The sequence below is a fragment of the Bacillus sp. NPDC060175 genome, from assembly GCF_042728695.1.
In the GTDB taxonomy this organism is placed as follows: Bacteria; Bacillota; Bacilli; order Bacillales; family Bacillaceae_G; genus Bacillus_A.
In genome coordinates this window covers 1-178033 of the sequence record NZ_JBHWYR010000004.1, presented here as the reverse complement: position 1 = coordinate 178033, position 178033 = coordinate 1, and the positions used below count along the sequence as shown (strand labels likewise).

Below are 178033 nucleotides of genomic sequence, written 5' to 3'. Positions count from 1 at the left end.
GATTAATTATAATTTATTGCATGTAAAACGGTATGGAGGGGCAGAAATATGTTTCAAGGAAAATTAAGGAGTAGTAGTTTAAAAACAAAGTTACTTGTGTCATTTATTATTATTTTAATTGTACCAAGTATTATAATTGGCTGGACGTCTTATCAGCAGGCGAAGGCAAATTTTAATGAAACAATTTTGCAATCAGCAAAAGATAACGTGAAGATTTTAAATAATGTAATTAATAAAGAATTAGATAGTAAGAAAGTAGATGCAGCATATTTTACAAAATTATTCACTGGAGCGAGTTATCAAGCAGATCAACTTCAAAACGTGCAAAATAAATTAGAAGAATATAATAAATTACATCCAGAAATGGAAGCAATATATACTGGATCTAGTAATGGGCAATTTATTCAATCACCGGCAATTCAAATGCCAGAAGGGTATAATCCTGCAGAAAGAGATTGGTATAAAGAGGCAGTGAAAAAAAATGGAGAAGTAATTATTACGGCTCCATATAAATCAAAAACGACAGGAAATATTGTTGTTACAATAGCAAAACAAAATGAGGATAAAAGTGGCGTTCTCGGTATTGATTTAATTATAAATGATATTGTAAATACTTCGAAAATGGTTAATATCGGTAAAGAAGGGTATGTTGCAATTTTTGATCAGGATAAAAATGTGGTAGCACATCCAACGCTGAAGCCAGGGGAAAAGGTAGAAGAGAAACTTGGAAAGGAACTGTATAAACAAGAAACAGGTGATTTTCAATTTTCATTAGATGGCGAGGACCGCAATATCACTTTTAAAACAAATAAGCAAACCGGATGGAAAATAGCAGGGATTATGCCTTCAAAAGAAATTATTCAAGCGGCTGAACCTATTTTCTATAAAACAATAACTGTTATTGGTATCTCATTAATGATTGGTGGGGTTTTAATTTACTTCATAATTGCTTCTATTATTAAACCGTTAAAACAACTTGTTATATCATCTAGGAAAATTAGTGAAGGTGATTTAACAGAATCTATTACAGTTCATTCTAAAGATGAAATTGGGCAGTTAGGAGAAAGTTTTAATGAGATGGCATCATCATTACATAATGTCATTTCCAATATAAATATTTCAGCAAGTCATGTAGCAGCATCTTCAGAAGAATTAACAGCTAGCATGAAGCAGACAAGTGAAGCGACAGAACAAATTACACAAGCTATAGAGCAAGTGTCGAGTGGGGCTGAAATACAAACGAGAGAAGTTGAAGAAGGAGCGACATTATTAGAAGAAGTTACAGAAGGAGTTCAGCGTGTTGCTGATAGTTCTTCATTAGTATCAACAGCTTCTATGTATACGAAGAAAAAAGCTGAAGATGGTGGGAAGTTAGTTCAACAAACTGTGAATCAAATGCAATTAATTCATGAGTCTGTTTCAAAGTCAGATAAAGTCATTGTTTTATTAGATGACAAGTCGAAACAAATTGGTGCTATTCTAGAAGTGATTCAACATATTGCAGAGCAGACAAACTTATTAGCATTAAATGCTGCAATTGAGGCTGCAAGAGCTGGAGAGCAAGGCAGAGGTTTTGCAATTGTAGCAGATGAAGTACGGAAATTAGCAGAACAATCGGGACAGTCTTCTACGGAAATTGGTAAGCTAGTAAAAGAGATACAATTTGATATAAAAGAAACTGTAAGCTCTATGAATCAAGTTGGGACAGAGGTACAATCAGGACTTGTAGTTGCAAATGAAACGAAGCAAAGCTTTGTAGAAATATTGAAATCTACAAATGATACAGTTGTACAAATTGATAGTATGGTAGAAGTAGCGAAACAAATGACGGTAGATGCAAAACAAGTAAGTGCATCTATTAATGAAATTGCAGCTACGATTGAAGAAAATGCAGCAAGTGTTCAAAATATTGCTGGCTCCTCTGAAGAACAATTAGCTTCAGTAGATGAAATCAATGGAGCAGCAGTTCATTTATCGCAAATGGCAGAAGAATTGCAAGAGATGATCGGTAAGTTTAAAGTATAATAACAAAATTAAGAAACGAGGTAGTGGTTCTACCTCGTTTTTTTTTATGGAGATAAAAATAAAGAAATATGTAGTAACCGTGTTATGATTAAGTGCAATGATAAAAAAACTGTATTTTCTTTAAATTCTATCTTTATTCATGTTAGGGGAATGGTTTTGAAATTTAAAAAATTAAAACTACAACCGAGAATTACATTAACTATTAGTACACTTATTCTTGTTGTGCTTATGCTAACAAGTTATTTATTTTACTATATATTATCTGAAACAGTAGAAGAGCAAATTGGTAAAAGGGCTTTGCATGTCGCGAAAACAGTTGCCGCTATACCAGAAATCGGGGAAGCTTTTCAAAAAGAAAATCCAGCTTCTATTATTCAACCGATTGCGGAAAAAATTCGAATTGATACAGATGCTGATTTTATTGTGGTTGGAAATAAAGAAGGGATTCGTTATGCACATCCTAAGAAAGATAAAATAGGAGAAGCAATGGTTGGTGGAGATAACCAAGGAGTTCTATTAGAAGGGAAATCATACGTTTCGAAAGCAACGGGATCATTAGGACCGTCGTTACGCGGAAAAGTTCCAATCCGTAATCAGGATAATGAAATTATTGGCGTAGTATCTGTTGGATTTTCAATGGATGATATTCATGAAGCGGTAGAAGTGTATGGGAAGCGTGTGTTTTGGATCACAGTAATAGGTCTGTTAATTGGGATAATCGGCTCTATATATTTAGCGGGAAGTATAAAAAGAATGATGTTTGGAATGGAACCAGAAGAAATTTCATCTTTATATGAAGAGCATAGTACAGTGATTCAATCTGTACGAGAAGGGATTATCGTAATTGATAAAAAGGGCATGATTAGTTTAGTCAATCAAGCAGCCTACGATATTCTTTCGCTAGACAAACAAAAAAATATCATTGGATCATTTATTTTAAATATAATTCCTAATTCATCCATACTGGATGTACTTCAAACTGGTGAAGAACAGTTTGATCGTCAATTAAATATAAAAGGGCAGGCTGTTATTGCTAATCGTCTACCTATTAAAGTAAATAATAAAGTAACTGGCGTCGTATCTAGTTTACGTTTGAAATCTGAAATGGATCAGTTAACAGCAGAATTGTCTCAGACGAAGCAATATACAGAGGCGTTACGGGCACAAACACATGAATATAACAATTTATTGTATACGCTTTCAGGTCTTATTCAGTTAGAGTCATATGAAGATGCCTTAGAACTTATTCATAAGGAAACGGCGGTATATCAAGATTTTGTTCAATTTATTATGAAGCGAATTCAAAATCCGTGGCTAGGTGGAATTTTAATAGGATTCTATAATAGGGCACGAGAATTGAAGATTGATTTTGTGTTAGATCGAGAAAGTAGTTTAGAAAAGTTAAGTCCGCATATTGATAGTAATTATGTTGTTTCTATACTGGGAAATTTAATTACGAATGCATTTGAAGCAATTGAAAAAAATCAAGAGTATGACAAGAGAGTTAGAATGTTTGTAACGGATATTGGAGAAGAAATATTAATTGAAGTGGAAGATTCAGGACACGGAATTCACGATGAAATAATTACTAGCATATTCTATAAAGGTTTTTCGACGAAAGAGGGAGGAAAACGTGGATATGGATTAGCAAAAGTGAAAGAGCTAGTGGAAGATTTAAATGGAAGTATTGCAATCGAAAAAGGGGATTTAGGTGGTGCGTTATTTATCATTGCATTACCGAAAGAGAGAGGCGAATTGTAATGACTGAGGGGATTGAAGTATTGATTGTAGAAGATGATATTCGGATTGCGGAAATTCATCGTCGTTTTACTGAAAAAATTGAGGGGTTTAAAGTAATTGGAACAGCAACGACTGGGGAACAGGCGAAAGAATGGCTAGAATTTGTGAAGCCACAGCTCGTTTTATTAGATGTATACTTACCTGATATGCAAGGAACGGAACTTGTCACATATATTAGGCATCATTTACATGATACAGACATTATTATGATTACAGCTGCGTCGGAAACAGATGTAGTACGACATGCTTTACGAGGCGGAGTAACAGATTATATCGTAAAGCCACTTATGTTTGACCGATTTAAAGCGAGTTTGGAAAGTTACCAAAAAAAGATTGTGCAGTTAAAGAAAAATAATCAATTATCTACAGAACAAATTGAATATTTATGGTCTCAAAGGGGCGTGAAGGGAAATCAAATAGAATATGCCCCGAAAGGGATAGATCCTTTAACTTTAGCAAAAATAAAAAAGCACATGTTAACAGTTAATGAAGAAGGAATTACCGCAGAAGTGTTAAGCTCAATGGTTGGGGTAAGTCGATCAACAGCGAGGCGCTATTTAGAGTATTTAATATCTGGAAAGAAAGTACATGCAGAGCTTATATATGGAAGTGTAGGGAGACCGGAGAGAAGGTATTTTCTTGGTTCTTCATAACAAAAAACAGTAGAGGATTGCATTTTCTCTACTGTTTTTCGCGTCTTATATTGGAATAATTCCAATTAAAATTCCAGTAATCAACATAACCATTGTCGTTCCAACAGCCCACAATAAAGTAAAGCGTTGGTGTTCACCAAAATCAACTTTTGCCATTCCGACTAATAAATAAGTGGAAGCAACGAGTGGACTTAATAAGTGAACGGGTTGACCGAGCAGGGAAGCACGTCCCATTTCAGCTGCACTAATTCCGTAAGTGGCAGCAGCTTTCGTTAAAATAGGTAATACCCCGAAGTAAAATGCATCATTGGACATGAAAAATGTGAACGGCATACTAAGAAGAGCTGTAATGATTGGCAATTGTGGTCCAAGAGCATCTGGTATAAGAGTTACTACACTTTGAGCCATCGCATCTACCATTTTTGTTCCAGATAAAATGCCAGTGAAAATTCCAGCAGCAAATACGAGAGAAACAACTGCCAATACGTTTCCTGCATGAGAGGCAATACGTTCTTTTTGTTGCTCTAAGTTTGGATAGTTAATCATAACAGCAATAGCGAAAGCGACTGTAAAGAGAACAGGTAAAGGCATAACTTCTAGTATGAGACAGACAAGTAATGTAGCGGTCAATAAAAAGTTAATCCATAGAAGTTTAGGGCGTTTATGCACGGCAGCTTCTACTGTTGCAGCTTGCTCATCCATTGTTTGCATTTGTTTTAAATATTGTACATCCATAATGCCTAAACGTTTTCTTTCTTTTTTTCCAAGATAGTAGGCAACGAAAACTACCCAAATTGCACCAGCAATCATTCCTGGTATAAGTGGTGTAAAGAGCTCTGATGCATCTAGTCCAAGTGCACTCATAACTCGAGCAGTTGGTCCACCCCAAGGTGTAAGATTTGTCACACCTGCCCCTAACATAACAACCCCAGCTAATATAAGTGGATTCATTCCGAGACGTTTATACAATGGGTACATTGCGGAAACAGTAATCATATACGTTGTTGTTCCGTCCCCATCTAATGAAACGATAATAGTAAGAATAGCTGTACCGACAACAATTTTTAAAGGATCCCCTTTTACAAATTTTAATATTTTACTAATGACAGGATCGAATAAACCGCTATCAATCATAATTCCAAAATATAAAATGGCAAACATAAGCATAATACCGGTAGGTGCTAATTTTTGAATGCCCTCTAACATCATAGGACCCATGTCTGCATAAAAGCCGCCAATTAATGCGAAAGTAATTGGAATTAATATTAATGCTACTAATGCTGACATACGTTTCGTCATAATTAAAAACATAAAGACACATACCATTGCAAACCCAAGTAGAGCTAACATTTGATCTCCCCCTCAAAAAAATGATTACGCTTTCAAAATAAAATAAAAATTCAGAATAAGGTTTTTTGTTTATCATAAAAGCATCTATTCAAATGGTAAATAATTTGAAAAATAAAACCATTAGAAGCATAATTTTTATTTTGGTCATATTGTTCACGAAGGTAATTTTGAATTTTTAAAAATATAATTTACTTCTAACAAGAATGATAGAATAAGGTGAAAATAGTGAAGTGCGAAGTAGGGAGTAGATTTTGAATGGAAACGAGAATAGAAGAAGTTTATAGTTCTTATGAGGGGAAAATAGAAGAGATTTTTGTTAATGAATCTTCTTACGTATATGAGTGGGAAAAATTAATGATGATCCGAAAAAATAACGGTGAGCTTGAAAAAGTCGCGGTCGGTATCAGTGGAAATATAAGATTAGTAAATGTAGAAGTTGGGCAGAAAATTAATACAGATACATTATTAGTTAAGTTAGAAGATGATTTATTAATTACAGGCTGTGAATGATGAGAGATGTGTAGAAATAGCTACACATCTTTTTTGTTTCCTATATTACAAAAAGCACATTGTTTTTTCACAAATCCCACACAAGTTTTTGATATTCTCCTTGTGGAGTACGGTTTTTAGGGAGGAATATTGATGAGGATAAAATATGTCGCACTTGCTATATGCTTATGTTTCTTATTTACGATAGTGGGATGTGGGAAAAAGGAAACAACAGCTGTGGCAATTGATGAGAAACATGATAAGTGTGATATTTGCCAAATTGGGGTAACGGATAATCAATTTGCAACAGAAATCATTTTAGAAAATGGAAAAGCGTTAAAGTTTGATGATATTGGTTGTATGTATAAATGGATGGAGATTAATTCAGGTGAAAAGACGAAAGAAAAATTTGTTCGAGATTATGATTCGAAAGATTGGATTTCGTTAGAAGATGCCACTTACGTATATGATAAAACAATAACGACACCAATGGCTTATAATGTCATTTCATTTAAAAATAAAAAAGATGCAGAGAGCTTTGTATCTAACTATAAGGGGAAAGTTCTTTCGTATAAAGAGCTATCTAAGCATAAATGGGAAATGAATAAAGAGATGATGGGGAAACCAACAAAAGGGAATACCGGTGGGCATTCTCATTAAAGTGAAGAAGTATTTATAATGTAGGACAGCCATGTATGGTTGTCCTTTTCTATTATTACTCAGGTGCAAATATAGAAAAGGTGTAAAATTTTCAGAAGAACGGTTACAATGGAATATAGTAACCTAAAGCAATCATTTATGTACTTTTTAGAAATGTATACAAATGCGGTAAAAACGTGCTAAACTAATTGCTTCATAATGTTAATGATGAGGCCATCAGGCGTATCATTCCAATAGGTTGAGAAACATAGTATAAGCTTAAGATAATCCGATTAAAGAAGGAATATAAAGGGCTTATGGATAAATGTACTCAAGAAGAGTTATTGTATGTGATGGAGGAATGGTTAAGAAAACATTATCTTTCATAGGAGCTGTAGTTGTGAGAAAACAAAAAATTTTATTATGTATGTTATTAGGACTTTTAATGACGGTAGTGGCTTGCGATAAGCAAGAAGAAGCAGAATCGAAACCGGTTCATGTGAAAAACGAAAAGAAAAAAGAAAAGCATAAAGAACAAGAAGAAGTTAAAGAAGAAAAAAGTATAAATTTAATGGACAAACAGTTGTTACTTTCAGCGACTCTTGGAGACACAGAGACAGCTATGAAGCTAATTCAGGATGGAGCGAATATAAACGTAGAAGGTGACAACCGAGAAACGCCTATCCTTGCAGCAACGTACCAAAATCATGTAGAGACAGTTAAAGCATTAATTGGTGCAGGTGCTAATATTGAAGTCAAAGATGAGAAACAAAGCAATCCATTCCTTTATGCAAGTAGAGAAGGGTATACGGATATTGTAAAAGTATTAATTAATGCAGGAGTTAATACGAAAGAAACGACTAAGTCAGGTGGCACAGCACTCATTTCTGCATCTGAGCGTGGTCATGTAGAGGTTGTTAAAGAATTATTAGAGCATACAGATATTGATGTGAATTATAAGAATGAACGTGGTGGAACAGCTTTATTAGAAGCAATTGTATTGGGAAATGGTAGTGAAAGCCATAAGAAAGTAATTCAAATGCTTATTGACCACGGGGCAGATGTAAATATGGCCAATAAGGAAAATATTACGCCGCTGCAATATGCTGAAAAAAGAGGTTTTAAAGATATTGCGAATATGTTGAGGATAGCTGGAGCGAATGAAGTAGTGCAGCCGCAACCACAACCGGTGGAATAACAAGACGAAGGAATAAAGAGTGTGAAATAATCCCATTTAGATAGACAGAATGAAGAAGTCATTTTAGTATGATTGATTCAGTAATGTGTATTTAAATGGGATTTTTGTTTTGAACATCAAAAATAGAGTATGAATGGATGGTAAAGGAGGGTATAAATGCAATTTTCAGAACTTGAGTTAATAGCAATTCAGGCAGAGGTTTTATTTGTTCATAATCAAGTAGGAAGAATAAAGAGTGTAAATGAACAGGGAAATCCGAAAGCACCACGTTTTTTTCTTGGCAAAACTCGTGAAGGGGATATAACGAGATATCATTGTAATCTGGATGGTGAAATGATAAGTAAGATTGAGAAATTAATTCGAGAACGTTCAAATCACATAGAGATAGCAAAGATCATGAAAGTATTAAATGAAGAGAGAACGGTGGAGAATATTTGGATGGGTCCTGCTTTCATGTTCCCTAATAATTTACATAAGCCAACTAGAACGATACAAATAACAGAGAAGAATAAAGAGCTTTTGCGAGAAAATTTTCCTAATCTAATAGAACAGATGGAATGGAGGCAACCTTATTTTGCAATTGTAAAAAATGAAAAGGTAGTTTCTATATGTTGCAGTGCCAGAAGTACGCCCGTAGCTGCTGAGGCAAGTGTGGAAACTTTAACGGAGTTTCAAGGGAATGGATATGGTGTTGATGTCGTTACAGCCTGGGCAATATCAATACAAGAGGAAAAGCGCATTCCGCTTTATAGTACTTCTTGGGATAACTTTGCTTCGCAAGCAGTGGCAAGAAAACTAAAGCTCATTAATTATGGCATGAACTTACATATGGATTGAATTTCAAACATTGTTGCATTTTGTTGAAGTATATTCGTATATATAGATTGATTTAAAAAATGATGTGGTGAATATTTACATTCGATTAACACCTAATTAACAATTTATCAAAACTGACTTAATAAATGCGTAATATAGTAAAGGTAACAAAATAACTAGGGTAGAGAACATTTGAGAACACCCGCTTACATATAACGTGCCACTTTCTTAGGTGTGCTCTATTCCCTAGAGTTCAAATAAGGAGAAAGGTGTTCTATGTAAGTAGGTGTTTTTAGTTTGGACAAAAATAGAAAAGCTAGGTGGAATAAATGTTTAAAGAACCTTATATCGCGATGATAAAGGATTGGAAAGGGTATAAAGCATATAAAAAATTACCGAAAACAGTTTTTCTTATGACTGGTTCAATGCTGGAGCTACCAGAGCGTGTATACGAATTACAGAAACATGGACATGATGTATTTCTTCATTGTGATTTTATACAAGGCTTAAATACGAACACAGAGGAAGCCCTTTTGTATATTCAAGATGTTATCGGAGCACAAGGTATTATTTCAACAAAAGGTTCGACAATTCGAAATGCCAATAAAATTGGATTAAAAACAATTCAACGAATTTTTATTGTCGATACTTTATCTCTTACAAAATCAATTGAAAATTGTAAAACGACTAAACCGAATGCGGTAGAGATTATGCCTGGAATTATGCCTTCTATCATTAAACAGCTAGCAGAGGAAATAGAATTTCCCATTATTGCAGGTGGATTGATTCAAACGCGGGAAGATGCGGAAATTGCGATTCGTGCAGGAGCAAGTGCGATTTCAACGAGTCATTATGAAGTATGGATACGAGAAGAAAAAAGGAGTGCAACCTTGTGATCGAATTGAAAGATGTTTCAAAGGTATATAAAAATGCGGAAGAGACAGCGGTTAAAGACGTATCGGTTCATATTAAGAAGGGAGAATTTTTTGTTTTAGTTGGACCTTCGGGATGTGGAAAAAGTACATTACTACGAATGATCGCTGGCTTAGAAGAAATCTCTTCGGGAGATTTAATGATTAATGAACGTGTTGCAAATGATTTAGAGCCGAAAGACCGTAATCTATCAATGGTATTTCAAAATTATGCATTATATCCACACCTAACTGTAGAAGAAAATATTTTATTTGGACTTAAGGTAAGGAAGGTACAAAAAGAAGAGCGACAAAAGCGATTAATGGATGCTATTGAAATGGTAGGACTGAAAGAGTATGTGAAAATGAAACCGGGCCAATTATCAGGCGGGCAAAGACAGCGTGTTGCGCTTGCCAGGGCGATCGTGAGTCAAGCACCGATTTGTTTAATGGATGAACCACTTTCGAATTTAGATGCGAAATTACGTGCGCAAATGAGGATTGAAATTAGAGAAATTCAGCAACGACTAGGAATTACGATGATTTACGTTACTCACGATCAAATAGAAGCGATGACTATGGGAGATCGTATCATGGTCTTAAATAAAGGAAGTATACAACAAGTTGGAACACCGCTTGATATATACAACGAACCAGCAAACGAATTTGTTGCAAGTTTTATAGGTTCTCCTTCTATGAATATAAATGATGGAGAAGTGGATAAAGAAAAATGCGTATTACATATAGGGCAATTGCAAATTCCATTATCTATTGGACAGTTAAAGCAATTACCAGAAGGAACAATTCGAATAGGCATGCGTCCTGAGCATATTGCATTGTCTGAGGAAGGACAAGAAGTTACGCTGCAATCTGTAGAAGTGTTAGGGAATGAATCGATATTAAACTTTACGATAAATGGGGCAACTTGGAGTGCAAAAGTTGTTGGACAGTTGCTGTTGAAAAAGGGTGACAAGGTAAAATTATTATTCTCGCAAGAAAAACTATGCTTCTTTCACCAAAATACGAATGAACGATTAAAAGTGGTAGCTGAAGAAGAGTTGAAAGTGGTGGCGAAATAATGATTGAAGTAGGCAAGTTACCAGTTCAAACAAAAGTATTAAAAAAGAAGAATTTATGGGGCAGAACGAAAGAGTTAAGAACGGGATTATTATTTCTAGCACCATCCATCTTGCTATTTTCAATTTTTCTGTTCTATCCATTGTTTAGGACGATTTACTATAGTTTTTATTTAACAGATATACACGGAGAAGCAAATCTTTTTGTGGGCCTAGAAAATTATCAATATTTATTTTCTGATCCTGCTTTCTACAAAAGTGTAAAGTCAACTTTATTATTTGTTTTATATACAGTGCCTACTAGTATTGTATTTGCTTTATTTCTTGCATTAATTGCAAATGAAAAAGTAAGAGGTATTGGGTTGTTCCGAGTGCTCTTTTCTTCAACGATGGGGATATCAGTAGCTGCTAGTGCAGTAATCTGGCTATTTTTATTCCATCCAAGCGTAGGGCTATTTAATAATATATTAGCCTCTATGAATCTTCCTGCAATTGCATGGTTAACGAGTCCGGGCTGGGCATTGTTTTCTGTATCTGTTACAACTGTTTGGGTGAATACAGGATTTGCATTTTTAGTTATATTAGGTGGTTTACAAAATATTGATACGTCTTTATATGAGAGTGCATCTATAGATGGCGCTAGCTATTTATATAAGCTACGCCGCGTTACATTACCGATGTTATCACCAACTTTATTTTTTATCGTAACAGTAACTTTAATTAGTGCATTCCAAAGCTTTGGGCAAATCGATATTTTAACACATGGTGGACCGAATGATGCAACGAATTTAATTGTGTACTCGATTTATAAAGAGGCATTTGTGAATCATCAATTTGGGACGGCAAGTGCACAAGCGATGGTATTATTTGTTTTCATTTTCATTGCTACATTACTTCAATTCAAGTTTGCAGAGAGAAAGGTGCATTATAAATGATCGTTAAACAGTGGAAACAAAATTTCCTATTATACATGCTGCTCATTATTAGTGCGGTAATGGTGTTTTTTCCTGTACTCTATGCGTTTTTAATAAGCTTTATGACACCAGATGATATTCAAATGAGAAGGTTATTTCCGACTCAATTTACTTTCGATAATTTCATTAATATTTTTCAAAAAGTACCGCTTTTTACATACTTATATAACAGTTTAATTGTATCGACAGTTGTTATGATTGGACAACTTATCGTATCAAGCTTAGCAGCTTATGCTTTTGTCTTTCTTCAGTTTAAAGGAAGGAACTTTATTTTCTTCTTGTTTATTTCAACGATGCTCATTCCGTGGGAAGCAACGATGGTACCAAACTTTTTAACGATTCAAAACTTCGGATGGATCAATAGTTTTGCTGGGATGACAGTACCATTTTTTGCAACAGCTTTCGGTATTTTCTTACTACGTCAGCATTTTATGACACTTCCGAATGAACTGAAAGAAGCTGCTTTTATTGAAGGAATTGGAAATGTAAGGTTTTTATTCAGCGTTGTAATTCCGTATTGTAAAACGAGTTTTATTACGCTTGGAGTATATAGCTTTTTAACAACATGGAATATGTATTTATGGCCACTCTTAGTGACCACTGATGAAAAAGTAAGAACAGTTCAAATTGGTGTGAAGCAGCTCCAGTCTCAAGAAGTTGCAACTGATTGGGGAAGTGTAATGGCTGGCGTCACTGTTATCGTAATTCCAACATTGATTTTATTATTTTTAGGGCAAAAGCAATTGCAACAAGGATTAACAAAAGGTGCAATTAAATAAGCATACATAGGAAAAGGTGGGATTGAGATGAGTTTATTGAAAAAAGGTGCTGCTCTTTTAATGGCGGCCACAGTGGCATTAACCGGAGCAGCTTGTTCAAGTAGTAAAACAGAGGGGAAATCTGAAGCACAGGCAAAAGTAGCCCCTGTTGAAAAAAATGGTGATAAAACTGTAATTCGCTTTTGGCATGCGATGGGTGGAAAAACACAAGGTGTGCTAGATGAGCTTGTTGCAGACTATAATAAGTCGCAGAATAAATATGAGATAAAGGCAGAGTTTCAAGGAACATACGAAGAGTCTTTAACGAAGTTTAAAACGATGTCTGCAACGAAAGAAGCGCCAGCTCTTGTTCAATCGAGTGAAATTACAACGAAATATATGATTGATAGCAAAAAGATTACGCCTATCGATAGTTGGATTAAAAAAGATAAGTACGATACATCAAAATTAGAAAAAGCAATTACGAATTATTATTCAGTTGATGGAAAAATGTATTCTATGCCATTTAATTCATCTACACCAGTATTAATTTATAATAAAGATGCTTTCGCAAAGGCCGGGTTAGATCCAGAGAAAGCTCCGAAAACATATGCGGAATTAAAAGAAGCGGCGAAAAAGTTAACGATTAAAGAAGGTGGAAATGTAAAACAATATGGATTCTCTATGCTGAACTATGGTTGGTTTTTTGAAGAATTATTAGCGACACAGGGCGGTCTATATGTAGATAAAGAGAATGGGCGTAAAGATGCAGCAACGAAAGCGGTATTTAACGGAAAAGAAGGTCAAAAAGTATTTGGGATGTTAGATGAATTGAATAAAGCTGGTGCACTAGGAAAGTATGGGGCAAGCTGGGATGATATTCGTGCAGCGTTCCAGTCTGGACAAGTTGCTATGTATTTAGATTCTTCAGCTGGTGTTCGTGATTTAATTGATGCATCGAAGTTTAATGTAGGCGTTTCGTATATTCCATATCCAGAAGATTCGAAACAAAATGGTGTTGTCATTGGCGGTGCATCATTATGGATGACGAATATGGTTTCAGAAGAAACACAGCAAGGTGCTTGGGACTTTATGAAATATTTAACGAAACCAGATGTACAAGCAAAATGGCATACTGCAACAGGATATTTCTCAATTAATCCAGATGCATATAATGAACCGTTAGTAAAAGAGCAATATGAAAAATATCCACAGCTAAAAGTAACAGTAGAACAATTACAAGCGACGAAGCAATCTCCAGCAACTCAAGGTGCATTAATTAGTGTATTCCCAGAATCACGAGATGCAGTTGTAAAAGCATTAGAAGCAATGTATGACGGAAAGAATAGTAAAGAAGCGTTAGATGAAGCTGCAAAAGCAACAGATAGAGCGATTAGTATTTCAGCTCGTACAAGTCAAAAATAAAAGAAAGCCGTATCCTTAAGAAGGATACGGCTTTCTTTACAGGAAGATAAGGGATCAAAGAAATGATGAACTCTTATCTTTTTTTATATGAGTAAAGAGTCTAGAATGAATTTTGTCCTTCTCATTATTTGTTTAATTCCATTGCAACTTGTTTACCATTTACGAAAACCTCTGCCACCGCTACTACAATTTCCATCACTTTTTTCATATCTCATCTCTCCTTTTTTTTGTTCCATTTCTTATTTTTAGTATAAGGAAATGCAGTAATTACAACTATCGAATTGGATGACAAGGGGATTACATTGTTGTAAGGATAATAGTTTTATTTGTAATAAATACTATCTTGGATTAGTATTCAGAAATTTCTGTTGTTTTAATCTATAATTAGAAAGAGAATGGTTTAGAAAGAAGGGGAAGAAATGAAGAGAATACTTGTTATTAGTGATATTCATGGAGAAATAGAAAAATTTGAACAGTTATTGGAAGAAACTCAATACGATGCAAAACAGGATCAACTAATATTAATTGGGGATTATGTAGATCGTGGTTCAAATTCACGTGCTGTCATTGAAAAGGTGAAAAGGTTAAAAGAAGAGGGAGCCTTCGTTTTAAAGGGAAATCATGAAGATATGATGATTAAAGCGTTAACGACAGATGAGGAACGTTCATGGAATCATTGGGTAAAAAGAAATGGTGGCGATAAAACATTATATAGCTATGGATTCCTAGAAGAAGATATTGCGATTAATGAGGAAGACTTCCAAAAGCCGATTTCACAATCTCATGTATTAGAAGAACATGTAAAGTTTATTCAAGAATTAGATCATTACATTGAAACAGAAGAGTATATATTTGTACATGCTGGTGTTGAGCCGATGAAACGAGTTTCTGAGTGTGAACCATATAATTTAATGTGGATACGTAATGAATTTCATAGCGAGTATAGTGGTGAAAAGGTTGTTGTCTTTGGACATACGGAAACAAAAACGCTTCATGGTAATGATGATTGCGGAGTATATTTTGGTAGTAATCGTATTATAGGAATTGATGGCGGTGCTGTGTATGGTGGTCAGTTAAATTGTTTGGAGTTGCCGAGTAAAAGGGTATATGTAGTAAAAGAATGAAAGAGATAAACTTATCTCTTTCATTCTTTTATTAAGGAGAAGTTAAGAAATAGCTTTCATAATAAAGCCTTAAAACCATATCCAATTCAAACACTTATATAGCAAAAGAAAGTATGCGCATTATGTGATTGCTTTCTTTTGCTATTATGAGAAGTAATGTAATAATAAAAGAAAAAGAGAATTGAAATATATTGTGGAAGGTGTGAACGGCTAATGCGCCTATTAGTAGTAGAAGACAATGCTTCTTTATTAGAGTCTATTGTCCAAATTTTACGTGATGAATTTGAAGTGGACACGGCAATGAATGGGGAAGACGGTTTATTTTTAGCATTACAAAATATATATGATGCAATATTACTTGATGTCATGATGCCAGAAATGGATGGATTTGAAGTGATTCAAAAAATACGTGATGAAAAGATTGAAACGCCAGTCCTGTTTTTGACAGCGAGAGATTCTTTGGAAGATCGGGTGAAAGGATTGGATTTTGGTGGAGACGACTATATCGTTAAGCCGTTTCAAGCACCGGAACTAAAGGCGAGAATTCGTGCTTTACTACGTAGAAGTGGTAGTTTAACAACACAGCAGACCATTCGCTATAAGGGGATTGAATTGTTCGGGAAAGATAAAGATGTTCAAGTAGATGGACAAGCAATGAAGCTCACATTAAAACAGTATGAACTTTTAGAGTATCTCATTCAAAATAGCGGAAAGATTTTAATGCGTGAACAAATTTTTGATCGTGTTTGGGGATTTGATTCAGATACGACAGTAGCGATTGTAGAAGTGTATGTGCATCATTTACGTAAAAAATTAGAACCATTCGGTTATCAGAAAGATATTCAAACCGTTCGAGGTATTGGATATATATTAAAAGAACAATGAAAAAGGGAAGCATGTTTCAAAAGACACGCATTCGTTTGACTATATTGAATTCATTAGTATTTATTATATTAATTGGGGTATTAGGGAGTATTATTTATTCGTACACATATAAGCGTATTTATAATGAAGTAGATACATCCATAGAAAAAATGGTTCAGCATAGAGCGAATTTGGATGATAAAAAACCACCTAAAAAATTTAGGGGATATCTTCAAATTGGAGATCCAAGGGTAATAAAGTTAACTTGGAGTGGAAAGACAGTGGAGATAGGTGTTGGTAACCGCGAGTTTCGTCCTATCTTTGAAGAGAATTTGGAAAAGTTCTCTCCAAAAAAATTAGAATCTTTGCAAGATATTGAAGTGCAAGGACTATATTTTAGAGCGTTTGCGTTTCAAGAGGATGGAAAAATAGTTCAAATCATACGTGATACAACAGCTGAAGAAGAGATGCTAAATACTTTATTTTTAATTCTCGTTATTGGCTGTAGCATAGGAAGTCTATGTGCAATTGGTATCGGTTTTTTCCTAGCTGGTAGAGCACTCGTACCCATTCAAAATTCATGGGAGAAACAGCAACAGTTCGTTTCAGATGCATCACATGAATTAAGAACACCACTTGCAGTTATTCAATCAAAAACGGATGTATTATTCCAGTCGCCATCTGCAACAATAGAAGAAAAGGCGATGGATATTTCTACAATTTCAAAGGAATGTAGACGGTTATCGAAACTCGTTAGCAACTTATTATTGCTAGCACGTTCGGATTCTAATCAAATTGAGGTGGATAAGAAAACATTTAAACTTGATAAATTGTTAGAAGAAATAGTAGATCCATATAAAGAAATTGCTTCTTATCAAGAAAAAGAGATGATATTAAAAGTAGAACACGACATATTGTTTATGGGCGATAGAGAGAGAATCCATCAAATGATGGTCATATTGCTAGATAATGCGATGAAGTATACGAATGAAGGCGGGCATATTCAAATCGATTGCACGCAAACGAACAGTTCGATTCGTATACAGGTGAAAGATGATGGGATAGGAGTTACAGAAGAGGATATTCCAAAATTATTTGATCGTTTTTATCAAGGCGATAAAGCAAGAAGTACATCAGAGGGTGCGGGATTAGGTCTTTCAATTGCGAATTGGATTGTGGAAAAGCATTACGGGAAAATATCAGTAGAGAGTAAATTGGGAGAGGGCACCTGTTTTGAAGTGATTTTCCCTAAAAACCAAAAAATATAAGTGAGAAGACGATCTTGTTTTTACAAGGTCGTCTTTTTTAAGGGAAAGTTAAGGAACTGTTTATATTATGTATTGCATAAAGAAAGTTCGTTACATGAAGAAGCGATTATAGAGGTGTATGTGAGTGTATTTTATCGATCATAATGTTATCTCGAGCAGCGATGAGATGTATGTATAGTATTAAAAAAATTATGGGAATGATGGAAAAGAAAGTGTAAGAGGGAGGAATTAATTTTGCAAAAGAAAATGATGACGGTATTCACTATTGGAGTAATGAGTTTTAGTATATTAGGGGGGGCCTCTCCTTTTGAAACACCAAAAGAAAAGACAGATTACGCGCAGCGCAGTAAAGAGCAATTAAACAATGGAAAGGTCCATGCAATAAATACAGAAGAGAAAGCAGAGAAATTAGGAATTGAAACGGAAGGGAAAGAACAAATTACGCTAGAAAAAGAAATTCATGAAACGGAAGTAGGAAGAGAAGCAGAACAGTTAGGGATTTCGACGGAAGGAAAAGATGTTGGAACTCTTTCAGAAGAAATCTATGAAACAAAAGTAAAGCAAGAAGCGTTAAAGCTGGGCATATCTATAGAGAATACATCGATTGTGAATTTAATTACTCAAATTAATACGATTAAAATTAATGATGAAGCGGATAAATTAGATATTTCGACAAATGGAAAAGAAATAGAAGACATTGCAGAAGAAATCTACGGAACGAAAGTAAGAGAAGAAGCAGGAAAGCTAGGTATTTCACAAAAAGGAAAAGAGATAGAAGAGTTAGCGCAAGAAGTGTACGAACAAAAAGTACAGGAAGAAGCAAAAAAATATCATATTGATTTGTACGGTAAAGATATATATCAAGTATTAAGAGAAATTAATGAACAAAAAGTACTACAAATGGCAGATGAGCTAAATATGGACAAAATGAATATGAACATTCAAGAGTTAACAGAAAAAATAAAAAAAAATCAGCCTGAAAAAGGAAAAGAATTAAATTTTGTACCGATGATTCGAACGGATGCTGACGCTTTTTATTCTTATTTAACGAACTAAAAAGGGCGTGAGATTGATAAGGAAACTGAAGTGGTATATATGTATAGCTTTACTTAGTATAGCAGTATGGAGTGTATATACAAATGGAATTACAAAGTATGTAGAGAAGTTAACATTCTTCAATATACAAAGCGGAAAACGAACGGAGTTTAGTAATAACGATGAAAAGGTCATCTTATCAAATGTACCTTTAATTCAGCAATTGCCAGAGCTAGATAGAGGTTGTGAAGTGACAAGCTTAGCGATGATGTTACAATACGCAGGCGTTTCAGTAGATAAGATGAAATTAGCAAATGAAATAAAAAAAGTTAATTTTTTAGACGATGGTGTAAGAGGAAATCCGAATGAAGGATTTGTTGGGAACATTTATACGTTTTCTGAATCGGGATACGGTGTATATCATGGACCACTTTTTCAATTAGCGAAAAAATATTTACCGAATGAAGCTGTGGATTTAACAGGAAAGAGTATAGAGGAAATGTATAAGAGTGTAAAAGCAGGGCAACCGGTAGTCATGATTACGAATGCAACATATGCTCCTTTAGATGAAGATGAATTTACTACATGGGAAACAAATAGTGGGGATGTTTTTATTACGTATAATGAACATTGTGTTGTACTTGTTGGGTACGATAAGGAGTCTGTATATATTCGAGATCCCCTCGATGATAGCTTAGATGTAAAAGTGCCAAGAGGAAACTTTGAACAGGCATGGGTGCAGATGGGGAGTCAGGCAATTAGCTATATAAATAACTCCAAATAAATTAGGAAGGAGAGCATGAACTATATAGCTATAGGGTGAAGGATAAAGATTTAAGGAATTGTAAGAGAAGTTTTGCAGTTTTTTTTGAAGAGAAGCTGTTAAGAAATAAGAGAACTTTAGCTTATTATATATGCTAAAGTTCTCTTATTTTTTATGATTAAAATGTTTAGGAGAAGTGGATATGTAAAAATGCATAATTGACGAAAAAATTACATGTTATCATTATATATTGTTTTATATATGTTGATTGTATAAAATTACACAAGTGTTCTATTACATAAAGGAGGATTATTATGCAAAACATATTTAACTGGGTTAAATGTATGAGTATCAAGAAAAAATTAATCATTTCATTTTTTATTATTTTAACTATACCAGGACTTATTATCGGTGGTGTTTCATATCAAACTGCCAAAACAAATTTTGAACATCAAATGACAGATAAAGCAAAGGAGAATATTTCAGTTTTAAATACTGTTATTTCTCAAAATATAGAAGAGAAATTTGTTGATGCGACGTACTTTGCAGACATCTTAACAGAGGATACATATCCAAATGGACAAGAAGAAATAGTAAGAACAAAGTTAGCACAATATATAAAGCTTCATCCAGAAGTAGAAGGCATTTATATTGGAACGCAGACGGGGAAGTTTATAAGAGAACCATTTATTCAAATGTCTGATGGCTATAATCCAACAGATAGATCATGGTATAAAGAAGCGCATGAAAATAAAGGAAAGGTAATTGTTACTGCACCGTATCAATCAGCATCTACAAAAAATATGGTAGTGACAATTGCTAAAGAAGTAAAAGATGGTAAAGGTGTTATAGGCATTAACTTGAATTTGGATAACATCCTAAAGGTTTCAAAAATGATTAACATTGGTGAAAAAGGCTATGCAGTTATTTTAGATCAAAATAAGCAAATTGTTAGTCATCCGTCTAGAAAGCCAGGTTCAAAGGTTACTGATCCTTGGATTAAACCAATTTATGAAGACAAACAAGGAAATGTGTCTTATACAGAACAAGATGATAAAAAGAATTTAATCTTTGCAACAAATGAGAAAACAGGATGGAAAATAGTCGGAGTTATGTTTGACGAAGAAATTATGCAAGCTGCCAGTCCAGTGTTTTATAAGACTTTGATTGTCATAGCTATCGCTATTGCATTTGGTAGTGTATTAATTTATTTCATTACAAATTCTATTACAAGGCCATTACGAAAAATAGCAGAATCGGCACATAAAATTAGTAAGGGAGATTTAACAGAAACAATTACAATCCATTCCAAGGATGATATAGGGAAATTAGGGAATTCATTTAATGAAATGTCTACGTCTTTACAAGATGTGATTACCCAAATTAGCTTTTCAGCAGAACATGTTGCAGCATCGGCAGAAGAGTTAACAGCGAGCGTACAGCAAGCGAATGATGCGACAGATCAAATTACAATTGCAATGGAACAAGTATCAGGTGGGGCTGAATCACAAAGCCAAGGTGTTGAAGAAGGCGCCGCTACATTACAACAAGTAAATACAGCAATTCAAGATGTAACTGGAAGCGCGGAGTCAATTTCTATTTCCTCATTACATGCGCGAGAAAGAGCTGAAGAGGGAGAAGATTTAGTTGAACAAACCGCAAAACAAATGCAGTCTATTTCTAGGTCGGTATCTCAGTCAGATGCTATTATTAAACTTCTTGATGAGAAATCAAAGCAAGTAGGGGCTATTTCTGAAGCAATTCAAAACATTGCTACTCAAACGAACTTATTAGCTTTAAATGCGGCTATTGAGGCAGCAAGAGCAGGTGAGCAGGGACGAGGATTTGCTATTGTAGCCGATGAAGTTAGAAAATTAGCAGAGCAATCAGGAGAATCATCTGGAGAGATTGCAAATTTAATTGCAGAAATTAAGGCTGATATTGAACATACTGTTAAGGCGATGGATAATGTGAGTGTGGAAGTTCAACAGGGCTTAGAAGTTGTAACCAAAACGAAAGTAAGTTTTGCAGAAATTTCAAGTTCTACTACTCATATTGTTTCTCAAGTTAATCAAATGGTAGAAACAACGAAGAAAATCGCTGGAGATGCAAATGAAGTGACAAATGCTATTGATGAAATTGCAGCGGCGGCAGAAGAAAATACAGCTAGTATGCAAAGTGTTGCGGCTTCAACAGAAGAACAAGTGAATTCGATGGAAGAAATTAGTTCGGCTTCGCAAAACTTAGCTGAGATGGCAGAAGAACTACAAGCAATGACTAGTAAATTTAAAGTATAATAACAGCAAATAAGTAAGGTGAAAATAATATCACCTTACTTATTTTTCTATTCAGCAATTAGGGGAGTCATTAACGGGATGAAAAAAAGAAAAAGACTATGGAATTTATGGAAAACGATTACATTGTTAGTTTGTACAGTTGTAATTTTTTCTTTACTTGTGACAGATATATTAATTAGTCATAATGTAGAACGGGCAACGGAGGATAGTCAGGCAGAGAAAGCAAAAACGATTGCACACATTGTGGCGAATGATTCAGTTGTAATCAATGGTTTGATTGGGAAAGCAGATACTTCAACAATCCAAACGTATACAAATAGGATATTAAAAAATACAGGTGTTCAATTTATTGTAGTTATGGATATGGATGGAATAAGAAAATCTCATCCAAATCCTCAAAAAATAGGTCATCATTTTATTGGGGGAGATGAAGGACCTGCATTGAAAGGGAAGGAACATGTATCGTTAGCAGAAGGAACTTTAGGTATTTCAATGCGAGTGTTTGTACCAATATTTTCTGAAACAGGTGAACAAATTGGAGCGGTGGCTGTCGGCATTTCAGCAGATAATGTAAAAGAAAGAGTTAAGGAAAGTAGACATATTATTTATATTGGTGTCGGGGTTGGAGTACTAGTCGGAATTATAGGAGCAATATTGCTAGCTAGGCATATAAAGAAAAGCTTATTCGGTCTTGAGCCGCACAGGATAGCGAAAATTCTTGAAGAAAGAAATACGATGTTACAATCTGTAAAGGAAGGTATTATCGCTGTAGATAAAGAGGCGAGAGTAACGTTAATTAATAATGAAGCGAAACGGCTATTTAAAAAAAGTGGACTGGAAGAAGATTTTATTGGTAAAGATGTTGAGTTGTATATGCCAAATTCGCGTATAAAAGAAGTGTTGCAAACGGGAGAGGTACAATTAAACGAAGAACAAAATATTTACGGAATTACGATTGTCACAAATCGTGTTCCTTTATATGTAAAAGGAGAAATAGTTGGCGCGATTGCAACATTTCGTGATAAAACAGAGATTAGAAAACTAGCAGAGGAACTAACTGGTATTAGGCTATATGCGGAAGCATTACGGGCACAATCTCATGAGTTTATGAATAAGATGCATGTCGTATTAGGGCTTACACATATGAAACAATATGAAGAATTACAAAAGTATATAAGCGGCATGGTATCAGAGCATCAATATGAAATTGGTGGGGTTATGAAAAGAATAAAAAGTCCAGTATTTGCTGGTTTTTTACTAGGTAAACTTAGCTATGCTAGGGAGAAAAATATAAAGTTAATTATAAGTGAAGATTCTTACTTGCCGGAAATATATGATGAAAGTATTACTCATGAACTTATTACGATTGTAGGGAACTTAATAGATAATGCATTAGAGGCAGTGATACATTGCAAAAAGAAACAAGTTGAAATTGGGGTGCAATATCAGAATACATTAATAATTATAGTGCAAGATACGGGGAATGGTATACAAGAAGATGAGGTTGATGCAGTATTTACAAAAGGTTATTCCACAAAGGGAGATAATCGCGGTTATGGCTTGTATCTTGTAAAGGAAAGCATACAGCGAATAAATGGAGAGATTCACATTTCTTCATCGTTAGGAGAGGGAACAACGATAACAATTGAAATACCTAAAGGTAGGGATGAGAAGAAAATATGATTAAAGTTTTAATTGTAGAAGATGACCCGATGGTAGCAATGTTAAATACACATTATTTAGAGCAAGTAGGAGGGTTTGAACTTGTTCAAGCAGTTAACTCGGTAAAATCAGCGATAGAAGTATTAGAGAGATCACGAGTAGATTTAGTATTACTTGATATTTTTATGCCTGAAGAGAATGGATTTGAGCTGTTAATGTATATTCGGAATCAAGAAAAAGAAATTGATATTATGATGATTTCAGCTGTACATGATATGGTGAGTATTAAAAAGGCATTACAATACGGGGTTGTAGATTATTTAATTAAACCATTTACATTTGAACGATTTAAAGAGGCATTAACTATATATCGAGAAAAACTTACTTTCATGAAAGAACAACAAAACATTAGTCAATTGGAATTAGATTCACTAATTCTGCAAAAAGAAAAAAGAGAGCCTACTGTCACTAAAGAGCTTCCGAAAGGATTAACGAAGCAAACGTTGCAATTAATTTGGCAAAAAATCGAGTCGCTGAATGGACGAGTGTTTACAACAGATGAAATGGCACAATTAGTAGGAATTTCAAGGGTTTCTATTCGGAAGTATGTAATGTTTTTGACTGAAATTGGAGTATTAGAGAACGAAATGGTGTATCAGCATGTGGGAAGACCTGTGAGTAAGTTAAGATGTGTTGACCAAAATAAAATAGGTTTTTACGTATAAGCGACTTATTATAAGTCGCTTATACTTTTTTTAATTACAAAATCAATTACAAAACTTACAAAAACTATTTTTACTATTGAAAGCGTTTTAATATTGTTATTAAGAAAACAAGGGGGTGCCATATGGGAATTCAAAAAAACGTGGAAGCGGTATCATTATCTGAAGGAAATGAAGTACAAAGAGAGTCTTTCGCCTCTAAAATTATGAATGTTAAAATCGGTGTTATACCTTTACCGTTATATGTAGTATTGGCTGCTATTATTTATGGAGCATCTGTATATAATAAATTACCAGCAGATATGATCGGTGGATTTGCAGTTATTATGATTATGGGTATTTTCTTAGGTGATATTGGGATGAGAATTCCAATTTTAAAAAATATCGGTGGTCCAGCAATTCTCTCATTATTTATTCCATCGTTACTTGTATTTTTTAACTGGATGAATCCAGCTTCAATGGAAGCTGCGACTATGTTAATGAAAAAATCGAACTTTTTATATTTATATATTTCTTGTTTAGTAGTTGGAAGTATTTTAGGAATGAACCGTAAAGTGTTAGTACAAGGTTTCGTTCGTATGTTTATCCCATTAGTAGTAGGGACGTTAGCTTCTATAGCAGTAGGCTTACTAGTCGGTTCACTATTTGGATTTGAAATGAAGAAAACTTTCTTCTTTATCATCGTACCGATTGTGAGTGGTGGTATTGGGGAAGGGATTTTACCATTATCACTAGCGTACAGTGATATTTTAAATGAATCATCAGCAACATTCGTGTCACAACTTATTCCAGCGGCTATTATTGGAAATATGTTCGCAATCGTGAGTGCAGGCTATATGAAACGATTAGGGGAGAAGAGACCTGAGCTTAGTGGGAATGGTGTATTAGTAAAAACAGATAATCAAGCAGAGTTATTAAAAGAGCAAAACGTAGAAAAACCAATTGATTTCTCATTAATGGGAGCAGGGTTATTGATTGCATGCACATTCTTTATTTTCGGAGGGTTTGCTTCTAACTTTATCGGTATTCCAGGAGCAATCATTATGATTTTTTCAGCGGCAATTGTGAAGTACTTTAATCTAATGCCAGCAAAAATGGAGCAAGGAGCATTCCATTTATATAAATTTATTTCAAAGAATTTAACTTGGCCATTAATGGTCGGTTTAGGATTGCTATATATTCCGTTAAAAGACGTAGCAGCAGTTCTTTCTGTCGGGTATGTTGTTGTTTGTGCATCGGTTGTTCTTACAATGGTAGCATCAGGTTATCTTGTAGGGAAAGTGATGAAAATGTATCCAGTTGAATCAGCGATTGTTACTGGATGTCATAGCGGTTTAGGTGGAACTGGAGATGTTGCTATTCTATCAGCTTCAAATCGTATGGAATTAATGCCGTTTGCGCAAATTTCAACGCGTTTAGGCGGGGCAGCAATGGTCGTAACAGCGACAATTTTATTAAAAATGTTTTCATGATTAAAACAAGCTAGCTATATTCGTATAGCTAGCTTGTCAAATTAAGGGGAGATTATAAGTATGTTAGACAATCAAATTAATGAAAGATCATTGTTATTACATAAAAAGTTAGTAGGGAAAATTGAGATTACAAGTAAAGTAGAAGTGAATTCAGCGGATGATTTAAGTCTGACTTATACACCCGGGGTAGCGGAGTCTTGCAAAGCAATTGCAGCAGATGAGGAAACAGCTTATGACTATACAGCAAGAGGGAACATGGTGGCAGTTGTTTCAGATGGAACAGCAGTACTTGGTTTAGGGAATATTGGACCGAAAGCGGCTATGCCTGTTATGGAAGGGAAAAGTATTTTATTTAAGAAGTTTGCGAATGTAGATGCTTTTCCGTTATGTTTAGGGACGACGGATGTAGATGAAATCGTTACCCTTGTAAAAAATTTAGAGCCTACATTTGCAGGTATCAATTTAGAAGATATTGCAGCACCACGGTGCTTTGAAATTGAAAAGAGATTAAAAGAAGAAACGAATATTCCTGTATTCCATGATGATCAACATGGAACAGCTATTGTCGTTTTGGCAGCTGTTATTAATGCACTAAAAGTCGTAAGTAAACAAATGGATAATGTGAAAATTGTTATTAACGGTGCGGGTTCGGCAGGAATTGCAATTGGAAAACTATTATTAAAAGCTGGGGCAAAGCACATTACGTTAGTTAGCTTAGAAGGTATTGTTTGTGAAGGTGAAACGTGGATGAACGAAGCGCAAATCGAAGTTTCAGAGAAGACAAATCGAGACTACGTACGTGGAACGTTAAAAGAAGCAATTCATCAGGCAGATATCTTTATTGGCGTATCTGCTCCTAACGTATTAACGAAAGAGCTTGTACAGACGATGAATGAGAAAGCGATTGTGTTTGCAATGGCGAATCCAATTCCAGAAATATTCCCAGAAGATGCATTAGCAGCTGGAGCTGTTGTAGTTGGAACTGGTCGTTCTGATTATTCAAATCAAGTAAATAATGTATTAGCGTTCCCTGGAATATTCCGTGGTGCATTAGATGTGCGCGCGACTGATATTACAGAAGAGATGAAATTAGCGGCAGCATATGGGATCGCTAACATAATTACGGATGAAGAGCGTAGTGCGAATTATGTAATTCCAAATCCATTAGATAAAAGAGTTGTTCCAAGTGTTGCAGAAGCAGTAGCGAAAGCAGCCATTGATTCAGGTGTGGCGCAAATTACGAAAATGCCAAGTTACTAATAGTTAAAAGCAGTGCCTAAAAAAGGCACTGCTTTTTTTGAGATAAGAAATCAAAATAATGAAGAAGTGTAGAATTATTTATGTTTCTTCACTATTTGTTTAATTCCATTGCAACTTGTTTACCATTTACTAAAACCTCAGTTACTGCTACGATCACTTCTATCATTTTTTATCTCTCCTCGCCTCATTCCTTACTTTATGTATAGGAGAAGAGAGATAATCTAACTATCGAAGTACGTGATGTAGAAATTCCATTGTTGTAAGGGAGTGTTTTACTATTGTTACTTTACGTAGCATTGATTACAAACTGATCATAATATTTCTCATTCACATATATATTTAATACCCATAATCCAGATGAAGGTAGTGACACGGTGAGAGGGAGTTCGTTTGTAGTAGAATCGATTGTATTTGAAGTAGTCCAACCTTGTTTGGAAGTTTCTTTTTGAAAGAGTACTGGTGTTGGAGTTACAGTTCCTTGTTTTAGCGCAATAATGGATAATTTTCCAGTGGGCATTTCATGGTCTAGAAAGAACCACATTATTTCATTTTGTTCATTTGCGATAATAGAGCTATCAGCCATTGCGATTTTTCCTTCGATGCCTTTTAACGGTATTTTTCCTTCTACGAATGATGGAGCTTCTTCCCAATTTACATCTTTTAAAACACTAAGATGAAAAAAGGAAGGTGCGTTAATTTGAGAGGATGACGTTTCTAGTACTTCTTTTTTAGGTACATTTGAATCTGGCTGCACTTGTGCGCAGCCAGTAATGAGGAAGGAGAAAAGTAGCATAGTTCCGATTTTTTTCATGGTGCCACACTCCTAATTTTTATTGTTAGTGTAATTGTATTTGCTAGCAGGCGGGACAATTCCTTTAAATCATAAAAAGAGGTCGTAAGTTTTGTACGACCTCTTTTGACATTTTCTATCCCGATTGGTGCGGGCTAATAATCAGTGGGGGATGGAACCTCCCCACTGATTAAAGTTTCACTTTATATTTGTTCAGTTGAAAAGGTTGGTTCTTTCTCTTTTTGAGGCATTGTTAAGAAAATAACAGAAAGAACGATACATACTCCGCCTAATAATTGATATGCTCCAAAAGATTCATTAAGCCAAGCGATTGAAACGATGGCAGCTACAAGTGGTTCAATGCTAGATAAAATACTTGTTTCTGTTGCTGCTAAATATTTAAGACTCCCGATATAAAGAAGGAAAGAAAGAGTGCCACTTGTAATGATAAGAATAAGCATAGAAAAAGTTTGAAGTGTGAACGTTTGCGAAAGCTGATTCCATCCAAAAGAACGATTACAAATAAGCAGTGCAATCCCTCCAATTAACATCCCCCAGCCAATTACTATAGTTGTTCCGCATTCTTTAATAAGAGAAGCCGGATGAAGGGTATAAAACGCAAAACCAATCGCTGTTAATAGTCCAAAAATAATAGCTGCTTTAGATAAAACAATATTTTCAATTGGACCGTTTGTAATAATAAAGTATGTCCCTGTTAGAGCAGTTATAATTGCGAGTATTTGCATAGAAGCAGGGAATTTCTTTTGCTCAAACGCAACGTAAATGGTAATAAGAACAGGACCTAGAAATTGAAATAGTGTTGCCGTTACGGCATTACTAATATGAACTGTTTCGATAAAAGCGTACTGCGCACCAAGCATGCCAAGAATAGAGAAAATTATAAGTTGTATAAAGTGTTTAGGATGTTTCCAAATGTGAAATATGTTTTGTTTTTTAATAAGCAAGAAAGCCAAAATGAATATTCCTGCGAGTAACAGGCGAATTGTTAAAAAATCAATTGATGATACGTTCGTATGTTGAAATAGCCACTGAATCATGGGACCAGATAATCCCCATAGGGTAGCTCCTGTAATAATCATCATAAGTCCGATGCGTCTACCATTGTTCATTATCATGCATCTCCTCTCTAGTATTTGATTATTAATGTGTTACATGATAAAAGGAATTATATAGAACTTCTGGTACTGTAAAAAGTATCAGTTATGTGTTTTTGGGAGGGATCAGATGTTGTGTTAGAACTAACGCCTAATTTGAGTGCAAATAGTAAGACAGCATTGTATGTACAATTGTATGAGTATATAAAAAAAGAGATTAAAGATGGAACGATTCCGGCCTTTACGAAATTACCGGCTAAGAGGAAGCTGGCGACATATTTACAAGTGAGTAAAAATACAGTTGAAGCTGCTTATGAGCAACTTCTTGCCGAAGGATATATTGAGTCGATTTCTAGAAAAGGTTATTTTGTATGTGAAATCGAGCAAATGATTCATGTGGAAGGCAGCCAAGAGGTAATAGGAGAAGCGCCTTTTCAAGATAAGAAGTATAAATTTGATTTCACTCAAACGGGTGTGGATACTAATACTTTTCCGTTTCATGTATATCGAAAAATTACGAACGAGGTATGGCAATTTGAAAATAAAGATTTACTTTTTATTGGACATCCGCAAGGGGAGGTAAGTTTACGAGAAGAAATCGCCAGCTATTTGTATGAATCTAGAGGTGTACGATGCGTAGCTAGTCAAATTGTAATAGGAGCGGGTACGCAAATATTAGTAAAAATGTTATTTCAGTTGTTAAAGGGAAGTCGTTATGCGGTTGAGAACCCTGGGTACCATCGGAAAATGGTTGTTTTCGAGCAAGGGGAACAAAATGTACAAATGTTATCTTTAGATAGAGATGGAATTCGTATGTCACAGTTAGTTGATAGCCATGCAAATGTTGTATTTGTTACACCTTCGCATCAGTTTCCTTACGGGATGATTATGCCAATTACGAGAAGAATGCAGCTTTTGCAATGGGCGAAAAAAGAAGAAGGAAGATATATTATTGAAGATGATTATGATAGTGAATTCCGCTATTCAGGAAAGCCAATTCCAGCGCTGCAAGGGTTAGATAGAGATGGGAAAGTAATTTATATGGGGACGCTGTCTAAAGCGCTATTGCCATCATTACGGATGAGTTATATGGTGTTGCCAAAACAGCTCATTAAGCAGTATCAGGAGCAATATTTATTTTACACACAAAGCGTTTCAAGAATGGATCAAGAGATCATTAGGAAATTTTTAAATGACGGGCATTGGGAAAAGCATATTCATAAAATGCGTGTTGTGTACCGAAAGAAGAGAGACCGTCTTGTTTCGGTAATAGAAAAATATTTTTCTAGTCGCATTGAAGTAATAGGGGAAGATTCCGGCCTACATATTTTATTAAGAGTGCATAATGGGATGGAAGAGAAAGAATTAATGGAAACTGCAGCTGAAAGGAGTATTAAAGTGTATCCTGTTTCGATGTATTATAAGGAAGGGACTTCTCCCAAAAGTACAGTATTACTTGGATTTGCGACTTTATTAGAGGAAGAAATTGAAGAGGCCATTCAATTATTATATACAGCATGGTTTACAAAAAAGTAAAAAAACACCCTCATAAATGGAGGATGTTTTTTTATTATTTTTCTTCATCTAGGAAAAGAACCATATGCTCTTCATCCCAATATTGTCCGTTATATTTTAATGAGCGTTCTTGCACACCAAATGTTTTAAATCCTAATGACTCATAAAGTTTTTTTGCACCATCGTTTCCGACAACAACATCAAGCATAACTTGCTCTACTTCTAAAGATTTAGCAAGCTCAAGACATTCTTTAATAAGTGCTTTTCCCGCTCCAAGTCCGCGTGCTTTTGGAGATACGTATACTGAACCAATTTTCGCTTTATGTTCTTGTTTTACATATGGTTTCGTTTCCAGTGTTGCAACTCCGATTAATTCTCCATCTTTAAATGCACCTAGTGTATAGTTCTCATCTTGTGCTAATTTTTGGGCTTTATATTCAATAGCACACTCTTTATTAATAATATCTTCATAAGAAGAGCTGAAAGCTTCCGGGTTTTGTTTTAATCCTTCTACTCGAAGTTCTAAGTAAATTTCTGCTTCGTCTTTTGTTAATACATGGATATCCAATTATATCACCCTCCAAATCTTTGACAGTTATACCTATATTTTATATTGAAATAAGAATAATTTCAAAAGCTTAGCTTATATAAGCTGGTTTTATAAATAAAATAGCACCAGTAGTGTTGACTACTACTGGTGATTTCACGCATATATTATTCAAATGGTAATTCAATTATAAATTCTGTTCCGACTTCTAATTCGCTGTTAACTTCAATAGAACCATTATGAAGTTCTACAATTTCTTTTGCAACAGCCAGTCCGATACCTTTTCCTCCTGTAGCTCGTGTTCTGGATTTATCGACACGGTAAAAGCGATCGAAAACATGTGGGATATCTTCTTCAGGAATACCTTCACCTTCATCTTGTACACTTATTGTAAAAGTATTCGTACTCGATAGTACACGTATTGTTATAGAAGTGTTTTCTGGTGAATGTTGATAAGCGTTGTGCAATAAATTTAACAGTACTTGTTCCATACGTCTTTCGTCTATACAAACTTCTAAATCATCTTTGCAGTATATATATAGTTGCATTTGTTTGTTCGTTAATGTTGTTTTTGTTTTTTCAACCATTCGTTCTAAAAATGGCCTCAGGAGCATTTTTTGTTTTTTAATAACGAATTGATGTTGCTCTAATTGTACGAGCATAAATAAATCTTGTACGAGATCAGTTACACTATCGGTTTCATCCTCGATGATTTGTAAATACTCTTCACGTTCTTCCTTCGTTAAAGAATCTCTCTTTGCCACTTTCGCATAACCTTTCATATAGGTTAATGGAGTTAATAATTCGTGAGCGACACTAGCGAGGAATTCATTTCGTTCTTTTTTCATATACGTAAGTTCACTAGATAAATCTTCAATAGTTTTTGCTAAGCTTCCAAGTTCATCATTTCGTTTAATTCCTAATTGAATTGGCTTGTTCAATTTGGACATTTTTTCAGTAGCTCTTTTCATTTTTATAAGAGGTTCTGTAATAACCCGAGAAAAAACAAAGACAGAAATAGTTGTTAAAATAATTGTCAAAATACTAATGATAATAAATTGATTCATGAGTTTAAGTAACATATTTTCTAAGAAAGATGTCTTTAATAACATATGTAAGTTACCTTGAAATCCATCTATTTCAAGTGGGCTTACTGTTGAGATGAATTTCGATTTTTTCCAGTTTTTTTCTACAATCAACCCGCTTTTAGGAATAGTTTCCGTTTTACAAGTAAGTTGTTTTTGCATTTCTTTCGTTACGGGTTCTGAGGTGGAAATGATTTTGCCGTTATTGTCAGTTATAATGATAGTGATATCGGTATTAGCAATTAATTCTGAGCCAATTAATTCTTCAGCTGCATGCTCGATAGTGAACTCTTGATACCAAGGGCGTTTAGGACGTTCGGTGTTTGGTTTTTGTTTAGAATGCTCATTCCATTTTGCACGGTTTACAATTTTGTCACGATACCGATTGCCTTTCTCTAATAGAGCAACTGTTTCCTCTTCAACCCGCATTTTTGAAAGGCTTTTATAAAAAGATACGAAAGCAATTGTTTCAATACATAAAGCTAATATTAAAAAGTATGTCCCAATTTTAAGGGAAAGTTTACTCATTTTCTCACCATACCTTATTTTATATAAAGTGAAACTTTGGAGATTTCACGGATTATTATCCCGCATTAATTGGAGCCTTATTGCCCATTAATGCAGGATAAAGGGTCAGTGGTATACTATTGTCCACTGACCGAAGTAATTATTCATTTTTCCATTTATATCCGACTTTATAGACAGTTTCTAAGTAATCTTCAACTGGAAATCCTTTTTTGCGTAACTTATCCCGTATATTACGAATATGTGAATCGATAGTTCTGTATTCGATGTCTGTTTGATAGCCCCAAATCTTTTCGATTAAATCGTCTCGGCTGTAGGCACGGTTTGTATTTTGTAAAAATAGTCCGAGTAACGAAAATTCAATAGGAGTTAGTGAGATTTTTTCATTATAAACTGTAACAGTATGTTTCGTTTTATCCCACTCAATACCATTGAAGCTAACAAAGCTATCTTTCTTTGTACGACGTAATATAGCCTCGATTCGCGCGACTAATACATGTTCATCGAATGGTTTTGTAATATAGTCATCTGCTCCCATGGTCAGGCCTTTGACCATATCATAATTTTGGTTGCGAGCTGTTAGCATAATAATTGGAACGTTAGAAATTTGACGGATTTGATAGCAAGTATCCCACCCATCCATATTCGGCATCATAACATCTAATAAAATAATATCGAAGTCCTTTTGTTCGATTAATTCTAGCGCTTCAAGGCCAGAAGTAGCTTTCATACAAAAATAGCCACGAGGGCTTAAGAACAGATCTAATAATCGTAACATACGTTCTTCGTCGTCTACTAATAAAATTTTCACCATAATCTTGTGCACCCCAAACTATTCATTCTACTTGTATAGTTTACATGAAAATAATAAAAAACTCTTTTTATGTGATTGAATGGATGGCTGATTTTTTCAATCAGGGCAATTGACATAAAAAATGCACTAGTTTTGCACAACTATTTTTTATAATAGAAAACGTAGCGACACAAATACCCTATGTTGCGACATAACGTCATGTCATTTTATTTATAAAATGACAATTCCATTCTATTGTGTATGTGAGATAGAGAGGGTTTTCGTATTCACCTCGCATCGGATAAGAAAAATTTCCTATCTCACACTTTTTTTTATATAAAGGGGATTGTACACATGAGTAAAAAAGTAGAACTTTTACAAAAAGAAAAGCAAGATCGTAATGCGATTGTAATGTGTGTTGCGGTATCTATGCTTATTATGATAAGTTGTGTAAATAAATTTTTCGGGATTTTATAATAGAAAAAAAGCTTATTGCTTCTTAAGAAGCAATAAGCTTTTTTAATGTGTTCTATATAATAAACCAAGGTAGAATGGCCAGTCCAGAAGTTACAATTGCTGTAGCAAATATTAAAAAGATAGCTTGTTTGTTTTGTTTCATGTTACATTCTCCTCTACATATCAATTGCATGCTATACGTTCATGAAATACTCAGCGGGAGATGGATCATCCCCACTGATTAAAGTCTCGCTTTATATTTTTAGTATAACGAATGGAAAGGATTGGAACGATCGATAAAGGTTACATGAAGATTACATTGTTGTAATGAAAAAAGCATCTTAATTAATAAGAAGATGCTTTTGAAAAATTATATTAAAATGTTAATTATTTAAGAATAAAACCATATGCTCTTCGTCCCAATATTGGCCATTATGTTTTAAGGACCGTTCTTGCACACCGTAAGTTTGGAAGCCGAGGGACTCATATAATTTTTTTGCAGCAGTGTTATCAGCAACAACATCAAGCATGAGCTGTTCTACATGTAATTTATCGGCATTTTCAATAATCGCTTTAATTAAAGCTCGTCCTGCACCGAGACCACGCGCTTTTGGAGAAACAAAAACGGAGCCGATTTTTGCCTTATGTTCTTGCTTAATAAATGGCTTTGTTTCTAGAGTAGCAATACCGACTAAATCATTATCTTTGAAGACACCTAGAGTATACTTATCCGGATTGCTTAATCGCTTTGCCATAGCAGCGACAGGGTTTTCCTGTTTAAGAACATCTTCATAAGAAGAGCTAAAAGCCTCAGGGTTTTTCAGTAAACCTTCCATACACACTTTTAAATACATTTCTGCGTCCTCTGTTGTTAATAAGCGAATTTCCATAGTTGTAACCTCCTAGGTTGATCTTAATTTAATCCATTAACTTTATAAGAATAAAGATAGCTAAATACATTCTGTGATTATTCATTCTTAATTTGTAAAAGAATGAAAAGATTATGCTACTATGTTTTTATTTTATTTATCCCGCTATTTGCGGGCGGTAAAACTCCCACCTCAAAATTCGGCTGGAGCAGAGAAGTTAGGTGGGAGATCAACTGCCCGTAAACGCCCGATTGGTGTGGGCTAATAATCAGTAGGGGATGAACACCCCCCCCTGATTATAGTTTCACTTTATGTAATGAAATTATATATTAACTTTATTAACTATTCAAGGTTTTAATATGTTACATTTTTATAACTAAAATTCTCGCTTTGTAAAGGAGTCATTTTTATCCCACTATTCGTGGGATTCGGGTTGCTCGTAAAAGCCCAATTGGTTTGGGCTAATAATCAGTGGGGAGGGAAAAAACCTCCACTGATTAAATTTCCACTTTCTTTTACGTAGTCAATCGTTTATTTTGTAGCCATCGATTCGTTCTGGATGTGTATAAATATTGCAAGATCCATTTCGAATAAATCCTACTACGGTAATACCTAAATCATGGGCGAGTTGCAGAGCTAGTTTAGTTGGAGCTGATTTAGATAGAACAATTTCGCAACCTATTTTTGAAACCTTTAACAAAATTTCAGATGAGATGCGTCCGCTAAACGCAATGATTTTCCCTTGAACAGAGATATTGTTTCGTAAGCAATGACCGTATATTTTATCTAGCGCATTATGTCTTCCAATATCCATTCTTGATAAAAGAATGTTATTTCGATCACATAGAGCGGTATTATGCACACCACCCGTTTGGCGAAATGTAGTTGAAGATTGTTGTAAGGAAGTCATTAGGTGAAAACATTCTTCCGGAGTAATAGTTATATGTACATCATGTAACTTTTTTGCTTTTGCTGCATCGTTGACGAAAACAAAACCTTGTCTACTTTTCCCACAACAAGAAGTTACGTACCGTTTATTATATAAAGTTTGATAGAGCGGATTAATTTTTGATGATTTTACATGGACAATTCCGTTTTCTTTTTGGATCCATAATTCTTCAATATCTTTATAAGAAGAAATAATTCCTTCAGAAATTAAAAAACCGATTACCATATCTTCAATGTAATTAGGAGTGCACACAACTGTTACGTATTCTTCACTATTTAATTTAATTGTAATAGGAGATTCCGTAACAACCTCATCGGTTTGTTTTGAAAATGTACCAGATTGATAGCGTACAATTGTATATGTTTCTTGAATAGGCCCCATATTAAATTCCCCTTTATATGTATTTTTCTCCATATTTATCATAAAACATCGAAAAACCAAAAGCATCTACTAACAAGAAGATGGCAGATTATTTTGGTTATTATTGTATATGTACGATATAATAGATTTGTAGAATAGTGACATTTTCAAGCTTTCGTAGTTATACCTTATAACATCTAGAATCGACTTCCAAAGGAAAGTATTTCAACAGGGCGCTTCAAAAATATGTACAGCAACGCAGTTATGAAAACGGATTCATAATTGTGTTGTACAGTTAGTTGTAAGGAGAGGGGAAACTATGACAGAACAGACAGTCCGTGTAACCGTTGATGGTAAAGAATTTTTCGCATCAGGTGAAAAGACGATACTCCAATTATTTAACGAAAGTAATTTAGAACATCCTCAAATTTGTCATGTACCAGAGGTAGATCCTATTCAAACTTGTGATACATGTATTGTAGAAGTGAATGGAAGTTTACTGCGTGCCTGTTCAACGAAGTTGGAAGATGGCATGCATATTGAGAGGCAATCGGAACGTGCGAAGGAAGCGCAAACTGAAGCGATGGATCGAATATTAGAGAATCATTTATTGTACTGTACGGTATGTGATAATAATAATGGTAACTGTAAAGTCCATAATACAGTAGATATGATGGGAATTGAAGAACAGAAATATCCATATGAACCGAAAGCAAGTGCATGCGAAGTGGATACGTCGCATCCATTCTATCGATACGATCCAAATCAATGTATTGCTTGTGGGCAGTGTGTAGAAGTATGCCAAAATTTACAAGTGAATGAAACTTTATCGATTGATTGGAGTTTAGACCGTCCACGTGTTATTTGGGACAATGGTGTGAGTATAAATGACTCGTCTTGTGTTAGCTGTGGGCAATGTGTAACAGTTTGTCCTTGTAATGCATTAATGGAAAAAACGATGCTAGGAGAAGCTGGATTTATGACTGGTTTAAAACCAGATGTGCTAAATCCAATGATTGATTTTGTAAAAGATGTAGAGCCTGGATATAGCAGTATTTTAGCAGTTTCAGAAGTAGAATCTGCAATGCGTAAGACGAAGATTAATAAGACAAAAACAGTTTGTACATTTTGTGGTGTAGGTTGTTCATTTGAAGTGTGGACGAAAGATCGTCAAATTTTGAAAGTACAACCTGTTTCAGATGCGCCAGTTAATGGTATTTCCACATGTGTAAAAGGTAAATTTGGCTGGGATTTTGTGAACAGTGAAGATCGTATTACAAAGCCATTAATCCGCCAAGGAGATATGTTTGTTGAGGCTTCATGGGAAGAGGCTCTTGAAGTTGTTGCATCTAATATGCAGCATATTAAATCAGAATACGGCAGCGATGCATTTGGGTTCATTTCTTCTTCGAAAGTAACGAATGAAGAAAATTATCTTATGCAAAAACTAGCTCGTCAAATATATGGAACGAATAATGTAGACAACTGTTCCCGTTATTGTCAATCTCCAGCAACAGACGGTTTATTTAAAACTGTCGGTATGGGCGGGGATGCTGGAACAGTGAAAGATATCGCTGAAGCAGGTCTTGTTATTGTTGTTGGTGCGAATCCAACAGAAGGACATCCTGTACTTGCAACTAGAGTGAAACGTGCTCATAAATTACATGAACAAAAACTAATTGTCGCAGATCTTCGTAAACATGAAATGGCGGAACGTGCTGATATATTTGTTCACCCAAGTCAAGGGACGGATTATGTATGGCTTGCTGGGATAACGAAATACATTATCGATCAAGATTGGCACGATAAAAAGTTCATAGATGAAAATGTAAAGAATTTTGATGAATATAGCAAAATGCTAGAAAAATATACGATTGATTATACTGAGGGAATTACAGGGATTTCTAAAGCTCAGTTAAAAGAAATGGCTCGTATGGTATATGAAGCAGATGGTACTTGTGTACTTTGGGGAATGGGTGTAACTCAAAATACAGGAGGAAGTACAACGTCGGCAGCAATTTCAAACTTACTTCTCGTTACGGGTAACTACCGTCGTCCTGGTGCCGGCGCGTATCCGTTACGCGGGCATAATAACGTACAAGGTGCTTGTGATATGGCGACATTACCGAACTGGCTTCCGGGTTATCAAGCGGTCTCAGATGATGTGCATCGTGCGAAGTTTGAAAAAGCATACGGTACTACCATTCCGAAAGAACCGGGATTAAATAATATCGCAATGTTACTTGCGGCCGAAGAAGGAAAACTGCGTGGTATGTATGTTATGGGAGAAGAAATGGCTTTAGTAGATTCAAATGCCAACCATGTACAACATATTTTAGCGAATTTAGACTTCCTTGTTGTTCAAGATATGTTCTTATCAAAAACAGCTCGTTTTGCCGATGTTATTTTACCGGCAGCACCAAGCTTAGAAAAGGAAGGAACATTTACAAATACAGAGCGCCGTATTCAAAGATTGTATGAAGTATTGAAGCCACTTGGTGATTCTAAGCCAGATTGGTGGATTTTACAAAAAGTAGCTCGTGCATTGGGCGGAGACTGGAATTATGGAAGTCCAAGTGAAATTATGGATGAAATTGCATCACTTGCCCCGTTATACTCACAAGCAACGTATGACCGTTTAGAAGGCTGGAATAGTTTATGTTGGGGTAGCCATGATGGTAGTGACACACCGCTATTATATGTAGATGGATTTAACTTCCCAGACAAACTAGCACGTTTATCACTGGATGAATGGATTCCGCCAGTTGTAGCACCAGATGAGTATGATTTACTATTAAATAATGGCCGTATGCTAGAGCATTTCCATGAAGGGAATATGACGAATAAGTCGGCTGGCATTTTATCTAAAGTGTCTGAAGTATTTGTTGAAATTTCACCTGAACTTGCTAAAGAACGCAATGTGAAAGATGGTGGTCTTGTAGAGTTAGCATCACCATTTGGAAAGATCAAAGTACAAGCGCTTGTTACAGATCGTGTAACTGGAAATGAGTTGTATTTGCCGATGCATGCGACAGTAAATGAAGAGGCAATTAATATTTTAACAGGAACAGCAACAGACATTTATACGTGTACACCAGCTTATAAACAAACAATGGTGAAACTGCGCGTATTACGTGAAAAAGGAAATCGTCCGTTACCATCTTCAAACCCGAGAGATAAAAAACGTCATCCGCAAAATGGTGTTGAAATCGAGCAAAAGTGGCAAAGAAAACAATACGTATCACTTGTGGACCAGAATTAGGGGGCGGAGATAATGGCAAAAGAGATTACTTTAATTAAAAAGAAGATTGTAACAGAAGAAGAAAAAAAACAGCAAGTAACAGATGAGTTGTTAAATAATCTAGCTGAAAATAGAGAAGCAGTAGAAGAGACGATGCAGCTATTAGCGCAGTTGCAAAAAGCTGGAATTTTAGATGCAGCAATTAGTTTACTTGCTGCAAAAGAAGATGTTTCCAAAATAGCTGTTGAACAATTGAATCGTGAACCAGTTAAAAATGCACTCAACAATATGATGGGGGCGGGGGAAGCGTTATCCTCAGTTGACCCAGAAGTAACAAAGCAAATCACATCGAGTTTAGTCACTGGATTGCAATTTGCAACAGAGGAATTAAATAGTGGTAAAAAAACAAAAGTGATGGATTTCTTTAAAGTGTTAAAAGATCCAGATATCAATAGAGCAATTACATTCGGTTTTAGCTTCTTGAAAGCATTTGGTCAAGGGTTAGAAAAAAAATAGAGTAAATGAAAAAGTGATGGCAAGTAGCCATCACTTTTTCATTGTATGTATAAGAGTGTTCATGTTAAGCGGAATATATTATTATTATTATTATTAAAAAGATGGGTTGGAAATGGAAATATGGAATCCATCTCAAATATCGTTTTAGAATGTGGAGGAATATATGCAACACCGTAAAAGACTATCTATACCAGGAGTAATGGGACATTCCTTTCAAACAGTTAGATTTGCTTTTTGGAATGTATTAACCTTTCAACTTGCTTATAAATTATTAGCAGCGATTGTATTTGTCCCGCTATTTGGGATCATTTTTAATAAGTTATTGTATTTTGGTGGTTATGCAAATGCGACGAATGATGAATTATTAGCTTTTTTAAAGACACCATACGGCATTTTGACAATCGTAATTTTATCATTGTTAGCACTGTTTCTTATCTTTACGGAATTTGCGGTGCTTATTATCATTTCGTACTTCGCTCATAAAAGACAAAAGGTGAAATTACGTCCGATTTTATATAAAACCGTAACGTATTTACCTACTCTTTTCACATATTGCTTACCAGGATTTATTTTATATGCTGTCGTATTGTTACCTCTTTTAAATATTGGATATGAAACGGCATTAATTCCGCAAATTCAAATTCCTAACTTTATTACAGGAGAACTGTTTAAGACAACGATGGGACAAGTTGGTTATTACACGTTCTTTGCTGTAGTTGCGTATTTGAACCTTCGCTGGATTTTTGTTCTACCTATTGTTGTTTTAGAGCAAAAGCCGTTTCGCACAGCAGCACGTAAAAGTGCAACGTTAGTAAAAGAAAGTTTTTTTAAAGTACTATTCTTTTTAGTAGGATTTTTTATTTCAATAGGGATTGTGTACGGTGTATTTTTTGGAATGTATTTATTGTGTCTATGGGGCATGTATGAATTTACAAATCCACAGGGAACATTTGCATTATTAGCGGAATCAACAATGTCTGTATTTTTAACGAGTACATTGTATTTATTTAGTTTTATCGTGACGCCATTTTATATTATGGCAATAACACGATTGTATTTACAAAAGGTTCCGGTTGAAGATGTTTTATTAGAAGAAGGATTAGATTATTCGAAAACAAAAGCAGATAAATGTTTCTTCCAAAAACATCGTTGGAAATTTATTAGTGTATATATTGTAGGAATTATTACTGCCGGAATGGTCGTTGCCTTCATTGTAACGTTTATTTCAAATTCATATAAAGAACCAATTATTATGGCTCATCGTGGTTATATTTCAAAAGGTGTAGAGAATACGAAAGAAGCTGTGCAGGGGGCTATTGATGCCAAAGCAGACTACGCTGAAATTGATGTACTGCAAACAAAAGACGGTGAACTAGCAGTTATACATGATTTGAAGCTAAAACGTCTTGCTAATGCTAATGTTCATGTGTCAGATTTAACGATGGAGGAGTTAAGACAGCTTACCCTTAGTCAAGATGGTTTTTCAGGACAAATAAGTACACTTGATGAGATCATTAAGCTGGCAAAAGGAAAAATCAAACTTAATATTGAAGTGAAGCTTCATGGTGGCGAAAAAGATTTCGTAAACAAAGTATTAAAAGCGATTAAAGATAATGAATTTGAGAAGCAATGTGTCATTCAAACGTTACACTATCCGCTTATTAAAGAGTTTAAACGTGCAAATCCAAATATAAAAGTAGGATATATACTGTATGCGAGTAGAGCTAACTTAAAGAATGTGAAGGCTGATTTTTATGTAGCAGAAGAATACATGTTAAATAAGAAATTAGTAAAAGAAGCAAGGAAGTTAAACAAGCCAATTTACGTATGGACGGTAAATGATATGGAAAGTTTAAAGAGATATTATAAGTTAAACGTAGATGGTATCATTACCGATTATCCTGAAGATGCACGTGAAACAATTAAGATGTTAAAAGAGCAAGAAGATCGTGAAAGTGATATGTTTGATAAAATTACTGAGACGACAGAAGATTTATTTTTAAAGTTATTTATGATCTATCCAGCTGCTGGTTAAATGCTAGTAGCTGTTTTTTTTATGAAAAGAATATATTTCTAAAGTATTGTACAAAGTAATAAGTGTATATGTATACGTAACTACTTAGTTTTTTGCATTGTTACATTATTGTCAAATAATAAATAATTGCTATGCGTTTTGAGTGGATATAATGTAAATAGAGTGATAGATAATGCGATGGTACGAATAACCCAATAGAATCAATGTTTCTTATATTTACACTATTCTAAATATATAAACTTTTAAAAAATGGTATGTTAGCGTTTTCATAATTTTTAAGTTATGCTAGAATAAGGACATAAGTTATTAATTATTACAAAAAGAAAAAAGAATTCCTTTTTTCTGTTAATTATAAGGGGGCATTTCATTATGCGTATTGGGGTACCAGCAGAAATTAAAAACAACGAAAACCGTGTGGCAATGACACCAGCAGGTGTTGTACATTTAATTCGTAACAATCACGAAGTATTCATTCAAAAGGATGCAGGTGTAGGATCTGGTTTCACAGATGCTCAGTATGTTGAAGCGGGAGCAAAAATTGTTGATACAGCTGAAGAAGCTTGGAACATGGAAATGGTTATGAAAGTTAAGGAACCAGTTGAAAGCGAATACAAACACTTCAGTGAAGGTTTAATCTTATTCACATACTTACACTTAGCTCCAGAACCAGAATTAACAAAAGCGTTAATCGAGAAGAAAGTTGTTGCTATCGCATATGAAACAGTACAATTAGAAAACCGTTCATTACCATTACTTGCACCTATGAGTGAAGTAGCTGGTCGTATGGCTGCACAAATCGGTGCGCAATTCCTTGAGAAAAACAAAGGCGGTAAAGGTATCTTACTTGCAGGTGTTCCAGGAGTTAAACGTGGTAAAGTAACAATTATCGGTGGTGGACAAGCTGGTACAAATGCTGCTAAAATTGCAGTTGGACTAGGTGCGGATGTAACAATCATCGACTTAAGTGCAGAACGTCTTCGTCAATTAGATGATATTTTCGGAAACCAAGTAAAAACTTTAATGTCTAATCCTTACAATATTGCAGAAGCTGTAAAAGAATCTGATCTTGTAATCGGTGCAGTATTAATCCCAGGTGCAAAAGCGCCAAAACTTGTAACAGAAGAAATGATTAAATCAATGGAACCAGGTTCTGTTGTTGTAGATATCGCGATTGACCAAGGTGGTATTTTCGAAACAACTGACCGTATTACAACTCATGATAACCCAACTTATGAAAAACACGGCGTTGTGCATTATGCAGTTGCAAACATGCCAGGTGCGGTTCCACGTACATCAACTCTTGCATTAACAAACGTAACAGTACCATATGCAGTACAAATTGCTAACAAAGGCTACAAAGAAGCTTGCCTAGGCAACACTGCATTATTAAAAGGTATTAATACATTAGAAGGCTATGTAACATTCGAAGCAGTTGCAGAAGCTCACGGTGTAGAGTACAAAGGTGCTAAAGAATTATTAGAAGCAGAAACAGTATCTTGCTAATAGAAGCATTATACAAAACGAAATCGAACAATATATAAAACAACATGATAAGAGCTAAGAGATAATACCTCTTAGCTCTTCTTGGTAAAAGGGGGCATTCATCGTGGCCAACCTATTTAAAAAGAAATCCGTTACGCAATTGTTAGGGGAAAGTAAAAGTAAAACTTTGACGAAAACGCTAGGGGCATTTGACCTAACAATGCTAGGGATTGGTGCGATAATTGGTACAGGAGTTCTAGTATTAACGGGATTAGTAGCAGCAAGAGATGCTGGTCCAGCAGTTATTTTTTCATTCATGATTGCAGCAATTGTTTGTGGATTTGCAGCTTTATGTTATGCAGAGGTTGCATCTGCACTTCCTGTTTCAGGTAGTGTGTACACATATTCATATGCAACAATTGGTGAGTTTGTTGCCCATTTAATGGGATGGACATTGCTATCCGTATATGTCGTAACGACTGCCGCAGTAGCTGGCGGATGGACAGGTTATTTCAATAATTTAGTGAGTGGATTGGGACTTGAAATTCCTAAAGCATTGTTAACGATTCCATCGCAAGGTGGTATGGTGAACTTACCCGCAGTTATCATTACGTTGGTGATAACTTGGTTATTATCACGAGGTACAAAAGAAAGTAAGCGTGTGAATAACATAATGGTATTAATTAAAATTGGTATTGTTGTTTTATTCATTGCAGTTGGTGTATTCTACGTGAAACCAGAAAACTGGATACCATTTGCACCGTACGGCTTAAGTGGAGTCTTTGCCGGAGGAGCAGCAGTATTCTTCGCTTTCTTAGGATTTGATGCATTAGCAACTTCTGCTGAAGAAGTAAAAAATCCGCAACGTGATCTACCGATTGGTATTATTGCTTCATTAGTCATTTGTACAATCATTTATGTTGTAGTTTGTCTCGTTATGACAGGTATGGTTTCTTACAAGGAATTAGATGTACCTGAAGCGATGGCCTATGTACTAGAAGTTGTAGGACAAGATAAAGTGGCTGGTGTAATTGCTATTGGAGCTGTAATTGGTATTATGGCTGTAATTTTCGCATACATCTACGCTACGACACGTGTATTCTTCGCGATGAGCCGTGATGGTTTATTGCCAAAATCTTTTGCGAAAATTAACAAGAAGACAGAAGCACCAACATTTTCAGTTTGGTTAACAGGAATTGGTAGTGCTGTAATTGCTGGATTTATCGATTTAAAAGAATTGTCAAATTTAGCGAATATTGGAGCGTTATTAACATTCGCGATGGTTGGTGTAACTGTCATCATTCTTCGTAAAACGCATCCGAAATTACAACGTGGATTTATGGTACCATTTGTACCAATCTTACCGATTATTTCAGTTGCATGCTGTCTATTCTTAATGGTAAATCTACCGTTAAAAACATGGATATACTTCGGTATTTGGTTGGCAATTGGAGTAGTTGTATACTTTGTGTATTCGAAAAAACACAGTCATCTAAAAGAAGATGGAAGTTCGCAAGATAGTTTAGAAAAAGCTAATTAAAGGGATATAAGATAGTAAGCCTTGTGCGTCTAGGGAGCGCGTAAGGCTTTTTCTTTTTGGGAAATAAAGGGATCAATGTTACTTTGTCGAACTTTGATGTTGGAATATGAAAAAGGGGTGGAAAGATGGAGACGAAAGTTGTCGTTGGAGCAGAGGGATATAATAATAACCCAGGTTGGTTACATACAAATGAAGAACAATTAAATTTATTAAAAAGAGAAACGTGGATTAATAAATTTCAGACTAATTCTTTATCAGTAATTTTGGCTGAGCACGTATGGGAGCATTTATCGTATGAAGAAGGTATAGAAGCAGCTAAAATATGCTATGAGTTTTTACAAGATGATGGTTATATTCGGTGTGCAGTGCCGGATGCATGTTTCCCTAATGAAGAATATCAGCGTGGTGTGCAAGTGGGAGGACCTGGCCCGTTAGATCATCCGGCTGCAAGTCATAAAATTGTACATAACTATAAAACGATTGTATCTATGTTTGAAGCAGCGGGTTTTCAAGTAAAGTTGCTAGAGTATTGCGATGAAAATGGAGAATTTCATTATAATAATTGGAATGAGCAAGGAGGTTTTATTTATCGCTCGAAGCGCTTTGACCATAGAAATCAAGATGGAAAGTTAGGATTCGCTTCGTTAATTGTGGATGCAGTGAAAGTTAATAAATAAGAAAAGGATGCACGATAGCTTTCGTGCATCTTTTTTGTATGAAGATCATGATAGATGCTGAGAATATTTATCCCGCTATTTGAGGGCAGTAAAACTCCCACCTCGAAATTCAGCTGGAGCAAAGAAGTTAGGTGGGAGATCAACTGCCCGTAAACGCCCGATTGGTGCGGGCTGATTAAAGTTTCACTTTATAGGTGTATTTTGAAATGTGAACGAAATGTTCGAAAAAATGTATGAGAATTTATTGACACATATGAATGGACGCTCATATAATAAAGGTATAAGACATATGAATAGTTGTTCATATGTTCAAATGAAGAGGTGAGCTGTGATGGCTGAAAATAAAGTAGAAACGCAACAGGAAGCGTGTTCTCAAACGGTAATTCACGAGGAAATCGTGGATCAAGTAAAACAAACAATTCCGACTGATGAAAGTTTAAGTAAAGTAGCAGAATTATTTAAAGTATTAGGTGACCGTACACGTACGAGAATATTGCATGCATTATTTGAAGCTGAAATGTGTGTTTGTGATTTAGCTTATTTATTAGGAATGACACAATCTTCAATCTCACATCAGCTTCGTGTATTAAAGCAAGCAAAGCTTGTAAAGAATCGTAAAGAAGGAAAGGTAGTTTATTATTCATTAGAAGATCAACACGTAATTCATATCTTCGAGCAAGCGTTTGAACACGTAAACGAGGAAGAATAAAAACGCGAGGAGGGAGAACGATGGCAGAAGCATTAGTGAAAAAGAAACTTATGCTAGAAGGTTTAGATTGTGCAAATTGTGCAATGAAAATTGAAAAAGGTGTTGGGAATATAGAGGGAGTAACGTCTTGTTCCGTAAACTTCGCAACAAAAACGATGCTTTTAGAAACACCGCAAAATAAAGAAAATCAAGTTGTTACGGAAGCGAAGCAACTTGTTACAAAATTAGAGCCGCATATTAAAGTGCAAGAAGAACAAAAAACAAAATCAATAAAAGAAGTATTTGTATTAGAAGGCTTAGATTGTGCAAATTGTGCAATGAAGATTGAAAATAAGGTAAAGGAAATGCCAACAGTTTCAGAAGCGACTGTTGATTTCGTATCAAAGAAATTACGAGTAGAAGTTGCGAATAAAAGAGAACTTGAATCGACTGTGCAAAATATAAAAAATGTTGTTCAAAAGTTAGAGCCAGATGTAAAAGTTGTTCGTGAAGAGGAAAAAGGACACGACCATGGTCATGATCATGGTGATGGAAATGTGAAAAAGATGATAGGACGATTAGTAGTCGGTGGAATTTTGACAGGAATTGCTGCATTAGCCGGATTACCGCAAATGATAACAATTCCATTATTCGTCCTTGCGTATTTATTAATAGGTGGGGATATCGTTTGGAGAGCGGTAAGAAACATAACTCGCGGCCAAGTATTCGATGAAAACTTTTTAATGGCAATCGCAACTTTAGGAGCTTTCGCGATTCAACAATATCCAGAAGCGGTAGCAGTTATGCTATTTTATCAAGTAGGGGAACTGTTCCAAAGTATTGCAGTAAATCGTTCTCGAAAATCAATTACGTCATTAATGGATATTCGTCCTGACTATGCGAATGTGAAAGTTGGAAACGAAACGAAACAAGTATCACCAGAAGATGTGCAAATAGGTGAGTATATTATCGTAAAACCAGGTGAAAAAGTACCGTTAGACGGGAAAGTAGTTGAGGGAACATCAATGATGGATACTTCAGCGTTAACAGGTGAGTCTGTACCGCGAGAAGTAGAAGTTGGTAATGACGTATTAAGTGGTTTTGTAAACCAAAATGGTGTATTAACTGTTGAAGTTACAAAAGAGTTCGGTGAATCGACTGTATCGAAAATTTTAGACTTAGTACAAAATGCAAGTAGCAAAAAAGCGCCAACAGAAAACTTTATTACGAAGTTTGCACGTTATTACACTCCAGTGGTAGTTATTACAGCAGCGATTATGGCATTTATTCCACCACTTATTTTAGAAGGTGCTACATTCTCTGACTGGATTTATAGAGCTTTAGTATTTTTAGTAATCTCTTGTCCATGTGCGCTCGTTGTATCGATTCCTCTTGGATTCTTTGGCGGTATTGGTGGGGCATCTAAAAGTGGTATTTTAGTAAAAGGAAGTAACTATTTAGAAGCATTGAATGATGTGAAATATATCGTTTTTGATAAAACAGGAACATTAACAAAAGGTGTCTTTAAAGTTACGAAGATGGATCCTAGTGAAGGTACTACAGCTGAAGAACTATTAGAATATGCAGCATTTGCAGAAGTATATTCAAATCATCCGATTGCACAATCTATTCGAAAAGCATATGGAAAATCAATCGATGAAAATGCTATTGAAGACTATAGTGAAATTTCTGGTCATGGTACGGTTGTAAAAGTACAAGGAAAAGAAATTTTCGCAGGTAATGCTAAATTAATGAGAAAAGAAAACATTACATTTAAGCAACCAAATACAGTAGGTACACTAGTTCATGTTGCTGTAGATGGTAAATATGCGGGTTATATTGTTATCTCTGATGAGGTAAAAGAGGATTCAAAACAAGCAATTCAAAAGTTAAAAGAACTAGGTATTAAGAAGACAGTCATGTTAACTGGTGATGCAAAATCAGTTGGTGAAGCTGTTGGTAAAGAATTAGGTTTAGATGAAGTTCATGCCGAATTATTACCACACCAAAAAGTAGAAGAAATCGAAAAAATTGATGCAGCAAAACGCGGTAAAGAAAAGATTGCATTCGTCGGTGATGGTATTAATGATACACCAGTATTAGCGCGAGCAGACGTTGGTATTGCGATGGGTGGTTTAGGGTCAGATGCAGCAATTGAAGCTGCTGATATCGTTATTATGACTGATGAGCCTTCAAAAATTGCGACAGCAGTAAAAATTGCAAAACGTACACGTAGTATTGTCTGGCAAAATATTATATTTGCATTAGGGGTAAAAGGGTTAGTGTTATTACTCGGCGCCTTTGGTATTGCAACAATGTGGGAAGCGGTCTTCTCAGATGTTGGTGTGACACTACTTGCAGTTTTAAATGCAATGCGTGTACTGAGAGTGAAAGATTTATAAAAATAAGAGAGGGCGCGATTACGCCCTCTCTTATTTTTATTATTTTACCGTGTTATTGAGGGTGACTGTTGGTAACATAATATTGAAAAAAACAGAGAAGGAGGAAACTTCTCTGTTTATTTTTGTATGTTTTTTTCAACTTGTTCGCGAACAGTTTGAATATAATTCATTTTATGATCCCAGCACTCTTGGCTTAAATCGACAGGGTACTCTTCAGGATTTAAAGTTCGCATATATTCTTCCCAAAATAGTGAGAGGCTGTGTTCGTTATACTTTTGAATATCTAATATGTTAGGTAATTCATACGTTCTTTTACCGTTAACGAAAATATCTTGATGCAGTTCGCGTGCTTCGAAGTTTGTTACGAATTTACTTATATATGTATGAACAGGATGGAACATTTTTAAACGTTCTTCTTTTCCGGGTTCTTCTGACTCTAAAGCAATATAATCGCCTTCTGCATGATCGTTAACACGGTTAATAATACGATAAATTCGTTTAAGTCCTGGGGTTGTAATTTTTTCAGGATTGGATGAAATTTTAATCGTATCATTTAAGTTGCCATCGGCATCTTCAATGGCAACTAGTTTGTAGACAGCGCCTAATGCTGGTTGCTCAAAAGATGTGATTAGTTTTGTACCGACACCCCATACATCAATTTTTGCTCCTTGAGATTTCAAATGCATAATCGTATATTCATCTAAATCGCTAGAAGCGATAATTTTTGTGTTTGTAAATCCAGATTCATCAAGTTGTTTTCTTGCTTCTTTTGATAAATACGCCATATCTCCACTATCAAGGCGAATACCGTAAAAATCGATGCGATCTCCAAACTCTTTTGCAACACGAATCGCATTTGGAACACCAGATTTTAAAGTGTCGTATGTATCGACGAGAAATACACATTTTTTATGTGTTTCAGCATATTTTTTAAACGCAACATATTCATCACGATATGCTTGAACGAAAGAGTGGGCATGTGTGCCGGCTACAGGGATGCCAAAGCGTTTCCCTGCCCGAACGTTACTTGTAGAAGAGAAACCGCCAATGAAAGCAGCGCGTGTTCCCCAAAGAGCAGCATCAAACTCATGAGCACGCCTTGTACCAAACTCTAAAAGTTCATCATTATTTGCAGCGTGCTTCATACGTGCGGCTTTTGTAGCAATTAATGTTTGGTAATTTACAATATTTAAGAGAGCAGTTTCAATTATTTGTGCCTCGCCAAGCGGTGCATCAACACGTAATAAAGGCTCGTTATTAAAAACAACTTCACCTTCCTGCATACCACGAACCGTTCCAGTGAATTTCATATTTTGTAAATAATGAAGGAAGTCTTCTTCAAATTGCAGCTCTGCTAAATAAGCGATATCGCTTTCGGTAAACCTGAAATTTTCTATGTACTCTACAATTTTCTCAAGACCAGCAAATACTGCATAACCGTTTTCGAATGGAAGCTTTCGAAAGTATAAATCAAAAACAGAACGGCGATTATGAATACCATCTTTCCAATATGTATAAGCCATGTTGATTTGATATAAATCTGTATGTAAGGCGTAACTATCGTCTTTATAATGATTCATTGCGAAAACACCTCCGTAAATTGGTTATAGTATACCAATTTTCCACCCTTCGTAGCAAAGAAGTAATATGGAAGTGAAGTCAAGAGAGAAAAAAATGAAATAATGCATTTTTTTTAGAAAATTTACATTTATCAATTTATATTTCTCCAGATTTTATGTATTATTAGAGTAATGGGGGTAATGAGAATGGAGGAGGACAATGCAACAAACATTAGAAAAAATAGGCAAGCAAGTTTTTTATAAACGGCTACAGCAAAAAATGACACAAGAAGAATTATGTCAGGGCATTTGTTCTGTCTCATACTTAAGTAAGATCGAAAACGGAAAGATCGAAGCATCAGAAGAAATTCTACAATTGCTCTGCGCAAGACTAGAAATTGCTGTGACGGATTTGAGAGATGTAGAAGAAGATGTGAAGGTGAAGTTGGACGAGTGGTTGAACGCACTAGTTCATTTGGACAAGCAACAAGTAGAGCGCATATACGAAGAGTTGCAAGGTGAAATGAAGCATGTTTTGGATTTTGAAATTATAAATTATTATAAACTGCTGTATACACGTTATTTAATGATGAAGCGGGATCTCCCTGCTGTTGAAGAAGAATTGGACGGATTGAAGAAAGTGTATAAGAAATACTCGCCTTTTCAGAAGATGTTATATACGTATAGTAAGGCATTATTATATTCCGTGCAGTACAAATATACGCAGGCATTAGAATATTTGTTAAAGACGGAATCGATGGCGAAAGAGTTAGGATATTATGAAACAGGAATATATTATAATTTAGCATTGACATATAGTCAGATGGAAATAGACCATATGACATTATACTTTGCTAATGTGGCATTAGAAGGTTTTAAAAGTGAATATAAATTTAGAAATATAATTAATTGTAAGTTTTTAATTGCGTTTAGTTATACTAGAAAAAAACAATATAATGAAGCTATGGAAATCTATAATCATATCATAAGAGAAGCAACTTCTTTTGCTGATAAAGATAATATTCTTTCTATTGCTTTAAATAATATTGGTTATCTGTACTACCGACAAAAAAATTATGCCAAGGCGAAAGAGTATTATATAGAATGCTTAAAATATAAAAAAGAAGAGGATATGAATTATATTGATGCCATGTATGAGCTCTCGTTACAGTGTATTCAATTAGGAGAACTTGAGGAAGCGGCTGAATGGATTGAAAAAGGTATTCTTGCTGCAAGGAAAGATGATAGATACAAAGGGATGTTATATTTATTGTTAAATTTAAGATATAAATATTTTGAAGAAAGAGACCTCTATAAAAAATTTCTAGAAACAGAAGTAGTTCCTTTCTTTAAAACAGAGGAAAATATAAAAGATTTAAAGAAAGTATACTTAGAACTAGCTGAATACTTAGAAGAATGCTCAGATTTTAAAGAAAGTAATCGCTATTATAAATTAGCGATTACTTTATTAGAAGAATAAAGAGGAGGGATAGTATGAAAAAGTTAATTGCAGGAACATTTGTGGTTATGGCAATTGCAGCTGTAGTATTGGATATTCAGTATGCCTGGAAGCCGGATACTCTAGGGCAAGAAGCTAAAACAGTTGAACAAATTAATTTATAAAAAAAACCCTTTCCCAACGGAAAGGGTTTTTTTTTCAATATTTGTTCCTCAAAATTCTACAAAACTTGAGAAAAAAGTTATTTGAATTTTTAGTATATTAATAGTGGAAACATAATGCTAATATGAAATTACTCTTTTTCAAAAATTTTTTATTAGGGGGAAGGTTATATGAAAAGGAAGAGTTTAGCATTAGTTTTAGCGACAGGAATGGCAGTTACAACATTTGGAGGGACAGGCTCTGCGTTTGCGGATTCTAAAAATGTACTCTCTACGAAGAAGTACAATGAGACGGTGCAGTCACCTGAATTTATTTCTGGTGATCTAACTGGAGCGACTGGCAAGAAAGCGGAATCTGTTGTGTTTGATTACTTAAACGCGGCAAAAGGTGATTATAAGCTAGGGGAAAAGAGTGCGCAAGATTCTTTCAAAGTGAAACAAGTGAAGAAAGATGCAGTAACTGATTCAACGGTAGTGCGTATGCAACAAGTTTACGAGGGAGTACCTGTATGGGGGTCTACTCAAGTAGCTCACGTAAGTAAAGATGGTTCTTTAAAAGTACTGTCTGGAACAGTTGCGCCTGATTTAGACAAGAAGGAAAAGTTGAAAAACAAAAATAAGATTGAAGGCGCAAAAGCAATTGAAATCGCGCAACAAGATTTAGGAGTAACACCTAAATATGAGGTGGATCCAAAAGCGGACTTATATGTATATCAAAACGGTGAAGAAACAACATATGCATACGTTGTAAATTTAAACTTCTTAGATCCAAGCCCAGGAAACTACTACTATTTCATTGAGGCAGACAGCGGTAAAGTATTAAATAAATATAATACAATTGATCATGTGACGAATGATGACAAGTCACCTGTTAAACAAGATGCTCCTAAACAGGATGCTAAAGCGGTTGTAAAGCCTGTAACAGGAACGAATAAAGTAGGGACAGGTATTGGAGTGTTAGGAGATACGAAATCGCTTAATACAACGTTATCTGGGTCATCTTACTACTTGCAAGATAATACGCGCGGAGCAACAATTTTCACATATGATGCGAAAAATCGCTCAACATTACCAGGAACATTATGGGCAGATGCAGATAATGTTTTCAATGCAGCGTATGATGCAGCGGCAGTTGATGCTCATTACTATGCAGGTAAAACATATGATTATTATAAAGATACATTTAACAGAAACTCTATTAATGATGCAGGAGCACCATTAAAATCAACTGTTCATTACGGAAGTAAGTATAATAATGCATTCTGGAACGGTTCGCAAATGGTATACGGAGATGGTGATGGTGTAACATTCACTTCATTATCTGGTGGTATTGACGTAATTGGTCACGAATTAACGCATGCGGTTACGGAAAATAGCTCGAATTTAATTTATCAAAATGAATCAGGAGCATTAAATGAGGCGGTTTCTGATATATTTGGTACTTTAGTAGAATTCTATGATAACCGTAATCCAGATTGGGAAATCGGAGAAGATATTTATACACCTGGTAAAGCAGGAGATGCACTTCGTTCTATGAGTGATCCAACGAAATATGGTGATCCAGATCATTACTCTAAGCGTTACACTGGTTCAAGTGACAACGGTGGTGTTCATACAAACAGTGGTATTATTAATAAACAAGCTTATTTATTAGCCAATGGTGGTACGCATTACGGTGTAACTGTAACTGGTATCGGTAAAGATAAATTAGGTGCGATTTACTACCGTGCAAATACACAGTATTTCACGCAATCTACTACATTTAGTCAAGCTCGTGCTGGCGCAGTACAAGCTGCTGCTGATTTATATGGTGCGAGTTCTGCTGAAGTAACAGCAGTTAAGCAATCATTTAGTGCTGTTGGTGTAAACTAAGATATTTCTATTCGTAAGAGGTATATATTAATAGAATATACTTCAAAAAATAAAGAAGGAGCCTATGCTCCTTCTTTATTTTTTTCTCCATTTTTTCCACAAATAAAATAATCCAACGCAACCCGCGATTGTTACAATCCACTTCGCTTCATTTGTTCCATTTATGACATGATATGCAGAATATACTTCAATCAATAAGGCCGGTATTTTCCCTATTGTGCTGGCAATACTGAAAGAGAGTAATGACATTTTGCCAAGAGCTGCAAATAAAGTAACGATACTGGACGGAATGAAAGGAATAAAACGAAAAGATAGGACTAGTAGAAATGCCTCTCTGCCTTCTACGTAAAGAAGGCGTTCTACCTTTGGATACTTATTTACTTTATCGAGAGTGAACTTCTGAAGGCCTATACGATAAATATAAAACGAGATAATAGCCCCTAATGCCTCACCTGCAATCGAAATGATTGTGCCATTTGTTACACCGAAGAGCTGTATATTAATGGCGGTCAAAAAAATACTAGGGATAAAACCTAAAAGACTGATGATGATGTTGATTAAGATACTAAGTGGAATTGCGATTGAATAATAGTCTGTTAAGAAGTTTTGAATTGTTTCAGCCATCGTATAAAATCCTTTATCTTTTTTTGCATTACACCATATTTCCATTGTATAGGCAAGTGTAAATTTACATAATGTAGAAAACAGTTGATAGAAAGGTACTTGTATACCTTATATAGGTATTGGGTATATAAAACTAGGGGTATATTTAGTTCGTTTAAAGAATACTCCATAAATACTATATTCAAAGGGTTTTTGGAGTATTATGATTGGTGTTTTTATCCGGGAAATAATTTAAAAAACACGTGGGTATATTTTAAGGTGGGCGAAAAACAGTGATTTGATGAAAGTGGATTGGAAAATATAGCGAAATGAATGAGGGATTTTAAAATTGTATCCATTTTTTCTTTGTGAAATTGACTTTTAGTGGAGTTACGATAATAATCATGGAAGAGGTGATACGATGAAACGATTAAGTAGTCTTTTCTTGAGTAGTTTATTGGCACTAATGCTGATTTTAAGTGGATGTGCAGGAAAAGAACAAAAAACAGAAAAACCAAAAGAGGATCATTCTACATCAGTAGAAAAAATTAGTGACAATATTTTAGATGAAATGGAAGGGCCACCTAAAAATGGTCATACGATTGAAAGGCATGTAGGCAAATCAGAAGAGGATTTGAAGAATCGTTTGAAGACAGATAAAGTTTCAGCGGCAAGTACATACTATGATAAGGAAACAGCGACAAAGGCTGTGAAAGATAGTTTAAAACAACATGATAAAGAAATTCAGGACTGGTTGAAAAACTCTAAAGAGGCTCGTCTTGTATTGAATACAACTCATTCATTTCCAGTTGGAAAAACGGTAATAAAGAAAAATATGAATGTAAAAGACAAACTAGTAAAGACTGTTACTGTTTTAGCGAGAGATAAATCAGGAGATCTAGGATTTAAGATTATTACTTCTTATCCATCAGATAAATAAAGGGGGGAGTATATATGTATCCAACATTACAATACTTTCTTAAATCGTACTGTACGTTAAGTATTCATGAGGATGAAATAGTAAGCGTGATGGAAGAGTTTATAGAGCAAGAAGACGAAGAAATTGTTTTGAAATTACGCGATGAATTAGTAAATATGAAGAAAAAGAACGCGTGGGAAGAAGTGTGCGTATTAGCTGCGAAGCAAGGGAATCGTATGTGGTCTTTAGAAGAAACGAAGGACCATCTTGAAACTTTTTTACTATTATTGCAAAAGAAAAAGGCGTGAGTAAATCACGCCTTTTTGTATACGCTTTTTGAAATTTGTCCGTTTGATATTATCTCATTGTTTTGGGGCACTTTTATATACGCTTTTTGAAATTTGTCCATTTGATAGTACTTCACCGTTTTGTGTTACTTTTTTATACGTAACCGCTGTTATTTTATCACCAGTATTACTAATTACTTGAGAAGAAACTTCAACATTTTTACCAGTATTCGTACCGAAAATACGTGTAGTAATACTGCCGCCATTTGAAAATGCTTGAATGTAAATATGCTTACCTGTATTGTTTTTAAATTGTAAATCCGGACCATAATCTGCCACTGCTGCATCTTGCCCAAGTGGTAAATAATTTACGGGCATAGAATGATTGCTTCGAGAAACAATTCCTAAATCTGCCCTTAAAGCTGCGCTATATAAAGTACTACTTACTTGGCAAACGCCTCCGCCTGCACTTTGTATAACTTTACCTTGTGAATATACTGCTGCGGATTTATAACCATGTGCAGCATCAGTTACGCCAACACGGCCATTAAAACTAAACGTTTCATCAGGTGCTACAATAACTCCACTTAAAGTAGTAGCTGACTTATTTACGTTATAGGACTGATTTCCATTACGGCCAGCCATTGGGGTAGAGTATTCAGCAATCACTTCTTTAATCCCCATTTGTTGTATATCTTCTGTAGAACGTTCAGGTTTTATTGGTGTAACTGGTAATGCCACATCGGATGTGCCAGAAGTAATAGCTTGATTCGTTAAAGCGGTTAATTGTCCTTTATCAATTTTTTCCCCATTTTGACTTTGGCTAATATTCACTGTAGGGCCTTCAACACTTAATTCGGCGTTGACAGGATTTTTTAATGTGTCATTATATTTATCCTTTATAAAGGTTTCATAAGTTGTTGTATTTAATTGTGGTGTTAATTTATAGTCACGTTTTACTTCACCGTTTTCAGCTTGCTTACGCATGTTGTAACGATTCATTACGTTTCCTTCTTGTTCTTTAAAGATATTGTTGACAATATCCTTCTCTTTATAATCTACTCCTAAATCTTTCCATGTGTAATTTTGTTTATCATTTTGGAATACGTAGTTAAGAGATTTTTGATTTAATTCATTCACCTTTTGATTAACAATGGTTTGAATATCTGCTTTATTTTTTCCCTCAAGAGAAATACCTTCAAATGTAGTGTTTGGTAGTGCAGTTGTATTTAGTTGATTATTTAATTTGGATACATATTGATATCCACCAATACCACCAACACAAAGTAATATGCCACCAGCAATAGCGGAACCAATCAGTATTTTGCTTAGCTTCATTTATTTCCCCCCAGAAAAATTTGTATAAATATATGTATTACATTTTTTGTATAAAAATGATGAAAATAACATTATGTACGTACTAGTATACTATTATTTTCACTATACGTGTAATGTTTTCATAAAAAATGTTACACTGTTGTAATAATTGTCTCTTTTTGTCACAATATGCATGAGAAATATGTTGAAAATTATAATAAAAAGGCTGCTTAGAAAAATCTAGCAGCCTTTTTATTATAATTTTTTATGCTCATTTTTATTCGTAACACCGAGATGTTCTTGAAGTGTTGTCGAGATATCATTAACACTTTTTTCGTTTGGAACGTAATAATAAATACCACCTATATATTTATCAGTACCTTCCACTTGCAATTTATCCATTTTTAAATTTGAATTCATTGAATTTTTTGCAATAGTCATCATATCATCAAAAGTTAAATTTGTTTTTAAGTCTGTATCGACAGCATCTAATAGGCTTCCGATTTTATTAATGGAATTGAGAGATAGTGCTTTTTCAGCAATAGCTTCTAAAACAAGTTGTTGTCGTTGACCGCGCATATAATCACTGTCAATATGGCGAGTTCTAGCTAGTGCAAGTGCTTCTTCTCCATTTAAATGTTGACGCCCTTTTTTTAGGTGAATCGCATCTGCTTCGTCGCTACTATTTTGTTCTGTGAACTCAACTGGAACGTCGACAGTTATACCACCTAGAGAATCAACGATCTTGATAAAGGATTTGAAATTAAATTTTACATAGTAATCAACTGGGACATCTAAAAAGTTTTCTACTGTATCAATTGTGCTGTCTACACCACCAAATACGTGTGCATGTGTAATTTTATCATATTTATCACGTGATTTAATGTAGACGCGTGAATCACGTGGAATGCTGACTAGTTTAACAGATTTATCATTTTTATTAATTGTTGCAAGTAATAATGCATCTGTACGAGTCGCTTTTCCGTAACCTTTTTCTCTGATATCACTTTCATCAACACCCATAATCAGGACAGAAATATTGTCAGTCATAGGTTTAACAGCTTTTTCACGCTTGCTGGATTTATCTCCTCGGCCGAGTTCAGAATAGGCGTTGCTTAAGACGGATTTTGCTTTACTGTATATATGGAAGGAATAGCCTCCTGCTCCCATTGCTACAATAAGTAAGGGGATAAGAATGAACCAAAGTAGGCGCTTTTTCTTGGAACGTCCTTTTTTGGCTCGAGTTTCGTTGTTAATGTCGGATGTCATCATTTTTTCTCCTTTAAAACAATCAAAGTGTATACATCTAGAAGCGTATTAAAATACATAAAAAATATTGTACGCTAAATAAAAGGTATTGTACATGTATAAAAAATAGATGTCTTGATTATTTATAAGACATCTATTCGTTAGTGTATACAAAAGACAGGGATAAGAAAATGATAAAATTTTTCCTAATTAAAGCATAATACTTACAATAATTGCAGATAAAATGCTAACAAGAGTAGCGCCATATAGTAATTTTAGGCCGAAGCGGGCAACAACATTTCCTTGTTCTTCGTTTAACCCTTTTACCGCACCGGAAATAATTCCAATGGAAGAAAAGTTGGCAAAAGAAACGAGGAAGACAGAAATAATACCAACTGTACGGATAGAAAGAGTGCTGGAAATTTTACTAAGATCCATCATTGCTACAAATTCATTTGTTACAAGCTTCGTTGCCATAATGCTACCAGCTGCGACAATTTCAGAACTTGGTACACCGATAAGAAATGCAATAGGAGCAAATACGTAGCCGATTAATTGCTGAAAAGTAATGCCGAATATAATGAGGAATAGGTCATTAATGCAGCTAATTAATGCTACGAATCCGATGAGCATAGCACCGACGACAATGGCTACCCGGAAACCATCAAGAATATATTCGCCAAGCATTTCAAAGAAACTTTGCTTTTCACCTTTTATTTCCAAAATATCTTCTTCATCTTTAACGTCGTAAGGGTTAATGATGAGTACGATAATAAAACCGCTAAATAAATTGAGAACGAGTGCGGTTACTACATATTTAGGTTCAATCATCGTCATATAGGCACCTACGATAGACATAGATACTGTTGACATGGCTGATGCACAAAGTGTATAAAGACGGTGTTTTGGAATTTGAGCTAATTGCTTTTTTACCGTAATAAAAACTTCTGATTGGCCGACAATAGCGGAAGCGATGGCATTGTAAGATTCTAATTTCCCAAGACCATTTATCTTGCTAAGAAAGAAACCAATCCAATGAATAAAAAATGGTAGTATTTTGAAATGTTGTAATATACCAATTAAGACGGAAATAAAGACAATCGGTAATAATACAGTAAGGAAAAATGACATCTCACCTTTATTTGCAAGACCGCCAAATACAAAGTTTATACCATCAGCAGCATACTCGAGTAGCTTTGTGAACAGGCTGGAAATGACCCGAATAAGTATGAGACCAATTTCTGTATTTAATAATAAATAGGTTAAAATTAACTGTATAATAAGCATGATGAAAATAGGTTTGAATTTAATGTGTTTCTTATTATTGCTAGCAATATAAGCAAGGAAGAAAACGACGATAAGTCCGACGAAAAAAGTGATAAATTTCATAGTAAGCCTCCTAAAAGAGATATTCTGCTATATATGTTTTTCATTTAAAGTGAGAATATGCATGTTTGGTAAAGAGAGGAATAGAGGAATCATGAATATATGTAGAATACATCACGTTGCAATTATTTGTTCAAATTATGAAGTGTCAAAGGATTTTTATACACGAATATTAGGTTTCAAAGTGAAGAATGAAGTATATAGAAAGGAACGAAATTCGTATAAGTTAGATTTATGTGTAGGAGGAGAGTATCAAATTGAATTATTTTCATTTCCAAGTCCGCCTGACCGCGCAAGCTTTCCAGAGGCTGCTGGACTTAGACATTTAGCTTTTGCGGTTACTGATATAGAAGATGCTGTTAAACATTTAAAACGATGCGATGTTGAGACGGAATTGATACGTGTTGATGAGATAACGGGAAAAAAATTCGTCTTTTTCCAAGATCCTGACGGTTTGCCATTAGAATTGTATGAGGTTTGAAAATTGGTGAATTTTATATAGGGTTGCTTTCAAGTAAATGAAGAAACTAAAGTGAAACTTCTTTATTTAAAGGAGGTGTAACTTTAGCTAAGAAAAGCTAAAGGACATATGTGGATATTATAAAATTATTGATGGTAGCTGTTCTTATTGCGCTAACAGGTTTCTTTGTAGCTGTAGAGTTTGCAATTATAAAGGTGCGTAGTAGTCGTATCGATCAACTCGTTAGTGAAAAAAGACGAGGCGCATTGGCAGCTAAAAAAGTAACTTCAAATTTAGATGAGTATTTATCGGCATGTCAGTTAGGAATTACGATTACTGCTTTAGGGCTCGGGTGGTTAGGAGAACCGACGATTAAACATTTACTCGAACCGCTGTTTTTAAAATTGGATTTATCTCCTGCAATTGCAAGTACAGTTTCATTTATTATTGCATTTGCAGTTATTACGTTTTTACATGTTGTAATTGGTGAACTCGCTCCAAAGACTTTTGCAATCCAAAAAGCAGAGCAAGTTAGCTTATTATTATCAAAGCCCCTAATTTATTTTTACCGAGTTATGTATCCATTTATTTGGGCTTTAAATGGCTCTGCACGATTTGTGACAGGCTTATTTGGTTTACATCCGGCTTCTGAACATGAAGTTGCGCATTCTGAGGAGGAACTAAGATTAATCTTGTCTGAGAGTTATGAGAGTGGCGAGATTAATCAAACTGAATTTAAATATGTAAATAACATCTTTGAATTTGATAACAGGGTAGCAAAGGAAATCATGGTACCTCGTACTGAAGTTGTTGGTTTATATGAAGATGAGCCGTTTGAGACACATATTAAAGTAATCGCACAAGAAAAATATACGAGATATCCAGTATTTGGTGAAGATAAAGATGAAATTATTGGGATGGTTAATGTAAAGGACTTATTTATTCATTATATGGATGGTAATCGAGATGAAGAGTGTTCGATTACACCATATACACGTCCAGTTATTGAAGTGTTAGAAAATATCGCAATCCATGATTTACTATTGCAAATGCAAAGAAGGCGCATTCCATTAGCTGTATTATATGATGAATATGGTGGCACAGCAGGGATTGTTACATTGGAAGATATTTTAGAAGAAATTGTTGGAGAAATCCGAGATGAATACGATGAAGATGAGCATCCACCTATAGAACATATAAGTGAAGTGTGTAAAATTGTAGAGGGGAAAGTGCTTATTAGCGAAGTAAATGATTTATTTGGCATACATTTGGTCGCTGATGATGTTGATACAATTGGTGGTTGGATTATGGTACAAAAGCAAATCGTTGCTGAGGGGGATATTATTGAGAAACACGGCTTTTCTTTTAAAGTTCTTGAAAAGGATATGCATCAAATTAAGCGAGTTGAAATAAAGAAAGTAGAAGAATGAATGGATTTTCTATTATATAAACTTTAATAAAAAGTATATATAGAAAAATAAATGTTTGCGCTTTCAAAAAGGGTGCTATATAGTGAAAGTGGATACTGAAGAATTCTTTTAATGATACTCGTATTTTATAGGGCGAATTCTTTAGATAAGGATTTAGAATGAAAAGTATAGGTGATGAAAAATGATAGCAACGAAGGATATACGTATAGAAAAAGATTTTTTAGGTGAAAAAGAAGTACCGAATGTAGCTTATTATGGTGTACAAACATTACGTGCCGTAGAAAACTTTCCTATTACAGGATACCGCATTCATCCGTCACTCATTACGGCAATGGCAATTGTAAAGAAAGCGGCAGCGCTTGCGAATATAGATACAGGTTACTTAGCTAAAGATATCGGGCAAGAAATTGCAGAAGCGGCACAAGAGATTGTGGATGGAAAGTTCCATGATCAATTTATTGTAGACCCAATTCAGGGCGGAGCAGGTACTTCAATTAATATGAATACTAATGAAGTAATTGCTAATAGAGCGTTAGAACGTATGGGATACGAAAAAGGTGAATATGCGAAAATTAGTCCAAACACTCATGTGAACATGGCCCAATCAACAAATGATGCGTTCCCAACTGGGATTCATATTGCAACCCTTATGATGCTGGAAGAACTTCTTGTTACAATGGAAGAACTTCACTCTGCTTTTCATGATAAAGCAAAAGAATTTGATCACGTTATTAAAATGGGGCGTACACATTTGCAAGATGCAGTTCCAATTCGCCTTGGACAAGAATTTGAAGCATATAGCAGAGTACTAGAGCGTGATATAAAAAGAATTAAACAGTCTCGTCAACATTTATACGAAGTTAATATGGGTGCGACAGCTGTCGGTACGGGATTAAATGCAAACCCTACTTATATAGAACAAGTTGTGAAGCATTTACGAACTTTTAGTGGTTTCCCTCTTGTTGGTGCAGAGCACTTAGTTGATGCGACGCAAAACACAGATGCATATACAGAAGTATCTGCAGCACTAAAAGTATGTATGATGAATATGTCTAAAATTGCAAATGACCTTCGTATTATGGCGTCTGGTCCACGTGTTGGGTTGGCGGAAATTCAATTACCAGCTCGTCAACCAGGTTCATCTATTATGCCGGGTAAAGTAAATCCAGTTATGGCAGAAGTAATTAACCAAGTTGCTTTCCAAGTAATTGGAAATGACCATACAATTTGCTTAGCGTCAGAAGCTGGGCAATTAGAGTTAAATGTAATGGAGCCGGTATTAGTATTTAATTTAATTCAATCCATCAGTATTATGAACAATGGATTCCGTGTATTTCGTGAATATTGTATTAAAGGAATTACAGCGAATGAAGAGTTGCTGAAGCAATATGTTGAGAAAAGTGTTGGAGTTATTACAGCGGTGAATCCTCATATTGGTTATGAAGCAGCTTCTCGCATTGCACGTGAAGCAATTGCGACAGGAAAGTCTGTTAGGGAACTATGTTTAGAACATGGTGTACTTACAGCAGAAGAGCTTGATATTATTTTGGATCCATACGAAATGACGCATCCTGAAATTGCTGGTGCATCTTTATTAAAAAATAAAAAAGTATAAAATAAAACACCGATTCCCCTTATATAGGGATCGGTGTTTTATTTTAAAAGATATTAAATACAGAGTTAAGTTGAAGTAAGCTAATAATAGCTAAGAAGATTAAACTATATTTCATCACTGTTTTAAATAAGGCAGATTCTTGACCAACTAGTCCAACTGCTGCACAAGCAACTGCTACAGATTGTGGTGAAACCATTTTTGCGATTGTACCACCAACTACGTTTAATGAAACGAGAGTAGATGGAACGAGGTTTAACTGATCGGCAGTTACTGCTTGAAGTGGTGCGAATAATGAACCACTTGATACGACTGAACCTGTAATGAATACGCCAATCCATCCTAAAATTGGAGAAAGAACTGGGAATGCATTTCCTGTAGAAGAGAATGCAAGTCCAAGTGTAGATGACATACCAGAGTAGTTCTCTACGTAAGCTAAAGCGATAACGCTACAAATTGTATATACTGGAACTTTTAATTCTTTTATTGTTTCGATCATTAATTCTTTAATCACTTTGCCGTTTACGCGGTAGACGATAAGTGAAACGATAATTGCTAATACAATCGCAGTAGTTGTAGAAGAGAATACATCTAGTTTGAAAATAGCTGCGAAAGGTGTATCAGCCTTTGTAATTGGTGCAGTTTTCATAACCGTATTATGAAGACCAGGGAATTGAATGTTAAATACTAAGTTTGCCAATGGACCATCCGGAGCAAATAAAGCTTTAATTGGTTTTAAATTAAAGATTGTTACAAATGCAGTTAAGAATACGAATGGAGACCAAGCATATAAAATTTGATTGAATGTATGAGATTCTTTTTCTTCTTGTTTTTCTTCTTTAGCAGAAGATTTTGGTTGCCACACACGTAAGAATAATGCAAGAGAGACCATACTTACAACGGCTGCGAAAATATTAGTAAGTTCTGCACCTAAGAAATAAGTTACAAGGAATTGAGTAATTGCGAAAGAAACACCACTTACAAGAATACCTTGCCAAGTTTCTTTAATACCTTTAATTCCATCGACCATTGAAACCAGTAAGAAAGGTAAAACGATGCTAATGAATGGTAAAATAAGAACAGTTTGACGACCGACAGTTAATGCATCAATTTGAGTTAATTGTGCAGGTACTGTAACTGGAATACCCATAGCACCCATAGCACCACCAGCGATATTAGCTACTAAGCAAATACCTGCTGCTTTTAATGGATTAAAGCCCATACCTACAAGTAATGCTGCTGTAATAGCAACTGGAACACCGAAACCAGCTGCGCCTTCTAAGAAAGCACCGAAAGAATAAGCAATTAATAATACTTGTAAACGTTGATCATTTGTAATGCTTGAAATACTATCACGAATGACATTGAATTGTTCTGTTTTAACAGTTAATTTATAAAGGAAAATAGCTGCGATAACAATAGTACAAATTGGATAAAATCCAGATAAAACACCAAATCCGGCAGATGCTACGGCCATAGTTGCTGGCATTTTATAAACAAATATTGCAAGAATAATAGCTACAATTACACTATAGAGACCAGCGATATAACCTTTCATTTTGAATCCCACTAAACAAATAATGAAGCAAAAAATTGGGAGTGCTGCGATTAGTGCAGATAACCAAATGTTGTTTAACGGATCATAAATTTGTGTCCAAGTACTCATAATGATGACAACTCCTATCTATTTATATGTGAAGAAATTCACATTATTTGTGAAACTATTCACAATCAACTTACATGCTTAGTATATTCTCCTTCAACACTATTGTCAACGTAAAAAAGTATAATTATTCCATAATAGTGTTAAAAGTAACATGTTGTTCATAAAGTAGACAAAAAAACGTACTCTAATAGATTTGAGTACGTTTTTATAAAGTATTGATGTATTCTTTCACCTTTTCATATGTCATTGGTCCTACATGTTTATATTGAATGACACTGTTTGTATCGAGGATAAAAGATGTTGGAATACTTATGATTTGATATGCGGAATTTGCTTGTCCTTTCTGATCTAATAGGACGGGGAAGGTGTATTTGTTTTCTTCAAGAAATTGTTTTACATTGTTCGGGTCTTTTTCAGTAGCTGTTGCATTTACAGCGACAATTTCAATCCCTTTATCCTTTGTATCATGATAAAACTTTTCCATATCAGGCATTTCTGTTTTGCATGGACCACACCAGCTTGCCCAAAAATTCAATATTACTTTTTTTCCTTTATAGTCTGTAAGGCGAACTTCTTGACCAGTGGTTGTTTCCAGAAGGAAATTGAGGGCAACATTGCCAACTTCAGTTCCAATTGGGGTGTTTGATTTTGAAACTATATCTTCTTTGTTGTCTAATAGGAAGTGATTGATAATAGTCCAGCCAACCGCAATGCTAATTAACGCAATAATAATCCATTTTTTAATATTACATCATCCTCCTTACTTAAATTTCCTTTTTATCGTAACAAAGTGGTTAAATATGGCCAAATTACTTTACGATAGGTTATCAATTATAGACGATATTTTACAATATCATTACTGTACATTTCAGTAAGGTGAAAATATAACAAAAAGGCTGATAAATCAACATTTGTAAGCAAAGTATTACTATCCCTTTGTTTTGCTTTTTCTTTATATCATATAGTATAATATTCAAAATCAGCAGGGATTTTTTCCTGAACTGTGTGCTGATAAAAGGAGGAAAAATTTTTCAGCATTATAGGTTGATAAAGTTATGTCGTAACAGGAAATATAAGAACAGATATATAAATAAATAATAAAGAAAATAAAAACGAAAATGAGGGGAACTTTATGAACCAAAACCAATTTGACTGTCGTATTTCAGAAGAAGACGTACAGATGTTAAGAGCATTAGCTCATCCACTTCGTCTACGTCTAGTAATGGAACTAATGCAGCGTGGAACATGTAATGTAACACAATTACAAGAGGTATTAGAAATTCCGCAATCAACTGTTTCGCAGCATTTAACGAAATTAAAGCAAAATAAAGTAGTACGCTTTGAGAGACGCGGGTTAGAAGTGTATTATCAAATTCATAACGATAAAGTAAGTGAAGTAGTAAAAACATTATTTTCTTAATTTTTGAATATTATGGAAAGAAGACGTGTGAAATATACGTCTTTTTTTATTTGGAAAGGGTCTAATAATAGGAAGATTTGAGAGCGTATATATTAGCGCGTTAGAAAGAAACAAACTATCGGTTGAAGTGCTAAATTGACGGAATATATTCTGAAGGGATATGAAAAGATAGAAAGGAGTGTTGTAAGCCAAAGGAGGAACAATATAATGGATGTAAAACGTGTGAAACAGATATTATCTTCTTCAAGTAGAATTGATGTTACATATGAGGGAGTCCCCGTATGGATTGAGAGCTGTGATGAGCAGAAGGGGAGTGCTCAAGTGTATGACGTATCCAACCCAGGAGAGAGGGTTCACGTGGATGTGACGGCTTTAGAAGAGATGTAATAGAAAAGACGCTTCTAATTTTAGAAGCGTCTTTTTGTTATTCCATCATATGTGCAATTTTCTTAGAGAACATAAGCAGTACTAATCCTAGTACGATTACGATAACACCGATGCTTGCGAATACTTCTAAATATCCTAAAGATTGAGTGAAAGCAGCTAATTGTCCTGCTAATAAGTTTGCACAGCCAGTACCAGCTAACCATACACCCATTAATAATGATGCTAATTTAACAGGAGCGATTGCACTTACCATAGATAATCCGATTGGTGATAAGAATAATTCACCGATTGTATGGAACATGTAAGTGAACACAATGAATAGTAAGTTTGCTTTCATTGTAATGTTACCTTCATCGCTACCAGTTTTTAGAACAGCTAAAGTTAAAACTAAGTACCCGATTCCTAGTAAAATCATACCAAAAGCCATTTTTGTAGGAATTTTTAAATCACCATTTTTTGTTTTTGAAAGTTTAATCCATAATGCAGAAACTGGTAATGCTAGTAAGATAATGAATAGTGGGTTTACAGATTGGAACCAAGGTGTTGGAATTGTAAATCCACCAATTGTACGATCCACGAACTTATCTGTGTAAAGTGTTAAAGAACTACCAGCTTGTTCAAATCCTGCCCAGAAGAATACAACGAAACAAGTTAAAATTAAAATTGCAGTTGTACGCTTTTTCTCTTGTGTTGTTAAAGGTTTTTTCTCAATAGGTTTTGCATTTTGTTCTTTAGATTTTTTACCGACAACAGTTGTTCCAGCTGATCCTAAGTAACGAGGTGCTAATAAGTTAAATGCAATCTGTCCAATGATCATACCGATACAAGCTGTTAAGAAACCGTATCTATAATCTGCGAAGTAACCGCAAATGAATGGAGCGATAAGAGCTCCTAAGTTAATTCCCATGTAGAAGATAGTGAAGGCACTATCACGACGAGAATCGTTGTCGCTATATAATTGACCTAATAAAGTCGAAATATTTGGTTTGAAGAATCCGTTACCGATAACTAATAATCCTAATCCTAAAAATAGTCCAGTTTTCGTGTTCATTGAAAATAGTACGAAGTTACCAATCGCCATAATGATACCGCCAATAGTAATGGCGTGTCGTTTCGTAATGAAATGGTCAGTTAGCCAACCACCAATAATCGGTGTGAAGTATACGAACATTGTGAAAAGACCGTAAATCTGTACAGCAACTGCTTTATCAAAGCCTAAACCGCCACTTACTAAGCTCGTTGTTAAATAAAGAACTAATAAGCCACGCATTCCGTAATAACTAAATCTTTCCCATGCCTCTGTAAAGAACAACAAATATAATCCTGGTGGATGTTTTTTTGGTGATTGTTGCTCTCCAGCTTTTTCTAATTTTAAAGCTGCATCCATGTTTGTTTCCCCCTAATCCTGTATAACGGATATTTATGTAATTATTTTAATTCACAAAATATTTAGAAGTCAATAGAATTATATGGAAATAGTAAGAAAATTTCTGAAAAAATCTATTTTTCTTCAACCGTTATTGTATTTTTCCCTGAAAACAAGATAATAAGCGTTTTCAAATGTAGTAATTGAATTCTAAAAGAAAGTAAAATAGTGACAAATCAGAAAATTTAGATTAGAATATTTATTCTGATATAGAGAAAATAAGCTATATTTACTTTTACAATATAACATATCGGTAATAAAAATACAAAATGAAATAATGTGACACTTCAGTGAAATGAAAAAACCAGCTCCATAAAAGAGGGAGCTGGTTAGAATAAAATTATTTAACAAAGCGTTTTTCAATATCATCTAGTAGTAAGTTAGCGGCCATTACACCACCAGCTGTATTCCAAATAATGTCGTCAACTTTTTAATCTCTTCTTTTGTCTTTCCCTCATTGTTACTTCACCTTCCATAGGCACTTAGAAGGAGGGGGAATACAAATACTGTAAACGATTCCTTTTGCATGAAATTTATCCCGCCATTTGTGGGATAAATTTCGATTTGCGCGGGCTAATAATCAGTGCAGGATGAACAATTTAAACTTTTACTTTATTATGCCACTCCTCCCACGTTGAGGATATTTGTTCAATTGAGAGTGTGATAGTAAAGCTTTAACGATTAATTTAATAGGAATAAATGAAAGTAATTCTCATTATCATTGACAATGAGAATTAGGTTGAAATACACTAAAAACGTATCATTATATTGAAAGAAAAGCGCTGCATGTTATAAAAAATGAAGCAAAATGGATTGGTTTATTTTTTGAATCATTGTAGTTTTTATTTGTATTTTTATAAGTATTATTTTCGTGTATATTAATATGAATTGAAAATAAGCTTTAGATGTATTTTTTCATTTTAATGATTCTAATGAACAGATTATTATTCAAAAGGTGCGTCTGCTAAGACGTTAATTATGGATGTAGATTGGGTACTTGCCGTATACATTCTGTACTCCGCTCCAAATTCCAGCAGGGATATTTACATCAGCAATTGATGCACCTTATTTTATAAAAGTCGGAATTCATAAAGGGAGATGAATATGCAAAAAGCATTGGAGACGAAACGCTTGACGCTGTCGTATGGTGAAACAATTATTATTGATGAGCTGAATTTAGAAATTCCAAAAGGGGAAATTACAATCTTCATCGGTTCTAACGGTTGTGGGAAATCAACTTTATTACGTTCACTAGCTAGATTATTAAAGCCAACAACCGGTGACATTTTGTTAGATAATCAAGCAATTCAAAGTATGCAAACGAAGCAAATTGCTCGTCAAATGGCGATTTTACCACAAGGGCCACAAGCACCGGAAGGACTTACAGTATTGCAACTTGTTAAGCAAGGACGTTATCCATATCAAACATGGCTGAAGCAATGGTCCGAAAAAGATGAGGAAATGGTACAAAAAGCGCTTGCGGCAACGGGTATGACAGAATTTGCTGAGCGTGATGTGCATGCTCTTTCAGGTGGACAACGTCAACGTGCTTGGATTGCAATGACCCTTGCACAAGATACCGATATTATTTTACTGGATGAGCCAACTACATATTTAGATATGACTCACCAAATTGAAGTGTTAGATTTATTATTCGAATTAAATGAAACAGAGAAAAGAACGATTGTTATGGTATTACACGATTTGAATTTGGCATGCCGTTATGCAGACAACATTGTAGCCATTCAAGATAAACGAATATATGCACAAGGTAAACCAGAAGAAGTTATTGACCAGAAGTTAGTTCGTGATGTATTCCGTATGGAGTGTCAAATAAGCGCTGATCCGTTATTTGGAACACCGCTCTGTATCCCGCACGGAAGAGGAAGAAGTGTACGTAAAGAAGCTGTTCAGGCGATGAGATAACAAAAAAAACGATGAGTAATTCATCGTTTTTTTTATTTTTCGCAAGAAAATAGTAGGAAAAGGGGAATACGTAAGCGACGTTCATATTCTTCTTTATCCTGAAAACATTTTTGATTTGGTGTGGCTTCTTTTAAGTTTGTAATTGTAAATCCGGCTTGTTGTAATAATGTAAAATATTCTTCCGTTGTCCGATGATATTTAATAACCTCTTGATCAATCCACGGCTCAACTCGTTTTCCCGTTTTGAAATAATCATCGACGAACCAGCTAGTTCTTTTACCACTTGTTTGTAAGCTTTCAAACGAAGAGGTAATAACGGGATGTTGAACGCTAAAGGTAAAAGTTCCGTTTGTTTTTAAAGTTTGGTATACATTTTGAAAAATAATATCAAGATGTTCAATATAATGTAAGGCGAGTCTAGATGTTACTAAATCAAAAGTAGAAGGAGGGTAGGTATAGTCTTTGAGATTTATAAAATGAACAGATCCATTTTTATTTTCTAGGTGCTTACTAGCTTGTTCATACATAAGCTCGGAGCCTTCAATGCCAGTGTAAGAGTGGCAGCCATTTTCTAATAATTCCTCGCCAAATTTAGCATCACCACAGCCTAAATCGAGAATTTGTTTTCCTTGTACATTACCAATGAGCTGAAAGAATGCTGGTTTTTCAAGTGCTTCGTTTGGGCTATTTTCTCGATATCTTCGCTTCATATATTGTTCTAAAAACGATTCGTTATTATATACATCAGATTCAGTAAATGCCATGTTTGAAGCCTCCCTAAATATTTTTTTAATTCTATCAAATATGAAATGTAAATGATAGATTTCTTGTAATGAATCATATATAATCTAAAATTGTAAGCGGTTTCTTTAAACTATTTTTCTATAATAAATTCTGAAAACGTGTTAAGCTAGTAGAGGGATTATTGGAATTATTGAGATAATAATCCGCTTACATGAACGATGGGAGGCTTCACGATGTCTAGTAAAACACTTGCAAACTTTTTAGAAGAAAATTTAGAGGATTTAAAATCAAAGGGGCTTTATAACGTAATTGATCCGCTTGAGAGTTCAAATGGACCGATCATTACAATTGGCGGAAAAGAATATATTAACTTATCTTCAAACAACTATCTTGGATTAGCGACTGATAATCGCTTACAAGAAGCAGCAATTGGTGCAATTCATAAGTACGGCGTTGGAGCAGGTGCTGTTCGTACAATTAACGGTACTTTAGATTTGCATATTAAATTGGAAGAAACAATTGCAAAGTTTAAACATACAGAAGCAGCAATTGCTTATCAATCAGGATTTAACTGTAATATGGCAGCGATTTCAGCTGTTATGGATAAAAATGATGCGATTCTTTCAGACGAATTAAATCATGCATCTATTATTGATGGTAGTCGTCTATCAAGAGCGAAAATCATCGTTTATAAGCATTCTGATATGGAAGATTTACGCAAAAAAGCAATCGAGGCAAAAGAATCAGGTCTTTATAATAAATTAATGGTTATTACAGACGGTGTTTTCTCAATGGATGGAGATATTGCAAAATTACCAGAGATTGTTGAAATTGCAGAAGAGCTGGATTTAATGACATATGTAGATGATGCACACGGTTCAGGTGTACTTGGCAAAGGTGCAGGTACTGTAAAACATTTCGGCCTTTCTGATAAAGTTGATTTCCAAATTGGTACATTATCAAAAGCAATTGGGGTAATTGGTGGATATGTAGCTGGGAAACAAAACTTAATCGATTGGTTAAAAGTGCGTTCACGTCCATTCTTATTCTCAACGGCTTTAACACCAGCTGATGCAGCTGCTTGTATGAGATCAATTGAAATTCTAATGGAAAGCACAGAGTTACACGATCGTTTATGGGAAAATGGTCGCTATTTAAAACAAGGGTTAAAAGAACTTGGCTTTAACATTGGAGAAAGTGAGACACCAATTACGCCTTGTATTATTGGTGATGAAGTATTAACACAAGAATTTAGTAAACGTCTAAATGAAGAAGGCGTATACGCAAAATCTATCGTATTCCCAACTGTAGCAAAAGGAATGGGTCGCGTTCGTAATATGCCTACAGCAGCTCATACGAAAGAAATGTTAGATGAAGCAATTCGTAAGTATGAAAAAGTAGGGAAAGAAATGGGCATCATTTAAGTAACGACATCTTTTGAATAGCTTGCAAATGAGGAGTGGGGAAAATGAAAAAAATTCTAGTAACCGGTTCTTTAGGGCAAATTGGTTCTGAACTAGTAATGAAACTTCGTGATGTATACGGTGCATCAAATGTTATTGCAACAGATATTCGTGAAACAGATAGTGAAGTAGTAACGTCTGGTCCATTTGAAACGTTAGATGTAACAGATGGACAAAAATTACATGATATTGCAAAGCGTAATGAAGTAGATACAATTATTCATTTAGCGGCTTTACTTTCAGCAACGGCAGAAAAAAATCCATTATTTGCTTGGAATTTAAATATGGGCGGACTTGTAAATGCATTAGAAGCAGCACGTGAATTAAACTGTAAATTTTTCACGCCAAGTTCTATCGGTGCATTTGGTCCATCAACGCCAAAAGATAATACACCACAAGATACAATCCAGCGTCCTACTACGATGTATGGGGTAAACAAAGTAGCAGGAGAATTACTATGTGATTATTATCATCAAAAGTTTGGCGTTGATACGCGCGGTGTACGTTTCCCAGGCTTAATTTCTTACGTAGCTCCTCCAGGAGGCGGAACAACTGATTATGCAGTTGAAATTTATTATGAGGCGATTAAAAAAGGCACATACACCTCATACATTGCAGAAGGAACATACATGGATATGATGTATATGCCAGATGCTTTACAAGCGATCATTTCATTAATGGAAGCTGATCCAAGTAAACTCGTGCATAGAAATGCATTTAACATTACAGCAATGAGCTTTGAGCCGGAGCAAATCGCAGCGTCAATTCGTAAACACATTCCGAACTTTACAATGGATTACGCTGTAGATCCAGCTCGTCAAACAATCGCTGACAGCTGGCCGAACTCTATTGATGCAACAGCAGCAATGAAAGAGTGGGGCTTTAAATCAGAATATGATTTAGACAAAATGACAACTGATATGCTTGCTAAGTTAAAAAAAAAGCTTGCAGCTGAGTTAGTGATGAATTAATAGGAAGAGCCGATTCTTAGGAATTGGCTCTTAATTATTTTAGGAAGGGAGAAAAGCAACATGCAAAGAGTTGATGTTGTATATGCACTAATACACGATAGCGAAAAAGATAAAATATTAATGGTACATAATGTAGAACAAAACGTTTGGTCACTGCCGGGCGGGGCTGTTGAAAAAGGTGAAACGTTAGAGCAAGCACTAGTAAGAGAAGTGAAAGAAGAGATAGGTTTAACTGCTACACTCAGTGGACTTGTTGCAATAAATGAGAAGTTTTTTGAAGAGAAGGGACATCATGCATTATTTTTTACATTCCGAGCAAATGTTGTAACAGGTGAACTTGGTGCAGAAGATGAAGGAGAAATTTCCGCAATCGAGTGGGTAGATAGAAAAATCGCGAATGAGCGATTCCCATACTACGATGGAGGGTTCGAATTATTATTAGAAGTTTCCATTCCATACAAGTTTCAACCAGAAACAAAGTAAGTTAACGAAGAAAAACAGGAGCCTCGTGGCTCCTGTTTTTCTATTCAATCGTCTTCAGTAATAGTTTCTTCAACAATGGTTTAATCTTCAGGCGTAAATCTTCAGCATGATTTGCAACTAAGAAGTGATGGTTATAAATGTTTTTCATTAGTTGATAAGTCGCTTCTTTCGCTTCGCCTTCTTCGATGAAGATACCGATTACTTCCATACCACTTTTACGAGCGAGTTTCACAGCTTCGTGCGTATCTAAAATTCCGTCTTGTTGATAGTCTAGCGCAGAAGGTTCACCGTCTGTGAAGACTAGTAGGAATTTATGTTTCTCAGGTCTTTTTGCAAGCTTTTCAGAAACGATACGAATAATATATCCGTCACGGTTATCCTCTTCTTCGCGAAGTTGCATAATTTCTGGACCGACGTTTGGTAACGTTGAGTTTTTATACGTAACAACTTCATGGATAACATTTGGTTTATCTTCAGGTTTAGCACTAGAAGCATCTTCCCAAAATCCACTAATAGCGTGCGGGATTTTTAACGATTTTAAAGCTTCATGGAATAGCACAACACTCTTTTTCGTTTCTTCCATTTTGTTATACATAGAGCCAGAGCAATCAACTAATAGTTGGAATGCAACGTCAAGTTCTTGAGATTCTTGTCCTTTTTTATAAAACATACGCGGTTGTTTTTCTGTATAAATACGAAGGAATTTCTTACGAAGTCTTCCGTAGTATTTATCACTGTTTGCATTCGTTTTATTTTCAATTGTTTTTTCGATAATTTTCTTTAATTCTTTTACATCTTTATTAACGACTGATTTGATGGCTTGATAATCTTTTTTCTCATCAGGATTTGATTTACGGGCTTCTTTAAATGTATGAGAGGCACCGACATTATACTTACCGTATGCACCTTCGTTTTGACTAGAAGCGTGAGACGCTCTTGCTTCTTCTGTATCAGCACCATCAAAGTTGGATTGTGTACTTTTTTGAGAAGTACCTTGTACAGAACCAAGTGCTTGCTCGCCATCTTCTGATTCGCGAGCAGTATCACCCATCATGTTTGTTTTTGTTCCACTTTCTAAATCAAAGCGTAAAAAATTCTCGTTTTCATTGTTTTTATTTTCACGGTGCCATGTCGAGAAGCTTTCATCCATTTTGTTTTTGTTATCATCGTCATCTATGAGTTGCGTATCATCATTTGCTAATTTTTCAGCGCGACTGTCTTTCTCATCTGCAATAACAGATAAATAAAGCGGGGCATGTCCGAAATAATTATTAAGCATATCACTTTCAAGAAGTCCTTCTAGGCGATAGCGAATTTTCTCAACGATATACATAATATCTTCCGTATTACGAGCTTGGAATGTTTCATGCAAAATTGCTTCAATTTGCTCGAAATATTCATTATTAAACATTTCATATTTATCACTCGTTAATGAAAGATAGCATAGACAAAATAGACGATCACCGTGATAGTTACGAACACGATTTATTTCATTCTGTGAGCCAAAGTAATTGCGATACATTTCTTTTCGGCGTTTAAAAATATGTTTTGTGCCAGGACGTAAATTTTTGACGATTTCCTCAACACGTAAATCTTCTAATAGAACAAATAATTGTGTTAAAAACTTTTTTAGAGGCGATTCTTGTAACTCAATCGCATAAGAACGAATTAAAGTCATGTCCGAGTAATGTTTATTACCAAGTGCCTTTAAGAACACTTCGCTTTTTAATCCGATTACTGTATCCTCTTCTTTTCGATCATCCCAAAAGTGACTAATGACAACCTTTTTTTCAATTTCGTCGTAGTATGCTTTATAGCCATACTCAAGATAGGCATCGTCTTCTTTTAGAAGAGCATACATTAAGTTTTCCATTTGTAGAAACAGCGACGCATCAATTTTTTTGTCACTAAAAATTTGTCTCATAAATTATCCCTCAAAGAAATAACTTTCTGCTAATTCACGGACAGTCATTTGTTCTGTTTCATCGTTTAATTTTGCGATAATACTACGTTCAATTGCACGCATAACAGGAATATATACACCTAAATCACATGCATCGATAATGCCACGAATACTAGCTGCTTCTTCACTTACGCGCCCATCACGAGCTAAAGGCATAAGATCGCTTGCGAATGCAACGAACTTTTCAATTGTTGCAACATCATTTAATTTTGATTCAGATAGTAATAGTTCTTTTAATGTATCACCTTGAATGTAAGGAACTTCAATAATAACAAAGCGGTTTTTTAATGCTTCGTTTAGTTCACTTGTCCCAACATAACCTTCGTTAATCGCAGCAATTACGCGATATTCGTCATCACCGTATACAACTTCTTGTGTAAATGGGTTTGTAATCATTTTACGATAATCTAACGCACCATGAAGAAGTGGTAATGTTTCAGGTTTTGCCATATTGATTTCATCAATATATAAGAAATGACCGTTCTTCATTGCCTTCATAAGAGGACCGTTAACGAATGTAACTTCAGATGCACCCTCTTTTGTTTGTAATGTGTTGTATCCTAAAATACCTTCTACATCTAAGTCGACAGAACAGTTAATGCTATGCATTGGTTTTTGGAATAAAGAAGAAAGAGTTTCCGCTAGTACTGTTTTACCACTACCAGTTGGTCCTTTTAATAGAATGTTTTTACCAAGTAAAAGTGCTGTAATGGCATCTTCAATAATGCTGTTATCAGATGCTTTATATATTTTCTTTCCAATTAAATGTGCATTTTCGCCAGCTTCTTGTTTGTTTTTTTCGTGAAGGGCTGAGAGCTGTTGTTTTAAATCAGCGTGTATATGAAATTGTTCTAACATGTATTTCCCACCTAACATTATTTTCATAAAGTAATACATCTTATGATAACTTGTTTTAATATGGTATGCAAAGAAAAGGAGAGAGGGGAAATGTAAAAGAAAAAGCAATCAATATTATATTGATTGCTTATAGCAAAGGAGAAATGAGTCGCATGAAAGACTCTAATATTCGTTTTTTGATACTTCTTTTTTGGAACGAGTTCCATTTAATTTCAGTGGAATGCTTAAAGTCTTCTTCAAAATCATGTTTAATATCATGAACGGTGTCTGATTCATAAAGTACACTAATAATTTCATAATTTAACTCAAAGCTACGTACATCCATATTTGCCGTTCCAATGGTTGCGATTTTATCGTCAACGAGTACAATTTTTGCGTGCATAAATCCATCTTTATAACTGTAAATGGAAGCACCAGCTTTTAAAAGTGGAGTGAAATAGGATTGTGATGCTTGATCACTAATAATACTATCACTTTTACCCGGATATAAAATACGTACATCTATGCCGGATATTGCACTTAAGCGTAATAATGTTAAAGTTTCTTGATCTGGAATAAAGTATGGCGTAGCGATCCAAATAGATTTTTTGGCAGAGCCCATAACAGCTAGTAATGTATTACGAATACTTTTATCATCTGAGCTTGGTCCACTTGCTACAATTTGAACAGCACCTTCTGCATTCGAAATTTCTTTACCAGGGAAGTATTGTATATTCATAAATTGCTCCCAAGAATAGTTACTTAAACCACTAGAGGCATAAAGCCAATCTTCTAGAAAGATTGCTTGTAATTTATATAATGCTTTTCCTTCTATTTTCAAATGACTATCACGCCAAACAGGGAATTTTTTCGAACGACCGAGATATTCATCACCGACGTTGAGTCCTCCAGTAAATCCAATTTCTCCATCTACAATGACGATTTTACGGTGATTACGATAATTGACTGTTTCAAGTAACCAAGCTGAAAAAATAGGGTCAAATTCTACAATTTCAATTCCAGCTTCTTTCATCGGTTTTAAAAATCGTCTTCTTAACGTATTACTTCCGAGTCCATCATAAAGGAATCGTACAATAACCCCAGATTCTGCTTTTTTTATTAAAGCATCTCGAACTTTTGTACCGATCTCATCAGATTTATAAATATAGTATTGAATATGTATGTGATGTTTTGCCTGCTCGATAGCTTGTAGAATTTCTGAAAAGGTTTGATCTCCGTTTGTTAAAAGTTTTGTCGTCGTTCTATCTGCGGCAGGACCGCCTCCAAATTTTTGTACTACTTCTGTTAAATGTATAGAACGCTCATGTAATGGAACTGTAAGAGACAGTTCTAGTCGTCTTCCTTCTAATATTTCACGGAATAATTTTCTTTGTTCTTCTGAACGATGAAGATGTTTTTTTCTTCTCCAACGGCTACGACCGAAGAGCGAGTATAAAAGCACACCTACAACAGGAAGAAGTGCTAATACTAAAAACCACGCTAAGGTACTTTGAGGAGACCTGTTTTCGATAAAAATAACGAATGAAATTCCAACGATTGTAATAGACCATAATACACCGAAGAATGTATATAACGAGATAATCGACGTATTTAATAGGAAGAGAACGATAGATACAATTGTAAATACCAATAATAATTGAACGATAGGCTTCTTCATTTCTATAAAATTCCTCTAATCTTTCTTAAATATAGACTTCTTATATAAAAGGTATAATCCGACATTCTTATTATAAAGTGTTTTGTTTTTTTTACAAAATATAGACATTTTCCCCATGCTTTCCGCATTTGTCCTACATACAGTATATTGTTACGTTCTTATATAAAAAAGGGCGTGAATAAAATGTACGGTCGTCCAATTGGTGGATTTGGTCATGGCGGGGGTTTTGACCATGGAGGTTTCCAGGGTGGTTTTGGACATTCGCCGTCTTTTGGTGGAGGTTTCTTTCCAGGGGTTGTAGCAGGTGCTTTACTCAGTCCAGCGTTTGGTTATGGCGGATATGGTTATCCTTATTATTCAGATTATCCATACTATGCAGATTATCAACAGAATCCTTATTATTCCACATATTAAAGAGAGGCAGAACTATATGCTAAAAGGAGAGGGAGAAAAATGAACTATACTGGAAATTATGGAGGATATGATCGGAATCATCACGGGGGTGGAGGGCACCATCATCACGGCGGGCATAATCATCATGGTGGACACAATCATTATGATCACCACCACCATCACGGCGGCGGATGGGGCTGGGGTGGCGGCTCATGGGGCGGAGGATTTTTTCCAGGAAGTTTTGCAGGAGGAGTAGTAGGAGGACTTACAGCTGGAGCGTTAACAGGTGCAGCTAGTGGTGGGGGATATTACCCAGCTCCATATCCAGTAACTTACCCAACGCCATATCCAACACCATATCCAGGTTACCAGCAAATATCGAATCCATATTATTAAACAAAAAAAGAGGATACCCTCTTTTTTGTTTAATAATGTATATATTTATAAAATACTTCCAAAATAAAGGTGAAAATATGTTAATATTTTGTTATTGTAATTCAAAATATTAACTGCCAATTTTAATCTCTATTCCGTTAGTTTGTTGGCAGTTGGATTTACACCTTAATATTTCATGAAAGCAAAGAGATTAGGCGTGGGGCCGCGTTAGTAGGGAACAGAGGCTAGTATTGATTAAATTGTCGCTTTATAAATTAAAAAAATGTAAGAGAATACGGTATAATAAGATCAGATAATCAGAGAAGTGAAAAGTCGCTACTATTATTAAAAGGGCACTATATTGCTTTTTTTTATAAATAATATTATGTTATTTTAATCGGCCTATTTAGAAAAAAATTGTGATTTATCCCGCATTAACGGGCAGTAAGACTCCCACCTCAAAATTCGGTGAATGCGAGGAAGTTAGGTGGGAGATAACTGCCCGTAAAAGCCCGATTGGTGAAGGCTAATAATCAGTGGGGGATGGACAAAACCCCCCACTGATTAAAGTTTCACTTTATGTAAAGGCATATTGTTAGAAAATGAGATATCTCTATTTCTATGAAGAGAAATGAGTTGTGTTTTAGCCAGATAGGAAGCAAGGAGAGGTGCGCATGCTAGAACAAAGAGGTCATGCATTATATGACTCTTCATTGCAAGATTTAAAATTAGCATTAGATGAGTCTTCAATTGTTGCTATTACAGACCGAAATGGTCTTATTACATATGTGAATGATAAATTTTGTAAAATCTCAAAATATAAAAGAGAAGAATTAATAGGAAAAGATCACCGTATTTTAAATTCCAGATATCATCCGAAAGCATTTTTTCAAATCCTATGGAAGCGTATTTTGAGTGGAAAAGTATGGACGGGGGAAATTCGAAATCAAGCAAAAGATGGTACGTATTATTGGGTTAAAACAACAATTGTTCCATTTTTAAATGAAAAGGGAGAACCCTATCAATTTATTGCAATTCGAAATGATATAAGTAGTAGGAAAGAAGCAGAACAAAGATTACGATTAAGTGAAAGTCGTTATAGGGAACTTGCTTATCATGATGCGTTAACAAGTTTACCCAATCGTTTGCAGTTAATTACGACTGTAAATAAGATGATTGCAGAGAAAATAGAGTTTGGCATGATTTACTTTGATTTAGATCGTTTTAAATTAGTGAATGATACGTTAGGTCATATGATAGGAGATTTACTTTTAAGTGAAGTCGCTTCACGATTGCATTACGTACTAGGAGATAAAGATGTTTTGGCTAGGCTTGGTGGAGATGAATTTGTACTATTAACAAAAAAACATACACAAGATGGGATGAGGCAGTTAGCGACATCTGTGTTGTCATGCTTTCAAGCACCATTTATGCTGGAAGGTCATGAAGTATATATTTCAGCCAGTCTAGGACTTTGTTCCTATCCGCAAGATGGAAAAGACGTTGAAACGTTATTGAAAAATTCAGATTTAGCCATGTATAGTGCGAAGGAGCAAGGAAGAAATGCGGCGTGCTTCTTTACAGATGAATTACGTGCGAAAATAAACCGTAGAATGAAAATAGAGTTTGCTTTGCAAAAAGCAATTCGTGACGAAGAATTAGAAGTGGCATTACAGCCCATTATTGATTTGAAAACAAAGAGATGTACTGGTATTGAGGCTTTAGTACGCTGTAAGACAGAAGAAGGTCCTATTTCACCAAGTGAATTTATACCTGTAGCTGAAGAGTGTGGACTTATTATAAAACTAGGAGACTGGGTACTAGAAAAGTCATGTCGACTGTTTAAAACTTTGCCAGAGTATCAAGAGGGAATGAAATTATCTGTTAATTTATCAATACAACAATTGATGCAAAAGCGCTTTATTTTATCTGTTCGTAGTATATTGAAGCGAACAGGGTTTCCGCCAAATCGTTTAATATTAGAAATAACAGAAAGTATAGCTGTACGTCATTTTGATTATATTATTGCTACATTACAAGAATTAAGAAGTATGGGGATTTTAATCGCTTTAGACGATTTCGGAACAGGGTATTCCTCATTATATTATTTAAAACAACTACCACTTGATATTGTGAAAATTGATCGTAATTTTATTCGTGAGTTTCATTATGATCATGCACAACCAGAGCGAACGATTGTAAAATCGGTTATTGAAATCGCCCATAGTTTAAATTTATTAGTGGTGGCTGAAGGGGTAGAAACGGTAGAACAAGAAAGTTTATTAAAATCAATGGGTTGCGACTTTGTACAAGGTTTTTATTATGCGAAACCGTTAGATGTAGGTGAACTAAAAGAAAAGTTATTAACTGACTTTTAATAAAAAAAGAGAAGCGGAAAGCTTCTCTTTTTTATTGTTTTTTTTGTGAATCTTTCATTAAAATTGGATAAAGAATAAGGCCTAATACAAACAATCCAATTCCTAAGAAGAACGTTTTTAAATCAGCAGTTCCTGTTTTAATAACCCAAATGGAATATAAAAATGCTAGTGCAGTAATGATCCCATCTTTTATTCGAGATCCAGGCATTATATCATACGTTTCTCCCGTAATAACTAATTTTAACTGGTACAAGGTAGAAACAAGGTACGGGATTAAATATGCTAATGTCGCTACAACAATAGCGAAATTATATGCTTCGGAAACAGTACCAGAAATCGTTGAAAATAAGAAAATTTGTGTCATCACATTTGTAATAAATAATGATTTTGAAGGACTTCCTTTTTTATTTGTTTTTCCGAAAAACTTAGGGAAAACCCCATTTTTTGCTGCTTGGTAAGGTACTTCTGAGCTAACAACGATCCATCCTACAGTAGAGCCGAATAAAGATACGAGTGCAAGTAAGGCCATTATATAAGCACCCTTAGTACCAATTGCTAAATTTAATGCATCTACTAATGGCTTTTGAGACTCTTTTAAAACGTCTTGTGGAAGAGCGCCCATTGTTAGTAGAGTAATTGCCATGTAGATAAGAAGAGCGATGATTAATCCGAAAATCGTAGCTTTCTTAACGTCGTGCTGAGATTTTGCGCGGTTAGAGAGCATAACTGCTGACTCAATACCGATAAACGCCCAAAGTGTTGCAATAGCAGCGGAATTTATTTGTCCCCCCAACGAAATAGGTTGTCCAGCTTCATTCATAAATGTTTGACCGTCCCCGAAATTAGAGGCATTGAAAATGAATAATGTGATTACAATAAACATTGTAAATCCGATGATTTTTGCGATTGTTGCAAGAAGGTTCATATTTCCTGCTCTATCAATATTTTGAGAAAGAATATATTGAATTCCCCATAGCATCATACTACATACTATGAAGGTTAAAGTTTTTCCAAGTTCTAATGAAAATCCGTTTGTTGAAAAGAGAATTTGCTTACTTTGTAAAACTGGGAAGAATGTTGATAAATATCCTGCAAAGGAAATAATTACAGATGCTGTAGCAGCCCAGTTAGCAGCCCAGTATCCCCAAGCCATACTATATCCTGCAACTTTACCTGCCTTTTGGGAAGTAAACATTGCTTGGGCGTAACTTTGTGGTCCTGCTTTTAATTCTGGTTTACGAATTGCTAAATTTCCAAATACGAGTGCAATCATAAATACACCAAGTCCTGTAATACTCCATGCAAGTGTAGATCCCATTGGACCTGATACGTGTGCTAAATTTGCTGGGAGCATAAATACGCCACCGCCAACCATATTCCCGATAACAAAAGCTGTTAAAACCCATAATCCCCATTTTTTCGTTTCCATTTTTGTTAACTCCTTTGTAGTAAGATTTGCTTAAACATCATTTTTTACTAGCTTTTTGGCAATAAAAAAAGAGCCATGTAGATAAAAAATACCTACATGGCTCTTCGCCAAAGCGTAGGTACAACGGGAATAACCCTTGTACCTACGCGTAATTTTTCCGCTAGGTTTCAAGGGTTACGTATGATGATGATGTTTTTGTGCAAATGTAACTACAATTGTTGTATAAGTAAGCATAGTTCTTTGCTCCCTTTCTCCTCTGATTTTGAAGTTAGTATACTACATGTTTTTTTGAATGAAAAGAAAAATATAAAAATTTTTATGAAAATAAGTTGTAGAGATTAAATATTTACCTATATTTTTCTTGTACTGGAAAATAAGTGAGAGATTGGCAGAAGAGTGTAGCGTGGTATAATACATATAGAATTAGAAGGTGACAAGGGGCTATTGTAGATGATGAGTAAGTATGAACAAATTTATACAGAAATCAGTAAGTCTATTGATAATAAACAATTAAAAGAGGGATGCAAAATCCCATCAGAAACAGAATTAATGAAGCAGTATGAGGCAAGCCGAGGTACTGTAAGAAAAGCGGTAGATTTATTGCAAGAGCGTGGATATGTTCAAAAAATACACGGAAAAGGTGTTTTTGTATTAAAGCGTAAAAACATTGAATTTAACTTTGGTGGTATTGTAAGTTTTCAAGAAGAAAATGAACGTTTAGGACGTTACTGTATTACAGAAGTCGTGGAAATAGAGAAAATGAAAGCGACGAAAGATGTAGCAAAGTTATTAAACGTGAAAGAAAAAACGGAAATAGATCATATTAAACGTGTACGAAATATTGATGGAGAAAAAGTAATTTTAGATATAAACCATTTTGTATCGGAATATATTCCAGGATTAACGAGAGAAATTGCAACTGCATCGATTTATAAATACATTGAGAAAGAATTAGGGCTACATATTAGCTATTCACAGCGGGTAATTGAAGTACAACCATGTATAGATGATGACCGAAAGTATTTGGATTTAAATGGCACAGACTATGTTGTCGTTGTAAAAAACTTTACTCATTTATACGATGGGAGTCAGTTCGAATATACGGAATCACGTCACCGTTTAGATATTTTTCACTTTTCGGATGTGGCGCGAAGAAAGTAAAGAGGTGAAACGAAATAACGTTTCATCTTTTTTTTATAAAAAAATCATTAACTCGTATATACGAGTGTTGACTAACTTATATATACGAGTTAATATGTAAGTGTAAACGGTATCAAAAACAGAAAAGAGGGATGGGAATATGGGGAAAGACTATCGTAAGACAGCAGAAGAAGTGTTGCAGTATATTGGTGGGAAAGACAATATTGAACAAGCTGCGCACTGTGTAACGAGGCTCCGTATCGCTTTAAAAGATGAAAGTAAAATAGATAATGATAAATTGCAGTCTGTTTCATTAGTAAAGGGAGCGTTTCATAATGCTGGGGTATTTCAAGTTGTAATTGGTCCAGGTGATGTCGATCGAGTATACGCTGAATTGATAACGCTTGCAGGTATGGAGGAATCGACAGTAGCTGACGTGAAAGATTCTGGAAACCAAAAGTTGAATCCGGCTCAAAAGTTTGTAAAAGTATTTTCAGATGTATTTATGCCGATATTACCAGCGATCGTAACAGCTGGTTTACTAATGGGGATTAACAATTTATTAGGGGCAAAGGACTTATTTTTTGATGGTAAAAATTTATTAGATGTTTATCCGAATTTAGGCGGGCTTTGGGATTTAATTAATATGATGGCCAATACAGCGTTCGTATTCTTACCAGCACTTGTCGGTTGGTCGGCAACGAAGCGTTTTGGTGGTAGTCCAATACTAGGTATTGTTATGGGCTTAATGCTTGTGCATCCGGCCTTATTAAACGCCTGGGATTATGGAAAAGCAGCGACTGGTTTAGAGGGACAAAAGATTGAGTACTTCAATATTTTAGGATTGTTCCAAATTGAAAAGGTAGGATATCAAGGACAAATTTTACCCGTTTTAGTAGCAGCATTCGTATTAAGTAAAGTTGAAATCTTCTTAAAGAAACATGTACCAAATGCAATTCAATTATTAGTTGTACCAATTACAACAATCGTTGTAACAGGTGTATTAGCATTAGGGATTATCGGTCCAGTTACACGTCATATTGGAGATTTATTAACAGCTGGATTAGTAGGAGTATATGAAACAGTACCAGTAGTTGGAGCAGTATTGTTTGGGGCACTTTATGCACCGCTTGTAATTACAGGTATGCATCATATGTTTATTGCAATTGATTTACAATTAATTGCACAACACGGCGGTACATTTATTTGGCCGATGATTGCTCTTTCTAACATTGCGCAAGGTAGTGCGGCACTTGCAATGTTCTGGATTTCTAAAAATCAAAATGATAAAAGTATGGCATCGACATCAGCAATTTCCGCGTACTTCGGTATTACAGAGCCGGCGATGTTTGGTGTTAACTTACGAAATAAATTCCCGTTCTATGCAGCAATTATTGGATCTGCTATTGCGGCGATATTCATTACATTAAATGGCGTATTAGCCCCGGCTATCGGAATTGGCGGACTACCAGCATTTATTTCTATCATTCCGAAATCGATTCCAATGTTTATTATAGGAATGATGATAGCAGTCGTAATTCCATTTACGTTAACATGGTTATTTGCAAAACGAGTAAAACAGAAGTAGGAGGAAGTTAAACATGAAGGATTGGCATAAAAGTGTAGTCTATCAAATTTATCCGAAGAGCTTTAATAGTTATTACAATAAAGAAACCGGTGATATAAAAGGGGTTACAGAGAAACTAGATTATTTAAAAGAACTCGGAGTAGATTATATTTGGTTAACACCGATATACCAATCACCACAAAATGATAATGGGTACGATGTAAGTGATTATTACAGTATTGATCCATCTTACGGAACGATGGAAGAGTTTGAAGAGCTTCTAGAAAAAGCGAAAGAACGTGACATTGAAATTATGCTCGATATCGTTGTAAACCATAGTTCGACCGAGCATAAGTGGTTTAAAGAAGCAAAAGAAGATAAGAATAGTCCGTATCGCAATTACTATATTTGGCGTGATGAAAAAAATAATTGGCAGTCTAAGTTTGGTGGATCAGCTTGGAAGTACGATGAAAAAACTAAGCAATATTTTTTACATCTATTTGATGAGACACAAGCTGATTTAAACTGGGAAAATGAAAAGCTTCGTGAAGAAGTGTACGATATGATGCGCTTTTGGTTGGAGAAAGGTGTAAAAGGATTCCGCCTTGATGTTATTAATTTAATTTCAAAAGATCAAAGATTTTTAAGTGATGAAGACACCGCGGCTACAAGTGATGGGCGTAAATATTATACGGATGGTCCACGCGTCCATGAATATTTACAAGAGATGAACCGAAATGTTTTTGAAGGGAAAGATGTAATTACAGTTGGAGAAATGTCATCTACGACAATTGATAATTGTATTAAATATTCAAGCCCAGAGCGTAATGAACTAAGTATGACGTTTAGTTTCCATCATTTAAAAGTGGATTATCCCAATGGTGATAAGTGGACGAAAGCTGATTTTGATTTTATTAAATTAAAAGAAATTATGTCTAATTGGCAAATTGAAATGCAAAAGGGCGAGGGATGGAATGCGTTATTTTGGTGTAATCATGACCAGCCTCGCATTGTGTCACGCTTTGGTGATGATGGTAAGTACCGAAATGAATCTGCTAAAATGTTAGCGACAGCTATGCATATGTTGCAAGGAACACCTTACATTTATCAAGGGGAAGAAATCGGTATGACGAATCCTAAATTCGAGTCCATCAAGCAATATCGTGATGTGGAATCGTTAAATATATATGATATAAAGCTAGAAGAAGGATTATCAAAAGAAGAGATTATAGGGATTTTAAAACAAAAATCTCGTGACAATTCCCGTACTCCAATGCAGTGGAATGAAGGGGTGAACAGTGGTTTTACAACAAATACACCTTGGATTTCAGTGGCTGATAGTTATAAAGAAATTAATGTAGAAAAAGCGTTAGAAGAGAAAGAATCTGTATTTTATCATTATAAAAAGTTAATTGAACTTAGAAAAACTTATGATGCAATTACAGAAGGGGAATATGCTATTTTAGATGAAAATCATTCTAAGATTTGGGCATATACTCGTACTGTAAAGAATGAAGTACTACTTGTTATAAATAACTTCTATGGAGAAGAAATAACATATTCTGTACCAGGTAATGTTCAATTAGATGGAATGAAACAAGAAGTATTATTGTCAAATTATAAAGATTCAAGCAAGGATATTACAAATCTTAATTTAAGACCATATGAATCAATTGTATATCGATATACGAAATAAAAGGTTGTATGCCTAAGTGGCATACAACCTTTTATTTTAAGACACCACTATATAAAATGCTTACTTCTACTTCGGGCTTAAATTTCACTTTTGCATAATCTTTATTCCAATTTTTTTTCTTCCATAAATCAGGATGATAAGCGATAAGGTGTCTTCCGATACCGAAAGCATCACAATTTGCTTTTTGTAGCTTTTTCGTTATTTGTTTAGCTTCTTTCGTAAGTTGTTTCGATAATTCTCCATTTAGCTTTTCTCTTTCACCCATTTTATAAAGATTATCCCTTGGAGCTTCAAGCGCTATAATTTTTAGTTGGAGCTTAATGTGAGCATAAACATTTCCTTTTTTATCTGTTGTTATTTTTAAGTCTCGTTTTAATTTCTGATTGCTCACTTCCATTGTTAAATAATCAGATGTCTTCTCTGATTCATCACTAGTAAGTTTTTGGGTTATACGGGCACTTGTTCCCATTTTTCCGGTTAATAACACGAATAAAACAGCTTGTTTCAGGGGTAAATGTCCAGTTAATTTGTCTTTATTAAATAAAGCTAACCCGTCTGTAATAACTTCTTTTCCTTTTATTTTTATAGAAGGGAGAGTGAAATCTTTACCCGGATCTAACATTTTTGTAGCAGCTGTTTCTAAAGTTTCTTTTGGAAACACACTCATATCTTCTAAGCTTTTCACTTTTTTCTTTAGAAAATCTCCAATCAGTAAATTCCCTACTTTCTTTTTTTCGAGTATCTCGGATGTGTCACCATCTACTGAAATAAGCTTCACTAAAGCAGTTGGGTTTGTTGGGTCTCGAAAGCTGACATCTAAATAGGGTAGTATACCTTTTTGTTGGATTTTTGTTCCTAATAATTGAACACCGTATTTAAAGTAACGGATATTCCCAGTTACATTTTTTTTCAGTGCATCGCTTGTATCTCTTATGTTATGTCCGGTTGCTGAATGTACTTCATTCTCGAATGAAGATTGTTCTCCACTTGAACTTTTTACGAGCTCAATCGTTTGCTGAAGTTTATTTTCTTCTGTAATATCATATCCAATACTATAAGCTAACCTTGCCTCTCTTAATGGTTCTTGATCCCAACAGCCAGAAAGGAATGAACTAGCACATAATACAAAAAGTAATTTAATTCTTTTTTTGAACATACTGTTCTCCTTTCTTATTTCTTATTACTGAATAAAGTAGAAATAAAAGAGGGAGGACAACTATGAAAATATAGGTGAACTTATCAGTGAAAGTTGCAATTACTTTTAATTCTTCAGGTGTATCTATAAATAAGGCTACACTAAAAGCAATAATACCAACGATTGGAACAGCTTTTTTATGATTAGAAAGATTGAATATATGTCCAATTCCGATTGAAGCAGCACAATAATAACTAGCAATAGAAGCCACAACTGTTATCATCCATATTGGTATGAATAGTAAATCAGTCCGGTCTATAATCCCGATATGCAAGGAGCGTAGTAAGTAAGCAACTGGCTCTGGAATTAGTTCAACTTGTTTTGGACTAAATACGATAAAGCAAATCCAAACAGTAAAGGCATAAAAAAGAGTTACAAATCCATTAGCGATAGAAATTGCCTTCAGTTTTGCCACAGAACTCCCGTTTACTTTTGGGAAAGCGATAAGAATAATTTCAAAACCATACATGGCTGTAATTGTTTCTTTTGATGCTTGAATAATGTTCCACCATCCAGCCTCTGTAATGGGGAAAATATAAGAAAAATCAGCTCGTGTAAGCCCTAGGGCAATTAAAAAAGCCATTGGTAAAATGAGAATAGAAGCCATGACGTAAAACCGTACGATGACTTTAAACGTATTATAAGCTACATAACAACAAGCTATTGTAAATAGTATGAGAATGGCATACCAAGGAGTTGCTTGTAATATCCATACTTTAATGACATTACAAGCATTTAACATAACCGTCATACCGATAAGGGTAAAATAAAAAACATAAGCAAAACCTAATAGTTTTCCAAGTTTATTACCAAATAGCATACAAACACTTTCATACATATCTGCATCAGGAAATCGTTTTAAGAGAAGCCACATAAGTAAAATAATAAGTTGAATTGCAAAACCAGCGATGAGAACAGAAATCCATCCACCACCTTTCGCTATTGGGTGAAGACGGTTTGGTAGAGAAAGTATACCAACACCGATTTGGCATTGAATAACGAAAAAGGTAAATTGAACTAGTGAAATTTTACTTTGCGTGTTTGTCACCGTTCTCATCCTCTCTCGTTACATGTTGTCGTTGCATTTTTTTAGGTTTTGGATCATGTGGTCGTTCCCAAAACGACCAAATTGGTAGTCTTACAAAAGAATCTTTCATATCTTTTATCCGCATTGGTGCAAGAGGAGAAAGATATGGTGTATGAAATGAATGTAGCTGGCATAAATGAACGAAAGTTATAATTAGACCGAATGATATTCCTACGTACCCGAATATAGCAGCAAGGATCATTAACGGAAAACGAAGAATCCGAACTGCTGAACTCATATCGTTTGATGGAACAAGAAAAGATGCAATTGCAGTTAAAGCTACAACGATAATCATTGTGTAAGAAACGAGTCCAGCTTTTACAATTGCATCCCCAATTACTAAACCGCCTACAATACCGATTGTTTGTCCAACGCGGCTCGGCAGACGAATACCAGCTTCGCGCAATAATTCGAAGATCAATTCCATTAAGAGAGCTTCAAAAATAGGAGGAAGTGGCACTTTTTCTAATGAAGCTTTAATCGTATAAACGAGTTCGAGTGGCAACACATCAGGATGAAAAGCGACAGTTGCGATATATATAGCTGGTAAGAGAAAGGCAATTAAAAAACTTACTAAGCGAATCATTCGCACGAAAGAACCGACAATCCAGCGATTATTATAGTCATCAGGTGATTGATAAAAAGCGAATAACGTAACAGGAACGATAAGAGCTGTTGGGTCTCCGTCAGATAAAATAGCAACTCGCCCCTCCATTAAATTAGCCGCAGTTCGGTCGGGACGCTCTGTATTTAATTGTTGCGGAAATGGTGAGAAAGAAGTGTCTTCTATAAATTCTTGTATGTAACCTGGTGGCATTAGTGCATCGGTCTTAATCGTTTCTAATCTTCTTTTTACTTCTGTGACGAGATCATCATTAGCTATATTTTGCATATAAACAATTGCTACTTTTGTGTGCATCTCTTCACCAAGGATAAAATATTTAACGACTAAATTTGGACTCTTAATTAGTTTCCGTACGGAAGCTAAATTCGTAACTAAATCTTCAACAAAACCAGAATGTGGTCCACGTACAACCCCTTCATTATCAGGCTCTGTGATATCTCTTTTTAAAGATAAAGCCGTTTCAAAAATACAAAAGCTCTCGACATGCTCATGGAAATATAAAGATTTACCTTGTAATAAAAGTTGCACACCATAATTTAAATTTGTTTCTTTTTTCATATTCAATGTAGAAAAAGCTTTTTCTAAAGACAAATCAGATCGAGTTAATAGTGGTTCAAGAGCTAATTGGTGAATTAAATTTGGGTCTGCTAAAGATTCGATATATAAGATTGTTCCTTTTCCGTTTTGAAATGGGACATCTAATTTTTTTATATCATCAGAATGGTAGAGCTTATTTTCGATGTAATTAACATTTTCCGAAAGTGATGGAAACATATGCTTCGTTTTATTTTTTTGTTGGTTATTGCTTTGCTCTGTCATAAGGCCCACCCTTTTAGAATTAAATTATCACTGTTAATTTTTGCTTTTTATGAAAAAATTATGCTTGTATTCTTTTTAAGAAATTAGCTTGAAAGTTACGTTACGTCATCTTCTATACTAAAGAAAATGCGAAGTAGGGGATGGTATATATGACTTTAAAATATATGTGGGGATGGAAAGAAATTTTATATTTATTTTTTTTTGTATTTCTGATTGTACCAATAATGGTTGAATCTCTTTTTTATGATTATGCTTTAAAAATAATAGGGAACTCATTATATGCTGGAGTATTAATGGGACTTATAATGGCAGTGATATTTACCTTTGTAGTTTATCTTTTTTGCATAAAAAGATATAAATTGTCGTGGAAAGATATTGGAATTCGGAAGCTTTCATGGAAAGATTTATTGTGGACATTTGTAGCGGTTATTTCTTTGATTGTAGTTAGCATTGGAGTATTAATGATAATGGAGAAACTGGGGATTTCTTTTGAAAATAGTAAAACGGAGACGGTCCAAAAGGATAAATCAATATATTCGTTCTGTATCGCGGTAATTGGAGCGGCGGTTATATCACCAATCTATGAAGAGATTTTATATAGAGGTGTTTTTTATACGTTTTTTCGTGATAGATATGGTATATGGGGCGGTATGCTTATAAGTTCAATAATATTTACTGTTGTTCATATCCCAACATATAACACATTACCGGTGAATTTTTTAAGCGGCGTAGTATTCGCATGGCTATATGAGAAAACAAATTCTATTTTATCAGCTATGGTTGCCCACGCGTTATTCAATTTCATAGCAGTACTTCTTACATTTATGTCGAATTAAGAAGATATATAGGAGGGATACATATGGAAATAGCTGTAGAACGAGTTTTTACAAAAGAGATCTTAACAAGAGCAGCAAAGGGGTTTCATGTAAAAGTGGGAGAAAAGCCACTTGGAGATTTTGAAAATTACATTTTTAAGGCGAAGGATAAAAATGATGGGGATTACGTATTACGTTTAACGCATTCTTCTCATCGTTCTAAAAAAGAGGTAGAAGCTGAACTAGATTTTTTACGATATGTTGCGGAGAACGGGGCAAAGGTAGCGGGACCACTTTACTCAACATCTCAAAATCTTGTAGAAGAAATTGTAGCAGAGGATGGGACTTTCTTTTTCGCTTCCTTATTTACATACGCAAAAGGTGAGCAAGTAAAAGGAGAAGAATCGCCTTATTGGGGAGATACTTACTTTGAAGCGTGGGGAAAAGCGATTGGACAACTGCATCGCCTTACAATGGATTATCCTAAAACTGACTACCGTGATACGTGGGAAGAGGATGAGAGTGCAATTGTTAATGAATTAGAAGATGAGAAAGTGAAAGAGATTGCTACTGTATTAATGGATGAAATAAAGGCTCTTCCAATTGAAAGAGAGACATTCGGTCTTATGCATGGTGATATTCATCCAGGTAACTTTCATTATGACGGCAAAGAGCTAACAATCTTTGATTTTGATGATGCAGCTTATAATTACTTTATACATGATTTAGCAATGGTTCTCTATTACTCTGTTCTATTTACATCGTGGACTACAGAAGAGAAGACAGAATTTGCTTGTAAACAGTTACAAGTGTTACGAAAAGGTTATGAATATGAGCACAGACTGGCGGATAGTTGGTATGAATCGTTACCGTTATTTTTACGTCTACGTGATATTGGTTTATACGGTACGCTTCAAAAGAAGTTTAAAGGGAAAGATATGCCAGATCATTTTCGAGAATTAGCAGAACAACTCTATGAAAGAATTATAAAGAAGGAAGTAATTGTGAATATATAATACATCCATATCGAGACAAAGTATACAAAATAAATGTATACTTTGTTTTTTTATACAAAAATATGTTTATTTTATTAAAATAATATTGTTATAGATTCGGTATACACTTATAATTTTATATATATTCTGAATATTCTTTATAAAGAAGGAGGGGGAAAGTTGGAAGCTATCGTAAGTTGGATAAATAATATTGTTTGGAGTCCCGCACTTGTCTATTTATGTTTAGGAGTAGGCTTATATTTTTCCATTCGAACGAGGTTTTTACAAGTAAGACATGTAGGAGAAATGGTGAAGCTTACATTTCAAGGGGAAAAGTCTGATGCGGGTGTTTCTTCATTCCAAGCGTTAGCACTTTCGTTATCAGGGCGCGTTGGAACGGGAAATATTGCCGGTGTTGCAACGGCTGTTGCCTTTGGTGGTCCAGGGGCTGTATTTTGGATGTGGGCGGTAGCCTTTCTAGGAGCTGGTTCTGCATATGTAGAATCGACGCTTGCACAAATATATAAGACGAAGCATCAAGGGCAATTCCGCGGTGGACCTGCTTATTACATTGAAAAAGGACTAGGTGTTAAATGGTACGCATTAGTGTTCGTTGCAGCGACAATTCTTGCGACGGGGATGCTGCTTCCAGGTGTTCAAGCGAATAGTATTGCTGTAAGTTTAGAAACAGCTTTTGGTATTAATACTTCCGTATCAGGAGCGGTATTAGTAGCGGCATTAGCACTTATTATATTTGGTGGAGTTAAGCGAATTGTTAACGTAGCGCAAGTTGTAGTGCCGTTTATGGCGCTTGGTTATATTTTAGTAGCTTGTGTAATTGTAGCTATGAATATTGAAAAATTACCAGACGCTTTCATGTTAATTTTAAAAAGTGCATTTGCATTAGAAGCAGCTTTTGGCGGGATTATTGGTTTAGCAATTTCTTGGGGTGTAAAACGTGGTATTTATTCAAATGAAGCAGGGCAAGGAACTGGGGCTCATGCAGCGGCAGCTGCTGAAGTATCGCATCCAGCTAAACAAGGGTTAGTACAAGCATTTTCCGTTTACATTGATACATTATTTGTTTGTTCAGCAACAGCATTTATGATGATTATTACAGGCATGTATAACGTATTTGATGCAAGCGGAAAAAACTTTATCGTCAATAAATTAAATGGTGCACAGCCAGGTCCTGGTTATACACAGGCAGCGGTAGAATCTGTTTTCCCTGGATTTGGAAACGGTTTCGTCGCAATCTCTCTACTATTCTTCGCATTTACAACAATTATGGCTTATTACTACATTGCAGAAACGAATATAGCTTACTTAAACCGTGATAAAGACCGCCCTTGGATGTCTATCGTACTAAAGTTTGTATTCTTAGGAGTTGTATTCTACGGTTGTGTAAAAACAGCAGCAACAGCATGGGCGTTAGGAGATATTGGTGTAGGAATTATGGCATGGGTTAACATTATTGCGATTCTATTATTACAAAAACCGGCATTGATCGCATTAAAGGATTATGAAAAGCAGAAAAAAGAAGGAAAAGATCCAGTATTCGATCCGCAGTCATTAGGAATTAAAAATGCTGATTTCTGGGAGCATGAATACGGGAAAGATAAAAAAGAAGAAGTATCTTAATAGAATAGGAATGAGAGAGCAAAGGGAAATCCCTTTGCTTTTTTTATGGACAAAATGAAGCTAAAAGTTATTTTTTTGCCTATTTTTGAATATAAAAAGAATGTACATGCTTTGTTAGGGGAAGGGGGGAGTATGTTGATTGAGTTTCGTAAAGTTAATAAATATTACGGTAACTTTCAAGTTTTGAAAAATATTAATGTACAAGTGAAAAAAGGTGAAGTGGTAGTAGTTGTTGGCCCTTCGGGATCAGGAAAAAGCACGTTGCTGCGGTGTATAAATCAATTGGAGGCAATTACCGATGGTGAATTAATTGTACAAAATACGGAAGTACACAATGCAAAAACAAATATGAATGAATTGCGCCGAAATATTGGGATGGTCTTTCAACACTTTTATTTATACCCGCATAAAACAGTGCTTCAAAATATTACACTAGCACCTATTAAAGTAAATAAAGTTTCCAAAGAAAAAGCGGAGCAAACAGCGATGTTTTATTTAGAGAAAGTGGGAATCCCGGAGAAGGCAGGTGTATATCCACATCAACTATCTGGTGGACAACAGCAAAGGGTGGCGATTGCTAGAGGGCTCGCGATGCAACCGGAAATTATGCTATTTGATGAGCCTACGTCTGCTCTTGATCCAGAGATGATTGGGGAAGTGCTTGATGTTATGAAAGCGCTGGCTAAAGAAGGCATGACGATGGTTGTCGTTACACACGAGATGGGATTTGCACGTGAGGTAGCAGATAGGATTTTATTTATGGATGACGGTCAAATTATCGAAGATACAACACCAGTACAATTTTTTGCAAATCCTGAACAAGAAAGAGCTCGTCTATTTTTAAGCCGAGTGTTAAATCATTAAAGGAGGAATTTCATGATTAAAATGAAAAAGCTGTTTACACTAATCGTATTCTCATGTTTATTCGTACTTATTGTTGCTGGATGCGGGGGTAAAAAAGACGAGGCGAAAGAAACAAATACGAAACAAGGCGGAGTTGTTGAACAAATTAAGAAGCGCGGGAAATTAGTAGTCGGGGTGAAGAATGATACGAATTTATTTGGATTGAAAAATCCTTCAACAGGGCAGGTAGAAGGATTCGATATTGATATCGCGAAGGCGCTTGCGAAAAAAATTCTTGGTGATGAAAAGAAACTAGAGCTGAAAGAAGTAACGTCTAAAACACGTATTCCAATGCTGAAAAATGGTGATATTGATGCCATTATTGCGACAATGACAATTACGGAAGAGCGTAAAAAAGAAGTGGATTTTTCAGATGTATATTTCAAAGCGGGTCAATCGTTACTTGTGAAAAAAGGAAGCAATATTAAAAATATTGATGATGTGAAACAAGGCGTTAAAGCATTGGCTGTAAAAGGCTCAACGTCTACAAATAACATCCGTCAAAAATCACCAGAAGCAACAGTATTAGAGTTTGAGAATTATAGTGAGGCATTTACAGCGTTAAAAGCAGGTAAAGGCGATGTTTTAACGACAGATAATGCGATTCTTTATGGAATGGCAAAACAAGATGCTAATTATGAAGTTGTAGGGAAAATTTTTACGGATGAACCGTATGGAATTGCAGTGCAAAAAGGTGCAGATGATTTAACGAAAGAGATTAATAACTTACTAAAAGATATGAAGACGAGTGGAGAGTACGACAAATTATATGAAAAATGGATCGGTCAAAAACAAGAGAAGTAAAGTGAAACTTTATTTCTCGTGATAAATAGTAAGAGTGAGAGGATGAGAGTACTCATCCTCTTCTTGTAAAGAAAGAGGGGAGAATATGTGCCTGATTTTTCTATATTAACGAATAACATTGATATGTACTTAGAAGGGTTTAAATATACGGTTATGTCTAGTGTAATTGCGTTAATAGGTAGTTTTATTTTAGGGGTAATTTTGGCGGTAATGCGTATTGCACCGATTCGTATTTTAAATTGGGTGGGATCCGCTTTTGTGGAGTTTGTAAGAAATATTCCACTCGTATTAATTGCATTCATTTTCTATTTTGCTTTGCCTGTAATAGGAATTACTTTCAACGGTTTTGTAGCAGGGACAGTTGCACTAACAGTTTATACAGCAGCGTTTATTGCGGAAGTAATTCGCGCTGGCATTTTATCAGTTGCAAAAGGGCAAATGGAGGCTGCGCGTTCTTCAGGATTAACGTATGTGCAGGGAATGTATTATATCGTCTTACCCCAAGCTATGAAAATTGTAATCCCCCCTTTAGGAAACCAATTTCTCAATTTAGTTAAAAACTCATCAATACTCGGAATTATTGCTGGTACTGATTTAATGTATCAAGGAGACTTAATTTCAACGAAGACATTTGTTACGTTCGATGTTTATATATTTGTCGGGATGTTTTATTTAATATTAACAATTCCGCTCAGTATGCTAGTGCGTTATTTAGAAAAACGCTTGGCAAAGGAGGCGGTATAAATGGATTTTAAAGGAGCGATAACAGGTGATCATGTCCTCTTTTTATTAAAAGGATTACTCATAACGTTAGAGGTAGCGCTCGTAGCAATTGTACTTAGCTTTATTATTGGTAGTGTAATAGGAATATTGCGCTATACGAAAATACCTGTCGTCTCACAAATATTAGGCTTTATCGTGGAAGTGATTCGAAATTTACCGTTACTTTTAATTATATTTTTTACGTATTTTGCACTTCCGGAAGCGGGATTGAAGTTAGAAATTATAACAGCTGCAATTGTTGCTTTAACAATATTTGAAGCGGCAATGATATCTGAAATTGTTCGAAGCGGTCTATTATCTATCGAAAAAGGGCAGATTGAGGCTGCAAGGTCTTCTGGATTAACGTATGCGCAAGCGCTTTGGCATATTATTTTGCCGCAAGCATTAAGAAGAATGGTCCCCCCGCTTGTTAGTCAGTTTATTTCATTGCTAAAAGATACATCGCTCGCAGTTGTTATATCATTGCCAGAGCTTATGCATAATGCTCAAATTATTAGCGGGCAGAATGTAAATTATATGATTCCGACATTTATACTAGTAGCTTGTATGTATTTCGTTGTAAACTATGGTTTATCAATTTTATCTAGAAGATTAGAATTACGTTAACTCTTACAAAAAAATGTAAGAGTTTTTCCTTATAAATCCTTTTTTACCTCAAATTAGCATCGTAAACTATTAATAATTGGATTTTTATATTATTTTATCAGAAAAGTTTTAATTTTATATAGAAATTGTAACCGCTTTCGTGTATATTTTTATTATCAGAAAATTTTAACAAGATATAGGGGTACTTGTAGGGGAGGATTAAGATGCAGCAAACAACGAATGAGCAATTACATCGTACGATGAAGAGTAGACATTTATTTATGATCGCACTAGGTGGTGTAATCGGAACTGGTTTTTTTCTAGGTTCAGGTTATACCATTAATCAGGCTGGACCAGGGGGAGCCATCCTTTCATATTTAGTGGGCGGATTTATTATGTATTTAACAATGCTTTGTCTTGGAGAGCTAACGGTAGCAATGCCAGTTTCAGGATCTTTCCAAAAGTATGCGACGAAGTTTATCGGACCAGGAACTGGATTTATGATCGGCTGGCTATACTGGATTGGATGGGCAGTAACAGTAGGATTAGAATTAACATCGATCGGTTTAATGATGAAAAGATGGTTTCCGAATGTGGATGTTTGGGTATGGTGTCTCGTATTCGGGGTTATTTTATATGCTTCAAATGCAATATCAGCGAAGAGTTATGCTGAATTAGAGTTTTGGTTCTCTAGTATTAAAGTAATTACAATTATTGCATTCATTCTACTTGGTGGTAGCGCATTACTAGGATTTTTACCATACGATGGAAAAGAAGCAGCGCCTCTTTTCTCTAACTTTGTAAGTGATGGTGGGCTATTCCCAAATGGACTAGCTGCAGTGCTTCTTACGATGATTACAGTTAACTTTTCCTTCCAAGGAACAGAGTTAATCGGGATTGCAGCAGGAGAGAGTCAGAATCCTGAAAAAACAATTCCACGCGCAATTCGTAATACAGTATGGCGCATTATGTTATTCTTCATTTTAACAATGACAATTTTAGTAGGGTTAATTTCTTGGAAAGAAGCAGGGATAATTGAAAGTCCATTTGTAGTTGTATTTGATAAAATCGGTATTCCATATGCAGCTGATATTATGAACTTTGTTATTATTACCGCTTTATTATCTGTAGCGAACTCAGGATTATATGCAGCAACGCGTATACTATGGTCACTGGCAAATGAAGGAATGGCACCAACTTCTTTCAAGAAGGTAAATAAACGTGGTATTCCAATTACAGCGCTAGTCGTAACGATTGCTGTTGCGGCGTTATCCTTATTAACAAGCTTCCTTGCAGAAGATACAGTATATATGTACTTATTATCTATAGCTGGTTTATCTGCTGTTTCAAGTTGGATCATTATTGCTTTATCACAACTTCGCTTTAGAAGTCAGTATTTAAAAGGTGGAGGAAAATTAGAGGACTTAAAGTATAGAACACCACTATACCCGCTTGTTCCAATTTTAGCTTTAATTACAAATAGTATCGTTGTTATTAGTTTAGCGTTTATTCCAGAACAAAGAATGGCGTTATATTGTGGTATTCCATTTATCATTTTCTGCTACATATATTATTATATGAGTAAGAAACGGAAGAAACCGATGAAAGTGGAGATGGAAAAAACAAATGAAACTAACAATCAAACACGATGATATAGAAGCAGAGTTATCGTATGGTCAATTAGCGATTGGAAAAGAAAACGGATATTCACCGTTACAATTACTAATCTCTTCTATCGCAGGATGTAGTGCAATTGTCTTTCGAACGATTTTAGAAAAGAAACGTATTACATACGATACGTTTACAATTGAAACTAAAATTGGTAGAAGTGAAGCTCTATCAAAACCAGTTGAAAGTGTTCATTTGCACTATAAAATTAAAGCGCAAAACATTACAGAAGAGCAATTAGACAAGGCACTGCAACTTGCGGTGAAAAATTGCACAATTGTTCAATCTGTAAAGGATAGTATAAAAGTTACAGAAACAATTGAATTAATGAAGTGAAATGTAAAAACGTGAGAATAGGGCGCTCACGTTTTTATGTTTTTTACAGAGGGGGAAGTATTATGAAATGTTTAGGTTGTAAATTAGCAAATGAAGAAGAGCTTATATATAAAATATATGAAGACGATTATGTAACTTGTTTTTTAGATCATGCACCTTTCTATGCGGGACATACTTTAATTGTTCCAAAGCAGCACGTTGTAGAAGTGGATGAATTAGATGATTGTGTAGCAAAAGCGATTATGGATGCTTCTAAGCTTATTTCAAAGGCTATTAAATTACTGTATAAACCAGACGGAGTTACAATTTGTCAAAATGGTGGAATCTTTAACGAGTTAACGCATTATCACATGCATGTTGTACCGAGATTTAAAGAGCGTTCGTTTGCTGAATTTTATACCGTACAACCGGGAGAAAAGCAGAATCATAACTTTGAAGAGACAAAGAATTTATTAAAAGAAGCAATAGAGAAAATAATACATAGCGAAAAGGTGTAAGAGGAGTTTTCTTAGGGGGAAAGTTAGGAAAATACTAATATTAAATAGCCCAATTTCTCAGTTAAAATAGAGAAATTGGGCTTTTCTTTATTCTGTTATTCGATTTTATCTATTAAAGAATTCTGCAGTGTCACAAAGTATATCGCTCATTCGTTATATAGAATGAGAGGAGGAATTATATGAAAGTTACAAACAAAGATTACGAAAAGATGGAAGAGCTATACGAGTTGTATGAACAAAAAATTTATTATGTAGCTTATTCTATTTTAAATAATATTCAGCAGGCTGAAGATGCAGTTCAAGAGACGTTTATTACACTTTATAAGAATTTGGAAAAGCTCCATAGTTTGAACACTCAAGAGCTTAAACGATACATTTTGAGGGTTGCAAAAAACAAAGCGATTGATAGCTACCGGAAAAATAAACGACATGAAACATTTTTAGAAGAATATCAAAGAGAATCAACAGACGTAGCAGATGAAAATATTGAAGAGTGGGAAAAACGTCTAATGTCTGAGGTTCAAATTGATACATTGCTAAAAGAGTTAAATGAGTCTAACAGACAGGTGTTTAAGTATAAAGTCTTCTATAACTTAACGTATCAAGAGATTTTAAGTGTAATGGGGATAACCGAGGCTAATGTCCGCAAGCAATTTGAGCGCGCTCGAAAACGAGTACAAAATATTATAGGAGGTATACAAAATGACGAATTCAAAGAACTCCAAAGAAATGTATGACCTTGCTGAAAAGATTGCTGTAGATGATTTTGATACACTCGAAGAACAACATGAATTTTCACATACATATACGCACAAAAAGAAATTGTTTATGGAGGAAATGAAGCTGAAAGGCGAGCGACCACAGACAAAGCGTAAAAGACATCGTATGTTAATCGCTGCGGCCTGTTTATTGATTGGTATGCCGACAACCGTTTTTGGTGCAGTAAAAGTCTATAATATGATTGTTCAAAAACAAAATTACGAAGTAAATGTTTCAGTAACGAATAAGGAATCGAAAAATATTGATAAGTGGTATAAGTTGAAAGTTGGTAAATTACCAGAAAATATGGAAGCAATTGATGACTCTGCTATGAAATATTCATTTAAAGATAACGACGCAATGGGTGGATTTTCATTTGCTCTTTGGAGAGTGGGGGAAAATGCGGACTTTCAAACTTTATATTCAAAAAGCTATGAAGAAAAAGAGATAAATGGCAGGAAAGCAGTAATTGTTCATAAAGAAACTGGAAACAACAATGTAATGTTTGATAGGAAGGTCTTTCTCTTTTTTGAGAAAGAAGGGATTATGTTAGAAAGTTTTATTGGATCAGATATAAACGAACAACAAATGATGGATGTGTTAGGGAACATTTCACTTGAGCCCACATCAAAAGAAAAGGCATCACATATAGCAGATTATGATAAAAAGTATTTTAGCCAAGCAGATGAACCTAAAAAAACTAAGGTTATTCCTTTGAAAAAAGATAGCAAACGACTATTTCATATAGGGCAAAAGGTTCCAGTAACGATATCTATGGATCAGAGCCAAATTGAATATGTTATAGAAAAAGTTGAAGTTTTTGATTCAATCAAAGATTTTAAACAAGAGAACTTTAATGAACTTGGACTAGATAAACTAAGCAAGAATAAAGCTTTGGATCAAGCGGGACAATTGATACCATATAGACGGGATGAATATAAAGTTGGAAATGGTAAAGATTCAATTGATAAATTAGTAGAGTCAAAATTAATTCATCCTAAATTTGTCTACCTGACAACAACAGTGAAAAATATAGGTAAACAGGAGATAGAAGAAATTTATATGCATCCATCCATAAAAGTGCTTAAAGGTAAAGGAAATGTATGGAATTATGCTGGGAAAGATGGAATTGCAGAAAAAAATATTATGACAGGCGAAGTTGATTATTTAGAACCTCACGGAGATGGGAAAAGCTTTTACAATATTGGCAGTATCACACCAGGGGAAACAGTAAAAGTTAACTTAGGTTATTTTGTAGATGAGGATAAACTAGATTCAATCTTTCTTGATGCTTTCCATTACAGGGGGAATGGGGGCACTGAAAATATGAATGCGGAATATCGTTGGTGGTTCGATATTCGTCAATAGTAAACATAATAGGAACAACTAGACTAAAAAGCTGCTTATATTTAGCAGCTTTTTAATTTTCATACATATTTAAAATTTCTTTCGCACGTATACGTAAACCATCTATTAATTCTCTCGGTTCTAAAACTTGTGCATCTTTTCCAAGCCGATAAAATAGAGGCGTAATAAAATTAATTTCACCTTTATCAATTGTTGAATCTATATATCCTGTCCCATCTTCGTTTACTACCACGAATTCTTCAAGGTAAGGAACGCTTTTACATTGGCGCACGCCTTCTGTCGTTAATAAAACATGTAATTGGATAGGAGTGTGTACTACGTTAGAGTTAGATTCGAACCATTCTTCTAAATTCATGAACGTATCTTTATTTTCTTCTGTTGATAATATAGAAAGAATACGATCAACGCGATACAGTAATACCTTTTTTCTACTAAAGTCATAGGATGGCAAATACCATAAACCGTCGTGAGCATATACACCGATAGGATGAACATGTTTTGTTTTAATCCCCGATTTAGACTCGTATTGAAAGTGTAAGTTTTTATTTTCAATAGCCGCTGTTAATACTTCGTTTAAAAAAGTTGTCTCAATTGTTCTCTTCGGATTCCAAAAAGCGATATAAGAACGTATTTTATCAACTTTAGCTTTCGCATCATTTTGTAGAGAGCTATACAGTTTATGAGTAACAGAATTGATTTCTGTATTAAAAGGCAAGTTACGATAGTAGCTTAAAGATTGGAAAGCAAAAAAGATGGAGACCGCTTCTTCTTCGGTAAATAAAATGGGGGGAAGCATGCTGCTTGTTAATACTTTATATCCCCCATTACGACCTTGTTCAGCGTAAATGGGTAATCCCATATCACTTAAATCTAAAATATATCTATGGACCGTACGAACGGAAATATTAAATTCATCAGCTATTTCTTGAGCTGTAAATTTTCTTTTCGCAGAAGCAAATATAAGAATGTCTAGTAAACGTTTTGCTTTTGACAAGGATATCACCTTTTTCTTTTTTAACATGACATAAGTTGTCATGTTTTATGGTTAGTATAGTGCTTATAAGACGATTTTATCAATAGAAGCTGTAAGGAGGAAAAGATATGTCACGTGAAATTGTTTTATTTATTGCAGCGAGCTTAGATGGATTTATCGCGAAAGAAGATGATGATTTAGAGTGGTTAATGGCAACAGAAGGTGAGGGAGACAACGGTTATACAGAAATGTACGAAACAATTGATACGATAATTATGGGAAAGAGAACGTACGATTATGTAGTAGAGCATACAGAAACATCCCCGTACTTAGATAAAAAATGTTACGTGTTTTCTAATTCAGAAAAAGGTTCAAACGGACATGTAGAGTTTGTAAATGAAGATGTTGCGGAGTTTACCAAAAGGTTGAAAGGGCAGGAAGGATCTAAAATATGGATGGTCGGTGGAGGGAGTCTACTGAGAGAGTTCTTTAAGAATAATCTAATTGATGAATATGTTGTTACGATTACACCTCACATATTAGGTTCTGGTATTCCGCTATTTAAAGAAAAGAATCCGGAAATTAATTTAACTTTAACGGATACGAAACGTTTTGGGCAATTTGTAAATTTATATTATAAAGTAAAATGATAAAGAAACACGACTATTGATGATAGTCGTGTTTCTTTATAGATGGTAATGAAATTATAAAACAAGACCCATGATCAACCTCACTTGTGACTGTAATATTCCCACCGTGTAGCTCTACAATTTCCTTTACGATAGATAGCCCTAAACCGGTCCCACCTGTAGCTCGTGTTCTTGCTTTATCAACACGATAAAAGCGATCAAAAATGTGAGGGAGGTCTTCGGGCGGAATGCCTTCACCTTCGTCCTCAATGTTGATGGAAATACGTTTATGTTCTTCTGTAACAGAAATATTGATATGAGAATCTTCCTTGGAATGTCTATAAGCGTTATTTAAAATGTTCACTACAACTTGTTCGAATCGCTGTTCATCCAAGTTTACTAACAGTGAAGGAGGACAAGTGAAAGAAACTTTAATGTGTCTTTCCTTATACATCGCGTTTATTTTTTCGGCTATGCGAGTAAGGAAGGGGTGTAAATGCACTTCCTGTACTTGAATGAAAAAGTTATGCTTTTCCATTTGAGCGAGTGAAAATAAATCTTGGACTAAGTTTGTAATATAATCAGACTCGTCTTTTATAATGGATAAGTATCGTAAACGTTGCTCTGGGGGTGTGTTTTCTTTTAATGCAATGTCAGCATAACCTCTTACGTACGTTAATGGTGTTCGTAATTCGTGAGCAACACTTGCTAGAAATTCACTTCGCTCTGTTTTCATATAATGTAAATCATTTGCGAGAGTTTGGATAGATTGTGCTAGTTCACCAATTTCGTCATTTCGAGTAGTTGTTAATGAAACGGATAAATCGCCCTTACTCATTTTTTCAGTCGCTTGTTTCATGTGTAACAATGGTTTTGTTAACAAACGTGATAATAGAAAAATGGTGATGGCTGTTAATAGGAAAGTAATGACTCCAGCGATAATGAATTGCCGTGTGAGCCCGTTAACCATTTCTTCGATTGATTCCGTCCCGAGAAACATATATACATAGCCTTCCGTTTTTCCTGCCACTACAATTGGGCTAACTGTACATATATAATTAGATGTTTTCCAATGATTCTCTATAATTGCTCCATCATGATCTGTTCGTGTTTGCATTCCTTCAATATGTTTTTTTATAGTAGTATTTATTTCATTGGATTTAGCTAGTATTTCCTTATTTGCATTTGTAATAATAACAGTTGTTTCAGCTTCGGATTCCATTAAAGCAACATGGGAGATTGTTTGCCTGTCAAAATATTTTTCAAGGACATCTCGGTGACTATTTCCACGCTTTAATAAAGCAGTCATTTCTTCATTTACTCTATTGTTTACAAGGCTATAATAGAGCAAGACAAATAGAACACTTTCGATTAAAAGTGTAACAATTAGAAAATAAAATCCGAGTTGAATAGAAATTCGCTTCATCGCTTTTCTCCTTAATATAGTGTATCAATCCATCTATAGCCTACTCCATATACAGTTTTTAAATGGTGATCAATAGGGAAATTTACTTTTCGTAATTTATCACGCAAATTACGAATATGTGAATCGACTGTTCTATCTTCTGTATTTGTATTTAAACCCCAAATTCGTTCAATGAGCTGATCACGGCTTAATACGTAGTTCACATGACGTAAAAATAATCCGAGTAAAGAGAATTCGATTGGTGTGAGAAGAATTTCTTCATTATAGACAGAAACGAAATGCTTGGCCTCATCCCATAAAATGCCTTGATATTGGATTTGCGTACGCTGATTCGTTCGGCGTAAAACAGCTTCTATTCTTGCAAAGAGCTCTTCTTCGTGGAATGGTTTCGTCACGTAATCATCTGCTCCAAGTTTTAACCCTTGGATGATATCTACCGTTTGATCACGAGCAGTTACCATAATGATAGGATCGTTACTAAATGATCGAATTCTTTTGCACGTTTCCCATCCATCCATCTTCGGCATCATAATATCGAGTAAAATAAATTTGAAGTTTCGATTTTCTATATGTGAAATAGCTTCTTCTCCGGACACTGCACATACGCAGTTGTATCCGATTGGAGTAAGATAAAGTGTTAATAATTCAAGCATTCTCGGTTCATCATCTACGAGTAGTATATCGATCATAGAGTACCTCCGCATTTGTAGTTATTACTTAAATTGTAAGTCAAAATCATGAAGAAATGGTGCAGATTATAATGCATCTGCATAATTTCTTCAGAATTGCTTGTTATTGTAAAGTTGAAATTCCATTTTAGGTAATAATATTGGCTCGAAAACGATTAATACGGAGGCGATATAGTGAAAAAGATGACCCGGATTTTTGGGATAACAATAATTGCGACAGTCGGTCTTGCGGCATGTGGGCAAACGAACACAAATCATAAAAATCATGAACCCACAGAAGAGAAGAAAACAGAGCAAAAGGAAATGAAAATGAATCAGGAGGTAACTGCGCCGAAAGAAATGAATCAAGGTGCATCGAATGATTTATTAACGACAAGTTTAAAAAATGTAACGAGATTAAATACAAATGATCCTCTGCAAATGGCAGTATTAACTTCGCAAACGATATGGCCAGCAACGCATAAAGAGAATCAGCCAGGCGCTATTATTTTAGTGCCAGTGAACGAGTGGCAATTAGGTATTGCAAGTGCGGATCTTATTCATCATCCGAATAACGGACCGATTTTATTTATAGAAAAAGAAAAGGTACCCGAAATGACGTTAAAAGAAATAAAACGATTAAATCCGCTCGGAACGAAAGATGGAACGCAAATTATGGTGATGGGGGATGTAGGGGCATCTAGCCTAGAGCAATTAAAAGAATATAAAGTAAAGCAAATAAAAGAAACGGATCCAGCTAAATTTGCCAAAGATGTTGATAAAGAATATGCCGATATAACAGGGAATTATCCAAATAGCGTTATTATCGGTTCGTCTGAAGATGAAGGGCGTTTATATACAACACCAGTTGTAAATTGGATTTCTCATATGCCAGAGCCACTTTTATATACAGAAAAAGATAAGGTGCCAGAAGCGACAATAGAGGCATTAAAAATGAGAAAAGATAAAGCAAATATATATGTATTAGGACCAGAAAAAATCATTTCAAAAGAAGTAGAAAAAGAGTTAAGTAAATACGGAAAAGTAACACGTATTAGTGGAGAGAATCCAACAGAAAATTCGGTTGCATTTGTGAAATTTAAAGATAAAAAAACGAAATTTGGCTGGGGGTTCACAAAACCAGGTCACGGTTTGTCGTTTGTTTCGAGTAAAACACCAGACTTAGCAATTGCGGGAGCACCGTTTTCACATATGGGTAAACATGCCCCTGTTGTTTTGCTTGAGGAAGGAAAAGCTTCACAACAAGTTTATGACTTCCTTGCTACGATTCAACCGAAGTTTAAGGATGACCCAACACTTGGACCGTATAACCATGGTTTCCTATTAGGAAGTACTAGTGATATTTCATTTGAAACGCAAGGTATATTGGATGAGAGGTTAGAGATTGTTCAGGAAAGTGGTCAAGGTCACGGTGGACATTAATGAAATGAGAAAAGACGCTGCTAAGGTAGCGCCTTTTCTTTAGGAAGCTTTTACATAGCACAACATCCTTTGCTCGTTATATAATAGCCTTCGTGCAGTCGGCCTAGATTTTCTTACGGAGAGAATCAAATGATAAAAGAGTAGAGGGTGGTAGCTTGTTTCAAAAGATAAAAAATGAATGGTTTTCTAATGTGAAAGGGGACGTACTATCAGGAATTGTCGTTGCTTTAGCATTAATTCCTGAAGCGATAGCTTTCTCTGTTATTGCGGGTGTGGATCCGACCGTTGGATTATACGCCGCTTTTTGTATTGCAGTTACAATTTCATTTGTTGGTGGAAGACCTGGGATGATTTCAGCTGCAACAGGTGCAATGGCATTATTAATGGTGACGCTCGTTAAAGATCACGGTTTGCAATATTTATTTGCTGTGACAATAGTAACAGGTATTGTTCAAATTATTTTTGGAGTGTTCAAGCTGAGCTCATTTATGAAGTTTGTTCCTAAATCTGTTATGAGTGGTTTTTTAAACGCACTTGGAATTTTAGTTTTTACAGCACAACTGCCACATTTTAAAAATGTAACTTGGCAAATGTATGCACTTGTCGCATTAGGACTTGCAATTATATATTTATTTCCACGTATTACGACGGCTGTTCCGTCTACACTTATTTCAATTATTATTGTGACAAGCATTGCACTTATGAGCGGATTACAGTTAAAAACAGTAGGGGATATGGGAAGCTTACCGAAAGAATTACCGTTCTTTAGCATTCCTGATGTGCCGTTTACACTTGAGACATTAGGTATTATTTTTCCATACGCAGTTATGCTTGCAATTATCGGCTTACTAGAGTCATTATTAACGGCATCGGTTTTAGACGATATGACACATACCGAAAGTAATAAACATAAGGAAGCACGTGGGCAAGGGATTGCGAATGTTGTTGCTGGGTTTTTCGGAGGAATGGCAGGATGTGCAATGATTGGACAATCTGTTATTAATATTAAATCAGGTGGTCGAGGGAGATTATCGACGCTTGTAGCCGGCGGTTTTTTAATCGTATTGCTATTTGTTTTAGGTGATTACGTTGTTCATATTCCGATGGCAGCTTTAGTTGCAGTTATGATTATGGTTTCGATTGGGACGTTTGATTGGAACTCTGTAGCGACGATTCATAAAGTCCCAAAAGGGAATGCTTTTGTTATGATCGTAACAGTTGTGATTGTCCTAATTACACATAATTTAGGATTAGGTGTAATTATCGGAACGATAATTAGTGCAGTTTTATTTGCATTCAATATGGCAAAGATTCACGTGAAACATTTGTATATTGAAAATAAGAAAATATACGAAATTCACGGCCAACTATTCTTCGCATCTACGGCAGAGTATATAAATGCTTTTTCATACAATGAAGATGTGAAAGAAATTGAGATGAGCTTTACTAACGCACACGTATGGGATGATTCAGCAGTAGCGGCAATTGATAAAGTTATAATGAAGTATGAACAGAACGGTGTGAAAGTAAGGATTACAGGGTTAAATGAACGAAGCTCGAAGATTGTTTCAAATTTAGCCACCTATAATAAGAGAATTGCTAGTTAAAGAAAAGGAATGCAATCTTTTTTTGTTGGAAGAGAGCCTCTAGCCATGCGTAGAAACGGTCAGCCCCTTGTTTTGCCTCGTGCCGAGTTAAAACAGAGAGAAGAAATGAGTACGGGTTAATTTTATTTTATAAAGCAGTAATGTATATGCTGAAAGGTGAATTGGGATTTACGTAGTTAACTATGCCTCCTTTTTGAAAGACAAAAAAGGGGGCTTTTGTATTATAATACGAGTAGGATAACGAAAAGGGGATTCAGCATATGTACAAACAAATTTTATTAGCATGCGATGGTTCTGAACATGCACTTCGAGCAGCCGAGCATGCAACATATATTGCGAAATTTAACGAAGAAACACATGTTGAAGTTGTGTACGTAGTAGATAATAGAACGGCAAAGTCAGATATTATACAAGGACAAACGGATTTAGAAACAATATCAGCTAGTCGAAAAGATAAATTAAAAGAGATTGAGGGTTTATTAAAGAAAGAGCACATTTCCTACAAAATTACGATTCTACATGGCGATCCAGGAGATACGATTGTTCAATATGTAAATACAGGAGATATAGATCTTATTATTGCTGGGAGTAGAGGGCTAAATACACTGCAAGAAATGGTGCTTGGTAGTGTAAGTCATAAAATAGCAAAACGTGTGAAATGCCCGGTGATGATTATAAAGTGAAGCTTTAATCAGTGGGGGGTTTGTTCATCCCCGACCTAACTTCTTTGCTTTCACTGAATTTTGAGGTGGGGGTCTTACTGCCCGGCGAATAGCGGGATAAAATAAATTGAGTGAGATATTCTGTGATGTAAGCAAGACCTTGATATAATTCGAGGTCTTTTTTGATGTATTAAGAGGGAGAATGTGGACAGAATATATATAAGTTTTAAAAAATGTTAACTTACAAATTTGTAAGTTAGTTGTCAGCGAAATCGATGTTATGAAATTTTTCCCATTGATACAATAAAAATATCAAAGGGGATATAGGGAGGATGGAAGGTATGAAATCATTTCAAAATTTGTCTTATAGCCAAGGGGTAAGTTTAATTTGTTTAGGTGGATTTGCTGGATCTGTTATGTTAGCTGTTTTAATAAAGATGTTTCAGCAAATGTTTTAATCGTATGAATAGAAGGGAAATGATTAATATAAATAGCAAGAGAAGAACGATAAATAAAAAATAGCTCTTAGCATGTAAGTAAATGCTGAGAGCTATTTTTATGTTTATTTTTCTACACATTATATTTTGTTTAAACTTCTTTTGATTTAGCAGATCCTGTATTTAAAGTAAGAGCAAGGAAGAACATTGCAAGCACACAAGAAGCAAGGAGCAAAATGAATCCGCCGTCCCATCCGAATGCATCTACGATAAAGCCCATAGCGGCACTAGCGAAAGTTGCTCCACCTAAGTAACCGAAGAAGCCAGTTAGGCCTGCTGCAGTTCCAGCAGCTTTCTTTGGTGCTAAGTCAAGAGCGTGTAGACCAATTAACATAACAGGTCCGTAAATTAAAAATCCAATTGAGACAAGTGCGATACTATCAACCATTGGATTACCAGGAGGATTTAGCCAGTAAACAAGAACGGCAATGAATACACCGACCATAAATAAAATACCAGCAGGTGCGCGGCGCCCTTTAAATAGTTTATCACTCATCCATCCGCAAAGAAGTGTACCTGGAATACCAGCCCATTCGTATAGAGCATAAGCTGTACGTGAGCTACTATGAGTAAAGCTTTTTTCTTCTACTAAATAAGTAGGAGCCCAGTCTACAACGCCGTAACGAACGAAATAAACAAAAACGTTAGCGATAGCGATGTACCATAAAAACTTATTGTTTAATATGTATGTAAATAAAATTTCCTTTACCGAAAGCTCGCGTTCACGGTCCGCTACTTTTTCATCTGATGGATATTCCCCAGTGTGTTCTTCAATAGAAGGTAATCCGCAAGATTGAGGTGTATCTCTCATCGTAATTAATACATAAATACCCACTAAAATTGAAAGAATACCTGGGAAGTAAAATATACTTTTCCAGTCATTTGCAAAGAAATATAAGCCTAATGTAACGAGAGAAGGCATAAGCGCGCCGCCGACATTATGAGCGACGTTCCAAATAGACATTTTTGTACCACGTTCACTAACGGAGAACCAGTGAACCATCGTACGGCCACAAGGAGGCCATCCCATACCTTGTACCCATCCATTTAAAAACTGAAGTACAAACATAAGTATAATGCTCGTTGTAATGAAAGAAAATGAGCCGAAAATAATATTAATGATACCGGATAAAAATAGCCCAGCTGCTAAAAAGTAGCGAGGATTACAACGATCGGATACGATACCCATAAGAAATTTACTTAATCCGTAAGCGATAGATACTGCTGAAAGGATAACTCCAAGTTCCCCTTTACTAAAGCCTTGTTCGATTAAGTATGGCATTGCGAGTGAAAAGTTTTTTCGAACAAAGTAGTAACCCGCATAACCGATGAAGATACCTAAGAATACTTGTAAACGCAATTTACGGTATTCGCTATCAGTGCGATCAGTAGGTAAGCGTTCTGCGTGGGGCGCAGGTTTAAATAATTGTGTGAAAAACATAAAATGAAAATCCTCCCCTAATTAATTCGAAGCGTTTTAAGACAGAGAGAACACAAAAAGGCTATGAAATATAAAAAAGTTCCCTTTTTTATGATTCATAGCCGTATACTCCGATTCTCCGTGACTGTCAATATTAACTTCGACGAAAATTATACAACTTTGCGACAAAAATGTAAACGTTTTTATAAAGAAAGTTGTTGACGTATTTTGTTTGTGGGATTAATATTTAAATACGTTAAATATTTTATTGCTTAAATAAGAGGTGGATAACATGCCAAATGATATGACTCATATTGATAAGATTCAAGCTCTTACATTCGCTATAGGAAAGAAAATGCAAACAGAGCTATTAGAACAAATGCAAGCATCAGGACTTACACCACCGCAGTTTTATATTTTAAAGATTTTAGATCATTACGGAGCTTCAAGAGCGACACAATTGGCGGAGAAAATGTACGTGAAACCGAGCGCGATTACAGTAATGATTGATCGTTTAATTGATCATGGGTTAGTAGAGCGCTATCACGACGATAATGATCGCCGCGTTGTTATCATTGAGCTAACGAAAAAGGGGAAAGCTGCAGTAGAAGAAGCGATGGCGGCTCGTAATGAGCATATTGCAAAATACTTCTCACACTTAGAATTACAAGAGAGGGAAGATTTGTTACGCCTCTTTGAAAAGCTAGAAACAATTATTTGCGGGACACAAGAGAAAAAAGAGAAAAACTAAGAGGAATTGAGGAGATTACATGGAGCAACAAGAAAATCAGAATAGAAAGTTGTTGTTAATCGGTTTAGTAATCGCAATGCTATTTGCTGCATTGGACGGAACAATCGTTGGTACAGCAATGCCGCGTATCGTCGGTGAGCTAGGCGGATTAAGTTTAATGACATGGTTAACAACAGCTTACATGTTAACATCAACAACGGTTGTACCGATTGCAGGTAAATTAGCGGATTTACTTGGGCGTCGTAACGTATATATAGCAGGATTAATTATCTTTATGGCTGGTTCAGCGTTATGTGGTATGGCAAACGGTATGACAGAATTAATTATTTTCCGTGGTATTCAAGGTCTTGGTGGCGGTATTATGATGCCAATGGCTATGATTATTATCGGAGATATGTTCACGGGAAAAGAACGTGCTAAATGGCAAGGTATTTTTGGAGCTCTATATGGTCTTGCCTCTGTAATTGGACCACAAGTTGGTGGTTGGATTGTAGACGCAGTGGACTGGAGATGGGTATTCTATATTAACTTACCAGTTGGTATTTTAGCGACAATCTTTATTGCAATGGGATTAAAAGCACATAAACAAACAGGACCAATTAAAATTGATATCGCTGGAATCTTCACGATGATTCTCGGTGTTGTAAGTTTATTACTTGCGTTAACGTTTGGCGGGAAAGATTATGCATGGGGTTCTTGGCAAATTATCGGGTTATTTGCACTAGCTGCCATTGGTATTGTTAGCTTTGTTATTGTTGAAACGAAGGCTGAAGAACCAATTTTACCGATGCACTTCTTTAAAAACCGCACATTTACACTACTGAATGCGATCGGTTTCTTTATGAGTATCGGAATGTTTGGAGCAATTATGTTCGTACCGTTCTTTATGCAAGGAATTGTAGGCGTAAGTGCTGCTGAATCAGGAACGATTATGACACCGATGATGATCACAATGATCGTTATGAGTATTATCGGTGGTCAACTTGTATTAAAAGTTGGTGTGAAACCACAAATTATTACAGGGATGCTTATTATGGCTAGTGGTTTCTGGTTATTAACAACGATGGATATGCACACAACTAAGCTTACCGCTACTTCTTATATGATGATTATCGGTTTAGGAATGGGTCTTGTTATGCCGATATTAACATTAGCATTACAAGAAAGCTTCCCGAAAAAAGATCTTGGTGTTGTAACATCATCAAGTCAATTCTTCCGTCAAATCGGTGGAACGTTTGGGATTACAATTTTAGGATCAATTATGAATAACACTTCAGGTACAACGTTAACAAATAAATTAGTACCTGTATTAGATACATTCCCAAAAGAAGCGGGACAAATGGTAACAAAATTGAAAGATATGATTCATACAGATCCACAGAGTTTATATTCTATGCTCTTTAGTCCAGAGGCATTAAAACAAATGCCAGAAGCATTTTCTAACAGTATCGTACCGGTTTTGAAAAGTTCTTTGGTGGATTCGCTTCATACTGTATTTTTAACAGGATTAGTATTTATCGTAGTAGGTGCAATCTTTACGATTTTCTTACAGAAGATTAAACTATCTGATCGTAAAAAAGCTGCAGAAGAGCCTGCTGTAGAAGAGAAAGAACAAACTGTATCATATTCATAATGAAAAAGCATCGCCTTATGGCGGTGCTTTTTTTGAGTATAACCTTAAAAGCTTTTTAGTGAGAAATGATTGACGTATTTTTATAAATGCGTTATATTATTTTCTGTAAACGGTTACATGAAATGAGGAGAAAAGAGAATGAGTACGATTAAAGACGTTGCAAAATTAGCAGGGGTATCTGTTGCGACCGTTTCCAGAGTGTTAAATAAAAATGGATATGTTCATGAGGATACATTAAAAAAAGTAGAGCGAGCAATTGAAATGCTAGATTATAAGCCTAGTACAGTAGCACGATCTTTATACAATAAAAAATCTCGTTTAATTGGCTTAGTTGTTCCAAATATCGTGAATCCATTCTTTCCAGAAGTTGCACGTGCCGTAGAAGATGTAGCACATAAGCAAGGTTACACAGTTGTCCTTTGTAACTCTGATGAAAATTTAGAAAAAGAGAAACAATACATTGATGTGCTTAGACAAAATAATGTGGACGGGTTTATTGTGGCAACGAATCCACAAAATAGTGTTAATTACATGAATTTATCTATTCCAGTTGTTGCGATTGACCGTATGTTTAATGAGCGCATTCCTACTGTATATGCAGATAACTATGCAGGGAGCCAGGCGGCGACAAAGTTATTAATAGACAAAGGGTGTAAACATATTGCACATATTCGTGGACCGCGTGATGTGAGCACAGCTAATGAACGTTTTGAAGGTTTTGTAGACGTTATTACGCAAAATAATCTTTCTTATATGATTGCAGAGAGTACATTCGATCCAGCTAATAGTGAACAGGTCGCGGTGGAATTATTAGAAGAATATCCGCATATTGATGGAATTGTTGCTGGGAATGATTTAATTGCAATCGGTGTTGTAAAGGCTGCACTTCAAAAAGGAATTTCTATTCCAGACGATTTACAAATTATCGGATTCGATGGAATTTCTTTAACAGAAATGATGTATCCATCTATTACAACTGTTGCACAGCCAATTTATGAAATGGGGAAAATTGCAACAGAGTTGCTTTTAGAGCAGATGGAAGGAAATCCATTAGAAGAGAAACACTATCGTTTACCGATTGAAATTATAGAACGAAATACGACGAAGTAAGGAGATGAGACAGATGCCAAATATTGCAGTAGTAGGTAGTATTTCAATGGACTTAGTGGCTGTTTCAAAAATACGGCCGAAAGCAGGCGAAACGGTAATTGGTGAAGCATTTCATACGATCCCAGGAGGGAAAGGGGCCAACCAAGCAGTAGCTGCAGCTAGATTAGGAGCAAATGTAGCGATGGTTGGTGCAGTAGGAAATGATGATTACGGAACAGTAGTTAGAAAAAATTTAGAGAACGAACGCGTTTTTATCGACTATGTGGTACCGGTTACAGATAGAACGACAGGAATCGCTCATATCGTTTTAGCAGAAGAAGATAACAGCATTGTTGTCGTACAAGGAGCAAATGCTTTTGTAAATGAGTCGATTGTAGATCGTTCAAAAGACCTTCTTGTAAAAGCAGATATGGTTGTTCTTCAACTAGAGATTCCACTTGAAACAGTAAAATACGTTCTGGCTATTTGTGAGGAGCACAAAATTCCAGTTATGTTGAATCCAGCTCCAGCACAAATCTTATCAGAAGATATTTTAGAAAAAGCGACTTATATTACGCCGAATGAGCATGAATGTCGCATTGTATTAAATGATTTCACATCACCAATTGAAGATTTACTGGCTAAATATCCAAACAAACTACTGATGACAGAAGGTTCTAATGGTGTTCGTTTCCATAACGGAACGGAAGTTGTTCAAGTTTCAAGTATTGCCGTAGATGTAGTAGATACGACTGGAGCTGGTGATACATTTAATGGCGCGTTAGCAGTTGCGCTTTCTGAAGGAGAAACACTTCAAAAGGCTATTCGTTTCGCAAATATTGCTGGTGGTCTTTCTGTAACGAAACTTGGGGCACAGGGCGGTATGCCAACGAGAGATAGAGTACGTGAAGTGCAGGTGATTGTTGGATGAAAAAGCACGGTGTATTAAATAGTGAAATTGCGGCAGTCCTTGCTTCACTTGGACATACAGATACGATTGTAATTGCTGATTGCGGGTTACCTATTCCTGATGGAGTAAAACGAATTGATTTAGCAGTTGAAATTGGAAAGCCTAGCTTTTTAGACGTATTACAAGTAGTTGCTGATGATATGGCAATTGAGAAAGTGACGTTAGCAGAAGAAGTCATTATGAATAATGCGGTGGTAAATAAAGAAGTTGAGATGCGTTTAATAGAGCCAGCATTTGAATATGTGTCTCATAAGGAATTTAAAGAGTATACAAAGAGAGCGAAGGCGATTATTCGTACAGGAGAAGCAACGCCTTATGCGAATGTTATTTTACATGCAGGCGTGATTTTTTAATAAAGGGATGTGATGAGAATGCATATTGAAATGAAGAACATTTCAAAAGCGTTCAGTGGTAATCCTGTTCTAAAAAACGCACAGTTTATGATTGAAACAGGAGAAGTCCATGCATTGATGGGGGAAAATGGAGCGGGGAAATCGACGCTCATGAAGATTCTAACAGGTGTATATAAAAAAGACAGTGGAACAGTCACAATTGATGGACAAGAACGAACTTTTAAAAATGCGAAAGAAGCGGAAGAGTACGGTATTGCATTTATCCATCAAGAGTTGAACATATTACCGAATTTAACGGTAGCTGAAAATATGTTTCTTGGAAAAGAGTTAATGTATGGGAAAACGGGCATTTTACGTACGCGTCAAATGAATGCGATTGCCCAGCAACAATTGGCAGATCTTGGTCTACATGTGAGAGGTGCTATGCTAGCAGGTGAATTATCAGTTGGACAACAGCAAATTATTGAAATTGCTAAAGCATTAATGACAAATGCGAGCGTTATTATTATGGATGAACCTACAGCAGCATTAACAGATCGCGAAATTGAAACACTGTTTATTGTTATTAATAAATTGCGTAAAGAGGGCGTTTCGTTCGTTTATATTTCACACCGGATGGAAGAGATTTTTTCAATATGTGATGCCATTACGATTTTGCGTGATGGAGAATACGTAGGGAAAAAATTAATTCCAGAAACTTCATTTGATGAAGTAGTTAGCATGATGGTGGGCCGCAGTATTGGTGAACGTTATCCAGAACGAAATATTCAAATTGGCGAAGTGATTTTTGAAATGCGTAACGGAACGAAAAAGGGGAAATTTGAAAATGTTTCGTTTCAAGTTAGAAAAGGCGAAATCCTTGGTGTTGCCGGCTTGATGGGAGCTGGTCGCACGGATATTATGAAAGCGATATTTGGATATGAACCGCTTGATTCAGGACAAATTTTTATGAATGGACAAGAAGTGAAAATTGATAGTCCAATTGATGCGATTAGACAACGAATTGCCTTTATTACAGAGGATAGAAAATCTGAAGGGCTTGTGTTAGATTTTTCGATTCGTGAAAATTTAGCTTTACCAAATTTAGAAAGTCTTTCAAAGGGAAGCGTTGTTAATAAAGGTTTAGAACGTCAATTTACAGAGGATATGATGAAGCTTCTTAATGTGAAAGCAGCAAGCGGAGAGCAAGCGGTAAAATCTCTTTCTGGTGGAAATCAGCAAAAGATTGTAATTGCAAAATGGCTAGGTATTCATCCGCAGTTACTCATTTTAGATGAACCAACGAGAGGTGTAGATGTTGGGGCTAAAAAAGAAATTTACTCTATAATGAATAAGCTTACCGAGCAAGGAGATGCCGTTATTATGGTATCGTCGGAGCTTCCAGAAGTTTTAGGAATGAGTGATCGTATTCTCGTCATTCATGAAGGGAAAATCGGTGGTATTTTAGAGAAAGATCAGGCATCACAAGAGTCTATTATGGCACTAGCAACAGGGGGAGAGTAAGATATGGCTAAGAAGGGGAATGTATTACAACAACTCGGTTCTTTAATCGGGTTAGTATTAATTATCGTAGTGATTACAGCTCTAAATCCAGCATTTATTGAAATTCCAAATTTATTTAATATACTGCGCCAAGTATCGATTAATGCACTCATTGCATTTGGAATGACCTTCGTTATTTTAACAGGGGGTATTGACTTATCGGTAGGTTCTATTTTAGCATTATCAAGTGCACTTGTTGCCGGAATAATGGCAAGTGGCATGGATCCGTTCCTTGCAATGGCAGTTGGATTATTAGCAGGTCTTGTAATGGGAATTGTAAACGGTATCATTATTGCGAAGGGAAAAGTAGCTCCTTTTATTGCAACTTTAGCAACAATGACTATTTTTCGCGGGTTGACGCTTGTTTATATGGACGGACGTCCGATCACTGGTCTTGGTGATCATTTAATGTTCCAAATGTTTGGCCGTGGTTATTTCCTTGGTATTCCTGTGCCAGCCGTTACAATGATGATCGCTTTTGCAGTACTGTACTTTATTTTAAAGAAAACAACGTTTGGTCGCCGTACGTTTGCGATTGGTGGAAATGAAGAAGCGGCAGCTTTATCAGGTATTAATGTTACGAGAATTAAAGTAATGATTTACGGTCTTTCCGGAACTTTAGCAGCGCTTGCAGGTATTGTCTTAACATCAAGATTAGATTCTGCACAGCCGACTGCTGGTACTTCTTACGAATTAGATGCAATTGCTGCAGTTGTGTTAGGAGGAACGAGTCTTTCAGGTGGAAGAGGATGGATTGTTGGTACATTCATCGGTGTGCTTATTATTGGTGTACTAAATAACGGTTTAAATTTATTAGGTGTATCTTCTTTCTTCCAACAAGTTGTAAAAGGACTTGTAATCTTACTAGCTGTACTAATTGATCGTCGAAAAGAAGCGTAATGGAGGGGCAATTCATGAAAAAAGGGTTACTGATACTCGTTGCATGCATCATGGTAGTTACTGCTGGTTGTTCAATGGAACCACCAGATTGGGCAAAGGATTCTGGCGATAAAGGTCGAAATAAAACTATTAAAGTTGGATTTTCTGTTTCAACTTTAAATAATCCATTTTTCGTCACGTTGAAAAAAGGTGCAGAAAAGAAAGCAAAAGATAGTGGCATTGAATTAATTGCTGTTGATGCACAAAATGATGCAGCGAAGCAAACAAACGATGTTGAAGATTTAATTCAAAAAGGTGTCGATGTAGTTGTTATTAATCCAACCGACTCAGATGCTGTTGCTTCAGCGGTAAGTGCAGCCAATGCAGCCAATGTTCCTGTTATTACAGTAGACCGAGTTGCAAATTCAGGTAAAGTGGTTTCTCACATAGCTTCCAACAATGTAGAAGGTGGTCAAATGGCTAGTGATTACATTCGGGAATTAGTTGGTGAAGGAACAAATGTCGCTGAGTTAGAAGGAATCCCTGGATCGTCTGCTGCTCGTGAGCGTGGGAAAGGATTCCATAACGTAGCTGATAAGTCTTTAAAAGTAGTAGCAAAACAAGCAGCTGATTTCGATCGTGCAAAAGGATTATCCGTTATGGAAAATATTTTGCAAGCGAATAGCGATATAAAAGCAGTGTTTGCTCATAACGATGAAATGGCATTAGGTGCACTTGAGGCATTGAAATCTGCTGGTAAAACGGATGTAGTCGTTGTTGGGTTTGATGCAACGGACGATGCTGTAAAAGCGGTTAAAGATGGGCGCATGGCAGCAACAGTCGCTCAAAAACCGGAATTAATCGGAGAGAAGGCGATGGAAACAGCAAAAGAAATAACACAAGGTAAAAAAGTGGACAAATTTATTCCGATTGAATTAGAGCTTATTAAGAAAAAATAAATAAATATAAAATGAAAATTAGGAAGGAAGAATAACAAATGAAATTTTTTATTGATACAGCAAACATTAACGAAATTAAAGAGGCAAATGCATTAGGTGTAGTAGCTGGAGTAACGACAAATCCATCACTTGTAGCAAAAGAAGGCGTAGATTTCCATGAGCGTATTCGTGAAATTTGCAGCTTTATTGAAGGACCTGTAAGTGCAGAAGTAATTAGCTTAGAAGCTGATAAAATGATTGAAGAAGGAAAAGAGTTAGCAAAAATCGCTCCAAACGTTGTTGTAAAAGTTCCAATGACAACAGAAGGCTTAAAAGCAGTAAAAGCATTCTCAGATTTAGGAATTCGTACAAACGTTACATTAGTATTCTCAGCAGTTCAAGCATTACTTGCAGCTCGCGCTGGTGCGACATATGTTTCACCTTTCTTAGGTCGCCTAGATGATATCGGTCATAACGGTATGGACTTAATCCGTCAAATCGCAGAAATCTTTGCAATTCACGGCATTGAAACAGAAATCATTGCAGCATCTGTACGTCACAGCGTTCACGTAACAGAAGCAGCATTAAACGGTTCACATATTGCAACAATCCCAGCAAACGTAATTGCTTCATTAGTTAAGCATCCATTAACAGATCAAGGAATTGAGAAATTCTTAGCTGATTGGGAAAAAACACAAGAGAAATAATATGAAATCGAGAATCCTAGTTTAATTGACTAGGGTTCTTTTTTTATTTAAGGGAATTTTCATGCAATTTTGCATATTGTCTTTTAAATTTTTAATATAAGCTATTTAATATATACAAATCACTCTTTATTTTTTATATTTCGATATAAAGTGAAACTTTAATCAATGGGGGGGGTGTCCATCCCCCACTGATTATCAGCCCTCACCAATCGGGCGTTTACGGGCAATTATCTACCACCTAACTTCCTCGCATTCGCCGAATTTTGAGGTGGGAGTCTTACTGCCCGCAAATAGCGGGATAAAAAAATAGAGGGTCTGACCAGAAAACTGGAGGGCATGATTCTATAACAGAAGGTTTATCGTTTATAGAATTATGTCTTTTTTATATAAGGGAGGATAGCGGTTAGTTTATGTTCTATTATCAGAATTTTAAGATTTGTAAAAGGGGAGAAATACAATGAGAAGAAAAACACCATTTAAAGTGTTGTCGTCATTAGCAATTGCGACAATCATCGGATGCACATCTGTAATGAGTGCTCCGTTAGCATATGCAGAAACGCCAGCAAAAGAAAGTATGTCTACAACGCCAATTGATCATAATTTAATTCAAGAAGATCGTTTAGCGGAAGCGTTGAAAGAAAGAGGAACAATTAATCCAGCATCGTCTAAAGAAGAGGCAAAAAAGGCTGTAGAGCAATATATTGAAAAGAAACAAGGGGATCAGGTAAATAAAGAAATTCTTCCAGAGGATACGGCAAAAGAAGCATCTGATTTCGTGAAAAAGGTAAAAGAGAAAAAGATGGAAGAAAAGGAAAAAGTAAAGAAAGCTGAAAAAAATGTTAGCCCTGAGCAAAAGCCAGAGCCAAATAAAAAGCAATTAGATGGGAAAGTTCCAACCTCTAAAGCGGAACAAGCTCCATATAGTGGACCTGTCCGCAATGATAAAGTGTTAGTGTTACTCGTTGAATTTAGTGATTATAAACATAATAATATTGAGCAAACACCAGGTTATATGTATTCGAAAGATTTTAGTAGAGAACATTATCAAAAAATGCTATTTGGTAATGAACCTTACACATTATTTGATGGTTCGAAAGTAAAAACATTTAAACAATACTATGAAGAGCAGTCTGGTGGTAGTTATACGACAGACGGATATGTAACGGAGTGGCTAACTGTGCCAGGAAAAGCTGCTGATTACGGTGCTGATGGCAGTAGTGGTCATGATAATAAAGGACCAAAAGGCGCACGTGATTTAGTAAAGGAAGCTTTAAATGCAGCAGCTGAAAAGGGATTAGATTTATCTCAATTTGATCAATTTGACAGATATGATACAAATGGTGATGGTAATCAAAATGAATCCGACGGTGTAATTGATCATTTAATGGTAATTCATGCTGGTGTTGGTCAAGAAGCTGGTGGTGGTAAGTTAGGTGATGATGCAATTTGGTCACATCGTTCAAAATTAGCTACAGATCCAGTAGCGATTGAAGGGACAAAATCAAAGGTAGATTACTTTGGTGGAAAAGTAGCAGCGCATGATTACACAATTGAACCAGAAGACGGTGCAGTAGGTGTGTTTGCACATGAATTTGGACATGACCTTGGTTTACCAGATGAATATGATACGAAATACACAGGAAATGGATCTCCTGTTGAAGCTTGGTCATTAATGAGTGGTGGTAGTTGGACAGGAAAGATTGCAGGAACAGAGCCAACAAGTTTTTCACCACAAAATAAAGACTTTTTGCAAAAGAACATGGGTGGAAATTGGGCGAAAATTTTAGAAGTAGATTACGATAAAATTAAGCGTGGTGTAGGAATTCCTACATATATTGATCAAAGTGTTACGAAATCAAATCGTCCAGGTGTTGTACGTGTTAACTTACCAGATAAGAGTATTGAAACGATTAAACCTGGATTTGGAAAGCATGCATATTATAGTACAAGAGGCGATGATATGCATACGACATTAGAAACACCGTTCTTCGATTTAACGAAGGGAACAAATGCTAAGTTTGATTATAAAGCAAACTATGAATTAGAAGCAGAGTGTGATTTCATCGAAGTACATGCTGTAACTGAAGATGGAACGAAAACATTAATTGATAGACTAGGAGAAAAGATAGTACAAGATGATAAAGATACAACAGATGGGAAATGGATTGATAAATCATACGATTTAAGTCAATTTAAAGGGAAGAAAGTTAAACTACAATTCGACTATATTACAGATCCAGCTTTAACATATAAAGGTTTCGCAATGGATAATGTCAATGTAACAGTTGATGGACAAGTAGTATTTTCAGATGATGCAGAAGGACAATCGAAAATGAAGTTAACTGGATTCGTTGTTTCTGATGGGACAGAAAAGAAACCTCATTATTATTATCTAGAGTGGAGAAACTATGCTGGATCAGATAATGGATTAAAAGCGGGAAAAGGTCCGGTGTATAATACAGGTCTTGTCGTTTGGTATGCAGATGATAGTTTCAAAGATAACTGGGTTGGGGTGCATCCAGGTGAAGGCTTTCTTGGTGTTGTAGATTCTCATCCAGAAGCGATTGTTGGAAATTTAGGTGGGAAACCAGCATACGGTAATACTGGAATTCAAATTGCAGATGCTGCATTTTCGTTTGATCAAACACCTTCATGGAGTATGAATTCATTTACACGAGGACAGTTTAATTATACTGGATTACAAGGTGTTACAACGTTTGATGATTCAAAAGTATACAGTAATAAACAAATTGCTGATGCGGGACGAAAAGTTCCAAACCTTGGACTTAAATTCCAAGTTGTTGGACAAGCAGATGATAAGTCTGCAGGTGCTGTTTGGATTAGACGTTAATAAAATAAAAGCACATTCTTCATATGAAGAGTGTGCTTTTATATTTGTACATTAAGTTATTATTTTAGCTTGTGTAATACAACTGTTTATCTATGTGTAGTGTATCAAATTATGTGGGGAAAGGAAATATTTCCGAGGAAATTGTCGAAGTATCGTTGGTATTTATAAACTTTCTTTTTAAAAGAAGAGATGTAGCATTGCTTTTACAGTGCAATTTATTTACATTGTTATTTGGCTATACACAAAAGTAATATATTAGGCGAAAAAAGAGCTCTATTGGATAGAGCTCCTTTTTAATGACAGAAAGGAGTGAGTTATAAATGAAAGAAACAATTGCATGTCCACAATGTGAAGAGATTATTACTGCACAACATATTATCGATATCCCACATCCTTTTTCATTAAGGTGTCCGCATTGTAAGGTAAAGCTGAAAGAAATGAGGATAACACCATGCTTAATATTAGCGGCAATTTGTATTATCCCACTGTTTATTATTATTGGAGAGAGTATTAAAGAATTGCTAGGAAAACATTTTTCTATTGTAGATCATGTACCAACCGTACTTATTTTCTTCTTATTTTGTTATCCGTTGTATTATTTCTATGAAAAATATAATGCCATATTATTCATTAAATATGGTTTGTTGAAAGTTAAAAGTTGAATTGAATAGGAGATTATCATTATGTTGTGGAAAATTTATTTAGTAATTGTAGCGATATTAGCTATTACTTCGTTAGTAAGAGGGATGTTTCAAACACCGATTCAAAAGTTTGATTTTGTAGTGTCTATTATTACATGGATAGGACTATTTGGATTTGTTTTTGATGTACAAATATTGACGCCGATCGTTTGGCAATGCATCTTTGTGTTTAGCATCATTTGGACTTTAACTGCAGTTTTTGTTTTACGATTATATGAAGAGAAAGATGGGCCATTACCTTTTATATTTAAATTAATTGGCATTATCCCAACTTTTCCGTTATATTACGGATTATATCAATATGCATTTTAAAAAAGACAATGATGGAATTAACCCATCATTGTCTTTTTTACTTTGCTTCTTACATAAATCATTCCGGCAAATGTTAATAAGAATGCTGTTCCGATAACAAAGCTAGCGCTAGGAGATGCTCCGATTGCTCCGACTGTAAAGGAGCCAGCAACAACTCCTAACGAGAAGAATGCATAAAACAATCCGAATGCTTTCCCTCGGTTACCATCTGTCGTATTTTCAACAAGTAAAGCATTAATTGCTGGGAAGAGGATAGCGAATCCAATTCCATAAATCATCATAACGATAAAGAGCATGCCTTTTGTTGCAAATAATCCGAGTAAAGATAATGCTAGTGCCATTACTGCAATCCCGATTAGCATTAGTTTTGAACGATTAAATCGATCGTAAATGCGATTTGTTGGTAGTAAAAAGAAGAGGATAGCGGTAATTCCGAATACACTTAACATCATGCCTGTTGTAGATGCTTTAAGTGCTAACGCCTCAACTTTTACTGGTAACATATACGTGACAATTCCTTGTGAAAACATTAGTGTGAAAGCACCAATATATGCTTGTAATAATGGTTCAGATCTCAATAGTTCGATCATATCTTCTTTGTTCATCATTTGAGTTCTTGATGTATCTTTTCTTGATACGTTATTTGGTAAGAAGAATAGGGATACGATTGTACCAAGGACCATTAAAATAGAAATGGTAATGAACACCCACTCTATACCAGCTGTTGCTTTCATAATGCCACTAAAAGCAGGTCCTACGATTGCCGCTGTTCCAACGGCAGCACCAGATAGAGCCATTGCCTTACCTTGCTTTGCTGAATTTGTTTGCTTTGATAAAAATGTAAAGGCAGCAGGAATTAAAAATCCGTCACTAAAACCGTGCATAAAGCGCACAACTAATAGTTGTTCACCACTTTGAACAACGGTGTATAACAAGACTATGAAACTCGTAATTCCCATGCTTATATAAAGGATTTTTTTTGCACCAAATTTATCGACAGCGGCTCCAGCAATAATATTACCGATCATATTAGCGAATGAGTACATACCGACAACTAGCCCGATAACAAGAGGAGTTCCTCCAAGGCTTTGAGCGAAAGTACTCATAATAGGTAATTGTGAAAATGTATCTAAAAACGCTACGATAACAATAAAGTAAATAAAATATTTCAAGCGATATTCACCTCTCCTATGCTATTATGGCATAATGCTAATTTCAACTGCAATGAAATTAGCATTAACAGATGTGGAAAAAAGTACAAAGTGACAAAATATTGAACGTTATTTGTTAAAATTTAGTGGGAATGAGATTGTTTTTTTGAAATATATGGATAGAAGTATTATAATAGATTTGTAAACTTCACCAGGTTAAGTATATACATAGAGAGGGATGTTTAAAATGAAAGCATTACTTTGGCATAATCAACGTGATGTACGAGTAGAAGAAGTACCAGAACCAACTGTACGACCAGGAGCAGTGAAAATTAAAGTTAAATGGTGTGGTATCTGCGGGACAGACTTGCATGAATATTTAGCAGGACCAATTTTTATTCCAACAGAAGAGCATCCATTAACACATGTGAAAGCACCAGTTATTTTAGGTCATGAGTTTAGCGGTGAGGTAGTAGAAATCGGTGAAGGCGTTACATCTCATAAAGTGGGAGACCGCGTTGTTGTAGAACCAATTTATTCTTGTGGTAAATGTGAGGCTTGTAAACATGGACATTACAATGTTTGTGAACAACTTGTTTTCCACGGTCTTGGTGGAGATGGCGGTGGTTTCTCTGAATATACAGTAGTACCAGAAGGTATGGTTCATCATATTCCGGATGAAATGACGTATGAACAAGGTGCACTTGTAGAACCAGCAGCAGTAGCAGTTCATGCAGTACGTCAAAGTAAATTAAAAGAGGGTGAAGCTGTAGCAGTATTTGGTTGTGGTCCAATTGGCCTTCTTGTCATCCAAGCAGCTAAAGCAGCAGGAGCAACTCCTGTTATCGCAGTGGAACTTTCTAAAGAACGTCAAGAGCTAGCTAAATTAGCAGGTGCGGATTACGTATTAAATCCAGCAACTCAAGATGTACTAGCAGAAATTCGTAACTTAACAAATGGTTTAGGTGTAAATGTTAGCTTTGAAGTAACAGGTGTTGAAGTTGTACTTCGTCAAGCAATTGAAAGTACAAGCTTTGAAGGCCAAACTGTAATTGTTAGTGTGTGGGAAAAAGATGCGACAATTACTCCGAACAACCTTGTATTAAAAGAAAAAGAGGTTATCGGTATTCTTGGATACCGTCACATCTTCCCAGCTGTTATTAAATTAATTAGCTCTGGTCAAATTCAAGCAGAGAAATTAATTACGAAAAAAATCACAGTGGACCAAGTTGTTGAAGAAGGATTTGAAGCACTTGTAAAAGATAAAACACAAGTGAAAATTCTTGTTTCACCTAAATAATATAGAATAGTAAAAAGTAGCTCTTTTCTAGAAATAGAAGAGGGCTACTTTTTTTCTATACTGAAAGGTGATAGACTTTCCTTTGACTAAATGTACTTTTGTTTGGAAGGGGGAGTCCAGTGCTTTCATTTTTATTAACTTTGAAACGAATGCTAAGAGCCTGTTTACGAGCGTGGAACGATAAAGAATTTCAAGTGTTATTCGTATTAACAATTTTGACATTACTATCTGGTACAATCTTTTATAGCACAGTGGAGGGATTACGTCCTCTTGATGCTTTATATTTTAGCGTTGTGACGCTGACTACTGTTGGTGATGGGCAATTTAGTCCTCAAACTGACTTTGGGAAAATGTTTACAATATTATACATATTTATAGGGATCGGATTAGTGTTTGGATTTATACATAAGCTGGCAGTTAACGTGCAATTGCCAAGTATACTATCGAAGAGAAAAAAAGAGTAAGGCGGTTAATCGCTTTACTCTTTTTTTACATTAATTTAGACAAGTATTTGCAGTAGCTTAACAATACTTTATTAAAATGTAAGTGTATTCATTCATTACGTTCACTATGTATAAAGTTATAGTAATATGAACATTTGCATATTTTAATTTATTGATAGAAATTTTGTGAAAGGTGGGATATTCTAGTCATAGGTTAACCGGAAGACATCATAGGATCCTAACAAAATATGAACAATAATTCAATTATAAAATGGAGGATTTCAGATGAAAAAGAAAGTTCTTGCTTTAGCAGCAGCTATTACGTTAGTAGCGCCATTACAAAGCGTTGCGTTTGCTCATGAAAACGATGGAGGACAGAGAGTTGGAGTTATTCCACGCTGGTCTGCTGAAGATAAACATAAAGAAGGTGTAAACTCTCATTTATGGATTGTAAACCGTGCAATGGATATTATGTCTCGTAATACGACACTTGTAAAACAAGATCAAGTTGCACTATTAAATGAATGGCGTACGGAGTTAGAGAACGGTATTTATGCTGCTGACTATGAAAATCCTTATTATGATAATAGCACATTTGCTTCACACTTCTATGACCCAGACAATGGGAAGACTTATATTCCATTTGCAAAGCAGGCAAAGGAAACAGGTGCTAAATATTTCAAACTAGCTGGTGAGTCATACAAAAATAAAGATATGAAACAAGCATTCTTCTATTTAGGATTATCTCTTCATTATTTAGGAGATGTAAATCAACCGATGCATGCGGCAAACTTTACAAATCTTTCGTATCCACAAGGATTCCATTCTAAATATGAAAACTTTGTAGATACGATAAAAGATAATTATAAAGTAACGGATGGAGATGGATATTGGAACTGGAAAGGTACAAATCCAGAAGATTGGATTCACGGAGCGGCAGTAGCTGCGAAACAAGATTACTCTGGTATTGTAAATGATAATACGACAGATTGGTTCGTAAAAGCAGCTGTATCACAAGACTACGCAGATAAATGGCGCGCTGAAGTTACACCAATGACAGGTAAGCGTTTAATGGATGCACAACGTGTTACTGCTGGATACATCCAGCTTTGGTTTGATACGTACGGAAATCGTTAAGTATTTGAAAAAGGTCAAATCTCAGAATAGAGTATTTGGCCTTTTTATCACTATACAGTACATGGAGGTATGAAACGTGAAAGGTAAATTGCTAAAAGGCGCACTCAGTTTTGGGATTGGTTTAGGAGCTTTATATAGCGGATCTTCGGCTCAAGCAGAAACGTCTGTAAATCAAAATAATACATTAAAAGTGATGACGCATAATGTGTACATGCTATCAACAAACTTATATCCGAACTGGGGACAAAATGAGCGTGCTGATTTAATTGGAGCGGCAGATTATATAAAGAATCAGGACGTTGTTATATTAAATGAAGTGTTTGATAATAGTGCCTCAGATCGTTTGTTAGGAAATTTGAAGAGAGAATATCCAAATCAAACGGCGGTATTAGGTCGTAGTAGTGGAAATGAATGGGATAAAACATTAGGGAACTATTCATCTTCGACTCCTGAAGATGGGGGTGTTGCGATCGTGAGTAAATGGCCAATCGTTGAAAAGATTCAATATGTATTTGAAAAAGGATGCGGACCAGATAACTTATCAAATAAAGGATTTGTATACACAAAAATTAAGAAAAATGATAGTTTCGTTCATGTAATTGGGACGCATTTACAGGCTGAAGATAGTATGTGCGGAAAAACTTCACCTGCATCTGTACGTACGAAACAGCTACAAGAAATGCAAGAGTTTATTCAAAATAAAAATATACCAAATAACGAGTATGTGTTAATTGGTGGGGATATGAACGTGAATAAAATAAATGCTGAGAATAATAGTGATTCAGAGTATGCATCCATGTTTAAAACATTACATGCTTCTATTCCATCTTATACTGGACATACAGCGACTTGGGATGCGACGACAAACAGTATTGCAAAATACAATTTCCCCGATAGCCCGGCTGAGTATTTAGATTATATTATTGCAAGTAAGGATCATGCGAATCCATCGTATATAGAAAATAAAGTGTTACAGCCGAAATCTCCACAATGGACTGTTACATCATGGCTCAAAAAATATACGTATAATGATTACTCTGATCATTATCCAGTAGAGGCAACTATTTCTATGAAGTAGGCCTAAAAAAGTTTCTTCTTAATATGAAGAAACTTTTTTATTTTATAAGAGGAAATTTAAACTTTCTTTCCAATATGTATAAGACATATAGAGAAGAGGAGCGAAAAATGTGGATCGAGGAATTTTTAAAGAAGTTCCATTACCGTGTGCATTTTTGGATGAAGTGGCTTTAGATAGAAATATTCAATCGATTATAGAGTTAAGTGGAAATAAGAAGATTCGTATAGCAAGTAAATCGTTACGTTCTGTTCCGATTATGCAAAAGATTTTAGCTGCAAGTGATCGATTTCAAGGGATTATGTGTTTTTCACCTAGAGAGGTTTTGTTTTTAATTGAACAAGGGTTTAATGATTTATTGCTCGGATATCCTGCTTATGATGAAAGGGCTTTATATGAAATTAGTTTGCTAACAAAGCAAGGACACATCATAACTTGTATGGTGGATTGTGAAGACCATATTGTTTATTTAGAAAAAATTGCTGAGAAGTCTAAAGGCTGTTTTCGTGTTTGTTTAGATATTGATATGAGTAGTCGTTTTTTTCAATTTCATTTTGGTGTAAAAAGATCTTCGGTAAAAGATGTACAGGGCGCTTTGAAAATAGTAGAAAAGGTGAAGGGTTCATCATATTTAATACTAGATGGTGTAATGGGATACGAAGCTCAAATTGCCGGGGTGGGGGATCATATACCGAATCAATGGATAAAAAGTAAAGTGATTTCGTATTTAAAAAAGAAATCAGTGTTAGAGATTAACGAAAGAAGAGGGAATATCGTAAAAGAAATACACAACCTGGGCATTGAACTAAGATTTGTAAATGGGGGTGGAACGGGAAGTATAAAAACAACCGTTCAAGATAAATCAGTGACAGAGATTACTGTAGGATCCGCTTTTTACTCTCCTAAACTATTTGATTATTATAAAGAAGTAAAATTTCAGCCAGCTGCCGGATTTGCTTTACCAGTTGTGCGTAAACCAGCTCCGTTTATTTATACTTGCCTAGGTGGTGGATATATTGCATCAGGTGCAGTTGGTAAAGATAAAGAGCCTGAGGTTTGGAGACCAAATGGTGCAAAACTATTAGCTTTAGAGGGTGCTGGTGAAGTACAAACGCCAATTTTTTATAACGGTGAGGAACGAGTGAATATAGGAGATTCTATCTTGTTTCGCCATAGTAAAGCTGGAGAGTTATGTGAGCGTTTTCCGGTTTTGTATCGCATTAAACAAGGGGGAATTGTTGGAGAGTATTCAACATATCGGGGGGATGGACAATGCTTTCTATAAAGGGACAAAAATGGAGAAATTGGACAGGGAATGTAGAAGGAACGCCGCATTATACGATGTATCCAGAAAGTATACGAGATGTAGTAGAAGTTGTCGGGCTTGCACGAAAAAGAGGGAAGAAAATTCGTGTTGTTGGTTCAGGGCATTCTTTTACACCTCTTGTGCAAACGGAGGGAATTTTGGTTTCTTTAGATGAATTGAATGGCATTGCGAATATTGATGCAGAGAAGATGACTGTTGAAGTGTGGGCAGGAACAAAGTTACATGACTTAGGGAAGTTACTTGAGGAAAAAGGTTATGCGCAAGAAAATTTAGGGGATATTGATTCGCAATCTATTGCAGGAGCGATTAGTACGGGGACTCATGGGACGGGTGTTACATTTGGGAGTTTATCAACACAAGTTATAGAGATTACGGCAGTTTTATCTACAGGCGAGAGTATAGTTTGTTCAGAAACCAAGAACGTCGAATATTGGAGAGCATTTCAGTTATCGCTTGGAATGCTAGGTATCATTGTAAAGATCAAATTGAAGGTTATCCCAGCGTATTCGCTTGTTTATGGAAGTGAAAAACAAGCATTATCTACTGTAATGAACAAACTAGAAGAATATAAGAAGAATCGTCATTTTGAATTTTTCGTTTTTCCTTATTCAGATGAAGTGCAAGTGAAATTTACAAACGAAACAACGAGTAAAGAAAGTGATTTAAAATGGCATAAACTAAAGGTGGAGTTACTGGAAAATAGGATGTTCTCTTTATTATCTAAAGGGTGTAAATGGTTTCCTTCTATAAGTAAGGGAGTAAGTCGATTATCAGCTAAGGCTGTACCGAACACGAAAATAATTGGCGCAAGCTATGAAGTGTTCGCTACATCACGTACAGTTCCATTTTATGAAATGGAGTATAGTGTTCCTTCAAAGTATATGAGGACTGTTGTAGAAGAGATTTCAAATCTTATTGAAAAGAAAAAGTATAAGGTACACTTCCCGATTGAATGCCGTTATGTGAAAGGTGATGATATATGGCTCAGTCCAGCGTACGGAAGAGATTCAGCGTATATTGCTGTTCATATGTATAAAGGTATGACGTATGCTGCTTATTTTGGTGAAGTGGAGAAAATTTTTCTAAAGTATGAAGGTCGCCCGCATTGGGGGAAAATGCATACGTTAACGTACGAGAAATTACAAAATATATATCCAGAACTATATTCGTTTCTAAAGGTGAGGAAGTCATTAGATGAAACAGGAATGTTTTTAAACCCTTACACTGAAAAATTATTTACGATTATGAAAAAAAGCTGACAAAGTATTATTTGTCAGCTTTTTTTAGTATAATCGCATTTCTTGTTTGACTAATGTGCTCGTAAAATAGTAACTTATCACGGCTAAATATGTGTAATAAAACATGAATAATAAATAGACCGTTAATTCCAAATTGGAATAACAGTATAACTAGTAATACTAAAGGCTCTGTATGATTTAAGATAGAGCTACTAGAAAGAATATAATTGATTCCACCTAAAATGAAATAGAATATACCGTAACGAATGAATAATTCTTTTAGTGTAATACGCTCTGCTTGTCCTTTAATGTAAATACGAAGCAACGCTTTCCCTATTGTTCTTCCATTTGTAAAGTATGGGATGATAATAAAGTAAATTAAGATTGAACATGCAATGAAAAGGAGTTCGTATACATTTGTATAAGATTGGATGTTAGAAATAAATAGTGAGTTTCCTTTGTTTTTAATAAAAGGTACAACGATAGATAAGAAAATCCAATCAATTTGCATAGCGATGAGACGACGAACGAATCCGACTGGTTTCGTTTCCAAATCAATATGACTATCTAATTCGCTTGTTTTTGGCAGGAAGTACGTAAATATTGGTGCAATGATAAAACCGATTACGCCGCCTAGTGTGTTTAAAAACAGATCGTCGATATCGAATAAGCGATATGCACAATTATAAATACCATATAATCCAGTTACTTGTGTTAATTCAAAGAACAGTGAAAGGCAAAAAGAAATGCACACTGTTTGGAAGAAACTACGTCGGAAATAATAACGTAAGTAAATACCGAATGGAACGGTTAGTAGAACGTTAAAAGCGACTTGTAAAAACGCAGATTCCTTTAATAAATAGAAATAGGTAGCTGGCTTCGTCAAAATTGCCGATGTATGATTACTAATCTCTTGTACGAAATAAAATGGCGAGAGTTGCATATGCTGTGTATTAGCCGGTTGTAGGCTACATGTGTCATATGTTTGTGGCAAAGGTAAAATAACAAGAAAATAGGCATTTAATAAATAGAGTAATAATGAATATAAAATAAATGAACGCCATTTATTTAAATAACCGTATTTTCGATAATTAAATATTAAAAAAGGGATTAAGAGAAACATTGCTAAAATAGGAAATAAAATAAATGCTGTTTTTACTGGAAATAAATATGCAGTCAAAATGAAGCTCCTTTCAATAAAAATTCGTTTATCATTATAGCGCTAAAAAGAGTATAAAACAAAGTTAAAATATTTCGAAATAGAAAGAATTACAAATTTTATCGAAATTAAGTTATATTAAATTTAATATAAGGATATTGTGATTATATAAGTTGAGAGAGGGTACTAGATATGCAATATGAGCTTTTTTCAGTAAGCGGGGGTCATATTACGACTTTTGAAAGCGCATGGCGTTTTCAAGAGGGGGAACAGGTTTTTGTCCATGATGATAACAAAAAGCGAAACTTTATTATTATTCGCTTAACACATGATGTATTTCAAAATAATAAACATGTTATTCGCCTGTATTGTCAGGAAAAGAAAGTTTATGCATAAGGAAAAATCTCTTACTGTATGAGGGCAGTAAGAGGTTTTTTATTTCATATAGGTAGCATTGGATTTGGAAGAAAGGATGTAATGTTGCATTTGGTGTTTCCACGTTTCACCGCTCTTTCTTTTTGAAATCCACTCATGATAATATTGTTGTGTTTTCCATAACATACGAACCATATATTCAGCGCCATCATCTGTACGATGCATGTGCGAAAATTCTATGTTAATAAAACCTTGTGTGCCAGACGATGGATAATGCTGTCTAAGCGAATGAAATATTTCATTTTCATAGCCATATTTAATATGAATAAGTTTAGTAACAATAAACATGCGAACACCTCTTTTTTCGATAGTAGTAAAAAAATAGGATAGAAGAGAGAAGTTTTCCCACGTAAAATCCCGGTTGGTGAGGGCTAAATAAAGTTTCATTTTATTTTTTTATAAATGCGAGAAAAAGTAATGATAACGATTAATATCATACTATTCAGAAAATTTAAAGTAAATAATAAAATGTATTTGGAATTGAAATATAAAAAAGCAGGTCATTCTATTTAAATAGAATGACCTGCTTTAAAGAGTGTTAATTATCATTTTATCCCGCTATTTGTGGGCAGTAAAACTCCCACCCAAAAATTCGGCCGGAGCAAAGAAGTTAGGTGGGAGCCCTGCTGCCCGTAAACGCCCGATGGGTGAGGGCTAATAATCAGTGGGGGATGAACAAAACCCCCACTGATTAAAGTTTCACTTTATAAGAAAATGATAGTTAGCACACCTACGATAATACAGTAGAAAGAGAAATATTTTAAATTTCCTTTTGCCATAATGTTCATAAACCATTTTAATGAAATATATGTCATGACAAATGTTGCGATGAAAGCAACAATATAAGGTACAAGTAATGTATCTAAATTTGGATCGTTTGCAATGTCTGTAATACTTAACAATAAACCACCTAAGCTAACAGGAATGTATAGTAAGAAGGAGAAGCGAAGAGCTGTTTCTTGCTTCATACCAAGTAACATTGCCGCTACGATTGTAGCACCTGATCTGCTTATACCAGGAATTAGTGCGCAAGCTTGTGTTAGACCAATAATGATTGCATCTTTCATAGAAAGGTCGCCATCATTTTTACGTCCACGTAAGTTTCGAATAATCCAAAGGCCGATAGCAGTAATTAGAAGGGAAATCCCAACCATTTTAACACCTTTTAAATAGTGGTCGATATAATCTTTAAATAAAACTCCAATTACACCTGCTGGAATGGTTGCAATAACAAGGTAAATAATGAAGAAGAAATCTGATTTTGCATCTTCTGCTCTTGTGAATATATAAGATAGACCATTCTTTGTTAGACGAATTAAGTCATTTCTATAAATAAGTAATACAGCTAATAATGAAGCTGAATTAACAAGTAGCTCAAAGCTAAACCCTTCTATTTTTAGTCCTAGCAAATGTTGTGCTAAAACGAGGTGACCACTTGAAGAAATCGGAATTGGTTCTGTTAGTCCTTGGAACAGACCAAGAATTAAGTATTTTAAAATGTAGTAAAATTGTTCCATAACATCCTCCTTGTTAATTAGTCTAAAGAAACAACTTTTCCATTATAACAAAGATATAGATGAATATTGTGAAGGAATAAATATTCGAAATATAATAAAAACCCCTTATAGCGATATAAGGGGCTTTTATTGTTAATGAGAAGATACTGTTTCTTGAAGACCTTTAGTCAATTGAACATCGACTTTTTCAGCATCATGAATATGGTTCATAATAGTAGTATTTAATTTTTGGAACATTTGTTGAGTGTTTGCAAATTCTCTTAATATATCATCATTACAAGATTTTTGGTTTTCAATTGCTTGAATAACGTTTGTAGCACCATTTTGTAACGTTTGAATCATGATTAAAATATTTTCGATTCTAGCGTTTGTATCGGCACTCATTTCTACACCTTCATCGACCAAATGTAAATTATCTTTTGTGTTTTCGTATGCTTTTTCAATTTCTTCTTGAATTTTTTTCGTTAAGTTGCCGATATTTTTTGTACTCTCTGCCGTACTTTCTGCTAGTTTTCTTACTTCATTGGCAACAACCGCAAACCCTTTACCGTGCTCTCCAGCACGCGCAGCTTCAATACTTGCATTTAACGCAAGTAAATTTGTTTGTGCTGCAATGTTTTGAATGACTTCTACAATTTGCTCGATTTCTTTTGAGCGTTCACTTAAATGATTCATACTATTAGACGTGCGCTGAGATTGTTCACCTAATTTATTAATTACAATAAGTAAACGGTGAACAGATTCTTTTCCTTCATTAGAGCAGTCAATAATCTCTGCAATAGACTGAATTAAGCTTTGTTCTTTTTGTAACATTTCACTATTTAATTCATTAGAATTTGTCGTACGTGTTGAAACATTTTCAAAACATGAGTTTAATTGTTGAATTAAATTTTGGAGTGTATGGTGCTGGTTATTTACAAGTTGATGCTCTTGAACGACGTTCTGCACACGGTCATGGATAGAAGAAATCATATTTTGTTTTTCAATATCTTTTTGTTTTAATTCTGCCTCTAATTCTTTTATACGATCTTCTAATTGATCAATTTTATGTTGGAGTGATTTCTTTTGAGTAAACATGTATTTATTTCAACCGCCTTTGGAAGTTATATTTTCTCTATATTTGGATTTTAGCATCTTTTATAATTTTTAAATATAGGAATTGTTAAATATTTAAGAATCTATTACATTTTATTTATAATTCCCTATTTTTTGTCATGAAAAATAAACTGTATTTAATAGTATTGTAAACAAACTGTAAAATAAATCATGTATAACTGTATAAGAAGGGAGTCGGATTATGAACTATTTTAAGCGAATCAGTAGTCTATTATTAGCAGGAATTATTGTTCTTTCTAGTACAGTCGCTGTAAAAGCAGAGTCAAACGACGAAAAACTTAACAACATGCAACAGCAATTGCAGCAAAACGATGCAGATATGCAGAAGAAAGAGCAAGAGAAGCAAGCTGTTAGTAAAGAAATTCAAGGTATCGAAAACGAACTACATAATTTAAATAATACAATTGCAAAAAATAAAGAGGATCAAGCTGCTATTCAACGTAAAATCGATGAAACACATAAGCAGATTGAACAAAAAAAGAATGAAATTGTCGTTTTAGAGGATAAAGTCCTTGCTCGTAAGGATATTATGAGAAAACGTATGGTTTCTGTTCAAAACAGTTCAAATACAAGTTTAGTAGTAGAAGTTGTTGTAGAATCAAAAAACTTTGCAGATTTCATACAACGTATGAACGCAGTTACTACTATTCTAGAAGCAGATAAAGAAATTTTACGTCTACAAGAACAAGATCTTCGTCAAATTGAAGAAGATAAAAAAGAGATTGATGAAAAAGAAGCATCTTTAGTAGTAGATAAACAAAAATTAGCAAAAGCGCAAACTGATTTGCAAGATAACTTGAAAAAACGTCAAGATAACTTACAAACAGTTCAAGCTAAATATAATCAGGTTGCAAGCCAACTTAATTTAGCAGCAGAAGAAAAAGCAAGAGTTGAAGCAAATATGAAAGCAGTACAGGAAACAATTGCTCGTGAACAAGAAGCAGCAAGAATTGCAGCGGAAGAGCGCGCAAAAGCTGAAGCAGCTGCAAAGGCTGAGCAAGAAGAGTTAGCAAAAGCGAAGGCAGCAGCAGCTAAGCAAAAAGAAGAACAGGCAGCTAAGCCGGCAGAGCCTGTAGCAAAAAATACAGCACCAGAATCTAAGCCAGACACGAAACCAGCTCAAGGTGGAAAAGAATTTTATGTAACAGCAACTGCTTATACAGCTGATCCATCTGAAAATGGCTATAAACCGGGTGAAACTGTAAAGTCTAAGTTAGGACATAATTTGACTGCAAATCCAAACATGAAACTAATTGCTGTAGATCCAGCTGTGATTCCATTAGGTTCTACTGTGTATGTGGAAAATTATGGGATGGCAATTGCTGGAGATACTGGTAGTGCGATTAAAGGTCATATAATTGATTTATTAATGCCAGATTCAGCTACAGCTAATAATTGGGGCAGAAGAAGTGTTAAAGTTACAATTTTAAACTAACACGTAATCCAACTTTACAATACGTAAAGTTGGTTTTTTTTGTAAAAATAATGTTAAGTTGGGTTTACATTTTGTTAAGTTTAGCATACAATAAAGGTGAGAGGTGGTAAATTTGACCATTTTAAACAGAGTGAAGGAATTAAGAGCTCGCTTTAATTTTACGCAAAGTGTATTAGCAGAAAAGGTTGGGGTGACGAGACAAACAATCGCAGCAATTGAAAAAGGGGATTATGTTCCTTCATTGTTACTAGCGTTAACGATTTGTGATGTGTTCGAGTTAAAGATGGAAGATGTGTTTCTTTTAAATAAGGAGGGGGAAGAGGATGAATAGAATTGGTTTTTCTTATATCATAAATGTACTCTATACTGCGTTAGCATGCTGGACATTTGTTGAATTTTATAGTGTTACTACAGAGCTAGCAGATATAATTAAAAATGAGAAGTTCCCATTTGAAGTGTGGTTTAATGGAGTGCCATTCATTTTATTATTTATTGGAGCTATTATAGTTACAATTTTTTATAGAATTCAAAAGAAAAAATATAAAAATTTATCTTTTTGGATGTATCCATTATTATTTCCACTAGAAGATGAACGTGAAAAAGCGATTACGGAGAAAGCTTGTCGAACAACTTTTGTTTCGTTATGGTATGTGTTACCTTGTGCAGTAGGATTTTTAACTTTTTCGCCTATTATTAATGAATATCTTCCTGGATACCCACTGTATATTCTATTTTCTATTTTCTTTATTCAAATGACAGTATTCCACGTATCACTATACAGAAATAAATTAGCTTAAAAAGAAACCTTCTTGCACCAGCAAGAAGGTTTCTTTCAGCTTTTACTTGTACATATAGCAATATTATTTTATCATTTTATATAGAGTAAGATTTTGTAAGGGAAAGGAATTGTATATGAATAAGCAAAGAATTTATAGTATAGTAGCAATCCTTCTATTTGTTGTAGGTGGTGTATTAATCGGAAAGCCATTTTATGATGGATATCAGGCTGAAAAGAAACAGACTGAAAATGTACAGGCTGTTCAAAAGATGGATTATGAAGAGCATGAGACGGAATTTGTAGATGCTTCCAAAATTAATCAACCAGACTTGGCAGAAGTAGCGGATGCATCATTAGATAAAAAGCAAGTAATCGGTCGTATTTCGATTCCAAGTGTGTCAGTAGAACTTCCTGTTTTAAAAGCTTCTACTGAAAAAAACCTATTATCAGGTGCAGCGACAGTAAAAGAAAACCAAGTTATGGGAAAAGGGAATTACGCACTAGCAGGACATAACATGTCTAAAAAAGGTGTTTTATTTAGTGATATATCCTCTTTGAAAAAAGGCGATAAAATTTATTTGTATGACAATGAAAATGAATATGAGTATGCGGTTACTGGTGTATCTGAAGTAACTCCTGATAAATGGGAAGTTGTAGAGGATCATGGGAAAGATGAAATAACGCTTATTACATGTGTATCTGTGAAGGATAATTCTAAGCGTTATGTTGTTGCTGGTGATTTAGTAGGAACGAAGGCGAAGAAGTAAAAAAAGAAGGTGAACTCTTTAAAGAGTTCACCTTCTTTTTTTACTAATATTGAGAAATAATAGAATATTTTAGTTGGTATTTAAGTATTTTTCTATTTATGTATAATGAAGTTAGAATTCTAGATTTTGGGAGGAACAAGAGTGAGACAACAGGTGAAGAAACTTCTTTTAACAACAAGTGTAGCGTTATTGGTAGCTCCAATTTCTGCTTATGCGCATCCAGGACGTACAGATGCTAATGGTGGACATACGTGTCGTACAAACTGTGAAAAATGGGGATTACAGTACGGGGAATATCATTATCACAATAAACCAGCTTCTAGTAGCGGTGCAACGAATCCAGCTCCTAGCCAAAATAATAATGGTGCTGTAGAAGCTGAAAGGCAAGCAGAAACACATGAGGCTGAAAAACAACGTGTTGCAGAAGCACAGCGTAAGGCGGAGGCAGAGAAACAAAGAGCTGCCGAAGAACAACGTAAAGCTGAAGAAGAGAGACAACGTGTAGCCGAAGAGCAAAGAAAAGCAGAAGAGGCACGTAAGCAAGAGGAAGCCCAGCGCCAAGCTGACATGGAAAAAGGACAGCTTGAAGGTCAAAAAAGTGGAGAGACAGATTTTAAAGCAGGGAAAAATAATGTGGAAGGGTATTTAACTGGAAAATCTGATACATATAAACAAGCATTTACAACTGCGTATGCTGCGGCATGGTCTTTAGAAGAACAGAAAAAAGCACATTTTGAAAAAGGTAAAGATCAAGGGTTAGCACAAGAGGCAATGGACGATAGTCAAATTACTCCTGAGTTTAAGGGGAACTTTGCAGAAGGTTTCCAAGTAGGTAATAAAGAGAGAACCGAAAAGATTGAAAAAGAACAAGCGGAACTTGGTGAAAAGGCTGGTAAAGCATTAGCTGAAAAGAAACCTGGAAATACCGAAAAGGATACATATGTGAAAGCATATGAAACTGCGTATGAAAAGGGATATAAGTCTGCTAAAAAGGCAGCGGAAAAAGCTGGATATACATATGCATTTGAAAACTACGACTTAAAAGTTCCTGCTAAGTATGAAAAGAATGAAACATTAAAGAAATGGTTTACTGAAGGATTTAAATCAAATAAAAAGGCAGCGGAAATTCGAGAAGAAGGATATAAAAAAGGAGACAGCTGGCTTTCGTTCTTCTATAAGAGTTTCGTGCCAAGTGAATATAAAGAACATAAAGGCTTGTATGAACAAGCAATAGAAAAGGGAAAGAAAGCGTAAAAAAAGATGAGGAAAATTCCTCATCTTTTTTTAATCCATCCATTTCACTAATTTCTTAGAAATTGATAATAAAACACAACCTAAAACGATCGCCACAGCGCCAATAACTGTGAATACTTCAGCATATCCAAGTGAAGTTGTGAAGCTTGCAAGCTGTCCGCCTAAAATATTAGCAATACCTGAGCTTGCTAACCATACGCCCATTAATAAAGAGGCTAGTTTTACTGGAGCGAGAGCACTAACCATTGATAGCCCGACAGGTGATAAGAATAGCTCACCTAACGTATGGAAAAGATACGTAAAGACGATAAATAGTAAGTTTGCTTTTTCTGTAATGTTATGTTCGTCACTGCCTGTTTTTAATGTAGCGATAACAAGAACAATATAACCGATACCGAGTAAGATCATACCAAGTCCCATTTTTGTTGGGATTTTCATGTCACCATTTTTTCTAGTTGCCAGTTTCGCCCATAATGCTGAAATGGCTGGTGCAAATAAAATAATAAATAACGGATTGACCGATTGGAACCAAGACGTTGGTACTTCCCATCCGAATACGGAGCGGTCAACGAATTTATTTGTATATAATGTTAACGAACTACCAGCTTGTTCAAAGCCAGCCCAGAAGAAGACAACGAAGCACGTTAAAATGACGATAACTGCTGTATGTTGTTTTTCTTTTTTTGTTAATGGTGTATTTCCTACTGTTGGTTGTCCATCTGTTGTTTGTAAATCGCGGGTTGGTTTTTTACCAATATCACCAAGGAAGCGATTAGATAGTGTTGTAAATAAAATTTGTCCAATGATCATTCCGATTGAAGCGGCTAAGAAGCCGTAACGGAATCCGAAATGAACAACGCCATCTACTGTTGTTTTGAATAAATTTTCTGATAAAAATCCGCAAACGAGTGGAGCTAAAAACGAGCCAACGTTAATACCCATATAGAAAATTGTAAATGCACTATCACGCTTTGGATCGTGCTCTTCGTATAATTCTCCAACAAGTGTAGAGATATTCGGTTTGAAGAATCCATTACCGATAATAATAAGCGCTAATCCGAGGTATAGGCCGACTTGGTTTTGCAAGGCAAATAGTGTAAGGTTACCAATTGCCATCGTTATACCACCAATTGTGATGGCTTTTCGTTTACCTAGAAAACGGTCTGTTAAGTATCCACCGATTAATGGTGTGAAATAACAAGCACCAGTATAAAATCCGTAAATAGAGAGTGCCCACGCTGGACTAAACCCAAGACCACCGCTTACTAAAGCTGTCGTTAAATATAATGTTAATAATCCTCGTAATCCATAGTAACTAAATCTTTCCCACATTTCTGTAAAGAAGAGTAAGTATAAACCTGGAGGATGTTTCTTTTTTCTTTGTTGTTCTCTTTCTAGTTGTATCGCTGATTCCATAATATTTTCCTCCTGACACAAGCAAAAAACAAAGTTAATAGTTTTGTATGATTAATATTTTACTTTATTAACTATTATAAGTCAATAAAGGTTGATTTTTCAGAAGAAATTTGAAAAGGGAAATAGCTATAGAATGGGTGTTTCTTTTGTGATAGACTATGGACTATGTTTTCTTTGTAAGGAAGCGGATTACCGCATTTTTTATGTGTGGAATTGATTTCATGAGAGGTGAAATTGAAGAAGGAGTTTTAAACCTTAATCGAAAAAGTAAGCAATCATAGATATATGTATTACAATGTAATTATGAAACAGCAGTATATGTCGAAAGTATTTTTTGGAATGATTCATAGGTCTATTGAAATATTGAAAAGATAGGATGATCAAGGTATTTTAACTGCTTATCGAAATTAAAAAGATACATGAAAAACGATCTCCACAAGAAGCACTTGTTCAAGATTTGCTATCTATCATTCATGTATGTAGTCGTAGGATATATGGATTGAGAAAATACAAAGAATGTCGGAGGATAAAGAGATATGAGAAGAGCATATTTTATAGAGATAAAACCGACAAGTGAGCAAATAGCTAAGATCAATCAAACGATTGGAGTGTGCAGATATATTTACAATCTGTATCTCTCTAAAAACAAAGAGATATATGAATCCGAGGGGAAATTTCTTAGTGGTTATGACTTTTCTAAATGGCTAAACAACATCCATACAAAAGAGTGTGACCAGTGGATTAAAGAAGTGTCGAGTAAAGCTGTAAAACAAGCCATTATGAATGGAGATAAAGCTTTTAAAAGATTTTTTCGGGGCTTATCTGGATTTCCACGCTATAAGAAAAAGAAAAATGAAGATGTCAAATGTTATTTCCCTAAAAACAACAAAACAGATTGGACAGTAGAAAGACATCGAGTAAAAGTCCCAACGATTGGTTGGATGAGGTTAAAAGAATATGGGTATATCCCCAAAACCGTGATTGTAAAAAGTGGAACGATAAGTAAAAGAGCAGGAAGATATTTTGTATCTGTGCTTTGCGAATTAGAAGAAACAAAAACGAAGCTAACACTCAATCAAATAGGTGTAGGGATTGATTTAGGAGTGAAGGATTTCGCTATACGTAGCGATGGTATCATTCATAAAAACATTAATAAAACAATGCAAGTAAAAAAGATAGAAAAACGCTTAAAACGTGAGCAACGTTCTTTATCGCGTAAATTTGAAAATAAAAAAAAGAGAGGTGAACAATCTGTTACTAACAAAAGAGCAAATATAGATAAAAATATTCTTAGGGTGCAAAAACTACATGCCAGGCTAGCAAATATTCGATTAGCGTATGTAAAGTCTATTGTAAATGATGTGGTGAAAACCAAGCCAATGTTTATTACAGTAGAAGATTTGAATGTAAAAGGTATGATGAAGAACAAACATCTATCTAAAGCAGTTGCTAAGCAATGCTTTTATACATTTAAAACATGGTTATTGGCGAAATGTGAGGAATATGGAATTGAACTACGTCAAGTAGGCAGGTTCTATCCATCGTCAAAGCTATGTTCATGTTGTGGTCAAAAGAAAACGAATGTAAAGCTTTCTGACCGAGTATATACATGTGAATGTGGCAATGTAATGGATAGAGATTGGAACGCGTCAATCAACCTTTTACAAGCAAAAAAATATACAATACTAACGTAAATAGATTGTATATATGTACGGTGGGCTACATCGGAATTTACGCCTGTGGAGTGTCACAGCAAACTGCAGTAGCGAGTTAGTGGCGAGGCAGGACACATAGAAGCAGGAATACTCTAAGAATGTACATTTTTCTATATTTTTAGTAGCAGAAAGAAATGAAATTGTTACAGAAAAAAGAAATTTTGCTTATTAGTCTTATGTTATTCTCTATGTTCTTTGGAGCAGGTAATCTTATATTTCCACCTTTCCTTGGATACGAAGCGGGAGAGCATGTGTGGATTGCATTGCTAGGTTTTATTATGTCAGCAACAGGGCTTCCGATATTAGGTGTTATCGCTATTGCGAAAGCAGGGAGCTTTCAAACGTTAGCGGGCAGGGTTCATTCTTCGTTTGCAATTATTTTTCCGTGTATTGTGTACTTATTTATTGGACCAGGTCTTGGTATACCACGTGCAGGAGGTTTAGCTTTTGAAATGGGACCAGGTCAGTTGTTCCCAGAAGCGGGTAGCGTAGTTTTGTTATTGTACACGGCTATTTTCTTTAGCATTGTTTACTGGTTAAGTTTATCACCGTCTAAATTAATGGGCTTGTTTGGAAAGGTGTTAACGCCTTTATTATTATGTATGATTGCCATTATATTTATAAAAAGTATGTTTACATCAGTAGGCAGTGTGAAAGAGCCTACTGGAAATTATGGACAAGCTCCTATGTTTCAAGGGTTTTTAGATGGTTATTTAACGATGGATGCATTAGCGGCTTTAATCTTTGGGATTGTTATTGCAAATGCTCTGCGTGCAAAAGGTGTAAAAGATGATAAAGGTTTAGCGAAATATATGAGTATTGCTGGTATTGGAGCAGGGCTTTTATTATCTATTATTTATGTCATTCTTGGATATGTTGGCTCAATTAGCGGTTCATTGGGTACATTTGATAACGGTGCGAAAGTATTAGCGCAAGTTATGACGACATTATTTGGACAAGGCGGGTTAGTTTTATTAGGTCTTATTTTTACTGTTGCTTGTCTATGTGTTTCAATCGGACTTGTTACGTCTTGTAGTCAATTTTTCGCAAGTGTATTTCCGAAAGTGTCTTATAAAGTTTGGGCATTTATATTAAGTTTTGTGAGTATGATTTTAGCTAATTTAGGATTAACGCAAATTTTAAAAGTATCGGTACCGATTCTTGGATTTATTTATCCAATTGCACTAACGCTTATTATTTTAGGGTTATTCCATAAGTATATTGGGAAGTATGTATACGTATATTCGGTAACGATTGGGATCGTAGCGTTATTTAGTGCGATTGATATTTTAAACAAAAGTGTACTGATGAATAAATGGACACCACTACTAAAAATGCTTCCGTTTTATTCAGAAGGTGTAGGTTGGATTGTTCCGGCATTTGTAGGTGCCTGCCTCGGTGTAATTGTTAGTATTGCTATAAATAAGAATAAATAAGTAAGAGGTGTTTTCCTATTTCGGAAAACACCTTTCTTTTTTTGGAAAAATAGTATTGAAAATGAATAGACTAAGAGTATGATAAAGGTAATTGGTAATATATAGGTCAAGCGAAAAGTCGCTGATGAGGGGGGATTGTATGAAGGAGGATTTAAATAAGAAAATAGAAGCGCTCGAAACGGCAATTGAAACGATGCAAGAGACACTTTATGAATTGAAAGCGAAACAAAGAAAAATAGAAGTAGATAAAGTTCAACAAAATGTTAATAAAGAAAAGAAAGAATATATTGAAGCAGTAAGTAATGAAAAGTTACAAGAAGATGTTGTTAAGAAGAGGGAGTCCATGCAAGAGCCAGTGGTGAAACAAGTAGATATATCTGTATTTAAACCAGAACCATTTAATATTATAAAGTTTTGTCAAACATGGTTACCACGCATATTTGTCGGTATTATGCTACTTGGCGTTATTTGGTTATTTAAAGCAGGGGTAAATGCAGGATTGTTAACACCAGCGATACGGGTTGTGTTTGGTGTCGTACTATCTGCCGGTTTGTATTATGTAGGAGATATACAAATTAAAAGAGAGCGGCAAGCGTTAGGGTTAGTATTAGCTGGAGGAAGTATTACGGGAATTGTTTTAACAACGTTTGCGGCACATTATTTATATGAATTTATTCCTGCAAGTATTGCGTTTATTTGCAACATTATATGGGTAATTTCAGGGGTTTATTTAGCGAAAAGATATAGATCGGAATACCTCGCTATTTTCGTAGCGGTGGGAGCATTTTTTGTTCCTTTCTTGTTAAATAGTACGACTCCTAATACGTATATTTTCTTTAGTTATGAGACGATATTAACAATTAGTCTATTATGGTATGCATTGAGAAACCGTTATAAGTACTTGTATATGATTTCTTATGTTGTGGCGGCAATTGTCCTATTTGTCTTCTTTGCTGTTATGTCAATATTAGTAGAGAATGTGCAAGTACAGTTAACAGTTGTATACGGCGCAATTCATTTACTATTATTTTGGCATATGTTTTCGGAGAGAAGTTTTATACAAGAAGCAAGATTGGCGATATTTAGTGCGAATGCAGTTTTCTTTATTTTAGCCATTTCTCAAATTCCTGAATTTACAACGTGGGGATTAGTTATAAGTGCATTCGTGCATGCTGTTATGTTCGCACTTGAATATAGGAAGAATAAACATTCTGTATTTACAAATCTAATATTTGGCTTTGCAATGGGGTCATTTAGTTTAGCGATTTTATACGAGTACAGTTTGGTGAATGCAGCAATCGTATTATTGTTACAAGGTTTCCTTGGTATGGTTACTGCTATTAAAGTAAAGCAAAATATTAAATTGTATGTAAGTGCAACGATTTATGCAATTGGAATGGTGCAGACGATTTTCAGTCCGTTTGATGAGTTCATTTCGGCAGGATTTGTCGCTCATGTTATTTTGATAGGAACGTTCTATTATTGCATGAGACAAGCGAAAGAAGTGTTAGCGAGTTTTGGTAAATATGTTTATTCCATAGCTCTCTACTCGTTAATGGTCATTGTATTTATTACAATTACTAGGATCGGTGAAGTTCTTTCTACAGATGGAAGTATAATTAGCGTATCTGTATCGTTATTATGGATGGTATATGCGTTATTTGCAGTTTGGTTTGGCCGTTATAGACAGATGAACGAAATATTATATGCTGGCTTAGTCGTATTAGTAGTAACAGTAGGGAAGTTATTCCTTCTCGACCTACCAGAGGTGTCGATGATGATTAGGGCAGTGTTATTCTTAATCGTTGGTAGTATAGGTATCGTTATTTCAAGAATGTTTTTCTCAAAAGAAGAGAAGTGAAAAGAAGGCAATCCATATGCGGATTGCCTTTTACTGTACTTTACTTCTTACCAATCGTTACAGTTTCACTATATTTCGCTGTTGTATTTTGACGTAGACGAAGTGTTGCTTGTCCAGTTGTATTTGAATCAAGTTGTACATTTACAATTTTTTCAGCAGAACCTAGGCTGTTTGTTATGAAAGAGAACGTACTACTATATCCGAAAGTAGATGGCCAAGTGCCGTTTGTATTTTGTACTTTTGCTACTTGTGTTCCGCCAGTAGTGAAGATACCTAAAGAATAGTTGTTATAAGTTGTATTCGGTAATAAGTTATTTACTTGAATCTTCATTTGGAACACTTCATTATTTGGTAGAATGCTAGGGTGCGTAAGTAGGTAATCACTTGCTGTCACAGCGCCGTTATACCCGTATGAACCCGGTTTGAAAGTATTTGTATTAAACCATTGGTAACCTTGATTTGGTGCGCTCCAAGGTTCTGGTTGTGGTTCTGTTGATAAGCTTGGTTGTTCAAATGTTTGTAAAGGTGTAGGTGCATCAAGCTGTAACCCAGTAACTTGATCTAAGCTAGTAAATGTCTCTTGTTTAGCCAACCAATTTACGATATTTTCTAGTAAAACAGCATCGTTTTCCTCTTTGTATCCATCGTATGTTTTCTTTGATTGACCGGAATCTTCACGAACATATTTTGGAGATGCATCTTCAACGGGGGAAGAGTCACCAATAAAGGCTGCTTTTCCAAGGCCAACTTTCGAAATAGCAGCATAAGGACCCTCTGCAACGCCACCACCGTTATAAACACCACTATCAACAGCATTATTCCATTTTGAAGGATTTTCTGGAAGGTAAACAAGACCTTTTGCTAGTTTAGGATTTGTAATCGCAAGTGTAGAGCCGGCATGCATTGCTACAGATGAAACACCATTTGTAATTCCGAATGATTGTGCAGGTGAGACAATATTTTTAGCTGAAACATCACCAAGTGCATTGTAGCGGAAGCGAATACCGAAATTATCGGATAGCCAATCAGAGCTTTCTACTCCTTGCATAGCTTGTGAAGTTGTTTCTTCAATAGACATTCCCTTTGCTGGATTATCCCATGCCCCGCGTCTATATCCATTGAACACTTCTGAGGAGTCCCAGCGATTTTTATTACGATCTGCATTATAATGATCGGCAATGAAGAAAATACTGCCACCGTTTTTCACGTATTGTAACATTGCATCTTGCTCAGATTTTTTATAAGGAATATTCGCTTCGGGAACGATAAACACATTGTGATTTTTTAAATCGTCGTATGTAATAGGTGTTGATTTACGAAGTTCTTTTACATGATATCCGTTTTGGGCAATGCCGTTTCCGAAATCGGAAAATCCTCCGTCAATAACCCAATCAGCTGTCCCAGCCGTTTGACCGTGAGTATTATCGAATAATACTTTCTTCCCATTGTTTTGATTTACAACTTTTGCAGCAATTTCAGGAGCTGGGTCTACGGAGCTTTCGGCGTAAGTAGACGGAATGTAAGAACTCCCTATACTAAGTGTGATTGCTGTTGCTAAAGAAAATTGAATCCATTTTTTATTCTTCATAGAAGAATCCCCCTAATAATAAATATATGTGCTTTAATAATGTAATTTATTTTTCTGAAAAAATAAAGACAGAAAACGTAAAAAATATTAAAAAATTGTAAAAATACCGTGAATTTTGTTGAGAAATATTTATATAGACAATAAAGAATCCCTTCCAATTAATAAGGAAGGGATAGCTTGTTTAACTAATTTTTGAATTAGGTGTTTCATCAATCTTATGAAATCCTTTCATGTAATACACGATAGCTAAGCCAATAAGCCAAATTGGGCCGACGATTAATGCGATTCGCGTATCTTCTGAATAGGCCATTATACCTAGTACAAGTACAAGGAAGCCGAGTGAGAAATATGAACTTAATGGGTATAAAGGCATTTTATATGCTAGCTTATCCTTTTTATTAGTTTGTAATCCTTTACGGAACTTAATTTGTGCAACTAATATAATGCCCCAAGTCCAAATTGCCCCGAAAGTTGAAATGCTAGTGAGCCATGTAAATACCTTTGCAGGTACGAGATAGTTTAATATAACACCAATGAGTAAAACGATAGTAGTTGCTACAATTCCTTGACTTGGAATGCCATTTTTATTTAAACGACCAAATCTTTCAGGAGCTTTCTTCTGCTGAGCTAATGTAAATAGCATACGGCCTGTACTAAATAAACCGCCGTTACAAGAAGAAAGAGCTGCTGTTAATACGACAAAGTTAATAATACCTGCTGCCTTTGCGATACCGATTTGTTGGAACGTTAATACAAACGGACTTCCTTTCTCACCAAGTTCGTTCCATGGGAAAATTGCCATCATAACGAATAGAGCTCCAACGTAGAACAGTAAAATTCTCCAAAATACGTTATCAATTGCTTTTGCGAGTGTCTTTTTTGGATTTTGAGCTTCACCAGCTGTGACACCGATAAGTTCGACTCCTAAATAAGCGAATAATACCATTTGTAAGGAAAGTAGTAATCCAGAGAAGCCATTTGGGAACCAGCCCCCATGTTCCCAAAGATTTGAAATACCAGTTGCAACGCCGCCATTTCCAAATCCGAATAGAATAATACCAGTGCCGACTACTATCATACAGATAATTGTGACAATTTTGATGAGAGCAAACCAAAACTCAAGTTCTCCAAATACTTTTACAGATAAGAAGTTGAAAGCACTCATTAATAAAAGAGCAAGTAACGCCCAAAGCCAGCGCGGGATATCTGGGAACCAGTATTGCATGTAAATGCCTGCTGCTGTAATTTCCGCCATACAAGTAACAACCCATAAAAACCAGTAATTCCAGCCTGTAATATATCCAGCTAGTGGGCTGATGTAATCATTTGCATATTTACTAAAAGAGCCAGCAACCGGTTGTTCAATTGCCATTTCTCCGAGTGCACGCATAATGAAAAAAATAACGAGTCCGGCGATCATATAGCCTAGTAAAATGGATGGACCAGCTAGTTTAATAGCAGAAGCTGATCCTAAAAATAGTCCAACGCCAATAGCTGAACCGAGAGACATTAAAGTAATATGCCGTTCTTTTAAACCTCGATTTAAAGTTCCTGATTTGTTTGTGTGCTGCATAAGAAGAATCCCCCTTGTTGAGTGAACGTTATTTGAATGCGTTTACTAAATATTTAACTATTTCAAATTATAAAACATTTCCATCTGTTGTGCTACAAAAATAATCAAAATGAACTGTACTACATCTGTACTTGTCAGACTTAAACTTAAAATTCTCACTATTAGAGAATATATTGACTCTTCTTTTTATTGATTGTTAAGATTAAGTATTATATTTTCTCACATACTAGTAAGAAAAGAATGTGTGATAATAATTCAGATGTAGGAAGGGTACATAAGCATGTTTCAATTACAAAAATATAACACTTCTGTGAAGCAAGAGCTTTTAGCTGGCATCACAACTTTTTTTACATTTGCGTATATTCTTGTCATCAATCCGAAAATATTATCTGATGCAGGTGTACCATTTGATCAAGCTTTTACGGCAACTATTATTGCGACAGTTGTTGGAACGCTATGTATGGCGTTTTTAGCTAACTATCCAATTGTTATTGCTCCAGCTATGGGAATGAATGCATATTTTGCGTATTCTGTTGTTCAACAGGCAGAGGGGATTACATATGTAATTGCCTTTTCAGCGGTATTTGTAACAGGGATTATTTTTCTTTTATTATCTTTTACTTCGTTTAGGCAAAAGTTAATTTTAGCAATTCCTGATAGTTTAAAGCATGCAATTGCAGGTGGAATTGGACTATTTATTGCTTTTATTGGATTACGCCTTTCTGGAATTATCGTTGATCATCCATCTAATTTAGTTACGATTGGTGATTTTCATTCTCCAGCTGTTATTTTAACTTTAATCGGTTTAATTTTAGCGGCGGTATTAATGGCATTACGTGTGAGTGGTGCATTATTTATTAGTATGATTGTGACAGGAGTTATCGCCTTCTTTACAGGGCAACTGAAGTTTGAGGATAAAATTGTAGCGATGCCTCATTTACCAGAGGGGATTATCGTTTCGAATCCAATCAATGCATTTTCAGATGTAATCGAATATGGACTATATGGTGTTGTATTTTCGTTTTTACTTGTACTTTTATTTGATACGACAGGTGCATTACTCGGTTTAATTAAACAAGCAGGTTTAATTACAGATAATACAGAGAAACGTTTTGGTAAAGCGTTTATTGCAGATGCGATTGGCGGAACGACAGGTTCTATCTTTGGAACAAGTCCAACAGCAGCGACAATTGAATCGTCAGCTGGTATTGCTGCGGGTGGTAAAACGGGGTTAACAGGTATTGTAGTTGTTGGTCTAACAATTATAACGGCATTCTTCAGCCCTGTTATTGCTTCTTTATCAAGTGTAGCCGCTATTACAGCTCCTTCATTAATTATTGTAGGTAGTTTAATGGCACAAAGCATTCGGGATATTAATTGGAATGAATTTGAAGACGCATTACCGGCATTTTTAATTTTCGTTGGTATTCCCTTGACATCTAGTATTGCGAATGGAATTGCAATCGGATTTTTAGTGTATCCAGTCTTAAAGATTGTGAAAGGGAAAGGGATGGAAGTGCATCCGTTACTATACTTATTTACAATTTTATTTGGATGTCATTTATTCTTATAATATAGATAGGAGAGGGGCTTCTTATGAGAGGCTCCTTTTTTGTGTATAATTAAGTGAAACTATAATCAGTGGGGGGGTTATTGCCCACAAATAGCGGGATAAAGTGAAAATCAAATTAATTACGTAAAATATAAATTACTTAATGGAATATATATGTTACAATAAAGGCAGAGGAGGAACATGAATGGCTGTAAGTAAAATAAAAGTCGCGCGTGTTCAGTTAGATTTAACACAGCAACAATTAGCAGAAAAAGTAGGCGTTACAAGGCAAACGATTAGTTTAATTGAGAAGGGGAAATACAACCCGTCTTTAGATTTATGTTTGAAAATTTGTTATGCGGTAGATAAAACATTGAATGATTTGTTTTGGGTGGAAAAGGAGTGATAGGGTGAAAATCGTGAAAGATGAACGTTTAATGATCGAGGGGTTAAAACATGTTAGATTGGCTTTCATCTTACAAAATATCGTAATATTAAGTATTGTTTTTTACCGCTATGTCTTGCAAGGGGCAGGATATGAAAGTGTTTCGGATTTATTAATGGTATTTATGGGTGGGATAATAGTTATTAACTTTTTAAACTTAAAAAATTCGGTGGAAGTGTATGAGCATACAGGGGGAGTATCTCGTAGTTATTTCATGAAGCTATTATTCATTCCAGTAGGGGTTGTTATTGGTATTTTAGGTATTTGTATTATTGTAACACCGAATATTTCAATGAAGGAAATTAGTATAACAGGACTTATTATGTTTGCTTGTTTTTTAGTTCCTAGTTTGTTTATATACATATATATGAAAAAAATAAAAAGTGAAGATGAGATATAAGAAAAGCTTTCTGCAATATGCAGAAAGCTTTTCTTATATTTCTTTATACATTACTTTATGTAGTCCTATTGGATCAATCTCGAAGATTTCACCATGCTCATGGAAACCTAATCGTTTGTAATAATCCGCTACGGTAATTCGGGCATTACACCATAGAATATTTGCTTCGCGTTCTTGGAGGACTTGTTCAGCTTTACGGATTAAGGAAGTACCAGCATGCTGGTTTCGGAAAGTAGGTAATGTTGCCATTCCTCGTAGACGATAGTGGGTACCAGCTTGTAAATCAGGATGTATTTCTTTAGAGAAGGAGGCGATGCTAACAAGTTCATCATGTAGAAATGCACCTAAATGAAAGGCGTCTGTTTCGTAATCTGAATCGTATTTACAATCTTCTAATGATTGATTGGGACGCAAAATCGTTTGACGAAATAAATATGTTTCAGACGCATCAATCTGTTTCACGGTAATCAAAATATCATCCTTTCTTATCATCCTTTTTCAATAAGTTGTAAGAAGAAATATGCGGGTGCAACGAGAAGTCCTAGTATGCTAGCGGTTCCGAGAAGGAGTGAAAGTAAGAGACAAAAGTACTTAATTCCATCCGATTTTTTCCATCCATAACTACAAATTTCAATGCTAATACCGATGAGAATAATGGCGACGAGTACTTCTGCTAATAATAAGAGAGCTAAAGTTGAAATAGACATAATGTTATTCATCCCCATAATATGTGATAGTAACATTTTACCATATGGAAATGAAAAAATGCCCCTCATTTATGTGAGGAGCATTTTCTATTCTAATATGTTTTTCATTGTATCAATATGTTCTTTTGAACCCGTTACAAGTAAAGTATCGCCATACTGTAACTTCGTATCACCATGTGGTATTAATGCTTTATTACCACGGTAAATTTGAATGACAAGTACATCACCTAAAAACGGAAGGTGACGAAGTGCTAAACCGTTATATTTATTACTTCGTAGTGCAACCTCACGCACCGTTTCATTTGCTGTTGTAATTAAGCGAACGAGACTTGGTTTATCAATAAGTGCACGTAATAAAATACGTGTAGAGTTAATAGTCGAGAATACAGCGATATGTTCTTGAGTCGCTTTTTCTTGTAGAAGGGGATCTTCTACACTTGCGATGACGTGTTCAACACCTAATTCTTTTGCGTGTTCTGCTAACAATAAGTTTTGTTCATCATCACTTGTCGCAACGACAACACGGTCTGCTTCGAAAGCTTTTTGCTCCATTAAAGATTGAATAGTAATCTCATCTAATTTTACAATAGGGAAGTCATGAGATTTCGCTTCCTGATCATTTACTTTATTTTGACGTATCATATATAGTGTTACGTCATAATCTTCACGTTTTAAATCAAGTGATAGCGGAAGGGTAATTCTGCTTGCACCAATAATAGATACTTTCGGTTTTGGTGTTTCCACTTTTGGAAACATCTTTTTAAATAATATAGGTGCAAAAATACAAGTAATAACGGCGCTTAAAATAAGAGATGCTGATAAACTTGGGCTAATGATGCCTAGCTTTTCACCGATTTGTGCAGCCGCAATAACTAAAGAAAGTGTTGATGTTAACAAAATAGCACTTCCGAGTACGATATTGCGTGGGTACCATTTTCGTAAGACGAGTGATGGCAACAGTTTTGAAATAAAGAGTCCCACAATTAGAATTGGGATCATTAGCATACTAGAAGGCTCTTTAAAAATGGACCATACTTCTAAATTTACACCAACCATTACGAAGAAAATAGGAATGAAGAAACCATATCCGATGGAATCAAGTTTTTCAACCATATCTTCATTTGGTGATAATAAAGATACAAGTACACCTGCTAAAAAGGCTCCCAAAATATTTTCTGCCCCAACAGATTCAGATAATCCAACTAATATTAAAATGAGTGCAAAAACAGCTCGTGTATCAATTTGTACACTACCGGCTTTTAAGCTTTCTAGGTATGGAATATTTTTAAAACGTCTTGCGACAAAGTAAATTACAATACCAGCACCGAATAGAAGAAGTAGAAGCCACATGCTTTGGCCACTTTCGGAATTTAATCCGACGAATACAGCGAGTAAAATCATTGTAACTAAGTCTGCAATAACAGCGACTAATAAAATGATTTGCCCGATTGCGGTTTTTCCTAAGTTATTTTCTTTCAATGTTGGTACGACAACACCTAAAGAAATAGTTGAAATAATTAAAGTCATGAACATTGCATTATCTACGAATCCTAGCCATACGAATATTAATGATAGGGCATAAGATAAAATGAAAATAAACAAGAAGATAATGCTTGCTGCTTGGAATGTGTTCGGTTCGTTTGTCGTATTCTTTTTCCCTTTTTGTTTAAAAATCGAAAAGTCAATTTCTAAACCACTTAAAAACATTAGGAAGATAAACCCTAGTGTTGATAAGACTTGAAGCCACATATCTGGCTCAATGATGTTAAATCCACTTTTACCTACAAAGATTCCTGCGATAATTTCTGCAACAACGACAGGAAGTGCTTTTAATTTAAAGCGCTGTAACAAAAGGGGAATGAAAAACGCGATTGCGACCACAACCATAAGTGATAGAACAGAAGAATGATGTTCCACTGCGTTCTCTCCCTTCAAATAAATATAGTAACTATTTAGCCATATAATAGGTAGAAAAGCAACGGATATGGTTTCGATTTCATAAAGAAAGAGTTTTCTTAACATTTGTCATAATAAGTATATTTTTCATGATTTTGTTGTTAATTCCGTAATGTGGATGTAATAGGGAGATAATAAAAAAAGACTGCTGAGATTCCTCAGCAGTCTTTTTTATGCAAATTACATTGAGAAGAAGATCCATACAGTTAAACCAACTGTTGCAGTTGCAACGAAGAAACTGTATATCATTGTAAGAATTTGAACTCTTCCTTCTCCTTCTTTTAAATGCATGAACATAATTAATTGTAATAAAGCTTGCGCAACAGCCATTATGATAATAGTTGTTAATATCGTTGAAAGCGGCAGGGTTGTATAAAGTGCCACGTATAAAGCTAGAAACGTTAGTGCAAGCGATAAAATAAATCCGAAAACGTGTGACCATGGGAATCCACTATGCGCATTTGCTTGATTGTTATTTTGACCCATTTACGCCACCATCCCGTTCAAGTAAACTAGTGTGTAAATAAAGACCCAAACAAGATCAAGGAAATGCCAGTATAAGCTGATAATAAATACTTTACGAGCTGTAACTGGTGTTAAACCTCGTTTTAAAATTTGGATAATAACACAAGTTGCCCAAATGATACCACCTGTTACGTGGGCACCATGCGTTCCAAGAAGAACGAAGAATGCAGATAAGAAAGCACTTGTTTGAATTGTTGCACCTTCACCAATGTACATAATGAACTCTTCAATCTCGAAGAATAGGAAACCTGCACCTAAAAGTAAAGTTAGGATAAACCAAGCTAACATTCCTTTTTGATTGTGTTTACGCATTTCGTGAATTGCGATACCACATGTAAAACTACTTGTTAAAAGTAACAGTGTTTGAATTAAAAGTGTTTTAACTTCAAACAATTGCGCTGGTGTTGGGCCATCAGCCGTACGACCAGCAAGGACTAGATAAGAGGCGAAAAGTGTTGCGAACAGCATAATTTCAGCCCCAAGAAAAATCCAGAATCCTAGGATATTCAATCTGCTTTGTTCAGATTGATATTCCAAAGGTAAGCTTTTATCTAAAGCCGCCATGTCATTTCACCTCTCATGCTATATGTTCTGTTTCTTTAATTTCTTCAATGCTTACGTAGTAGCCATCATCATAATCGAATGAACGATAGATTAAGCAACCTAAAATACCAATACCACCGATTGCTGCAATCCAGAACCAGCTAAATACTAATGCAAAACCTGCAAGACCGAAGAATGCAGACATAATAATAGGCACACCAGAATTACTTGGCATGTGAATTGGTTTTAATTCATCTGCTGTTGGTGTAATTGTTTCTCCGCGTTTTTTCATGAACCAGAAAGCATCAGCTTCTTTAATTTCAGGAAGTTTCGCGAAGTTGTAATGTTGTACAGGAGAGTGAGTTGCCCATTCAAGTGTACGGCCATCCCATGGATCTCCAGTTGTGTCACGTTCACCGTGACGTGCACTCCAAATTACGTTGTAACAAAGAATTACGAATCCAATACCCATCATTACTGCGCCGACAGATGCGATTTGGTTCAACCAACCCCATCCAAGGCTTTCAGAGTAAGTGTACATACGACGAGTCATACCATCTAAACCTAGGAAGTACATTGGGAAGAAACAGATGTTAAATCCGCTCATAAAGATCCAGAATGTCCATTTACCAAGGCGTTCATTTAGCATATGACCTGTCATTTTTGGATACCAGAATGTGAATCCAGCAAGCATAGCGAATACTGTACCTGCGATTAATACGTAGTGGAAATGAGCGACTAGGAAGTAGCTGTTATGGTATTGATAATCAGCTGCTGCCATTCCAAGCATAACCCCTGTAACTCCACCAACTACGAAGTTTGGAATAAATGCCAATGACCAAAGCATTGGAACTGTAAAACGAATACGTCCTTTATACAGCGTAAACAACCAGTTAAATATTTTAACACCGGTTGGAATAGAAATCGCCATTGTCGAAATCGAGAAGAACGAGTTAACCGCTGGACCTGCACCCATCGTGAAGAAGTGATGAAGCCATACGACGAAACTTAGTAAAGAAATTGCAACCATTGAGTATACCATCGCACTGTAACCGAATAGACGTTTACGTGAGAATGTACTAATGATTTCAGAGAAAATACCGAATGCCGGTAAAATAACGATATATACTTCAGGGTGACCCCATACCCAGAATAGGTTGGCCCATAACATTGGCATACCGCCGCTCGCCATCGTAAAGAAGTGAGCATCGAATAGACGGTCAAATGTCATTAATGCAAGAGCTACTGTTAATACTGGGAAAGCGAAAATAATGATTACACATGTAATTAAAATAGACCATGTAAACATTGGCATTTTCATTAATTTCATTCCAGGTGTACGCATTTTTAAAATAGTAACTAGGAAGTTAATACCTGTCATTAACGTACCAAGACCTGAAATCTGTAAGGCGATTGCGTAGAAGTTATTTCCTACACCAGGAGTAAACTCTGTACCCGCCATTGGGAAGTAAGAAGTCCACCCAGCGTCTGGAGAACCACCGATTACGAAAGCGATGTTGAATAACATTGCTCCAATAAAGAATAACCAGAAACTTAAAGCATTTAAGAACGGATATGCAACGTCACGAGCACCAATTTGTAATGGTACAACGACGTTCATTAATCCTAGAACGAATGGCATCGCCATGAAAAGAATCATAACTGTACCATGTGTTGTAAAGATTCCGTTATAGTGTTCAGCGTTTAAATATGTTGTATCTGGGAATGTTAACTGGGCACGAATCATTAAACCGTCCATACCACCACGGAATAACATTATAACGGCAGAGATAATATACATGGTTCCTATTTTTTTATGGTCAACAGTTGTTAACCATTCATCCCAAAGCCATCTCCATTTTTTGTACTTTGTTAGTACGAAAAGAATCGCTAATGTCACAAGAACGATAGATGCGTCAGCTCCGTAAATAATCGGGTCACCTGTGACAAAAAATTCATCAAGCTTCACTGTGTTCACTCCAATCTGTTGGAATAATAGCTATTATTTTTTGTTTTTGTAGTAGTTGTAATCACAATATTCAAGTGATTTTGGATCTACATAACTTAAGTGATGACTAGAGAATGTCATACGACCAACTACACCAGGTTTAACAATATCGTTGTACTTATCTTCTGTTAGTTTAGGAGCAGTTTCTTGTACTTCTTTTACCCACTTGTCATACTTTTCTTTTGTTTTTGCTTCAACTTCGAACTCCATGTGAGTGAATCCTTCACCAGAGAAGTTCGAGCTACGACCTAGGTAAGAACCTGGTTTGTCAGCTTGTAAATATAAGTCCATGATCATGCCATCCATTGTATACTTCATACCACCAAGTTCTGGTACCCAGAAAGCATTCATTGGACCTACAGAAGTCAGTTTAAATTGAATTGGTACACCAGCTGGGATGTTTAAATAGTTAACGGTTTCAATTTTTTCCTCCGGGTAACTAAATAACCATTTCCAGTTTGCAGATGTAACATAAATTTCAACTGGTTTAATATGTTTGGACTCTTGCGGAACCTCTTCCGAAGCATAAGTTGCTTTAACTGTTGGAATCGATAATGCGATAACGATAATAACAGGAATAATCGTCCAAATGATTTCTAATAATGTGTTACCGTGTTGATCAGGTGGCTCATAGTCCATATTCTCTGGTTTTTCACGATAACGAATCAAGATGACTGTAAACAAGATGAATACAATTGCGATAATTAATGACATAAGCAAGAATGACCAAACAATTAAATCATACTGTGCCTTTGCAACAGGTCCTTGCGGGTTTAATACTGCTAGTTTTTTATCACAGCCACCGAGGAACAGAACTAATGATAACGGAAGAAGCGAAGCCAACTTCCAAAATGCTTTCTTTAGTTGCACGATTGAAAATCTCCTTTCTCCTTGGATTGAAACTATGCCAATAAAACAATATAAACCTATTAATTTATAGTTGGCAATAGTTTTTGTCATATTGTTAAAAAATAGACACAAATGCACGCTTTTTAAGGTGAATATCATTTGTAACTTGATAACATTGTAAACTATTTTCCAGAGAAAAATGTGATTGTGGAAATTTTAAGATAAATAAAGTTATACCAACATATCCAAGAAATAGAAAAAAGCTATCTTATCATAAGAAAGATAGCTGAATATTTTTTATATTTAGTTTATTTCCTGAGTTATATTTCGTTGCTGTTCAAATGTGACAACTTTTTTATATTTAACTTGGTATAAAATGTAGCAAATGATCATAAATGGAATCCCGCAATAAAGAGCAATTCTCTGATCTGGAATGAAAGCTAAACTAATAAATGTAATGAAATTGAGTGAGAAAGCTACGATTGGAACTATTGGATAAAGTGGTGTACGATATTTTAAATCCTTTATGTCACCGCCATTTTTCACGAATTCTCTACGGAAGAAAAACTGTGACGCTGCGATTGACATCCAAACGACAACAGCTGCCATTGCTGCAATAGATGTTAAAACTAAAAAGACAGTATCTGCCGCAAACACACTTGTTAATAAAGAAAGGCTTGCAAAAATTAGACTGAAAATCAATGCATTTAGCGGTACACCTTTTTTAGTTAACTTCGTAAAAGCTGGACTTGCCATTCCTTGTTTTGCCATCGCCCAAAGCATACGAGAATTTGCGTATAGACCAGAGTTAGCTACGGATAATACAGCTGTAATAATAACAAAGTTCATAATGTCTGCTGCATATGGAACACCAGCTACATCAAATACAAGTACAAATGGACTTTCGACTAAATTAGCTTCTTGCCACGGGAGTAAACCTACAACGACTGATATTGCTAGGACGAAGAAGAACAGAGTTCGCCAAATTGTGTTTTTAATTGCTTTTGGAATTGTTTTTTCAGGATTTTCGCTTTCACCTGAAGCAATACCAATAAGTTCGGTTCCTTGGAATGAGTAATTTACCGTAATCATTGTAAGAAGAACCGCTAGTGCACCGTTTGGAAATAGTCCACCATTTTCAGTGAAATTATGAAGCATTGGAGCTGGTTTTCCATTAAAGTCGAGAAAACCGAGCATAACTGCGCCTCCAAGTACAATAAAGATAACAATTGTTGCAACCTTTACACTAGCGAACCAAAATTCTGTTTCTGCATATGCCTTCGCTGATAAAGCGTTTACAAGAAAGAGTGCTGCTGCAAATGTAACGCACCAAATCCACGAAGAAACGTCTGGAAACCAACGTTTCATTAAAATACTTACAGTTGTTAACTCTACTCCAACTGTAACAGCCCAATTTAACCAATACATCCAACCGACAACAAATCCAAAACCAGGTGAAATAAATTTGCTTGCATAGCTTTGGAATGAACCTGCTTCTGGCATAGCTACTGATAATTCACCAAGACATAACATCGTTAAATACATAACGAAACCACCGACTAAAAATGCAAGAATAGCTCCGCCTGGTCCGGCATTATGGACGATTTGTCCAGAACCCATAAATAATCCTGTTCCAATGACTCCACCAAGTGCAATCATGAATAAGTGTCTACTTTTCATTGTTCGTTTTAAATCTGTTTGTTCTACTTGTTGATTCATATGCCCCTCACCCCGTATTTTTCTTGTATGTGTGAACTTCGTTTCATTCTGAGTTTTTAATCATTAGTGGGGGATGTGACACATACTCAGTTTATTTTGTTATGAAATAGGAGTATGTAAAAAACGAACTATGATTAAATACTCTAAGAATGTTTATTAACATGGTGATATCTTCACCATGTTAATAATTTCGATTTTAGCAAAATGTTTCGAAAAAGTATATTGTTTTTTCTTTTTATTAAAAATAATTAGAATTTTAAGATGTTAAAAGCGTGAACAATAATTCACAGAATCTTTCTAGTAAACTAGTAAGAAGAAGGGTACAATGATAAGAGTTGTGTCTGTAAAATAATAATTAATGGAGTTTTGTTTATAATGAAAAAGTTAAAATATCTTTTTGTTTTTGGGATTATACTTGCTATGGCGTTTTTTATAGGGAAAGATAAAATTATACAAAAGGCGCAAGTATTACGCTTAGATTTTCTATCTGAAATGAAAGAAGCAGCTATGATTGAAGATGTTCCGTTTATTAAACAATTACCAGAATTACCCCGTGGATGTGAAGTGACAAGTTTAGCTATGTTGCTGCAATATAAAGGTGTACAAGTAGATAAGATGCAGCTTGCTAGCGAAATTCATCGTGTTCCATTTGAACAAAATGGTTTGCGTGGAAATCCTTACGAGGGATTTGTTGGAAATATTTATACGAAGGCTGAACTTGGATATGGTGTATATAATCAACCGATCTTTAATTTAGCAGAAAAATATGTTCCTGAAAAAGTAATTAATTTAACAGGTAGAGACATGCAAGATATATATAAAGTGATTAGTTCTGGTTCTCCAGTATGGGTCATTATTAATACAACGTTTAAACCACTAGCTGAAAGTAGTTTTGAAACATGGAATACAAACTCAGGTGAAGTGAAAATTACATATTATGAACATAGTGCAGTAGTAATTGGATATGATCAAAACTTTGTATATGTAAATGATCCTCTAAAAAACAATCCGCGTTTCGCTGTTCCACGAGCAGAATTTGAGAAAGCTTGGGAGCAAATGGGAAAACAAGCAATTACTATTTTGTAATAATGAAAAAGTCATCTTTTGGATGGCTTTTTATTTTTAAGTTTATAATATAGAAAATTCAGAAGATTCTTTCAAAAGTTAACAATTCAAGTTATAATAACATTTAACTTGGTGAAGAAGGAGAGAAGAGAAATGGATGTTGCAAAGGAACTTATTTTGTCAAAGAATCAGTTGATTGAGTGGAGAAGGCATTTTCATAAGTATCCAGAGTTATCTTTTCAAGAGGAAAAAACATCTCAATTTGTATTCGATATACTTCGGAATATCCCGCATTTAGAAGTTTCGCGCCCTACTAAATATAGTGTAATGGCAAAGTTAACTGGTAAGAAACCTGGTAAAACAATTGCGGTTCGTGCCGATATGGATGCCCTTCCTATTCATGAAGAAAATAAGTTTGATTATATTTCTACATATCCAGGTGTGATGCATGCGTGTGGTCACGATGGTCATATGGCGATATTGCTTGGTGTAGTACATAAGTTAGTTGAGGAAAGAGAGAAGGTTAAAGGGGAGATTCGTTTTCTATTCCAACATGCAGAAGAAAACTTTCCTGGTGGCGCAGAGGAAATGGTTGCGGCGGGGGTAATGGAAGATGTGGATTATATTATTGGTGCTCACCTGTGGGCGTCTTTAGAGGTTGGTAAAGTAGGTGTAATTTATGGTCCTGCAATGGCTGCACCGGATGTTTTTAAAATTACGATAGAGGGAAAAGGTGGGCATGCTGGAATTCCGCACGAAACAGTTGATAGTATCGCCATTGGTGCGCAAGTAGTTTCGCAAATCCAGCAAATTGTATCTCGCCTCACGAACCCGTTAGATTCTCTCGTAGTATCTGTTACGCAATTTCATTCTGGGACAACCCATAATGTTATCCCGGAACAAGCGGAGATTGAAGGGACAGTGAGAAGTTTAAGGCATGAATTAAGAGAAGAAACAAAGAAGAAGCTTGAAAGGATTGTAAAACATATTACAGAATCCTACGGTGCTAAGTATACATTTTCTTATGAATATGGATATCGACCAGTTGTAAATGATTATGAAGTTACAGAGCTTATTGAACAGACGGCATTACAGCTTTATGGAAGGGAACAAGTTGTTCGTTTACAGCCAACGATGGCTGGGGAAGATTTTTCAGCATTTTTACAAAAGGCACCAGGGGCATTCTTTTTTATCGGAGCAGGAAATAAAGAGAAAGGAATTATATACCCTCACCATCATCCTCGTTTTGCGATTGACGAAGACGCATTACCAATTGGAGTGGAAGTCTTTGTATCATCCATTATGAATTTTATAAGTAAAGGAGAATGAGATGAAGAAAATACACGTGCTAGCACTTATTCCAGTTCTTTGTTTAGTGATTGGACCAGTATTTGCAAATTCGGTCACTCCCTACGTATTGGGGATGCCATTTTTATTATTTTGGGTACTATTATCAGTGCTTATTACGTCTCTTTGTATGGGTCTTGTGTACTTATTAGATCCGGCTAATAAGGAGGAAATAGGATGATAGCATTACTTATCATTATTTCATTTTTATTTCTAGCACTATTTTTAGGGATTCGTGCACAACATGGAAAAGATATGAATTTAGAACAATGGTCAGTTGGGGGAAGAGGATTTGGAACTATTTTTGTTTTTCTCCTTATGGCAGGGGAAATTTATACGACGTTCACATTTTTAGGAGGAAGTGGCTGGGCGTATAGTAAAGGAGCTCCTACATTTTATATTTTAGGGTATGGTGCATTAGCTTATATTTTATCGTATTTCTTATTACCTCCAATTTGGAAGTATGCAAAAGAACATAACCTCGTTTCACAATCAGATTTCTTTGCGAAGAAATACAGGAGTAAGACGCTTGGGATAATTGTTTCAATTATTGGTGTTATTTCGATTATCCCGTATCTTGTTTTACAGTTAAAGGGATTAGGAATTATCGTTTCGGAAGCTTCCTATGGAAGAGTGACACCTGTTATTGCGGTATGGATTGGTGCTATTGTTATAACTATATATGTAATGGTTTCGGGTATACATGGTTCGGCTTGGACGGCTGCTTTGAAGGATGTTATGATCCTATTCATCGTTATGTTTTTAGGTATATATTTACCGTATCATTATTATGGAGGATTTCAGCCGATGTTCGAAGCTGTAGAAGCTGCGAAACCAGGGTTTTTATCTTTACCTGAAGAAGGAATGAGTATTTCTTGGTTTGTTTCTACTATTATATTAACGGCCCTCGGTTTCTACATGTGGCCTCATACATTTGCCTCTGCTTTCTCTGCAAAAAATGAAAAAGTATTTCGTAAAAATGCGGCAATCATGCCACTGTATTCTTTAGTTTTGCTTTTCGTATTCTTTGCAGGGTTTGCTGCTATCCTGCAAGTTCCAGGATTAAAGGGAGCAGATGTAGATCTTTCATTATTCCGTCTTGCTTTACAAACTTTTGATCCTTGGTTTATCGGAATTATTGGTAGTGCTGGGGTATTAACGGCATTAGTTCCAGCATCTATGCTTGTTATGGCCGCTTCTACATTGTTAGCGAAAAATATTTACCGTACGATGGTCCCATCTGCTTCAGATAGACAAGTTGCTAAAGCTGCAAAATTATTTGTGCCTGTAGTAACGCTCGTAGCAGTATTGTTTACATTTAAAGGAGGAGAAACGATAGGGGCTCTTCTTTTAATGGGGTACAGTATAGTTACGCAACTTTTCCCTGCACTTGTATGTAGTTTGTTTCCACGGCAGATTATTACGAAGCAAGGTGCGATTGCGGGGATGGGGATTGGGTTGTTAATTGTCGCATATATTACCTTATCTGGTTCAACTATAGCTACGATGTTTCCGAGTTTTCCGCAATATATAAAAGATTTAAATGTAGGTATAGTCGCATTGTTAATGAATATGATTGTGATGTTTATCGTTAGTGGATTCACGAAAAGTGTATCTATAAAGACAGACAATATAATAGTAGAAAAGTAACCCGCGTGTTAGAGCTATCTTCGAAAAGAGATAGCTCTTTTTTTGTATATATTTTCTTCTATTAGCGGAATCTAACTAAAAACTTGTTGAAAAGGAAGTTAGGTGGGGAAATTGTTAGAGCTAAAAGGTAACTTGTTTGAAGTTATGAAGGAAATTAGAGATGAGTTAGGTTCACCTAATGATTTAACAATTAGAGAAGTTGCTCTTGCTGGTAGCATTACACGTTGTGCGGTTGTTTTTTTATGTGGATTGACAGATAAGGATAATGTTTATAAATATGTAGTTCGTACACTTCAGTATGAAGAAATACCAAATGAAGCAGCTGTGGTTCAGACATTATTGGATCGTTTTATTTCTATTGCAGAAGTCGGTATGAAGACAACTTTTCCAGATATTATAAATGCGGTTTTAGCAGGAGACACAGTTATATTAATTGATAATATTCAAACCGCTATTGTTATTAATAGTAGGGCTTGGGAGAAAAGAAGTCTAGAACCGCCAGTGACAGAAGATTTAATACGTGGGCCGAGAGTTGGATTAAATGAAGATATTAATGTGAATAAAATGTTAATTCGCCGTGGTTTACGTGATCCGAAGTTACGGTTTCAATCTTATATTATGGGGAAGCGATCGCAGAAAGAAGTAACCCTAGTATATATAGAGGATATTATTAACCCTTACATCGTAAAAGAGCTAGATCGGCGTCTTCAATCAATAGTGACAGATGTCATTTTTGAGACAGGAACGATTGAGCAATTAATTCAAGATAATAATTTATCGCCCTTTCCACAATTTTTGAATACAGAAAGGCCTGATAATATAGTGGCTGCATTGGTGAAAGGAAAGGTGGCCATTTTAGTGGACGGATCACCGTTTGCTCTTATAGCTCCACTAGTATTTGTTGATATTTTTCAATCTGTAGAAGATCATTATGAGCGCTGGTTAATCGGGACGTTATTAAGGATTTTGCGAATGTGGTCGGGTATAATTGCGGTTTTAATGCCAGCAATGTATGTAGCGCTCGTCTCATATCACCAAGGACTTATTCCCTCTAAATTAGCCTATTCAATTGCAGGTGCAAGGGAAGGTGTCCCGTTTCCGGCTTATATTGAAACGTTAATGATGGCATTAACGATGGAATTAATAAGAGAAGCTGGGATTAGGCTTCCGAAACCGATGGGGCAAACGATTGGCATCGTAGGTGGTCTTGTAATTGGAGAAGCGGCAGTAAATGCGGGGATTGTAAATCCGTTTTTAGTAATTATTATTGCGGTTACCGCAATTGCTACATTTTCACTTCCTGTATATAGCATTACGATTACATTTCGAATTTTACTTTTCGTCTTCGTGTTAGCTGCAACTGCTTTTGGGTTGTACGGAATCATTTTAGCTCTTATTGCACTTGCGGTTCATATTACAAATTTAAAGAGTGTTGGAGTTCCGTATACAACGCCTATTGCTCCTGCTTTTTATAAAGATTGGGAAGAAGAATTGGTTCGCCTACCAAAATCAATGTTAAAAGAGAGACCAGAATATTTACAAACGAAAGACTCTACACTACGTCCAAAGGAGCGAGAGTAATTGAAGCCATTTGAATATGGGGATGAAGAAATTGGATCTCGGGAACTTGGCTTTGCGGTATCGTCGACGATTATTGGGATAGGTGCATTATCTATGCCGCGAGATATCGCTATGCAAACTTTATTTTCAGATGGTTGGATTATTTTGCTTTTGGGTGGATTGATATGTGCGGCTTTAGGTTGGTTTGTAACGAGGGTAGCTATTTTATTCCCAAAACAAAACTTTGTTCAATATACGAGTGAGCACTTGACGAAGCCTGTTTCATACACGATTAGTATCATTTTAGTGTTAACATTCGTTGCTTTGACAGCATATGAGGCCCGGAAAATTTCAATTATTTCACAAACCTATTTATTTAGTGATACACCAATACAATTGTTATCCTTCTTTTTTTTGTTAGTTGTTGTTTATGGGATTGCTGGATCTAGGGCTGCTTTATTAAGGTTAAATGTTTTATTTTTACCAATCGTTTTAATTGCGATCGTGCTTCTTTCTTTATTGAATGTGAACTTAATGGAAATAGATAATTTACTACCTGCTTTTCAAACGGACGTAAGTCGATATGCTGTTGGAGTTAAAAATTCTATTTTTACGTTTATTGGATTTGAGGTAGCGCTATTTTATGCAGTGATGTTAAACGAGACAGCAAAAAAGGCGCCGATGGCAGTTGCAAAAGCTGTGATGGTAAACGTATTGTCTTACATTTTAATTTATTTAACTTGTATTAGTGTTTTTACATATATGACAACCCGGGGATTAACATATCCAACGATTGAATTGGGGAAGGAGATTGAAATTGGTGGGGGGTTTTTAGAAAGATTCGATGCGATCTTTTTTACTACTTGGATTATTACTATTTATAACACCACAGCAATGTATTATGATGTTGCATCTCTATTGTTTTGTGCTATGTTTCCGAAAGTTAAGAAACATATTTTTATTTTCGTAAGTGCTCCTATGATTTTTATGCTGAATATGATCCCTGGTAATTTAGATACTTTATCAAATTACGGAACGTATTTAGCTTGGATAGATATGGGCTTTGTTGTGTTAGCGCCTTTGTTAGTTTTTATTGTATATAAAATAAAAAGAAGGAATGGTAGAAATGAAACACCTTCTTAAAATTATAATGCTTATGGTTTTAGCTGGATCTATAAGTGGGTGCTCTGAGCTAGAAGAAATAGAAGAAAGAGGATTTGTAGTAGGTGCAGCCTATGATATTGTGAAAAAAAAGAAATCGAATCCAATTATGAAAGGGACGTATCAGATGGTACTTCCCAGTAAGCTAGCACAGCAAGGTGGACAAGGTGGTGGAGATAGCGAAAATTATATTAATGTTAGTGCGAAAGCAGATAGTGTCTTTGAGCAAATACGAATTATCGCTAAAAAAATTAGTCGCTCATTATTCTTTCCGCATATACAAGTGATAATTTTTTCTAAAGATTTATTAGCGAATCCATATGTTTTACAAAATACGTTAGATGTATATATTCGTGATCATGAGATGAGACGAAATATTCGTTTGTTCGTTTCTCAGAAAGATGCAGAAGCTATTTTGAAGCAGAGTGCTAAGCCTGAAAATTTACCGGCGCAGTATATTGATATGTTAGCTGAACATCCTCCGAAAAATGCCCAAATGATTGAGGCTGCAAGAATTGGTGAGGTGCAGCAAAAAATGATTGCTAACCGAAGTTTCGTATTACCTATTCTTGAACTAACAAAACAAGGGGTGCAAATGAACGGGGCGGCGTTATTTCGTGGGAAGGATAATAAGTGTGTAGGTAGTTTGAATGGAGAGGAAACATTAGGGATGAATTATGTAATAGGTAAGAAAATTGGAGGGTTCTTTACCATTCGCAAAAAAGACCAGCTTATTACATATGAAATTCATAAGATGCATCGGAAGATTAAAGTATCTACGGAAAATGCCACAAAACCGAAGTTTGATATTTATTTATCTTTGGAAGGGACCTTAGCAGAGTTGCATTTTAGTGATCATAAACAAATTATGAATGAAAATCGATTGAAGAAAAACATCGCGGAGGAAATGGAGAAGCGTATCCAAAAATCGATTAAGCTTGTTCAAAAAAAATATAAGGTAGATGTATTAGCATTAGGGGAAGTATATAAGCGGCATAATTATAAAGAATGGAAGAAGATAGATAAGAATTGGGATCAAGGTGAAAATTATTTTAGTAATGCTGAGGTTATTGTTCATGTTCATCCGACAATTGAACATTCAGGATCAGCTTTACCGAAGAGAGTGAAATAAGGTGATGAAAGTTGTTTACTGGATTAGGAATTAGTTGCACGATATTAATGGCGGTTCTTCCGGGAGCTATATACTTCATTCATAAAAAACTGACAACGTATGGAGCGCAGCCATGGAATACTGATGTACAAAAAAAGAAACCTGAATAATTTCAGGTTTCTTTCGCGCAAAGCATATGTGAAGGGGATACCTTCTATGTATGCTTTGCTTTATACAAGCCCTAACCAATGTACCAATTGTGTAGAGAGGAATGTAACAACAATGGCAATAACAGTAGGGATTGCAAACGATAAAAATGTCCATTTTGCACTTTTTGTTTCTTTATATATGTTAACCAGTGTTGTTCCACATGGGAAATGAAGAAGTGAGAACAACATTGTGTTTAACGCCGTTAACCAAGTCCAACCGTGTTCTAAGAATAGATTTTTAATTTGATTAAAATCATCTATTTCAGTTAAAGCACCAGTTGATAAGTAAGACATTAATAAAATCGGAATAACAATTTCATTAGCTGGTAGTCCAAGAATAAAAGCCGCTAGAATAAATCCGTCAAGTCCTAACATTTTAGCAAATGGATCTAAGAAGTTCACAAAATGCATAAGTAAGCTCGTGTCACCGACGAAAATATTAGCAAGTATCCAAGTTAATACAGCGGCAGGTGCAGCTACAATTACAGCTCGTTTTAAAACATATATTGATTTATCGAGCGTTGAACGCACAATTGTATTCCAAATTTTTGGTTTACGGTATGGTGGTAACTCTAACGTATAGTGAGTTGGAACGCCTTTTAGAGCAGTTTTTGATAAAACCCAAGAAACAGTTAAAGTTACAATAACGCCAATTACAACCATTCCAACGACAACGCCGGCAGTAACAAGTGTTTGCATGCTGCCTGTATATCCAGCAGCCATAAATAATGAAGCCATTAAGATTAATGTAGGCCAGCGTCCATTACATGGGACGAAGTTGTTTGTTAAAATGGCGAGCATACGCTCACGTGGTGATTCGATAATACGTGTTGACATAATAGCGGCAGCGTTACATCCAAACCCCATTGCCATAGTTAAAGATTGTTTCCCATGCGCACCAGAGCGTTTAAATAAACGATCCATGTTAAACGCAACGCGTGGTAAATATCCATAGTTTTCTAATAGGGCAAACATAGGGAAGAAGATTGCCATAGGTGGTAACATAACGCTAATAACGGCTCCGGTACCACGGAATAAACCAAGTATTAAAACGCCATGTAGCCATTCTGGTGCATGTATTGTTTGGAACCAAGATGTTAAATATCCTTCGACCCAGCCAAAAAATTCAGCAATCATCTCGGATGGCACGTTAGCACCGGCGATTGTAAGATAAAAAATAATAGATAAAATACCGAGCATAATTGGAAATCCCCAAATAGGAGAAGTGAAAATCTTATCTAATCTTTCTGAACGATATAATTTATCAGTATTCGTATATTGGACAGCTTCTTTACATATACTTGCGGAGGTTCGATAAATATCTCCGACAATATCATCTCGTATGTCCTCTTTTGAAAGTGTTTGTGCATGTTGAACAATATAGTCCAGCGGAAGATCCTTACTGGCTGAGTGAGATTCCATTTATTACGACCTCCCTTACAAGTGGTTCGTTATGATGTTTTTGAAGTGCAGTTAAGAAATTCTTATCTCCATCTAAAATACGTAACGCAATCCAACGTGCTGGATACGTATTGCCGAACACTTTATAAATTTGTGGTTCTAATTCTTGAATCATATTTTCAATTTTTTCATTATAAGTAATTTTAATTGGTGTTGGAATGAGTTTTTTAGTTGCTACTTTAGCAATGACGCTTAGTAAATGTCCGATACCAACTCGGTTTCGGGCTGAAATTTTAACTACCGGTACACCGAGTGATTTTGCTAATTTCTTTTCGTCAATAATGATTCCTTTTTTCTCCGCTTCATCAATTAAGTTAATACAAATGACCACATCGTTTGTCATTTCCATCACTTGGAGTGCTAAATTTAAATTTCTTTCCATTGCAGTTGCGTCTATAACAACTACAGTTACTTCTGGTTTTTCAAATATAATATAATCTCGTGCGACTTCTTCATCTGCCGAATTTGAATACAGTGAGTAAGTTCCAGGTAAATCTATTATTGTATATATATTTCCGCTATGCTTATATTCCCCTTCAGCCTTTAAAACAGTTTTCCCCGTCCAGTTTCCAGTATGTTGTTTTAAGCCTGTTAAAGTATTAAATAATGTACTTTTCCCGGTATTCGGGTTACCAGCTAACGCGATGCGATGGTTACTCATCTGAAATCATCTCCTATTAATACCCCGAAAATAAGGGAGCTTTCTTCACTACGCAGTGCAATAGTTGTGTTGCTTACTTGATAAGCGACTGGGTCTCCAAGTGGGCTGCGTTGTAATACTTTAATTGTCGCTCCAGGAAAAAAGCCTAAATCTAATAAACGTCGTTTCATAGTTCCTTCTAATTGTATCTTCTCAATTTGTACAAATTCTCCTGTTCTAAATTCGGAAAGGGGTTTAGTATTAGCCGATACCATAAAAGTTACCTCATCTCTATATTTTTAGTTTTAGTTTAAAAAGTTTCCTTAGGTAAACTTTTTGATACTAATATAGTAGACTACATTGAATGATGCTGTCAATTAGTACTTTAAAAATATTCAATTATTTTTAGAATTGTTCCAATTTATTGAGTTGTACCGAAAAATATTACTGGAATTCTTCTTAATGTAAATAAAGTAAGAGTGTAAAGTTTTAAAAATATAGTGGATTTGTAAATATAGTTTTAACTTAAAGGGCAAAATAAAGAAAAATATTTACATTGGATTTACATTGTTAAGAATAAATTTACAATACTGCGTGTTTAGTGTGGGTTTTGTTGGCTTTTTCAACTGTAAATGTTGGAATGTCTAGCTTTTATGGGATGTTATCTCTATTTACTTAAACTTAAAAATTGCTTAACACTCACATAATATTGTTGTCCTACAATGAATTTGTGTTCGAAAGAAGATGAATTCGAAAAGTGATAATCCAAATGGGGGTACAAGACATGATTATGAAAAAGGGTATTAAATTTTCTTTAGCGGCTTTAGTTGTTGCAGGTGCATTAGTTGGATGTGGAAAAGCAGAAAGTACGGATAATAAGGAAGCTGCTAAAGGTAGCGATGCAAAACAAGAATTATCAGGTACGATTGCAGCGGCTGGCTCTACAGCTCTTCAACCTCTTGCGGAGGAAGCTGGAAAGAAATTCATGGAGAAAAATTCAAAAGTTTCTATTCAAGTTCAAGGTGGCGGTAGTGGAACTGGGATTAACCAAGTAGCATCTGGTGCAGTACAAATTGGTAATTCGGATGTTCCGGCTTCAGATAAAATAAAAGATGCTGAAAAAGCGAAAGAATTAGTAGATAACAAGGTAGCGGGTATCGCATTCGCGCTTGTCGTAAATAAAGATGTAAAAGTTGATAACTTAACAGCAAAACAAGTACAAGATATCTTCACTGGAAAAGTGACGAACTGGAAAGAGTTAGGCGGAAAAGATGAGAAAATCAATGTAATTAATCGTCCAGCTTCATCTGGTACACGTGCTACATTTGAAAAAACAGTTATGAAAGAAGCTAAAATTAATGATGGAACTGGTACAACACAAGATTCTAACGGTGCAGTAGAGCAAGCAATTAACTCTACTCCAGGTTCAATCAGCTATTTAGCAATGTCTTACATGGTTGGCGATAAAAAAGGTGCATTGCAAACTGTGAAAATTGATGGTGCTGAACCGAAAGTTGAAAACATCTCTGCTGGTAAATATCCATTCTGGTCTTACGAGTACATGGTAACTAAAGGTGAGGCAAAAGAAGCGACAAAAGCTTACATTGACTATGTAAAAGGTAAAGATTTCGAAAAACAAGTAGAAGATATGGGTTACATCCCAATGTCTAAATTAAATAAGTAATAAAATTTTATGGGGCTGGCTGCAAGGCCAGTCCTGTTCATTTCAATCTATGAAGTGGGGTCTGTCCTGTGATGAAGGGGAAAAAACAAATTAATTACGTAAAGAGTGAATATATAGGTAGATCACTTGTTACGTTTTGCGGTATCTTTATTGTTTTTATTACATTAGCTATTATTGCGTTTATTTGCGGCAAAGGAATTCAATCTTTCACGCAAAGTGGTATCTCATTTTCTGAGGTGTTAACTTCGACCAAATGGAATCCAAATGCTGATCAAGGTACGTATGGTGCTGTAATCTTTATTGTCGGTTCGACGCTTGTGTCGTTAGGTGCTGTTGTCATTAGTGCACCAATTGCTATAGCTCTTGCTATATTCATGAATTTAATTTCGCCGAAGTTTGGGAATAAAGTATTAAAGCCTGTTTTAGAATTATTAGTTGGTATTCCATCAGTTGTATACGGATTATTAGGGGTTACGATCTTGGTTCCTCTATTACGGGATTCGTTTGGTGGAGTGGGCTTTAGTTTAATTGCGGGTATTATTGTCCTGAGTATTATGATTTTACCTACTATTGCTAGTATTGCCTCTGATGCAATACGCTCTGTTCCGTTTGATTACTTGGAAGCTTCTTACGGTCTAGGATCGACGAAATGGCAAGCGATTAGCCGAGTTATTGTTCCTGCTGCAAAACAAGGGATTTTAACAGGTATAGTTTTAGGGTTAGCGCGTGCTTTTGGTGAAGCGTTAGCGGTTCAAATGGTAATCGGGAACACGATTAAATTACCGGAAGGAATATATAGTCCAACAGCAACGTTAACTGGTATTCTGACAATGGATATGACGAATACATTGAACGGAACAGCTTGGAACAATGCGCTATGGACGTTAGCAATGATTTTACTTGTTATTTCATTCCTGTTTATTTTAGTAATTCGAGCGATTGGTCAAAGAGGTGAGCGATAATAATGAATGCAAGAACGGTAAATAAAGTTTGGACAGGTATCTTTTATGCGGTTGCAGCTTTAGTTGTAGCTTTACTTGCTTTTTTAATGTACGAAATTCTACAAAAAGGATGGGGATTTTGGGATCCTAGTTTCTTATTCGGAGAGCCGAGTAATACAAGAGCTGGTGGTGGGATTGGTCCACAGTTATTCAATTCTTTCTACATGCTTGTTATAACGCTTATTATATCTATTCCTCTTGGATTAGGTGCTGGAATATATTTAGCGGAGTATGCAAAACAAGGTCGTTTTTTAAGTTTTGTTCGTTTATGTATTGAAACAATGGCGTCTTTACCTTCTATTGTTGTTGGACTATTTGGCTTATTAGTATTTGTTACAATGACAGGCTGGGGATATACAGTAATGGGTGGAGCTCTTGCTTTAACTATTTTGAATTTGCCTGGTTTAACACGTGTTTGTGAAAATGCGATTTCTGAAGTTCCTCATAATGTAAAAGAGGCGAGTCTTGGACTAGGTGCAACGAAATGGCAAACAATTGCCCGTATCATTATTCCGTCGTCGTTACCACAAATCATTACAGGTATTATTTTAGCGGCAGGCCGTATATTCGGTGAAGCTGCGGCGTTAATTTATACAGCGGGTTTAACATCACCTATTTTAAATTCAGCAGCGGACTTCTCGAGCCCCTCGCATCCTTTAAATCCATTTAGACCAGCTGAAACGTTAGCTGTTCACATTTGGAAATTAAACTCTGAAGGCATTATCCCGGATGCGAAGTTAATTGCAACGAAATCTGCAGCTGTATTAATTATTATGGTATTACTCTTTAATATCATTTCTCGTTTCGTAGCATCTGTATTACACAAACGTTTTACAGGAACGAAAAAAAGTCGTAAAACGACGAAGAAGGTAAAAGCGGCATAAATGGCAAAGGAGAACTCTCTATTTATTAAGTAGGGAGTTCTTTTTGTATTTTAATATAGAAGGAATGGACGTAACGATTGTAGAATCTGTAATTAATTATATAGATGAATAGGTGCGAATGAGGGAGCGGTGTTAATTTGTTTTTTCTGCAAATGTCAGGTTTTCCTGGATCGGGAAAATCAACAGTTTCTAAGTATATAGGGAAGTTAACAGGTGCTGTAATTGTAGATCATGGCGTTTTGAAATCAGTATTGTTAAAATCATTAGAAATGAAAGGGATTGAACCAAAGACTGTTGGTGGGGTATCGTACGATGTCGAATGGGCACTGATTGATTCTTATTTAGAACAAGGGCATAGTGTTATATTGGATAGTCCGTGTTTATATGAAGGTATGGTTGAAAAAGGTATCAAACTGTCTAATAAACATGATGTAACATATAAATATATTGAATGAATGTTACCTTAATGATATGGAAGAGCTTAATAATAGGCTGCAAACACGTAAGCGCATGAGCAGTCAAATAGGGAAAGTGGAGTCGGAAATAGTCTTTAAAAAATGGTTAGATGGTAGTAAAAGACCTTCAAATAACGAATATCTTATTGTAGACTCTGCTCAACCTCTAGAACAATATGCGAAAAAAATGATGGATTATATGAGTAGGTAGAGAAAAGGCGTTATCTTCAATTATGAAGATAACGCCTTTTAGTTTAAATATCAGGTGTTTCTGTAGAAGTACTTATTTTTCTGCGGGAGCGTCTTTTTCTCCCGATTTTATCTAATAGTTCATACATAACGGGAACGACTACTAATGTAAGAACGGTTGAGACTGCCAAACCACCGATTACAACGACGGCCAGACTTTTGGATACCATACTTCCTGCTTGAGATTGACTGAATAGGAGTGGTAGCATAGCGACGATTGTTGTTATAGCTGTCATAATAATTGGACGTAATCTAGTAGATCCGGCTTCTAGTAAGGCTTCTCTTGTTTCCATACCGTTTTCTCGATTTTGTTGCACTCTTTCTATTAATACAATAGCATTTGTAACGACAATCCCGATTAACATTAATGCGCCGATTAATGAATTTACGTCAACAGGTGTTCTTGAAATGATTAATCCTAAAATACCGCCGACAGCAGCTAATGGTAAAGAGAATAAAATCGCGAAAGGAGCACGTGCTTGCCCGAAGGTGATAACCATAATTAAATATACAATCCCAATTGCAATACCCATAATTTTGAATAAATCTGTGAAGTTCTCTTGCATAGACTCGGTAGCACCTGCGATATTTACTTTTGCTCCGTTAGGTAAATCTAAGTCGACTATAGCCTTGTTTACTTCTGTGCTTACTTTACTTAAATCTTCACTTGAAGCTTCTGCAGTAATTTGTATCGTTTCTTTCCCGTCTTTATGGAAGATTTCTGTTTGAAGTTGCTTTTCTGAAATAGTTGCAAGGTCTTTTAAAGGAATTGGTCCGTTAATAGGTGAGAGTATGTTTGTATTTAAAATATCTTCTTGTTTGTTAATGGATGCTTTTTTATGTTCTATCATAATAGTTGTTTTTTCATTGTTGATTGAGATTTCCCCAATAGGAGATTTCTTCATAAGGAATGATACTTGTTTTGCTACTAATTCTGGTGTTAAACCGAGTTGTTCCGCTTTTGTTTGATCGATATGAATTTGCCATTCTATTTTAGAGTCTTCTATATTTGTTTTTACTTTAGAGAGAGCGTCCATACTTTTTAGTTTTGTTTCGACGATGTTAGCGGCCTTTTTTAAATTTGTTTCGTTAGTAGCGGTTACGTTAAATTGTAAGTTGTTGCCGCCTCCGGAGTCAGAGTAACTAGTTTTTATATAATCAAGTTCAGCTGGTTCAAAAGCATTTTGCTCTTTTTTTAATTCTTTAATATATTGGTCGATATCAGATCCTTTTTTAAAGACTACAAATATAGTTGCAAGATTGTTTTTAGTTGTCTGTCCCCATTGAGCATCTTCTGCGCTAGATCCCATTCGCAAAATAACATCTGTTACATCAGAATTAGAGAGTAGTTTCTTTTCAAAATCAAAGGCTTTTTGTTTTTTAGCTTCAGAATCATAATCGGTTGGAAATGTCATGTTAACGGATAGCATTGTATCGTCCTCAGACTTTATGTTCGCTTTCGGTAGTAATATGTAGGCTGCAATGGATCCTGCAAACAATAAAAAAGAAGTGAGTAGAATGATAAACTTATGAGAAAGAGCCCACTTTAATGTAGCGACATATCGCGGTGAAGAATGAGAATTGCGACGTTTTGTTTTTTTGAGTAGTAAAAAAGCCATAAGTGGAACAACTGTTAACGCAACGATTAAAGAAGAAAGGATAGAATATACAACTGCTAATACCATAGGTAACATTAGTTTTCCAATTACTCCCGATACGAGACCGATAGGTAAAAAAACGGCGACTGTTGTTAAAGTAGAAGAGGTAATTGCGACTGCGACCTCTTTCGTTGCTTCAAGAATAATATTTTTAGAGAAGGTTTCTTTTTGTAAACGACGGAAAATGTTCTCGATGACAACGATACTATCATCGACGAGACGACCCACAGCAACGGCTAAGCCACCAAGAGTTAGAATGTTAAGTGTGATGTTGGATTGATGGAGTAAAAATAGTGTTAATAAAATAGATAGCGGAATACTAACGACAGCGATGAGTGTTGTTCGGAAGCTGCGTAAAAAGATTAAGATAATGAGAGTTGCAGCAATTGCCCCAAGGATTACTTCTTTGCCCATACTAGTAACAGCATTTTCAACTTGCTCATGAGTTGAAGCTAGAAGTTTAATAGAAAACTGATCTTTATATTGCTTGCTTATATCTTTAATCTTTTTATCAATCTCTTTTCCAATTGCAACCGCGTTTTTACTCGGCTCTTTCATGATGATTAATCCTGTTCCTTCTTCTCCGTTTATGTGCGAGATTGTATCATGATGTTGTTTTAGTTCAATTTGAGCGACATCTTGTAACTTTACTTGAGGTGTAACGGTAATATTTTTAATGTCATTTACATTTTTTATATCTCCGATGACACGAAGGTTGTATTCTTCCTTATTAACAGTAATTGCTCCGGCTGGAGTGGAAGTTTCTTTTCCTTGTAAAACAGCTAATACTTGCTCTGATGTTACGTTTTTATCTTTTAGTTGGTTAGGGTCAAGTACGATGGATAATTCGGAAGTTGATTTTCCGAAAAACATAACATTGGCAACACCGTCAATACTTTCGAGTTGTGGTACGATTTCTTTCTCGATTTGTTTTTCGTCAGCTTTTGAAAATCCGTTCTGCTTCTGGATGGTAATTTGAGCGAGTGGAATCATAGAAGTATTTAATTGGCTAACTACAGGCTTAGTTACATCTTTAGGTAATTTAATTGTATTAATTGTTTTTTCGACTTCGCGTGCCGCGTCTTTCATATTTGCCTTGGATGTATATGCAATGTCGATGCGTGATAATCCCTCGTTTGTGGAAGAAGTGATGCCATCGATATGTTCTAAATTGCGAAATTGTTTTTCAAGGGGATCAGTTACGTCCTTGGCCATCGTTTCAGCATCGAGCCCTTGAGATAATGTCGTGACAGTTATTGCGGGGCTATCGATGCTTGGTAAAAATTCCATAGGTAATTTAGAGCCGGAATAAACGCCAAGTATGGAAATGAGAAAAACCATGATAATAATAGCGGCTCGGTTTTTTAATGAAAATTTTGTTAACCTATCCATAAGATAATTCCTCCATTAGTTTATTTATAGTTTTGTGGGCACTTTCTTACTATATAACAAAAATTGGATATCTTTCATTAATTAAATGTAAAAAAATTCTAACAATAATCTTAAGTTAATATTTCGAGGGGAAGTTCGTTATTTCTGGAAGTAAAGTTCCTGATTGGCGAGAAAAAGCATTAATTAAAGTTTTGCTTTAGTATAGTGGTCTCGTTTTTTGTTACTCTACATTTAAATGGTTATTTGTCCTTCTTAAGTAGAACTGTGGTAATTGTAAAATTTAAAAAGGAGAGGACTAAAGGTTAGGAACTTATTGTGAAATATCGCCTGGTTGATGATAGTGTATAGTAATTTGTATACAATCAAAATGAATGTTTTCAGTAGAAAGGATAATGGTTCTTTCTATAGAAGAAAGTTAGGATAGATAACTTTTTGTGTTTTTTTATAAAAAACACTTGTTATTTAAAAACCATGATGGTATATTAATAAACGTCGCTGATGCGGAAACGCAGAAAACGACAAAAAAGAAATTAAAAAACATAGTTGACATCGAAAAATGAAGATGTTAACATGATGAAGTCGCTTCTGAAGCGGCGGACAAGTTCTTTGAAAACTGAACGAAACAAACAACGTGAACGTCAATTTTTATTTTTAGATGCTAGACAAACTAACTTTATTGGAGAGTTTGATCCTGGCTCAGGATGAACGCTGGCGGCGTGCCTAATACAT

Annotated in this window: 158 protein-coding genes and 5 pseudogenes; 115 read left to right on the top strand and 48 right to left on the bottom strand. The window is 35.3% G+C overall.

What is annotated here, in order from left to right; translation table 11 throughout:
* Window positions 1-48: 48 nt before the first annotated feature.
* From ACFWDE_RS03970 to ACFWDE_RS03955, 4 genes and pseudogenes are all read left to right on the top strand, one after another.
* Window positions 49-1083, top strand: a pseudogene (locus ACFWDE_RS03970) (HAMP domain-containing protein); the annotation flags it as partial.
* Entirely contained in the window at window positions 1078-2025 is a 948-nt protein-coding gene (locus tag ACFWDE_RS03965; RefSeq protein WP_377890240.1) for a methyl-accepting chemotaxis protein, read from the top strand. The pseudogene ACFWDE_RS03970 and the gene ACFWDE_RS03965, both read left to right, overlap by 6 nt.
* 156 nt (window positions 2026-2181) lie before the next feature.
* Window positions 2182-3786 (top strand): ATP-binding protein, encoded by a 1605-nt coding sequence (locus ACFWDE_RS03960; RefSeq protein WP_377890232.1) that lies wholly within the window; start codon window positions 2182-2184, stop codon window positions 3784-3786.
* On the top strand, window positions 3786-4478 hold the full coding sequence (locus ACFWDE_RS03955) for a response regulator (protein WP_377890230.1): 693 nt from the start codon (window positions 3786-3788) through the stop codon (window positions 4476-4478). Before ACFWDE_RS03960 ends, ACFWDE_RS03955 begins: the two co-directional genes overlap by 1 nt.
* Window positions 4479-4523: 45 nt before the next feature.
* Here ACFWDE_RS03955 and ACFWDE_RS03950 read toward each other — a convergent pair whose 3' ends face one another.
* On the bottom strand, window positions 4524-5828 hold the full coding sequence (locus tag ACFWDE_RS03950) for a CitMHS family transporter (RefSeq protein ID WP_377890228.1): 1305 nt from the start codon (window positions 5826-5828) through the stop codon (window positions 4524-4526).
* A gap of 255 nt (window positions 5829-6083) precedes the next feature.
* On the opposite strand from ACFWDE_RS03950, the gene ACFWDE_RS03945 reads away from it, so the two are divergent.
* From ACFWDE_RS03945 to ACFWDE_RS03855, 20 genes and pseudogenes are all read left to right on the top strand, one after another.
* Window positions 6084-6338, top strand: a complete 255-nt coding sequence (locus ACFWDE_RS03945) for a hypothetical protein (RefSeq protein WP_071743842.1) — start codon at window positions 6084-6086, stop codon at window positions 6336-6338.
* A gap of 132 nt (window positions 6339-6470) precedes the next feature.
* Entirely contained in the window at window positions 6471-6977 is a 507-nt protein-coding gene (locus tag ACFWDE_RS03940) for a nitrous oxide reductase accessory protein NosL (protein WP_377890225.1), read from the top strand.
* Window positions 6978-7281: 304 nt separating this feature from the next.
* Window positions 7282-8154 carry an ankyrin repeat domain-containing protein gene (locus ACFWDE_RS03935; RefSeq protein ID WP_377890223.1) on the top strand — a complete coding sequence of 291 codons (873 nt, stop codon included), beginning with the start codon at window positions 7282-7284 and terminating at the stop codon, window positions 8152-8154.
* A 156-nt stretch (window positions 8155-8310) separates the two neighbouring features.
* Window positions 8311-8991, top strand: a complete 681-nt coding sequence (locus ACFWDE_RS03930; RefSeq protein WP_377890221.1) for a GNAT family N-acetyltransferase — start codon at window positions 8311-8313, stop codon at window positions 8989-8991.
* A 308-nt stretch (window positions 8992-9299) separates the two neighbouring features.
* Window positions 9300-9866 carry a glycerol-3-phosphate responsive antiterminator gene (locus ACFWDE_RS03925; RefSeq protein WP_377890219.1) on the top strand — a complete coding sequence of 189 codons (567 nt, stop codon included), beginning with the start codon at window positions 9300-9302 and terminating at the stop codon, window positions 9864-9866.
* Window positions 9863-10960: an ABC transporter ATP-binding protein gene (locus tag ACFWDE_RS03920; RefSeq protein ID WP_377890217.1), complete on the top strand. Its 1098-nt coding sequence runs from the start codon at window positions 9863-9865 to the stop codon at window positions 10958-10960. The genes ACFWDE_RS03925 and ACFWDE_RS03920 overlap by 4 nt, the downstream gene beginning before the upstream one ends.
* Window positions 10960-11892 carry a carbohydrate ABC transporter permease gene (locus tag ACFWDE_RS03915; protein ID WP_377890215.1) on the top strand — a complete coding sequence of 311 codons (933 nt, stop codon included), beginning with the start codon at window positions 10960-10962 and terminating at the stop codon, window positions 11890-11892. The genes ACFWDE_RS03920 and ACFWDE_RS03915 overlap by 1 nt, the downstream gene beginning before the upstream one ends.
* Window positions 11889-12710, top strand: coding sequence for a carbohydrate ABC transporter permease (locus ACFWDE_RS03910; protein ID WP_377890213.1), 822 nt, complete (start codon window positions 11889-11891; stop codon window positions 12708-12710). The genes ACFWDE_RS03915 and ACFWDE_RS03910 overlap by 4 nt, the downstream gene beginning before the upstream one ends.
* A 27-nt stretch (window positions 12711-12737) precedes the next feature.
* Entirely contained in the window at window positions 12738-14114 is a 1377-nt protein-coding gene (locus ACFWDE_RS03905; protein ID WP_377890211.1) for an ABC transporter substrate-binding protein, read from the top strand.
* Window positions 14115-14533: 419 nt separating this feature from the next.
* Window positions 14534-15238 (top strand): metallophosphoesterase family protein, encoded by a 705-nt coding sequence (locus ACFWDE_RS03900; RefSeq protein WP_377890209.1) that lies wholly within the window; start codon window positions 14534-14536, stop codon window positions 15236-15238.
* A gap of 213 nt (window positions 15239-15451) precedes the next feature.
* Window positions 15452-16123 carry a response regulator transcription factor gene (locus ACFWDE_RS03895; protein WP_377890207.1) on the top strand — a complete coding sequence of 224 codons (672 nt, stop codon included), beginning with the start codon at window positions 15452-15454 and terminating at the stop codon, window positions 16121-16123.
* Window positions 16120-17370 carry a sensor histidine kinase gene (locus ACFWDE_RS03890; RefSeq protein ID WP_377890204.1) on the top strand — a complete coding sequence of 417 codons (1251 nt, stop codon included), beginning with the start codon at window positions 16120-16122 and terminating at the stop codon, window positions 17368-17370. The genes ACFWDE_RS03895 and ACFWDE_RS03890 overlap by 4 nt, the downstream gene beginning before the upstream one ends.
* A 234-nt stretch (window positions 17371-17604) precedes the next feature.
* Window positions 17605-18426 carry a transporter gene (locus ACFWDE_RS03885; protein WP_377890202.1) on the top strand — a complete coding sequence of 274 codons (822 nt, stop codon included), beginning with the start codon at window positions 17605-17607 and terminating at the stop codon, window positions 18424-18426.
* A gap of 13 nt (window positions 18427-18439) precedes the next feature.
* Window positions 18440-19189 carry a C39 family peptidase gene (locus tag ACFWDE_RS03880; RefSeq protein ID WP_377890200.1) on the top strand — a complete coding sequence of 250 codons (750 nt, stop codon included), beginning with the start codon at window positions 18440-18442 and terminating at the stop codon, window positions 19187-19189.
* Between the two features lie 293 nt (window positions 19190-19482).
* A pseudogene (locus ACFWDE_RS30550) lies at window positions 19483-20526 on the top strand (HAMP domain-containing protein); the annotation flags it as partial.
* Window positions 20518-21465 (top strand): methyl-accepting chemotaxis protein, encoded by a 948-nt coding sequence (locus ACFWDE_RS30545; RefSeq protein WP_483861742.1) that lies wholly within the window; start codon window positions 20518-20520, stop codon window positions 21463-21465. The pseudogene ACFWDE_RS30550 and the gene ACFWDE_RS30545, both read left to right, overlap by 9 nt.
* A gap of 78 nt (window positions 21466-21543) precedes the next feature.
* The gene (locus tag ACFWDE_RS03870) at window positions 21544-23148 is read left to right on the top strand and encodes a sensor histidine kinase (protein ID WP_377890198.1); all 1605 of its coding nucleotides are present in this window, start codon (window positions 21544-21546) and stop codon (window positions 23146-23148) included.
* On the top strand, window positions 23145-23852 hold the full coding sequence (locus ACFWDE_RS03865) for a response regulator (RefSeq protein WP_377890196.1): 708 nt from the start codon (window positions 23145-23147) through the stop codon (window positions 23850-23852). Before ACFWDE_RS03870 ends, ACFWDE_RS03865 begins: the two co-directional genes overlap by 4 nt.
* A gap of 122 nt (window positions 23853-23974) precedes the next feature.
* Complete coding sequence (locus ACFWDE_RS03860) at window positions 23975-25321, top strand: 2-hydroxycarboxylate transporter family protein (protein ID WP_377890194.1); 1347 nt, start codon at window positions 23975-23977, stop codon at window positions 25319-25321.
* A gap of 60 nt (window positions 25322-25381) precedes the next feature.
* Window positions 25382-26581, top strand: coding sequence for an NAD(P)-dependent malic enzyme (locus ACFWDE_RS03855; protein WP_377890192.1), 1200 nt, complete (start codon window positions 25382-25384; stop codon window positions 26579-26581).
* A gap of 286 nt (window positions 26582-26867) precedes the next feature.
* Here ACFWDE_RS03855 and ACFWDE_RS03850 read toward each other — a convergent pair whose 3' ends face one another.
* Window positions 26868-27392: a DUF4871 domain-containing protein gene (locus ACFWDE_RS03850; protein WP_377890190.1), complete on the bottom strand. Its 525-nt coding sequence runs from the start codon at window positions 27390-27392 to the stop codon at window positions 26868-26870.
* 182 nt (window positions 27393-27574) lie between these two features.
* Complete coding sequence (locus tag ACFWDE_RS03845; RefSeq protein WP_377890188.1) at window positions 27575-28501, bottom strand: DMT family transporter; 927 nt, start codon at window positions 28499-28501, stop codon at window positions 27575-27577.
* A 120-nt stretch (window positions 28502-28621) separates the two neighbouring features.
* Here ACFWDE_RS03845 and pdxR point away from each other — a divergent pair, with 120 nt between their 5' ends.
* Window positions 28622-30022: a MocR-like pyridoxine biosynthesis transcription factor PdxR gene (gene pdxR / locus ACFWDE_RS03840; RefSeq protein ID WP_377890186.1), complete on the top strand. Its 1401-nt coding sequence runs from the start codon at window positions 28622-28624 to the stop codon at window positions 30020-30022.
* A gap of 34 nt (window positions 30023-30056) precedes the next feature.
* On the opposite strand, the gene ACFWDE_RS03835 is transcribed toward pdxR, so the two are convergent.
* The 3 genes from ACFWDE_RS03835 to ACFWDE_RS03825 form a co-directional block, all read right to left on the bottom strand.
* Window positions 30057-30569: a GNAT family N-acetyltransferase gene (locus ACFWDE_RS03835; protein WP_000351210.1), complete on the bottom strand. Its 513-nt coding sequence runs from the start codon at window positions 30567-30569 to the stop codon at window positions 30057-30059.
* Between the two features lie 146 nt (window positions 30570-30715).
* On the bottom strand, window positions 30716-32161 hold the full coding sequence (locus ACFWDE_RS03830) for a HAMP domain-containing sensor histidine kinase (protein WP_002063733.1): 1446 nt from the start codon (window positions 32159-32161) through the stop codon (window positions 30716-30718).
* 139 nt (window positions 32162-32300) lie between these two features.
* Window positions 32301-32972: a response regulator transcription factor gene (locus ACFWDE_RS03825; RefSeq protein ID WP_002063734.1), complete on the bottom strand. Its 672-nt coding sequence runs from the start codon at window positions 32970-32972 to the stop codon at window positions 32301-32303.
* A gap of 333 nt (window positions 32973-33305) precedes the next feature.
* Between ACFWDE_RS03825 and ACFWDE_RS03820 the strand changes: the two genes are divergently transcribed.
* Window positions 33306-33428, top strand: a complete 123-nt coding sequence (locus ACFWDE_RS03820) for a hypothetical protein (protein WP_002010441.1) — start codon at window positions 33306-33308, stop codon at window positions 33426-33428.
* A 362-nt stretch (window positions 33429-33790) separates the two neighbouring features.
* On the opposite strand, the gene ACFWDE_RS03815 is transcribed toward ACFWDE_RS03820, so the two are convergent.
* Both ACFWDE_RS03815 and fdhD read right to left on the bottom strand, forming a co-directional pair.
* A complete protein-coding gene (locus ACFWDE_RS03815) occupies window positions 33791-34297 on the bottom strand; it encodes a GNAT family N-acetyltransferase (RefSeq protein ID WP_377890182.1) in 507 nt (168 codons plus the stop codon).
* A 502-nt stretch (window positions 34298-34799) separates the two neighbouring features.
* On the bottom strand, window positions 34800-35606 hold the full coding sequence (gene fdhD / locus ACFWDE_RS03810) for a formate dehydrogenase accessory sulfurtransferase FdhD (protein WP_377890179.1): 807 nt from the start codon (window positions 35604-35606) through the stop codon (window positions 34800-34802).
* A gap of 298 nt (window positions 35607-35904) precedes the next feature.
* Between fdhD and fdhF the strand changes: the two genes are divergently transcribed.
* The 8 genes from fdhF to ACFWDE_RS03770 all read left to right on the top strand — a co-directional run bounded on the left by fdhF (window position 35905) and on the right by ACFWDE_RS03770 (window position 48166).
* Window positions 35905-38847 carry a formate dehydrogenase subunit alpha gene (fdhF, locus tag ACFWDE_RS03805; RefSeq protein WP_377890177.1) on the top strand — a complete coding sequence of 981 codons (2943 nt, stop codon included), beginning with the start codon at window positions 35905-35907 and terminating at the stop codon, window positions 38845-38847.
* Window positions 38848-38859: 12 nt separating this feature from the next.
* Entirely contained in the window at window positions 38860-39342 is a 483-nt protein-coding gene (locus ACFWDE_RS03800) for a helical membrane plugin domain-containing protein (RefSeq protein WP_377890175.1), read from the top strand.
* 163 nt (window positions 39343-39505) lie between these two features.
* On the top strand, window positions 39506-41377 hold the full coding sequence (locus ACFWDE_RS03795; protein WP_201040546.1) for a glycerophosphoryl diester phosphodiesterase membrane domain-containing protein: 1872 nt from the start codon (window positions 39506-39508) through the stop codon (window positions 41375-41377).
* Window positions 41378-41746: 369 nt separating this feature from the next.
* Window positions 41747-42880 carry an alanine dehydrogenase gene (ald, locus tag ACFWDE_RS03790; protein WP_128855923.1) on the top strand — a complete coding sequence of 378 codons (1134 nt, stop codon included), beginning with the start codon at window positions 41747-41749 and terminating at the stop codon, window positions 42878-42880.
* A gap of 103 nt (window positions 42881-42983) precedes the next feature.
* Entirely contained in the window at window positions 42984-44399 is a 1416-nt protein-coding gene (locus ACFWDE_RS03785; RefSeq protein WP_377890172.1) for an amino acid permease, read from the top strand.
* Between the two features lie 125 nt (window positions 44400-44524).
* A complete protein-coding gene (locus tag ACFWDE_RS03780; protein WP_377890170.1) occupies window positions 44525-45076 on the top strand; it encodes a class I SAM-dependent methyltransferase in 552 nt (183 codons plus the stop codon).
* 331 nt (window positions 45077-45407) lie between these two features.
* Window positions 45408-45785, top strand: coding sequence for an ArsR/SmtB family transcription factor (locus tag ACFWDE_RS03775; protein ID WP_377890168.1), 378 nt, complete (start codon window positions 45408-45410; stop codon window positions 45783-45785).
* A gap of 20 nt (window positions 45786-45805) precedes the next feature.
* Window positions 45806-48166, top strand: coding sequence for a heavy metal translocating P-type ATPase (locus tag ACFWDE_RS03770; RefSeq protein ID WP_377890166.1), 2361 nt, complete (start codon window positions 45806-45808; stop codon window positions 48164-48166).
* Window positions 48167-48282: 116 nt separating this feature from the next.
* On the opposite strand, the gene ACFWDE_RS03765 is transcribed toward ACFWDE_RS03770, so the two are convergent.
* Window positions 48283-49746, bottom strand: coding sequence for a nicotinate phosphoribosyltransferase (locus ACFWDE_RS03765; protein ID WP_002204501.1), 1464 nt, complete (start codon window positions 49744-49746; stop codon window positions 48283-48285).
* A gap of 199 nt (window positions 49747-49945) precedes the next feature.
* Between ACFWDE_RS03765 and ACFWDE_RS03760 the strand changes: the two genes are divergently transcribed.
* From ACFWDE_RS03760 to ACFWDE_RS03750, 3 genes are all read left to right on the top strand, one after another.
* Window positions 49946-51205, top strand: coding sequence for a tetratricopeptide repeat protein (locus tag ACFWDE_RS03760; protein ID WP_377890164.1), 1260 nt, complete (start codon window positions 49946-49948; stop codon window positions 51203-51205).
* 14 nt (window positions 51206-51219) lie between these two features.
* Complete coding sequence (locus ACFWDE_RS03755) at window positions 51220-51348, top strand: NprX family peptide pheromone (protein ID WP_000733136.1); 129 nt, start codon at window positions 51220-51222, stop codon at window positions 51346-51348.
* Window positions 51349-51516: 168 nt separating this feature from the next.
* Entirely contained in the window at window positions 51517-53217 is a 1701-nt protein-coding gene (locus ACFWDE_RS03750; protein WP_377890162.1) for a M4 family metallopeptidase, read from the top strand.
* Between the two features lie 75 nt (window positions 53218-53292).
* On the opposite strand, the gene ACFWDE_RS03745 is transcribed toward ACFWDE_RS03750, so the two are convergent.
* Window positions 53293-53841 carry a TVP38/TMEM64 family protein gene (locus tag ACFWDE_RS03745; RefSeq protein ID WP_131231961.1) on the bottom strand — a complete coding sequence of 183 codons (549 nt, stop codon included), beginning with the start codon at window positions 53839-53841 and terminating at the stop codon, window positions 53293-53295.
* 400 nt (window positions 53842-54241) lie between these two features.
* Here ACFWDE_RS03745 and ACFWDE_RS03740 point away from each other — a divergent pair, with 400 nt between their 5' ends.
* On the top strand, window positions 54242-54760 hold the full coding sequence (locus ACFWDE_RS03740) for an RNase A-like domain-containing lipoprotein (RefSeq protein ID WP_002204496.1): 519 nt from the start codon (window positions 54242-54244) through the stop codon (window positions 54758-54760).
* Window positions 54761-54774: 14 nt separating this feature from the next.
* Window positions 54775-55047, top strand: a complete 273-nt coding sequence (locus ACFWDE_RS03735) for a hypothetical protein (RefSeq protein WP_377890159.1) — start codon at window positions 54775-54777, stop codon at window positions 55045-55047.
* A gap of 54 nt (window positions 55048-55101) precedes the next feature.
* On the opposite strand, the gene ACFWDE_RS03730 is transcribed toward ACFWDE_RS03735, so the two are convergent.
* The 3 genes from ACFWDE_RS03730 to ACFWDE_RS03720 all read right to left on the bottom strand — a co-directional run bounded on the left by ACFWDE_RS03730 (window position 55102) and on the right by ACFWDE_RS03720 (window position 58980).
* Entirely contained in the window at window positions 55102-56364 is a 1263-nt protein-coding gene (locus tag ACFWDE_RS03730) for a VanW family protein (protein WP_377890157.1), read from the bottom strand.
* Window positions 56365-56598: 234 nt separating this feature from the next.
* A complete protein-coding gene (locus ACFWDE_RS03725) occupies window positions 56599-57615 on the bottom strand; it encodes an LCP family glycopolymer transferase (RefSeq protein WP_377890155.1) in 1017 nt (338 codons plus the stop codon).
* A gap of 186 nt (window positions 57616-57801) precedes the next feature.
* Entirely contained in the window at window positions 57802-58980 is a 1179-nt protein-coding gene (locus ACFWDE_RS03720) for a NupC/NupG family nucleoside CNT transporter (RefSeq protein WP_002063751.1), read from the bottom strand.
* Window positions 58981-59071: 91 nt separating this feature from the next.
* Here ACFWDE_RS03720 and gloA2 point away from each other — a divergent pair, with 91 nt between their 5' ends.
* From gloA2 to aspA, 3 genes are all read left to right on the top strand, one after another.
* Entirely contained in the window at window positions 59072-59458 is a 387-nt protein-coding gene (gloA2, locus tag ACFWDE_RS03715; protein ID WP_377890152.1) for an SMU1112c/YaeR family gloxylase I-like metalloprotein, read from the top strand.
* 110 nt (window positions 59459-59568) lie between these two features.
* On the top strand, window positions 59569-60867 hold the full coding sequence (locus ACFWDE_RS03710) for a hemolysin family protein (RefSeq protein ID WP_377890150.1): 1299 nt from the start codon (window positions 59569-59571) through the stop codon (window positions 60865-60867).
* A 181-nt stretch (window positions 60868-61048) separates the two neighbouring features.
* The gene (gene aspA / locus ACFWDE_RS03705; protein ID WP_377890148.1) at window positions 61049-62482 is read left to right on the top strand and encodes an aspartate ammonia-lyase; all 1434 of its coding nucleotides are present in this window, start codon (window positions 61049-61051) and stop codon (window positions 62480-62482) included.
* Between the two features lie 43 nt (window positions 62483-62525).
* Here the strand turns inward: aspA and ACFWDE_RS03700 are convergent, their stop codons facing one another.
* Window positions 62526-64145 (bottom strand): L-lactate permease, encoded by a 1620-nt coding sequence (locus ACFWDE_RS03700; RefSeq protein ID WP_377890146.1) that lies wholly within the window; start codon window positions 64143-64145, stop codon window positions 62526-62528.
* 205 nt (window positions 64146-64350) lie between these two features.
* Window positions 64351-64779, bottom strand: coding sequence for a TlpA disulfide reductase family protein (locus tag ACFWDE_RS03695; RefSeq protein ID WP_377890237.1), 429 nt, complete (start codon window positions 64777-64779; stop codon window positions 64351-64353).
* Between the two features lie 498 nt (window positions 64780-65277).
* Between ACFWDE_RS03695 and ACFWDE_RS03690 the strand changes: the two genes are divergently transcribed.
* Window positions 65278-65565: an ArsR/SmtB family transcription factor gene (locus ACFWDE_RS03690; RefSeq protein ID WP_001075217.1), complete on the top strand. Its 288-nt coding sequence runs from the start codon at window positions 65278-65280 to the stop codon at window positions 65563-65565.
* Between the two features lie 207 nt (window positions 65566-65772).
* The gene (locus ACFWDE_RS03685; protein WP_059037725.1) at window positions 65773-65952 is read left to right on the top strand and encodes an acid-soluble spore protein H; all 180 of its coding nucleotides are present in this window, start codon (window positions 65773-65775) and stop codon (window positions 65950-65952) included.
* 37 nt (window positions 65953-65989) lie between these two features.
* Here the strand turns inward: ACFWDE_RS03685 and ACFWDE_RS03680 are convergent, their stop codons facing one another.
* Window positions 65990-67339, bottom strand: a complete 1350-nt coding sequence (locus ACFWDE_RS03680) for a peptide MFS transporter (protein WP_377890144.1) — start codon at window positions 67337-67339, stop codon at window positions 65990-65992.
* 821 nt (window positions 67340-68160) lie between these two features.
* Between ACFWDE_RS03680 and ACFWDE_RS03675 the strand changes: the two are divergent.
* Both ACFWDE_RS03675 and ACFWDE_RS03670 read left to right on the top strand, forming a co-directional pair.
* Window positions 68161-68348: pseudogene (locus ACFWDE_RS03675) on the top strand (iron ABC transporter); the annotation flags it as partial.
* A 134-nt stretch (window positions 68349-68482) separates the two neighbouring features.
* Window positions 68483-69304, top strand: coding sequence for an ABC transporter ATP-binding protein (locus ACFWDE_RS03670; protein ID WP_377890142.1), 822 nt, complete (start codon window positions 68483-68485; stop codon window positions 69302-69304).
* A 32-nt stretch (window positions 69305-69336) separates the two neighbouring features.
* Here ACFWDE_RS03670 and ACFWDE_RS03665 read toward each other — a convergent pair whose 3' ends face one another.
* On the bottom strand, window positions 69337-70068 hold the full coding sequence (locus ACFWDE_RS03665) for a class I SAM-dependent methyltransferase (protein WP_377890140.1): 732 nt from the start codon (window positions 70066-70068) through the stop codon (window positions 69337-69339).
* 213 nt (window positions 70069-70281) lie between these two features.
* Between ACFWDE_RS03665 and ACFWDE_RS03660 the strand changes: the two genes are divergently transcribed.
* From ACFWDE_RS03660 to ACFWDE_RS03650, 3 genes are read left to right on the top strand one after another with little or no spacing between them, the layout of a single operon-like run.
* Window positions 70282-71472: a glycine C-acetyltransferase gene (locus tag ACFWDE_RS03660; RefSeq protein ID WP_377890138.1), complete on the top strand. Its 1191-nt coding sequence runs from the start codon at window positions 70282-70284 to the stop codon at window positions 71470-71472.
* A 44-nt stretch (window positions 71473-71516) separates the two neighbouring features.
* Entirely contained in the window at window positions 71517-72482 is a 966-nt protein-coding gene (locus tag ACFWDE_RS03655; RefSeq protein ID WP_377890136.1) for an L-threonine 3-dehydrogenase, read from the top strand.
* 60 nt (window positions 72483-72542) lie between these two features.
* Window positions 72543-72965, top strand: coding sequence for an NUDIX hydrolase (locus ACFWDE_RS03650; RefSeq protein ID WP_002010481.1), 423 nt, complete (start codon window positions 72543-72545; stop codon window positions 72963-72965).
* Between the two features lie 40 nt (window positions 72966-73005).
* On the opposite strand, the gene ACFWDE_RS03645 is transcribed toward ACFWDE_RS03650, so the two are convergent.
* From ACFWDE_RS03645 to ACFWDE_RS03635, 3 genes are all read right to left on the bottom strand, one after another.
* The gene (locus tag ACFWDE_RS03645; RefSeq protein ID WP_377890133.1) at window positions 73006-74889 is read right to left on the bottom strand and encodes a vWA domain-containing protein; all 1884 of its coding nucleotides are present in this window, start codon (window positions 74887-74889) and stop codon (window positions 73006-73008) included.
* A gap of 3 nt (window positions 74890-74892) precedes the next feature.
* On the bottom strand, window positions 74893-75786 hold the full coding sequence (locus ACFWDE_RS03640; RefSeq protein WP_002159316.1) for an ATP-binding protein: 894 nt from the start codon (window positions 75784-75786) through the stop codon (window positions 74893-74895).
* Between the two features lie 127 nt (window positions 75787-75913).
* The gene (locus ACFWDE_RS03635) at window positions 75914-77443 is read right to left on the bottom strand and encodes a cardiolipin synthase (protein ID WP_377890131.1); all 1530 of its coding nucleotides are present in this window, start codon (window positions 77441-77443) and stop codon (window positions 75914-75916) included.
* A gap of 183 nt (window positions 77444-77626) precedes the next feature.
* Here ACFWDE_RS03635 and ACFWDE_RS03630 point away from each other — a divergent pair, with 183 nt between their 5' ends.
* From ACFWDE_RS03630 to ACFWDE_RS03620, 3 genes are all read left to right on the top strand, one after another.
* The gene (locus ACFWDE_RS03630; RefSeq protein WP_377890129.1) at window positions 77627-77857 is read left to right on the top strand and encodes a hypothetical protein; all 231 of its coding nucleotides are present in this window, start codon (window positions 77627-77629) and stop codon (window positions 77855-77857) included.
* A gap of 39 nt (window positions 77858-77896) precedes the next feature.
* Complete coding sequence (locus ACFWDE_RS03625; protein WP_377890127.1) at window positions 77897-78232, top strand: hypothetical protein; 336 nt, start codon at window positions 77897-77899, stop codon at window positions 78230-78232.
* 653 nt (window positions 78233-78885) lie between these two features.
* Window positions 78886-80589 (top strand): putative bifunctional diguanylate cyclase/phosphodiesterase, encoded by a 1704-nt coding sequence (locus ACFWDE_RS03620; protein WP_377890125.1) that lies wholly within the window; start codon window positions 78886-78888, stop codon window positions 80587-80589.
* A gap of 31 nt (window positions 80590-80620) precedes the next feature.
* Here ACFWDE_RS03620 and ACFWDE_RS03615 read toward each other — a convergent pair whose 3' ends face one another.
* Window positions 80621-82018: an amino acid permease gene (locus ACFWDE_RS03615; protein WP_377890123.1), complete on the bottom strand. Its 1398-nt coding sequence runs from the start codon at window positions 82016-82018 to the stop codon at window positions 80621-80623.
* 450 nt (window positions 82019-82468) lie between these two features.
* On the opposite strand from ACFWDE_RS03615, the gene treR reads away from it, so the two are divergent.
* The 3 genes from treR (at window position 82469) to treC (ending at window position 86421) form a co-directional block, all read left to right on the top strand.
* The gene (gene treR / locus ACFWDE_RS03610) at window positions 82469-83179 is read left to right on the top strand and encodes a trehalose operon repressor (protein ID WP_377890121.1); all 711 of its coding nucleotides are present in this window, start codon (window positions 82469-82471) and stop codon (window positions 83177-83179) included.
* A gap of 139 nt (window positions 83180-83318) precedes the next feature.
* Complete coding sequence (gene treP, locus ACFWDE_RS03605) at window positions 83319-84746, top strand: PTS system trehalose-specific EIIBC component (RefSeq protein ID WP_219917117.1); 1428 nt, start codon at window positions 83319-83321, stop codon at window positions 84744-84746.
* Between the two features lie 13 nt (window positions 84747-84759).
* Window positions 84760-86421, top strand: coding sequence for an alpha,alpha-phosphotrehalase (gene treC, locus ACFWDE_RS03600; protein WP_377890119.1), 1662 nt, complete (start codon window positions 84760-84762; stop codon window positions 86419-86421).
* Between the two features lie 31 nt (window positions 86422-86452).
* On the opposite strand, the gene ACFWDE_RS03595 is transcribed toward treC, so the two are convergent.
* From ACFWDE_RS03595 to gerKA, 3 genes are read right to left on the bottom strand one after another with little or no spacing between them, the layout of a single operon-like run.
* Window positions 86453-87577, bottom strand: a complete 1125-nt coding sequence (locus ACFWDE_RS03595; protein ID WP_377890117.1) for a Ger(x)C family spore germination protein — start codon at window positions 87575-87577, stop codon at window positions 86453-86455.
* The gene (locus ACFWDE_RS03590) at window positions 87558-88664 is read right to left on the bottom strand and encodes a GerAB/ArcD/ProY family transporter (RefSeq protein ID WP_377890115.1); all 1107 of its coding nucleotides are present in this window, start codon (window positions 88662-88664) and stop codon (window positions 87558-87560) included. The genes ACFWDE_RS03595 and ACFWDE_RS03590 overlap by 20 nt, the downstream gene beginning before the upstream one ends.
* Entirely contained in the window at window positions 88645-90147 is a 1503-nt protein-coding gene (gene gerKA, locus ACFWDE_RS03585) for a spore germination protein GerKA (RefSeq protein ID WP_377890113.1), read from the bottom strand. The genes ACFWDE_RS03590 and gerKA overlap by 20 nt, the downstream gene beginning before the upstream one ends.
* 149 nt (window positions 90148-90296) lie before the next feature.
* Here gerKA and ACFWDE_RS03580 point away from each other — a divergent pair, with 149 nt between their 5' ends.
* The 12 genes from ACFWDE_RS03580 (at window position 90297) to ACFWDE_RS03525 (ending at window position 101301) form a co-directional block, all read left to right on the top strand.
* Window positions 90297-90983: a CPBP family intramembrane glutamic endopeptidase gene (locus ACFWDE_RS03580; protein WP_377890111.1), complete on the top strand. Its 687-nt coding sequence runs from the start codon at window positions 90297-90299 to the stop codon at window positions 90981-90983.
* Between the two features lie 23 nt (window positions 90984-91006).
* Window positions 91007-91978 (top strand): phosphotransferase enzyme family protein, encoded by a 972-nt coding sequence (locus ACFWDE_RS03575; RefSeq protein WP_377890109.1) that lies wholly within the window; start codon window positions 91007-91009, stop codon window positions 91976-91978.
* Window positions 91979-92137: 159 nt separating this feature from the next.
* Window positions 92138-93598 (top strand): alanine/glycine:cation symporter family protein, encoded by a 1461-nt coding sequence (locus ACFWDE_RS03570; protein ID WP_377890107.1) that lies wholly within the window; start codon window positions 92138-92140, stop codon window positions 93596-93598.
* A 45-nt stretch (window positions 93599-93643) separates the two neighbouring features.
* Window positions 93644-94462, top strand: coding sequence for an amino acid ABC transporter ATP-binding protein (locus tag ACFWDE_RS03565; RefSeq protein ID WP_377890105.1), 819 nt, complete (start codon window positions 93644-93646; stop codon window positions 94460-94462).
* A 12-nt stretch (window positions 94463-94474) separates the two neighbouring features.
* On the top strand, window positions 94475-95305 hold the full coding sequence (locus ACFWDE_RS03560; protein WP_377890103.1) for a transporter substrate-binding domain-containing protein: 831 nt from the start codon (window positions 94475-94477) through the stop codon (window positions 95303-95305).
* Between the two features lie 87 nt (window positions 95306-95392).
* A complete protein-coding gene (locus ACFWDE_RS03555) occupies window positions 95393-96049 on the top strand; it encodes an amino acid ABC transporter permease (protein WP_002204461.1) in 657 nt (218 codons plus the stop codon).
* Window positions 96050-96694 carry an amino acid ABC transporter permease gene (locus ACFWDE_RS03550; RefSeq protein WP_377890100.1) on the top strand — a complete coding sequence of 215 codons (645 nt, stop codon included), beginning with the start codon at window positions 96050-96052 and terminating at the stop codon, window positions 96692-96694.
* Between the two features lie 203 nt (window positions 96695-96897).
* The gene (locus ACFWDE_RS03545; RefSeq protein WP_002204459.1) at window positions 96898-98325 is read left to right on the top strand and encodes an amino acid permease; all 1428 of its coding nucleotides are present in this window, start codon (window positions 96898-96900) and stop codon (window positions 98323-98325) included.
* Window positions 98300-98677, top strand: coding sequence for an OsmC family protein (locus tag ACFWDE_RS03540; RefSeq protein ID WP_377890098.1), 378 nt, complete (start codon window positions 98300-98302; stop codon window positions 98675-98677). The genes ACFWDE_RS03545 and ACFWDE_RS03540 overlap by 26 nt, the downstream gene beginning before the upstream one ends.
* A gap of 62 nt (window positions 98678-98739) precedes the next feature.
* Window positions 98740-99174: an HIT family protein gene (locus ACFWDE_RS03535; RefSeq protein WP_377890096.1), complete on the top strand. Its 435-nt coding sequence runs from the start codon at window positions 98740-98742 to the stop codon at window positions 99172-99174.
* A 179-nt stretch (window positions 99175-99353) separates the two neighbouring features.
* Window positions 99354-99911, top strand: coding sequence for an RNA polymerase sigma factor (locus ACFWDE_RS03530; RefSeq protein WP_377890094.1), 558 nt, complete (start codon window positions 99354-99356; stop codon window positions 99909-99911).
* Window positions 99877-101301 (top strand): DUF4367 domain-containing protein, encoded by a 1425-nt coding sequence (locus tag ACFWDE_RS03525; protein WP_377890092.1) that lies wholly within the window; start codon window positions 99877-99879, stop codon window positions 101299-101301. Before ACFWDE_RS03530 ends, ACFWDE_RS03525 begins: the two co-directional genes overlap by 35 nt.
* 52 nt (window positions 101302-101353) lie before the next feature.
* On the opposite strand, the gene ACFWDE_RS03520 is transcribed toward ACFWDE_RS03525, so the two are convergent.
* Window positions 101354-102337, bottom strand: a complete 984-nt coding sequence (locus tag ACFWDE_RS03520) for a helix-turn-helix transcriptional regulator (protein ID WP_377890090.1) — start codon at window positions 102335-102337, stop codon at window positions 101354-101356.
* A 65-nt stretch (window positions 102338-102402) separates the two neighbouring features.
* Between ACFWDE_RS03520 and ACFWDE_RS03515 the strand changes: the two genes are divergently transcribed.
* Window positions 102403-102924, top strand: a complete 522-nt coding sequence (locus tag ACFWDE_RS03515; protein ID WP_377890088.1) for a dihydrofolate reductase family protein — start codon at window positions 102403-102405, stop codon at window positions 102922-102924.
* A 13-nt stretch (window positions 102925-102937) separates the two neighbouring features.
* Here ACFWDE_RS03515 and ACFWDE_RS03510 read toward each other — a convergent pair whose 3' ends face one another.
* Window positions 102938-104329 (bottom strand): sensor histidine kinase, encoded by a 1392-nt coding sequence (locus tag ACFWDE_RS03510; RefSeq protein WP_377890086.1) that lies wholly within the window; start codon window positions 104327-104329, stop codon window positions 102938-102940.
* Window positions 104330-104340: 11 nt separating this feature from the next.
* Window positions 104341-105018 (bottom strand): response regulator transcription factor, encoded by a 678-nt coding sequence (locus tag ACFWDE_RS03505; RefSeq protein ID WP_377890084.1) that lies wholly within the window; start codon window positions 105016-105018, stop codon window positions 104341-104343.
* 174 nt (window positions 105019-105192) lie between these two features.
* Between ACFWDE_RS03505 and ACFWDE_RS03500 the strand changes: the two genes are divergently transcribed.
* From ACFWDE_RS03500 to ACFWDE_RS03485, 4 genes are all read left to right on the top strand, one after another.
* Complete coding sequence (locus tag ACFWDE_RS03500) at window positions 105193-106440, top strand: cell wall-binding repeat-containing protein (protein ID WP_377890082.1); 1248 nt, start codon at window positions 105193-105195, stop codon at window positions 106438-106440.
* 155 nt (window positions 106441-106595) lie between these two features.
* Window positions 106596-108047, top strand: a complete 1452-nt coding sequence (locus tag ACFWDE_RS03495) for a SulP family inorganic anion transporter (RefSeq protein ID WP_377890080.1) — start codon at window positions 106596-106598, stop codon at window positions 108045-108047.
* A 260-nt stretch (window positions 108048-108307) separates the two neighbouring features.
* Complete coding sequence (locus ACFWDE_RS03490) at window positions 108308-108730, top strand: universal stress protein (protein WP_377890078.1); 423 nt, start codon at window positions 108308-108310, stop codon at window positions 108728-108730.
* A gap of 320 nt (window positions 108731-109050) precedes the next feature.
* A complete protein-coding gene (locus tag ACFWDE_RS03485) occupies window positions 109051-109167 on the top strand; it encodes a DUF4027 family protein (RefSeq protein WP_002125236.1) in 117 nt (38 codons plus the stop codon).
* A gap of 130 nt (window positions 109168-109297) precedes the next feature.
* Here the strand turns inward: ACFWDE_RS03485 and glpT are convergent, their stop codons facing one another.
* Window positions 109298-110647 carry a glycerol-3-phosphate transporter gene (gene glpT, locus ACFWDE_RS03480; RefSeq protein ID WP_377890076.1) on the bottom strand — a complete coding sequence of 450 codons (1350 nt, stop codon included), beginning with the start codon at window positions 110645-110647 and terminating at the stop codon, window positions 109298-109300.
* A 271-nt stretch (window positions 110648-110918) separates the two neighbouring features.
* Between glpT and ACFWDE_RS03475 the strand changes: the two genes are divergently transcribed.
* From ACFWDE_RS03475 to ACFWDE_RS03420, 12 genes are all read left to right on the top strand, one after another.
* Window positions 110919-111377, top strand: a complete 459-nt coding sequence (locus tag ACFWDE_RS03475; protein ID WP_264540095.1) for a MarR family winged helix-turn-helix transcriptional regulator — start codon at window positions 110919-110921, stop codon at window positions 111375-111377.
* 19 nt (window positions 111378-111396) lie between these two features.
* A complete protein-coding gene (locus tag ACFWDE_RS03470) occupies window positions 111397-113010 on the top strand; it encodes an MDR family MFS transporter (protein ID WP_002114116.1) in 1614 nt (537 codons plus the stop codon).
* A 138-nt stretch (window positions 113011-113148) separates the two neighbouring features.
* The gene (gene rbsR, locus ACFWDE_RS03465; protein ID WP_113937912.1) at window positions 113149-114120 is read left to right on the top strand and encodes a ribose operon transcriptional repressor RbsR; all 972 of its coding nucleotides are present in this window, start codon (window positions 113149-113151) and stop codon (window positions 114118-114120) included.
* Between the two features lie 13 nt (window positions 114121-114133).
* On the top strand, window positions 114134-115030 hold the full coding sequence (gene rbsK, locus ACFWDE_RS03460; RefSeq protein ID WP_377890073.1) for a ribokinase: 897 nt from the start codon (window positions 114134-114136) through the stop codon (window positions 115028-115030).
* Window positions 115027-115422, top strand: a complete 396-nt coding sequence (gene rbsD / locus ACFWDE_RS03455; protein ID WP_002204437.1) for a D-ribose pyranase — start codon at window positions 115027-115029, stop codon at window positions 115420-115422. Before rbsK ends, rbsD begins: the two co-directional genes overlap by 4 nt.
* A gap of 18 nt (window positions 115423-115440) precedes the next feature.
* A complete protein-coding gene (rbsA, locus tag ACFWDE_RS03450) occupies window positions 115441-116925 on the top strand; it encodes a ribose ABC transporter ATP-binding protein RbsA (protein WP_377890070.1) in 1485 nt (494 codons plus the stop codon).
* A gap of 3 nt (window positions 116926-116928) precedes the next feature.
* Window positions 116929-117864 (top strand): ABC transporter permease subunit, encoded by a 936-nt coding sequence (locus tag ACFWDE_RS03445; protein ID WP_377890067.1) that lies wholly within the window; start codon window positions 116929-116931, stop codon window positions 117862-117864.
* 14 nt (window positions 117865-117878) lie between these two features.
* Entirely contained in the window at window positions 117879-118802 is a 924-nt protein-coding gene (rbsB, locus tag ACFWDE_RS03440) for a ribose ABC transporter substrate-binding protein RbsB (RefSeq protein ID WP_377890065.1), read from the top strand.
* 38 nt (window positions 118803-118840) lie between these two features.
* Window positions 118841-119488, top strand: coding sequence for a fructose-6-phosphate aldolase (gene fsa, locus ACFWDE_RS03435; protein WP_000667669.1), 648 nt, complete (start codon window positions 118841-118843; stop codon window positions 119486-119488).
* A gap of 457 nt (window positions 119489-119945) precedes the next feature.
* Complete coding sequence (inhA2, locus tag ACFWDE_RS03430; RefSeq protein ID WP_377890063.1) at window positions 119946-122339, top strand: M6 family metalloprotease immune inhibitor InhA2; 2394 nt, start codon at window positions 119946-119948, stop codon at window positions 122337-122339.
* Between the two features lie 320 nt (window positions 122340-122659).
* Window positions 122660-123001: a hypothetical protein gene (locus tag ACFWDE_RS03425; RefSeq protein WP_002201770.1), complete on the top strand. Its 342-nt coding sequence runs from the start codon at window positions 122660-122662 to the stop codon at window positions 122999-123001.
* A gap of 21 nt (window positions 123002-123022) precedes the next feature.
* Window positions 123023-123352, top strand: coding sequence for a hypothetical protein (locus tag ACFWDE_RS03420; protein WP_377890060.1), 330 nt, complete (start codon window positions 123023-123025; stop codon window positions 123350-123352).
* Window positions 123353-123369: 17 nt separating this feature from the next.
* On the opposite strand, the gene ACFWDE_RS03415 is transcribed toward ACFWDE_RS03420, so the two are convergent.
* Window positions 123370-124524, bottom strand: a complete 1155-nt coding sequence (locus ACFWDE_RS03415) for an MFS transporter (protein WP_016097234.1) — start codon at window positions 124522-124524, stop codon at window positions 123370-123372.
* Between the two features lie 226 nt (window positions 124525-124750).
* On the opposite strand from ACFWDE_RS03415, the gene bdhA reads away from it, so the two are divergent.
* From bdhA to ACFWDE_RS03385, 6 genes are all read left to right on the top strand, one after another.
* Window positions 124751-125803: a (R,R)-butanediol dehydrogenase gene (gene bdhA, locus ACFWDE_RS03410; protein ID WP_061689177.1), complete on the top strand. Its 1053-nt coding sequence runs from the start codon at window positions 124751-124753 to the stop codon at window positions 125801-125803.
* Window positions 125804-125922: 119 nt separating this feature from the next.
* Complete coding sequence (locus ACFWDE_RS03405) at window positions 125923-126267, top strand: potassium channel family protein (RefSeq protein ID WP_002204430.1); 345 nt, start codon at window positions 125923-125925, stop codon at window positions 126265-126267.
* Window positions 126268-126531: 264 nt separating this feature from the next.
* On the top strand, window positions 126532-127383 hold the full coding sequence (gene cerA / locus ACFWDE_RS03400; RefSeq protein WP_215574408.1) for a phospholipase C: 852 nt from the start codon (window positions 126532-126534) through the stop codon (window positions 127381-127383).
* 76 nt (window positions 127384-127459) lie between these two features.
* On the top strand, window positions 127460-128461 hold the full coding sequence (sph, locus tag ACFWDE_RS03395; RefSeq protein WP_219917150.1) for a sphingomyelinase C: 1002 nt from the start codon (window positions 127460-127462) through the stop codon (window positions 128459-128461).
* A 109-nt stretch (window positions 128462-128570) separates the two neighbouring features.
* On the top strand, window positions 128571-129743 hold the full coding sequence (locus ACFWDE_RS03390; protein ID WP_377890053.1) for an amino acid deaminase/aldolase: 1173 nt from the start codon (window positions 128571-128573) through the stop codon (window positions 129741-129743).
* Window positions 129731-131044 (top strand): D-arabinono-1,4-lactone oxidase, encoded by a 1314-nt coding sequence (locus ACFWDE_RS03385; RefSeq protein WP_377890050.1) that lies wholly within the window; start codon window positions 129731-129733, stop codon window positions 131042-131044. The genes ACFWDE_RS03390 and ACFWDE_RS03385 overlap by 13 nt, the downstream gene beginning before the upstream one ends.
* Window positions 131045-131051: 7 nt before the next feature.
* Here ACFWDE_RS03385 and ACFWDE_RS03380 read toward each other — a convergent pair whose 3' ends face one another.
* On the bottom strand, window positions 131052-132203 hold the full coding sequence (locus tag ACFWDE_RS03380; protein ID WP_377890047.1) for a VanZ family protein: 1152 nt from the start codon (window positions 132201-132203) through the stop codon (window positions 131052-131054).
* Between the two features lie 171 nt (window positions 132204-132374).
* On the opposite strand from ACFWDE_RS03380, the gene ACFWDE_RS03375 reads away from it, so the two are divergent.
* Window positions 132375-132578: a hypothetical protein gene (locus ACFWDE_RS03375; protein ID WP_377890045.1), complete on the top strand. Its 204-nt coding sequence runs from the start codon at window positions 132375-132377 to the stop codon at window positions 132576-132578.
* Window positions 132579-132617: 39 nt separating this feature from the next.
* Here ACFWDE_RS03375 and ACFWDE_RS03370 read toward each other — a convergent pair whose 3' ends face one another.
* The 3 genes from ACFWDE_RS03370 to ACFWDE_RS03360 all read right to left on the bottom strand — a co-directional run bounded on the left by ACFWDE_RS03370 (window position 132618) and on the right by ACFWDE_RS03360 (window position 134947).
* Window positions 132618-132905, bottom strand: a complete 288-nt coding sequence (locus ACFWDE_RS03370; protein WP_193647495.1) for an antibiotic biosynthesis monooxygenase family protein — start codon at window positions 132903-132905, stop codon at window positions 132618-132620.
* A 416-nt stretch (window positions 132906-133321) separates the two neighbouring features.
* Window positions 133322-134134: an undecaprenyl-diphosphate phosphatase gene (locus ACFWDE_RS03365; RefSeq protein ID WP_377890039.1), complete on the bottom strand. Its 813-nt coding sequence runs from the start codon at window positions 134132-134134 to the stop codon at window positions 133322-133324.
* A 132-nt stretch (window positions 134135-134266) separates the two neighbouring features.
* Entirely contained in the window at window positions 134267-134947 is a 681-nt protein-coding gene (locus tag ACFWDE_RS03360) for a methyl-accepting chemotaxis protein (RefSeq protein ID WP_377890235.1), read from the bottom strand.
* Window positions 134948-135431: 484 nt separating this feature from the next.
* Here ACFWDE_RS03360 and ACFWDE_RS03355 point away from each other — a divergent pair, with 484 nt between their 5' ends.
* The 5 genes from ACFWDE_RS03355 (at window position 135432) to ACFWDE_RS03335 (ending at window position 139484) form a co-directional block, all read left to right on the top strand.
* Window positions 135432-136685: a 3D domain-containing protein gene (locus tag ACFWDE_RS03355; RefSeq protein WP_377890037.1), complete on the top strand. Its 1254-nt coding sequence runs from the start codon at window positions 135432-135434 to the stop codon at window positions 136683-136685.
* A 112-nt stretch (window positions 136686-136797) separates the two neighbouring features.
* Window positions 136798-137016 carry a helix-turn-helix transcriptional regulator gene (locus tag ACFWDE_RS03350; protein ID WP_219917157.1) on the top strand — a complete coding sequence of 73 codons (219 nt, stop codon included), beginning with the start codon at window positions 136798-136800 and terminating at the stop codon, window positions 137014-137016.
* The gene (locus ACFWDE_RS03345; RefSeq protein WP_377890034.1) at window positions 137009-137482 is read left to right on the top strand and encodes a DUF2178 domain-containing protein; all 474 of its coding nucleotides are present in this window, start codon (window positions 137009-137011) and stop codon (window positions 137480-137482) included. Before ACFWDE_RS03350 ends, ACFWDE_RS03345 begins: the two co-directional genes overlap by 8 nt.
* Window positions 137483-137597: 115 nt before the next feature.
* Window positions 137598-138230 (top strand): class A sortase, encoded by a 633-nt coding sequence (locus ACFWDE_RS03340; RefSeq protein WP_377890032.1) that lies wholly within the window; start codon window positions 137598-137600, stop codon window positions 138228-138230.
* A gap of 141 nt (window positions 138231-138371) precedes the next feature.
* Window positions 138372-139484 (top strand): YHYH domain-containing protein, encoded by a 1113-nt coding sequence (locus ACFWDE_RS03335; RefSeq protein ID WP_377890030.1) that lies wholly within the window; start codon window positions 138372-138374, stop codon window positions 139482-139484.
* Window positions 139485-139514: 30 nt separating this feature from the next.
* Here the strand turns inward: ACFWDE_RS03335 and ACFWDE_RS03330 are convergent, their stop codons facing one another.
* Window positions 139515-140900, bottom strand: coding sequence for a peptide MFS transporter (locus ACFWDE_RS03330; RefSeq protein WP_377890028.1), 1386 nt, complete (start codon window positions 140898-140900; stop codon window positions 139515-139517).
* A gap of 418 nt (window positions 140901-141318) precedes the next feature.
* Between ACFWDE_RS03330 and ACFWDE_RS03325 the strand changes: the two are divergent.
* From ACFWDE_RS03325 to ACFWDE_RS03310, 4 genes and pseudogenes are all read left to right on the top strand, one after another.
* Window positions 141319-141477: pseudogene (locus ACFWDE_RS03325) on the top strand (IS607 family transposase); the annotation flags it as partial.
* Complete coding sequence (locus ACFWDE_RS03320; RefSeq protein ID WP_377890026.1) at window positions 141437-142594, top strand: RNA-guided endonuclease InsQ/TnpB family protein; 1158 nt, start codon at window positions 141437-141439, stop codon at window positions 142592-142594. The pseudogene ACFWDE_RS03325 and the gene ACFWDE_RS03320, both read left to right, overlap by 41 nt.
* 155 nt (window positions 142595-142749) lie before the next feature.
* Window positions 142750-144051 (top strand): branched-chain amino acid transport system II carrier protein BrnQ1, encoded by a 1302-nt coding sequence (gene brnQ1, locus ACFWDE_RS03315; protein WP_377890024.1) that lies wholly within the window; start codon window positions 142750-142752, stop codon window positions 144049-144051.
* Between the two features lie 139 nt (window positions 144052-144190).
* Window positions 144191-145912, top strand: a complete 1722-nt coding sequence (locus ACFWDE_RS03310) for a DUF2339 domain-containing protein (RefSeq protein ID WP_377890022.1) — start codon at window positions 144191-144193, stop codon at window positions 145910-145912.
* A gap of 40 nt (window positions 145913-145952) precedes the next feature.
* Here ACFWDE_RS03310 and ACFWDE_RS03305 read toward each other — a convergent pair whose 3' ends face one another.
* Window positions 145953-147500: a DNA-binding protein gene (locus ACFWDE_RS03305; RefSeq protein ID WP_377890020.1), complete on the bottom strand. Its 1548-nt coding sequence runs from the start codon at window positions 147498-147500 to the stop codon at window positions 145953-145955.
* 181 nt (window positions 147501-147681) lie between these two features.
* Window positions 147682-149073 carry an amino acid permease gene (locus tag ACFWDE_RS03300; protein ID WP_286098296.1) on the bottom strand — a complete coding sequence of 464 codons (1392 nt, stop codon included), beginning with the start codon at window positions 149071-149073 and terminating at the stop codon, window positions 147682-147684.
* A 280-nt stretch (window positions 149074-149353) separates the two neighbouring features.
* Between ACFWDE_RS03300 and ACFWDE_RS03295 the strand changes: the two genes are divergently transcribed.
* From ACFWDE_RS03295 to ACFWDE_RS03285, 3 genes are all read left to right on the top strand, one after another.
* Window positions 149354-150646, top strand: coding sequence for an NCS2 family permease (locus ACFWDE_RS03295; protein WP_377890018.1), 1293 nt, complete (start codon window positions 149354-149356; stop codon window positions 150644-150646).
* 184 nt (window positions 150647-150830) lie between these two features.
* Complete coding sequence (locus ACFWDE_RS03290) at window positions 150831-151031, top strand: helix-turn-helix transcriptional regulator (protein ID WP_377890016.1); 201 nt, start codon at window positions 150831-150833, stop codon at window positions 151029-151031.
* A gap of 4 nt (window positions 151032-151035) precedes the next feature.
* The gene (locus ACFWDE_RS03285; protein WP_377890014.1) at window positions 151036-151470 is read left to right on the top strand and encodes a hypothetical protein; all 435 of its coding nucleotides are present in this window, start codon (window positions 151036-151038) and stop codon (window positions 151468-151470) included.
* 33 nt (window positions 151471-151503) lie between these two features.
* On the opposite strand, the gene ACFWDE_RS03280 is transcribed toward ACFWDE_RS03285, so the two are convergent.
* The 8 genes from ACFWDE_RS03280 to ACFWDE_RS03245 form a co-directional block, all read right to left on the bottom strand.
* The gene (locus tag ACFWDE_RS03280; RefSeq protein WP_377890012.1) at window positions 151504-151941 is read right to left on the bottom strand and encodes a GNAT family N-acetyltransferase; all 438 of its coding nucleotides are present in this window, start codon (window positions 151939-151941) and stop codon (window positions 151504-151506) included.
* Window positions 151942-151958: 17 nt separating this feature from the next.
* Entirely contained in the window at window positions 151959-152246 is a 288-nt protein-coding gene (locus ACFWDE_RS03275) for a DUF4022 family protein (protein ID WP_377890010.1), read from the bottom strand.
* 18 nt (window positions 152247-152264) lie between these two features.
* On the bottom strand, window positions 152265-154094 hold the full coding sequence (locus tag ACFWDE_RS03270) for a monovalent cation:proton antiporter family protein (RefSeq protein WP_377890008.1): 1830 nt from the start codon (window positions 154092-154094) through the stop codon (window positions 152265-152267).
* A 219-nt stretch (window positions 154095-154313) separates the two neighbouring features.
* Window positions 154314-154619, bottom strand: a complete 306-nt coding sequence (qoxD, locus tag ACFWDE_RS03265) for a cytochrome aa3 quinol oxidase subunit IV (RefSeq protein WP_377890006.1) — start codon at window positions 154617-154619, stop codon at window positions 154314-154316.
* Window positions 154620-155222 carry a cytochrome aa3 quinol oxidase subunit III gene (gene qoxC, locus ACFWDE_RS03260; RefSeq protein WP_377890004.1) on the bottom strand — a complete coding sequence of 201 codons (603 nt, stop codon included), beginning with the start codon at window positions 155220-155222 and terminating at the stop codon, window positions 154620-154622.
* A gap of 13 nt (window positions 155223-155235) precedes the next feature.
* Window positions 155236-157170 (bottom strand): cytochrome aa3 quinol oxidase subunit I, encoded by a 1935-nt coding sequence (gene qoxB, locus ACFWDE_RS03255; protein ID WP_002159259.1) that lies wholly within the window; start codon window positions 157168-157170, stop codon window positions 155236-155238.
* Window positions 157171-157203: 33 nt separating this feature from the next.
* Window positions 157204-158079 (bottom strand): cytochrome aa3 quinol oxidase subunit II, encoded by an 876-nt coding sequence (locus ACFWDE_RS03250; protein ID WP_002159258.1) that lies wholly within the window; start codon window positions 158077-158079, stop codon window positions 157204-157206.
* Window positions 158080-158361: 282 nt separating this feature from the next.
* Complete coding sequence (locus tag ACFWDE_RS03245) at window positions 158362-159777, bottom strand: amino acid permease (protein WP_377890001.1); 1416 nt, start codon at window positions 159775-159777, stop codon at window positions 158362-158364.
* A 375-nt stretch (window positions 159778-160152) separates the two neighbouring features.
* Between ACFWDE_RS03245 and ACFWDE_RS03240 the strand changes: the two genes are divergently transcribed.
* The 8 genes from ACFWDE_RS03240 to ACFWDE_RS03205 all read left to right on the top strand — a co-directional run bounded on the left by ACFWDE_RS03240 (window position 160153) and on the right by ACFWDE_RS03205 (window position 167841).
* The gene (locus ACFWDE_RS03240; protein WP_377889999.1) at window positions 160153-160863 is read left to right on the top strand and encodes a C39 family peptidase; all 711 of its coding nucleotides are present in this window, start codon (window positions 160153-160155) and stop codon (window positions 160861-160863) included.
* 132 nt (window positions 160864-160995) lie between these two features.
* A complete protein-coding gene (locus ACFWDE_RS03235) occupies window positions 160996-162171 on the top strand; it encodes an amidohydrolase (RefSeq protein ID WP_377889997.1) in 1176 nt (391 codons plus the stop codon).
* A 1-nt stretch (window position 162172) separates the two neighbouring features.
* Window positions 162173-162370, top strand: coding sequence for a DUF3311 domain-containing protein (locus tag ACFWDE_RS03230; RefSeq protein WP_002204392.1), 198 nt, complete (start codon window positions 162173-162175; stop codon window positions 162368-162370).
* Window positions 162367-163839, top strand: a complete 1473-nt coding sequence (locus ACFWDE_RS03225; RefSeq protein ID WP_002204391.1) for a sodium:solute symporter family protein — start codon at window positions 162367-162369, stop codon at window positions 163837-163839. Before ACFWDE_RS03230 ends, ACFWDE_RS03225 begins: the two co-directional genes overlap by 4 nt.
* A gap of 102 nt (window positions 163840-163941) precedes the next feature.
* Window positions 163942-165420: a spore germination protein GerLA gene (gene gerLA, locus ACFWDE_RS03220; RefSeq protein ID WP_377889994.1), complete on the top strand. Its 1479-nt coding sequence runs from the start codon at window positions 163942-163944 to the stop codon at window positions 165418-165420.
* Entirely contained in the window at window positions 165421-166542 is a 1122-nt protein-coding gene (locus ACFWDE_RS03215; protein WP_002204387.1) for an endospore germination permease, read from the top strand. It begins immediately after the preceding gene.
* Window positions 166526-167692 carry a Ger(x)C family spore germination protein gene (locus tag ACFWDE_RS03210; RefSeq protein WP_002204386.1) on the top strand — a complete coding sequence of 389 codons (1167 nt, stop codon included), beginning with the start codon at window positions 166526-166528 and terminating at the stop codon, window positions 167690-167692. Before ACFWDE_RS03215 ends, ACFWDE_RS03210 begins: the two co-directional genes overlap by 17 nt.
* An 11-nt stretch (window positions 167693-167703) precedes the next feature.
* Window positions 167704-167841, top strand: coding sequence for a hypothetical protein (locus ACFWDE_RS03205; RefSeq protein WP_000493991.1), 138 nt, complete (start codon window positions 167704-167706; stop codon window positions 167839-167841).
* Window positions 167842-167901: 60 nt separating this feature from the next.
* Here ACFWDE_RS03205 and ACFWDE_RS03200 read toward each other — a convergent pair whose 3' ends face one another.
* Genes ACFWDE_RS03200 through ACFWDE_RS03190 form a run of 3 tightly spaced genes read right to left on the bottom strand, consistent with a single transcriptional unit; the run spans window position 167902 to window position 170256 of the window.
* Window positions 167902-169302, bottom strand: a complete 1401-nt coding sequence (locus tag ACFWDE_RS03200; RefSeq protein ID WP_377889991.1) for a nucleoside recognition domain-containing protein — start codon at window positions 169300-169302, stop codon at window positions 167902-167904.
* Window positions 169280-170002, bottom strand: coding sequence for a FeoB small GTPase domain-containing protein (locus tag ACFWDE_RS03195; protein WP_377889989.1), 723 nt, complete (start codon window positions 170000-170002; stop codon window positions 169280-169282). The genes ACFWDE_RS03200 and ACFWDE_RS03195 overlap by 23 nt, the downstream gene beginning before the upstream one ends.
* Window positions 169999-170256, bottom strand: coding sequence for a FeoA family protein (locus ACFWDE_RS03190; protein WP_002090873.1), 258 nt, complete (start codon window positions 170254-170256; stop codon window positions 169999-170001). Before ACFWDE_RS03190 ends, ACFWDE_RS03195 begins: the two co-directional genes overlap by 4 nt.
* Before the next feature lie 509 nt (window positions 170257-170765).
* Here ACFWDE_RS03190 and ACFWDE_RS03185 point away from each other — a divergent pair.
* The 4 genes and pseudogenes from ACFWDE_RS03185 to ACFWDE_RS03170 all read left to right on the top strand — a co-directional run bounded on the left by ACFWDE_RS03185 (window position 170766) and on the right by ACFWDE_RS03170 (window position 174216).
* Window positions 170766-171665, top strand: a complete 900-nt coding sequence (locus ACFWDE_RS03185) for a phosphate ABC transporter substrate-binding protein PstS family protein (RefSeq protein ID WP_002114243.1) — start codon at window positions 170766-170768, stop codon at window positions 171663-171665.
* A 71-nt stretch (window positions 171666-171736) separates the two neighbouring features.
* On the top strand, window positions 171737-172627 hold the full coding sequence (gene pstC / locus ACFWDE_RS03180; RefSeq protein WP_002090872.1) for a phosphate ABC transporter permease subunit PstC: 891 nt from the start codon (window positions 171737-171739) through the stop codon (window positions 172625-172627).
* Between the two features lie 2 nt (window positions 172628-172629).
* Window positions 172630-173550 (top strand): phosphate ABC transporter permease PstA, encoded by a 921-nt coding sequence (pstA, locus tag ACFWDE_RS03175; RefSeq protein WP_377889986.1) that lies wholly within the window; start codon window positions 172630-172632, stop codon window positions 173548-173550.
* Between the two features lie 137 nt (window positions 173551-173687).
* Window positions 173688-174216, top strand: a pseudogene (locus tag ACFWDE_RS03170) (P-loop nucleotide/nucleoside kinase family protein).
* Window positions 174217-174259: 43 nt separating this feature from the next.
* Here ACFWDE_RS03170 and ACFWDE_RS03165 read toward each other — a convergent pair.
* Window positions 174260-177304 carry an efflux RND transporter permease subunit gene (locus ACFWDE_RS03165; protein ID WP_377889984.1) on the bottom strand — a complete coding sequence of 1015 codons (3045 nt, stop codon included), beginning with the start codon at window positions 177302-177304 and terminating at the stop codon, window positions 174260-174262.
* Window positions 177305-178033: the final 729 nt, after the last annotated feature.

Bases quoted from the DNA above. Each gene is read 5' to 3' on its own strand.
- ACFWDE_RS03905 (WP_377890211.1), top strand. From the start codon at position 12,738: ATGAGTTTATTGAAAAAAGGTGCTGCTCTTTTAATGGCGGCCACAGTG.
- ACFWDE_RS03525 (WP_377890092.1), top strand. From the start codon at position 99,877: ATGACGAATTCAAAGAACTCCAAAGAAATGTATGACCTTGCTGAAAAG.
- ACFWDE_RS03510 (WP_377890086.1), bottom strand. From the start codon at position 104,329: ATGAAGCGAATTTCTATTCAACTCGGATTTTATTTTCTAATTGTTACA.
- ACFWDE_RS03275 (WP_377890010.1), bottom strand. From the start codon at position 152,246: ATGAGGGGCATTTTTTCATTTCCATATGGTAAAATGTTACTATCACAT.
- ACFWDE_RS03300 (WP_286098296.1), bottom strand. From the start codon at position 149,073: ATGCAGCACACAAACAAATCAGGAACTTTAAATCGAGGTTTAAAAGAA.
- cerA (WP_215574408.1), top strand. From the start codon at position 126,532: ATGAAAAAGAAAGTTCTTGCTTTAGCAGCAGCTATTACGTTAGTAGCG.
- ACFWDE_RS03650 (WP_002010481.1), top strand. From the start codon at position 72,543: ATGCAAAGAGTTGATGTTGTATATGCACTAATACACGATAGCGAAAAA.
- ACFWDE_RS03540 (WP_377890098.1), top strand. From the start codon at position 98,300: ATGAAACTAACAATCAAACACGATGATATAGAAGCAGAGTTATCGTAT.
- ACFWDE_RS03820 (WP_002010441.1), top strand. From the start codon at position 33,306: ATGAGTAAAAAAGTAGAACTTTTACAAAAAGAAAAGCAAGATCGTAAT.
- bdhA (WP_061689177.1), top strand. From the start codon at position 124,751: ATGAAAGCATTACTTTGGCATAATCAACGTGATGTACGAGTAGAAGAA.
- ACFWDE_RS03575 (WP_377890109.1), top strand. From the start codon at position 91,007: ATGGAAATAGCTGTAGAACGAGTTTTTACAAAAGAGATCTTAACAAGA.
- ACFWDE_RS03945 (WP_071743842.1), top strand. From the start codon at position 6,084: ATGGAAACGAGAATAGAAGAAGTTTATAGTTCTTATGAGGGGAAAATA.
- ACFWDE_RS03355 (WP_377890037.1), top strand. From the start codon at position 135,432: ATGAACTATTTTAAGCGAATCAGTAGTCTATTATTAGCAGGAATTATT.
- ACFWDE_RS30545 (WP_483861742.1), top strand. From the start codon at position 20,518: ATGTCTACGTCTTTACAAGATGTGATTACCCAAATTAGCTTTTCAGCA.
- ACFWDE_RS03505 (WP_377890084.1), bottom strand. From the start codon at position 105,018: ATGATCGATATACTACTCGTAGATGATGAACCGAGAATGCTTGAATTA.
- ACFWDE_RS03230 (WP_002204392.1), top strand. From the start codon at position 162,173: ATGAAGAAAATACACGTGCTAGCACTTATTCCAGTTCTTTGTTTAGTG.
- aspA (WP_377890148.1), top strand. From the start codon at position 61,049: ATGATAGCAACGAAGGATATACGTATAGAAAAAGATTTTTTAGGTGAA.
- ACFWDE_RS03520 (WP_377890090.1), bottom strand. From the start codon at position 102,337: ATGACAACTTATGTCATGTTAAAAAAGAAAAAGGTGATATCCTTGTCA.
- ACFWDE_RS03320 (WP_377890026.1), top strand. From the start codon at position 141,437: ATGAGAAGAGCATATTTTATAGAGATAAAACCGACAAGTGAGCAAATA.
- ACFWDE_RS03700 (WP_377890146.1), bottom strand. From the start codon at position 64,145: ATGAGTACTTGGACACAAATTTATGATCCGTTAAACAACATTTGGTTA.
- ACFWDE_RS03955 (WP_377890230.1), top strand. From the start codon at position 3,786: ATGACTGAGGGGATTGAAGTATTGATTGTAGAAGATGATATTCGGATT.
- ACFWDE_RS03370 (WP_193647495.1), bottom strand. From the start codon at position 132,905: ATGTTTATTGTTACTAAACTTATTCATATTAAATATGGCTATGAAAAT.
- ACFWDE_RS03900 (WP_377890209.1), top strand. From the start codon at position 14,534: ATGAAGAGAATACTTGTTATTAGTGATATTCATGGAGAAATAGAAAAA.
- ACFWDE_RS03870 (WP_377890198.1), top strand. From the start codon at position 21,544: ATGAAAAAAAGAAAAAGACTATGGAATTTATGGAAAACGATTACATTG.
- ACFWDE_RS03620 (WP_377890125.1), top strand. From the start codon at position 78,886: ATGCTAGAACAAAGAGGTCATGCATTATATGACTCTTCATTGCAAGAT.
- ACFWDE_RS03580 (WP_377890111.1), top strand. From the start codon at position 90,297: ATGACTTTAAAATATATGTGGGGATGGAAAGAAATTTTATATTTATTT.
- ACFWDE_RS03225 (WP_002204391.1), top strand. From the start codon at position 162,367: ATGATAGCATTACTTATCATTATTTCATTTTTATTTCTAGCACTATTT.
- ald (WP_128855923.1), top strand. From the start codon at position 41,747: ATGCGTATTGGGGTACCAGCAGAAATTAAAAACAACGAAAACCGTGTG.
- pstC (WP_002090872.1), top strand. From the start codon at position 171,737: ATGAAGGGGAAAAAACAAATTAATTACGTAAAGAGTGAATATATAGGT.
- qoxC (WP_377890004.1), bottom strand. From the start codon at position 155,222: ATGGCGGCTTTAGATAAAAGCTTACCTTTGGAATATCAATCTGAACAA.
- ACFWDE_RS03935 (WP_377890223.1), top strand. From the start codon at position 7,282: ATGTACTCAAGAAGAGTTATTGTATGTGATGGAGGAATGGTTAAGAAA.
- ACFWDE_RS03305 (WP_377890020.1), bottom strand. From the start codon at position 147,500: ATGAAGAATAAAAAATGGATTCAATTTTCTTTAGCAACAGCAATCACA.
- glpT (WP_377890076.1), bottom strand. From the start codon at position 110,647: ATGTTTTTCACACAATTATTTAAACCTGCGCCCCACGCAGAACGCTTA.
- ACFWDE_RS03890 (WP_377890204.1), top strand. From the start codon at position 16,120: ATGAAAAAGGGAAGCATGTTTCAAAAGACACGCATTCGTTTGACTATA.
- treP (WP_219917117.1), top strand. From the start codon at position 83,319: ATGGGGAAAGACTATCGTAAGACAGCAGAAGAAGTGTTGCAGTATATT.
- ACFWDE_RS03660 (WP_377890138.1), top strand. From the start codon at position 70,282: ATGTCTAGTAAAACACTTGCAAACTTTTTAGAAGAAAATTTAGAGGAT.
- ACFWDE_RS03445 (WP_377890067.1), top strand. From the start codon at position 116,929: ATGGCTAAGAAGGGGAATGTATTACAACAACTCGGTTCTTTAATCGGG.
- ACFWDE_RS03345 (WP_377890034.1), top strand. From the start codon at position 137,009: ATGAATAGAATTGGTTTTTCTTATATCATAAATGTACTCTATACTGCG.
- ACFWDE_RS03190 (WP_002090873.1), bottom strand. From the start codon at position 170,256: ATGGTATCGGCTAATACTAAACCCCTTTCCGAATTTAGAACAGGAGAA.
- pstA (WP_377889986.1), top strand. From the start codon at position 172,630: ATGAATGCAAGAACGGTAAATAAAGTTTGGACAGGTATCTTTTATGCG.
- ACFWDE_RS03720 (WP_002063751.1), bottom strand. From the start codon at position 58,980: ATGAAATTTATCACTTTTTTCGTCGGACTTATCGTCGTTTTCTTCCTT.
- ACFWDE_RS03245 (WP_377890001.1), bottom strand. From the start codon at position 159,777: ATGAATCAACAAGTAGAACAAACAGATTTAAAACGAACAATGAAAAGT.
- gloA2 (WP_377890152.1), top strand. From the start codon at position 59,072: ATGAATATATGTAGAATACATCACGTTGCAATTATTTGTTCAAATTAT.
- ACFWDE_RS03755 (WP_000733136.1), top strand. From the start codon at position 51,220: ATGAAAAAGTTAATTGCAGGAACATTTGTGGTTATGGCAATTGCAGCT.
- ACFWDE_RS03185 (WP_002114243.1), top strand. From the start codon at position 170,766: ATGATTATGAAAAAGGGTATTAAATTTTCTTTAGCGGCTTTAGTTGTT.
- ACFWDE_RS03775 (WP_377890168.1), top strand. From the start codon at position 45,408: ATGGCTGAAAATAAAGTAGAAACGCAACAGGAAGCGTGTTCTCAAACG.
- fsa (WP_000667669.1), top strand. From the start codon at position 118,841: ATGAAATTTTTTATTGATACAGCAAACATTAACGAAATTAAAGAGGCA.
- treR (WP_377890121.1), top strand. From the start codon at position 82,469: ATGATGAGTAAGTATGAACAAATTTATACAGAAATCAGTAAGTCTATT.
- ACFWDE_RS03615 (WP_377890123.1), bottom strand. From the start codon at position 82,018: ATGGAAACGAAAAAATGGGGATTATGGGTTTTAACAGCTTTTGTTATC.
- ACFWDE_RS03825 (WP_002063734.1), bottom strand. From the start codon at position 32,972: ATGGTGAAAATTTTATTAGTAGACGACGAAGAACGTATGTTACGATTA.
- ACFWDE_RS03690 (WP_001075217.1), top strand. From the start codon at position 65,278: ATGAACCAAAACCAATTTGACTGTCGTATTTCAGAAGAAGACGTACAG.
- qoxD (WP_377890006.1), bottom strand. From the start codon at position 154,619: ATGGGTCAAAATAACAATCAAGCAAATGCGCATAGTGGATTCCCATGG.
- treC (WP_377890119.1), top strand. From the start codon at position 84,760: ATGAAGGATTGGCATAAAAGTGTAGTCTATCAAATTTATCCGAAGAGC.
- ACFWDE_RS03235 (WP_377889997.1), top strand. From the start codon at position 160,996: ATGGATGTTGCAAAGGAACTTATTTTGTCAAAGAATCAGTTGATTGAG.
- fdhF (WP_377890177.1), top strand. From the start codon at position 35,905: ATGACAGAACAGACAGTCCGTGTAACCGTTGATGGTAAAGAATTTTTC.
- ACFWDE_RS03365 (WP_377890039.1), bottom strand. From the start codon at position 134,134: ATGGAACAATTTTACTACATTTTAAAATACTTAATTCTTGGTCTGTTC.
- rbsR (WP_113937912.1), top strand. From the start codon at position 113,149: ATGAGTACGATTAAAGACGTTGCAAAATTAGCAGGGGTATCTGTTGCG.
- ACFWDE_RS03895 (WP_377890207.1), top strand. From the start codon at position 15,452: ATGCGCCTATTAGTAGTAGAAGACAATGCTTCTTTATTAGAGTCTATT.
- ACFWDE_RS03930 (WP_377890221.1), top strand. From the start codon at position 8,311: ATGCAATTTTCAGAACTTGAGTTAATAGCAATTCAGGCAGAGGTTTTA.
- ACFWDE_RS03535 (WP_377890096.1), top strand. From the start codon at position 98,740: ATGAAATGTTTAGGTTGTAAATTAGCAAATGAAGAAGAGCTTATATAT.
- gerKA (WP_377890113.1), bottom strand. From the start codon at position 90,147: ATGACAGAGCAAAGCAATAACCAACAAAAAAATAAAACGAAGCATATG.
- ACFWDE_RS03655 (WP_377890136.1), top strand. From the start codon at position 71,517: ATGAAAAAAATTCTAGTAACCGGTTCTTTAGGGCAAATTGGTTCTGAA.
- ACFWDE_RS03670 (WP_377890142.1), top strand. From the start codon at position 68,483: ATGCAAAAAGCATTGGAGACGAAACGCTTGACGCTGTCGTATGGTGAA.
- ACFWDE_RS03850 (WP_377890190.1), bottom strand. From the start codon at position 27,392: ATGAAAAAAATCGGAACTATGCTACTTTTCTCCTTCCTCATTACTGGC.
- ACFWDE_RS03640 (WP_002159316.1), bottom strand. From the start codon at position 75,786: ATGTTAGAACAATTTCATATACACGCTGATTTAAAACAACAGCTCTCA.
- ACFWDE_RS03740 (WP_002204496.1), top strand. From the start codon at position 54,242: ATGAAACGATTAAGTAGTCTTTTCTTGAGTAGTTTATTGGCACTAATG.
- ACFWDE_RS03635 (WP_377890131.1), bottom strand. From the start codon at position 77,443: ATGAAGAAGCCTATCGTTCAATTATTATTGGTATTTACAATTGTATCT.
- ACFWDE_RS03385 (WP_377890050.1), top strand. From the start codon at position 129,731: ATGCTTTCTATAAAGGGACAAAAATGGAGAAATTGGACAGGGAATGTA.
- ACFWDE_RS03965 (WP_377890240.1), top strand. From the start codon at position 1,078: ATGGCATCATCATTACATAATGTCATTTCCAATATAAATATTTCAGCA.
- ACFWDE_RS03795 (WP_201040546.1), top strand. From the start codon at position 39,506: ATGCAACACCGTAAAAGACTATCTATACCAGGAGTAATGGGACATTCC.
- ACFWDE_RS03240 (WP_377889999.1), top strand. From the start codon at position 160,153: ATGAAAAAGTTAAAATATCTTTTTGTTTTTGGGATTATACTTGCTATG.
- ACFWDE_RS03745 (WP_131231961.1), bottom strand. From the start codon at position 53,841: ATGGCTGAAACAATTCAAAACTTCTTAACAGACTATTATTCAATCGCA.
- ACFWDE_RS03530 (WP_377890094.1), top strand. From the start codon at position 99,354: ATGAAAGTTACAAACAAAGATTACGAAAAGATGGAAGAGCTATACGAG.
- ACFWDE_RS03860 (WP_377890194.1), top strand. From the start codon at position 23,975: ATGGGAATTCAAAAAAACGTGGAAGCGGTATCATTATCTGAAGGAAAT.
- ACFWDE_RS03290 (WP_377890016.1), top strand. From the start codon at position 150,831: ATGGCTGTAAGTAAAATAAAAGTCGCGCGTGTTCAGTTAGATTTAACA.
- ACFWDE_RS03360 (WP_377890235.1), bottom strand. From the start codon at position 134,947: ATGTTACAAAAAGAACAAAGCTTAATTCAGTCTATTGCAGAGATTATT.
- ACFWDE_RS03950 (WP_377890228.1), bottom strand. From the start codon at position 5,828: ATGTTAGCTCTACTTGGGTTTGCAATGGTATGTGTCTTTATGTTTTTA.
- ACFWDE_RS03845 (WP_377890188.1), bottom strand. From the start codon at position 28,501: ATGAACAATGGTAGACGCATCGGACTTATGATGATTATTACAGGAGCT.
- ACFWDE_RS03680 (WP_377890144.1), bottom strand. From the start codon at position 67,339: ATGGATGCAGCTTTAAAATTAGAAAAAGCTGGAGAGCAACAATCACCA.
- ACFWDE_RS03780 (WP_377890170.1), top strand. From the start codon at position 44,525: ATGGAGACGAAAGTTGTCGTTGGAGCAGAGGGATATAATAATAACCCA.
- fdhD (WP_377890179.1), bottom strand. From the start codon at position 35,606: ATGGGGCCTATTCAAGAAACATATACAATTGTACGCTATCAATCTGGT.
- ACFWDE_RS03645 (WP_377890133.1), bottom strand. From the start codon at position 74,889: ATGAGACAAATTTTTAGTGACAAAAAAATTGATGCGTCGCTGTTTCTA.
- ACFWDE_RS03910 (WP_377890213.1), top strand. From the start codon at position 11,889: ATGATCGTTAAACAGTGGAAACAAAATTTCCTATTATACATGCTGCTC.
- ACFWDE_RS03310 (WP_377890022.1), top strand. From the start codon at position 144,191: ATGAAGGAGGATTTAAATAAGAAAATAGAAGCGCTCGAAACGGCAATT.
- ACFWDE_RS03565 (WP_377890105.1), top strand. From the start codon at position 93,644: ATGGACAAAATGAAGCTAAAAGTTATTTTTTTGCCTATTTTTGAATAT.
- ACFWDE_RS03730 (WP_377890157.1), bottom strand. From the start codon at position 56,364: ATGAAGCTAAGCAAAATACTGATTGGTTCCGCTATTGCTGGTGGCATA.
- ACFWDE_RS03195 (WP_377889989.1), bottom strand. From the start codon at position 170,002: ATGAGTAACCATCGCATCGCGTTAGCTGGTAACCCGAATACCGGGAAA.
- ACFWDE_RS03940 (WP_377890225.1), top strand. From the start codon at position 6,471: ATGAGGATAAAATATGTCGCACTTGCTATATGCTTATGTTTCTTATTT.
- ACFWDE_RS03550 (WP_377890100.1), top strand. From the start codon at position 96,050: ATGGATTTTAAAGGAGCGATAACAGGTGATCATGTCCTCTTTTTATTA.
- ACFWDE_RS03485 (WP_002125236.1), top strand. From the start codon at position 109,051: ATGAAATCATTTCAAAATTTGTCTTATAGCCAAGGGGTAAGTTTAATT.
- ACFWDE_RS03770 (WP_377890166.1), top strand. From the start codon at position 45,806: ATGGCAGAAGCATTAGTGAAAAAGAAACTTATGCTAGAAGGTTTAGAT.
- ACFWDE_RS03330 (WP_377890028.1), bottom strand. From the start codon at position 140,900: ATGGAATCAGCGATACAACTAGAAAGAGAACAACAAAGAAAAAAGAAA.
- ACFWDE_RS03295 (WP_377890018.1), top strand. From the start codon at position 149,354: ATGTTTCAATTACAAAAATATAACACTTCTGTGAAGCAAGAGCTTTTA.
- rbsB (WP_377890065.1), top strand. From the start codon at position 117,879: ATGAAAAAAGGGTTACTGATACTCGTTGCATGCATCATGGTAGTTACT.
- ACFWDE_RS03625 (WP_377890127.1), top strand. From the start codon at position 77,897: ATGAACTATACTGGAAATTATGGAGGATATGATCGGAATCATCACGGG.
- ACFWDE_RS03800 (WP_377890175.1), top strand. From the start codon at position 38,860: ATGGCAAAAGAGATTACTTTAATTAAAAAGAAGATTGTAACAGAAGAA.
- ACFWDE_RS03765 (WP_002204501.1), bottom strand. From the start codon at position 49,746: ATGAATCATTATAAAGACGATAGTTACGCCTTACATACAGATTTATAT.
- rbsD (WP_002204437.1), top strand. From the start codon at position 115,027: ATGAAAAAGCACGGTGTATTAAATAGTGAAATTGCGGCAGTCCTTGCT.
- ACFWDE_RS03630 (WP_377890129.1), top strand. From the start codon at position 77,627: ATGTACGGTCGTCCAATTGGTGGATTTGGTCATGGCGGGGGTTTTGAC.
- ACFWDE_RS03760 (WP_377890164.1), top strand. From the start codon at position 49,946: ATGCAACAAACATTAGAAAAAATAGGCAAGCAAGTTTTTTATAAACGG.
- ACFWDE_RS03665 (WP_377890140.1), bottom strand. From the start codon at position 70,068: ATGGCATTTACTGAATCTGATGTATATAATAACGAATCGTTTTTAGAA.
- ACFWDE_RS03915 (WP_377890215.1), top strand. From the start codon at position 10,960: ATGATTGAAGTAGGCAAGTTACCAGTTCAAACAAAAGTATTAAAAAAG.
- ACFWDE_RS03815 (WP_377890182.1), bottom strand. From the start codon at position 34,297: ATGGAAATTCGCTTATTAACAACAGAGGACGCAGAAATGTATTTAAAA.
- ACFWDE_RS03210 (WP_002204386.1), top strand. From the start codon at position 166,526: ATGAAACACCTTCTTAAAATTATAATGCTTATGGTTTTAGCTGGATCT.
- ACFWDE_RS03340 (WP_377890032.1), top strand. From the start codon at position 137,598: ATGAATAAGCAAAGAATTTATAGTATAGTAGCAATCCTTCTATTTGTT.
- ACFWDE_RS03515 (WP_377890088.1), top strand. From the start codon at position 102,403: ATGTCACGTGAAATTGTTTTATTTATTGCAGCGAGCTTAGATGGATTT.
- ACFWDE_RS03425 (WP_002201770.1), top strand. From the start codon at position 122,660: ATGAAAGAAACAATTGCATGTCCACAATGTGAAGAGATTATTACTGCA.
- ACFWDE_RS03545 (WP_002204459.1), top strand. From the start codon at position 96,898: ATGCAGCAAACAACGAATGAGCAATTACATCGTACGATGAAGAGTAGA.
- brnQ1 (WP_377890024.1), top strand. From the start codon at position 142,750: ATGAAATTGTTACAGAAAAAAGAAATTTTGCTTATTAGTCTTATGTTA.
- ACFWDE_RS03830 (WP_002063733.1), bottom strand. From the start codon at position 32,161: ATGAGTAAACTTTCCCTTAAAATTGGGACATACTTTTTAATATTAGCT.
- ACFWDE_RS03750 (WP_377890162.1), top strand. From the start codon at position 51,517: ATGAAAAGGAAGAGTTTAGCATTAGTTTTAGCGACAGGAATGGCAGTT.
- ACFWDE_RS03165 (WP_377889984.1), bottom strand. From the start codon at position 177,304: ATGGATAGGTTAACAAAATTTTCATTAAAAAACCGAGCCGCTATTATT.
- ACFWDE_RS03475 (WP_264540095.1), top strand. From the start codon at position 110,919: ATGCCAAATGATATGACTCATATTGATAAGATTCAAGCTCTTACATTC.
- ACFWDE_RS03735 (WP_377890159.1), top strand. From the start codon at position 54,775: ATGTATCCAACATTACAATACTTTCTTAAATCGTACTGTACGTTAAGT.
- ACFWDE_RS03925 (WP_377890219.1), top strand. From the start codon at position 9,300: ATGTTTAAAGAACCTTATATCGCGATGATAAAGGATTGGAAAGGGTAT.
- ACFWDE_RS03200 (WP_377889991.1), bottom strand. From the start codon at position 169,302: ATGGAATCTCACTCAGCCAGTAAGGATCTTCCGCTGGACTATATTGTT.
- rbsA (WP_377890070.1), top strand. From the start codon at position 115,441: ATGCATATTGAAATGAAGAACATTTCAAAAGCGTTCAGTGGTAATCCT.
- ACFWDE_RS03420 (WP_377890060.1), top strand. From the start codon at position 123,023: ATGTTGTGGAAAATTTATTTAGTAATTGTAGCGATATTAGCTATTACT.
- inhA2 (WP_377890063.1), top strand. From the start codon at position 119,946: ATGAGAAGAAAAACACCATTTAAAGTGTTGTCGTCATTAGCAATTGCG.
- ACFWDE_RS03560 (WP_377890103.1), top strand. From the start codon at position 94,475: ATGATTAAAATGAAAAAGCTGTTTACACTAATCGTATTCTCATGTTTA.
- ACFWDE_RS03470 (WP_002114116.1), top strand. From the start codon at position 111,397: ATGGAGCAACAAGAAAATCAGAATAGAAAGTTGTTGTTAATCGGTTTA.
- ACFWDE_RS03865 (WP_377890196.1), top strand. From the start codon at position 23,145: ATGATTAAAGTTTTAATTGTAGAAGATGACCCGATGGTAGCAATGTTA.
- rbsK (WP_377890073.1), top strand. From the start codon at position 114,134: ATGCCAAATATTGCAGTAGTAGGTAGTATTTCAATGGACTTAGTGGCT.
- ACFWDE_RS03595 (WP_377890117.1), bottom strand. From the start codon at position 87,577: ATGTTCAAAAAAAGAATTAAATTACTTTTTGTATTATGTGCTAGTTCA.
- ACFWDE_RS03490 (WP_377890078.1), top strand. From the start codon at position 108,308: ATGTACAAACAAATTTTATTAGCATGCGATGGTTCTGAACATGCACTT.
- ACFWDE_RS03685 (WP_059037725.1), top strand. From the start codon at position 65,773: ATGGATGTAAAACGTGTGAAACAGATATTATCTTCTTCAAGTAGAATT.
- ACFWDE_RS03375 (WP_377890045.1), top strand. From the start codon at position 132,375: ATGCAATATGAGCTTTTTTCAGTAAGCGGGGGTCATATTACGACTTTT.
- ACFWDE_RS03725 (WP_377890155.1), bottom strand. From the start codon at position 57,615: ATGATGACATCCGACATTAACAACGAAACTCGAGCCAAAAAAGGACGT.
- ACFWDE_RS03855 (WP_377890192.1), top strand. From the start codon at position 25,382: ATGTTAGACAATCAAATTAATGAAAGATCATTGTTATTACATAAAAAG.